Here is a 229987-nt window from a genome sequence, read left to right as displayed (position 1 = left end):
TGCTGCGGGGGTCCGCCCGGGGAGGGGGTTCTCTCCTGGGGCGGACTTTCGGCGTTGGTGTCTTCCGCTGCGCGCGGTTCCTCGCGCCCCTGGTGGGTGGGGGAGGGGGGCCGTCCGGCGGGGGTCTGTTCGACGGGTGCGCGTGCTGCGGGGGTCCGCCCGGGGAGGGGGTTCTCTCCTGGGGCGGACTTTCGGCGTTGGTGTCTTCCGCTGCGCGCGGTTCCTCGCGCCCCTGGTGTGTTCTCCGCGCCCTCGGTGTGTTCTCCGCGCGCTCGGTGTGTTCCCCGCGTCCTCGGTGTGTTCCCCGTGCCCCTGGTGTGGGGGCGGGGGTCATGGCGAAGGTCCGCCCGGGGGAGGGGGTTCCCTCCTGGGGCGGACCTTCGGTGATGGGGGGGTGCTTCGTGGTCAGCCGCGCTGGATGCCGCTGGTGTCGTTCAGGACGCCGTGGGTGCCGTCCGGCAGTTGGGCGACCAGGGCGGCGCCGCGCTGGTCGACGGCCAGGTACCAGGTGCCGGGGACGAGTTCGCCGACCGGCGGGGCGGCCGGGTTGTCCTTGTTGCCGAGCTGGCGCACCGCCGGGACGGCGAACCAGAACGGGGCGAACGGGGCGGCGGCCTGCGCCGGGACGTGGTCCTGCACGGCCGGCTGCACCGCGGTGGGCAGCGGGGCGACGGCCTGCGCGGCGGCCGACGGGGCCGGGGCCTGCTGCTGGGCGGCCTGCGGGTAGCCGTAGCCGCCCGGGGCCGACTGCTGCTGGCCCTGGCCGAACGGCTGCTGCTGCTGGCCGGCGCCGCCCTGCTCGGGCTGCGGCTGGCCGGGGAACGGCTGCTGCTGCTGGGCGCCCGGGTACCCGTAGGCGCCGGGAGCGCCCTGCTGCTGGGCGCCGTAGGGCGGGAACTGCTGCTGCTGGGCGGCGCCCGGCGCGGCCGGGCCGGCCAGCGGGGCCTGCAGGGCGGGCAGCGCCGGGGCGGCGATCACGGCGCCGGCCATCACGAGCAGCGCGATCAGGGCGAGCCAGGAGCCCGCGCCGTTCTTCAGCCCGTCCGGGCCGCCGATCAGGGACCACAGGATGCCCCACAGGGCGATCACGATCGCCGCGGTGCCCCACTGGTCGAGGCGCAGCCCGATGATCTCCTTGTTGCCCAGCGTCGCCTTCTGGAAGCGGAAGAGCAGGATCAGCACGGCACCGATGATGCCGAGCAGGAAGACCGACTGGAGCGCGGGGAAGAAGGACGCGTCCCAGGCGTTGAACTGGCTCTTCTCGCAGTAGATACCGCCGTCGCAGTCGACGCCTCGGTACTTCAGGAAGGACGAGATCAGGAGCAATACGGCCGCACCGGCGACGGCGGCGTCTCCCCTGGTGAGAGCGCGCAGATTCACTGACGTTCCCCTCATTGGTGTAGTCGTGGTCGGCGGCGGTTGACCGGGCCCCCGTGGTACCGGGACGGTACGACGGGGCAAAAGCCTAGAGCCAACGCGACGCCGCGTGCACAGCGCCCTCCGGATCCGCACCGAATCGGTACGGAACGGGGGCGCCGGAAAACGGGTTGGCGCGGGGGTCGGGCGGGGGGTGCGCGCGGTGGCTCACCCGGTGAGATAGCTGGTCAGGGCGTCGGCGAGGGCCTGCGCGGCGAGCTGGCGCCACTGCGGGTCGGTCATCCGTCCGGCATCGCCGGAGTTGCGCATGTTGCCGCACTCGATGAAGACCTTCGGTACCTTCGACAGGTTGAGTCCACCGAGGTCGGTGCGGGTGTCCAGGCCCTGCTTGCCGAGGTAGTTCGAGTACGGCTCGCCGGTGCCCGCCCGGAAGGCGTCGCGCAGCAGCACGCCCAGCCGGTGCGAGGGCTCGACGATCGGGGAGGTGTCGGCGGCCCCGTCGACCACCCGGCCGGGCAGGATCACGTGGAAGCCGGTGCCGGAGGCCGGCGCGCCGTCCGCGTGCACCGAGACCGCCGCGTCCGCCTTCGCCTCGTTGCCGATCCCGGCGCGTTCGTCGACGCACGGGCCCCAGGGGCGCTCGCCGTCCTGGGTGAGCACCACCTTCGCGCCCCGGTCCTGCAGGATCTGCCGGGCCCGGTGCACCACGTCCAGGGTGAACTCCGCCTCCGGGTACCCGGCGTCGGTCTCGGTGCCGGTGGTGTCGCACTCCTTGCGGCTGTTGCCGATGTCCACCTTGCGGTTGATCTCGGTGGGGTGCTTGGCGTTGCCCGGGTTGTGCCCCGGGTCGAGCAGCACGGTCCGGCCGGTCAGCGGCCGGTCCGGGCCGCTCGCGGAGGCCGCCGGGGACGGGGAGGGGGCCGGGGACGGGTCCGCCGGGGCCGCCTGGTCCGCCGCCGCGGGCCGCTCGGACGCGCCGCCGTCCCCGTCGGTCGGTCCGGCGGCGGCCCGGTCGTTCGCCGCGCCGCCCGCCCGGCCGTCCGGCGAGTGCGCGGCGGCGGCGGACGCGGAGACGTCCCGGGAACTGTTGGCCACGGCCTGCCAGCCCAGCCAGCCGATCAGGCAGACCGGCAGCACCACGGCCGCCGCCTTCGCGGCCGGCCGCCAGCGGGCGGCGCGGCCCGCCGGTGCGGAGCCCGCGCCGTACGGGTCGTACGGCTCCTGCTCGCCGGGGTCGTCGTGGTGCGGGGTGGTACGGCCAGTCACGTGTTCCTCAGATCCTGTCCCCGGTACGGGTGGTCAGCCCGTACGCCTGGGCGATCGGTTTCCACTTCGCGGCGAAGTCCTGCTTGGCCTGGGTGGCTTTCGGGTTGAGGTCGTTGGCGCGGGCCAGGTCCGCCGTGCTGGGCACCTGGTTGTTGGCGCAGCCCTTGTCGGAGACGGTGCGGGCCCAGGCGGCGTACGCCCGGTCGATGTCCGCCGAGGTCTGCCAGGCGGTCTTCAGCGAGGCCACCGCCGCGTCGCCCCCCGGCAGGCCGTCGGTCTTCAGGGCGGCCAGCTTGGCCAGCAGCGCGTCGCGCTGCTCGGCACCCGTGTCGAACACCTTCGCGGCGCTGTCGACCTCCGCCTTCGCCGGGCAGCTGCGCACCTTCGCCACCGCGTTGCCGATCGGGGCCTTCGCCTCCTCGCCCTCGCTCAGCAGCGCGTCCAGCGCCTGCGCCTGGGCCTGCGCCTGCGGGCCCGCCGACGGCGAACCGGAGGCGGACGCCGACGCGGACGCCTCGGCGGACGCGGAGGGCGAGCCGCCCTGGCCGCCGCCCGTTCCCGTGCCGCCCGGACTCGGCTGCACGACGGGCGAATTGCTGTCCGCCGCGGACGGGCTCCCGGACGAGTCGCTGTTCTGCACCGCCCACACCACGGCCGCGCCGATCAGCAGCACCAGCATCGCGGCCGCGCCGACCAGCAGCGGGGTGCGGCGGCGGCGCGGGTCCTCCTCGTGGTCGAACTCCGGTTGCTGGTAGCCGCCGTAGCCGCCCGGGCCGGTGCCGAACTGCTGCGGGGGCTGGCCGCCGAAGGGCTGGTTCCCGCCGTAGGACGGGCCGCCGGTGGGCGGAGTGAAGCCGGGCCGGCCGTCGAAGCCCGGCTGCGGCGGGAACGGCGGCTGCTGCTGTGGCTGTTGCGGGGGCAGCTGCTGGGTGGGCTGGTCGCCGAAGCCCTGGTCGCCGAAGCCCTGGCCACCGAAGCTCTGGCCGCCGCCGTAGGACGGGCCGTCGGCGGGGGGCGGGGTGAAGCCGGGCCGGCCGTCGAAGCCCGGCTGCGGCGGGAACGGCGGCTGCTGCTGTGGCTGTTGCGGGGGCTGCGCCGGGCCGGGCGGGAACGGCTGCGGCCGCTGCGGTGTGGCCGCGGGCGTCCGGGCCTGCGGGAACGACGGCTGCGACTGCTGAGACGGCTGCTGCTGGGCCGGAGGCTGCTGCGGCTGCTGGGCGGCGGGCGGGGGGACGGGCGCGGCCGGGGCGACCGGGCCGTCCGGGATCGGCGGCAGCGGGATCGCGGTGGTGGGCGGGCCCGCCGCGGCCGGGGCGTCCGCCACCGGGCGGCGGACCCAGCCGCCCGCGCCGTTGTTCGCGGTCGGGTCCCAGACCGCCCTCGCGGTACCGCCCTGTTCCGTCATGCCCTGCCCTCGCCCCCAACTGAACCGGTCCGGCACCGGTGGCCGGTGCCGTGCTCCGAAACGGGCCGCTCCCCGAACGGGCCGTCCGTCGTCTGCCGCCGACACCGTACCGGCCGCCGGTGCGACTGGTCACGGCGGATCGGCAACGCGTCGCGGTGGGGACGACGCGGCAGCGGCGGCGATCGTTCCCGCCCCGGGCCGGGAATCCCGGACCGGAACCGAGCCGCAATCGAGCCGCGACGGTGCCGGAACCGAGCCGGAACCGAGCCGGAACCGAGCCGCGACGGGGCCGGGCCCGCCCGGCGGGGCGGTCTCAGCCGGCCGTCGCGGCCGGGCGGCGCAGCACCCGCAGCGAACCCGTCACCGACAGCTCCTCGAAGCCCTCCGCGAGCGCCCGCAGGTACACCCGGTAGGGGGCCTGGCCGCCGTCCGCCGGGTCGGGGAACACGTCGTGCACCACCAGCAGGCCGTCCGCGGCGAGGTGCGGCACCCAGCCCTCGTAGTCGCCGGTGGCGTGCTCGTCGGTGTGGCCGCCGTCCACGAACACCAGGCCCAGCGGGCCCCGCCAGACCGCCGCGACCTGCGGCGACCGGCCGACCAGGGCGATCACGTGCTGTTCCAGTCCGGCCGCGTGCAGGGTGCGGCGGAAGCGCGGCAGGGTGTCCATCAGGCCGACCTCCGGGTCGACCAGCGACGGGTCGTGGTACTCCCAGCCCGGCTGCTGCTCCTCCGAGCCGCGGTGGTGGTCGACGGTCAGCGCGACCGTCCCGGCCCGGCGGGCGGCGTCCGCCAGCAGGACCGCCGAACGCCCGCAGTACGTGCCGATCTCCAGCAGCGGCAGCCCGGTGCGCCCGGCCGCGTCGAGCGCCGCCGCGTACAGCGCCAGCCCCTCGTCCTCCGGCATGAAGCCGGTGGCGGCCCGGAACGCCGCCAGGACCTGCGCGGACGGGACGGCGGGGGTCGGGTCGGTCATCGGGGGCTCCTGCCGGACGGGGGTGGCTGACCAGGACCCTACTGGATGGTAGGGACCGTCCCGGCGACGGTCAGAGCAGCTCGGCGGCGACCCGGGCCCGGCTCGGGGCCAGCTCGGCCTCGATCGCGGCGGCCCGCCCGGCGTCCAGCACCAGCGGCGGCCGGTCGACCGCCGGGGCGGCCGTGGCCAGCATCCGCAGCCGCAGGTAGGTCGGCGGGTGCGAGGAGTCGGTCGCCGTCACCTCCCGCTCGGACAGCCGTACCCGGCGCTCCACCTCGGTGGCCGGGACCGACCGCGCCGCCTCCGCCAGCGCCGTCCACAGGTCGGCCACCGGGGCGGCCGACCGCCCGGCCCGGCCACCGGCCCGACCGCCCGCCCGGGGCAGGGCGCGCTGCCGGACCAGCACCGTCTCCAGCGTCTGCGCGTTGAACAGCGCCGTGAGCACGCCCTGCGCGTCCCGGGCCGAGGCGAGCCGCGCCCCCATCAGATCGGCCCGGTACTCCGCGGCCTGCCCGCTGCGCAGGTGCAGCCGGTGCATCAGCCCGGCCAGTGCCCGGACCCCCAGGTTGACCGCGCCCAGCAGCAGCTTGGCGGCGGCCGAGGCGACCGCCGTCAGCGGGTGGGAGTTCACCTCGTGGTCGCGCGACGGAACGGTGAGCCGGTACCACTCGACCAGCGCGTTGAGGGCGGAACCCGTCCACAGCCCGCGCCGGGTGTCCCCGTTGACGCCGTGCCCGATCTCGTGCCCGAGCATCGCGACCCGCTCCTGCCGCCCCAGCACCGTCCACAGCGGCAGGCCGATCCGCAACTGCCGGTGCCGGCGCAGGCCGTACGTGCCGAAGGCGGCGTTGAACTCGTCGGTCACCGCGATCGAGTCCACCCGCGGCGCGCCCAGCTCCGCCGAGACCCGGTCCACCAGTTCGTACAGCACCGGCGCGTCCGCGCGCGCCAGCACCCCGGTGCGCTCCGGCCGCCCCAGCCGCGGACGCAGCAGGACCGCCACCGCCAGCGCGACCGCGCCCAGCACCCGCAGCGGCCAACTCGCCACCGGCCACCCGGCCAGCAGCGCCACCCCCGTCAGCAGCACCGCCAGCGACACCAGGTGCACCGCCCCGGCGAGCAGGAACGCGCCCACCGACGCGCCGTGCCGCAGGCCGGAGCCGCCCGCCGCGACCAGCCGGAACACCTGCTCGGCCCGCTCCCTGGCGTCCTGGCGGCGGCGCTCCGTGCGGCGCGCCTCCCGGGCGGCGCGGCGCACGGAGCGCCCCGTCCGGGCCCCGGTGGGCGGGACGGGCGGCAGCAGGTTCCACTCGCAGGCCGGGCACCAGGCGGGGAAGCGCTCGTGCACGGCCACCGGCGCCCCGCACGCGGGACACCGCTCGGTGGCGGGCGCGGGGACGGGTGCGGGCGCGGGGACGGGTGCGGCGGGGGGTTCGATGACGGACACGGCGGCGGATCCTGCCACACCCGGCTGACCGGGGGAAGTCGCTTTCCGCCCGCCCCGGACGGCGGCCGATGCGCTATACAGGGGACGGCCCGCGGCAGAACGCGTTCCACCCAAGCGCCGCCGACGCGCGGCGGCCGACCCCCGGGAGCAGCCCGTGCGCGCAGCGATCCTGCAGCAGACCGGACAGGACACCCTGGACGTCCGCGACGACGTCGAAGCGGTCGGTTTCGGCCCCGGCCGGGTCCGGGTCCGGATCCGGGCCGCCAGCCTCTGCCACTCCGACCTGTCCGCGATGGCCGGCGTCCTGCCGCAGCCCGCCCCGTTCGTGCCCGGCCACGAGGGCGCCGGGGAGGTGGTCGAGGTCGGCGAGGGCGTCAGCGGCCTCGCCCCCGGCGACCGGGTGGTGCTCTGCTGGATGCCCCCGTGCGGCCGGTGCCCCGCCTGCCGGGGCGGTCGCAGCCACCTGTGCGTCGCCTCGCTCCGGCGGCTCTCCACCCCGGGCTTCCGGATCGGCGGCGGCACCGACGCGTACGGCTTCTACAGCACCGGCGCCTTCGCCGAGGAACTGGTCGTCGCCGCCGACAGCCTGATCCCCGTCCCCGCCGACCTGCCGTACGAACTCGCCGCCCTGATCGGCTGCGGCGTCACCACCGGCCTCGGCGCGGTCGTCAACACCGCGCGGGTGGAGGCCGGTTCGACGGTCGCGGTGATCGGCGCGGGCGGCGTCGGCATCGCCGCCGTCCAGGCCGCCCGGATCAGCGGGGCCGCCCGGATCACCGTGGTCGACCCGGTCGCCTCCCGCCGCGAACGGGCCCTCGGCTTCGGCGCCACCGAGGCACTCGCCCCCGAGGAGCTCAAGGCCGCCGCCCGCGCGCTGCCCGCCGGCGGCTACGACCACGTCTTCGAGGCGGTCGGCCGCGCCGCCACCGTCCGGGCCGGGTACGACGCGGCCCGCCGCGGCGGCGCGGTCGTGGTGATCGGCGCCGGCGCCCAGGACGACAGGGTCTCGTTCAGCATGGGCGAGCTCTTCTTCAACGAGAAGCGCCTGCTGCCCTCGCTGTACGGCGGCGGTGACGTCCGCCGCACCGTCGACCTGGCCGTCACCCTCTGGCGGGCCGGACGGCTCGACCTGGCCGGCATGATCACCCACCGCCTCCCGCTGGCCCGGGTCAACGAGGCGATCGCCCAGATGCGGGCCGGCGAGGCCCTGCGCACCGTCCTGCTGACGGACTGACCGCCCGCGCTCCCGTCCGTCCGGCCGTCGAACGGCCGACGCCCCCGGTTCCCGTCAGGACGGTGACGGGAACCGGGGGCGTCGACGGTGCGGTGTGGTCTCTCCTGCGGCCGACCGTCAGCGGCGGTGGCGGCCGTGCGGGGCCGCCTCCGGGGCGTCGTCGCTGGCGGTGCCGCCCCGGTGCCGACCGTGCGCCCCGCCGTCGGCGGTCTGGTCGGCGCCCGGTGCGCGGTGGTCGTGCTCGGTGCTGTCGTCGAAGGACTCGGACATCAGGTCAGTCTTCTCCGTGCGGGGATCGCGGTCTGCGGTCTCGACGCTGCCGACGGAATCCGGGCAGCGGACAACCGGCCGCCCTCGGGCCCGTCCGGGGCCACGGCAACGGCCGAATCGGATAGGGAGCCTACCGAAACACCCCGCCGCCGTGCGGAGAACCTCCGACGGACCGCGAAATCGGAGCGCCCGGGACGGAGGAGTGAGGACGAGGGACGGGGAGGGTGACGGCGACGGCGGCGGGGGCGGCGTCAGGCCGGGCGGCCGGTGCGCAGGAAGACCGCCAGCAGCTCGTGCAGGACGGCCGAGCCCTCCTCGGCGAGCAGCTCGTGCCCGGCCCCGGCCGCCTCCACGTAGCGGAAGTCGGCGCCCTCCAGCCGCCCCAGCCGCAGCAGTTCGCGGCGCAGCAGCCGGGACTGCCCGACCGGCACCACCTCGTCCCGGTCGCCGTGCACCACCAGCAGCGGCGCGGGCAGCAGGTGGGCCACCCGCAGGACGTCGCGCGGACCCCGGGCGTCCTCGACGTCGAGGTCGCCGCCGAGCCGGGCGGTCAGCGCCCGGACGGGCGCGCCGGCCTCGGCCAGCAGGTGGCGGCCGGAGAGGAACGGGGCCACCACCGCGCAGCGGGCCACCGACCCCGCCGGGGCGTGCGCCGTCGCCAGCAGTGCCAGGAACGCGCCGTAGCTCACCCCGAACAGGGCCGGCGGCTCCAGGCCCAGCGCCGCCCGCTGCCCGGCGACGCGCTCCAGCAGGGCCAGCACGTCCTCCAGGTCCGGCCCGCCCCACGCGCCGTGGATCGCCGCCGCGTACTGCGGGCCGTACCCCGTCGAGCCGCGCTGGTTCGGGGCCAGCACCGCCAGGCCGTCCGCCGCCATCCGTTGCAGCGCCGGGTCGAACTCCAGCCGCCAGGCGTCCGCCGGGCCGCCGTGCAGGGCCAGCACCAGGTGGGGCGCGGACAGCCAGGACTCGCCGCCGTACACCACCGCCTCGATCGGACCGGCCGGGCCCGCCAGCTCCAGGCACTGCGCCGACCGCCACCGGCCGCCGTCCCCGGGCGGGGCCGACCCGTCCAGCCGCCAGCCCGCCCCTGCTGCCGTCGGCGCGGGCGCGTGCGTGTGCACCGGCGCTGTCGTCGGACCCGGACCCGCTTGCGGCGCACCGCCGTTGAGCGGGGCCAGCGTCAGTGGCAGCGCCATCGGGGCGCTCCCCGCGCGCGGCTCGGCGGCCAGCAGCGCCGCCACGTCCAGGGTGGCCAGCGCCGCCGGGCGGTCCGGCGCCGAGTACGGCATCCGCAGGCCCGCCGCCGACCAGTGCCCGACCCCGCCCAGCCGCCCCGGCGGCACCGGCAGCGGACGCAGCCGCTTCTCGCCCGCCCGCCACAGCACCAGCGCGGACGCCGCGCCGTGGTCCACCTGGAGCACCACCTGAGGCTCCGCGTCCGGTTGCCCCGGCCGCCCCGGTGCCGCGGCCACCGGCCGCAGCAGCCGATCCGGCCGGTGCAGGCAGTCCGGGAAGCGCACCGGCTCCGCGCCGCCGATCAGCCCCCAGCCGAGCCGGTCCCGGCCCGGGGCGTCGCTGCGCAGCATCCCGAGACCCGACGCCGGGTCGAACAGCACCAGCCGGTCGTTGCTGTCCTCGCCCAGCTCCAACAGCGGGGTGGTGACGCCCTGTTCGAGATCCAGCACGACCGTCCGCAACCGGCCCCCGGCCAGCCGGTCCAGGGCCAGCAGCCGCCCCGCCGCGTCCAGCCACACCCCGCCGCCGTGCACCCCCGGAAACTCCGCGACCGCCCGCGGCGCGGACCCGTCCGCGGCCAGCAGCCACACCGAGGTCGCGGGCCGGGCGTCCGTCCCCACCAGCACCGCGACCGGCCCCGCCCCGGACACCGCCGCCCCCGGCAACGCGAGCATCCGCAGCGCCGGCAACCGGACGTCCGCCAGCGGCACTTCCTCCGACTCCCCGGCCGCCAGCAGCACCACCACGTGCCCCTCCCCGGCAGGCCGACACACCAACACCCGGCCGTCCGACAGCGCCACCACCTGCGCACGCAGACCCTGGGCGAACGGCAACCCGGTCGGCACGGCGGGCCCGTCGTCAGGCAGCCGCCAACTCTCCACGTACCAGCCGCCGTCGGCCCCGGCCGCGAGGCACGCGGCGTGCGAGCCGTCGTGGGCGAAGGCGAAGGCGAAGCGTCGCAGCGCGAGGTGCGTGGTCTGCGTGCTCATCGGGGGCCTTTCGGCAGGGGTCCGGCGGGGTCGGTGGGCCCGGGCGGGACTCTCGGCCTTCCGGGAGGGGGGGAGGGGTGGGTGCCGGTCAGGGGCGGGCTGCCGTTCGGGGCCGTCGTGGGCGAGGGTGAAGTCGAACTGTCGCAGCGCGAGGTGCGTGGTCTGCGTGCTCATCGGGGGCCTTTCGGCAAGGGTCCGTCCGGCGCGGGCAGTGGTTCCGGGCGGGACTCTCGGCCTTTCGGGAGGGCGTGGGGGCGGGCTGCCGTTCGGGGCCGCCGTGGGCGAAGGCGAAGCCGGACTGTCGCGGCGCGGGATGCGTGCTCGTCGGGGGCCTCTCGGCAGCGGGCCGGCGGGGTCGGTCGCTCAGGGCGAGGCTCTCGGTCCTCCGGGAAGGAGCAGCGGCGGGTGCCGGTCAGGGTGGGCTGCGGTCCGGAGCGGCCCGGACGTGGTCGGGGGAGAGGTCACGCAGCGCGACGCCGCGCCGGTGGGCCCGTTCCAGCGGGGCGAGCAGGGCGGGCGTGAACGGCCCGGCCCCGGCCCGCGGCCACTCGGCCGGTTCGGGACCCGGTCGGCCGGAGCCCGAACGGACAGCCGGAGCCCGAACGGACAGTCGTTCCTGGACCGGGGCCGGTACGCCGGGCGGCCCGGCCGGGGGGTGGGCCCGGCGGACGAGGCCGCTGCCGGTGAGCCGGTCGAGCGGCGCGGCCCGTCGGCGCGGCTCGGTCGACCTCGACGTGTGCCCCCTCGGGGGAGCGCCGGTGGCCCGGCCGGGGGACGAGGCCGCTGCCGGGGCGCACCCCACCCTCGACGTCCGGTCCCGGTGGCCCTCCGGCGGGCCACCGCTGCGCCGGGCGCAGGTGTCCGGCCGTCGTCACCCACACCGCGTACGCCTTCGAAGCAGCCGCCGCGCCGGGTGCCGGGCCCGGGGCGGTGAGCGGTCCGGTCTGCCGCCGGTGGTCGATCCCGCCCCCTCGACGGGGTCGGCCACCCGGGGTGGTCGACGGTCGGGCAGGTGCTCGCCCGGGCCGCCGTCGCCGAGCATCGCGCCGCGGTGGTGCCCCGCCCGGCCGCCCGGCCGGTGGCGGCGGGCGGTGGAGGTCGCCGGTCCGGGAATTCCGGCGGTGGCCGGACGGATTTCCGCAGCGATCCGCCGGAATTGCCCGCGGTCACCGCCGCCGTCGCCGATCCAGGCAGTGCCGAATTCCCCGGACGATTTCCGCGCGCCGTCGTGCGCATTGTCGTCACGCGGAATTCCCCGGTCGGCGGCGGCCGAGGCGACCGCGCAGCGCACCTCGACCGCCGCCGGGGAGGCCGCGCCGACGTCCCACCCCCGACCCCACCTCCGACCCCGGCCACGGCCACGGGCCCGACCCCGGGGCTCGCGGCCGGGCGGCCGGACCGTGCGGCAGGGGCCCCCGGCCGCGACCGTCCGGTCGCCGCCGCCTCCCCGGGCCCTGCCGCCGGTCGCGGTCGCCCGTGCCACCTCCACCGACGTGCCGTCCACACCCGGCTCGTCGTCGACCGGACCCGGCCCCCCTGTCCTGCGCGGCGGTGTGTCCGCCCCCATCTGCTCCACACCCCTTCGCGGTGGACTCGACCGAACGGCCTGCGGAAGTCACGGGAGGCTCGGCGGCGCCCGCCGAATTCCTGGCGGAATTCCGGCCGGTCGCCTTTTTCGACCCCCCGGTCGAGCAACTCCCGTTCGCAGGACTAGAAGTTACTTTCGGGGCGGGTGTGACTCAACACCGGCCGGGTCACTTCACCCGTAAGGGTGATCGGGTGCGGTTTCCGCCTGCGCCCGGCCGGCCCGGTGCGCCCGGGGGGCGGCGGGCGGCGAACGGTTCGGGGGCGACGGGCCGCCCGCCGCGGCGCCCCGCCGCCCGGTTGACGCGCAGGTGTACGACGGCGGCGGCCGGTCCGCATCCGGGAGCGGGGCCGGGCCGGGCCGCGGCACGCGGTAGTCTCGACAGGTGCCGAAACTGTCCGACGTCATCGCCGTGCTCGAAGAGGTCTACCCGCCGCAGTGGGCGGAGTCCTGGGACGCGGTGGGCCTGGTCTGCGGCGATCCCGGGGCGGAGGTGCGCCGGGTGCTGTTCGCCGTCGACCCCGCGCAGGCCGTGGTGGACGAGGCCGTCGAGTGGGGCGCCGACCTGCTGGTCACCCACCACCCCCTCTACCTGCGCGGCACCACCACGGTCGCCGCGACCGGCGCCAAGGGCCGGGCCGTGCACACCCTGATCAAGCACGACGTCGCCCTGCACGTCGCGCACACCAACGCCGACCACGCCGCCCCCGGCGTCTCCGACGCCCTCGCCGAGGCCGTCGGGCTGAAGGTCACCGGCCCGCTGGTGGCCGACCCGACCGACCCGGCGGGCCGCCGCGGCAGCGGCCGGATCGGCGAGCTCCCGCAGCCGATGACGCTGGCCGCGTTCGCCGCGCAGGTCGCCGCCGGCCTGCCCGCCACCGCCGCGGGCGTCCGCGCCGCCGGCGACCCGGAGCGGCTGGTCCACCGGGTCGCGGTCTGCGGCGGCGCCGGCGACTCCTTCCTGGCCGAGGCTCGCCGGGCCGGCGTGGACGCGTACGTCACCGCCGACCTGCGGCACCACCCGGCCTCCGAGGCCGTCGAGGCGGCCCCGGTCGCGCTGGTCGACGCCGCGCACTGGGCCACCGAGTGGCCCTGGCTCGCCCTGGCCGCCCGCGAGCTCACCGACCGCGCCGACCGGCGCGGCTGGCCGCTGGAGACCCGCGTCTCCACCCGGGTCACCGACCCGTGGACGGCGCACGCGCCGATGCCGTACGCCCCCTGACCTTCCCCGCCGAACCAACTCAACAGGAGCCCGCCGCGTGAACGCCGCGCCCGCCGACCAGATCCGCCTGCTCGACCTGCAGGCCATCGACTCCCGCCTCGACCAGCTGGCCCACCGGCGCCGCACCCTGCCCGAGCACGCCGAGATCGACAAGGCCGCCGCCGACCACACCGCCCTCAAGGACCTGGTGGTCGCCGCCCAGGCCCAGCTCGGCGACACCACCCGCGAGCAGACCAAGGCCGAGGCGGACGTCGAGCAGGTCCGCTCCCGGGCCGCCCGCAACCAGCAGCGGATGGACTCCGGCGCGGTCACCTCCCCCCGGGACCTGGAGAACCTCCAGCACGAGAACGTCTCGCTGGCCAAGCGCCAGGGCGACCTGGAGGACATCGTCCTGGAGGTGATGGAGCGCCTGGAGTCCGCGCAGACCCGGGTCACCGAGCTGACCGCCCGCCTGGAGCACTCCTCCGTGGTGGTCGCCGAGGCCGAGGGCCGCCGGGACGCCGAGTTCGCCGAGATCGACGCCGAGGCCGACAAGGTCCGCCGCGACCGCGAGGCCGTCGCCAACGTCATCCCCGCCGACCTGATGAAGCTCTACCTGCGCCTGCGCGAGCAGCAGGGCGGCACCGGCGCGGCCCGCCTCTACCAGCGCCGCTGCGAGGGCTGCCGCACCGAGTTCTCGATCACCGAGTTCAACGCGATCAAGGCCGAGCCCGCCGACAAGGTGCTGCGCTGCGAGAACTGCGGCCGCATCCTGGTCCGCACCGGCGAGTCGGGCGTCTGACCCGGTGGCGGGCACCAGGTACGTCGTCGAGGCCGACGGCGGCTCCCGGGGCAACCCGGGGCCGGCCGGCTACGGCGCGGTGGTCCGGGACGCCGACACCGGGCGCATCCTGGTCGAGGCCGCCGAGTACATCGGCCGCGCCACCAACAACGTCGCCGAGTACCGGGGCCTGATCGCCGGGCTGCGGGCCGCCCGCGACCTCGACCCGGACGCCCGGGTCGAGGTCCGGATGGACTCCAAGCTGGTCGTCGAGCAGATGTCCGGGCGCTGGCAGGTCAAGCACCCCGACATGCGCCCGCTGGCCGCCGAGGCCCGCGCCGTCCTCCCGGCCGGGAACGTCACGTACGAGTGGATCCCGCGCGAGCGCAACAAGGACGCCGACCGGCTCGCCAACGAGGCGATGGACGCCGGGAAGCAGGGCCGCCGGTGGGAGCCCGCCCCCCGGGCCGCCGCACCCGTGCCCGCCGCACCCGCACCCGACGTGCCCGCGTCCGCCGTCGCGCCCGTGTCCACCGCGGCGGACGAACCGGTGCCCGCCGCGTCCGCCCCCCGGGCCGGCTGGGCCGGGCCCGCCGACCTCGGCACCCCCACCACCCTGGTGCTGCTGCGGCACGGCGAGACCCCGCTCACCCCGCTCAAGCGCTTCTCCGGCAGCACCGGCAGCGACCCGGGCCTGTCCGAGAAGGGCCGCTGGCAGGCCGAGCGCGCCGCCGACTCGCTGGCCGCCCGCGGCACCGTGCAGGCCGTGGTGGCCTCCCCGATGCTGCGCACCCGGCAGACCGCCGAGGCCACCGCCCGCCGGCTCGGCCTGGAGGTGCGGATCGAGGAGGACCTGCGCGAACTCGACTTCGGCGACTGGGAGGGGCTCACCTTCGCCGAGGTGGGGGAACGCCACCCCGCCGACCTCACCACCTGGCTGGGCTCGCCCGAGGCCGCGCCCACCGGCAGCGCCGAATCGCTCACCGCGCTGGCCGACCGGGTCGCCCGGGCCCGCGACCGGATCACCGCCCGGTACTCCGGGCAGACCGTGCTGGTGGTCTCGCACGTCAGCCCGATCAAGACCCTGGTCCGGCTGGCCCTGGGCGCCCCGCCGGACGCCGTGCACCGGATGGAGCTGTCCCCGGCCTCGCTCTGCGCCGTCCAGTACTACCGCGACGGCAACGCCTCGCTGCGGCTGCTCAACGACACCTCCCACCTGCGCTGACCGCCTGCGCTGACCACCGGCGGTGACCGCCTGCGCTGACCACCGGCGGTGCCCGGCCGCCGGGCCGGGACGTCAGTGGACGTCCGTCACCACCACGTCCAGCTGCCACGGCTTGCGCCCGGTGCCGCGCGCCGAGACCTCCACCCGGTAGCCCGACTGCTCCAGCGCGTCCACCAGTTCGCCGGGCGCGGCCGGTTCGTGGCCGGCCGCGAGCAGGTCGCGCACCAGCCGGCCCTTGGTGGCCTTGTTGAAGTGCGACACCACCGAGCGCCTCAGCACCCCGTCCACCTCGCGCTCCTGCAGCACCCGCACCGTCACCGTCCGGCCCGCCAGTTCCCCGGCGGGCTTCCACGCCGCCGCGTACGCCGAACTGCGCAGGTCCAGCACCAGCCCGTCCGCGACCTCCGGCAGCACCCCGTCCAGCACGCCCCGCCAGTACGGGCCGAGCGCGCCCAGCGGCGGCAGCCTGACGCCCATCGAGCAGCGGTAGGGCGGGATCCGGTCGCCGATCCGCACCGCCCCCCACAGCCCGGAGAACACCAGCAGCGAACGCTCGGCCCGGGCGTACGCGGCCTCGTCCAGCTTGGCCAGCCCCAGGTTGTCGAACAGCACCCCCGTGTACACCTCGCCCGCCGGACGCGCCCCCGCCGTGAGCAGACCCGCGTTCTTGCCGACCTCCCCGCGCAGCCCCTTGCTCAGCCCCAGCACCTCGGCGGCCCGCTCACCGTCCCCCGCGCACAGCTCCACCAGCGCGTCGAGCGCCCGCCGCCGGGCCCCGGTCAGCCCCGGCAGCGACAGCCCGCCCAACTCCACCGGCGCACCCGCCTCCGGCGCGGCCTTCCCCTCCGACGGCGGCAGCAGAACCAGCACGGCGATCCTCTTTCAACAAGCTGTGGCACCCGAACCCGACCACCCTAACGACCCGCCCACCCGCGCCCCGAATCCCGCCGCGCCCGCGCGGCCCCCGCCGCCAATCCCCGTGCGCCACAACCTGTTTCCGGTACGACTTTTGCGCCGCCACGCCTTACGCTGCTGAGCATGCCGCGCCGACACCTCAGCGTCCGGGCCGCCCAGACCGCCAGGATCAACACCGAACTCGCCGACCTCAGGACCCGTCTGGAGATCCGCACCGACTGGCCCCCGGAGGTGCTCGCCGAGGCCGACCGGGCGGCCTCGCTGCCCCGGCTGCCGGAGTTCGACGCCACCGACCTCGACCTGTTCACCCTCGACCCGCCGGACTCCCGCGACCTCGACCAGGCCATGCGGCTCTCCCGCCGGGGCAGCGGCTACCGGGTGCACTACGCGATCGCCGACGTCGGCGCGTACGTCACCCCCGGCGGGGCGATCGACACCGAGGCCGCGCACCGGGTCCAGACGCTGTACTTCCCGGACGGCAACGTGCCGCTGCACCCCGCCCGGCTCTCCGAGGGCGCGGCCAGCCTGCTGCCCGGCGAACTGCGCCCCGCCCTGCTCTGGCAGCTCGACCTGGACGCCGACGGCGAGCTGGTCCTCGCCGACCTGCGCCGGGCCCGGGTCCGCTCCCGCCGCCGGCTCGACTACGCGACCGTCCAGGACCGGATCGACGCCGGGACCGCCGACGAGCAACTCGCCCTGCTCGCCGAGGTCGGCACCCTGCGCGAGGCCCGGGAGCGGGACCGCGGCGGCGTCAGCCTGCCCATCCCCGAGCAGGAGGTGACGGCCGACGACGGCGGCTACCGGCTCGGCTACCGCGCCCCCCGCCCCGCCGACGGCTGGAACGCCCAGATCTCGCTGCTCACCGGCATGGCCGCCGCCGAGCTGATGCTGGACGCCGGGATCGGCCTGCTGCGCACCCTGCCCGCCGCCCCCGAACCCGCGTACGCCCGGCTGCGCCGCACCGCCGCCGCGCTCGGCGTCGACTGGCCGGAGGACCTGTCCTACCCGGCGCTGATCCGCTCCCTCGACCCGGCCCGCACCGCCGACGCCGCCTTCCTCAACGAGTGCACCGGCCTGCTGCGCGGCGCCGGCTACCGGGCCTTCGACACCGCCCGCGGCACCGCCCCGCCCGCCGACCCGGGCCACGCCGCGCTGGCCGCCCCGTACAGCCACTGCACCGCGCCGCTGCGGCGGCTCGGCGACCGGTACGCGCTGGAGGTCTGCCTGGCGGTGGCGGGCGGCACCGACGTGCCCGGCTGGGTGCGCGACACCCTGCCGCTGGTGCCGGGGCTGATGGAGAGCGGCGACCGGCGGGCCCACGAGGTGGAGCGGGCCTGCGTGGACCTGGTGGAGGCCGAGCTGCTGCGCGGCCGGGAGGGCGAGGAGTTCGAGGCGGTGGTGGTCGACGTGGACGAGCGGCACCCCGCCGTGGGCACCGTGCAGCTGCGCGACCCGGCGGTGGTCGCCAAGTGCGACGCCGCCGACCGGCTGCCGCTGGGCCACCGGGTCACCGTCCGGCTCACCCTGGCCGACCCGGTCACCCGCACGGTGCGCTTCGCGCTGGCGGCCGACGGGTAGCCCCGGGTCCGGGTGGTGGAGCCGGGCGGTTCCAGCCTCGCCTCATGAAATGGTGGGATGATCGGACGGTGAGTCGACCGAGTACCGTGCCGGACCGCCGCCGCAGGCTGCTGATCCTGGCCATCTGCTGCCTCAGCCTGTTCATCGTCGGCCTGGACAACACCGTCGTGAACATCGCGCTGCCCGCCATCCGCACCGACCTGGACGCGCCCGCCTCCGGCCTGCAGTGGGTGATCGACGCCTACACGCTGGTGCTGGCCTCGCTGCTGATGCTCTCCGGCTCGGTGGCCGACCGGATCGGCCGCAAGCGGGTGTTCATGACCGGGCTGGTGCTGTTCGTGCTCGGCTCGCTGCTGTGCAGCCTGGCGCCCGGACTCGGCTGGCTGATCGGCTTCCGGGCGGTGCAGGCGGTCGGCGGGTCGATGATGAACCCGGTGGCGATGTCGATCATCACCAACACCTTCACCGACCGGGCGGAGCGGGCCCGGGCGATCGGCGTCTGGGGCGGCGTGGTCGGCATCAGCATGGCGCTGGGCCCGCTGATCGGCGGCTTCCTGGTGGACACCGCGGGCTGGCCGTCGATCTTCCTGATCAACGTCCCGGTCGGGCTGGCGGCCTGCCTGCTGACCTTCCGCTACGTGCCGGAATCCCGGGCGTCCCGGCCCCGCCGGCTGGACCCGGTCGGCCAGCTGCTGATGCTGCTGCTGCTCGGCTGCGGCACCGCCGCGATCATCGAGGGCCCGGCGCACGGCTGGACCTCGCCCGGCATCCTGGCCCTGGCGGTGACCGCCGTCGCCGCGCTGGTCGCCTTCCCGCTCTGGGAGCTCCGGGTCGCCGAACCGCTGATCGACCCGCGGTTCTTCCGCAGCGCCCCGTTCACCGGCGCCACCGTCACCGCGGTGTGCGCGTTCGCCGCGCTCGGCGGCTTCCTGTTCCTCAACACCCTGTACCTCCAGGAGGTCCGCCACTACAGCCCGGTGGTGGCCGGCCTGTGGACGCTGCCGATGGCCGGGCTCACCCTGTTCGCCGCCCCGCTCTCCGGCCGGATCGTGGCCGGGCGCGGCCCGCGCCTGCCGCTGCTCGGCGCCGGCGCCGCGATCACCGCCAGCGGACTGCTGCTGACCCGGCTGACCGCCGACTCCCCGGCGCTCCTGCTGCTGCCCGCGTACGCGCTGTTCGGCATCGGCTTCGGCCTGGTGAACGCCCCGATCACCAACTCGGCGGTCTCCGGCATGCCGCTCTCCCAGTCCGGGGTGGCCGCCGCGGTGGCCTCCACCAGCCGGCAGATCGGCCAGTCGCTGGGCGTCGCGGTGATCGGCACCGTGGTGACCAGCGCGGTCGCCTCGGCCGGTGGCTTCGCCCCCGCCACCCACGCCGGCTGGTGGATCGTGACCGGCCTGGGCCTGACCGTCCTGGTCCTCGGCCTGGTCACCACCACCCCCTGGGCGGCCGGCACCGCGGCCCGGGTCGCCGCCCGCTTCGACCGCCTGCCGGACCGCCCCCGCCAGGACGCCGCCGGCCCCGCCCGCTGACCGGCGCGCGGGACCACCGTGCGGGGACGCCGTGCGGGGGTCCCGTGCGGAGACGCCGTGCGAGGGTCCGTGCGGGGGCGCGTCCCGGAGCGGCTACGATGACCAGTACGGCGGACGAGCCGGCCGGGCGGTCGCGTCGGGTCCCTTCGGGGCCCGCCGAGGAACGTCCGGGCTCCACAGAGCAGGGTGGTGGGTAACGCCCACCCGGGGTGACCCGCGGGACAGTGCCACAGAAAGCAGACCGCCCACCGCTCCGGCGGCGGGTAAGGGTGAAACGGTGGTGTAAGAGACCACCAGCGACCGAGGTGACTCGGCCGGCTCGGTAAACCCCACTCGGAGCAAGGTCAAGATCGGTGCCCCCGGGCACCGTGCGCGAGTGTTCGAGGGCTGCTCGCCCGAGCTCGCGGGTAGACCGCACGAGGCTGTCGGCAACGGCAGCCCTAGATGGATGGCCGCCTCCCCCGGCCGCGCGAGCGACCTGGGAGACAGAACCCGGCGTACAGGCCGACTCGTCCGCCGCCCTCCGCCTCCAGGGCCCGACCGCGCACCCGCGGCCGGGTCCTTCGGCGTCTCCCGGCTCCGGGGGTCAGCCGACCGAGGAGTTGTAGCCGTCGATGGCGGGCTGGAGCTCCTTGGCGGCGTCGGCCAGCGCCTGCTGGGCGGTCTTGGAGCCGGAGACGGTCTGCTCGATCGCGGTCTCCACGCCCTTGCGGGCCTGCGGCATCACGCCGAGCAGGCAGCCCGCGGTGGCCGGGGTCGGCTTGGTGGCGGCGAGCTGGTCGATGGCGGTCTGGAACTGCGGGTACTGGGCCACCCACTGCTTGTCGGCGGCGACGTCCAGCGACTTCGTGTTGACCGGGAAGTAGCCGGTGCCGACGTGCCAGGCGGCCTGCTGCTCGGGGGAGGTGAGGAACTTCTCGAACTCCCAGGACGCCCGCTGCTGCGCGTCCGAGTGGCCCGGGCCGGAGACCCAGAGCGAGGCGCCGCCGATGACCGGGCCGCCCTGGTCGCCGGCGGCGGTCTTCGGGAACGGCGCGGTGCCGACGGTGAACTTGGCGGCCTCGGTGTAGCCGCGCAGCACGCCGGTGGACTCCAGGTGCATGGCCACCGTGCCGGCCTTGAACGCGGCCTGCGCGTCGGTGGTCTGCCGGCCGGTGTTGGCCGCGTAGCCGCCCTTGATCAGGTCGGCCCACCACTGGACGATCTCGGCGCCCTTGGCGGTGTCGAAGCCGGCCTTGGCCGCCTTCCCGGTGCGGCCGTTGCCGTTGTCGCAGTACAGCGAGCCGGACTCGGCCAGCAGCTCCTCGACGAACCAGCCGTAGACCGCCGCGCCGAAGCCGTACCGGACGGTCTGCCCGCTGCCGTCCTTCTTCGTCAACCGCTTGGCGAGGTCGCCCAGTTCGGCCAGCGTGGTGGGCGGCTGGGCCGGGTCGAGGCCGACCTCCTTGAAGGCGTCGTCGTTCAGGTACAGCAGCGGCACCGAGGAGTTGAAGGGCATCGAGGCGAGCTTGCCGTCCACCGAGTAGTAGTTGCGGATGTTGGGCTGGAGGTCGTCCAGCGCGTAGCCGTCCCGGTCGGCGAACGCCTGGGCCGGGACGGTCTGCCTGGAGTCGATCATGAAGCGGGTGCCGATGTCGTAGACCTGCACCAGCGCCGGGGTGGCCTTCTGCTGCACCGACGCCTTGTACTTGGCGATCAGGTCGTCGTAGCTGCCCTGGAAGACCGGCTTCACCTCGATCTTCCCCTGGTGCGCGGAGTTGAACGCGGACACCAGCGAGGTCAGCGTCTCGGCGTTCTTGCCCGTCATCGAGTGCCAGAACTCGACGGTGGTCACCCCGGACGCCTGGTCGAGCGCGGAGGCGGCGGGCGCGGCGGCGTCACCCGAGGCGCCGCCCCCGGAACCGCCGGAGCTACAGCCCGTCAGGGCCAGGCCGGACACCAGCAGGGCGGCGAGCGCGCGGGCACTCTTCTTCACGGGGCTTCTCTCTTCTACGAGGGTGGGTGCCGGGAGAGTCGAGCGGATGCGGATGCGGATGCGGATGCGGGTACGCGGGTGGACCCGGGTGCGGGGCGGGCGCGGGTGCGGTGGCCGGCGGGGCGTCAGCGGACGGCTCCGGCGGTCAGGCCGCGGACGATGAAGCGCTGGCCGAACACCACCAGCGCCAGCGTGGGCAGCAGCGACAGCACCACGCCGGCCAGGATCAGGCCCGGGTCGGCCATCTCCGAGTCGCGCAGCGTGGACAGGCCGATCTGCAGGGTCTGCATCTCGGCGGTGCGGGTGATGATCAGCGGCCAGAAGTACTGGTTCCAGGCGGACAGGAAGACGTAGACGGCGAGCGCCGCCAGCGCCGGCCGGTTCAGCGGCACCAGGATCCGCCACAGGAACCGCCAGTGGCCCGCCCCGTCGATCCGGGCGGCGTCCCGCAGCTCGGCCGGGAACTGCCGGAACGACTGCCGCAGCAGGAACGTCCCGAAGCCGGAGGCCAGGAACGGCAGCACCAGCCCGAAGTAGGTGTTGCCCAGGCCCCAGCCGGACAGCGTCAGGTAGTTGGGGATGACCACGGCCTCCCACGGGACCATCAGGGTGGCCAGGAACAGCCCGAACACCACCGCGCGGCCGCGCAGCGGCAGGAACACGAAGGCGTACGCGGCCAGGACCGAGGTGAACAGCTGCGCCGCGGTGATCACGCCCGCCACCAGCACCGAGTTGGCGTACTGGCGGACCAGCGGCACCGCGTGCACCGCGCCGGAGAAGTTCCGCCCGGTGACCGCGTGCGGCACCAGCGCGGGCGGGTACCCGGCGATCTCGTCCGGGCGCATCAGCGCACCGGCGAACACGTAGTAGACCGGGAACAGCACCGTCAGCGCGGCGGCCAGCAGCACCAGGTGGACCACGGTCCTGGCCGGCACCCCGCGCAGGTGGGCGCGGCGCCGGGCGGGACGGGCGGGGGCGGCCCCGGCGGGCGCCCCGGTCTCGGTGCGGGCGGTGGTCATGCGTAGTGCACCTTCCGTTCCAGGACGCCGAACTGGACGGCGGTGCAGGCCAGTACGACCAGCAGCAGCACCACGGCCTGGGCGCTGGCGGTGCCGAAGTCGCTGGAGCCGTAGGCGAACGCCTTCTGGTAGACGGAGTAGACCAGCGTGCGGGTCGAGCCGTCCGGGCCGCCCCGGGTGAGGATGTGGATCTGGCCGAAGCTCTGCAGCGCGTTCACCGTGGAGACCACGACCAGGAAGAACAGGCTGGGCCCGAGCAGCGGCACCGTCACCGAACGGGCCAGCCGCAGCCCGGCGGCGCCGTCCAGCCGGGCGGCCTCGGTGATCTCGGCGGGGATCGCGCCGATGCCCGCCGAGAGCACCAGCACGTTGTAGCCCAGGTTCATCCAGACCGTGGACGCGGCGACCGAGAGCAGCGCGTACCGGGAGTCGGTCAGCCAGCCGACCGGGCCCAGGTGGAACTGCGACAGCAGCCCGTTGAGCACCCCGCTGGCCGGGTTGTAGAGGACCGAGAAGACCACCGAGGCGCTGGCCACCGAGAAGGCGAACGGCAGCGCGAAGGCCGAGCGCAGCAGCCGGACCCCGCGGATCCGGCTCTCCAGCAGCAGCACCAGCAGCAGCGCCCCGAGCACCCCGGGCACCACCGTCAGCAGCACGAACAGGGCGGTGGTGAGCAGAGTGTCGCGGAACTCGGCCGAGGCCAGCAGGTCGGTGTAGTGCCGCAGTCCGACGTAGCGCGAGGGCGCGCCGAACAGGTCGTTGGCGTGCGCGCTGAGGTAGAGGGTGCGCCCGAGCGGATAGCCGATGAACAGGGCGAAGACGGCGACCGAGGGGAGCAGGAACACCCAGGCGAGGCCGTGCTCCCCGAGGCGGCGCGGCGGCGCCTGCGGGGGTGGTGCGGTCGGCATGGGGCGCGTCCGCCTTTCGTGACGTCGGTTCCGGCCAAACCGTGTCGCGCCCGAACGACAGGCCGGCGAGGGGAGGGTGAGCGGAGTGTGGCGCGTTCCTTACGCGTTCGCGTCACACCGGCGGGCCCCGTGTGGTTACCCCTCTCCCGACACTTCTGCACCTCCCGTTTGTCACCGGATCGTCAGACTTCTTGGCCGGAGCGGCTGTTGGGGCGCGGCCGTCGCCTCGTCGGACTGTTCTGTTGTCAAGGAGCGGACGGACGGCGGGAGTTCAGCGCAGCAGGCGGCGCTCCTTGGCGATGGCCACCGCACCGGAGCGGGTGTCCACGCCGAGCTTGGCGTAGATCCGGCCGAGGTGGGTCTTGACCGTCGCCTCGCTGATGAACAGCGCCCGGGCGATCTCCTTGTTGCCCAGGCCCTGGCCGAGCTGGTCCAGGATGTCCTGCTCGCGGTCGGTGAGCTGGGGGAGCGGGGAGCGCATCTGGGCCATCACCCGGGAGGCGATCGGCGGGGAGAGCGCGGGCCGGCCCGCCGCCGCGGCGCGGATCGCGGCGAACAACTCCTCCGGCTTCTCGGCCTTCAGCAGGTAGCCGGTGGCGCCCGCGCTGATCGCCCGGCTGATGTCGGTGTCGGTGTCGAAGGTGGTCAGCACCAGGACGTGGCTCTCCCCGGGCCCGGCGAGCACCCGCCGGGTGGCCTCCACGCCGTCGATCCCGCCGCCCAGCTGGAGGTCCATCAGGACCACGTCCGGCCGGAGGGCGGCGGCCAGCGAGACCACCTCCTCGCCGGTGCTGGCCTCACCGACCACCTCGATCGCCGGGTCGCTGGACAGCAGGGCCAGCAGCCCGGCCCGGACCATGGCGTGGTCGTCGCAGATGACCAGCCGGACGGTGTCGTTCATGAACCCGCTCCTTCCGTGTTGTCCTCGCCGTGGGGCCCCGGGCCCGGAGGTCGCCCTCGGCCGGGCGCTCCCGGCGACTGACGCTATCGGCCGGGGAGGCCGCCGGGACGGTTACCGACTCGCTGTCGGGCTGCTGCCGGGCTGACGCCGGGCCGCCGCCGGACTGCCTTCGCGGGCGCGGCCGAGCGCCGCCGCCGGATCGCTGCTCAGCGGCCCGCCATCAGCGGCCCTCCAGGGGGATGGCCGCGGAGACCACCGTGCCCTCGCCCGGGGCGGACTCGACGGTGAGCGTGCCGCCCAGCTGGCGCAGCCGGGCCCGCATCGCCGGAAGCCCGTGCCCCCGGCTCCCATCGACCGCCCGCTCGCCGCGTCCGCCGAGCGCGCCGCGGTCGTCGTACGTGCCGCGGTCGTCGTACGTGCCGCGGTCGCCGGGCTCGGCCCGCTCGGGCCGTTCGCCCCGCCCGGACCGGCCCGGGGTGAAGCCGCGACCGTCGTCCGCGACGTCCAGCACCGCCTGGTCGCCCAGGTAGGACAGCGTGATCGAGGCGTGCTCGGCCCGGGCGTGCTCCCTGGTGTTGGCCAGCGCGCCCTGGGCGATCCGCAGCAGCGCGGACTGCGCGGCGGCCGGCATCGGCGCGGGGGCCCCGTCCAGGTGGAAGCGGACGGCCAGGCCGCTCTCGGCGGCCTCCCGGTCGGCCAGCGCGGCCAGCGCAGCCTCCAGGGTGCCCTGCTCCGCGAGGTCGGCCGGGGCCAGGTCGTGGACGAAGCGGCGGGCCTCCGCGAGGTTCCGCGCGGCGATCGCGGCGGCCGTCCGGACGTGGCCGCGGGCGGCCGCCGGATCCTGCTCCCACGTCCGCTCCGCGGCCTGGAGCAGCATCCGCTGGCTGGACAGGCCCTGGGCGAGGGTGTCGTGGATCTCGACGGACAGCCGCTCCCGCTCGGCCAGCGCGCCCTGCCGGCGCTCCACCGCGGCCAGCTCCCGCCGGGTGCGGATCAGGTCGATGATCAGCTTCCGCTGCCGGGCGCCCTGCCGCTGCATGTACAGGAACACCGCGGTGGCCAGCGCGGCGACGGCCGGGGGCAGCAGCAGCATCGTCGGGTCGAAGCCGCCGGGCAGCCGCAGCTCGGAGACCACCACCAGCACCGTCAGCGCCGTCACCAGCGGGATCGCGGCCCGCGGCGGCAGCGCCCGGAGCACCGTGTACACCAGCGGGACGGCGCACCAGGCGAAGCTCGGCGCCATCAGCACCAGCACCGCCCAGCTGGCCAGCACCGCCGCCAGCCAGGGCTGCCGCCGCTCGGACAGCCCGGACAGGTGGCCCACGGCCAGCGCCAGGCTCAGCCCCACCACCCACGGTGTCAGCGGGCTGGACAGGTGGTGCGCCAGGTACCTCGCCAGCGAGGTGCCGAGCAGCAGGACGAAGGCCAGCCGCATGACGACCGTGAGCCAGCCCGCGTCCGGGTCGACGGCCCGGGACAGGGGTTGACGCATCATGGCTGCCTCCTTCGTCCTCGTCGTTCCCGGCGGCGTGCTGCCTGCGTGCCGTCGGCGTGCTGCCGACGTGCTGCCGACGTGCCGTCGGCACGCTCCGGGCCTCCCGACGGGCGCACGGCGCGTCACCTCCGCTCGCGGAGCGTCACGCTGCGTCACGCCCGTCATAGCGATGGTGGACCGGGACGGCGGCCCGCACATCCACCGATCGGCTGACACGGATGTCGTCCATCATGCGCCGCAGAGCGAGCCGGTTCGCCGATCCGGGGAGGGGGTGCCGGGGCGAAACATGGGTGGCGAGGCCGGGGCGCACCGCGATCCGGCGCCGAACGAACCCCCTCCCGATCCCCGATACGCCCGATGCACCCGATACAGGAGCCGAAAATGAAGAAGCTGAGCACCCGCACCCGCGTCGTCACCGGTGCCGTCACGGTCGTCGCGGTCGGTGCCGGCGTCGTCGGCGCCGTCTCCGCCGGCGCCGAGACCCCGCAGGCGGCCCCGGCCGGTGCCGTCCACGCCGACGTGCAGGACAAGAACACCTTCCAGTCCACCCACCTGACGGTCGAGGCCGCCACCAAGGCCGCCCAGGCCAGCCTGGACGCCGCCGCCAAGGCCGGTCAGAAGGTCTCCGTCGCCGTCGTCGACCGCAACGGCAGCGTGATCGTCGAGCTGCGCGGCGACGGCTCGGGCCCGCAGTCCTTCGAGTCGGCCGAGCGCAAGGCGTACACCGCGGTGTCCTGGAACGCGCCGACCTCCGAGCTGGTCAAGCGCCTGGCCCAGGCCCCGAACCTGAAGGACATCCCCGGCACCCTGTTCCTGGGTGGCGGCGCCCCGGTCCAGGTCAAGGGCGCCCCGATCGCGGCCGTCGGCGTGGCCGGCGCCCCGAGCGCCGACCAGGACGAGCAGTTCGCCCAGGCGGGTGCGGCCGTGCTCAACAGGTGACCCGCCCCGGGCGCCGCCGCCGGCCACCCCCCACGCCCGGCGGCGCACCACCCCGCGGGCCCGCCCCCCGGAGGAGCGGGCTCGCGGGGCCCCCACGGCATACCCGGGCGGCGGCTCAGTCCTCCCGGTAGGCGCACAGCGCCCAGATCACGAACACGTCCAGCGCGATGATCACCAGTGACCACAGCGGGTAGTACGGCAGCGCCAGGAAGCTGCCGATCAGGCTCAGCGCGGCCAGGAAGATACCGACGATCCTGGCCCAGGCCGCGCCCTGGATGACGAAGAAGCCGGCCAGCGCGACCAGCGCGCCGATCACCAGGTGGATCCAGCCCCAGGAGGTCAGATCGAACCGGAAGACGTACCGCGGCGTGCTGACGAAGACGTCGTCCTCGGCGATCGCCATGATCCCGTGGAACACCTCGAGGATGCCGTTGACCAGCATCACCACACCCGCGAACAGCACCATCCCGGAGACCCAGCCCCTATTCCGGTGGCCCTGGGGACCACCGGCGGTACCACCGGAGCGGGGACCGGCGGGCGGTGTCGCGGTCGGACCGACAGACGAGCTCATGGAACCTCCTAGGCCGAAGCAGGTCTTGCCCCGACCCTCCGCCCCCGGCCGCCCCCGGGCATTCGGGCGACTCCGTCCGGGTGAATCCGCCCCTGCCCGCCCCCACTCGCCCTTCGCCCGGCTCCCGACTGCCCCCGCCCGTTCCTCGCCCGGCCGCTGGGTGCCGCGCGGTCAGTCGCCGGGCAGCAGGGAGCGCAGCGCGCGGGCGCGCAGCTCGGCCAGCCGGGTGCGGTCCCAGCCGTGGTAGACGGCGTTGGTGCAGAGCACCACGAAGCGGCGGGTGCGCGGGGCCAGGTAGAGGCTGGTGCCGGTGAAGCCGTGGTGGTAGGCGACCGAGCCCTTCGCGGTGACGATCCAGGCCAGGCCCCGGGCCAGGTCCGGTTCGACGGGGACCAGCGGGCGGCGGCTCAGCGCGAACCACTCGGGCAGCGGGCCGGACGGGGCGAGCAGGTGTTCGGCGAAGGCGGCCAGGTCGGCGGCGGACGAGAACACCCCGGCGTGCCCGGCCACCCCGCCGAGCAGGGCCGCGCTCGGGTCGTGCGGGATGCCCCAGGTCCGGGGCGCGCCGCGCAGCCGCTGCTCGGTCGGCGCGAGCCGGTTGTCGCGCGGCAGCGGGCCGTACGCGGTGGCGTCCAGGCCGAGTCCGCGCCACAGCGCGTCGGCGAGCACCGCCAGTGGTTGGCCGAGCAGTTCGGGCAGCAGCAGTCCGAGCAGGATGAAGCCCCGGTCGATGTACCGGTGGTGCGCGCCGGGCACCGAGACCAGCGGTTCGGCGCACAGGTGCTCGATCAGCGGCCGTCCGCTGTGCTGGTAGCGGGCCAGTCCGGTCTGCGGGAGCAGCCCCGAGGTGTGGTTCAGCAGTTGGCGCGCCGTCAACTCACCTCCTGGGGAAGGCAGCTGGGGCAGAACGGCGCGCAGCGGGGCGTCCAGGTCGAGCAGCCCGGCGCGGACGGCGGTGCCGACCAACGGCCAGGTGGCGAGCACCTTGGTCAGCGAGGCCAGGTCGTAGCGGGTGTGCTCGTCGGGGCGGGCGTCGCCGCACTCGGGGGCGACCACCCCGCGGCTGACCACCGTCCGGCCCGCCCCGGCCTGACCGGCCACCAGCACCCCGCCCGGGAACTGCCCGCCGTCCACCGCCGCCCCGAGCAGGGCGCCCAGTGCGGTGGCGGTGGCGGCGGTCCAGTCGGCGGCAGGCTGCTGCGGATCGGCTGACACGGCGTCCCTCTCGTCCGGACCGGCGGGGCCTTCCCCCGGATTGTCACCCGCCCCGGCCGCCGGGGCCAGGGTGCCGGGGCCGGGGCGGGGCCGGGGGCGGGGCCGGTCCGAGGAGTCAGGAACGGTGCGCCGAGAGCGAGTTGAGCGCCTCCAGGGCCCGGTCGGCCTCGTGGACGGGCACGAACAGGTGGTCGTGGTGGAAGCCGGCCACCACGTTGCAGCCGATCCCGTGGTCGGCGAGCGCGGTGGCGACGGCGGCGGTCAGCCCGACCGCCTCCAGCGCGGAGTGCACCCGCAGGGTCAGCCAGGCGGCGACGTACGTGTACGGCAGGCCGAGCGCGTCGGCCTCCTCCTCGGCGACCACGAAGGTCACCCCCTCGGGTTCGGCCACCGTCACCACCGGCCGCAGCCCGGCGGGCACCCGCCCGGGGAGGGTGCAGTACACGTAGCGGCCCGGGTTGCGGACGGGGCGCAGGCCGGAGAGCAGGGCGTCGAGGTCGTGTTCGGCTGCCATGGCGTCACGGTAGTGGGTCCGAACGGGTCGGTGGGAGTGGCGCGGGCCCGTGTCGGATGGCGGGTCAGCCCGCGGCGGTGGCGAGCAGGCGGTTCAGCGAGGCGCGGGCGGGCGGACCCCACTTAGCTTTGCCGCCGGGGCGGCCGTGCTCGCCGGCGTGCCCGATCAGCAGGCAGGCCAGGGCGCGCTGGGCGGCCACGGCGCGGGCGCGGCGCAGGGTGGCGGGGTCGGGGGCGGGGCGGTAGGCGGCGTGGAAGCGGTCGATCGCCGCGTCCGGGAGCAGGATCCAGGCGGCGGCCAGGTCGAGGGCGGGGTCGCCCGCGCACAGGTCGCCGAAGTCGATCACGCCGCAGAAGGTGCCGTCCGCGGTGAGCACGTTGGCCGGGTGCAGGTCGCCGTGCAGCCACAGCCGCGGGCCGCTCCACTCCGGCGCGGCGACACCGTCCGCCCAGAGCGCGCGGACCGCGTCCGGGTCGGCGACCAGGTCGGCGTCGACGGCGGAGGCGAGCTGCCGCTCGAAGTGCGCGGAGGCGTCGGCCAGCCGCCCGCCCCGCCCCCGCCCGGCGGGGGCCGCGGCGGGCGCGGGGCGGTGCAGGGCGGTCAGGAAGCCTGCCAGCACGTCGCCCGCCCCGGCCCGGGTGGCGGGCGCCCGGTCGGCGGGCTCGCCGGGCAGCCAGGTGGTGACGATCCAGGGCCGCGGGAACCGCGCGGACGGCTCACCCAGCCGCTGCGGGACGGGCACCGGCAGCGGCAGCCCCGGCGCGAGCACGGGCAGCCAGGCGTGCTCCTTGCGCAGCAGCGCGTCCGCCGACCCGGTCGCCCAGGGCAATCGCACGGCCAGCCCGTCGCCGAGCCGCCACAGCTGGTTGTCCCACCCCCGCGCACCGGGCACGAGCGGCAACCCGGCCAGATCGGGATGCTGCTCGCGCAGCAGGCCCCGCACCAACTCCGCGGTGATGTCCGCCGGTTCGCCGATCGAGCTGTCCGTCATGCACCGCAACCCTAGCCGGACACCCACCACGACACCCGGGCCACACCCCCCGACCGGCCCGCCGCCACCGGATCTTCCCCGCGCTCCGCCTGGAGCACGACGCGCCGTCGGAAAGCCTTGGGCAATGGGACGGTCACTCGTTCTCTAGGTCGTCGGCAGGGGCCCACTCCTCGCGGCATCCCGGGCGATCGGAGTAGGCGGTCGCCGCGAGGACTCCCACCGACCAGTCGATGCCGTGGCTGTCGCGGTCCTCGGGGCCGGCGTGCTCCGGGTCGCGCCAGGCGGCGAGCAGGTCGCCTCGTCGGCGTCGAGCTGCTCGTGCAGCCAGGTGATCAGTGCAGTGGTCGTGCGCGCATGATCCCCCGCCCCACCCGCAGCGCCCGGTCCGGCTCCCGCTCGCTCCCGTCGACTCCACCGCCCGGACCCGGACCCCGGCCCAGTCGGTCGGAGTGCGGCGAGGCGGATCGGAAGGTGTCGGAACGGGTTGCCATCCGATAGTTAGCGATATATCGTTGAGGTATCGAGATGCTTCGGTAGTCGGAGCGTCCGGACTGTGGAAAGACAGGTGTTCGTCATGCGTTACGACAAGCGTTTTGGTGGAGAAGGCCGGCGTCGTTGGGCCGAGGGCCCGGGGCGGTCGGGGCGTGCCGGGGTGCCCGGTGAGGGGGCCGACGAGTTCGAGGGGCGGGCCGCGTTCGGGCCGTTCGGGGCGCCGGGGCGGCCGATGCCGCCGTTCGGGCCCGGGTTCGGGCCGCGTGGGCGGGGGTTCGGCGGGCACGGACCGCGTGGGCACGGAGGCGGTCGGCGCGGGGGGCGGGCCAGGCGCGGTGACGTGCGGGCCTCGCTGCTCGCGCTGCTGCGGGAGCGGCCGATGCACGGCTACGAGATGATCACCGAGATCGGTGAGCGCACCGGCGGGGTCTGGCGGCCCAGCCCGGGCTCGGTGTACCCGACGCTCCAGATGCTGGAGGAGGAGGGGCTGATCAAGGCCAACGAGGAGTCCGGCAAGAAGCTGTTCGAACTGACCGAGCAGGGCCTGGCCGAGGCCGAGCGGGCCGGTGAGTCCCCGTGGGACGAGGCCGGTCGGCAGGGCGACTGGGAGGCCGTGCAGGAGGTCGGCATCGCGCTCGCGGCGGTGGACCAGGCGGTGCGGCAGGTCATGGCGACCGGCACCGAGGAGCAGCGGGCCAAGGGCCTCGCGGTGCTGGCCGAGACGAAGAAGAAGCTCTACCTGATCCTGGCCGAGGAGGACTGAGACGACGGGGGGCGGGCGGGGCCGGGGCCGGGTCAGCCCTCGGGGTCGTACTCGTAGCGCCAGCGGTAGCGCCCCTTGGGGCCGTACTCCTTGGCGCGGCGGTAGACCAGGGTGGTCGCCGGGGTGTCTCCGTGCGCGGGGACGGGCACCCGGTAGACCTTGGGGACGCTGTGCATCATGCCCAGCAGGACCGGCAGGACCCGGCCGTCCAGCGGGCCCCCGGTGAACTCGGTGTCGGCGCTCTTCACCCGACCAAGGGTAGGCGCGCCGCCGGGGAGGCGGACCGGCCGGGTATGTCCGTTCCGGGCCGGGGGTGTGGAGCGGGTGTGACGGGGGCGGCACCGCTCCCGGTCATCCGGAGGGTTCCGGGAGCCTTATCCTGCTACGTACGCCCCCGGGGTTCACCCGGGTCCGCGGGCCCGTACGGGTCGGGCGGGGCGCGCCGAGGCGCGTCCGCCCGCCGGGCGCGACTCTCGCGCCCCGTACCCGACCCCGGACGTCGGCCGCCCGGAGACCCCGGCCCGGTCGACGGCAGGACGCCCCCGCGCGCGGTGCACCCCTCCGGGAAGCAGCGAGCGGCTCCGTGCGTTGGCGTCGGTTGTTGCGTCGGTGGCCGTGCCGTACCTGGCACGGCGACTCGGACAGGTGCGTGCGGAAGGGGCCAGATGGAAACCAGCAGCAGGTGGACGTCCTGGTGGCGGCGGGAGCGGCGGGACCGCCCCGGCGCCGGAGGGGACGCGGCCGCGAGGCTGGATCTGCTGCTGGGGGCGGCCGGGGCGGGTTTCCCGGTGGCGCCCGCGGCGCACCCGGCCGGGTACCGGTGCTCGTGCGACCGGGTCGGCTGTCCGGCCCCGGCCCAGCACCCGCTCTCCTTCGCCTGGCAGTCCCAGGCCACCACCGACGCCGAGCAGGTGGCGCGCTGGCTCGACCGGGACCCGGAGGCGAACTTCGTCACCGCCACCGGTCGCGCGCACGACGTGCTGGACGTGCCGGCCGAGGCCGGCGTGCTCGCCCTGCGGCGGCTGGACGCGCTCGGCGTGGGCGGCCCGGTCGCCGCGGTCGGCGCCGACCGCTACCTGTTCTTCACCGCGACCCGCGGCACCCCGCAGGACGAGGACGAGTGGTGGACCAGCGCGCTGGACTCCACCCCCGACACCGTCTCCGAGCACCCCGGCCTGCGCTGGCACTGCCGCGGCTCGTACACCCTCGTCCCGCCGGCCGCGCTGCCGGACGGCTCCGAGGTGCGCTGGCTGCGCGGCCCCGAGCAGCCCCTGCCGGACCCGCTGCGGGTGCTGGACGTGCTGACCGACGCGTGCACCGAGGTCGGCGCGGTGGCCCAGGAGCAGTGGCTGATCGGCTGAACCGGCCGCCCGGCCGACCAGCAGGAACGATTGTGCGCGGCAGCGGCCCGCCTCCCCCTGCCGCAGGGGGTGGCGGGCCGCCGTGCCGCGCCGTCAGAGCGGGTGCCGGGGCGTCAGGGCAGGGTGAGGATCTCCGCGCCGTCCGCGGTGACCAGCAGGGTGTGCTCGAACTGGGCGGTCCGCTTGCGGTCCTTGGTGACCACCGTCCAGCCGTCCGGCCAGATGTCGTAGTCGTAGCTGCCCAGGGTGAGCATCGGCTCGATGGTGAAGGTCATCCCGGGCTTGATCACCTGGGTGGCCCGGTCGCTGTCGTAGTGCGGGATGATCAGGCCGGAGTGGAACGAGGTGTTGATGCCGTGGCCGGTGAAGTCGCGCACCACCCCGTAGCCGAAGCGCTTGGCGTACGACTCGATCACCCGGCCGATCACGTTGACCTGCCGGCCCGGCTTGACCGCCTTGATCGCCCGGTTCAGCGACTCCTCGGTCCGCTCGACCAGCAGCCGGGACTCCTCGTCCACCTCGCCGCACAGGTAGGTGGCGTTCAGGTCGCCGTGCACGCCGTGGATGAACGCGGTGGCGTCGATGTTCACGATGTCGCCGTCCCGCAGCACCGTCGAGTCCGGGATGCCGTGGCAGATCACCTCGTTGATCGAGGTGCAGATCGACTTCGGGAAGCCCCGGTAGCCGAGGTCCGACGGGTACGCGCCGTGGTCGCACATGTAGGCGTGCGCGACGGCGTCCAGCTCGTCGGTGGTGACGCCGGGGGCGATCAGCTTCGCCGCCTCGGCCATCGCCCGCGCCGCGATCCGGCCGGCGATCCGCATCTTCTCGATCGTCTCCGCGTCCTGCACCTCGGGGCCGGTGTACGGCGTCGGCGCGGGCTTGCCGACGTACTCCGGACGCGCGATGTGCGCGGGGACCTTGCGGGTGGGGGACAGCGTGCCGGGTACCAGAGCCATGACGGCGAGTGTATCGGCCGCCGCCCGCCCGCCCCCGGCCGCGTGTAGGGCCGCCGCGGCGGGAAAGGATCACCACCGACCGCCGCGGCCCGCCCGCCGCGGCGCCCACCAGGACGGGAGACCAGACGATGGCGTTCGGCCGCAAGCCCACCGGGCAACCGGGGGAGTGGTTCTACTGCATCAAGCACGGCAAGGTCGAGGAGGGCCCGGACTGCCCGGCCAAGGACCGGCTCGGCCCGTACGCGAGCCGGGAGGAGGCCGCGCACGCCCTGGAGACCGCGGCCGAGCGGAACCAGGAGTGGCGGGACGACCCGCGCTGGAACGACGACGAGCCCAAGGGCTGACGGACCGTCAGGAGACGCCGGCGGCCTGGCGCTCGTGCTGGTCCCGCACCGCCAGCGCGTGCGGGTCGGTGCGCGAGTCCCAGGCCAGCAGCTTCGGGATCGCCGCGGTCAGCGCCAGCACGCCCAGCACGCACAGCGCGCCACCGGCCCAGATCGAGCCGCGCACCCCGGCCAGCGCCGCCATCCCGCCGGCCCGCACCTGGCCCAGCTGCGGGCCCACCGAGTAGGAGAGCACCTCCACCCCGGCGAGCCGCCCGCGCAGCCCGTCGGGGATGGACTGGTTCCAGATCGTCGACCGGGCCACCCCGCTGACCTGGTCGGCCCCGCCGGCCAGTGCCAGGAACAGCAGCACCAGCCAGATGTTCCCGACCAGCCCGGCCAGCGCCACCGCCCCGCCCCAGCCGAGCGCCGCGAACAGCAGCATCCGGCCGTGCCGGTGCACCCGGGCCGTCCAGCCGCCGGTGGCCGCCACCACCAGCGCCCCGGCCGCCGTCGCCCCGTACAGCAGGCCCAGCGCCCACTCCGCGTCCAGCTCCGCGGCCAGGAACGGGTACAGCGCCACCGGGTAGGCGAACACCATCGCCACCAGGTCGATCGCGTACGTGCCCAGCAGGTCCTTGCGGCTCCAGGCGTACGCCAGGCCCTGGCCGATGGTGCGCAGCGAGGGGGCCTCGGCGCTCTCGGCGGGCGGCACCGGCCGCATCCGGACGATCAGCGCCAGCGAGAGCAGGAAGGTCAGCACGTCCAGCGCGTAGGCGCTGCGGGCGCCGGCCACCGCGACCACCACGCCCGCCAGCGGCGGGCCGGCCACCGAGGCGACGTTGCGGTACAGCGAGTTGAGGGCGAACGCGGCGGGCAGCTGGTCGTGCGCCACCACCCGGGGCACCATCGAGTCCAGCGCCGGGCGCTGGAGCCCGGCCAGCGCCGCCGTCAGCGCCGCGACCAGGTAGATCGGCCACAGCAGCGGGTGCGGCAGCAGCGCGTTGGCCAGCAGCAGCGCCGACAGCAGGGCCAGCCCGGCCTCGCTGAGCAGCACCAGGCGCCGCCGGTCCAGCGCGTCCGCCAGGGCGCCGCCCCACAGGCCGAACACCACCAGCGGCACCAGCTCGAACGCGCCGACCAGGCCCACCGCGAAGGTCGAGTCGGTCAGCTGCTTGAGCTGGATCGGCAGCGCCACGAACGACAGGAAACTGCCGAAGCCGGTCACGCACCCCGACGCCCAGAGCAGCCGGAAGTCCCGGGAGGCGCGCCAGGGCGTGAGATCCGGGAGGAGCCTGCGGAGGAACGGGGCGGTACGTGTCACATGGCCAGATGGTGCGCGACCGGGACGGGCCGGGGCAACCGGTTTTCCGGAGCTGCGGCGGCGAGGGGCGACGGTGGCGATGGCGATGGCGATGGCGGTGGCGGTGGCGGCACGGCCGGGGCGGCTCCGGTCTGGGCCCGGACGGCCCCGGCTACCAGCGCAGCACCGGCGAGGCGGCCAGCCGCTCCGCCAGCCGGGACAGCCGGGAGCGCGACGGGGCGGTCGCGGCGGCCGAGCTGACCAGGTGCTGGACCAGCTCGAACGGCTCCGGCGCGGCCTCCGGCACGGTGAGCCGCTCGTGCGCCAGGTCGGTCAGCTCCGGGTCGCCGTCGTCCAGGGCCAGCAGCACCGCCCCGGCCCGGCGGGCGTCGTCCAGCCGCTCCAGCAGCGGCGCGTCGGCCGGGCCGGGCGCCACCAGCAGCACCGTCGCGCCGGTGCGCGCCTCCGCGAGCCGGGGCAGCCCGCAGGCCAGGTGCTCCGGCGCGCCGGTCGGGACGGCGTGCCGCAGCAGCGTCGGGGCCAGCTCCGGCAGGCCCCCGTAGGCGGCCTCGTCGCTCAGGTGCGCCGCCAGGTGCCACGGCTCGTAGCGGGGGGTGCCGACCAGCAGCAGGCCGGTCGCGCTGCGCCTGGTCACCGAGCCGCGCAGCGCGGAGGCGAAGGCGCCCGCCCGTTCGGGCCAGCCGGTGCCGGCCAGCGACTGCCGGAGTGCGGAAACTCTCACCGCGTCCATGCGCGACAGCATGCTGCCCCGACGCCCGGTTTGGCAGGATCTTGGCCATGACGCAACCCGATTCAGTGAACGCGACGGCAGTGCCCGCGACGGCGGCTGACGAGACGGCCCCGGACGAGACGGCCACGGACGCGACGGCCCCGAACGCGACGGCCGGACCCGGCCGGAACCTGCCCGACGTCTCCCACCTCGTGGTGGGGGTCATCGGCGGCACCGGCGACCAGGGCCGCGGCCTCGCCCTGCGGCTGGCCAGGGCCGGACAGCAGGTGGTGGTCGGCTCCCGCAGCGCCGAACGCGCCGCGGCCTGCGCCGCCGAACTGGGCCTGGGCATCCGCGGCGCCGACAACGCGGCCTGCGCCGCCGCCAGCGACGTGGTGATCGTCGCGGTGCCGTGGGACGGCCACGCCGAGACGCTGACCTCGCTGCGCGCCGAACTCGCCGGGAAGATCGTGGTGGACTGCGTCAACCCGCTGGGCTTCGACAAGCAGGGCGCCTACCCGCTCCAGGTCCCCGAGGGCTCGGCCGCCCAGCAGGCCGCCGCGCTGCTGCCCGACTCCACCGTCACCGCCGCCTTCCACCACCTGTCGGCGGTGCTGCTCCAGGACGAGGGCGTGGAGCGGATCGACACCGACGTGATGGTGCTCGGCGAGGACCGGGCCGCCACCGACACCGTGCAGGCGCTGGCCTCCCGGATCCCCGGCATGCGCGGCGTCTTCGCCGGGCGGCTGCGCAACGCCCACCAGGTGGAGTCGCTGGTCGCCAACCTGATCTCGGTCAACCGCCGCTACAAGGCCCACGCGGGCCTGCGGATCACCGACGTGTGAGCCCGGCGCGCGCCGCGGCCCCGCCCGCGCCCCGGCGCGCGCCCCGCCGGGTCCCACCCCCGGGCCCGGCGGACCCGTTCGGTCGGCGAGAATGGCCGGGCACACCGCCACTCCGAGGAGCCCCCGCCATGCCCCGCAACGCCCTGTACGCCTCGATCGTCCTCGTCCTGGCAGTGACCGCCGCGGTGGTCTCCTTCGTCAAGGGCAACTGGCTGGGCGTGGTGTGGATCCTGATGGCGGGCGTGGCCAGCAACATCGCCTGGTACCACGTCCGCAAGGACCGCGCCGAGCGCCGCGCCGCGACCGCCGCCGACCGGGGCTGAGCCGCCACCGGACCGCCGGCTCCCGCCCGTTCTAGTTCTGCCAGAACCGGAACAGGTGGTCGCCGAGCGCCGGGTAGACCGGGTCGACGCCGAACAGGTCGAAGACGTGCAGCGTCCCCTCCTGGAGCCACTGCCCGACCTGGCTCTGCCACACCAGCGCGAACAGCAGCAGCATGCCGTACGGCGCGTACGGCGCGATCGCCCGGCGGGTCCGGTACGACAGCCAGGGCTCGACGATGCCGTAGCCGTCCAGGCCGGGCACCGGCAGCAGGTTCAGGATCGCCGCGGTGACCTGGAGGTAGGCGAGGAAGCCCAGCGCGGCCGGCAGCGGCGAGAGCGGGTACTCGATGCCGTCGGCGCTCGACGGCAGGTCCGGGTTGTCGAACCAGCCCTGGCTGATCAGCACCAGCGTCACCACGCCGAACGCCACGTTCACCAGCGGCCCGGCCGCCGAGATCAGGCTGTGCTTGAGCCGGCCGGAGATCCGGTCCCGCTCGATGTACACCGCGCCGCCGGGCAGGCCGATCCCGCCCATGATCACGAAGACCACCGGCAGCACGAAGCTCAGCACCACGTGCCCGTACTTCAGCGGGTTCAGGGTCAGGTAGCCCTTGGTGCCGACCGTGAGGTCGCCGCCGGCCAGCGCGGTGCGGGCGTGCGCGTACTCGTGCAGGCAGAGCGAGACCATCCAGCCCGCCACCACGAACAGGAACACGCCCATCCGGTCGTTGCCCCAGCCCGAGGCCAGCGCGATGCCGGAGGCGAGGAAGGTGCCGGCCAGCGCCAGGAAGATCGGGCTGACCCGGCCCTCCGCGCTGCGCTGGCCGGTGCTGGCGTAGGTCATGACGAGAGGGCTCCGGGGATGGGGGGCGGGACAGGCGTCCGATCATGCCGCCGACCGGGCGCGGCAGACAAGCGGCCCCGGGTGAACGCACGGGAGCGGACGGACGTTCCGCCCCGGCCGGGCCCCCCGGCCGGGCCCCCGACCGGCTCCCGGGCCGCCCCCGGCCGGGCGTTCCGCACGGGTGTGCGCCCGGCCCCCGGCGCGTCCCCCAGAATGGGCGGGTGCACTACGGCATCCTCGGCACCACCACCGCCCACCACGACGACGGCACCCCGGTCGCGCTCGGCGGCGCCCGGCTGCGCGCCCTGCTGGCCGCGCTCGCCCTGCGCCAGGGCCGTCCCGTGCCCGCCGAGCTGCTCGCCGACGAGGTGTGGGCCGACGAGCCGCCGCAGGACGCCGCCGCCGCGCTGCAGACCCTGGTTGGCCGGCTGCGCCGCACGGTGGGCCGGGCCGAGATCGGCTCCGGGCCCGCCGGGTACTGGCTGACCGACCCGCGCACCGACGTCGCCGAGTTCCAGCGCCGGGCCGCCGACGGCGCCCGCGCCCTCCGGGACGGCGACCCGGCCGCCGCCGCCGAGCAGCTCACCGCCGCGCTCGCGCTCTGGCGCGGCCCGGCCCTGGCCGACCTGCCCGACCGCACCGCCCCCGCCGCCCGCCTGGAGGACCAGCGCGCGGAGGCCCGCCGGCACCGGCTGACCGCCGCGCTCGCCCTCGGCCGCACCGCCGAGGTCACCGCCGAACTCGCCGAACTCTGCCGCGACCACCCCTTCGACGAGCAGCTCCAGGCCCTCCAGCTGCGCGCCCTGCGGGCCGCCGGCCGCACCGCCGAGGCGCTCGGCCGCTACGAGGAGGTCCGGCGCACCCTGGCCGACCGGCTCGGCACCGACCCCGGCCCCGAACTGCGCGCCCTGCACCAGGAGTTGCTGCGCGCCGAGGCGCCCCCCGCCCCGGCCCCCGCCGCCGCGCCGCCGACCGCCCCGGCGGCCGGCAACCTCCGCCCCGGCCGGACCAGCTTCGTCGGCCGGGACGGCGAACTCACCACCGTGGCCGACGCCCTGACGGCCGGCCGGCTCACCACCCTGACCGGCCCCGGCGGCTCCGGCAAGACCAGGCTGTCGGTCGAGGCCGGCCGCCGCGAGCAGGACGCCGCCCGCTGGCCCGGCGGCGTCTGGCAGGTCGAACTCGCCCCGCTGGAGGACCCGGCCGCCGTCCCCGACGCCGTCGCCTCCGCGCTCGGCCTGCGCGAGACCGTGCTGCACACCGGCGGCGCCGTCGCCGAGGCCATCGAGGGCGGCCGCAAGGACCCGGTCTCCCGGCTGGTCGACCACCTCGGCCGCCGCCGCGTCCTGCTGCTGCTCGACAACTGCGAGCACGTCATCCAGGCCGCCGCCGACCTCGCCGACCGGCTGCTCGCCGACTGCCCCGGCGTCACCGTGCTCGCCACCAGCCGCGAACCGCTCGGCGTCCCCGGCGAGTCCGTGCTGCCGGTCGAGCCGCTGCCCGACCCGACCGCGCTGCGCCTGCTCGCCGAGCGCGGCGCCGCCGCCCGCCCCGGCTTCCGCACCGACCAGGACCCGGCCGCCTGCGCCGAGATCTGCCGCCGCCTGGACGGCCTGCCGCTGGCCATCGAACTGGCCGCCGCCCGGCTGCGCGGCATGACCCCGCGCCAGCTCGCCGACCGCCTCGACTCCCGGTTCGCCCTGCTCACGGCGGGCTCCCGGACCCTGCTGCCCCGCCAGCAGACCCTGCGCGCCGTCGTCGACTGGTCCTGGGACCTGCTCGGCGACCGCGAGCGCGCCGCGCTGCGCCGGCTGTCGGTGTTCGCCGGCGGCTGCACCCTGGAGGCCGCCGAGCAGGTCGTCGCCGACGGCGAGCTGGTGCGCCGCGAGGAGGTCGCCGACCTGCTGCTCTCGCTGGTCGACAAGTCCCTTCTGGTGGCCGGGCTGGGTGAGCAGCCCCGCTACTGGATGCTGGAGACCATCCACGAGTACGCCGCCGAACGCCTCGCCGAGGCCGCCGAACCCGAGACCGGCCACCGCCACACCGCCCACTACCGCGAACTCAGCCGCACCGCCTACCTGAACCTGCACGGCCCCGGTCAGCTCGACGAACTCGCCCGCCTCGACCGCGAGCAGGAGAACGTCCGGGCCGCGCTGCGCCGCGCCGTCGACACCGGCCGGGAGCAGGAGGGCCTCGTCCTGGTCCTGTCGATGGCCGGCTACTGGATGCTGCGCGACTACCGCGCCGAGTCCCGTTCCTGGTACGACGCGGTCGCCGCGCTCGGCCCCGACCCGTACGCCGACGACGCCCCGCCGGCCGTCCCGCTCACCGCCGGGCCGCTGGACGCGCCGCTGCCGATGCCGCCCGAACTGCTCGACGAGGCCCGCCGCCAGCTCGGCCTGCACCGGCTGATCAGCCTGTTCTCCGGCGACCTGGGCCTGCTCGACAGCTCGGGCGCGCTGGACACCGCCGAACGCATCCTGGCCACCTACACCCCCGACCTGCCGCAGTCCTACCGGCAGCCGGTGCTCGCCCGGGTGTTCACCGTCTTCCTCACCGGCGAGATGGAGCGCACCCGCGAGGTGATGGACGACGCGGTGGCCGGCGCCCGGGTGCACGGCGGCCCGCTCGACCTGGCCTTCGCCCTGCAACTGCGGGCCCGGCTGCTCAACGACCTGGCCGGCGCGCTGGACCAGGCGATCGCCGACAGCGAGGAGGCGCTCGCCCTCTACACCGCGCTGGGCGACCGCTGGGGGATGTCCGACGCGCTCTCCGGCAAGGCCGAGAACGCCACCAAGTCCGGCGACGCCGCCCAGGCCGAGGCGGCCTTCCGGCAGGCCATCGAGCTCTCCGTCCAGCTCGGCGCCCACCAGGAGGTCCCGATGCTGCGGGCCCGGCTCGGCGAGGTGCTGGCCGAGCGCGACCCGGAGGCCGGCGAGCGGATGGTCCGCGAGGCGGTCGCCGCCGCGTCCGAGGACCGGACCGACGCCGAGGGCGCCCGGATGTACGGGCGGCTGGTGCTGTGCAACCTGTCCGCGCGGCGCGGCGACTACGCGGGGGCGCTCGCGGTGCTCGACGAGCTGCCGGTCGACCCCGGCGCGCGCGGCCCGGTGCCCTCGGTGTTCACCGGCATCGTCGGCTGCATCCGCGGCTGGGTGGTGGCCCGGGCCGGCGACCCGGTGGCCGGGCTGGAGCTGATGCGGGCCGGGCGCCGCGCGATGACCGAGGTCGAGGCCGGCGCCACCGTCTTCGTCGAGCACATGGCGATGATGCTGATGACCCCGGTGGCCGGCGCCCTGGTCGAGTACGCCCGCGCGTTCGACGAGCCCGCCGCCGCCCGCCGCGCCGCCGAACTGCTCGGCGCCCACGACGGCATCAGCGGCATGCCCGGCTCGTTCATGGAGCGCAGCGAGCACGCCCGGTGCGTCGCCGCGGCCCGCGAACTGCTGGGCGGGGACGACTACCTGGCCGCGTACGAGCGGGGCGGACGCCTCACGCTGCGTGAGGCGTCCGCCCTGTTGAACGATCCCGGCCCGTTCGGCGCCGGGTCCTGCTGACCCACCGTCAGGTGCGCTTGCGGAAGCGGGCCACCGCCAGCGGCGCGGTCACCACGGTGATCGCCGCCGCCCAGAGCAGTACCGTCACCACCGAGTTGCCCACCGGCTGGTCGTTGATCAGGGCGCGGCAGGCGTCGGCCAGCGCGGACAGCGGGTTGTGCTTGGTGAACGCCTGCAGCCAGCCCGGCATGGTGGTCGGGTCGGCGAAGATCGAGCTGCCGAACTGCAGCGGCATCATCACGATCATCGACATGCCCTGCACGGCCTGGGCGCTGCGCAGCGACATGCCCAGCAGCATCGACACCCACATCAGCGAGGAGCCGAACACCAGCGACAGGCCGACCGCGGCCAGCAGCTTCAACGGGCCGCCGTCGATGTCCATCCCGAGGGCCATCGCGAAGCCGATCAGCACCGCGAAGGCGACCACCGCCCGCAGCGTCTCCGCGATCATCTTCGACAGCAGCACCGCGGAGCGCCCGATCGGCAGGGTGCGGAAGCGGTCCATCACGCCGGTCTGGAAGTCGGTGTTCAGGCCGGTGCCCAGCGCCATCGCCAGGTTGAGGCCGGTGGTGCCGAGCAGGCCGGGCACCATGTACTGCATGTACTGGTGCTGTCCGCCGGCCATCGCGCCGCCGAACACGTAGACGAACAGCAGGATCATGATGACCGGGACCAGCAGCGCGTCCAGCATCGACTCCGGGTCGGCCTTGATCCGCATCAGGTTCCGGCGGGTCAGCGCGCCCAGGTGGCGCAGGTTGGCCCGCAGGCCGATCCGGGTGTCGTCCTCGGTGACGGCGGCCGGCGCCGGGGCGGGGTTCAGGGTGGCGGTGCTCATGCGACGGGCTCCTTGTCACGGGTCTGGGCGGGGACGGCGGACTTGCCGGTGATGGACAGGAACACCTCGTCCAGGCTGGGCAGCTTGGTGTCGATGCCGGCCACCCCGTAGCCGCGGGTGCCCAGCACCCCGATCACGGTGGTCAGCTGCCCGTCGTCGGTCAGGTGCACCGACAGCAGCTCCGACTCGGCCGAGAAGGTGGCCGGGACGCCGGCCTCCTGGAGCACCCGGGCCATCTCCGGCAGCTGCGCCGGGTCGGTCGGCCGCACCTGCAGGCTCTGCCCGCCGACCTGCGTCTTGAGCTCCTCGACGCCGCCGTTGGCGATCACCCTGCCCTTGTCGATCACGGTCAGGGCGTGCGCGAGCTGCTCGGCCTCCTCCATGTACTGGGTGGTCAGCAGCACCGTCGACCCCTCGCCGACCATCCGCTGCACCTCGTCCCAGACCTCGTTGCGGGTGCGCGGGTCGAGGCCGGTGGTGGGCTCGTCCAGGTAGAGCACCCGGGGGCGGCCGATCATCGAGGCCGCGAGGTCCAGCCGGCGGCGCATGCCGCCCGAGTAGCCCTTGGCGGGCCGCTTGGCCGCCTCGGTGAGCGAGAAGCGCTCCAGCAGCTCGGCGGCGCGGGCCTTGGCGTCCTTCGCGGACAGGTCCAGCAGGCGTCCGATCAGGTACAGGTTCTCGTAGCCCGACAGCAGCTCGTCCACCGAGGCGTACTGGCCGGTCAGGCCGATGGTGCGGCGCAGCTGCTTGGGCTGGCGCAGCACGTCGTAGCCGCCGACGAACGCGGTGCCCGCGTCCGGCTTGATCAGCGTCGACAGCACCCGCACCAGGGTGGTCTTCCCGGCCCCGTTCGGCCCGAGCAGCCCCAGCACCGTCCCCTCGCGCACCGTCAGGTCGACCCCGTCCAGGGCCTTCGTCTCCCCGTAGTGCTTCACGATGCCGTGGACCTCCACGGCGTTGCGCTCGATTCGTGTCATGGGAACACCGTGCCGGGCCCGGCTGTCACGACGCTGTCAGCCCGCTGTCAGGCGGGCTGACAGCGGGCTGACGGGGGGTCCCAGGGGTGCCGGGGCGCTAGTTGAAGCTGTGCTCCGGGCCGGGGAAGGCGCCCTCGCGGACGTCGGTGGCGAACTCGGCCGCGGCCTGGGCCAGCGTCGCGCGGAGGTTCGCGTACTGCTTGACGAACTTGGGGACGCGGCCGGCCGTCATGCCGGCGAAGTCGGTCCAGACCAGGACCTGCGCGTCGGTGCCGGGGCCGCCGCCGATGCCGACGGTGGGGATCGCGGAGTGCTCGGTGACCTGCGCCGCGAGCTCCGCGGGGACGGCCTCCAGGACGACGGCGAAGGCGCCGGCCTGCTGGACGGCCTTCGCGTCGCGCAGCAGCTGGTGCGCCGCCTCGTCGCCGCGGCCCTGGACGGGGTAGCCGCCGAAGGCGTGCACGGACTGCGGGGTGAGGCCGATGTGGGCCATCACCGGGACGCCCGCCTCGACGAGCAGCTCGATGCTGCGGGCGCTGCGCTCGCCGCCCTCCAGCTTGACGGCCTGGACGCCGGCCTCCTTCATCAGGCGGGCGGCGTTGTGCAGGGCCTGGGCCGGGGACTCCTGGTAGGAGCCGAAGGGCAGGTCGGCGACGATGAGGGCGCGCTTGGTGCCGCGGACCACGGCGGCGGACATCATCACCATCTGGTCCATGGTCACCGGTACGGTGGTCTCGTAGCCGAGGTGGCAGTTGCCCGCCGAGTCGCCGACCAGCAGGACCGGGATGCCGGCCTCGTCGAAGACCCCGGCGGTGAGGGCGTCGTAGGCGGTCAGCATCGCCCAGCGTTCGCCGTCGCGCTTGGCCCTGGCGAGGTCCCGGACGGTCACCCGGCGGTTGGTGACGCCGCCGTAGAGGGCGGTGCCGGCGGGAGCGGTGCCGGCGGGGGCGTCCTGCGTCTGGGCAGGCTGAAGCGGAGAAGCGTTCATCGAACAGACTCCTGGTGTGTGTCGTCTCGTGGCGCCGTACGGCGTCCCCGGATCTGGCTCCATGCTTGCACGCCGCGGGCCGTGCGCAAAGGGTCGGGGGGCCCCGGCGTGCGCGGGGGGCCGGGGACCCTTGGGGAAGTCTTTGCCTTTCCTTGGCCTCCGGAACCTCAATACGAGACGGTCTCGTATTGAAAAGGCGTCTAGGCTGTTCGTATGACCTCGCCGACCGCCGCTGTCCAGGCACCCCGGGTGCCCGAAGCAATACACCGCCGACGCTGGTGGATCCTGGGCACCCTGGTGCTCGCCCTGCTCGTCGTCGTCCTCGACAACTCGATCCTCAACGTGGCGATGAAGACCATCGCCACCCCCGCCCCGGTGGGCCTCGGCGCGAGCCAGAGCGACCTGGAATGGGCGATCAACTCCTACACGCTGGTCTTCGCGGGCCTGCTGTTCACCGCCGGCCTGCTCGGCGACCGGTTCGGCCGGAAGTGGACGCTGCTGGCCGGCATGCTGGTCTTCGGCCTCGGCTCGCTGCTCTCCGCGCTGGCCGCCAGCCCGGGCGAACTGATCGGCTACCGCGCGGTGATGGGCCTCGGCGGCGCCTTCGTGATGCCCGCCACGCTGGCCATCATCATGAACGTCTTCGAGCGGCACGAGCAGCCCAAGGCGATCGGCATCTGGGCCGGCGCGGTCGGCCTGGCCATCGCCATCGGCCCGATCACCGGCGGCCTGCTGATCGAGCACTTCTGGTGGGGCTCGGTCTTCCTGGTGAACGTCCCGATCGTGATCGTGGCGCTCGGCCTGATGGGCTGGCTGGTCCCGGACTCCAAGGACCCCAACCCCGGCAAGCTCGACCCGATCGGCGTGCTGCTCTCCATCATCGGCCTGGTGGCGCTGATCTACGGCATCATCAAGGGCGGCGAGCTGGCCGACTTCACCGACCCGAAGGCGTGGGTCCCGACCCTGATCGGCCTGCTGGCCCTGGTCGCCTTCGTGCTGTTCGAGAAGCACAGCCGGCACCCGGCGCTGGACGTCACCTGGTTCCGCAACAAGGTGTTCTCGGCCTCGATCGCCGTGGTCGGCATCGTGTTCTTCGCGCTGATGGGCGTCTCGTTCTTCGGCGTCTTCTACACCCAGAGTGTGCGCGGCTACAGCGCCCTGCAGGCCGGCGAGCTGATGCTGCCGCTGGCCGTCGCCCAGCTGGTCTTCGCGCCCCGGGCCCGCCTGGTGGTCGACCGGTTCGGCATCCGGCTGACCTGCGCCGGCGGCATGCTGCTGGTCACTCTCGGCTTCCTCGGCTACGCCTTCCTGACCGCGACCAGCCCGATCTGGCTGCTGATCGTGCTCGGCTTCGTGATGGGCGCCGGCATGGCGCACGTGATGCCGCCGGTGACGGTCGCCATCATGGGCGCGCTGCCGCGCGAGAAGGCCGGCGCCGGCTCCGCGCTGAACAACACCTTCCGCCAGGTCGGCGGCTCGCTCGGCATCGCGGTGCTCGGCGCGCTGCTCTCCACGGTCTACCGCAACGGCATGGACGACCACCTGTCCGCCGTCCCGGCCCCGGTCCGCGACCGGGCCGGCGAGTCGATCGAGTCCACCCTCGGGGTGGCCGAGCGGCTCCAGCTGCCCGCCCTGGTGGACCCGGCGAAGGACGCCTTCATCCACGCCATGCACGTGGTCTCCGGCGTCTCGGCCGGCGTCACCGTGCTGGGCGCGGTGCTGGCCCTGCTCCTGCTGCCCGGCAAGGTCGCCGGTCCCGGCGGCCCGGGCGCCCCGGCGGCCGGCCCGCAGGACCGGACCGGCTCCGGCGCGAGCACCGCCAAGGTGTGACCGCGAGGGTGGAGAATAGGGCCATGACGAGCGCCGACACTCCGCTCCAGCCGTGCCACGGCCCCGCCGGGGAGCAGGACGCTCCCCGGCGGGGCCGCCCGCGCAGCGAGGCGGCCGAGCAGGCGATCTACGGCGCCGTCGAGAAGCTGATGGAGGACGGCACCGGCCTGGCCGAGCTGTCCATCGAGCGGATCGCCGCCGAGGCGGGCGTCGGCAAGGCCACCATCTACCGGCGCTGGCCCAACAAGGAGGCCCTGCTGGTGGACGTGGTGGCCCGGCTGGAGGAGCCGCTGCCCCCGCTGCTCGGCCCGACCTACCGGGACGACCTGATCAACGCCATCGACTACATGCGCCGGCGCGGCCTGCTCAAGCGCTCCCGCTGGATCGTCAAGTCCGCGCTCGGCCAGATGAACACCTGGCCGGAGCTCAAGCACACCTACCAGGAACGGGTGGTCCGGCCGCGGCGCGAGCTGGTCCGGCAGATCGTCCGGCGCGGCGTCGAGGCGGGCGAACTCCGCTCCGACCTGGACGTCGAGCTGCTCTGCGAGCTGCTGATCGGCCCGATCCTGGTCCGCACCGTCCTGTGGGACGACGCCCCGCTGGAGGACCCGGACCTGCCCCGGCAGATGGTCGACGCCGTCCTCCAGGGCATCGGCGCCCGGCCCGCCCCGTCCCCCGTGCACTGACCCGTCCCGGCCGCCCCTCCGCCCCGCCCTTTCGCCCGTCCTTCTCCGTTTCTTCCGTCCCGTTCGGCACACCTCGGAACTTCCGGGGCGCTTCGCCGCGTCCATCCCGTCATAGGCTGAGCCGAGAATCGGATCGGAGCAGGTCAGGGACGGGGTCGGCGGGAGAGCCGGCCGGGTGCGGCGGCGAGGAGCGGACGATGGTGCGGGCGGACGGCCCGGCGGTGGCGGCGGTGCGGGACGGACGGGGCGGGGCCCGGCGGGAGAGGCTGCGCCGCTGGTTCGACCGGCGCCGGGGGTGGCCGCTCACCGTGCTCGGCCTGCTGGTCACCGGGCTGCTGGTGGGCCACGCCCAGGTGCCCAACGCGGTCGGCAACACGGGCAGCCTGCTGGAGACCTTCCTGCCCTGGCTGGGGCTGGCCGTCCCGGTGCTGCTGGCGCTCGCGCTGTGGCGGCGGGCCGGGGTGGCGCTGGTGGCCGCGCTGCTGCCCGGCGCCGTGTGGCTGAACCTGTTCGGCGCGCTGCTGGTCGACAAGAGCAGCGGGCCGGGCGACTTCACCGTGCTCACCCACAACGTGGCCGCCGCCAACGACGACCCGCAGGGCACCATCCGGATGCTCACCGGCTCCGGCGCCGAGATCGTCGCGCTGGAGGAGCTGTCCGCCTCCGCCGCCCCGGTCTACGCCGCCGGGCTGGCCGGGGCCTTCCCGTACCACGTGGTGGAGGGCACCGTCGGGCTGTGGTCCAGCTACCCGATCGACGGCGTCGCCGTGGTCGACATCAAGATGGGCTGGACCAGGGCCTTCCGGGCCCGGGTCAGCACCCCCGAGGGCCCGCTCGCGGTGTACGTCGCCCACCTGCCCTCGGTGCGGGTCAAGTTCGACAGCGGCTTCACGGCCGGCCGGCGCGACGTCAGCGCCCAGGCCCTCGGGGACGCGATCGAGCACGAGCAGCTGGACAAGGTGCTGCTGCTCGGCGACCTGAACGGCACCATGAACGACCGCAGCCTGGCCCCGATCACCTCGCAGATGCGCTCCGCCCAGGGCGCGGCCGGCGACGGCTTCGGCTTCTCCTGGCCGGCCTCCTTCCCGCTGGCCCGGATCGACCAGATCCTCAGCAAGGGCGGCCTGGTCCCCACCGACTCGCGCACCCTCCCGGCCGACGCCAGCGACCACCTCGCGGTGGCCGCCGACTACCGGTACTAGGGCCGCGTCAGCTCCTGACGCCGACCACCACGGTGGCGTCCCGCTCGCCGTCCTGCTCGATCCGGGCCGCCAGGCCGTGCCCGGTCAGCAGCGCGGCGGTGGCCGGGGCCTGGCGGGCGCTGGTCTCGATCAGCAGGTGGCCGCCGGGGGCCAGCCAGCGGGGCGCGGCCGCGGCGACCCGGCGCTGGACGGCCAGGCCGTCGGTGCCGCCGTCCAGCGCCACCGCGGGCTCGTGGTCGCGGGCCTCGGGCGGCAGCAGCGGGATCTCGCCGGTCGGCACGTACGGGGCGTTGGCCAGCAGCAGGTCGACCCGGCCGCGCAGGGCGGGCGGCAGCGGCTCGTCCAGGTCGCCCAGGTGGACCAGGCCGCCGTACGGGGCCAGGTTGCGGCGGGCGCAGGCCACCGCGGCCGGGTCGACGTCCGCGGCGTGCAGTTCGACGCCGGGGCCGAGCCGGGCGGCCAGGGCCGCGCCGATCGCGCCCGAGCCGCAGCACAGGTCGAGCAGCACCGCGCCGGGGCGGCCCAGCGCGGCGGCCCGCTCGACCAGGAACTCGCTGCGCCGGCGCGGCACGAACACCCCGGGGGCGAGCGCCACGCGCAGGCCGGCGAACTCGGCGAAGCCCACCACCTGCTCCAACGGGTGTCCGGCGCACCGGAGTTCGAGCATCCGGTCGAGCTGTCCGGGGTCGGGGGCGGCGGCCAGCAGCAGCCGGGCCTCGTCCTCGGCGAAGACGCACCCGGCCGCGCGCAGCCGGTCGGTGACGAGGGTGTGGGTGACGAGGGTGCGGGGGAGTGACACGGGGACCTCTCGAAGAGCCTGGCGGGCTCCCCGTCCGGTCAGGCCGCGACCCGGCGGCGGGGGAGCACCTCGACGACCTGCACGGTGATGTCTCCCACCTCCTCGGTCCGGGCGCGCCGGGCGTGATCAGGCGCGCACTGCGGCGCTCACCCTAACCCCTCGCGCCCCCGCTGTCAGCCCGCCCCCGCCCGGCCCGGCCCGGCGCCCCGCTCAGCCCTGCCGCCAGCGGTTGGTGATGGGCAGCCGGCGGTCGCGGCCGAAGTTCTTCGGCGAGACCTTCGGGCCCGGCGGGTACTGCCGGCGCTTGTACTCGGCGGTGTCGACCAGCCGCACCACCCGGTCCACCACCTCGGCCGGGAAGCCGGCCGCGACGATCGCGTCCCGGCCCTCGTCGCCCTCCACGTACCGGGTCAGGACGGCGTCCAGCAGGTCGTAGTCGGGCAGCGAGTCGGTGTCCACCTGGTCGGGGCGCAGTTCGGCGGACGGCGGCTTGGAGATGGTGTTCTCCGGGATCGGCGGCACCTCGCCGCGCGCCTCGGCCGCCGCGTTGCGCCAGCGCGCCAGCCGGAAGATCAGCGTCTTGTAGACGTCCTTGATCGGCCCGTACGCGCCCACCGAGTCGCCGTACAGCGTCGAGTAGCCGACCGCCAGCTCGCTCTTGTTGCCCGGCGCCAGGACGAGCTGCCCCTCCTGGTTGGAGATCGCCATCAGCAGCGTGCCGCGCAGCCGGGACTGCAGGTTCTCCTCGGCCAGCCCGGTCAGCTCGGTGGCGCCCAGGTACGCGTCGAACATCGGCGCGATCGAGACCGTGCGGAAGTGCAGGCCGGTGCGGCGGGCCAGCTCTGCGGCGTCGTCCCGGGAGTGCTGCGAGGAGTAGCGCGAGGGCATCGAGACGCCGTACACGTTCTCCGCGCCGATCGCGTCCACCGCGATCGCCGCCACCAGCGCCGAGTCGATGCCGCCGGACAGGCCGATCAGCACCGAGCGCGCGCCGTTCTTGCGGACGTACGCCCGGGTGCCCTCGACCAGGGCCGCGTACACCTCGGCCTCGTCGTCCAGCCGCTCGCCGACCCCCGGCGCGACCGGCTCGGCGGGCCGCTCCTTCGGCGCGCCGCCCAGGTCGACCCTGGTCAGCCGGAGGCCGTCGGCCAGCACCGTGCCGTCCGGCAGGCCGCCCTCGGCCGCGGCCGGCAGGTCGAGGTCGACGACCAGCAGCGCCTCCTCGAACTGCGGGCCGCGGGCCAGCAGCTCGCCGCCCTCGGTGACGACCATCGACTCGCCGTCGAAGACCAGCTCGTCCTGCGCGCCGACCATGTTCAGGTACACCAGCGGGCAGCCCGCCTCGGCGGCCCGGCGCCGGACCAGCTCCAGCCGGACGTCGTCCTTGTCGCGCTCGTACGGCGAGCCGTTGATCGACAGCAGCAGGCCCGCGCCGGCCTGGCCGGTGGCCGCGACCCGGCCGCCCTCCTGCCAGATGTCCTCGCAGATCGCCAGCGCGACGTCCACGCCGTGCAGCCGCAGCACCGTCAGCTGGTCGCCCGGCACGAAGTACCGGTACTCGTCGAACACGCCGTAGTTCGGCAGGAAGTGCTTGGCGAACCTGGTCACCACCGCGCCGTCGCGCAGCACCGCCGCGCAGTTCTGCGGCTTGCCCGCGTACCGGGTGCCCGGCTCGCCGCGGCCCAGGTAGCCGACCACCACCGGGGTGTCGCCCAGGCCCTCGGCCCGGAGCTTGGCCGCCAGGTCCACCAGGGCGGCGCGGGAGCCCTCCACGAAGGAGCCGCGGAAGGCCAGGTCCTCCACCGGGTACCCGGTCAGCACCATCTCCGGGAAGGCGATCAGGTCGGCGCCGGACTCGGCGGCCCGCTTCGACCAGCGCAGCACCTCCTCGCTGTTGCGGGCGAGGTCACCGACCCAGGGGTCGATCTGGCACAGGGCGAGACGCAGATTCGGCATGCCCCCGAGTGTAATCGTCTAACTGACGTTATGTCGCGGGGGGACCCCCTCCGGCACGGCGGACGCCGCCGTTCCCGTCCGGATCCTCCCGGGGTCGGCAAGTCGGCGAAGATCCGCCATGATGGGGGGCGACGCGGTCCGTGCGAGGTCCTCGCCGGTCCGGGCCGCCGGTGCGGGCGGCGTAACACGGGCGTAAAGAGCAGAGGTGAGACTGTCCCCATGGGCAAGCAGCAGGAGTTCGTGCTTCGCACGCTCGAAGAGCGTGACATCCGGTTCGTCCGGCTGTGGTTCACCGACGTGCTCGGGTTCCTCAAGTCGGTGGCGGTGGCCCCGGCGGAACTGGAACAGGCCTTCGACGAGGGCATCGGCTTCGACGGCTCGGCGATCGAGGGCTTCGCCCGCGTCTACGAGTCCGACATGATCGCCAAGCCGGACCCGACCACCTTCCAGATACTGCCGTGGCGCTCCGAGAACCCCGGCACCGCCCGGATGTTCTGCGACATCCTGATGCCCGACGGCTCCCCCTCCTACGCGGACCCGCGCTACGTCCTCAAGCGCACCCTGGAGAAGGCCTCCAACCTCGGCTTCACCTTCTACACCCACCCCGAGATCGAGTTCTTCCTCCTCAAGGACCTCCCCGGCGACGGCACCCCGCCGACCCCCGCCGACCAGTCCGGCTACTTCGACCACACCCCGCGCGGCATCGGCCACGACTTCCGCCGCCAGGCCATCACCATGCTCGAATCCATGGGCATCTCGGTCGAGTTCAGCCACCACGAGGGCGCCCCCGGCCAGCAGGAGATCGACCTGCGCTACGCCGACGCGCTCTCCACCGCCGACAACATCATGACCTTCCGCCTGGTCATGAAGGAGGTCGCCCTCGAACAGGGCGTCCACGCCAGCTTCATGCCCAAGCCGTTCTCCAACCACCCCGGCTCCGGCATGCACACCCACGTCTCCCTCTTCGAGGGCGACCGCAACGCCTTCCACGAGTCCGGCGCCGAGTACCAGCTCTCCAAGGTCGGCCGCTCCTTCATCGCCGGCCTGCTCAAGTACGCCGCCGAGACCGCCGCCGTCACCAACCAGTGGGTCAACTCCTACAAGCGCATCTGGGGCGGCTCCCAGCGCACCGCCGGCGCCGGCGGCGAGGCCCCCTCCTACATCTGCTGGGGCCACAACAACCGCTCCGCCCTGATCCGCGTCCCCATGTACAAGCCCGGCAAGCAGGGCTCCACCCGCATCGAGGTCCGCTCCCTCGACACCGGCTGCAACCCCTACCTCGCCTACGCCGTCACCCTCGCCGCCGGCCTCAAGGGCATCGAGGACAACCTCGAACTCCCCCCCGGCGCCGACGACGACGTCTGGGCCCTCACCGACGCCGAACGCCGCGCCCTCGGCATCCAGCCCATGCCCCAGAACCTCGGCGAGGCCATCGACCTCATGCAGCGCAGCGAACTCGTCGCCGAGACCCTGGGCGAGCACGTCTTCGACTTCTTCCTGCGCAACAAGCGCCAGGAGTGGGAGGAGTACCGCTCCGAGGTCACGCCGTTCGAGCTGCGCAAGGTGCTCCAGGTGCTGTAATCCCTGTTCAGCGGCCTGAACTCGGACACGAGAGAGGCCCCGCCCCGGGTGCGGATTCGCACCGGGACGGGGCCTCTCTTCCTTCCTGGGCCGCCTGTGGGCCGTCAGCTCGTCAGACCGGGGGCACCGCGGGCACTTCCCACGGCTCGGGCCGCGACCGCGCCAGCACCACGCGGCTCAGCACGAAGTGCTCCCGCTCGGCCGGGCCGTACCGGTCGCTCAAGTCCTCGGCGCTCAGCACCTCCAGCCCCTGCTGTTCGCAGTGCATCGCGAGCCACTGCCGGGCGAACCACGACGCCGCGCTCTGCTCGGGCGCCGGGCTGATCTCGACCCGGCCGAACACCGGCCCGCCGACCGACTCCTGGACACCGACCACCCACCGGTCGCCGTACCGGCCGCCGTGCAGGTGCACGACCGCGATCCCGTCGCGGAACAGCTCCTCCGGGAAGTCGAGCGTGCTGGCCGCCACCTGCTGGAGTAGCAGGCCTGCGTACAGCCCCAGCAGATCGGGCTGGAACGCCTGGTCGAGCAGACCGCGCGAACGGTCGGCGGCCTCCTTGATCAGGTGGGTGTAGACGCGCAGCGTGAAGCCCGGGTCGCTGTGGCCGAGGTAGCTGCTCAACGCCTTCGGGTTCTCGCCGTGGTGCAGCAGCACCGACGCGAAGTAGTGCCGCAGCGCGTGCATGCCGTGCTCGCGTGCCGCCACCGCCCGCTTGCCGGGCGCCGGCGCGGGGATGACGCCCGCCGCCACCAACGCGGGCTTCCACGCGTAGGTGTTGAAGTCGCTGCGACGGATTGGTCCGCCGTCCTCCCTGGTGAACGCCAGCAGCTTCGTCACCGCGTGCCCGTCGGGCCGCACCCACGGCAGGGTGACCGCCACGGGCGGGTACTCCTCCAGGTGGCGTGCACCCAGCCGGTGGCGAAGTCGATGTCGTCGACCGGTAAGCCGACAATCTCCCCCTGCCGCAGAGCGCACCCGCCGCCTACGCCCACCGTCGCCCGGTACCGCCCCGGCAGGCCGCCACGGACTGCGTTCACCCGCTCCTCCGTCCAGGGGCGGCCCCGGCCCCAGGTAGCGCTGGGCTTGGTGACGGAGCGGGAGCGGCACGGGTTCGTCGTCAGGAGCCGGTCCTCGACGGCGGCGGTGAAGATGACGTGCCGGTAGGAGGACGCCGGGAGAGCCTTTTCCAGCGTGGCCAGCCACTCGCGGATGTGCGAGGACTGGAAGGAGTCCATCGGGCGCGGCCCCAGGTACGGGATCGCATGCAGGGTGATCTGACTTCGCACCGACGCCTGGGTGGTGCCACTGGTGAGCTGGTTCTCCAACCACCGTTCGGCGTACTGGCGAAAGGTGGTCCGGGCTGCCTTCGGGTCGATGTACTGCCCCCCGGGACATGTCCTTCTCGATCTCGGCCCGCCAGTTCTCCGCCCGGCGCTTCTGGCGGTCAGGGAAGCTCTTTGACTTCTCGGTGCCGTCCGGGCCGACGTACCGGGCCTGGTAGCGCATGCAGCTGCCGCGCTGGTCGGACTTGACCCGGCGGGGCTTGCCGTCGGGGCCGGACTCGGACTTGAACCAGCGGTCCTGAATGCGTCCAGCCATGGTCAGGCTGTCTCTCCGGTCTGGTCGGCCACCCACTGGGCAACCGCGTTGGGGTCGTAGCACAGGTGCCGGCCGACGCGAAACCCGGACGGGCCGGTGCGCTTGCGGCGCCACTGGTGGACGGTCTCCAGCGGTAGGCCGAACAGCACGGCGACGTCCTCCGGGCCGAGGTAGCGCGACGGCAGAGCAGGCGGCATGACCGACGAAGCCGGGTGGAGCGGTCGGGCGACGCTGGGCCGCTGACGACTGGTCATGGGGTTGATCTCCTTCAAGGTGAGGCGAGGGCAGCCGCCTGTCTGGCGGATTGGGGGCCGCTCTTGCTTGCTATGGGTGATGGCGGGGTGGGTGTCAGAGGTGTCAGGGACCCTTCGGCAGGAGCTGGGAGGGGCGGTCTCGGTGGGGCGGCAGAGGTGTCAGAAGGAGTGTCAGGCGCGTCTGACAGGGGTCGCGCGCACGCGTTACCCAAGGATTCGGGTGTCAGGTGTCAGAGGGCGTCTGACGCGTCAGACGGTGGGCTCCCGCTTTGCCGGGTGGCGACTTTCCGCGACGGTGGTAACGGTTGGTGCTGGCCGGGTTCGAGTGGTGGCGGTGGTGGTGAGGTGGGGGTGCGGGTGGCGGTCGGTCGGGGTGAAGAGGCCAACCGCTCCCCTCAGGGCGGGGGGTGACCTCTTCTGCGGGCCTGTCACTTGTCGCCTCGCAGGTCGAGAGGGGGACGGGGGCCGTGCGACAGGTGGATGACGTCCCCTTTGCGGGGTGGCGACAGGACAGGGGCGGGTCGTGTGCCGGGCGGGGTGGTGGTGCCTGTCATCCGGCCTGTCTGTCACTTGTCACCTGTCACCCTGTCTGTCACCTGTAATCCGCAGGTCACAGCGGGGGTCTCAGGCTCCGGACGGCCCAGGCACCCCCTCTTCAGAGGTGGGGTGAAAGGTGACAGACGGAGGGCTTGGGACAGCAAGAGGAGCACGGGGGTGCCCTGGTACTCCTCTTGCTGTTCGGGGAGCGGCAGCTGCTCTGGCGCGGCGGGCGCTGGGGGTGCCGGAAGGGGCTGTGTAGCCGTTTTCGGGGGTTCGCCGGTGGGGCTCACTAGCCGCTGGGCCGCTGATCAGGGGCTATTTGGGTCGCTAGCGGGGTCGCTAGATCCAGCGAGGATTCCGGGGCCTTGCCGGGGCATGGTGGGGATCGGGTGCGGCGGTCGGGTGGTTCGGGCCGTGTTCACGGGCGCTCGCCGAACCTGTGCTGCCCGCCCTTTTTCGGGCAGAGGATGAGCGGGCCGTGAACGTCCGTGAACGCGGGGAGCGTGCCGACCGTGCATCGGCCAAGTGGCGCACGGGCGGCATCCGCTTCAATGGCACCCCAGGCCGCTTCAACCACGCTGCGGTGAGCGCCCGGTGAGCGGCCGTAAACGCCGGGCGTCAGCCCGTGAGCGCGGCCAGAGGGACGAGGATGTTCTGGGCCTTGGGGTAGGCCCGGAAGTCCTCGGGTGGGATGCGGATGGTGCCGCGTCCGGTGCCGACCCGGTAGGACGGCAGGCGGCCGGAGGCGACCTCGCGGTAGGCGGTCTCGTTCGAGATCCCCAGCGCGCGGGCCACGTCCTTCACCCGCAGCGGCTCCACCGAGCCGTGCCCGGCCAACTCCGCCAGAAGCTGCGCGGGTGACAGAAGCTGGGTGCTCACGAGCGCATCCCTCCCAGCCCGATGTGGGCCTCGGTGTAGGCGGGGGCGGGCGCAACGGTGAGGGGCTGGGGGGAGGTAACGCCGAACGTGTGGGTGATGATCGGGCCGAGCCGCAGCACGAAGGGCAGTAGGTTGGAGGCCCGGCGGCCGGCGTAGATGTCCATGGCCATCTCGGCGAAGCCGTCCGCCGTGACGAGGTCGGTGTCGGTCAGCGCGAACCACAGGCGGACCCTGACGTACTCCTCCGCGTCAACCGAGTCCAGCTCCTCCGTCATCAGGATCGGACCGGGCGAGAACAGCAGCCGCCCCAGGATCTCCGCGAAGCTCAGGTTCACCGTGAGCTGGACGGCCACACGCAGGGCCGTCTCCGTCTCGTCCGACTCACCCAGCACGTCAACGAACTGACGGACCGGACCGGTGGTCAGTGGAGCGATGGCAAGCGTTCCGTGCATGATGGAACTCCCTTCACGGGGCGGGGAGCGACGGTCTTTCTTGGCGGATTGGGCGTCGCTCCCCAGCAGCATGGTTAGGTGGCTCCCCCCGTCAATGGGGCTTGCCATCTGTGTATTGGAGCTTAGGGCAACCCCCCTTGCGTGCGTCAAGCCCCTTCGCCCGATAGACTTGTCCGGCAGTACGGCGGACCGCCAGCAGGAGGCGAACAAGGGTGACCGACATGCACGGACTGGCTGCGATGGTTGACCCTGTTGAGCGTGCGCGGCAGGCAGGAGTGCTGATCGATGAGCACCAGGCCAGCATCTTGGAGCTGTCCCGCATGAGGCGGGAGGCGCTGGAGGAGTTGCTCTCGGCTGGCATGACCCAGGTGCAGATCGCCGGGAAGATCGGCATGACCAGGGCCCGGGTGGGTCAGCTTCTGTCGTCCGGCCCTCGGCCCGAGCGCATCTTTCTGGGGACTGGAGAGATCACAGTTGCCCTTGGTGGAAAGAGGGAAGCGGAAAAGCCTAAGCTGGTTGTATCTGCCGAGATGTTGGCTGGGTGTGAGCGAATTTCTGAGATTGCGCGTTCGCTGAATCTGAAGTCGCAGAGCGAAGTGGTCCCCCCGCCGGGAATGGTTAACCTGAACCGCCCGAATCTCATTGTCCTTGGTAGCCCAAGGATCCTCCCCTTTGTAGGTCAGGTCCTTGAGGCGGATGAGAGTCTTGGGTTCGAGAATGGCAAAGACGGCTGGTATCTCGTAGACCGGGCGGCCGGTGTGGAATTTCACTCACCGGTCAACAAGGGGGAGTCTGCCGACTATGCCTATATTGGGCGACTTCCCCGGCCGGATGGCCGCGGCACATTCCTGTACCTGGCGGGAATTCATGGCCCGGGTACCCTCGGTGCAACCCACTTTCTGGGGTCGCAGCTTGAGAGGCTGTACCGCGAGGTGAAGACCCGCCGATTCTCTCTGCTGGTCAAGTGCGTTGTGGATCCGGGCTCGGGGCGCTTGCAGAGCGTTGATCAGGTGACACCTCTCTACAAGCACGAAGGAGTCTCTTGATGCAGGTGGTCAGTGAATCTCGGGCCGGGGAATCCGGGAGGGCCAATGAGGACTGGCTCTCTGTGGGTCAGGACCTGATTGTCGTGCTAGATGGTGCAACGGCTCGGACTGATACAGGGTGTACTCACGGAGTTTCCTGGTATGCCGCGCACTTGGGTTCTGCAATCAGAGAATTCTCGGCCATCCGGGATCTATCTCTCGAAACTGTACTAAGGCAGTCGATCCAACGTGTGGCCGGTCTCCATGCGGAATGTGATCTCGCGCATCCGGGTAGTCCGTCGGCCGCTGTCGGAATCGTGCGGCTCGGGGAAAATCTAGAGTATCTCGTACTGGGTGATATCAGCTTGGCCATCGCAACCGGCGAGGGAATTTCAGTCGTTACTGACCCTCGCGTCAGTGCTACGGCCCGTGCCGCCCGGGAAGAGGCAGACCAATATCTCATTGGGACGCCCGAGAAACAGGAAGCCCTCCTTCGAATGAAGGCCGGCGAGTTGGCCGCCAAGAATCGCGAGGGTGGTTACTGGATTGCTACCTCGGAGCCGTCCGGGGTGGAGCATGCGCTCACTGGGACAGTTCCCTTGGGCGACGTCAGTGACCTAGTCGTGCTCACCGATGGGTCAGCCCGCATCGTAGACCTCTTCGCTGTTACGGGCTGGGCAGGTGTCTTTGAGGTGCTGCGGTCCGGGCGTGGTCCGGCCGCGCTGATCGAATGGGCGCGAGAGCTCGAAGACTCGGATCCGATTGGGGAACGGTGGCCTCGGAACAAGAAGAGCGATGACGCGTCGGTTGTTTACGCCATCCTGAGCACGTAGGACTGCTTGGCATGGCGGCGGCCTTACTCGGGGCCGTTCGCGGGGCGTCCGGAGTCGGTCGGTGTTCAGCCAACGATGACAGGCGACCACGTCTAAACTGCTGGTCAGGGCGGCGCCTTGGGGGAGTCCGCAGGTGCTCGGGGTGGTCCGCCAGATCCTGCGCAACAAGCGCCAGGAGTGGGAGGAGTACCGCTCCGAGGTCACGCCGCTCGAGCTGCGCAAGGTGCTCCAGGCGCTGTAGCAGTTGCTGACGCTCCGTCAGGCCCCGGTCTGAGGTGGGTACTCGGCCGGGGCCCCGGCTTTTCACCGGCGGCCGGTTCCGGGTTGTGTACGGGGTGGGGGCGGGGGAAAGCAGTCCTCTGGACCGGTGAGCGAGAGGTGGGAGGGCAGATGGAACTGCGGCTGAGGTACGCGCCGGAGGCGGCGAATGCGGGGCGGTTCGCGGCGGACATCGTGGCGTCGGCGGCGCAGGTCAGCGGGGTGCGGTTGGACTACTCGGTGGGGAGCCTCGCGCTGGTCGACGAGATCATCGAGGACTTCCGGGGGAGCGGCATCGGCAGCGGGCAGGTCGGGGAGACCCTGTTCGGGTTCGGCTGCTACGTCGGCGAGGTGATGGTCCGCCAGGGCGGGGCGGCCTGGCGGGAGGTGGGCGGGGAGGAGGCGCCGATGTTCGGGTTTCCGCTGGTGGTGCAGTTGCCGAGCGGGCAGGTGTGCAACCCGATCGGGAAGGTGTTCAAGCGGATGGACAACGGGCCGGAGGAGAACCTGCCGTACTTCTACACGGTGTTCGCGCAGCCGTGGCGGCGGGGGTAGGAGGACAGGAGAGCAATTACTCCCTGTGAGGGGTGGCTCGAATGGCGCAATCCGCAGGGCGGGGGCAGCGGTGCTCCGGGAAGCTCGACGCACCAGGGTGGTACGGCGGATCGGAGTGCAGATGGCTGCCGGGGACGAGCCGAGCTTCTTCGGGAACGTGCTTGCTTCCGTCGTCACCGCGATGGTGGCGTCGATCCTGGGTGCCGCAGGGCTCTGGCTGCGGGAGTGGCGGGCCAATCGGAGCAGCGAGCTGAGGCGCCGTCGGGAACTGGACCACGCACGTGCGCGACTCGACTACCTCGCCCAGTGGTTCACGACCTACGCGGCGGTCGCGGCGGCCCCGGACGTCGAGTCGAAACGGCAGTGGGCTGCCGGTTACCTGGACACGGAGAGGGCAGTGCTCCTGACGGCGGATCTGGAGGAGCGGCGCACCGCGCGGATCTCGCTCTGGGGGCGGATGAGGGTGTTGTTGCTCCTCCATCCGTTGCATTCGGTGGCCGGGTGGGTGGTGCGGGTGGTCTTCTACTTCATCCTGGTGACCGTCTGTGGGGTGCTCCCCAAGATCCTGACGGATCCGCGCACCGGGTGGGGCGACCGGATCGGGGCGTCGCTGCTGCTGCTCGTCATCGGCTTCGGGATCCTCGCCGGACTGTGGGTGCTCACCGTGCGGCTGTCCCCGCGGAGCACGGCACTGCAGGCGTTCCGCTCGGCCCGGAGGGGCAGGGCTGGCCCGCCCCCTGACGGCAGGGGGTGAGTGGTGTGCGGACGGAGCCGTGGTCTTCACCGCAAGTCGGAATCGATGGCCGTGTGCGGTCGTGCCGCTTGAACGGGGAGACGTGGTCGAAGTGCGCTGTGGGTCGGGTGGTCGCGGAGGAGGCGTTCCAGGGGGTGTTCGACCAGGTGGTGGAGGGTGGCGGCGAGGGTGAGGGAGGTGGTGAGGAGGAGGAGCCAGGTGGTGGCGGTGGGGAGGCCCGGGGTGGGGTGGCCGTAGTGGTGGAGCCAGGGACGGAAGGTGATTTCGTGGATCAGGTACCAGGCGAAGGACCAGTCGCCGAGCAGGGTCCAGGGGCGGCGGGTGAGCGGGCCGCCGGGGTGGCGGAGGTCGGCTTGGGCGGCGGCGGTGATCAGGGCGGCGAACAGCGGGGCGGAGAGGAGTTGGGAGGCGATGTAGGGGCTGTGCCAGGCCGGGTCGGGGACGGCGTGGTGCCAGGGGACCAGGGCGAGGTGGAAGGCCGCGACCGCGAGGGCGGTGGGGAGCAGCGGCAGGGCGGGCAGGCGGCCGTGGCGCAGGGCCAGGGCGAGGGCGAAGCCGAGCAGGAACTGCGGGGTGCGGCTGAGCGGCAGGTAGTCCAGCAGCCAGCTGCGCAGTGACGGGTCGGTGACGGCGGAGCCGGCCAGCCAGAGCAGCGGGCCGCTCGCGCAGCACAGCGCGGCGGTGCGCAGCCCCGGGCGCAGGCGCAGCAGCAGGGGGAAGAGCAGGTAGAACCAGCCCTCGTCGCCGAGTGACCAGCCGGCCGGGTTGCCGCCCATCACGGTGGTGCGGTCCCACGGGTGCAGCAGCGGGAGCGACCACAGGGCGGCGGTCACCGGCACGGCCGCGCCGACCGCGGCGAAGACCGCCAGCGAGGCGCCGGTGGTGAGCGCGTGCAGCGGCCAGATCCGGGCCAGTCGGCGGCGGTAGAAGCGGTGGGCGGGGACGGGGGAGTCGGCGTACGTCCAGGCCAGCACGAAGCCGGAGAGCACGAAGAAGAACGTCACGCCCGAACGCCCGTACCAGGCCAGCGGGCTGAGCACCGGGAGGGCGCCGACCTGGCGGGAGAGGTGGTAGCAGACCACCAGCAGCGCGGCGAGGAAGCGCAGCCCGGTGAGCGAGGGCAGCCGGGCGGGGAGGGAGGAGGGGAGCGGGGAAGGGAGGGAGGAGGAGGGAGCGGGGGAGGGGCGGAGGAAGGGTGTCACCCCGTGGCCAACGAGTCGGGTGGCGGGGGTGTCACGGGCGGGCGGGGGGAGCGGGGCCCGGTCGACGGTGCGTCACGGGGCGCGTGCGGGGCGGGTGGGAACGTACCCTTCGGGCAGGGAGCGGGCCCCGCGGGCGGGGTGCGGGTCCTTCGGGCAGGGATCGGGCGTGGGAGGCGGGAGCGCGGTGGAGGAACGGGCCGGGAGCCGGGTCAGCCGGCTGGAGACCCGACTGGTGCGGCGGGGGTTCTCCGACCCCGACCAGGCGGTGCGGCTGCTGGACGAACCGGCGCTGCACGGTCTCGCCGCCGACCCGGTGCTGCTGGACGCGCTGGGCGCCGCCGCCGACCCGGACCAGGCGCTGTTCGGCCTGGCCCGGCTGCTGGAGGCGCTCGACCCGCACGAGCGGCACACCCTGCGCGACACCCTGACCACCTCCAAGCCGCTGCGCGACCGGCTGCTCGGCGTCCTGGGCGCCTCCACCGCGCTCGCCGACCACCTGGCCCGGCACCCCCGGGACTGGCACGCCCTGGTCTCCTTCGAGCTGCGCGACATCCACCCCGGACGCGGCGACTTCCTCGGCGAGCTCACCCGCCGGGTCCGCTCCGAGCCGGACGCCGACCGGGCCGACGCGCTGCGCGCCGCCTACCGGCGCTGCCTGCTCGCGATCGCCGCCCGCGACCTGTCCGGCACCACCGACCTGCCGCAGACCGCCGCCGAACTCGCCGACCTGGCCGGCGCCACCCTGCAGACCGCCCTGGACCTCGCCGCCGAGCAGGACCCGGACGCGTCCGCCGCCTGCCGGCTCGCCGTCATCGGCATGGGCAAGTGCGGCGGCCGGGAGCTCAACTACGTCTCCGACGTGGACGTGATCTTCGTCGCCGAGGCCCGCGAGGGCGTCGAGGAGCAGACCGCGACCCGGGCCGCCACCCGGCTCGCCGCGCACGCCATGCGGCTGTGCTCCGACACCACCGGCGAGGGCACCATCTGGCCGGTCGACGCCAACCTGCGCCCAGAGGGCCGCAACGGCCCGCTGGTGCGCACCCTGGCCAGCCACCTCGCCTACTACCAGCGCTGGGCCAAGACCTGGGAGTTCCAGGCCCTGCTGAAGGCCCGCCCGATCGCCGGCGACGCCGAGCTCGGCCGCGCCTACGCCGGGGCCATCGCCCCGCTGGTGTGGCAGGCCGCCGCCCGGGAGAACTTCGTCACCGACGTGCAGCAGATGCGCCGCCGGGTGGTCGACGCGATCCCGGCCGGCGAACTCGACCGGCAGCTGAAACTCGGCCCCGGCGGCCTGCGCGACGTCGAGTTCGCCGTCCAGCTGCTGCAACTCGTGCACGGCCGCACCGACGAGTCGCTGCGCAGCGGCAACACCCTGGAGGCGCTGGCCGCGCTCAGCGACGGCGGCTACGTCGGCCGGGCCGACGCCGCCTCGCTGGACGCCGCCTACCGCTTCCTGCGCGCCCTCGAACACCGCATCCAGTTGCAGCGGCTGCGCCGCACCCACCTGATGCCCACCGACCCGGCCGACCTGCGCCGGCTGGCCCGCACCATGGCCCCGCAGCTCGGCGGGGACGCCAAGGGCGACCCGGTGGCCGCCCTCCAGCGGGAGTGGAAGCGGCACGCGGTGGAGGTGCGGCGGCTGCACGAGCGGCTGTTCTACCGGCCGCTGCTGGACGCGGTCGCCGAGCTGCCGGTCGCCGAACTGCGGGTCACCGGCTCCGGCGCGGCCGGGCTCAGCACCGAGGCCGCCAAGCAGCGGCTGGCCGCCCTGGGCTACGCCGACCCGGCCGCCGCGCTGCGGCACATCTCCGCGCTCGCCTCCGGGGTCAGCCGCAAGGCCGCGATCCAGCGCACCCTGCTGCCGGTGCTGCTCGGCTGGTTCGCCGACTCCGCCGACCCCGACGCCGGACTGCTCAACTTCCGCCAGGTCTCCGACGCGCTCGGCCGCACCCCGTGGTACCTGCGGCTGCTGCGCGACGAGGGCGCCGCCGCCGAACAGCTCGCCCGGGTGCTGTCCGCCGGCCGGCTCGCCCCCGACCTGCTGCTGCGCGCCCCCGAGGCGGTCGCCATGCTGGGCGACGCCGGCGGCCTGCTGCCGCGCGGCCGGGCCGCCCTGGAGGCGGAGGTGCTGGCCGCCGTCGGCCGGGCCGGGACCCCGGCCGCCGCCGTCTCCGCCGTCCGGGCCGTCCGGCGCCGCGAGCTGTTCCGGACCGCCGCCGCCGACGTGCTGGGCCGGCTCGACGGGGACCCGGCCCGCGCCCTGGACCTCACCGGCGAGGCGCTCACCGCGATCACCGCCGCCACCCTCCAGGGCGCGCTGCGGGCCGCCGCCGACGGCTGGGCGGCCCGCAACGGCGAGCTGCCCGCCCGGATCGCGATCGTCGCGATGGGCCGGTTCGGCGGCCACGAACTCGGCTACGGCTCGGACGCGGACGTCCTCTTCGTCCACGAACCGCAGCCCGGCGCCGGCGACGAGGAGGCCGCCCGGGCCGCCCGCGAGGTGATCGGCGAGCTGCGCACCCTGCTGGCCGCCCCGTCCGTCGAACCCCCGCTGCTGGTCGACGCCGACCTGCGCCCCGAGGGCCGCAACGGGCCGCTGACCCGCACCCTGGCCTCCTACGCCGCGTACTACGCGCGCTGGTCGCACGCCTGGGAGAGCCAGGCGCTGCTGCGGGCCGAGCCGATGGCCGGGGACGCCGAGCTCGGCGCGCGCTTCCGGGAGCTGGTCGACCCGCTGCGCTACCCCGCGGCGGGCGTCCCGGACCGGGACCTGGTGGAGATCCGCCGGATCAAGGCCCGGATCGAGACCGAGCGGCTGCCGCGCGGCGCCGACCCCACCACCCACACCAAGATCGGCCGCGGCGGGCTGGCGGACGTCGAGTGGACGGTGCAGCTGCTCCAGCTCCGGCACGGCCACGCGGTGCCGGAGCTGCGCACCACCCGGACCAGGGCGGCGCTGGCCGCCGCGGCCGGGGCGGGCCTGGTCGACCGGGAGGACGCGCAGGTGCTGGACGCCGCCTGGGTGCTGGCCTCCCGGGTCCGGGCCGCGGTCATGCTGGTGCGCGGCCGGGCCGGGGACAGCTTCCCCGGGGACGCCCGGGAGCTGGCGGGCGTGGCCCGCTACCTCGGCTACGGGGTGGGGCACTCGGGGGAGCTGGTGGACGAGTACCGGCGGACGACGCGGCGGGCCCGCCGGGTGGTGGAGCGGCTGTTCTACGGCGGGGAGTAGGGCCGCCCGCGCGGTTGCCCGCGCCCCCGGTCCCGGGTCTCCGGGCGGGGGCGCGGTGCTACGCGTCGACCTTGGTGTCCCACTGGGCGGGGACGGTCAGTTCCCGGTCGGCCGGCCCGCCGGTGCGGCGGGGGAGGCGGTAGACCCAGGTGTGGTAGACCAGGCGGGCCGCCAGGAAGCCGACGGCCAGGCAGACCAGGCCGCCGACCGCGTCCAGCCAGAAGTGGTTGGCGGTGGAGACGATCACGCTGAGGGTGACCACGGGGTAGGCCAGGCCGAGGGCGCGGACCCAAGGGCGGCGGGCCAGGAAGAAGACGGTCAGGCCGCACCAGGTGGACCAGCCGATGTGCATGGAGGGCATCGCGGCGAACTGGTTGGAGACCGTCGCCCCGGCGCCGGAGGCCAGTGAGCCCCAGGTGTGGTGGACGCTGACGGTGTCGACGAAACCGCCGCCGGTCATCAGCCGGGGCGGGGCCAGCGGGAAGCAGTAGAAGCCGACCAGCGCGATGCCGGTGGTGACGAACAGCACCGTCCGGGAGGCCGCGTAGCGGCCGGGGTGGGCGCGGTAGAGCCAGACCAGCACGCCGATGGTGACGATGAAGTGCAGGGTGGCGTAGTAGTAGTTCATCCCGACGATGAGCCAGGTCACCGAGTTCACGCCGTGGTTGACGGAGCGCTCGACGGCGATGCCGAGGGTGTGCTCCAGGTGCCAGACCCAGGTGGCGTGCTTCTGGGCGATCTCGGCCTGCTCGGGGACGGCGTTGCGGACCAGCGAGTACAGCCAGTAGCTGAGGCCGATCAGGGCGAGTTCGAAGAGCAGGCGCGGACGGCGCGGGGTGCGGCGCTGCTCGCGCAGGCGGTTGCGGACGGCGGCGGTCGGCGACTGGGCGACGCGGGTGGCTCCGCCGGGCGTACGGGCGGTGTGGGCCGCGCCCGGGTCGGAACCGCCGTGCGTGGTCCGGTCGGCACGTTCGGCGCCGGCTGTGTGGATCTCGGTCGGTTCCCCCATGGACGAGAAGTCTGCCAGACCGGCTGTGGCCGCTCGCTCATCCTCTGGTTGGGGATTCTTCACCGACTGTCCCCCTACGGGGGTAGGGGTCGATCGGTTGTCGAGGCGCATGCCGTCCATTGTGGCGCGCGGGTTACGAGGGGTCGAACCGGGGTCTGGTTCGGACACGGACGCAGTCGGGGGCGGGGGCGCGGCCCGGGTGCGGCGGGGGCCGGGGTTCAGGTCACGACTCGGTACGACTCCGGAACGAAACAGCTTTCGCATCTTGCTGAAACATCTTGCAGAGCGCTAGGTTCCACGCCACCCACCCCTTGCCCGAGCGCCCCCGAGGGAGAGCCCTGCCGTGGCCGACGCCCCGTACCGCCCCCAGCGCCGCACCACCCCCCACCGCCGCACCACCCCCCACCGCCGCCCCGCCCGGGCCGCCGCCCTGCTGGCGGCCTCGCTGATCGCCGCCACCCTGGGCGCCGCCCCGCCGGCCGCGGCCGCGCCCGCCCGGCCCGCCGCCCCGCCGTCCGACCGGGACCTGGCGGCCACCGCCGCCCGGCACGACCTGACCCGCGAGCAGTTCTACTTCGTGCTGCCGGACCGCTTCGCCAACGGCAGCACCGGCAACGACACCGGCGGCATCACCGGCGGCCGGCTGGAGAACGGGCTCGACCCCGCCGACAAGGGCTTCTACCACGGCGGCGACCTCAAGGGCCTGATCGACAAGCTCGACTACATCCAGGACCTGGGCACCACCGCGATCTGGATGGCGCCGATCTTCAAGAACCGGCCGGTGCAGGGCACCGGGGCGGACGCCTCGGCCGGCTACCACGGCTACTGGATCACCGACTTCACCCAGGTCGACCCGCACTTCGGCACCAACGCCCAGCTCAAGGAGCTGATCGACAAGGCGCACAAGCGCGGCATCAAGGTCTTCTTCGACGTCATCACCAACCACACCGCGGACGTCATCGACTACGCGGAGCAGACCCACGACTACCGCTCCGAGGGCGCCTACCCGACCCTCGACGCGGACGGCAGGCCGGTCGACGAGACCGCGATCGCCGACGCCCGCGCCCAGTGGCCGGACACCACCAAGGACTCCTTTCCCTACACCCCGGTGCTGTCGACCAGGGCGGCCGCCACCGCCAAGACCCCGTCCTGGCTGAACGACCCCTCGCTCTACCACAACCGCGGCGACTCGACCTTCGTCGGCGAGTCCGCCACCGAGGGCGACTTCTCCGGCCTGGACGACCTGGACACCCAGAACCCGAAGGTCGTCGCGGGGATGGAGAGGATCTACCAGCAGTGGGTCGCCGAGACCGGCGTCGACGGCTTCCGGATCGACACCGTCAAGCACGTCAACCTGGCGTTCTGGGAGCAGTGGGCGCCCGCGCTCAAGCAGTTCGCGGCCAAGCAGGGCAACAAGAAGTTCTTCATGTTCGGCGAGGTGTACTCGGGCGACCCGGCGGTCACCTCCCCGTACGTCACGCGGGGCAAGCTCCAGGCCACCCTGGACTTCGCCTTCCAGGAGGCGGCCCGCGCGTACGTCTCGCAGAACGGCTCGGCCAAGGCGCTCAGCGCGCTGTACGCGCAGGACTACCGCTACACCACGGCCGACACCGACGCCTACGAGCTGCCGACCTTCCTCGGCAACCACGACATGGGCCGGTTCGGCTCCTTCCTGCGGAGCGACGACCCCGGGGCCTCGAACGACGCGCTGCTGGCCAAGGACCGGCTCGCCAACGAGCTGCAGTTCCTGACCCGCGGCCAGCCGGTGGTCTACTACGGCGACGAGCAGGGCTTCACCGGCGCGGGCGGCGACAAGGACGCCCGGCAGGACATGTTCGCCTCGAAGACCCCCTCCTACAACACCGACACCGTGATCGGCGGCGCCCCCGGCTCGAAGGACCGCTACGGCGAGGACGGCGCGCTGTACCGGGGCATCGCGGGCCTGGCCAAGCTGCGCAAGGACAACCCGGCGCTGGCCGACGGCGCCCAGGTCGAGCGGTACGCGGCGGACGGGCCTGGCGTGTACGCGTTCTCCCGGATCGACGCCAAGGAGCAGGTCGAGTACCTGGCGGCGGTGAACAACGCGGCCGAGCCGAAGACCGTCGCGCTGGACACCTTCTCGGCCGGCATGGACTTCACCGGCCTGTACGGCACCGGCGGGAAGCTCACCAGCGGCGCGGACGGCAGGGTGACGGTCACCGTCCCGGCGATGTCCTCGGTGGTGCTGAAGGCGAAGCACAAGCTGGCCGAGCCGGCGGCCGGGCCGTCGATCACGGTGAACGCCCCGGCCGACGGCGCGTACGGCACCGTCACGCCGGGCGCGAGCGTGCCCGGCGGCGGCTTCGACCGGGTGACCTTCGCCGCGCAGGTCGGCGACGGGCCCTGGCAGACGCTCGGCACCGCCGACAACGGCGTGTACAAGGTGACGCAGGACCTGGACGGCGTCGCGCCCGGCACCGTGGTCCGCTACAAGGCCGTGGTCCAGGACTCGGCGGGCCGACTGGCCTCCGCCACCGGGCAGTTCACCACCGGGCAGCAGCCGCCCGCGCCGGTGCCGAGCGCGGTGACCCGCGAGTACGCGGTGGTGCACTACCAGCGCGAGGACGGTGACTACGACGGCTGGAACCTGTACGCCTGGGGCGACCTCGCCGACGGCGAGGCGACCACCTGGCCGGCCGGGCACGGCTTCGTCGGGCGGGACGCGTACGGGGCGTTCGCGTACGTGAAGCTCAAGGGCGGGGCGTCCGACGTCGGGTTCGTGGTGGAGAAGGACGGCGCCAAGGACGTCGACCAGGACCGGCACGTCGACGTCTCCGCCACCGGCGAGGTGTGGATCAAGCAGGGCGACGCCACCGTCCGCACCGCGAACCCGGACGGGGCGCAGCCGGTGCCCGAGGGCAAGGCGGTCATCCACTACCGGCGGGCCGACGGGAACTACACCGGCTGGGGCCTGCACGACTGGACCGGTGCGGCCACCCCGACCGACTGGGGCAGCCCGCTGGTGCCGGCCCGGCAGGACGCGTTCGGCGCGGTCTTCGAGGTGCCGCTGGCCGAGGGCGCGACCAGCCTCAGCTACATCATCCACAACGGCGGCGACAAGGACCTGCCGCAGGACCAGTCGCTGGACTTCGCCACCGCCGGCCGGGAGGTCTGGATCATCGCCGGGCAGGAGGGCCACCTGCTGCCGCAGGGCGCCGGCACCTCCTCGCAGCTCGACCCGGGCTCGGCGAAGGCCCAGTGGATCGACGCGAGGACCGTGGTGGTGCCCGCGAACTACGGTGCGGCGGACGCCCAGTTGAAGGGCGGCACCAGCGCCCAGCTGGTCTACGACCCCGCGGGCGGGCTGAGCGTCGACCGGGGCGTGCTCTCCGGGCCGGGCCACTGGATCCGGCTCACCCCGGCGGCCGGGCTCACCGACGCCCAGAAGGCGAAGTTCCCGCACCTGGCCGGGTACCGGGCGTTCACCGTCGACCCGCGCGACGCGGGCCGGACCACCGACGCGCTGCGCGGCCAACTGCTCTTCACCGAGCACCTGCCGAACGGCGCGGCGCTGGCGGCCACCGGCGTGCAGACCCCCGGTGTGCTGGACGACCTGTACGCGGCGAAGGCGGCCTCCGCGCAGCTCGGCCCGGTGTACTCGGTGCGGAAGGGCCACGGCTGGTTCGGCCGCGACCGGCGCGAGGTGACGCTCTCGCTGTGGGCGCCGACCGCGACCGGGGTGTCGGTCCAGCTGTTCGACAAGGCCGCCGGCGGCACGGCGAGGACCGTCCCGCTGAAGCGCGACGACGCGTCGGGGGTCTGGTCGCTGACCGAGGACGCCGAGGAGCTGGACGGTAAGTACTACCTGTACCAGGTGAAGGTGTGGGCGCCGAGCGTCGGGCAGAACGTGGTGAACACCGTCACCGACCCGTACTCGACCGCGCTGTCGGCGGACTCGAAGCGCAGCCTGGTCGCCGACCTGTCCTCCGCGGCCACCAAGCCCCAGGGCTGGGACCGGCACCGCAGCCCGGAGCCCGTCCCGGCGGTGAAGCAGCAGATCCAGGAACTGCACGTGCGGGACTTCTCGGTCGCCGACGCCACCGTGCCGGCCGACGAGCGCGGCACCTACCTGGCGTTCACCCGGTCGAAGTCGGCCGGCATGCGGCACCTGAAGGAGCTGGCCGACGCCGGGGTGACCACGATCCACCTGCTGCCGACCTTCGACATCGCCACCATCCGGGAGAACCGGGCCGAGCAGAAGCTCCCGGCCTGCGACCTGGCCGCGCTGCCCGCCGACTCGGACCAGCAGCAGGAGTGCGTGGCCGCGGTGCAGGCCGACGACGCCTACAACTGGGGCTACGACCCGCTGCACTACAACGTGCCCGAGGGCTCCTACGCCACCGACCCGAACGGGACGGCGCGCACCGTGCAGTTCCGCGAGATGGTGCAGGCGATGCACGAGGCGGGCCTGCGGGTGGTGCTGGACGTGGTCTACAACCACACCGCGGCGGCCGGGCAGGACGACAGGTCGGTGCTCGACAAGGTCGTGCCCGGCTACTACCAGCGGCTGAGCGACAGCGGCAAGGTCACCACCGACTCCTGCTGCGCCGACACCGCGCCCGAGCACGCCATGATGAACAAGCTGGTCGTCGACTCGGTGGTGGGCTGGGCCAGGCAGTACCGGGTGGACGGCTTCCGGTTCGACCTGATGGGCCTGGACCCGAAGTCGACCATGCTGGACGTGCAGGCGGCGCTGCGCGGACTGACCCCGCAGAAGGACGGCGTCGACGGGAAGAACGTCTTCCTGTACGGCGAGGGCTGGAACTTCGGCACCGTCGCCAACGACGCCCGGTTCGTCCAGGCCACCCAGGCCAACATGGCCGGCACCGGCATCGCCACCTTCAACGACCGGATGCGGGACGCCGGCCGCGGCGGCAACTACCAGCTCTCCTCGGCCGCGCAGCAGGGCTTCGCCTCCGGCCTGTCCACCGACCCGAACGGCTCGGCGGACAACGGCACCCCGGCCGAGCAGCAGGCCAGGCTGCTGCACCAGATGGACCAGATCAAGGTCGGCCTGACCGGCAACCTGGCCGGATACCGGTTCACCGACACCGCCGGGAAGGCCGTCACCGGCGCCGGCGTGGACTACAACGGCGCGCCGACCGGCTACGCGGCCAACCCCGGCGAGGCCGTCGAGTACCTGGACGCGCACGACAACGCGGACCTGTACGACGCGCTGGCGTTCAAGCTCCCGCAGGGCACCTCGCCCGCCGACCGGGCCCGGATGCAGGCGCTCGGCCTGTCGCTGACCGCGCTGAGCCAGGGCCCGGGCTTCGCCCAGGCCGGCAGCGACCTGCTGCGCTCCAAGTCGCTGGACGCCAACTCCTTCGACTCCGGCGACTGGTTCAACGCGATCTCCTGGGACTGCCGGCAGGGCAACGGCTGGGGCCGGGGCCTGCCGATGGCGGCCGACAACAAGGAGATGTGGGACCGCGCCAAGCAGTTGCTGGCCGATCCGGCGCTGCGGGCGGACTGCAACGCGACGGGCAGCTCCACCGCGATCTACCAGCAGTTCCTGAAGATCCGCCGGTCCTCGCCGCTGTTCGCGCTGCCCACCGCGGCCGAGGTGCAGCGCCGGCTGTCCTTCCCGCTGTCCGGCACCGCGGGGGAGCACCCGGGCGTGATCACCATGCACCTGGACGGCACCGGGCTGAAGGGCGCCGAGAAGGGCCTCACGGTGGTCTTCAACGCCACCCCGACCGCGCAGAACCAGACCGTGGCGGGCCTGCGCGGCAGCCGGCAGCAGCTGCACGGGGTGCAGGCGCAGGGCAGTGACCCGGTGGTCAGGCGGGCAGCCTTCGACCCGGCCTCGGGGACCTTCACGGTGCCGGGCCGGACGGTGGCGGTGTTCGTCCAGAACTGATGGTTTCCCAGCGGTAACAGGGGCCTCACCTCCGGGTGGGGCCCCGTCCCGCGTTGGCCGAAAACCGACGCCGCACGGCGATGTTTGGCACGGACCTTCTCGAATGCGTCCCATCTACCGGACCGTGGGCGGCCGTTGACCGGACCGGGGCGCGGTCATTAATCAGTCAATCCGTGGCATGCATCTGTCATTCACGAGGTGTTTGCTGCCAGGATTCCCCCGGCTGCGGAGCGACAGGTAGCCCCGACCCCCGCCGGTGGGACCCTCCCCAGGACTCCGGCGGCCGCAGCCCGGCACGCGTACCCCACGTGCCCGGTACCGCGTACGTGCACCGCACCCCGCGCCGCGAACCGGCGGCAGGGGCCCCCGCTGCGCCGCAACCGCGGCCAGATTCTCTCCACCGCTCGTGACCCCGCGACGGTCGGTAAAGGAGTCCCGCATGTCTCGCCGCACGCATGCCCGCGTGAGCATGGCCGCCCTCGCGGCCACCACCGCCCTACTGGTGACCGCGATCCCGGTGGCGGTGGCCCAGGCCGCCCCCGCCACCCCCTCCCAGACCGGCCAGGTCGCCTCCCAGCAGGCGGTGGCCGGCCACGCCCAGCTGCTCTCCGACGCGGGCAGCCGCTCGGCGGCGTTCGCCCAGGACCTGGGCCTGGGCTCGGCCGAGAAGCTCGTGGTCAAGGACGCGTCCAAGGACGCCGACGGCACCCAGCACTTCCGCTACGAGCGGACCTACAACGGACTCCCGGTGCTCGGCGGCGACCTGATCGTCCACCAGGCCGCCAACGGCACCACCAAGAGCGTCGACCGGGCCTCCTCGGCCACCCTGACCGGCCTGTCCACCACCCCCAAGCTCGCCGCCGCCAAGGGCCAGGCCGCCGCGCTGGCCGCCCAGTCCGGCTCCGCCCTGGAGACCGCGCCCCGCCTGGTGGTCTGGGCCGCCGACAACAGCCCGCGGCTGGCCTGGGAGACCGTGGTCTCCGGCGTCCAGGAGGACGGCACCCCGAGCAAGCTCCACGTGGTCACCGACGCCACCACCGGCGACGTGATCCAGAAGTGGGAGGGCATCGAGACCGGCACCGGCAACGGCGTCTTCGTCGGCAGCGTTACCCTCGGCACCTCGCAGTCGGGCTCCAACTACCAGCTCAAGGACCCGACCCGCGGCAACATGTACACCACCAACCTGAACAACGGGACCAGCGGCACCGGCACGCTGTACTCGAAGACCACCGACACCTGGGGCGACGGCACCGTCTCCAACAAGGAGTCCGCGGCCGTGGACGCCCACTACGGCGTCGCGTCCACCTGGGACTACTACAAGAACACCTTCGGCCGCAACGGCATCCGCAACGACGGCGTCGGCGCGTACAGCCGGGTCCACTACGGCAGCAACTACGTCAACGCGTTCTGGGACGACAGCTGCTTCTGCATGACCTACGGCGACGGCTCGGGCAACACCCACCCGCTGACCGAACTCGACGTCGCGGGCCACGAGATGACGCACGGCGTCACCTCCAACACCGCGGGCCTGAACTACTCGGGCGAGTCCGGCGGCCTGAACGAGTCCACCTCGGACGTGTTCGGCACGATGGTCGAGTTCTACGCGAACCTGTCCACCGACAACCCGGACTACCTGATCGGCGAGCTGATCAACATCAACGGCGACGGCACGCCGCTGCGCTACATGGACAAGCCCTCCAAGGACGGCGCGTCCGCCGACAGCTGGTCCTCCACCGTCGGCAACAAGGACGTCCACTACTCGTCCGGCGTCGGCAACCACGCCTTCTACCTGCTGGCCGAGGGCAGCGGCGCCAAGACCATCAACGGCGTCAGCTACAACTCGCCCACCGTCAACAGCATCACCGTCACCGGCATCGGCCGGGACAAGGCCGCGGCGATCTGGTACCGGGCACTGACCACGTACTGGACCTCCACCACCAACTACGCCAGCGCCCGGGCCGGCATGCTCTCCGCCGCCACCGACCTGTACGGCGCCGGCTCCGCCGAGTACAACGCCACCGCCACCGCCTGGGCCGCCGTCAACGTCGGCTCGCTGCCCAGCACCGGCGGGCCGACCGTCACCAGCCCCGGCAACCAGTCGACCGCGCTGAACGGCTCGGTCAACCTGCAGATCGCGGCCAGCGGCGGCACCGCGCCGCTGACCTACTCGGCCACCGGCCTGCCCACCGGCCTGTCGATCAACGCCTCCACCGGCAAGATCACCGGCACCGCCACCGCGGCCGGCACCTACAACGTGACCGTCACCGCCAAGGACGCCGCCAACAAGACCGGCACCGCCTCCTTCACCTGGACCGTCACCTCCGGCGGCGGCACCGGCTGCACCCCGGCCCAGCTGCTCGGCAACCCCGGCTTCGAGACCGGCACCGCCAGCCCCTGGACCGCCACCTCCGGCGTGGTCAACAACTCCACCTCGCAGGCCGCCCACGGCGGTTCCTGGAAGGCCTGGCTGGACGGCTACGGCTCCGCCCACACCGACAGCATCACCCAGACCGTCACCATCCCGGCCGGCTGCTCCGCCACGCTGAGCTACTGGCTGCACATCGACACCGCCGAGACCGGCACCACCGCGTACGACAAGCTGACCGTCACCGTCAACGGCACCTCGGTCGCCACGTACTCGAACGTCAACGCCGCCACCGGCTACACCCAGAAGAGCATCAACCTGTCGGCCTACGCGGGCCAGACCGTCACGGTGAAGTTCAACGCGGTCGAGGACTCCTCGCTGCAGACCTCCTTCGTGATCGACGACACCGCGATCCAGACCAGCTGACGCACCCGCACCCACCGCTGCCCGGCGGCCGCACCAGCGGCCGCCGGGCACCGGCGCGCCCGCTCCCGGCACGGCCGCTCCCGGCGCGGCCCGGCCGGGTGTCCGGGCGGTGAGATTCCGGAAACCCCCGGGCAACACGAAACACCGTCGAAACACCCGTGACGGCGGCCCGAAATCCGGCCCGGCGACACTCCCCGCATGCTCCTCGCTGACTCCCCACCCACCCTGGACAGCGGCGACACCGCCTGGCTGCTGGCCTGCACCGCGCTCGTGCTGCTGATGACCCCGGCCCTGGCGCTGTTCTACGGCGGCATGGTGCGCACCAAGAGCGTGCTCAACATGATCATGATGAGCTTCGTGTCGATCGCCGTGGTCACCGTCGTCTGGCTGCTGGCCGGCTACTCGCTGGCCTTCGGCAAGGACGCCGGCTGGGGGCTGATCGGCTCCCTCGACCACCTCGGCATGGCCGGCATCACCCCGGACAGCCTCACCGGGCACGTCCCCACCCTGCTGTTCGCCACCTTCCAGCTGACCTTCGCGATCATCACCGCCGCGCTGATCTCCGGCGCCATCGCCGACCGGGCCAAGTTCGGCTCCTGGGTGGCCTTCACCGCGGTGTGGACGCTGCTGGTCTACGTGCCCGTCGCGCACTGGGTGTTCGCCCCCGACGGCTGGATCCTGCGCAACCTCGGCGCCCTCGACTTCGCCGGCGGCACCGTCGTCGAGGTCAACTGCGGCGCCAGCGGCCTGGCCCTGGCCCTGCTGCTCGGCCCGCGCCTGGGCTTCAAGAAGGAAGCCATGCGCCCGCACAACCTGCCGCTGGTGCTGCTCGGCGCGGGCCTGCTCTGGTTCGGCTGGTTCGGCTTCAACGGCGGCTCCGCGCTGGGCGCCAACGGCCTGGCCGCCGCCGCGGTCCTCAACACCCAGGCGGCCGGCTGCGCGGGCCTGCTCGGCTGGCTGGTGGTGGAGAAGAGGCGCGACGGCCACGCCACCACCCTCGGCGCCGCCTCCGGCGCGGTCGCCGGACTGGTCGCCATCACCCCCTCCTGCGGCAGCGTCGACCTGCTCGGCGCGCTGGTCGTCGGCCTGGCCGCCGGACTGGTCTGCTGCTACGCCGTCAGCTGGAAGTTCCGCCTCGACTACGACGACTCGCTGGACGTGGTCGGCGTGCACTTCGTGGCCGGCGTCATCGGCACCCTGCTGATCGGCCTGTTCGCCACCGCCACCATGACCGGCGGCCCCGCCGGACTGCTGCACGGCGGCGGGATCGGCCAGCTCGGCAAGCAGGCGACCGCCGTCCTGGTGGTCGCCGGGTACGCCTTCGGCGCGACGTACGGCATCGGCCGGGCGATCGACCGGCTGATGGGCTTCCGGGCCGCGCCCGAGCACGAACTCACCGGCCTGGACCTCGCCGTGCACGCCGAGACCGCGTACGATCACGGCGTCCTGGGCCACGGCTCCGCCACCGCCCACGCCAGCATGCACCCGCACGGTGCGCCCGCCTCCGACAGGACCCGCCCCGCATGAAGCTGATCACCGCCGTCGTCAAGCCGTTCAAGCTGGACGAGGTCAAGACCGCGTTGCAGGAGCTCGGCGTGCACGGGCTGACCGTCACCGAGGCCAGCGGCTACGGGCGGCAGCACGGGCACACCGAGGTGTACCGGGGCGCGGAGTACCGGATCGACCTGGTGCCGAAGGTCCGGATCGAGGTGGTGGTGGAGGACGAGGACGCCGAGCGGGTCACCGACGCGATCGTGGCCGCCGCCCGGACCGGGAAGATCGGCGACGGCAAGGTCTGGGTGGTGCCGGTGGACGGCATCGTCCGGGTCCGCACCGGCGAGCGCGGGCCGGACGCGGTCTGACGATCGGTCAATCCGCTTGCTTCACCCGGGTGTTGCGGCTCCCCGAGGGCGGGTGCGCGCGGTAATTCGCGTGCGGCCCGACCGGTTCCGGGTTAGTGTCCCGGCATGTCCTCCTTCCACCAGATCTACGGCTGACGCGGCCGGGGCAGCGCCCCGAGCCCACGCGTCCCGCCCGCCCGTGCGCGCCCCTCCGCGGCGCCCCGGCGGTGCGGTGTCCTGTCCACGCCCCGTAGAACCGGAAGCAGGTGCTCTCCGCATGACCCGTCGTGCCCACATCGCCATGGTCGGCATCCCGGCCGTCAGCCACGTCCGCCCCAGCCTCGAGGTGATCCGCGAACTCGTCGCCCGCGGCCACCGGGTGACGTACGCCAACGACCCCGCCGTCGCCGAGCTGATCGCCCCCACCGGCGCCGAGCTCGTCCCCTACCCCTCCACCCTCCCGGTCGCCGACCACGACTGGCCGGCGGACGCGATCGGCGCCATGCGCGTCTTCCTGGAGGACGCGATCGCCGTGCTGCCCCGGCTGCGCGCCCACTACGACGCCGACCCGGCCGACCTCTACCTGTACGACATCGGCGCCTACGCGGCCCGGGCGCTCGCCGAGGCCCAGGGCCGGCCGGTCGTCCAGCTCTCGCCGACGCTGGTCGGCTGGGAGGGGTACCGGGAGGAGGTCGGCGCCCACCTGCGCGGCCTCCCGGGGGCGGACGCCTACTTCGCCCGCTTCGCCGAGTGGCTGGCCGGCAGCGGCGCCACCACGACCGACGTGGACGACTTCTCCGGCCGCCCGGCCCGGGCCGTCGCCATGATCACCGAGGCGATGCAGCCGCACGCCGACCGGGTCGACCGGGAGGCGGTGGACTTCGTCGGCCCGTGCTTCGACCTGCGGGCCGAGCAGGGCGGCTGGCAGCGCCCGGCCGGGGCCGAGAAGGTGCTGCTGGTGTCGCTGGGCTCGGCGTTCACCCGGCAGCCGGAGTTCTACCGCAACTGCCTGGCCGCCTTCGGCGACCTGCCCGGCTGGCACCTGGTGCTGCAGATCGGCCGGCACACCGACCCGGCGGAGCTGGGGGAGGTCCCGGCCGGGGTCGAGGTGCACCCCTGGGTGCCGCAGCGGGCGGTGCTGGAGCAGGCCGACGCCTTCGTCACGCACGCCGGGATGGGCGGCTGCGGGGAGGGACTGCTGGCCGGGGTGCCGATGATCGCGGTGCCGCAGGCCGCCGAGCAGTTCATGAACGCCGACCGGCTGGTCGAGCTCGGCGTGGCCCGCCGGATCGACACCGCGGACGCGACGCCGCGGGCGCTCCGCTCGGCGCTGGCCGAGCTGGTCGCGGACCCGGCGGTCGCGGCCCGCTCGCGCGAGCTGAGCGCGCGGGCGAAGTCCGAGGGCGGCACCGCCCGCGCCTGCGACCTGATCGAGCGGCAGCTGGGCTGACCTCCCGGGCCCCGGGCCCGCGCCGGTCCGCCGCTGACGAACCGTCAGCGGCGGGCCGGCGCGTCCGTTTTCCCCGTCCGTTCCCCCGCCGGCTTCCTCATCCGCAGGGGCCCGCAGCCTCCCTTGACGGCCGTCCGGGCGGACCCTATGGTCATGCCACTGCAAGTTTCCAGCAAGTTTCAACGAGTTTGCAGGGACTTGCAGTAGCGACCCCCCACCCGTCGCGCTGACGGCACCACCCCCGCCGTCGCGGCCCCCCACCCCGCCGCCCCCCGTTCCGCGACCCGCGTCCGCGGCCCGGGCTTCCCCCAGGAGTGCTCCCTTGCCCCTCTCCGCCCCCCTCGGCGGCCGGCGCCTCGCCGCCGCCGCCACCGCGCTCGCGGCGCTCGGCCTCTCGGTCGGCGCCGGGCTCTCGCTCGCGCCCACCGCCACCGCCACTCCGCCCGGTGGCAAGGACGTCACCGCCACCCTGTTCGAGTGGAAGTTCGACTCGGTGGCCAAGGCGTGCACCGACACGCTCGGCCCCAAGGGCTACGGCTCCGTCGAGGTCTCCCCGGCCGAGGAGCACATCCAGGGCGCCCAGTGGTGGACCTCCTACCAGCCCGTCAGCTACAAGATCGCCGGCCGGCTCGGCGACCGCGCCTCGTTCCAGCGCATGGTCGGCACCTGCCACGCCGCGGGCGTCAAGGTGATCGCCGACGCGGTGATCAACCACATGAGCGCGGGCAGCGGCACCGGCACCAGCGGCACCGCCTACGGCAAGTACACCTACCCCGGCTATTACCAGGACCAGGACTTCCACTCCTGCCGGACCTCGATCAGCAACTACGGCGACCGCTCCAACGTGCAGAACTGCGAGCTGGTCGGCCTGGCCGACCTCGACACCGGCTCCGGCTACGTCCGGCAGACCATCGCCGACTACCTGAACGACCTGCTGTCCCTGGGCGTCGACGGCTTCCGGATCGACGCCGCCAAGCACATCGCCGCGAGCGACCTGGCCGCGATCAAGTCCAAGGTGAGCAACCCGAACGCCTACTGGGTGCAGGAGGTCATCTACGGCGCGGGCGAGGCCGTCCAGCCCGGCGAGTACACCGGCAACGGCGACGTGGACGAGTTCCGCTCCGCGACCTGGCTCAAGAGCGCCTTCAACGGCGGGCGGATCTCCGACCTGCAGAGCTGGGGCAGCGGCCTGCTCGGCTCCGCCCAGGCCCGCACCTTCGTCGACAACTGGGACACCGAGCGCAACGGCTCGACCCTGACCTACAAGTACGGCTCCGCCTACACGCTGGCCAACGTCTTCCTGCTGGCCGACCCCTACGGCTCGCCGAACGTCTACTCCGGCTACGCCTTCGGCGGCAACGACGACGGCCCGCCCAACGGCGGCACCGTCAACGCCTGCTACCAGGACGGCTGGAACTGCACCCACGCCTGGCGCCAGGTCGCCAACATGGTCGGCTTCCGCAACGCGGTCTCCGGCACCGGCATGACCGACTGGTGGTCCAACGGCAACAACGCGATCGCCTTCGGCCGCGGCAGCAAGGGCTACGTGGCGATCAACCGCGAGTCCGGCGCGATCACCCAGACCTTCCGGACCTCGCTGCCGGCCGGCGTCTACTGCGACGTCCAGCACGGCGACCCGGTGAACGGCGGCGGCTGCACCGGCCCGACCTACACCGTCGGCGCGGACGGCAGGTTCACCGCCACCGTCGGCGCGGGCGACGCGGTCGCCCTGTACGTCGGCGCCGGCGGCGGCAACAGCGCCACGCCCACCCCGTCCGCCTCCGCCTCGCCGTCCGCCTCCGCTTCGCCGTCCGTCCCGCCGACCGGCGGCAACAGCGCCACCGTCTTCTACTCGACGGACCGGAACTGGTCGGCCTACGACCTGCACTACGCGCCCAACGGCGGCAGTTGGACCACCGTCCCCGGCGTGGCCATGGACGCGGCCTGCACCGGCTGGGTGAAGAAGACCGTCAGCCTGGGCGGCGCCACCGGCCTGGCCGCCACCTTCAACAACGGCAACGGCACCTGGGACAACAACGGCGGCGGCAACTACGCCCTCGGCACCGGCAGCGTCACCGTCAAGGACGGCGCGGTCGGCAGCGGCGACCCGTGCGGCACCGCCACCGCCTCCCCGTCGACCTCGGCGTCCGCCTCCCCGCCGACCGGCTCCGGCGCCTCCTTCGCGGTCAACGCCACCACCGCGGTCGGCCAGAACGTCTACCTGGTCGGCGACGCGGCCGGGCTGGGCGGCTGGGACACCGCGAAGGCGCTGCCGCTCTCCGCCGCCGCCTACCCGGTGTGGAAGTTGGACGTGGCGCTCGGCGCGGGCACCGCGATCCAGTACAAGTACATCCGCAAGGACGCGGCCGGGAACGTCACCTGGGAGAGCGGCGCCAACCGCACCGCGACCGTCCCGGCCACCGGCCGGGTCACGCTGAACGACACCTGGCGCGGCTGATCCCGGCCGGGCGCCCGGACCCGACGCCGGAGGCATCGGGCGGGTGCGCACCGCCACCCCCGTCCCGGACGTCGAACTGCGCGGCGGACGCTGGGGCGGACACCTCGAACGAGTCCGCCCCGGCGCGCCGCTCCCGCCGCTCAGCCGCGGCCGATGTACGGCATCGCGGTGGCCATCACCGTGGCGAACTGGACGTTCGCCTCCAGCGGCAGCTCCGCCATGTGGCGCACCGTCCGGGCCACGTCCGCGACGTCCATGGTCGGCTCCGGCACGGTCCGCCCGTCCGCCTGCCGCACCCCCGCGCCCATCGCCGCCGTCATGTCGGTGGCCGCGTTGCCGATGTCGATCTGCCCGCAGGCGATCCGGTACGGGCGGCCCTCCAGCGACAGGGCGCGGGTCAGGCCGGTGACGGCGTGCTTGGTCGCGGTGTAGGCGATCGCGCACGGGCGGGGGACGTGGGCGGAGATCGAGCCGTTGTTGACGATCCGTCCGCCCCGCGGGTCCTGGTCCCGCATCCGGCGGAACGCGGCCTGCGCGCAGAGGAACGCGCCGGTCAGGTTGACGTCGACCACGGCCCGCCAGTCGGCCGCCGCGACCTCCTCGACCGGGGCGGACGGGCCGAACATCCCGGCGTTGTTGAACAGCAGGTCGATCCGGCCGAAGTGCCCGGCCGCCGCGTCGAACAGCGCCTCCACCTGACGCTCGTCGGTGACGTCGGCGGGCACCGCCAGCGCGCGGTCCGGCCCGAGCCCGGCGGCGGTCTCCGCCAGCGGGTCGGCCCGGCGGCCGGCCAGCACCACCCGCCAGCCGGCCGAGGCGAGCTCTCGGGCCACGGCGCGGCCGACGCCGCTGCCCGCACCGGTGATCACGGCAACCTGCTGGGACACGCGCACACTCCTCGGGACGGTTCCGGAACACGGAACCCCCATGATCGCCGGGCCGGGGCGCCGGGTCAGCCGGAGGATCGTCCGAGCCCGGCCCGGCGCGCCGCGGCCGGCCGCCGCGACACGCCGACCGGCGGGCCCGCGCACCCCCGCCGACCGGCCGGAACCACCCCCGCCGACCGGCGGATTGTCGGCCCGGACGCAACCGGCCCCGAGAGCGGCACGTCATAGGATCACGGGAGGCCCGGACCGCCGCCGCACGCGCGGCCGGGGCCGTACCCGGGGTGTGCCGGTGACAGTCGCGGCCCGTCCCCGACCCTCACTGACCAGGGCCCGGACCCGGCCGCCGGGCCGGCCCCGCCCGGAGAGAGCACCGTGCTGCCGCAGCCCCGCCCCGCCGTCCGCCACCCGCTGGCGGCCGCCGCCCTGCTCGCCCTCGCCGTCCCGCTCGCCGCCTGCGGCAGCTCCGGCAGCGGCGCCGACTCCGCCCGGGCCGCGATCTCCACCGGCCAGAACTCCGCCGCCGCGTCCGCCGCCGCGCCGCCCAGCAGCGCACCGCCGAAGCCGTCCAAGGTGCTGATGCCGACCGGCCCGGCCGCCCACTTCTCCACGGCCCGCGACACCAAGGCCGGTCCGATCCTGATGACCACGCTGGCCGGGCCCAAGTCCGGGGTCAGCGGCAAGGTCTGGGTCTGGCTGCCGCCGCAGTACGACGACCCCGCGTACGCGAAGACCGGCTTCCCGGTGCTCACCCTGTACGCGGGCGGGCAGAGCGCCGGGTACAACACCTGGACCGACAACCAGCTGCCGATCCAGGAGGCCGACCAGCAGATGGCCGCCCAGGGCAAGGCCCACCCGTTCATCATGATCATGCCGGTGCAGAACCTGGACTCCGACGAGGCCAAGGCGCTGGAGTGCGCCGACATCCCCGGCCAGCCGAAGATCGGCACCTGGATGTCCCAGGACATCCCGGACTTCGTCCGCGCCAACTTCCGCACCCTCAGGGGCCGGGACGGCTGGGCCGTGATGGGCGCCTCCACCGGCGCGTTCTGCAGCGCGAAGCTCGCCCTCCAGCACCCCGACGTGTTCAAGGCCGCGGTGCCGATCGACGGCTACTGGAACCCCGACTCGCCGCTCTGGAAGGGCCACGAGCAGGAGCGCCTGGCCAACAGCCCCGACCAGCTGATCGGCGCCGGCGCCGCCGACGTGCGGATGCTGGCCACCGCGGGCGGCGCCAACCCGTACGAGACCAAGCTGGTGAAGAACTGGGTCGCCAAGGCCAAGGCCCCCACCACCGTGGAGTACTACGAGCAGCCCGGCGGCAAGCACCTCACCTCGGACTTCAAGAAGATGATCCCCACCACGCTGGAGTGGCTGACCGCCAACACCGCCGGACCGGAGTCCGACTGACGACCCGCCGGAACGGGGTGCAACTCCGTCAGAACCGTCCACCGAGGCCCGTAAAACGCTCTGACCTGCACATCAATCGGTCGTTCATTCGACCCTGATGGACTGTGGTCACCCTGGAGCCGTGGACCGGAGAACTGGACCGGGGCGGCCGCACCGCGGCCCCCGCTCCGGCCAGCCCCAGACCGTCGTGAAGAGAGCGCCATGTCCCGTCACCTGCTGCCCGTCGGCCCCGCGACCGCCCCCGCCCGGCAGGACCGGGCACCCGCCGCGGCGGTCGAACCCGCCCGGGTGGTCGAGCCCCTCCCGTTCGCCGGCCTGCGCCTGGTGCACGCCGCCGTCCGGCGCGACCTGGCCCGCATCCCGCAGGCGCTGCGCCTGCTCCAGCCCGAGGACCGCGAGTCGGCCGACGCGCTCAAGCGGCACTGGGACTTCGTCACCGCCATGGTCACCTGCCACCACGAGCAGCAGGACACCCGGCTCTGGCCGGTGCTGCGCCGCTTCGCGCCCGAGCTGCGGCTGCTGCTCAACTGGCTGGAGTCCGACCACCACAACCTCGACCAGTGCTTCACCCGCACCACCACCCTGGTCGGCATCGCCACCCGCGACCCGGCCAGCGCCTGGCCGGTCTCCTACGCGGTCGAGGAGCTGGCCGCCCGGGTGGAGACCCACCTGCGGATCGAGGAGCGCCAGCTGCTGCCCCGGATGGCGGGCGTCTTCCAGCCCGGCTCCCGGATCGGCACCCTGCCCGAACTGCTCGACCTGCTGCGGATCGCCGACGGCCCGTCCGCGTCCGACGCCCTGGTGTGGCTGCTGGAGGGCGTCCACCCGGAGCAGGTCGACCGGCTGCTCGCCGACTGCGACGACGAGACGGTCCGCCACTGGCCGCACTGGCGCGACACGTACGCCCGCTGCACCGACCGGCTGTGGGGGCCGGCCGGGCAGTAGCCGGCCTCCGGGGGGCGGGCCGACCGATCGGGTCGTGATGTCCCGGCGGGACTGATGTCCCGCCGGGACATTTTCAGGAGTATGGTGGGGCCATGAGCACCGACCGGTCCGCACCGCGCGCCGAGTCCGCGCCCGCCGACACCTTGGGCGTCCCCGGGCCGCGCGGCACCGACGAACCCGCTGCGTACGTCGCCGCGCCGCCCGGGGCGGGGCCGTCCCGGGAGGAGCGCGGGCGGCGCGACCGCAAGGCCCGCCGCACCCGCGAGACGATGGCCGCCGCCGCGCTGCGCCTCACCCTGGCGCACGGCTTCGCCGCCCTCGCCGTGGAGGACGTCACGGACGCCGCCGACGTCTCCCGCCGCACCTTCAGCCGCCACTTCGGCTCCCGCGAGGACGCCGTCCTGGACTGCCTGCGCGCCGACTTCGCCCGGATCAACGAGGCGCTCGCCGCCCGGCCCGCCACCGAACCGCCGGTCGCCGCCTACCGGGCCGCCGTCGCCGCCTGGCTGCACGACCCCGACCCCGAGCACCCCGCCTGGCACCGCCGTCCCGGCATGCGCGACCTGTTCGTCCTGATCGACGAGGAGCCCGCGCTGACCGCCGCGTTCCGGCGGATCGCGGTCACCGAGGAGGAGCGCTCGATCCGGCTGGTCGCCGCCCGGCTCGGCCTGCACCCGGAGACCGACCTGCGGCCCGCCGTCGCCGTCGGCCTCGGCGTGGCCGCCCTGCACGCCGCCACCCGCACCTGGGTGCGCGACCCCGCGGGCGACCTGCCCACCCTGCTCGACCGCGCCTTCGACCTGGCCGCGGCCGAACCCCCGAGCTGACCGCCCCCGGACCGGCCGACCCGGGCCGCTCCCGGGCCGCCCGACCCCCGCAGACCACCCGCCGGCCACCCGCCGGACGGGAACAGCACCACCCGCGCCCACCCGCGCGCGGCGTACGAGAGGAACCACCCATGACCACCCAGGAGTTCGCCGGCCGCACCGCCCTCGTCACCGGAGGCGCCTCCGGCATCGGCCTGGCCACCGCCACCCTGCTCGCCGAGCGCGGTGCCGACGTCGCCGTCGCCGACTACAACCTGGACGGCGCCCGCGCGGCCGTCGCCGCGCTGGAGGCCACCGGCGCGAAGGCGCTGGCCGTGCAGCTCGACGTCACCGACCCGGCCTCGGTCGAGGCCGCCGTCCGCGCCACCGTGGACGGCCTCGGCCCGCTCAGCCTCGCCGTCAACAACGCGGGCATCGGCGGCCCGGTCGCCCCCACCGGCGAGTACGACCCCGAGGCGTGGCGCCGGGTGCTCGCCACCAACCTGGACGGCGTCTTCTACTCGCTGCGCTACGAACTGCCGGAGATCCTGGCGGCCGGCGGCGGCTCGGTCGTCAACATGGCCTCCATCCTCGGCACCAACGGCTTCGCCGGCTCGCCCGCGTACGTGGCCGCCAAGCACGGCGTGGTCGGCCTCACCAAGACCGCCGCGATCGAGTACGCCCCGCAGGGCGTGCGGGTCAACGCGGTCGGCCCCGGCTTCATCGACACCCCGCTGCTCAAGGACACCGACCCCGAGGGCCGCGAGCTGCTGATCTCGCTGCACCCCGCCGGGCGCCTCGGCCGGGCCGAGGAGGTCGCCGAGCTGACCGTCTTCCTGCTGTCCGACCGGGCGTCCTTCGTCACCGGCAGCTACCACCTGGTCGACGGCGGCTACGCCGCCCGCTGAGCCACCGCCGGGGGTTCCGTTCCGGGGGGTTTCCGTTCCGGGGGTCCGCGCGCAGAGGAGCGTCGAACATGAAGGCAGTCCAGTACCGCACCGTCGGCGGCCACCCCGAGGTGGTCACCGTCCCCGATCCCGAGCCCGGCCCCGGGCAGGTCCTGCTCAAGGTCACCGCCGCCGGGGTCTGCCACTCCGACATCGCCGTGATGAGCTGGTCGGCCGAGCAGCTGCCGTTCCCGCTGCCGCTGACCCTCGGCCACGAGGGCGTCGGCACGATCGCCGCGCTCGGCGCGGGCGTCACCGGCTTCACCGAGGGCGAGTCGGTCGCCGTGTACGGCCCGTGGGGCTGCGGCAGCTGCGCCAAGTGCGCGGAGGGCAAGGAGAACTACTGCCTGCGCGCCACCGAACTGGGCATCCGGCCGCCCGGGCTGGGCGCGCCCGGCGCGATGGCCGAGTACCTGGTGGTCGACGACCCGCGCCACCTCGTCCCGCTCGGCGACCTCGACCCGGTCCGCACCGTCCCGCTCACCGACGCCGGGCTGACGCCGTACCACGCGATCAAGCGCTCGCTGCCGAAGCTGGTGCCCGGCTCCACGGCCGTGGTGATCGGCACCGGCGGCCTCGGGCACGTGGCGATCCAGCTGCTGCGGGCGATGACCGCGGCCCGGGTGATCGCGCTCGACGTCACCGAGGAGAAGCTCGCGCTGGCCCGCACCGTGGGCGCGCACGAGGCGGTGCTCTCGGACGGCGCGGCGGCCGGCAAGGTGCGCGAACTCACCGCCGGGCTGGGCGCGCAGGCCGTCTTCGACTTCGTCGGCGCCCTGCCCACCACGGCCCTGGCCGGGCAGCTGGTCGCCGTCGAGGGCGACGTCACCCTGGTGGGCATCGGCGGCGGCAGCCTGGCGGTCGGCTTCGGCGTGCTGCCGTACGAGGTCTCCGTCACCTCCCCGTACTGGGGCAGCCGGGCCGAGCTGATCGAGGTCCTCGACCTGGCCCGGGCCGGCGCGGTCGACGTGCACGTCGAGACGTACGGCATCGACGAGGCGCCGCTCGCCTACGAACGGCTGCACGCGGGCAAGATCAACGGCCGCGCGGTGATCCTCCCCAACGGCTGACGGCCGGGTGCTCCGGCGGTCCTGCGGTTCCGCGGTCTCGCGGTTCCGCGGCGGTGGCCCCTCGTCCTGGAAGGGGGGCCACCGGTGTGCCGGGTGCCACCGCCGTGCCGTGCGCTACCGGCGTTCGACGACCCGGACGGCCTCGCCCGGGCGCCAGCTGCTGATCACCAGGTGGTCGTCCGCGACCTCGGTCAGCACCGCCCCGGTGAGCTCCAGCCGGAACGCGTGGTACGGGCCGGGCGGCGGCCCGGGCAGTGCCGCCTCGTACGCCGCGATCTCCGCCGGGTCGGTCAACTCGACGGCGCGCAACGAGAGTTTGGCGTCGCCGCCGACCATGTCGGTGCCGGGCCCGGGGTTGGAGTGCAGCGCGCAGCGGCCGTCCCGGCGCAGGTCGGCCGCCTTGACCGCGCCGGCCATCGAACCGAGGAACAGCTCGGGCCCCTGGAAGTCGACCTCGGTGCCGCTCACCCGGGGCGAGCCGTCCCGGGTGAGGGTGGCGAGGACGTGGTGCTTGTGCGCCTCGAAACGGGCCCGGACCCGCTGGGCGAGGTCGGGGGCCTGCTGCTCGAACTCCTGCCAGGTCGTCATGGCGCGCAGTGTAGGCGGTGGGACCGACAGTTCCCGGGACGTGTCGGCGGCCCGGCCTACACTCGGCCGCATGGAGACCTACATCGCCTTCCTGCGGGCGGTCAACGTCGGCGGACGCACCGTGACGATGGACCGGCTGCGGGAGCTGTTCGCGGGGCTCGGCCTGGAGGGCGTGCGGACGTACATCCAGAGCGGGAACGTGTTCTTCCGCAGCGCGGAGACCGACCGGGCGGCGCTGGCGGCCCGGATCGAGGCGGGCCTGGCGGCCGGGCTCGGGTACCCGGTGCCGGTGATGCTGCGGACGGTCGAGGAGGTCGAGGCGCTGCTCGCGCTCGACCCGTTCGCCGGGGTGGAGCCCGGTGAGGACAGGCGGCTGTGCGTGCTGTTCCTGTCCGAGCCGCTGCCGCCCGAGGTCGCGACCGCGCTGCCGGTCGCCTCGCCGAAGGGCGACTGGGAGCTGATCGGCGCCACGGCGGACGCGGCGTTCGTGGTGATGTACCTGCGCAACGGCCGGCTGAACGGCAACCCGGCCACCGCCTTCCCCAAGTCCTACACCGGGCAGGCGACTTCGCGGTTCTTCCACACCACCGCGAAGATCGCCGCCGCGGCCCGCAAGGGCTGAGCGCCCGGGGGCGGTTCGATTCAGTCGCCGGGAGGCCGGGCCGCGGCGGCGAGCCGATCGGCCAACGCGGCGACCAGGCGGCGGAGTTCGGCCGGTTCCTCGATCGTGAACGGGCGGTCGATGGCCGCCAACGCGGCCGGGAGCCAGTCGAGTTCGGCGACCCGCAGTTCGACGTCCGACCAGCCTTCGACGTCCGGTCCGCCGGGGTTCGACCCGCCTGGGTTCGGTCCGCCGGGGTTCGTCCTGTCGAGGTCCGGTCCGTCGATCAGGGCCAGGCCGGGCGGCAGGTGCCGGTGGATCCGGTCGGCGTCCGCGCGGATCCGCAGCCGGACGCGGTGCCGGTGCGGGGCGGTGGCCAGCGCGTGCAGGACGCGCGCGGCCGGGTCCGGCCCGGCCGGCGGGTCGAAGGTGCCTGGCAGCGGGCGGGGCGCGGCCAGCCGGTCGAGGCGGAACAGGCGCTCCGCGTCGGCGCCGGTGTCCCGCCCGGTCAGGTACCAGCGGCCCGCGTGCAGCACCAGCCCGTGCGGCTCGACGGCCCGTTCACCGGTGCGGCCGTCCGCGGCGGTGTAGCGGAAGGCCAGCGGACGGCGGTGGCGCACCGCGTCGGCGACGGTCAGCAGCGCCGCCGGATCGGGCGCGGCGGGGGTGGCGGGGGCGGCCGTGGTGGCTGCGGGGGCCGGGGGAGCGGGCGCGGGGGTGAAGGCCAGTGCCTCCAGCAGGGCGTCCAGCCGGTGGGCGAGCCGACGGGGCAGCACCCGGCGGATCTTCGCGGCGGCCGTCTCGCCCGCGGTCGCGGACGCGGCGGACAGCCCCGCCCGCCCGGCGGCGACCAGGCCGAACAGGGCGGCCAGCGCCTCCTCGTCGGTCAGCATCAGCGGCGGCATCCGGTGTCCGGGCGCGAGCCGGTAGCCGCCGTACCGCCCGCGGACCGACTCCACCGGCAGGTCGAGGTCGACCAGGTGCGCGACGTACCGGCGGACGGTGCGCTCGTCCACCTCCAGGCGTTCGGCCAGCTCGGCGACGGTGCGGATACCGCCGGACTGCAGCAGCTCCAGCAGGGTGAGCACGCGGGCCACGGGTCGGGTCATGCCGACGATTCTCCTCCGATCCCTGCCCGATACCGGGCGGATACTGTCCGGTATCGCCGTTAGCGTCGGTATCGACCGCACCGGAACACCGGCCCGGACGCCGCTCCTCCCGCCTGCTCGCCTGTCGGGCCGGGGCCGGGGGCGGAGCGGCACCGGGACCGGCCGCACCGGATCACCGCACCGACCGCACGGGAGCCCCCGCATGCACCTCGTCTCCGTCCGACTGATCACCGCCGACGTCGACCGCCTGGTCGCGTTCTACGAGCGGGCCACCGGCCTGACCGCCGTCCGGGCCACCCCCGACTTCGCCGAACTCCGCACGCCCGCCGGGACGTTGGCGATCAGCAGCACCCGTACCGTGCCGCTGTTCGCGCCTGGCTCGGCCGAGCCGGCCGCGAACCGCAGCGCCATCGTCGAGTTCCTGGTCGAGGACGTCGACCTGCTGCACCGCCGACTGGCCGACGGCGGCGCGGAGTTCGTCAGCGGACCGACCACCCTGCCGTGGGGCAACCGCTCACTGCTGCTCCGCGACCCGGACGGCACGCTGGTCAACTTCTTCACGCCGGTGACGGCGGAGGCCCGCGCCAGGCAGGGTGTCTGACGTAACGTCAGGAAGACTTCCGCTGCTGGAGAGTGTGCAACCACACCGGCGGCAGGGCCGTCTCCGCGTCGCCCGGCGGGCCGGTCCGCTGCTTCGGCTGGGCCTCCAGGCGGCGGGCGGCGGCGGTGCGGGCGGCGGCGCTCAGTTGCCCTGGAGTTGGCGGAGGGTCTCCTGGGCGTCGGCGAGGTCCTCGGGGGTGGGGGCGTCGTCCTGGGTGAGGCGGGTGCGCCAGTAGCCGGTGGAGTGGACGGTGGGGCGGGGGAGGCGGCGGTCCTCGATCAGGTGGCGGCGCAGGGCGCGGACGGTGGTGGCCTCGCCGGCCAGCCAGGCGGGGCCGGGGGTGGGCGGGAGTTCGGCGGTGCGCAGGGCGGCGAGCAGGCGGGCGCCGTGGGGGGCGTCCCCGCGGTGGACCCAGTGGGCGGTCAACTCGCCGAAGCCGAGCAGGGGTTGCTCCTCCTCGGGGCCGGCCACCTCGATCCAGGCGTGCGCCCGGGCGCCGGCCGGCAGGGCCTCGACCAGGGTGCCGAGGGCGGGCAGCGCGGACTCGTCGCAGGCGAACAGCAGCGGCAGGCCGCCGTCCAGCGGGAACGGGCGGGCGAACTCGGGGGAGGGCCCGAACATCGCCAGCACCTGCCCGGGCCGGGCCTGCGCGGCCCACGCGGCGGCCGGTCCGCCCGCCCCGGGCGCCCCGCCCGCTCCGGGCGCTCCGGCCGTCCCGGCCGGGCCGTGCAGGACGAAGTCGACGTCCACGGTGTGGAGTTCGGCGTCGTGGGCGCGCAGGGTGAAGGAGCGCATCCACGGGCGGCGGTCCTCGGGGACGGCGTGGCAGGCGTGGTACCAGCTCATCAGGTCCTGGCCGGGGGCCGGGACGGGGAGTTCGGGGGCGTCCTGGCCGGGGCGGGGGAAGTACAGCTTGACCTGCTGGTCGGGCCCGGCCAGGGCGAACCCGCCGGGCGGCAGCGCGAAGGTGACCCGGGCGGTCCGCGGCGTGGGCCGGTGCACCCCGGTGACGGTCAGACGGCGGATCGGCAGGTCGGACACGGTGCGCTCCCGGCAGGCTCGGGGGATGGACCGCCCCAGCCTGCCGGGGCCCGCTCACAGACCGCTGTCAGCCCGCTGTCACCGCCCGGAACGGGACCGGCCGCGGGCCCGCGCGGGACTCCGGCGCGCGAGGCGGCAGCGTACGGGCGGCAGCGCACGGGCGTCGGCGCACGGGCGGCAGCGCACGGGCGGCAGCGCACGGGTGTCGGCCCGGCAGGAGTCCCGGCGCGCGGAGCATCAGTGTGCGAGGACGTCCTTCAGCGCGTCCGGGGTGCGCCCGATCACGGTGTAGCCGTCGTCCGCGGTGATGATCGGCCGCTGGATCAGCGCCGGGTGCGCGGCCATCGCCGCCGTCCAGCGGGCCCGGTCGGCCTCCTCGCGGCCCCAGGAGCGCAGGCCCAGTTCCTTGGCCACGGCCTCGTCCAGCCGGGCCACGTCCCACGGCTCCAGGCCCAACCGGCCCAGCACTTCGGTGAGTTCGGCGGCCGTCGGCGGCTCGTCCAGGTAGCGGCGCACGGTGTACTCCACCCCGGCCGCGTCGAGTTCGCCCAGGGCGGTGCGGCACTTGCCACACCGCGGGTTGATCCAGATGTCCATGGCCGCCCAGCCTACCGAGCCCGGCCCGTCCGCCACCGCCGTCCGCCGCCCCCGCCGCTCACGGGCGGTGCACCAGCGGGGCGGGCGTCGGCCCCGCCACGTGGCGACTCCGGACCGGAGCGCGTCGGACTGCCGCGGGGGCGGGCCCGCGAAGGGCTCGGCCGACTCGCCGGGGACGACGATCCGCGCCCGCGGGGACGACGCACTCCACCGCGGAGAGGTCGTCCGCGCGGACGGCGTCGACCCGGTGGGCGCCGAGGAGGAAGGCGAGCACGGTCGGCCGGATCCACTGCCCGTGCCGCCCCCGGCCCCGGCGTCCCCCGGCCCCGGCGTCCTCGCATTCCCGTGCCCACCGGCTTTCCCGGTGACCCGGCTCACAGCACGTCCCCCTGCCCGGCCGGAACAGGTCCAAGGTCCCGAGCCGTCGGGACCTTGGCGGGCAGTGGCCGGGACCCGTCGCACCCCACGATGGAAGGAAGTCCGCACCCGTACCGGTCGTCCAGGAGGTCAGCATGGCAGCGTCGCCCGCCACCGCAGTCCGCAGCGCCGGCCCCATCCCGCGCCCGGCCGCCGCCCCGCCGCCGGAGAACGCCGCCGGGCGCGGTATCGGGAGCGGCGTCGAGGACAACGCCGGGAGCGGCATCCGGAACAGCGCCGGGAGCGGGGCCGGGAACGGCATCCAGGACAGCGGCGGGAACGGCGGCGCGAACGGCGGCGGCCGCGACCCCCGGCAGGCCGGGGCGCGCTGGGAGGCCGCGATGGCCCGGGCGCTGCGGGTGCCCGTCTGGGTGCGGCTGCTGCCGGTCCTGCTGCTGGTGGCGGACCTGGTCCTGGAGTGGTCGATCCCCAGCTCCGTCGCGGCGGGCTTCCTGCTCACGGTGATCCCGGTGGTGGTCGCGTCCAGCGGCGGGTCCGCGCTGGTCGCCGGTTCCGCCGTCGTCACCGTCGCCCTCCAGGCGCTGCTCGCCCTGCGGGCCGGGCACCTGACCGAGCAGCACCACCTGTGGACCTACCTGGCCACCGTGCTGGCCGGCGCGATCGGTGCCGGACTCGCCGCGCAGCGCCGCCGCCAGGCCCGCGACCTGGTCCGGATGCAGGCCGTCACCGACACCCTCCAGCACGCCGTGCTGCGCCCGGTCCCGGCCCGCGCCGGGGGCCTGCGCACCGCCGGGCTCTACCACCCCGCGCAGGCGGACGTCGGCATCGGCGGCGACCTGTACGAGGTGTGCGAGACCCGGTACGGGACCCGGATCCTGCTCGGGGACGTCCGCGGCAAGGGGCTGGACGCGGTGCGCACCGCCGCCGACGTGATCGGCGCGTTCCGGGTGGCCGCCCACGAGACCGCCGAACTCGGCGAGCTGGCCGACCAGTTGGACCGGCAGGTGTGCCGTGACGCCGAACAGGGCGGCGACCGCGAGCTGTTCGTCACCGCGGTGCTGCTCCAGCACCGTCCCAGCTCCGCCGAGATCGACCTGGTCAACCGGGGCCACCTCGCCCCGCTGCTGGTGGCCCCGGGCAGCGTCGGCACCGTCCGCTGCGCGGAGGACCTCCCGCTGGGCCTGGGCCACCTCGCCGCCGGTCCGCCCGAGCCGCCCGCCACCGTCCCGCTGCCGCCCGGCCGGACCCTGCTGCTGCACACCGACGGCGTCACCGAGGCCCGCGACCGGGCCGGTGCGTTCTACCCGCTGGCCGCCCGCCTGGCCACGCTGCCCGCCACCGACCCGGACGCCGTGGTCGCCTTCCTCGACCGGGACGTCCGCCGCCACGCCGGCTCCCTGACCGACGACGTGGCGGTGCTCGCCTTCACCCCCGCCTGAGCCCGAGCCCGAGCCCGCGTCCCGGGCCCGAGCCCGAGCGCGCGTCCGAGCCCGCGTCCGAGCCCGCGTCCGCGTCCCGGGCTCACGGCCCGTTGGTGACCGCGTTCTGGATCGCGCCGACCTGCAACTGGTGGTCGGCCAGCACCTGGTCGTAGGTGCCGTCGGTGATCAGCCGGTTCATCGCCCGCATCAGGACGTCGCGCAGCTGCTCGTCGTCCTTGCGCAGCGCGATGCCGAACGGGCGGGGCTGGAGCTGCGGGCCGCCGATCTGGAGGGTGCCGCCGTTGTCGACGGTCTGCACGGCGTACGTCGCCTTGGGGTAGTCGGTCATGTAGGCGTCCGCGCGGCCCTTGAGGTTCTCGATGGCGGCGTTGTCGCTGTCGGTCTCCATGACGGTCAGCGGCTTCCCGTTGTGGTCGCAGACCGTCTTCTGCCGGCTCACCAGGTCGGCGTGGGTGGTGCCCTTCTTGACCGTGACGGTGTGCCCGCACAGGTCGTCGATCTCGTGGATGTTCTGCGGGTTGCCCTTGTCGACGGCGATGCCGATGCCCGCCATGAAGTAGTCGACGAAGTCCACGCCCTCGTTGATCTGCTTGCCGTCCTTGTCGACGCCCTGCTCGCGCTCCCGGGTGTCGGTGATGCCGGACATCGCGATGTCGTACTTGCGCCCCAGCAGCCCGGGCAGCACGTTGGCGAACGGCCCGGCGTCCTGGAACTCCAGCCGGATGCCGAGCAGCGAGCCCAGCTTCTGCGCCAGGTGCGGGTCCAGCCCGTCCGGTTCGTTGCGGTCGTTGCGGTACACCACCGGCGCGGCGGTGAACGAGGCGCCGACGGTCAGCACCCCGGACTTGCGCACCCGTTCCGGCAGCAGCGCGCGCAGGTCCGTCGGCCGGTGCGAGTCACCGCCGATGCCGACGACGCCGCAGCCGCTCAACAGCAGCACCCCGCCCATCACGGCGGCGAGCGCGGCGCGCCCCCGCCCGTCCAACTGAGCCATGTCGTCTCTCCCCGTGGTCGACGCGGAACACGACAAGCCCAGGGACGACGGACGGCACGGCGGCATGACGGCGGAACGCGGCATGGCGATACCGAGGAAGACCCCTCGGCCGGCCGCCGTTCCGGCTAGATCGTTCCGATGATAGCCAGCATGGTCACGACAGCCCAATGCCATCCGCCAACTACCCTCCGTCAGACCCGCGTTGACGCCCGATCAGCACCCATCGGCCCCGTTTCGTCCCGCCGCCGTCCCCGGCCCGCCACCCGCCCGCCCGGTGCGGGCACGAACGGGCGCTGACGGGCACGGACGGGCGCTGACCGGCACGGACGGATCGGGCGCTGACGGACCCGGGCTCAGGACCAGCCCGGGTCGTCGAAGGTCGGCATGGTGTCGGGGCCGCCGTCCGCGCCGGTGGGCAGCGGGCTGGGGGCGGGGCCGAACGGGGCGGTGGTGCCGGGGTCGGCGATCCAGGCGTCGGCCACCACGGTCACGTTGCCGGGGACGCCGATGGTGACCGTCACGCCGGTGCCGTCGGGGGCGGCGGCGCTCGCCTCGTACGGGGAGTCCGTGTCGTGCAGGGTGTAGCCGAGGCCCTTCCAGTACGTCCTGAGCTGCTCCAGCAGCCGCGGCCGGTTGGCGGCGGCGATCCTGGTCAGCACGTACCGGCGGAGCGTCAACTGCGCGGTGCCGTCGGGGTCGCGGGCCGCGTTCTCGTGCGGGACGGCCCGGAACGCGTCGTCGGCGTACCGCACCGCCGGGGTGAGCGCCCCGGTGGTGCCGTCCACCACGGTCTGCAACCGCCCCCGGGCGACGTCCAGCGCCACCGCCGGGCGCCGCGCCGTCCCGCCGTCCCCGGACGGGCCGCAGCCCGCCGCGCCCAGCACCAGTGCCAGCACCGCGACGGCGCCCGCCACCCGCAGCCTCATCCGACCTCCCGCTCCCCGCCGATTCCCGGTCCGCCCGGTGGTCCCGTCCGCGCCGCCCGTCCGCGCCGCCCGCCCCCGGCCGACCGGCCGATCGCTGCTTCCGACCCTAGACCGACCAGAACGGGTCCTGCCGCCGGGGCATGGTGTCCATCGACCCGTCCGGCCCGATCGGCACCGTGCTGTCCCCGCCGAACGGGTACGAGGTGTCCGGCGCGGCCAGCCCGTCGACCCGGGCCAGCAGCGTCCCGTTGCCCGCGAAGCCGATCCGGAACTCGGCCGTCCCGAACGGGGACTTCGCCCGCAGCACCGGCACCACCGGGTCGTCCTCGCCGTCCACCGCCCAGCCGCGCTCCCGCCAGGCCCGGCCCAACTGGGCGAGCAGCTCCGGGTAGCGGTGTTCGGCCACCCGGGTCAGCAGGTAGCGCCGCTTCTCCAGGTGCGCGGTGCCGTCCGGCTCGCGGGTGAACGCGTGCTCGTGGGAGACCGCGACGTACGGGCCGTCCGCCCAGACCACCGGCGGGGTGAGCGCGGCGGGCGCGGAGTCCAGCAGTTCGTCCACCGCGGCCCGGGCGGCGAGCAGGTCGCGCGCCAGGTCGTCGTTCATCGGTACTCCTGTCCGGACACCCGGTCGCCGTGGCCGGAGACGATCAAGCCCATGTTGCGCAGCGAGTGCCCGTCCCGGCCGTCGCCCTGGTTCCAGTAGTCCGAGTGCGACTCGAAGCCCAGCGGGCCGTCCGCGACGTCGAAGCGGTGCGCCCCGAACTCGCCGCTCGCCGGGTCCTGGCCGAACCACAGCTCGTGCGGGTCGCCGTGCCCGGCGATCTTGTCGCCGAGGAAGCCGCCGGCCACCGCGCCCAGCGGGCCGGCCAGCACCCCGCCGATGCCCGCGCCGATGCCGATGCCCTTCGCGTCGTCGTGGCTGGGCAGGTGGGAGACCGGGTCGTGCTCGGCCGCGCCCACCCAGACGTGGTCGGCGCCGACGCCCAGCTGGCCGGCCTGCTGCGCGCCGGTGCCGGGCGAGCCGACCAGGATGATGTCGTCCGCGGGGATGCCGCCGGGGCGCTGCGCGGCCTGGCCGACCGTGAGCGAGCCGTAGCTGTGCCCGAGCGCGGTCAGGTGCGCGGGCTGCCCCTCGTGCGAGGCGCGCAGGCCCTGTAGGAACTCCTGGTAGGCCGCGCCGCCCTGTTCGGCGCGCTCCTTCCCGGCCACCGCGAACATGTCCGGGCTGAGGCCCTTGACCTGCGGGGTGTCGTACCCCAGCCAGGCGATCGAGGCGGTGGAGCGGCTCGGGTCGAGGTCGTGCGCGGTCTGCCACAGGTCGCGGGCCCGGTTGGCGTCGCCGCCGCCCATGTTCTTGACCTCGGTGTTCAGGCCGGGCACGTACGCCACCACGTCGTCCGCGGTGTCCGGGTTGCCGTACGCGATCGCGGCCCGGCCCTGGCCCTGGTCGCCGATCACCATCAGGTACGCGGGGGGCTGCTTGCCGGTGTCGTCGCGGAGCCGGTCCTGGATCGCCCGGAAGCCCTCCAGCTTCTTCCGGTCCCACTCGGACAGGTCGGTGCGGGAGGACAGGTCCTGGACCATCCGGTCCAGGGTGATCCGGTTGGCCTGGTCGCGGGCCGGGGTCGGCAGGCCGTCGCGGTTGCCGAGCTCGGCCGGGTACGCCCGGATCAGGCGCTGCTGCTCGTCCGGCGGGAGCGACTTCCACCAGGCGTTGACCTCGGACGGCGGAGCGTCCTGGCCCGGCATGCCCGCGCGGACCAGGTCCTCGGGGCCGCCGAACGGGTTGAGCGCGCCCAGCACCGCGCTGTTCAGGCGCATCGCGGCGGTGCCCGGGTCCAGGCCGGCGCCGGTCCGGGCGTCGTCGGTGTACCGGCGCAGGCGCTGGGCGGTGACCTGGTCGGCGTGCGCGGCCTCGGACAGCGCGTCGGCGATCCGGTCGCGCAGCTCGGTGCCCCGCCGGGAGCGGTCGGGGGCGTCGGGGTCGTGCCGTTCGGCGGCGCTCGGCGGCGGCCAGGAGATCCCGCCGTCGTCCGAGACCGTGAAGCCGCCCGCGTCCGCCTCGGCGAGCGCCGCCCGGAGCTTGGAGCGGGCCAGCAGGAACGCCTCCGCGCCCTCCCGCAGCACGGGCGCGATCCGGGCCAGCTCCAGGTGCGCGGCGGTCAGCTTGCCGGTGGTCCGGGCCAGCGACTGCCGGGCGCCGTCCGCGGCCCGGCCGCGCCAGCCGGAGTCGCGCACCCGGCCGTCCACCCCGTCCCGCCAGGTGTCGGTGTGGCCGGCGAACGCGGCGGCCAGCGAGGCGTACGCGTCGGCGGCCGTGAACAGCCGGTCCGGGTCCGCGTCGCGCAGCGTGGGGACGTCCATGCTCACCGCCCCGTCAGTCCGCCGGCCGCGTCCTGCTCGGCCCGGCGGTAGTTGGCCGCGGTCCGCCGCAGGTTGCCGCCCTGCCGGTCCATCTCGGCGGAGAGGCTGTCCAGCAGCCGCTTCCACTCGTCGGTGCAGGCGTTCAGCTCCCCGCCGGTCGTCCACCCGCGCAGCCCGGCCTCGGCGTCGTCCGACGCCCCCAGCACCCGCGAGGTCCCGCCGGGCACCTGCTCGGCGACGCTCCCCGCGGTCTGCCCCGCCCCGTCCAACTCGCCCGGCTCCACTTGGAACCCGTCGCCGCTGCCGCCACCGCCGCCGCTGCCGTCCGGCCCCACGCTCAGCACGCCATCCCCCACCACCGGTGTCAGTCCGACCACTTGAGCGCGCCATGCTAGCGAACCGACCCGCCGCAACCGCACGCGTTCACCACATTCGCACCCCGCTCGCCCATCCGTCGCTTGGGCACCCCTTGGGGTTTCCTTTGCCGGATCGGGGTGCCGGATCGGGGCGCCGGACCGGGCGAATCGCGACCGCCCCGCCGCGGCCGCCCGATCCGGTGCCCCGCCCCTGCTCCCGGGCCCCCGGCCGCTACGCGTCCAGGTAGGGGCTGTACAGCGCGGAGAGGAACCGGGTGGCGAGCCGGTCGCGCAGGTGCGGGGGGAGGCCGTCGAGGAGGCGGTTGACGCCGGCCATCCGGGTGGTGGAGCCGGGGGAGAGGTCGAGGCCGGCGGCCGGGAGGAGGGCGGCGAAGGTCGCGTCGTCCAGGGTGGTGAAGTCGAGCTGGTCGAGCAGGGCGAGGATCTCGGTGGGCGGTGCCACCGGTCCGCGCGCCCGGACGGCGGCGACGCTCGCGCGCAGGGCCGCGAGCAGGTCCTCGACGCCCTCCCCGCTGACTCCGGTGAGGGTGAGGTGCAGGCTGGCGGGCAGGCCGTCGACGCTCAGCTGGGGTTGCAGGAAGAAGCCGCGCTCGCGCGACTCGTCCGCCAACTCCCAGAGGTCCAAGGGATCTTCGCCCTCGGTGCCGATCGCGACCAGCGTGGCGTCCGGCGAGCCGAGCACCCGCAGCCCGTCGATCTCCCCGACGCCCGCGATCAGCCGCCGGGTCGCGGCGAGCGCCGAACGCCCCAACTCCCGGTAGCCGTCCGCCCCGAGGGCCTGCAGGGTGGCCCAGGCCCCGGCCAGCGGTCCGGCGCCCTTGCTGCTCTGGACGGTGGAGTTGACCACCGGGTAGCCGGGCCACTGCGCGCAGGCGAAGTACGCGGCCAGCCGCATCGCCTGGTCGCGGAAGAGCAGCACGGAGGCGCCCTTGGGCGCGTACCCGAACTTGTGCAGGTCGCAGGAGAGCGAGGTGACGCCGGGCACCGACAGGTCGAACGGCGGGACCTCGGCCCCGGCCTCGGCCAGCCAGGGCAGCAGCCAGCCGCCCACGCAGGCGTCCACGTGGCAGGGCAGGCCGCGTTCGGCCGCCGCCGCGGCGATCGCCGCGACCGGGTCGACCACCCCGTGCGCGTACGAGGGCGCGGAGGCGACCACCAGCACCGTCCGGTCGGTGCAGGCCGCCGCCACCGCCTCCGGCACCGCCCGGAAGGTCGCCGGGTCGACCGGCACCGCGACGACCTTGACCCTCAGGTACGTCCCGGCCTTGAAGAACGCGGCGTGCGCCGTCGCGGGCACCACGATCTCCGGCTCGGCGACCTCGGGCCGGGCGTCCCGGGCGGCCTTGACGGCGAGCAGGATCGACTCGGTGCCGCCGCTGGTGAAGATGCCGGGCGTGCGCCCGTCCCCGCCGAGCCGGGCGGCGACCGCGCCGACCACCTGCCGCTCCAGGGCGACGGTGCTCGGGAACGCGGTCGGGTCGAGGCCGTTGACCTCCAGCATGGCCAGGTACGCGCCCTCCGCGGCGGCCCGCACCTCGGGCCGCCCGGCGTCGTAGGTGTAGGCGGTGGTGCGCCCGCCGCGGGTGGGCAGGTCGGCGGCGGTGAGCGCGCGCAGCTCGGCGAGCAGCTCCTCGGCGGGGCGGCCGGCGGCCGGCAGCCCGTTCTGACGGTCCGTCACGAGAGTTCTCCAGCAAGCGAATCGACGACAACGGCGGGAACGGCGGCCCGCCGCCGCCCGTACGCCCGCAGGGCGGGCAGCGAGGCCAGCATCAGCACGGCCGGGACCAGGCTGAAGCCGAGCAGGACGCCGGCCCGGGCGGTGGCGGTCTGCGCGACGGGGTGGTCGGTGGTCGAGGAGGCGAAACCGGCGGCGGCCAGCGCCAGCGAGAACAGTCCGGGCCCGGCGGCCAGCCCGGCCGTCTCGCCCGCCGTCCACAGGCCGGTGAACGCCCCGGACTGCAGGCGCCCGGTGCGCGCCGCGTCCGCGTGCACGGTGTCCGGCAGCAGCGACAGCGGCAGCACCTGGAGCGCCGCGTACGCCACGCCGAGCAGCGCGCACAGCACCAGGGTGGCGGTGACCCGCGCCGCCCCCGTCCCGGCGGTGGGCCACAGCGCGGCGGCGGCCAGCGCGAACAGCGCGGTCGCGGCGCCCAGGCAGCGCAGCCGGCCCCAGCGGGCCGCGGCCCGGCCCCACAGCGGCACGGCGACGGCGCTCGGCGCGACCAGGCAGACGAACAGCACCGAGGTCAGGCCGTAGCCGCCCAGCCAGTAGGCGGCGGTGTACGGGGCGGCGGCCAGCATGATCGCCACCGCGGCGGCCTGCAGCACGAACGCGCCCAGCAGCGCGAAGAACGCCCGGTTGCCGCGCGCGGTGCGCAGCGCGGCCCGCAGGCCGAGCGGCTCGGGGCCGGGCCGGGCGGCCACCCGGCGGGCGCCCAGCGCGGGCACCAGCAGCGTCGCCAGCAGCAGGACGGCGATCACCGCGCCCATCACCGCGTACCCGCGCCGCCCGCCCCCGGCCAGCGACACCAGGGCGGGGGCCAGGCCGCCCGCGACCAGGATGCCGACGGTCAGGCAGACGATCCGCCACACCGTGATCCGGGTGCGCACCTCGGGGCGGTCCGACATCTCGGCGGGCAGCGCCACGTACGGGACCTGGAACAGGGCGAACGCGCTGGAGGCCAGCACGAAGGTGACGGCCACCCAGGCGGCGGCGCCGGCGCCGGTCAGCGGGGAGAGGAACATCGCGGCGAAGGCGACGGGCAGCGCGAGCGCGCCGGCCAGCAGGATCCGGCCGCGGCGGCCGGTGCGCAGCGCCTCCCGGTCGCTGGCGGCGCCGACGGTCGGGTTGAACAGCGCGTCCCAGGCCTTCGGCAGCGCCACGACCAGGCCCGCGACCCCGGCGGGCACGCCCAGCGCGTCGGTCATGAAGTACAGCAGCAGCAGGCCGGGGACGGTCGCGTGGATGCCCGTCCCGACCGAGCCGAGCGCGTACCCGGCCAGCTCCCGCCGGCCTATGCCCCCGGCGCTCACGGCGTCCCCCCGATCCCCAGCTCGCGCAGCACCAGCGCGTGCAGGTGGGCCCGGAACCGGGGGACCTGCCCGCGGATCATCGACCGGCAGAAGCCGTGCACCGTCCACAGCACCGTCCACACCGCCAACTCGGCGCGCTCCGGCGGAACTCCCGGCAGCGCGGCGGCCAGCGCGTCGCGCACCGACTCCAGCAGCGGCCGGGTGTACTCCTCCTCCAGGCCGGCGAACTCGGCGGCGTCCGCCAGCCAGCGCCGCATCCACAGCGCGGGCACGTCCGGCCGCTCCAGGCAGAAGTCCAGGTACCGGTCCGCGAAGGCGACCGCCGCCCCCGCCGGGTCCGCCCCCGCCCGCGCCCCGAACTCCCGCAGCGCCCCCGCCACCGCCGCCCGCTCGGCCTCGTGCGCCCGCCGCATCACCTCGCGGTACAACTCGCCCTTCCCGCCCACGTGGTACGCGACGGTGGCGACGTTCAACCCCGCGGCGGCGGCGATCGTCCGGGTGGTCGTCCCGTCGTACCCGCGCTCCGCGAACAGCGTGGTCGCCGCCGCGACGATCCGCTCCCGACTCAGGTCGGCCTGGCTCTGCGGCGCGCTCGGCGCCGGTGGCTCGGTCATGGCGGGGAGCGTACGCGCGCCACCCGCGTCAATCAACCGTTTGATGGATGACGGCCGTGTGAAATCCGCAGCCGCCGAAAACCGCCCCGGACCCCGCCGCGCGGTGCGGCGGGGTCCGGGGCGGGAAGGGCTCGGCGGGGCTCAGCAGTGGGCGACGGCCTCGCAGTCCTCCCAGCGGGTGCCGGTGTAGCCGTCGTCCGCGGCCGGGGCGTTCAGTGACCTGGCCTTCTGCTGGGGGGTGCCGGCCGCGGGCGTCGTGGCGGGGCCGGTGGCCAGGCGGACGGCGATCGCGTCCAGGACCGGGCGGGGGCTGGTGCCGGCGAAGTCGTTGATCAGCACGGCGAAGACCAGGCGGCGGCCGTCGGGGGCGGTGGCGTAGCCGACCAGGTTGTCGACGCCGCCCATCGAGCCGCTCTTGGCGTGCACGTTGTTCGCGGCCTTGGTGCCGGTCATCCGGGCGGCCAGCGTGCCGCCGACCATCCGCTGCGGGTTGCCGGCCACCGGCAGGGCGTCGTACCAGGCGCCGAACCAGGGCCGGTCCTGGACCAGCCGGAGCAGGTCGGCCATCTTGGCCGGGGTGATCAGGTCGTAGCGGGACAGGCCGGAGCCGTCGACCTGCCGCCCGGCGGGGGTGCCCAGCCCGTTGGCCTTCAGGAACGCCTGGACCTGGGCGATGCCGGTCGCCCAGTCGCCGCGGCCGCCCTTGACCTTGCCGATCTCCTTGGTCAGGTGCTCGGCCATGCCGTTGTTGCTGATCTTCAGCATCGGGACGACCAGTTCGGCCAGGGTCTGCGAGCGGTGCGAGACCAGCGGCTGCGAGCCCTCCTGCCCGGTCGCCGCCTGCGCGCCGCCGTGCGCCACCCGCACGCCGTGCCGGGCCAGCGCGCCCGCGAACACCCGGCCCGCGTACGTCGACGGGTCCTCGACCGTCACCCAGGAGGTGACCGGCGCGGCCCCGGCCGCGATGCTGCCGGACAGCGCCAGCTCGTTGCTGCCGCGCCCGCGGTCCACCTCGACGGACGAGCCGCTGCCCGCCGCGCCGGTGGCCACCGACCCGGCGAACGCCATCGGCGCCTCGGCCGGGTTCAGGGTGACCTTCGCCGCCTGCCCGGCGGCCGCGCCCGGCGTGACCGTCACCTGCACGGTGTCCATCAGGTACTCGGGGTCGTTGGCGACCGTCAGCCCGGATATCTGCGGGCTGTACGAGTACGGCTCGTCGTCCCAGGCCCAGCCGGGGCCGAGCGGCGTGCTGTCGTAGCGGGTGCCGTCGGCCAGCACCCGGCCAGTGACGGTGGTGATCCCGGACGCCGCGACCTGCGCGGCCAGGTCGTCGAGGTCCTGCACCAGCAGGGTGGGGTCGCCGCCGCGCAGCACCAGGTCGCCGACCACCTTGGAGCCGTACCGGCTGCCGGTGGTGCGCACCTCGGTGGTGAACCGGTAGTCCGCGCCGAGCAGGTCGAGCGCGGCGGTGGAGGTCACCGTCTTCATGGTGGACGCCGGGGTGAGCAGCGCCTGCGGCTGCCGGGCGTACAGCACCTGCCCGGTGGCGGCGTCCAGCACCTCGACGCCGGTCTGGGCGTTGGCCAGCCGGGAGTCGGACAGCAGGGCGTCGAGGTCGGCGGTCAGGGTGGCGTCGGCCGGGGCCGGGTCGTCGGCCTGGGCCGAGCCGGCGAGCAGGGAGGCGGCGAGGACCGCGGCGGCCAGCGGCAGGCTGCGGCGGTACCGGTGGTGGCGGGGCGGGCGTCCGGGCAAGGGTGCTCCAGGGTGCGGATCGGCCGGGGGCACACGTCACCCGCGCCCCCGTTTTGGCATGGACATTACCATTTGCCGGGGTATCGGTTGATCTCTCCCCGGCCCTGCGGAACCCCGGCCGTACTCCCCGCGCCGACGTTCCCACCCGATACCGACGCGGCGGCGCCGGAAAAGGTCGCACCCGAATCCCGATAAACTGGCCACCCGCTCGAAGGGCCACGCACAGGACGGGGAACATGGCTGCGCACGCTGGGCTGACGGTCGAACGCATCACCCGCGCCGCCGCCGAACTCGCCGACCAGGTCGGCATCGAGAAGGTCACCGTCTCCGCGCTGGCCCGCCGGTTCGGGGTGAAGGACGCCAGCTTCTACTCGCACGTCAAGAACCTCCAGGAGATCCGGGTCCGGGTCGCCCTGCTGGCCTCCGACGAGCTGAACCAGGCGCTGGCCGCCGCCATCGCCGGCCGCTCCGGCGGCGAGGCGCTGACCGCCTTCGCGGACGCCTACCGGCACTACGCGCTGGCCCACCCCGGTCGCTACGCCGCCACCCAACTGCCGCTGGACCCCGACCGGTTCACCGACACCGCGGTGTTCGCCCGGAGCATCGAACTGACCTACGCGGTGATGCGCCACTACCGCCTCGACGAACCCGACCTGACCGACGCCGCCCGCCTCCTGCGCAGCACCTTCCACGGCTTCATCGGCATCGAGAGCGCCGGCGGCTTCAACCACCCGCGCGCCGCCGCCGACTCCTGGCGGCGCATCACCACCGGCCTGCACCACCTCCTGGAGAACTGGCCCCCGGCCCGCTGAACCCCTGCGCGCCGCCGCCGCAACTCCCTTTCGGCGCTTGGACGTTCGCCGCCGGACCGTCCGCCACCGCACCGGTCAGCGGGGCGAACGCCCCCACCCCGAACACCAGCGCCGCCCGCACCAGCGCAGGCCGCACCACCTGCCGTCGACGGACGCCCGCGCCACCGGAGCGCCCGCCCCCGCCCTCGCCTCCGTTCCCGCCCTCGCCTCCGCTCCCGCCCCGCCGCTCACGGCCGCACCACCCGGTCCAGGAACGCGGCCAGGTTCACCCGGACCCGGGCGACCCGCTCCTCGGTGCTCAGGCTCTTCCGCATCCGCACCCCGCCCGCCGACGCCCGCCGGTGCCCTCGCACGTACAGCGAGCGCGCCAGGTCGCCGCAGAAGTACTCGCCCGCCGACGCGTACTCCTCCCCGGACGGCCGCCCCGCCTTCCGCGCCGTCAGCAGCGCCACCCCGGACGCCGCGTGCACCGTCCGGCAGATCGAGCACATGGCCCCCTGCCGGGCCCCGGCCCCCGCCCGCTGCGCCCGCCGCAGCGTGACGCCCACCAGCCGCCCGCCGTGCTCGGCCACCAGGTGCCCCCGGTCGGGGGCTCCGGGGTCCCGCCACCCCAGGAAGTCCAGTTCCTCCCACGGCAGTTCGGCCAGGCCCCGGGGCAGCGCGAGCCGACTCGCCTCGCCCTTGGTGCAGTTGACGAACGACGCCCGGATCGCCGGTTCGGTCAGCGCTTTCATGATGCCTCTCGCCCTCTCCGCTCCTGCTCGCGCCTAGGGTCCCTAGGCTTGAGCCAAGCTATCCTAGGGAACCCGCCCCGCCAAACCGATTTCCCACCCCTCGCCCCGCTCCTCGCCCCGCTCCTCGCCCCGCCCGGCCGCTCCGGTGCGTGAGCGGCCCGTGGCCGTCCGGTTGTGGAGAATTCGCGAGGATGGTTGCGCCTTCAATCAAAAATAGGTGAGGCTAACCTAAGTTTCTGTTGTGAACGCGCTGAACGCGTCGCATGCGCCCATGGAGGCCCCCATGTCCCCGTCCGCTCCTCACCACACGGTCGAAGCGGCCCGCCCCTACCTCGTCGGCCTGACCCGCGCCGTGACCGGCCTGCTCTTCGCCTGCCACGGCGCGGCCTCGCTGTTCGGCGTCCTGGGCGGCGCCAAGGGCGGCGGCACGGTGGAGACGCTGTCCTGGCCCGGCTGGTACGCGGCCGTCATCCAACTCGTCGGCGGCACCCTGGTCCTGCTCGGCCTCGGCACCCGGACGGCCGCCGTGGTCTGCTCCGGCTCGATGGCCTACGCCTACTTCTCCGTCCACCAGGAGAACGGCCTGCTCCCGATCCAGAACGGCGGCGAGAGCGCCGCCCTCTTCGCCTGGACCTTCCTGCTCCTCGCCGCCACCGGCCCCGGTGCCCTCGCCCTCGACGCCCTCCTCCCGACCCGCCGCCGCACCGGCACCCCGGAGCCCGCCACCGCCCCGGACCCGGCCGCCGCCACCGCCTGACCCCGGCCCGCCCGGCCGCGGACGCACGAACGCGCGGACGCACGAACGCGCGAAAGCCGCCCGGCGCGGGGTGGGGGACCCCGCGCCGGACGCCTCACCGTCCTATCGCTTCAACGCCGCACCGGCCGGCGCTCAGTACTTGGTGTACTTCATCCAGTCGTAGCGGGCGGTGAGCGGCGTGCCCGGGTAGGTGAAGGGGCTGAGCCAGCTGTCGACCCCGGTGCCGGGCCACAGGTTGGCGATGAGCCGCATCGGGTGGGTGGGCAGGGCGCCGCGCGAGCCGTTCTCCTGGTGGACGAGCTTGCCGTCGACGAACCAGTTGATGGTGCCCTGGTTCCACCACTCGATGGCGTAGTTGTGGTACCCGGCGGAGGCGTCGAAGCCGAGGTCGATGACGGTCTCGTGGCCGCCGACGCCGTTGGTGAAGTAGTTGGTCTGGAGCTGGGTCGGGTTCTTGCCGAGGATCTCGACGTCGATCTCGTCCCAGGGCTGGTTGTCGCTCGGCCCGGTGTAGGTGAAGAACCCGGTGACCGTGCCCGGGTTCTTCACGGCCTGGAGCCGGGCCTCGAAACGCCCGTACGAGAACAGGTCGTTGGAGCGGAACTCGCCGGAGGCGTAGGGCCGGCCGGAGCAGCCGCTCGGGCAGGTGGCGGTGTCGAGGTTCTCGCCCATCACGCCGCCGTTGAACCAGACGTGGTCGGCGCGCCAGCCGGCGTTGAACATGCCGCCGTTGGTCCAGCCGTCGGCCTTGTGCCAGCGGCCGGTGTCGAAGGAGTCGAAGTTGTCGGTGAAGCTGCCGCCGATGGCGGCGTTGGCGGCGGGGCTGGCGATCGGGCTGACGGTCAGCGCGAGCGCGGCGAGCGGGGCGAGCAGCCAGCGACGGCCGCGGAGTTGACGGGACTGCGCAGAGGATCGCATGGTCGGCCTCCTTGGGGCACGGGTGGGTGGGGGATGGTGCCTGTGGTGCCTGTGGTGCGCCGCGCGCGGACGCCGGTGGGGGTCCGTCGTGTCGCGCGCGGAACTCCGGGGTGGTGGGGGGAAGCGCTCCCGTCCGGCGGGTCCGGAAGCGCTTCCACCCGTGGGCGTACGGCTCTGCCGCCCGGTGCGCGGGTCAGTCGCGCGGGGCCAGCTTGAGGATGATGTACTCGTACGCCTGGCTGTTGGGCGACGGGTTCATGTACGGGTCGCTCTCGTTCGGCCAGCCGGTGAACTGGGTGTCGTTGTACTCGTACCAGGCGGGGCCGTAGAAGACCGGCACGGCGGGCACGTCCTGCGACATGATCCGCTGCAGGTCGTGCAGCGCGGCCTGCTCGGCCGCCGGGTCGGCCGCCGATTCGAAGGCCTTCACCGCGTCCAGCGACTTCGCCGGGTCGTACTTGCTGAAGTCGCCCGCCGCGACCTTGCCGGTCTCGGCACCCATCCGCGGGTCCAGCACGTACTGCAGGCGCTGGTAGGCGGTGCCCCCCTGGCCCCAGTGGATCGCCGCGTCGTACTTTCCGGTGGTGATCGCGGTGTTCCAGCTGTTGAAGTCGAACGCGCCGTTCGCGTCGACGTCGAAGCCGAGCGCGTCGAGGTCCTTGGCCATCGCCTGGGCCGCGCACCAGTAGTCGGTGAACGAGTTCGGGTCGATGATCGTGAACTTGATCGTCCTGCCGTCCTTGGTCCACTTGCCGTCGGTCTTGCTCCAGCCGGCCGCGCCCAGCAGCGAGTCGACCTCGGCGGCGTCGGCCTCCGGCTTGAGGTCGTCCTTCAGCGCCGGGTCCAGCGCCTTGGCGTCGTTGGGCAGCAGCAGGCCGCTGGAGGAGGTGGCGGGCAGCGCGTAGTCGGTCTCGCACTGGCTGGTGTACGCCTTGCGGTTCATGCCCGCGCTGATCGCCTGCCGCACCGCCGGGTCGGCCAGCGCCGGGGCGCTCCCGCTCTTGGTGTTGAGGAAGAGCGAGGCCGTGTTGGACGCCGGGAAGTACGGCGCGTCCTCCTGGAACAGGTGGTGGTGCTGCGGGTTCTTCCCGACGAAGGTGTTCAGCACGTTGTTGATGTTGTTGCCCGCGAGGTCGATCTCGCCGGAGCTGAGCGCCAGGGCGGCCGCGTCGTTGGTGGCGTAGGCGGGGAAGGAGATCCGCTTGACCTTCGGGGTCTCGCGGAACCGCGGGTTGACCTTGAAGGTGACGTTCTGGCTGGTGAACTTGTCCAGCAGGTACGGGCCGGTGCCGATCAGCCGGTCGGCCTTGATCACCGCGGTGGCCGGGTCCTGGACGCCGGACCAGACGTGCTGGGGCACGATCAGCTGGTTGGCGATGCCGGCGAAGTTGGCCTTCTGCGGGACGTCGAAGCTCATCACCACGGTGTCGGCGTCGGGCGTCTCGATGGTGCCGGGCAGCGGGGCGCCGCCGCCGTTGGCCGCCGGGTTGGCCTTCAGCAGCTCGAAGGTGAACTTGACGTCGGCCGAGGAGAACGCCTGGCCGTCGCTCCACTTGACGCCCGGGGCCAGCGTCAGCTTGAGGGTCTTGTTCCCGTTCGACCACTCGTAGCCCTTGGCCAGCCACGGGATCGGGTCCTGCTCGGTGAGGGTGTTGAACTGGAACAGCGGCTCCCACACCAGCGAGCGGGCGTTGGCGAGGGTCAGGAAGGAGTTGCCGTCGAACGGGTTGTAGTTCTCGGTGAAGGAGGGCACCGGGTTGGACTCCACCACCAGGGTGCGGTCCTTCGCGGCCTTGCCCGAGCCCGCGCCGGAGCCGGAACAGGCGGTGATACCGAGGCCGATCGCCGCGACCAGGGCGGCGGCTCTCCGAGCGGTGGAACGGCTCATGGTGACGTGCTCCTTCTGTGGTTCGGCGCCGACTCGGCGGCGGCGTCGAGTCCCGGCGGTCGCACGCCGCCGGGCGGGGTTTCGGTGGGAAGCGCCGTACGCGGACGTACGGGACCAGGGGTGCGGGACGGGCCCGCTACTCGCCGGGGTAGGGGGTGGCACCGTCGGCCTCGGCCACGGCGGCGGGCCCCACGGCCTCCGCCGTCCGGTCCGGGCTCAGCAGCCAGCAGGCCGCGACCCGGTCGGGCCCGGCCGGCAGGGCGGGCGGCGCGGCCTCGGCGCAGACCGGCATCGCGAACGGGCAGCGCGGGTGGAAGCGGCAGCCGCCCGGCGGGTCGATCAGGCTCGGCGGCGCGCCCCGGCCGCGCAGCACCACCGGCCCGCTGCGGTGCGGGTCCGGCGCGGCGCTCAGCAGCAGCCGGGTGTACGGGTGGGCCGGGGAGTCGGTGATCTGCTGCGCGGGGCCGGACTCCACCACCTGTCCCGCGTACATCACCACCACGGTGTCCGCCAGGTAGCGGGCCGAGGCGATGTCGTGGGTGACGTAGAGGATGGCCAGCCGCTCGCGCTCGCGCAGCTCGTCCAGCAGGTTGAGCACGCCCAGCCGGATCGAGACGTCCAGCATCGACACCGGCTCGTCGGCCAGCAGCACCCGGGGGCGCACCGCCAGGCCGCGGGCGATGGCGACCCGCTGGCGCTGTCCGCCGGACAGCTCGTGCGGGAACTTGTCAAGGTAGCGGTCGGCCGGGGTGAGACTGACCCGCTCCAGCAACTCCTCGGCCAGCGCGTCCAGTTGCTCACCGCGCGCCTTGCGGTGCAGCTTCAGCGGCCGCTCCAGGTGGTAGCGGACGCCGTGCACGCCGTTCAGCGAGGAGAACGGGTCCTGCAGGACCAGGTGGACCTGGCTGGTGTACGCCCGGCGCTCCCGGGCCGAGGTGCCCACCGGCTCGCCGTCGAGCAGCAGTTCGCCCGAGGTCGGCGCGATCAGCCGGGTCAGCAGCCGCGACAGCGTGGACTTGCCGGAACCCGACTCGCCCACCACCGCCGTCACGGTCGCCTCGGGCAGCGCCAGCGAGATGTCCTCGGCGGCGTGCACCACCGCGCGGCCGCGCAGCCCCCGGTGCACCGGGAAGTGCTTGGTCAGGCCCCGGGCCTCCAGGGCCGGGACGCCCGGCCGCTTGGGGCCGTGCACCACGCGGGGTGCGGTGGGGTCGACGGTGCCGGTCACAGGTTCCTCCCCAGGGATCGGGCCGGCGGTGCCGGCAGTCCACGGCCGCCCCCGTGCAGCCAGCACGCGGCCAGCCGCTCGGCGGAGTCGCCCGCGGGCACGGTGGTGGGCGGGAAGTCGACGGCGCAGCGCTCCAGCGCGAACGCGCAGCGCGGGTGGAAGGAGCAGCCGGTCGGCAGTGCGGTCAGGGCGGGCGGCGAGCCGGGGATGCCCTCCATCCGCACCCGTTCGCCGTGCAGCGCGGGGAAGGAGTCGAGCAGGCCGGCCGTGTACGGGTGCCGGGGGCCCTCGAACAGCGCCCGGGCCGGGGCGCGTTCCAGCAGCCGCCCCGCGTACATGATCGCGATGGTGTCGGCCAGCTCGACCAGGAGGGACAGGTCGTGCGTGATGAAGACGATCGCGAAGCCCAACTCGTCCTTGAGCCGCAGTAGTTCGGTGAGGATCTCGCGCTGGGTGACGACGTCCAGCGCGGTGGTCGGCTCGTCCATGATGACGATCTCCGGGTCCAGCGCCAGGGCCATCGCGATCATCACCCGCTGCCGCATGCCGCCGGACAGCTCGTGCGGGTGGCTGCGCAGCCGGTCCGCGCTGATGCCCACCAGCCGCAGCAGTTCCGCCGCCCGCTCGGTGCGCTGCGCGGCGGTCAGCCGGGCGCGGTGCGCCCGCAGCGCGTCGGTCAGCTGGGCGTCGATCCGGGCCACCGGGTTCAGGGCGTGCATGGCGCTCTGGAAGACCACCGAGATCTGGTTCCAGCGCACCCGGCGCAGCTCGGCCGCGTCGGCCGCCAGCAGGTCCAGCGAGCCGTCCCGGCCGTGGAAGCGGACCTCGCCGCCGGTGATCACGCCGGGGGCGCGCAGCAGCCGGGTCAGCGCGTACGCCAGGGTGGACTTGCCGGAGCCGGACTCGCCGGCCAGGCCGAGCACCTCGCCCCGGCGCAGGGTGAGGCTCGCGTCGGTGATGGCGCGCACCGCCCGGTCGCCCAGGCCGTAGTCGACGCACAGGTCGCGCACTTCGAGGATCGGTTCGCCGGTCACGGCTGGGCCTCCAGGGTCTTCGGGTCTCCGCTCTTCGCGGCGGTCCGCACCGCCGTGGGCGTGAACTCGCCGTCCGCGGAAGGCGGTTCGGTCCGGTCGCGGTCGCCCGTGGCGGTCCGCAGCACCGGGGTCAGCCCCAGCCGGAAGCGGACCTTGACGCCCCGGCCGCCGCGCACCGAGGACAGCCGCGGGTTGGTGATCTCGTCGATGCCGAAGTTGATCAGCGCCAGCGCGATGCCGACCAGGGCCACCGCCAGCGCCGGCGGCAGGTACCACCACCAGTAGCCGTTGATCGCCGCACCGGACGCCTGCGCCTCGTTGAGCACCGTGCCCCAGGTCACCGAGGCCGGGCTGATCACGCCGAGCCAGGCCAGCGCGGTGTACGTGCCGATGCCGTAGATCACCGTGAAGATGAACGCCGAGGCCAGGATCGGCAGCAGGTTCGGCACCACCTCGAAGAGGATGATCCGCCAGGTGCGCTCGCCGATCACCTTGGACGCCTCGACGTAGTCCTGACCGCGCAGCGCCATCGTCTGGGCCCGCAGCACCCGGGCGCCCCAGGCCCACGCGGTGACCGCGATCACCGAGCCGATCAGGAACGGGTTCGAGGTCTCCGACGGCGGCAGCGGCTTCATGATCACCATCAGGATCAGCAGGCCGGGCAGCGCGAGGAAGATGTTGGTCAGCGCGGAGAGCACCTCGTCGGCGAGTCCGCCCAGGTACCCGGCGGTGACGCCGACCAGGACGGACAGCACGTTGGCCAGCGCGCCGGCCAGGAAGGAGATCAGCAGGGTGTCGCGGCCGCCGGACAGCAGCCGGGAGAACAGGTCGTGCTGCTGCTGGTCGGTGCCGAGCCAGTACTCGGCGGAGGGCGGCAGCGGCAGGCCGCTGCTGCGGTTGGCCTGGAAGTCCGGCGCGTGCGGGGCGAGCAGCGGACCGACCAGGGCCAGCAGCAGCAGGACCAGCAGCAGCACCAGGCCGGTGGCCACCTTGCGGGAGCGGAGCATCCGGGGCATCGCTCAGGCCTCCTTGCGGGCGCGGGGGTCGAGGGCGACGTAGGCGATGTCCGCGATCAGGTTCACGGCCAGCACGGTGAACACGACGACCAGCAGGATCCCCTGGAGCAGCGGGAAGTCACCGGTGAGGACGGCCTGGTAGATCTGCCAGCCGACGCCCGGGTAGGTGAAGACGATTTCGGTCACCAGTGAGCCGGTGACCACCAGGCTGATCGACAGCGCGAAGTTGGCGATGGTCGGCAGGATCGCGTTGCGCGCGGCGACCGCCGCCACCCGCCACTGCGGCAGGCCCTTCGCCGCGGCGACCAGGACGTAGTCCTCGTCCATCGTGGTGATCATCAGGTTGCGCATGCCGACCACCCAGCCGGCCAGCGAGGCCAGCACCACGGTCAGCACCGGCAGTGCGCCGTGCTCGACCACGCTGAGCACGAACGGGCCGTTCCACCCGGGCGTCAGGTCGGCGTCCCGGCCGATGTCGTAGCCGTTCTGGTACGGGAAGAGGCCGCCGAAGAAGCCCAGCGTCATCATCACCAGGAAGGCCAGGATGAAGTACGGCACGGCCTGGAAGAAGGTGGTGGCCGGCAGCAGGCCGTCCAGCAGCCCGTTGCGCTTCCAGCCGATCACGATGCCGCCCACCGTGCCGACCAGGAAGGCCAGTACGGTCGCCGTGCCGACCAGTCCGAGCGTCCACGGCAGGCTCTCGCCCAGGATGGTCGCCACCGGCGAGGACTGCGAGGTGGAGACGCCCAGGTCGCCCCGGAGCAGGTGGCCCAGGTACGTGAGGTACTGCGAGAGCAGGCTCGCGTGGCCCCCGCCGTACTGGGCCTCCAGGGCCTTGACCGCCTCCTGGTCGAGGTTGGCCGAGCGCAGCTTGGACAGCACGTTCTGCAGCGCGCTGCCGGGCAGCAGCCGGGCCAGGAAGAAGTTGGCGGTCACCGCCGCGAAGCCGGCCAGCAGGTAGAAGCCGAGACGGCGCACGATCGTTCGCATCTGCGGGCGCTCCTTCAGGGTCGCCGGGTCAGGCCGCCGCGGCGGCTGGTCCGGCCGTACCAGAGCGCGCTGTTCTTCGGCGTGCGCCGCTGCGAGGCGAAGTCCACGTAGACCAGGCCGAAGCGCTTGGCGTAGCCGTACGCCCACTCGAAGTTGTCCATCAGCGACCAGGCGAAGTACCCGGCCACCGGCACCCCGGCCTCGATCGCCTCGTGCACCGCGCCCAGGTGCTGGTGCAGGTAGGCGATCCGTTCGGTGTCGTTGACCACGCCCTCGGGCGAGACGTAGTCCTCGCAGGCCATCCCGTTCTCGGTGATCACGATCGGCAGGCCCGGACGCTCCCGGTGCACCCGGTCCAGCAGGTCGCGCAGACCGGACGGGTCGATGCTCCAGTTCATCGCGCTGACCTCGCCGGGGGGCTGGTGGAACGCCACCCCCTCGGCGCCCGACCACGGACTGTGCTCGCTGCGGCCGTGCGCGTCGTTGCGGACGCCGCCGCCCGCCGAGACCACCGCCGGGGTGTAGTAGTTCAGGCCAAGCTGGTCGATCGGGGCGGCGGCGGTGGCCAGGTCGCCGGGCCGGACCAGCCCGTCCCAGTCCACCAGGTGCGCGGTGTCCGCCAGCAGGTCCTCGTCGTAGGCGCCGCGCAGCATCGGACCGAGGAAGACCCGGTTGCCCACCGCGTCGATCCGCCGGGCGGCGTCCAGGTCCGCCGGGCTCGGGGTGAGCGGCCGGACCTGGTGCAGGTTGAGCGACACCGACAGCTCGGCGCCGCGCGGCAGCACGGAGCGCAGCGCCGCCGTGCCCAGGCCGTGCGCCAGGTTGAGGTGGTGCGCCGCGCGCAGCGCGTCACCGGCGTCGGTGCGGCCGGGGGCGTGCACTCCGGAGCCGTAGCCCAGGAAGGCCGAGCACCAGGGCTCGTTCAGGGTGGTCCAGTGCCGCACCCGGTCGCCCAGCGCCTCGCCCACCAGCCGGGCGTACTCCGCGAAACGCTCGGCGGTGGCGCGCCGCGGCCAGCCGCCCGTGTCCTCCAACTCCTGCGGCAGGTCCCAGTGGTAGAGCGTGGCGACCGGCGTGATCCCGGCCTCCAGCAGCCCGTCCACCAGCCGCCGGTAGAAGTCCAGCCCGCGCTCCACCGCCGGGCCCCGCCCGGTCGGCTGCACCCGCGGCCAGGACACCGAGAACCGGTACGCGTTGAGGCCCAGCTCCTTCATCAGCGCGACGTCCTCGCGCCAGCGGTGGTAGTGGTCGGCGGCCACGTCACCGGTGTCGCCCCGGTGCACCCGGCCGGGCGTGCGGCAGAAGGTGTCCCAGATCGACGCGCCGCGCCCGTCCTCGTTCGCCGCGCCCTCGATCTGGTACGCGGAGGTGGCGCTGCCCCACAGGAAGCCGGCGGGGAAGTGGCGGACGTCCCCCGTGTCCTCCAGGAGGTTCACGGAGTTCGTAGAGACCGCGGAGGGGCCCGGTCGGGCCTGGACAGAAGACATGTGGGAGCGCTCCCATTCGTGGGCGTGACGCAAGGCTGCGCTGCGTCGCCGGCCGGGCCGGACGACTGCTGATGCTGAGGGGGGATTTCGGTGGTCCTTCGGCCGGAAGCGCGATACTGGAAGCGCTTCCACGGCTGTGCCGGAAGTTTCGGCTGTGTGAGGTCGGGGTGTCAAGGGCGTTGCCCGGGTGAACCGGAAACGCTTTGGAAGCGCTTCCAGTCGTCGCGCGCCACGCCGCCCCGCAACGCCATCCGCCCCGGCACCCGCTCCGCCCTCGAACGGCCGGCCGCCGTCGGAGCGGTCGACGGGCTCCCCCCGGCCCGGCGGGTTCGGGCCCGGGCTGTCGCCGCAGGTCGGCGCCGTCCGCCGAGCCCTGCCCCGACGTCCGAGCCGTCCCCGAACTACCCGGCGGCGCAGGGGCGGTGGGCCTTCCCTGATCGCCCCTGCGGGTGTCGCCCGGCTCTCAGCGGGTTCGAGCCCCGGCCGGCCGTCGATCGCGCCGCCGAACGTCAGCGCCGTCCGCCGTCCGCCGTCCGCCTCCTGCCGCCGTTTGTCGGAGTCCTGCCCGTGCGCCTGCCGCGCCCGACCGGCCCGCCGCCGGTGCGGGCGGCGGGTTCCTTCCCGGCCGTCTCCGCAGGTGCCGCCCCCGCTCCTCAGTGGGTCCCGCGGGTCGCGGCCGGGGCGGCGGTCGGGGCCGGGAGGGCGGGTGACGGGGCGGATTCGCGGACGGTCAGCCGGGTGGGCAGGATCAGCGGGCTCGGGTCCTGGCCGTCGATCGCGCCGACCAGCATCCGGGCCATCTCGTGGCCCAGGGCCCGCACCGGCTGGTGCACCGTGGTCAGCGGCGGGTTGGTCAGCCGGGCGCTGGCCAGGTCGTCGAACCCGATCACCGCCACGTCCTCGGGCACCCGGCGTCCGCGGCGGCGCAGTTCCCGGAGCGCCCCGATCGCCATGCCGTCCGAGGCGGCGAAGACCGCGTCCAACTCCGGGTGCGCGTCCAGGAGTCGGGCCATCGCCCGGACGCCGCCTTCCTCCTGGAAGTCGCCGGAGACCGCGTCCAGCAGGGGGACGCCGGCCAGCAACAGGCCCTCGGTGAAGCCCTGTCGGCGGGCCGACGAGACCCGCTGGTCCGCCTGGCCGGTGATCATCACCGGTCGCCGCCGACCGGTCCGGGCGAAGTGCTCGGCCGCCAGCCGGGCGCCGCCGCGGTTGTCGGCGTCCACGTACCAGCGCGGCTCGCCGGTCAGCGGCAGGCCGCCGAAGACCACCGGGACTCCGGGTTGTTCGCCCAGCCCGCCCAGCGGGTCGTCGCCGTCCAGCGGCATCAGCATGATGCCGTCCGCCCGCCGCGAGCGGACCGTCTGCCGCAGGCGTTCCCGGCCGCGCGGGGTGTTGGCCAGCAGCAGGATCAGCTCCAGGTCGGACTGTTCCAGCGCCGCGCTCACCCCCACCACGACCTCGGCGAAGAAGGGATCGGCGAACAGCCCGGCCTCGTCGCTGGAGGCGGCCAGCACGACCGCGCCGACCTTGCGGGTGGCCAGGGCCCGCGCGGTCGGGTTGGGGACGTAGCCCAGCTCCTTGACCGCCCGCTCCACCGCCTCCCGCTTCGCCCGACTGACGTGCGGCACGTTGTTGATCACGCGCGAGGCGGCGGTACGCGAGACGCCGGCCCGTTCCGCCACTTCGTCGAGGGTCGGCATGCGCCTGGGCGACGGCTCCATCGAAACACTTGCTCCTCGGCTTCACGTGGCGGCGGACACTGCGATGATCCCACGCCCCCGGCCGTCCGGATCGTGACCCACCGGAGCCGACACCCGCGCATGCCCGGTTTTTCCGGTAGCGCTTCCGGCCGCCGACCCGCCACCCGCCCCACCCCGGACGCACCGACCGTCCCGGCCGCCACCCGCCACCCGCCACCGTCCTCCGCCGGGCCGCTCCGACGCCTCGACGTGCGGCACCCGGCCGCTTCGCGCCCGCCTCAACCCACCCCACCCACCTGTCTGAGCTGCGAAAAGAGGACCCACACCACCCCCCGGCTCCCCTCGACGGCCACTCCGGACCGCACCTGACCGCCGTCGCCCGGAGCGCCGCCGACCGTCCGCCCGCGGCGGCGCCCCCGCCGCCCGGCCGCTCGGAAGGCTCTTGACACGTCCGTCGCGCACCCCCCACCATGAGTGCCCACGGCGGCCCGGGTCGGCGACAAAACTGGAAGCGCTTCCACATGGCGAGCCTTCCGACGCACTGCCGACCGCCCCGCCCCGTGCTTCCCGCCTGCCCGCCCGCCCGCGCGCACGTACGCACTGCCGCCCGCACCACCGGTCCGCGTCCTCGACGGCGCGCCGCCCGGCCCCGCGTGCCGCAAATCTGCCGGACCCCGGCACCGGGCACATCCCCACCCACCCCTGCCCCACCCCGTACGAAGGAGACCTTCCCCATGAGCAGAGTGCGACGGTTGCTCGTCCCCGTGGCCTGCGCGGCGCTCGCCTCCGGCGGCCTGGGCGGCGGAGTGGCCGCTGCCGCGTCCGGCACTCCGGCGGTCGACCACACCCTGCCCGGGAACACCCGCTTCTACGTCGACCCCGAGGCCGGGGCGGCCCGGCAGGCGGTCGCCGACCTCAAGGCGGGCAAGGTCCAGGACGCCCTGCGGATGGCCCAGTTGGCCAGCTGGCCGCAGGCGATCTGGCTCGACTACGGCACCCCCGCCGAGATCGGGAAGGTCGTCCGGAAGACCATGCTGGCGGCCAAGGCCACCGGCACCGTCCCGGTCTTCGTCCTCTACAACGTCACCGGCCGCGACTGCAGCTTCTACTCGGCCGGCGGCGCGGCCGACCCGGCGGCGTACCGGGCCTGGGTCCAGGGCGTCGCCGACGGCATCGGCACCGGCCGCGCCGCCGTCATCGTCGAACCCGACGGCCTGGCCCTGCTGCCCGAGGACTGCCCCGAGGGCGACCCGGACGGCACCCGCACCGAGCAGCGCTACGCCGACATCCGTGCGGCGGCGGACATCATGGAGGCCCAGCCGAAGACCTCCGTCTACCTCGACGGCGGCAGCAGCAACTGGCAGCCGGTCGGCGAGCTGGCCGGACGGCTGATCAAGGCGAACCTGTCCAAGACCCAGGGTTTCTCGCTGAACGTCTCCAACTACCAGCCCAGCGACCAGCTCAACCGGTACGCCACCTGGGTCTCCACCTGCGTCTGGTACGCCACCGAGGGCCCGGCCGAGGCCCGCGGCCGGACCGACACCTGCGCCAGCCAGTACTACTCGCCCGCCGCCCCCAACGACGGACAGCCCGGCAACGCCGTGGACTTCTCCGACCCCTCCACCTGGAAGTGGGTCGACGCCTGGTTCGACCAGGCCGTCGGGAAGCCCCCCGTCAAGGACCTCACCCACTACGTCCTGGACAACAGCCGCAACGGCCAGGGCGCCTGGATCCCCCCGGCGGGCAAGTACACCGACGCCGAGCCCTGGTGCAACGCCCCCGGCCGCGGCATCGGCGTCCGCCCCACCGCCGACACCGGCCGGCCCCTCGCCGACGCCTACCTCTACGTCAAGACCATCGGCGAGTCGGACGGCACCTGCCACCGCGGCACGCCGGGCCCCGCCGACCCCGAGTACGGCAGCGAGGACCCCGCCGCCGGCGCCTGGTGGCCGGACTTCGCCCACACCCTGGCCCGGAACGCGAACCCCGCCCTCACCTTCAACCTCGGCCGCTAGGGCCTGTCTTCGAACCCTTGCCGCCGACGGACCACCGGGCCGCCGGATCGCCCACCGGGGGAGGCGCATCCGGCGGCCCGGTGCCGCTCTCTCCGGGTGGCCCGGCGGTCAGAGGGTGACGGTGGAGACGGAGGCGGCCCACCCGCCGGGGTTGCCGAACCGGATGGTGTTGTCTCCGGCCCGGAGGGTGACGGCGACGGTCTTGGCCTGCGGGACGGTCCAACTGCCGTTGCTGGGGAAGTCGACGGCGGTCGGGGCGCCGCCGTCGACGCTGATGTTCCCGGTGCGGGCGCCGGCGTCGCCGTTGATGTAGTCGATCCGCAGCTGGTAGGTGCCCGTGGTCTCGGCGGGGACGGTGAAGGTCAGGGTGCCGGTGTTGGTAGTGCCGCCGATGAAGCCGACCAGCTTGCCGTCGAGGCAGGTCGGGCAGGCGGTGACCTGCGCCTGGCCGCCGAGGGTGCCGTCGGTGTCGGCGAAGTACAGCCGGCCGGTGGGGACGGTGGGGACGCTGAGGGTGGCGATGGAGGCGGCCCACCCGTCGGGGTTGCCGAACCGGATGGTGTTGGCGCCGGCCTTCAGGCCGACGGTGACCAGCTTCGACTGGACCGTGGTCCAGCTGCCGTTGCTGGGGAAGCCGACGGGGGTCGGGGTGCCGCCGTTGACGGTGATGTTCCCGGTGCGGGCCCCGCTGTCGCCGTTGATGTAGTCGATCTGCAACTGGTAGGTGCCGGCGGTGGCGACCTCGACGTCGGCGAAGGTCAGGGTGCCGGCGTTGCCGGTGCCGCCGATGAAGCCGACCAGCCTGCCGTCGGGGCAGGTGCCGCAGGCGGAGACCTGCGCCTGGCCGCCGAGGGTGCCGGCGCGGTCGGCCTGGTAGGTGGAGGCGCCGACCGGTGCCGCCCAGACCTGGGCCGCCTTCAGGGCGTCCGGGGCCGCCGCGCAGGCGGTGAGGTCGACCGGGGTGCCGGAGGTGCCGGTGGTCGCGCCGTAGACGTCCGCGCACAGGCCCGCGCCGGCGGTGGACCCGGCCAGGACCAGGTTGCCGTCACGCCCGTAGGACCAGTTCTGGTAGCCGGCGTCCGCGGCGGCGCCGCAGGCGTCGACCCGCAGCCACCGTCCGGACTGGCCGTTGACGGCACTGGTCGTGGTGCCGGACGGCGCGGTCAGGCACTGGGCGGTTCCGCCCGCTCCGGGCTCGACCAGACGGACGGTGCCGTCGGCCCTCAGCCGCCACTGCTGCTTGGTCGCCCCGGTGCAGGTGGCGATGTCCACCGCGGTGGCGGACCCGTACCGCTCCAGGCACAGCGGGGCGCTGTTGATGCCGCGCGGGCTGGCGGATATCTGGCCGGTGGGGGTGTACCCGGCGCAACCGGCGTTCGGGGTGATCCTCAGCATGGCGTTGTCGTGGCTGCCGATGTTCGCCAGCGCCACCGACCCGGCGGAGGCGGCGGAGGTGTTCCCGGCCCAACCCTGGTTGCCCCAGAGGTCCTTGACGGTGTAGCCGCAGCCGCTCCCGGCCGTGTCGAGGCCGAGCGCTGACAGGCTCAGGATGTAGCCGGCCTGGACGGCGGGGCCCTTGTTCAGCACGACGGCGGCCAGGCTGCCGTCGGACAGCGGCTTGGCCACGAGCTCGACGCCGCTGCCGGAGTTGGCCGGCCCGTCGCCCATCCGCACGGCGCCGGCGCCCAGGGCGTCCTGGTCGACGCCGATCACCTCGGAGTTGCTCAGGGCGGCCAGCGCCGCCGCCGACAGGTGGGGGACGTCGGTGCTCAGGATCAGCGGCGACGACGTCACCGAGTACAGCGCGATCTGGCTGCGGGTCTCGGCGTCGGTCAGCTGGTCGGGGATCAGGAAGTCCGGGTCGTTCCAGTTCCCGGGGCCGGAGTAGCGGGCCAGTTCGGTGTTGTAGCCGTACTGGGTCAGCACGCCCGCCTGGTTGCCCGGCTTGGTCCAGGCGCTTCCGCCGGCGTGCGCCATCTTCACGTCGTAGCCGCTGCGCCAGAGCTGGCTGCTGCTGGCGGAGGCGTCGACGATCGAGTACCAACTGCCCAGGTCGGTCGGGCCGATGGAGAAGTAGGCGGGCGCCGAGTTCGAGAAGACCAGGTCGCGGTGGCCGGCGTTCTTCTTCAGCGCGGCGGCGAAGGCGGCGTAGTCCTTGGTGTACCCGGCGAGGTTGTTGTCGGCCGAGGGCATGTTGCAGCCGTCCAGCTTGACGTAGTCCACCTCCCAGGACGCGAACAGGTCGGCGTCCTGCTGGAAGTGGCCGTAGTCGCCGGGGTAGCCGCCGCAGGTCGAGTTGCCGATGTCCTCGTAGATACCGAACTCCAGCCCCTGGCTGTGTAGTTGACGACCGATGTACGCCATCCCGTTCGGAAACCTGGCAGGGTCCGCCACCAGGTTGCCGCTCGCGTCGCGGGAGTGCGTCATCCAGCAGTCGTCGATGGTGACGGTCCGGTACCCCTTGGCGGCCAGCCCCGAACTGACCAGGGACGCCGCCTGACCCAGGATCAGCGCCTCGGACGGCCCGACGTCACCGCTGTTCGGGTTGTCGGCCGAACACCCGAACCGGGCCCAGTTGTTGTAGCCCATCGGAGGAGTGACCGCCAGCGCGCTCCCCGAAGCACTGGTCGCCCCAGTCGAGGCCCGCGCCGCCTGCGGGGCCAACACCAAGCCCGCCAGCACGATCGCACACACGGCGACGGGCCGGAACCGGAGAGAGCGTTTCATGCCGGTACTCCTTCAACGGACGAACGGAACGCCCCCGGGGCCTCTCGCCGTCACGAACCGGCCCATCCCGAGAGGCGGATGGAGCCGATCGCCGGGGCCGGCCCACGCGGGTAGTGCGGCAATGGCAGCAGCACGATGCTCGAATGTCAATGAAACTGGCCAGTACCAACCATCTTCAATCATCACCGCGCAACTCCAATCACCCGGGTGAACACTCTCCCGTCAGGAGATGCGGTGGGAAGTGCCGAGCAGAGACCACGAGGTCGGGCAGGCGGTCCATCGCATGGCGCTACGCGGTGCTACTGATCGTGACGATGTGATGCCGGCCTCGCGCCACCGCATCGCGGCCACCGCCTGACCTGTCGACCCGCCTCCCGGAGGCCCGTGGCCTCCCCGTCCGGCGGGGCCGGGCGCGCAGCGTCTACTGGCTGCGGGCCTCCGGGATGCGCCAGGTGATCAGAAAGCGCTCCGACGGGGGCTGGCCGGGCCGGCCGACCGGGATCATGCTCTTCACGAGGTAGCCGAAGACCTGGTGCCGGGCCTCCTCGGAGATCTCGTCCCAGGTGTCCGGAGTCAGGGTCATCACCTCGCGCACCAGGCTGTGGTCGTCGGCGCGCAGCATCTCGATGCGGTCCTCGCGGTCCATCGTGTCGTCGGCGTGCACGGCCCGGATCGAGGCCGGGAGCAGATTCGGCTCCGCGCGCAGGCGCCGGACGATCTCCTGGCAGCCGTAGCGGAAGCCGAGGTGCATCTCCAGCGCTTCGTAGTCCGGGTCCCGGTATCCGTGGGGTGAGCCGCTCTCGGCCCCCATGCAGTCGCCCTTGAGGATGCGCAGCAGCGCACGCAGCGCGAACTCCGCGCCGTGTTCCTCGATGAGCCGGACCCCGGAGCTGACCCAGTCGTCCTCTGTCAGTGCGGGCTCGTGCGGGACGGCGAGGGACGGGTGGATCTCGACGGCGTTGAACGGATCCAGCGGCACTCCGGCGACCGATTCCGGCGTCCACTCGCCGTTCTCGCCGCCCCAGCCGTGCAGCGTCAGCTCCCGGGCGGACCTCATGGTGCCCGCTTCGCCGGTGTGCACCGCCCGCCACAGGCGTTGGAACCGTCGGACCTCGCCCTGTGGACCCCTGGGTGGGTCGCACTGGTCGGCCAGCACCGCGACGATCGCCCGGACGGTGTCCCACCTCGGTACGTGGAGACCGTTGAGGGCGGTGCGGACGCCTTCGTGACTGGGGCAGCCGGGGAGGTCGGGCCGGTCCGCGATCAGGGCGCTGATCCTGCGTGAACTCAGTTGCCCGGCCGCGCGCTGCAGTTCCTGCAAGGCCCGAGCCAACTCCTGCCGTGTGGCGGTTGGTTGGTGGGACGGAGCGGCTGCCACGCTTGACAGGCCGCCTTCCTGGGTCGGATGCCAGACGGCCGCACGCTCCTGCTTTGGCGGTTGCCAGGTTTCGTCGGACTTTTCCGGGGCTGGCTGTCAGGACGGTGACAGATCGTTGGCGGCGGTGTCGAGGATAGGCGTACGCGCCGGACTGCGGCCGCGTTCCGCCCCCCCCGGCGGAGCCACACCCGTGCACATTCCCGCCCATGCCCGGGCCACGATCCGCTCCGTCCTGCCGATGGCACCCACTTCGCGTCAAGTCGCTGCACCGGACTGCTTTTTGTGCGACCAGCCGTTCGACGGTCGGGCGGCCGTCCCGCTCGGGCCGACTCCGACCACGGGCCTGTTCGGATGCCGGGACTGCCTGACCCGGCTGGTGAAACGGGCCCGACGGTTCCGCGACAGTGCGCTGGTCCAGGAGGCTGACCTGGCGCACGTGCAGTCGGCGGCGTGGACCGCGGCCCGTCTCCGCCACTTGGCTTCCCTCGAACACGTGCGGCGGGCTGCGGAAGCCGTGACGGGTCTCGCCGAGGACGACGACGTCGAACCGCTCGAGGTGGCGTGGCTGCTGGTGTCGCTGGAGTCGGCGTCTACCTGGACCGCCGAGGACGCCCCCCGTCCGCCTTTCGAGCCGGCGGACGAGGAGTTCCGGGAGGCAGGCTTCCGGCTCTCGCTGGAGATGATCGCCGCTCGTGAGGCCGTGGCGCGGCGTCTCGTCTACCACCTGATCAACGAAGCCGCACTGCCGGAACCGGAGTCCTGCGCGGAAATGGAGTGCCCGGAGCCCTGCTCCGGCCGTCACGACAGCGAGCACATCGACTGCGGACCGGACGCCGTCTTCGAGGACCTGGCCCGCCGCGGGATCGAGCCGGAACGCCCCGACGACCTTCCGCCGCCGCGGCGCAGATTGCCGGTCGAGGAGGAGCCGCTCACCGGCTTCGACGGCGACCCGGGCGAACTGGTGGACGGGTACGGGGAGGTGCCGACCTACTTCGGGCTCGACCACGAGCACAGCGAAGTCCTTGTCGACGCCGCCGCGGTCGGACTGGTGGCCGACGCCTGGCGCGACGGTCCGCTGGACGCGATCCATGCGGAGCCGTAGGGTCTGGTCCCCGGCGACCGTCGTGGACCAGCGCTTCGTTGATGAGTGCCTGGGACTGCTCGACCTCTTCGGCCTCGGTGCGGACCGCGGGATGCAGCATCTCGGCGAGGAGCCGGAGCGGGTGCTCGTCGCCCTTGCCGACGTCCACTGCCCGGTCGCTGGCACGGAGCGCGTCCTCCGGCGACATCCACCCGGCGGCCTCCTGTCACGGAGGGACCGCGTCTCGACTCAGCCGCGCTCCTCGGACGCGTCGCCCTCGACGGCCTGGACGACCTTCTTCGCCGTGGCCTTGGCCGAGCCCGGGTTCTGGCCGGTGACGAGGTTGCCGTCGGTGACGACGTAGGGGGCGAACGGCAGTGCTCCCTTCTCGTAGAGCGCGCCGCGCTGCTTGGCCCTCTCCTCGGCGTTGTAGGGGACCAGTTTGTCGACACGGGCGAGGACCTCCTCGGTCCAGGCGAATCCCGTCATCTTGCGGCCGGCGATGAGGTAGGAGCCGTCGGAGAGCCGGGTGTTGAGCAGGCCGCAGTAGCCGTGGCAGACCGAGGAGACGATGCCGCCGCGCTCGTGGATCTCGCGGGTGATGCGCTGCAGGCCCTCGCTGTCGGGGAAGTCGTACATCACCGCGTGTCCGCCGGTGAAGTAGATCGCGTCGTACTCGGAGGAGTCGATCCGGTCCGGGCTCGCCGTGTTCCGGAGCAGCGCCATCCTCCCGGGGTCGGCGCGCCAGGCTTTGGCGGTCTTGTCGTAGTTCGGGAACTTCAGCGCACGGGGTTCGAGGGGCACCGCGCCGCCGGCCGGGCTGACGAGCGCCTGCTCGTAGCCGTGTTCCTCGAAGACGTGCCAGGCGTGCGTGAGCTCGGAGAGCCACAGGCCCGTGGCGTGGGACGGGTCGTCGTAGTGGCCGACGTTGGTGACGACGTGGAGGACGCGCTTGGTCATGACTGATCTTCCTTCGTGCGGGCCGGGACAGCGAGGCGGCGCACCGTCCCGGGGAGGGGTCAGCGGGCGCCCAGGGCGCGCAGCGTCTTGAACGCCCGGGTCAGGATCCGCGCCCACCGCTCGGGCCCGACTCCGCGGGGCGGGGCGAAGCCCTGGAGGCGCTGGTGGGCGACGGTCTGGGCCTCGGTGTACTTGAGGAGCCCGTCGGCGCCGTGACGGCGGCCGAGGCCGGAGTCGCCCATGCCGCCCATGGGGGCGTCGATGCTGCCCCAGGCGGCGGCGAACGCCTCGTTGACATTGACGGTGCCGGCGCGCAGGCGTGCCGCGACCTTGCGGGCCCGGGCGCCGTTGCGGCCCCAGACGCTCGCGTTGAGGCCGTACGGCGTGGCGTTGGCCATCGCCACTACCTCCTCGACCGACCGGTAGCGGTAGAGCGAGACCACGGGGCCGAACGTCTCGTGGTCGAACAGCGTCATCTGCGGGGTCACACCGGTCAGGATCGTCGGCTCGTAGAACAGGGGGCCGAGGTCGGGCCGGGCGCTGCCTCCGGCCAGTACGGTGGCGCCCTTCGCCACCGCGTCGTCGACGTGCGAGCTGACGGTGTCGAGCTGGGAGAGAGTGGTCAGGGAGCCCATGTCCACCGAGAAGTCGTAGGCCGCGCCCACGCGCATGGCCCGGGTGCGCGCGACGAACGCGGTGACGAACGCGTCGTGGATCTCGTCGGCGACGTAGAGCCGTTCGATGGACACGCACAACTGGCCGGCGGAGGGGAAGCAGGCGGCGACGGCGCCGGCGGCGGCCTTGTCGACGTCGGCGTCGGCGAGGACGACCATGGCGTTCTTGCCGCCGAGTTCCAGGGACGCGCCGATCAGCCGCTCGCCCGCCTCGCGCGCGATCCGGCGTCCGCTGGCGGTGGAGCCGGTGAACATCACGTAGTCCCCGCCGGCCATGAGCGCGTCTCCGATGGAGCCGCCGCGGCCGACCGCCATCTGCCAGACGTCGGCCGGCAGGCCGGCCTCGCGCATCAGGGACAGCGCCCACAGCGCGGTCAGTGCGGTCTGGGTGTCGGGCTTCTGCACGACGGCGTTGCCGGCCATCAGGGCCGGGATGGCGTCACCGGCGGCCATGCTGAGCGGGTAGTTCCAGGGGGAGACGACGGTGACGACGCCCTTGGGGTGGTGCAGTTCGGTGGTGTGGGTCAGCACCGGGATCGCGCCCTTGCGGCGTTTGGGCGAGAGCAGCCGCTGTGCGCTGCGCGCGTAGTAGCGGGCGGTGACGGCGATGTCGCCGACCTCGAGGAAGGCGTCGCGGCGGGTCTTGCCGCTCTCGGCCTGCATCAGGTCGAGGGCTTCCTCCTGCCGCTGGAGGACGAGGTCGTGGAAGCGCAGCATGATGCGCTTGCGGTCGGCGACCGGGGTGGCCGCCCAGCCGGCCTGGGCGGCGCGTGCCCGGGCGAAGGCGTCCTCGACGTCGTCGGGGGTGGAGACCGGCAGGTCCGCGAGCGGTGCGCCGGTGTACGGCGAGGTCGTGGTGACCCGCCGGGCGTCGGCACCGGCGGCCACCAGGGCGGCCAGGCGGGCGAGGCGGGCCGGCGTCAGCGAGGTCGGGAGGGCGGCTCGGAGGTGGCCGGTGTCCGTGGTGGTCATCTCGTCCTCAGCTCCGGTCCCGGACGGAGGTGGGCACGGGCATGTGCAGTGCCAGCTGGCCCTCGGTGGTGACGTCGAGCCGGATCGTGCGGATCGGCTTCAGCGAACGCAGGTCGTCGCTCATCCGGCCCTGGCCGAGCTGTAGGTCCAGGCCGCGGGGGAACCGCGTGGTTCCCGAGGAGAGCACGTTGATCTGACTGGTCGTGGAGTGCCAGGCGCCGTCGATGGTGGTGTAGGAGGTCAGGGTCGAGACGTGCGCCCCGGTGGGCCGGGCGGTCTGCTTCGGGGTGGGCGCCGCCAGGGCGAGGTCGAGCCCTCCCCGGTCGTTGGCGATCCTGGCGGACGTGCGCTCGGTGTCGATGCCGACGTCGAGCTCGGTGACCCACTTGGGGAACCCGTAGCCGTCGTGGCCGCGCACCTGTGCGATCTCCGTGCTGACCGGCAGCGAGAGGACGTAGGAGTGCAGGGAGTCGTTCTTGAGCCCGGTGGCCAGGTCGAGCAGGCCCAGTCCACCGTGCCGTGCCGGCTTCACGGCGATGCCGACCGCGGCCTCGGTGTAGAAGTCGATGTCGCACACGTCGTAGCGGAAGGCCATCACGGAGACGACCCCGAGCCCCGGGGCGATCTCGAGCGGGTCCAGCTCTCGGGGCAGGCGGGCCCGGACCGCTCTGGTCGGCGCGAGCATCGTGAGCCGGGCCGTGGAGATGCGGTAGTAGAAGTTCGGCGTCAGGGTGGGCCCGATGCGGGAGTCCACGCGGCTCTTCGGCATCCGGCGGAAGAAGTCGACGCTGCTGACCTGCGGGTCCCGCACGACCTCGTCGAGGTCGGTGTCCATGCGGAACCGGTCGTAGAGGCCGCCTTCGGGGACGGGGACGAGACGCCCTCCGAGGTCGACCTCCACGGTCCGGCCGGTCGGTTCGCCGATTGATGACATGGGCCCTCTCCTCCAATGTGAGCATCGCTAACATCGAGGGTCGCACGGGATGTGAGCACCGTCAACAACGGAGGGTGCGAGGCGCGCGAGGGCTGGGTGGCGCGCGTCAGGAGCCGACCGACGTGATGGCGAGGAAGGCGCTGCGCACCCGGTCGGCGACCTCCTCCTCCGATGCGGCGTGCAGCTTGCCGTCGAGGTGCAGGCAGGCCAGCCCGTGGGCGAGCCCCCAGCCCGCCGACGCCAGTGCCGAGGCGTCCGCACCGGGGAAGACGCGATCCAGTGCGTCGGCCAGCAGTTCGTGCAGGGCGTCGGCGGCCTTGATCCGCTCGTCGTCGGCGCTGTCGCAGGGCTTGCCGAACATCACGCCGAACAGGGCCGGGCGCCGCAGCGCGAAGGCGACGTAGGCGACGGCGAACTCGGCCAGGTCCGAGGGCGAGGCGGGCAGGCCGCGCCCGCCGCCCAAGTCGGTCAGCAGGTCGCGGAAGCCCTCGACGGCCAGCGCGGACTCCAGGGCGTCGCGGTCCTTGAAGTGCCGGTACGGCGCGGTCGGCGACACACCGGCCTGGCGTGCGACGGCGCGCAGCGAGAAGGGTTCGCCGTTCTCCAGCATCTCCATTGCGGTCGACAGCAGTGCCGCTCGCAGATCGCCGTGGTGGTAGCTGCTCTTCTCGGATGTTGACATCGCTTACTTAGTCCTCCTATGCTGTGTTAGCACCGTAAACATATCGTACGTCCGAAGGAACCGAGCCTCGATGTCCCCACGCACGGATCCGCGCCGCTTCGATGTCGTGCTCCTCGGCGCCACCGGCTTCACCGGTGCTCTGACCGCCGAGCACCTCGCAGCCCACCTCCCTCCCGGAGCCAGACTCGCCCTGGCCGGACGCCACCAGGCCGGGCTGGAGGCCGCTCGCGACCGTCTCGTCCGGATCAACCGGCAACTGCAGGACACCGCACTGCTGCACGCCGACTCCTCCGACCCGCGGTCCCTGGCCCGTGTCGCCGAGTCCGCACGGGTCGTCATCACCACGGTCGGCCCCTACCTGGAGCACGGCGAACCGCTGGTCGCGGCCTGCGCCGCGGCCGGCACGGACTACGTCGACCTCTCCGGCGAGCCCGAGTTCGTCGACCGGATGTACGTCGAGCACCACGCGACGGCCGAGCGGACCGGTGCGCGCCTCGTTCACGCCTGCGGCTTCGACTCGATCCCGCACGACCTCGGCGCGCTCCTCGCCGTCCAGCAGCTGCCGGCCGGGGTACCGGTGACCCTTCGGGGAGTGGTCCGCACCAACGCCACCATCTCCGGCGGCACGCTGCACTCCGCTCTCGGCCAGCTGGCGCGCCCGCGCGCCATGCTGCAGGCCGCGGCCGGACGCCGCCGTCTCGAACCGCGACCGCGCGGACGACAGGTCCGCACCCGCATCGGCCGCCCCCGCCGCGACCGTACGCTCGGAGCCTGGCTGATCCCGTTGCCCACGATCGACCCCGACGTCGTACGGCGCTCCGCACTCGCCCGCCCGGACTACGGGCCCGACTTCACCTACACCCACTACGCCGGAGTCCGGCGCGTCGCCACCGTCGCCGGCGCGCTGGTCGGCTTCGTCGCGACCCTGGCAGCCGTGCAGGTCCCTCCCCTGCGCCGCGCCATCGGCCGACGCATCCCCCGGGGAGAAGGGCCGTCGGCGGAGCGACGCGACCGTACCTGGTTCACCGTCGACGTCATCGGCGAGGGCGGCGGTCGGACCGTGCACACCCGGGTCAGCGGCGCGGACCCCGGCTACACCGAGACGGCCAAGATGCTGGCCGAGTCGGCGCTGTGCCTGGCCTTCGACGACAACCCACCCACCGCCGGCCAGGTCACCACCGCCACCGCGATGGGAGAGAACCTGCTGCGCCGACTCGGCGACGCCGGCATCTCCTTCACTGCGGTCACCGCGCAGACGGCGCCCCACGGCGGACGTTGAGCGGGGCGGCACCAGCGCGCCGATCGTGCTCGTCCCGCCGGCGGTGGCCACCGGCTCCGGCTACTACCGGCCACTGGTCGCTGAGTGTGAGCGACACGGGTGATGAGCCCGAGCGCCGTGCCGGCGGGGGTCCGAGCGCGGCGAACCACAGGCGGGCCGACGCGGGAACCGGGCCCACCGCGACGAGATCGACGACATCGCACGAGCGGTCGCCGCCGCGCGGGCGCAGTCACCCGCGCGGCCCTACGGGGGCCTCCACGCCGCTGCCACGGCGGCACCGGCGGTCCCGGCGACGGCAGCGGTGTTCGGCGACCTCCCGAAGCCGGCGTTCGGCGGCCCCGGGGCGCGCACCTCGACGCGGGAACGGGCGCGCACGGTGCTCACCGGCCGACCGCCGCACACGCTCGACCGGCCGGCCACTGCACCGGCCCCCGTCATCAGCCCGGGCGACGGCGCGTTGGCACCGATCGGAGCAGTCGACGACCTCGCTCGCCTCTTCCCGCCCACCTCGGTGACACGCTGGCACCACACCGGTGACCAGGCGCCTGCGGGCTCGACCGACGACCACATCGGCCGGGTCCGCGCCCCGGCCACGGTGGTCGGCCGCATCGTCACGTGGCGGCACGGCACTCCTCGCAGTCGAGCTGCCGCCGGCACCCGCACCACCCACCTCAAGGAGATCCCATGCAGACCGTTCTCGGCGCCGGCGGACCGATCGCCGACGAGCTCGTGAACGAGCTCCACCGCCACCACACCGAGGACATCCGCCTCGTCAGCCGCAAACCTGTGAGGGTGAACGACACCGACGAGCTCGTGGCCGCGGACCTCACCGACGCCGACGCCACCAGCCGTGCCGTCGCGGGCAGCGACATCGCCTACCTCACCGTCGGCCTGCCCCTGGACTCGGAGCTGTGGGAGCGGCAGTTCCCCGCCATGATGCGCAACGTCATCGACGCCTGCGCCGAACACGGCACGAAGCTCGTCTTCTTCGACAACACCTACATGTATCCCGGGGATCCGACGCCCCAGACCGAGTCGACGGCATTCGCACCGGGCGGACGCAAAGGACGGGTCCGCGCACGGATCGCCACCACGCTGCTCGACGCCGTGCAGGCCGGACGGGTCGAAGCCCTGATCGGCCGCGCGCCCGAGTTCTACGGCCCCGGCCGGACGAAGAGCTACACGAACTCCCTGGTCTTCGAGCGGATCAAGGCGGGCAAGCGGCCGTTCGTCCCGATCGACGCCCATGCCAAGCGCTCCCTGATCTGGACCCCCGACGCGAGCCGCGCTCTCGCCCTGCTCGGCAACACGTCGGACGCCTACGGCCAGACGTGGCACCTGCCCATCGACCCGGACCGGCAGTCCTACGCCCAGCTCATCGGGACCGCCGGCGAGGTCACCGGCCGCAGAATCGGCTACACGGTGCTGCCGATGCCCGCCTTCCGCCTCGGCCGCCGCTTCGTCAAGCCGCTCGACGAGATGTACGAGCTGCTCGTCCGCTACCGCGCCGACAACATCTTCGACACCTCGAAGTTCGCGGCCCGCTTTCCCGAGTTCCAGGTCACGAGCTACCGGGAGGGAGTCGAGCGGATCCTCGCCGGCTGACACCTGATGGCGAGTCGATCGCCAAGACGGTCGTGCGGCGGGCGGCGGGCGGCGGGCGGCGAACCGGCGCCGGTTCCGCCGGTGGTTCGCTTCCAGCAGGCCCTCGTCCCGCAGCAGCCGCAGCACGGTCGCCGGGGAGACTCGGCGGCCCGCCCGTACCTTGCGGTGGCCCCGGGCCGGGCACGTGAGCACGCGCCGGCAGGCGGCTCCCGGATGCTCTCGCGGGTCGGGCGCGGCCACGGTCCTGCGGCTTGCCCACCCCGGCGGGCGTGGGCCTGACGGCGGCGCCAGGCCCGCTCGGGCACGCCAGTGAGCTGACAGAACCTCGCGGTCGGCCCGCCCGCCAGCACGGGCCCGGCCACCGGGCGCCGACAACGGCTCCCGCGTGTCGGCGCCCGGTTCGCGGGGCTACTTCCGTCCGCAGTAGCCGAACCCACTCCCCGGCGGGCGAAACTCCGTCAGGCCGGGCCGTTCCGGTGGTCCGCGCGATGGCGCCACAGGCCGGAGGTCCGGTGGTCGTGCTCCGAGAACCCCTCAAGCGGTCCGACTCGCCCGTACGCCTCCTCGGTGCGCGGGTGGTCGCGGAGGGCCAGTGCCCAGGCCGCTTCCAGCCGCAGCTCCGCCTCGTCCTCGTCGAGGAGCGCGAGGAAGGCGTCCAGGACGGGAGCGCTCCGGTCGTCGTAGCCGGAGAGGGACTGCGCGGCGTGGTACCGGACCCCGAGGCTCTCGTCGCGGATCAGCAGGAGCAGGGCGTCCCGGACCGCCGGTTCGAGTCGCTTGTCGGACGCGAACCATGAGGGAACCGTCTGGGCGAGGGCGGCCCGGACCTCGGGGGCGGGATCGTGGGCGAGGTCGAGCAGCACCGCTGCGGCCCGTTCCCGGTCCAGGCAGAACACGGCCTCGCTGCGTACGGCTGGGTCGGGGTGGTCGATGTGACGCAGGCCGATGGCCTCTTGCTCCGGATGGTCGCGGCCGGTGTAAGCGTCGAGGATCGCGGCGATGACCTGGCCGTCGGGTTCCTCCCGCACCCACGACGCCAGGAAGTCGAGATCGTGGGCGGTGTGCGGCGAGTGGCCAAGGCCGGCATGGAAACTCCGGTGCCATACGACCTGCGCCAGGAAGAGCCGGTGGGTGGGGTCCGGGTGCCGGCGCAACGCGGCGAGGTCCGATCCGTCGAGAGGCTCCCGGCGCAGGCCCAGGTGGTAGGCGGCGGCGAACCAGTTGCTGTCCCCCTCCTCGGCGTGGGGGAGGGCGCGTCCCATCACTTCGTCGAGGGGCGGAAACAGGCCGAACGCCCATTCGAGGTGGGTGAGGATGGCGCCGTGGCCGTTCCGTACGGTCAGCCCGCCGAGGGAGAACTCGTCGATCACGTCGCCCTGGTGGGGGACGTCGACCTGCCGCTTGACGGCCGGTTCCGCCACTCCGGTCCGACGGCGCAGTTCTTCGACCACGCCCGTTTCGTGCCAGTGCCGGGCCAGGTCGAGCAGTTGTCGCCGTGAGGCCTCGGGCAGGCGAAGCCGCGGATCGTTTCCCAGCATCATCGAGACCAGAGTGGGGGAGCCTGTGTCGACCGCCCGCAGCAAGGGGGTTCCACCGTCGGGGAGTTCGCGGTCCTGGTCGGCGCCACCGTCAATCAGGGCTTCGGCGACGCGGTGGTCGAACCCGGCCACGGCCGTGCAGAGCAGAGGCAGTCCGTCCGGGCCCGGGGTGTCCGCCGCCGCCCCCTGTTCCAGACAGGTCCGCACCGTGTCGCTGTCCCCGGCGGTCACGGCACCGACCAACCTGTCGGCCAGGTCCAACGGCGAATCCGTCAATGTTCCCCCATGGGTGGCTCGTTCGAGGCGGGCAAGGTATCCGAAGCGACGAGGGGGCGCCACCGCTTGTTCCGACTGCGGCGGTGGTACCGCGGACCAACTCCCCGACCGTGGCGCGCTGGACCTCGCAGCGAAGCAGGTCGGCGGTGACGGCCCCGCCACCGTCCTCACGGGACTCCGCACCGCCGCTGAACCGTCTGCCGACGGCTCGCTGACGACGGTCGCCGAGGACGGCACCCGTACCGAAGACCTGGACGAGATCGCCGTCCTGACCGGCCTGCGCTCCGACCTGTCCTTCCGCACCGAACTGCGCCTCGGCCCCGACGACCGCCTCCAGGCACCCGTCGCCCTCGCCCTGGCCGGCTACGCGCAGGTCCGCTCCGTGCCCTGGCCCGGACCGCCGGCCGGGAAGCGCTCCACTGCGCGTCCCCCGTGCGGCTGTCCTCCGTCGTCCGGCCCGCTGGGCGGTTCACCCGGGCGATCACCGCGGGGCTCTCGGCGGCGCTGCCGACCTTCGCGCCGGCCGGGATCCCGATCAGCCGGGTGCTGGACCGGCGCGGCCCGATGGCGGCGACGGCTGCGGGCGCCGCTGCTTGGCGAGCACGGGTGACACCTCGCCCGAGGGGGTGCAGTGCCGGTAGGAGATCGAACCCCTTGAGCCGGGAGCCCCGAGCGATGGCTGCCGAGAGCAGCGAGATGGCGTACTGCCCAGTGCCGGCGAGGGCGGGAAGGCATCACCGCGAGCTCGATCCACCCCTGCTCATTTCACATCGCGAGTCCCAGGGGTACCGCAGTCGATCCCTCTCCACGCGTTTCCGCAGGTCAGGGCTCTGCCCGACCTGCGGAAACGATGAGGGACCGACCTGCGTTCCCGCAGGTCGGAGGGGTCCTACAGGTCGTAGTTCTGATCGAACATGCCTCTGACCTGCGGAAATAGAGGTCACATGGAAGATCATTTCACAATCAGCGCACACGCGGCGGTGATGACGATGAGACATGGTGAGAAGCGTCGAGCGGAGACTACGACGTCGAGCCGACTCCTCGCCGTGTGGCGCGGTGCGGCTACTCCGGCTCAGTGGCATCGACGTCTACGACGACTACCCCAGCAATGAAACGCCGGTATTCCCAGAGACCCAGCTGGCCATCAGACTCAATGGCGTCCGCCACATCCCGCGGCAGTTCTCGCTTCAAGCCACGCAGGATGTGGCGGAAGGGCAGATTGTCAGCCTCGAACTGCCCCAACCCTGCTGGAATAGTGCCGAAGACCGTATCGTCCCCAAGATCCTCCGGCGTGGCCATCAGTAGCTGTCGGGCCTTCTTGACCGAGTTGAACATCGCTTTGGCGATGTCCCGCACGCCTTCCTGCTTCTGCTCAAAGAAGTTGGCAAGCTCTATAGCGAGGGGGGAATCGAACACGAAGTTGTCGGCGCACACCTCTGGATCGACAAGGTCCTCCAGGGGTACGCCGGTTTCGAAGGCGCTGCTGCCTGCGCTAGCCGGGGAGAGATAGGCGAGTTCTTGGGCAGCAAGAGCTGACAGCATCAAGATGCTCGCGCGCTGGCAGCGCTGGCAGGGCCTACCGCGGTACTCGTGCACTGGACACTCGGTCACTTCCTCTCGATACTTCAGCGTGCCGCAGTACAGTGCGTAAACGGCTGGGACATCGAGAAAATCAGCAGTGGTCAGCAGATCACGCATCTGCTTCCCGGCCGCGTCGCCACCTGGGTGCTTGAAGTCGATGGCGCAGGACTGCGCCTGCACCTTGAGCTTCTTCGCCTGCACCAGGGCGCCGAACGCTTCCCCGCTGCGGTCCACGAACCACCAAAGCCAGTCAGCCCCGACGACCTCCTCCTGCGCTCGGTTGAACTCGACGTACCGCACTGTCGGGTATGCGGCCATGAGCAACCGCTCGGTCACCGACTCCTCGCCCCACGTCCGCCCTTGTCGCATGCTTGCAGTGACGAACTTGTCTACGGCTTTGCGCGAAGCCGTGAAGGCGGCCAGTGTGGTCTTGCTTTGCGGCACGGGGACGTCCCTTCCACTTCGGAGCCGGCCGAAGCAGCTGAGCGACTCTGCTCAGAACGCCACCGCCGTCGGGTCCGCAAAGACTACGGGCCGCCTCCGATGGTCGTGAGAGCCCGATCAGCCTCTACGAGCAGCAGACCCACCACGCGCTGTGCCCCTGAGGCGCTGGGCGGCGGCGAACGACTTCCCCGAGCCGTGGCCGTCAGTGAGACAGTACTCAACCCGGTCGTCGCTCGGAGTCGATCATGGTTGTCCATGAAGGAGGGGACGACGCATAGCTAAGTTCAACGGTCAGTCCTCACGGCTAGGCTGCATTGGCGGCGGGATGCGTCCTGGGGAGGTACCGAGCATGACGACGATCAGTGCGAGCCGGAGGATCGGGCGCGCGGGGGTGAACGCCCTGCGGACACTCCTGGAGGAACATGACCACCTCGTCCAGGAGATCGGCGAAGGCGCCGATCATGGGGAAGACCTCTACGTCGGATTCGTCAGTGGGGACCGGCGAACGGGACACGTCGTAGCAGTCCAGGTGAAAAGCGGGAAGAAGTACAAACGGGCCAAGGGGTACGCCATTCCCGTCGCCGACCACCGGCAGGACTGGCAGGAGAGCCGTCTCCCCGTTGTGGGTGTCGTCTACGACCGCGACCAGAAACGGCTGTTCTGGGTGAACCTGACCCAGGAACTACAGAATCAAAGCGGGGCGGCCTGGATTCAGGTTCCTCGGGTCAACGAGCTGACGGACGGTTCACTTAGCAGCTTCGTCAGCGAGTTGCAGACGTACATCGACACGCAGGGCGCGCACGTCGCCGGAGAGGCCGAGGATGTCACATGGGTGGCTGATGCCACAGGCGCGGCCCCCGTCGCCGACAGTGGCCAAGCTTCCCTCGCGTTTAACAAAGCGGTGGGTGCGGTCGGCATCCTGGTGGCGACGGCGTATGTAATCTCCATGGCCGCGATGTTCACGGTCATGGCGGTACCGGTCCTTCAGGCCACCGATGGCGATGCGTGGTTCTCGATCGGCTCGCCCCTGGCAGCTGTTCTTGCCTGCCTGGTAGCCAGCAGCATGGCGAAACTCGATCCTGGCAACCTGTGGGCGCAGGTCACCCGCGTGGCCGGGGTCGGTATTGTCTGGTGGATCGACTATTTGGTGTTCAGTCACTATCACCCGCTGAACAACCTGGCGATCTGGTTGTTGCTGGGGATGGCGATTCTCTGCGAGACCCCCGCTTTCGTCTGCACCCCACAGATCGTTTACCGGTTTGCGATGGCTGGCCGGCAGTACCCAGGGTGAATCCGATCCGACCTGTCCCGCAGATCACCGCTCTCCCCAGTCGACCGAGAGAGGCAACTCCGACCTGGCCCCAGGTGGCCGGTGCCCACTAGATGAAGGATGCCAAGGGCTCGGTGACGGGCATGAGATGAAGCGAGGGAGTCCAAAGGTCGGTTGTGACGCCTGACCTGAACTCCCTCGCGACCGCACTCTACGTGAAGACCGACGACCTGCTGGAGGAATCGCCGCATCTGGCGCCGTGGCGGCCCGAGATCGGCATCACGCCGCAGCTCAGTGACGCCGAGCTGGTCACCCTCGCCGTGATGCAGGCCCTGCTCGGCTTCACCTCCGAACGCCGCTGGATCCGCCACGCCCAGGCCCACCTGCGGCACCTGTTCCCCTACGTGCCCGGGCAGTCCGGCTACAACCGGCGCCTGCGCAAGGCCGCCGACCTGATCGCACGGGTCAACCGCCTGCTCGGCCCGTGACACCTCGCTGTGGACCGACACCGTGTGGGTCGTCGACTCCACACCGGTGGAATGCTGGCGCTCACGCGAGACGGCCAAACGCTCCGACCTCGCCGGCTGGGCCGAGTACGGCTACTGCGCCAGCCACTCCCGCTACTTCTGGGGCCTGCGCCCGCACCTGCTGTGCACCCTGCACGGCCTGCCCGTCGCCTTCGCGCCGACCGGCGCGAAGGCCGACGAGCGCGAGACCCTGCTCGGCATGCTCCACGCCGAACCCCACCTCGCCGCGACCCGGCCGGGCCAGACACTGATCGGCGACCGGCAGTACTACGGCCGCGCCTTCGAACACCAACTCGCCGAGTGGGAGGTGTACCTGTTGCGGCCGGCCCGCAGGGGCGAGCCCCCGCGGGCCGGCTCCGCCCTGTTCAAACCGCTGTGACAGATCATCGAGTCCGTCAACCAGACCTTCAAGGCCCAGCTCGACCTCGAACGCCACCAGGGCCGCACCCAGGGCGGGGTGATGGTCCGCGTCCTGCAGCGCGTCCTCGCCCTGACCAGCGCAATCTGGCACAACGACCACACCGGCCAGTCCGTCATGCGCTCGCTGACCGCCTACGACCATTAACCCTTCGCATCATTCATCTAGTCGTCGTTCGGCGGGTACCACCCGTGCTCGCGATGTCTGGGCTCTGGTGGGTTCGGGTTCTCGCGGGCACTCGCCTGTGCCCTCATCTGCTTGGAAGTCGGCCTCTGCCGACGTCACCCTCTTGAGGGGCGCACAGGCCGGCACCTGAAGCAGTGACGGCTGGGATGATCTCGCCATGGCTGGTGTGATCACGGCGTCGGAATCATCCTGGATGACCCCGTTCACCGGGCTGGGCCCGGGCGACTTCCAAAGGCTGATCACGATGCTCCGCCGCGAGGGTGCCAACGCGATACGCAGAGGCCGACCGTGGAGCCTGCCGCTGGGGGATCGGGTTCTGCTGGTCGCTGCCCACTGGCGCACGAACCTGACACTGGGGCAGCTCGCGCCGTTCTTCGGGGTGTCCGAGTCTGCGGCCGTCCGGATCATCGACTACGTTGGGCCTCTCCTCGCGCTCATGCCTCGACGGCGGTTCGGCAAGGGCATCGTTCTAATCGTCGACGGCACGCTGGTCCCCACCCACGACCACACCGTCGCCGAGCAGTCGAAGAGCTATAGGTACTCGACCAATCACCAGGTGGTCATCGACGCCCACACCCGGCTGATCGTCGCAGTCGGCAGGCCGGTCCCGGGTAGCCGAAACGACAGCAAGGCGTGGGCGGAGTCCGGCGCCAAGGCGGCCGTCGGCCGGGCCATCACGATCGCCGACGGCGGCTATCCAGGTACCGGCCTGGTCATCCCACACCGCCGACCACGCGGCGGCGAGCTCACCGAGTGGCAGGCCGAGCAAAACCTCGAACACAAACAGGTCCGTGCCCGCGTCGAGCACGCCTTCGCCCGGATGAAGACCTGGAAGATCCTCCGCGACTGCCGCCTCAAGGGTCAGGGCTGCGCGATCAAGCACGATTGTGCGACCTCGCCTGGATCACGGAGCTGCATGAGGGGATCAGCCAGCTGGACCGCCTGCATGTCTGAGGCACGATGCTCTGATCTGGCCACTTGTGTAACAAGATAGCCACTGTCAGTGGCTATCGCTATTCTCCTCCTGGCTAAGCGCGAGGAGGCATGCCGTGGCGACTGTCCGCTCCAACCGTCGCATCGAGCGGGCGGGGGTCAACGCCGTCCGCACGTTGCTTGAAGATCATGAGCACATCGTGCAGGAGATCGATGGCGGCAACGACCACGGCGAAGACCTCATAATCAACGTGACCCGAGCTGGCAGGCGGACTGGTCACTACTTCGCCGTGCAAGTCAAGAGCGGCCAGAAGTACAAACGAGCCCGCGGCTACGCCATCCCCGTCGAGGACCACTTCGAGGACTGGCGGCAGAGCCGGATTCCGGTGGTGGGATTGGTCTATGACCCCGACGCGGGCGAGATCTTCTGGGTGAACCTCACCAAGGAGCTGCGAGCTGTTTCCACGTCGCCATCTTGGGTCCAGATCTCGTCAAGCTCGCGCCTGTCGCACGACACCATCCGAGGCTTCATTGCCGAGACCGAGGCGTACGTCGACAACGCAGGCATGCGAGTGCGCAGCGGCACCTCGGAAGATGGCTTCGCCAGTGCAGCCCGGGCCCGACGAGGACTAGACGCAGCAACGGCACCCAACCCCATGTACGAGGGGCTCGGAGACTTCGCGCTGCGACATGAGCAGAAGATCGACACGGTCATGCGGGACATTAGACTCGCGCTTCCGCTCATGGCTCTCGCCATAATCATGGCATGGGAATGGCCATACCAAATTCGATTCGTTGAACGAAACGCCCCTGGAATGAGCCCCCTGCCCTGGGTCCTCAACGTCTATACCTTCCTGGCATATGCGGCGGTGACGATGTTCTTCGAGTTCCGCGCTGGGCGATTTCCCAAGCAGCTGGGCCAATGGTTCTCATTGTTCGCCATCAACTTCCTTTGGGTTCCCATGGAAGACAAGGGTGAGGGCGGTTGGTGGGGAACTGCCTGGATCATCCTCGGCGTCTTCGCGCCATCCATTGGACACAAGGCCTTGCTGGTTTTCTTCGTCGGCTACGCCAAGGAACGCAAGCGGCGCGCCCAAGAGTCGGCGTGAGCGCAAAATTGTCGCTTCCAAGCATCGCGCCCCGCGAAATTGATTACCATATAGAAGTTGCCCCTAGGGACTGGAGAATGGCTCACCTAAGCCCTAGAAGTGTTGACTTCTTCACATATCAATCGCTTTGCTAAGAACCCGTAACACGATCACGAGCTGGCCTTCTTGACGCGGCGCCAGCAGATCAGTGAGCAGGCGAGTGAGACCAGGCCGTTGTGGAGGTCGAAGCGTCGCTCCCAGTGGGCGGCCAGGCGCTTGAACTGGTGGAGCAGGGCGAAGGCCTGCTCCACCACGTAGCGGAGCCTGCCCAGGCCTTTGATGTCGGGCCGGTCCCTGTGGGAGATGATCGGCAGGATCCCGCGTTTGTGCAGTTCGCGGCGGCTGGGGTTGCTGTCGCAGCCCTTGTCGTCGAGCAGAGCGTCGGGGCGTTTGTGCGGGTGGCCCACGCGGCCTGCCACGGGCGGGATGTCGTCGACCAGGGCGAGGGTCTGGGTGACGTCGTTGAGGTTGGCCGCGGTGGTGATCACGTGAAACGGGATGCCGTCGCTGATGAGGTGGTGTTTGCCGCCGGCCTTGCGGCGGTTGACCGGTGACGGGCCCGTCGCGGGGCCCCTTTCCGCATGTACGTGGGAGGCATCGACGCATGCGCGGGACCAGTCCAGCTCGCCGGCCGCGTTCAGCAGGGCGAGCAGTATCCGGCGCACCTGGTCGAAGGCGCAGGCGTCCTGCCACCGCTCCAGGTGCCGGCAGCAGGTCTGTCCGGTCCGCGTCGGTCATGTCCGAGGGGTACCACGGACGCCTGTACGGCCGGTCGCTGGCGTTCCCGAACCGGTGAGCGAGGCAATCACATGACAAGAGTGCGGAGTTGGACGGCAACGTCACAAAGACGGATGCGGGGCCTGGGCGATGAGGAGGGCGACGTCAGGCCAGGCGGCGCCGGGCCAGGCCCCGGCAGACCCGCAGACTACCCACCCCGTCCCATGGTTGGAACGCCGCCCGACGCCAACACCCCTTTCCGGGCGGGCTCTTGGCGTACTGCTGATAGCATCGGCGGCTAACCGGGCACCTTCCGGCGCATCGATCGCAGGAGGCACTGTGCTGCACCAGCCGGTCCAGTCCACCAATGTCCTGTCCGTCGGCTACGACGACCGCTCCAGCACCCTGCAGATCGCCTTCCGCAGCGGATCCCTTTACGAGTACACGCGTGTGCCCGCGCAGGTACACACTGCACTGCTGGCTGCTGCGAGCAAGGGCGGGTTCGTGGCTCGGTACATCAAGGGGCGCTATCCGACCCGCAAGCTCGCGGGCTGACCCGGTCCCTCAAAGTTCCACCCGTTCCTGCCAAGTCGAGGCGTGCGTGCAGATTTGTGATGTGTCGGTCGAGGGTTTTCGCTGCCTCGCGGAGATCAAGCAAGTGCCGGTCTTGCGGCAGACCGTACTGACCGGCCAGAACGAGGGCGGGAAGACAGCGCTGTTGGACGCCCTCGCGTTCTTGTTGAAGGGCACGGCACTCAGCGAGCGTGACCTGACCTACCTCGGTGAGGGCGAAGCCGAGGATGCCGACGCACAGGCACGCGTGGCACAGGTGGTGGTCGAGGGCACCTTCGCGCTGCGTCCTCACGAGCAGGAAGACCTGGGCCTGCCCGAGCATGTGCGGATCCGGCGCCGCTACCGGCCGGAGGCGGGTTCGTTCCTGGAGGTGCGGCGCCGCGTCTGCGAGGAGGCGGCGCTGCAGAACCTCGCATCACTCAAGCTCCCTGCTTTGAAGACGATCGCGAACTCCTACGGCGTACTCCCGGTCGGCCCGGCCACCGCACGCGACAGCTGGGAGAAGCCGCTGCGGCAGCTTGCTGACACCATGCCGCAGGTCGACGAGTGGGTAGCGGCAGACTCTTCCATTGAAGCCGCGCTGCCGTCGCTTGTGTACTTCCGCGGCGATGCGGTTCAAGCGCCCGAGACGGTGATCCATACCTTGCTGGGTTCTCGGCTGCGGGAATACACCCGAGCCGATGACGCCGCCAAGCGGGTCGAGGAGCTTGAGGAGTACCTCGCGAGCTCGCTTACCGCGGACATTGACCGCATTCGCAAGCACATCGCGGACCGCTGTGAACTGCCGTCGGTCGAACTTGACCCGCAGGTGCAGGTCAAGCCCGCGCTAACTGGCGTGGAATTGACCATTGTGGACGCTGGCGGACGTCGCATCCCGCTGTCCTCGGCCGGAACGGGCCGCTCCCGCCGCATCTCCTTGGCCCTCTGGGCGAACAGCAACGAGCTGACCCAGAACGACGACGGCACCATGAGCGACGTTGTGTTCGTCTATGACGAGCCGGACACCCATCTGGATTACACCCGCCAGCGGCGGATCATGTCGCTCATCCAAGAGCAGTCGGCACAGCCAAACGCCCGGGTGATCGTGGCCACCCACTCACTCAACCTGATCGACGGGGTCGACATCTCCTCCGTGGTGCACCTGCGCACCCACCAGGGACAGGTCTGCGTGGAGGTCCTCGATGAAGGCGGCGCCGACGCGGACGTGCGCCGCCACCTGTCGACCATTGCGACGACGCTCGGGTTCCGCAATAGCGTCCTGCTGCACGAGCGGTTCTTCGTTGCCGTGGAGGGCGTATCGGAGACGTCCGCGTTCCCGATCCTGTTCCGCAAGTACACCGGCGTACCCATCCAGTCCGCGGGCGTGTGCCTGATGGCCGGCGGCAGCAACGAGGGCGCGCTGCGCTTCGCGAAGTTCCTGGCCGACCACCGGCGGGACGTGGCATTCGTGGTTGACAAGGACAGCCGTACGAACCAGAAGCAGGTCTTTCGCGACGACAAGCTCAAGGAGTACGGCTTCATTCCCCACGAGCACTGCTTCTATCTGGGCGCGCCCAACGAACTGGAGGACCTGTTCCAGAACGCGGACTGGGCTGACACGGCCAACGCCCTGTGGCCGCGAACCGACGGCTTGGGGCCGTGGGAGCCCGACGACGTAGCCGGGCTGCGGTCGGGCAAGAAGTTCAGTTCCGCGCTGCTGGACATGTTCAAGACCGGTTCCCTGGAGGGGCCTCAGTCCAAGGAGGACTTGATGGTCGGGATCGCCGCGTACCTGCCCAAGGAGCGCATTCCCGAGGACCTCACCAAGCTCTTCGATGATCTGATCATGCGCGCCCGGAACGCGGGGCCGCATCTGTGGTGAGTGCTGCGGACGTGGCCTGCCGGGCCGCCCGCCGCGCCTGCATACGGCGAAGCCGCTGCTCGGGCGTCGGCTCCGCCCAAGTGTGCTGACCGACCGAGGCCACCCACTGAGTGCCGTGGTGGCCTTGGGCGTCGCCGCACCACCGACAGCCGTTCGGGTCGGGTGGTAGGACTCTGTTCGTGCGTATCACCCGTGCGCCGCCCATGAGACACCGTCCGTGTGTATTGGAGCACCTTCGCTGGGAGTAGTTACCCCGGAGCGTCATGTTCAAAGAGTCCCACACGCCACCGACAAGCGGATTCATGCAGTCCGAATGGCTCCGCTACTGACCTCGCTGGCGACCTTGGCCCTCGGACTGAGCTGCCTGGGGCAGATGCTGGGCCGCATCCTGTACGTACGCTCGCCGCCCAGGCGCGCATCGGTGTACTGATCGCCGCCGGCGGGGTCGATTCACCTGGGCGACCACCGCGGGGCTCTCGACGGCGCTGTTGACCCCCGGGCTGGCCGCTATCCCGATCAGCTGCCGACTGGACTGGCGCGGCCCGATGACTGCAGGCTCCATTGGTTGGCGAGTGCGGATGACGCCTCGCCCGGGGGCGCAGTGCCGGTAAGAGATCGAACCCTTTGACTCGGGAGTCCCGAGTGATGGCTACCGAGAGTAGCAACACGGCGTACGGCCCAGTGCCGACAAGGGCAAGAAGGCATCATCGTGAGTTCGATCTACCCCTGCTCATTTCACACTCATTTCACATCGCGAGCCCCAGAGGTACTTCGGCTGATCCTTCTCACGCGTTTCCGCAGGTCAGCGAGGTGCTGACCTGCGGAAACGATGAGAGATCGAACTGCGTTTCCGCAGGTCAGAGGGCCCCCTACAGGTCGTAGTACAGCTCGAACTCGTGCGGGTGCGGCCGCAGCGCGATCGGGGCGATCTCGTGGGTGCGCTTGTAGTCGATCCAGGTCTCGATCAGGTCGGTGGTGAAGACGCCGCCCGCGAGGAGGTACTCGTGGTCGGCCTCCAGGGCGTCGAGGACGGCGCCGAGGGAGGCGGGGACCTGGGGGACGGCGGCGTGCTCGTCGGGGGCGAGCTCGTAGAGGTCCTTGTCGACGGGCTCCAGCGGCTCGATCTTGTTCTTGATGCCGTCCAGGCCGGCCATCAGCATGGCGGAGAAGGCCAGGTAGGGGTTGGAGGACGGGTCGGGGGCGCGGAACTCGATGCGCTTGGCCTTGGCGTTGGAGCCGGTGATCGGGATGCGGATCGCGGCGGAGCGGTTGCGCTGCGAGTAGACCAGGTTGACCGGGGCCTCGAAGCCGGGCACCAGACGGTGGTAGGAGTTCACCGAGGGGTTGGTGAAGGCGAGCAGCGAGGGGGCGTGCTTGAGGATGCCGCCGATGTAGTAGCGGGCGGTGTCGGACAGGCCCGCGTAGCCCTGCTCGTCGTAGAAGAGCGGGGAGCCGCCGGTCCACAGCGACTGGTGGACGTGCATGCCGGAGCCGTTGTCGCCGAAGATCGGCTTGGGCATGAAGGTGGCGGACCTGCCGGCCCGCCAGGCGACGTTCTTGATGATGTACTTGAACAGCATCAGGTCGTCGGCGGCGTGCAGCAGGGTGTTGAACTTGTAGTTGATCTCGGCCTGACCGGCGGTGCCGACCTCGTGGTGCTGGCGCTCCACCTCCAGCCCGGCCTTGGCGAGTTCGAGGGACATCTCGGCGCGCAGGTCGGCGAAGTGGTCGACCGGCGGGACGGGGAAGTAGCCGCCCTTGTACTTGACCTTGTAGCCGCGCGCGTCGCCCTCGGCGGAGCCGCTGTTCCAGGCGCCCGCGACCGAGTCGATGTGGTAGTAGGAGGCGTTGGCGGAGGTCTCGAAGCGGACCGAGTCGAAGACGTAGAACTCGGCCTCGGGCCCGAAGTAGGCGGTGTCGGCGATGCCGGAGGAGGCCAGGTACGCCTCGGCCTTGCGGGCGACGTTGCGCGGGTCGCGGCTGTAGGCCTCGCCGGTGATCGGGTCCTGGATGAAGAAGTTGATGTTGAGGTGCTTCTCGGCGCGGAACGGGTCCAGCCGGGCGGTGGCCAGGTCGGGCACCAGCGCCATGTCGGACTCGTGGATGGCCTGGAAGCCGCGGATCGAGGAGCCGTCGAACATCAGGGTCTCGGACGGGTCGAAGGTGGCGGCCGGGACCGAGAAGTGCTGCAGCACGCCCGGCAGGTCGCAGAACCGCACGTCGACGAACTTGATGTCGTTGTCCGCGATGTACTGCTTCACCTCGTCGGCGTTGGTGAACATCCGTACTCCTCCTCGGCGTGCACGTCTGAGTCTCCGTCAGGGGCGACAGGAGCCCCGGTGCAGGGGGCTCACGATAGGAACGGCCCGTTTCCGGCTCGTGACTCGCTTGTTTCCCACATGTTAACCGGGCCATTCGGGCGGGCGGCAAAGCGGTACGGTTCCGGGCAAATTCCCGGCCCCACCGGGCCGTGGATCCGCAACTGGTCCAGACCACTCGTGGCAGTCGGGCGCACCGGGTTCACCCCGACGGGAAACCCCGGCGGCGCGCCGCCGCCCGGGGCTGCCACCGGCCCCGGCCGTAAGCCCGGTTAGGGTGGATTCGTGGACACCAGAGAAGCACTCGGATCGTGGATCGACGGCCCGAAGGCGGCCGCCGAGAAGATGGGCGCCGAATTCGGCTACCGCGGCGAGCGCCTCGGCCTCCCGCGCACCGGGCCCGGTTCGCTGGCCGGCCCCGGCCGCCGGATCGGCGCGCTGTTCGTCGACGGCTGGCTGGTCAGCCTGGTCGCGTACGGGCTGCTCGCGGGCGGCGAACGGGGCACCGCCAACCTGTGGACCACCCCGCTGTTCTACGCGGTGACGGCGCTGTTCCTGGCCACCACCGGCACCACCGTCGGCAAGCGCCTGTTCGGCCTGCGGGTGGTCCGGCTGGACGGCACCCGCGCCACCATCCCGCAGGTGCTGCTGCGCACCCTGCTGCTCTGCCTGGTCGTCCCGGCCGTCGTCTGGGACCGCGACACCCGCGGCCTGCACGACAAGGCCGTCGGCACCGTCGAGGTCCGGATCTGAGCCGCCCCCGAAGGGGCACCCCGGGGAAGCACCCCCGAGGAAGCACCCCGGGGAAGCGCCCTCGAAGGGGCACCGGAACATCGAACGGCCCCGCTCGCGGAGGGGAACCTCGCGGGCGGGGCCGTGGTGCGGAACGGGGGAGTCGCGCCTAGCGCATGCCGCCCTTGGGCATCCGGGCGCCCTTCGGCATCGGACCCTTGGGGATCGGCGCCTTGGAGAGCAGGTCGCCCAGGGCGCGCAGCCGGTCGTTGGTCTCGGTGACCTGGGCGGCGCTGATCGACCGGGGCAGGCGCATCAGGTGGATCTGCAGCTTCTTGAGCGGGATCTGGCCCTCGTCGTTGCCGACCATGATGTCGTGCACCGGGATGTCGCCGACGACCCGGGCCATCTTCTTCTTCTCGGACGCCAGCAGCGGTCGCACCCGGTTCGGGTTGCCCTCGCCGATCAGCGCGATGCCGGCCCGGCCGACCGCCCGGTAGACCGCGTCCTGGCTGCGGGTGACCGCCACCGGGGTCTGGTTCGCGCTCCAGCCGCGCCGGATGTTGCCCAGCACCGCCGCGACCGCGCCCGGCTGGCCCTCCATCTGCCCGAACGCGGCCCGCTCGGCCCGCCGGCCGAACACGATCGCGACCGCCAGCACCGCCACCACGAAACCGAGGATGCCCAGGTAGACCGGGTGGTCCAGTGCGAAGCCGATGGCGAGGAACACGCCGAAGGTCAGCAGGCCGACGCCGGCGATGATCAGGCCGATCTTGGTGTCGACCTGCTTGGTCATGACATATGCCTGGCGGATCTGTGCGAGCCGCCCAGGAGTATCGGATTTTTGCCTCGCCATACCGCTCATGGTACGTGGCGGCACACGCGATCATCCAAGGCGGTGCCGGTTCGTGACCCTGGTCTTTCCCCGAGGGGGCCCCGGTTCCCGCCGGGGGTCCGCCCCCGCCCCCACCAGGGGTTCAGGCGCCGCGTCCGAACACCTGCCCGGACTGCTCGCGTTCGCCCGCCAGCCGCCGGTTCTCGCACACCGCGGCCCACGCGTTGCGGCGCGCGCCGCGGATCAACAGCATCTGCTCGGCCCGCCGAAGGGCGATCCGGATTCCGGTACGCATGACCACACCAACTCCTCGACCCGGGTACCGCTCCAGCGTCCCGGACGCCCGTTACCGTACGGTGACCCGCCCGTCAATGCCACGTGAAACGTCGACGCTTAGCCCGGACGCGCCGGAGGGACGGGCCCGAACGGACCCGTCCCTCACCGGCCCGGCACGGCGCGCCACCGACAAGCACCACAGCACGCGGCTCAGACCGCGGCGGCCCGCTCCCGGTGCTCCAGCGCCTGCCGGTACAGCCGCCCGGCCCGGTACGAGGAGCGCACCAGCGGACCGGACATCACCCCGGCGAAGCCCAGCTCCTCGGCCTCCTGCTGGAGCTCGACGAACTCCTGCGGCTTCACCCAGCGCTCCACCGGGTGGTGGCGCAGCGAGGGCCGCAGGTACTGGGTGATGGTGATCAGCTCGCAGCCGGCGTCGACCAGGTCGGCCAGCGCCTCGCTGACCTCCTCGCGGGTCTCGCCCATGCCCAGGATCAGGTTGGACTTGGTGACCAGCCCGGCCGCCCGGGCCTGGGTGATCACGTCCAGCGAGCGCTCGTAGCGGAACGCCGGGCGGATCCGCTTGAAGATCCGCGGCACCGTCTCGACGTTGTGCGCCAGCACCTCGGGGCGGGCGGAGAAGACCTCGGCGAGCTGCTCGGGGACGGCGTTGAAGTCCGGGATGAGCAGTTCGACGCCGGTGCGGCCGGCCTCGCGGGCGGCGGTCATCGCGTGCACCTGGCGGACCGTCTCGGCGTACAGCCACGAGCCGCCGTCCGCCAGGTCGTCGCGGGCGACGCCGGTGATGGTGGCGTAGTTCAGGTCCATCGTGACGATGGACTCGGCGACCCGGCGCGGCTCGTCCCGGTCGAACTCGGCGGGCTTGCCGGTGTCGATCTGGCAGAAGTCGCAGCGGCGGGTGCACTGGTCGCCGCCGATCAGGAAGGTCGCCTCGCGGTCCTCCCAGCACTCGAAGATGTTGGGACAGCCGGCCTCCTGGCAGACCGTGTGCAGTCCCTCCTTCTTCACCAGGGACTGCAGGGCGTTGTACTCCGGCCCCATCTTCGCCCTGGTCTTGATCCACTCGGGCTTCCGCTCGATGGGGGTCTCGCTGTTGCGGACCTCCAGCCGGAGGAGCTTCCTGCCGTCGGGTGCGACAGCGGACACGTGCGACTCCTAGAACTAGACGGGGTACCCCTCAGGGTACGCCTGCGCTTCAACGGCGGGCACCCGGCCCGGGGCTTGCCTTCGAAAGGCAACGCTCGGCGCGCCGCGCCGATTCCGCTACCGGACGGTCACCAGCCCGCTGGCGGCCCCGCTGGCGGCCCGCTACCGGACGGCGACCGCCGGCTCGGGCAGCTCGGCGAACACCTCGGCCAGCTTCCGCTCGACCGCGCCCACCGCGTCCGGCACCCCGAACGGCCGGGCCAGCTCCCCGCTCAGCGAGGCCACCCCGGCGTCCCGGATGCCGCACGGGACGATCTTGTCGAAGTACGTCATGTCCGGGTCGCAGTTCAGTGCGAAGCCGTGCATGGTCACGCCGCGGGCCACCCGCACGCCGATCGCCGCCAGCTTGCGGTCGTCGCCGCGCTGGCCCGCGTTGGACGGCGCGTACTCGGGTCCGGCCAGCCGCGGGTCGATGCCCAGCGGCAGGCCCATCCGCAGGGTCAGCTTGCCGATCTCCACCACCTGCGCGGGGTCGACCACCGCGCCGGGGATCTCCGCGCCCAGCTTCCACACCCCGCTGCGGCCCTCGATCCTGGTGGTCTCCACGCCGAACTCGCCGCAGGCCCGGATCAGCGCCTCCTCCAGCCGCCGCACGTACGCCACCACGTCGATCGGGTCCGGCAGCTTCACGATCGGGTAGCCGACCAGCTGCCCGGGACCGTGCCAGGTGATCTCCCCGCCGCGGTTGACCTCCACCACCGGCGTCCCGTCCAGCGGCAGGTCGGCCGGGTTGGTGCGCTTGCCCATCGTGTACACCGGGTCGTGCTCCAGCAGCAGCACGGTGTCCGGGATCTCGTCCGCGACCCGCAGCGCGTGCAGCCGCTGCTGCTCCGCCCACGCCTCCTGGTAGGGGACGGTCCGCTCGCCTATCCCCATCCGCACGAACCGCACGTTCTCGCTCACCACAGCACTCCCTGCCGGCCGACCAGCCCAACCTCGCCACTGTACGCCCGGCCCGGGCACGCCCGGCTCGCCGCGGGCCGGTCCGCTGCACGCCCGGCGCGGGCCGGTCCGCTGCACGCCCGGCGCGGGCCGGTCCGCTGCACGCCCGGCGCGGGCCGGTCCGCTCAGCCCCCGGCGAGCAGTTGCAGCCGCAGCGCCAGCTGGAGCTCCAGCGCCCGCTCCGGCTGGTTCCAGTCGCGGCCCAGCAGCACCTCCACCCGGTCCAGCCGCTGCACCACCGTGTTCACGTGGACGTGCAGCAGGTCCTTGGCCCTCGTCAGGCCGCCGCCGCAGTCGAAGTAGGCGCGCAGGGTGCGCACCAGCTCGGTGCCGCGCTTGGCGTCGTAGTCGAGCAGCGGGCCCAGGGTGGCCCGGACGAAGCCGTCCACGTCGTGCCCGTCGCCCAGCAGCACGCCCAGGAAGCCCAGGTCGGCCGCGCACGCCCCGTCCCCGGCCCGGCCCAGCACCCGCAGGGCCCGCACGCAGCGCACCCCCTCCGCGTACGCCGCGGCCAGCGCGACCGGGCCGTTCGCGGCGCGGCCGGTGCCGACCGTGACCGGGCCGCCCGCCAGCCGGGCCAGCCGCTCGGCCGCGAGCGCGGCCACCGCGCCGTCGCCGCCGCCCTCGTGCGGCACCAGCAGCACCACGCCCTCGCCGAACTCGGCGCTGATGCCGCGCGAGCCGAACAGGTACCGGGCCGCCGCCCCGGCCAGCCGGCCCTGGGCGAGGGCGTCCTCGGCGACGGCCACCAGGGCCAGGTGCGGCCGGTTCAGGTCGACGCCCAGCCGCCGGCCGCGCGCGGTCAGCCCGGCCGGGTCGCGGCCGGGCGCGGTCAGCAGGTCGGCCAGCAGCTCGCCGCGGACCCGGTTCTCGGTCTCGGCGACCGAGCGGCGCAGCAGGAGCAGCAGCGCGGTGACGACGCCGGCCCGCTCGAACACCCGCCGGTCCGCGTCGTCCAGCTCGGGCCGCCCGTGCAGCACCAGCGCGCCCAGCAGCTCCTGCCCGGCCAGCACCGCGCACACCCACTCGGTGCCGTGCCGGACCGCGTGGCCCTCCGCGCGGGAGGCGGTGACCGCCTCGGCCAGGCCGTCGGGGGCGCCGCCGGGGCCGGTCAGCGGGGCGCCCTCGGCGTCGTGCACCGAGGCCACGCCGTCCAGCAGCGCGGCCACCTCGGCGGCCACGTCGGCCACCTCCGCACCGCGCAGCACCAGGTCGGTGAGCCGGTCGTGGGCCTGCTCGGCGCGCTGGACGGCGGCGGCGTGCGCCCGGATGACGGCGTTGGCGGCGGCCAGTTCGGCCAGCGCGGCCCGGGTGTCGGCCAGCGACTTGGCGGTGTCCAGGGCGATCGCGGCGTGCGCGGCCAGGGTGCACAGCAGCGCGACCTCGTCGGGGGAGAAGGCCCGCGGCGAGCGGTCGGCGGCGAACAGCACGCCGATCACGGTGCCGCCGAGCAGCAGCGGCACCCCGATGATCGCCACCAGGCCCTCGTCCAGCACGCCCGCGTCGATCTGCCCGGTGTGCCGGAACCGCTCGTCGACCCGGTAGTCGTGGCTGGCGTAGGGCCGGGCGGTCTGCGCGACCAGGCCGCCCAGGCCGTCGCCCAGGCTGAGCCGCAGGGTCTGGAAGATCGGCGAGACCGAGCCGTCGGTGACCCGCATGTACGTGTCCCCGGCCCGCTCGTCGGGGAGGGTCAGGTACGCGGTGTCGGTGCCCAGCAGCATCCGGGCCCGCCGGACGATGGCCTGCAGCACCGCGTCCAGGTCGCGGGAGGCGGCCAGGTCGCCCGCGGTGTCGAACAGGGCGGTCAGCTCGGCCTCGCGGCGGCGGTGCTGGCGCATGGTCCGGTGCACCCGCAGCGCCTGCCAGGTGGCGTCGTCGATCTCGGTCAGCACCTCGGCGGGCGCGCCCCGGCGGCGGGCGTCGGCGAGCACCTCGCCGAAGTCCTCGGTGGCGGCGCCGGTCGCCAGCAGGTCGAGGAGTCTGCGCAGCGCCGGCGCGGCGGTGGTGTGGCGGTCCATGCGGTCTTCCCTGTCACTAGTGCCCCCGTGGCCCCCGTGGCCCTCGTGCTCCCCCGCCCGCCGCGGGAACGGGCCGGGGCCGCGCCCCCGGTCGCCCGGTGACGCGGCCCTGATCCTGCCGAAGTGCTCAGAGGCTAGCGGGCGCCTTCACGGAGTCCACCCGAGCGTCCGCCCCGACGTCCTCCAGGTCGGCGCCGCGGGTCTCCCGGCCGCACAGCACGGCCACCACCGTGACCACCGCGGCGAGGGCCACGTACACCGCGATCGGGGTGGCGCTGCCGTAGTCCTTCAGCAGCGCGGTGGCGATCAGCGGGGCGGGCGCGCCGGCCGCCACCGAGGAGAACTGGGCGCCGATCGAGGCCCCCGAGTAGCGGGTGCGGGTGGCGAACAGCTCGGAGAAGAACGCCGCCTGCGGGGCGTACATCATGCTGTGGAAGAACAGGCCGACGGTGACGGCGGCGGTCAGCTGGACGAAGCTCCCGGTGTCGGCCATCCGGAAGAAGACGAACGCCCAGCCGCCGACGCCGACCGCGCCCACCAGGTAGACCGGCCTGCGGCCGACCCGGTCGGAGAGCGCCCCGAAGGCCGGGATCAGCGCGAACTGGACGGCCGAGCCGATCAGTACGGCGTTCAGCGCGGTCTGCTTGGGCAGGTGGGTCTGGGTGACGGCGTACGCCAGCACGAAGGTGGTCAGCACGTAGTACGAGATGTTCTCCGCCATCCGGGCGCCCATCGCCACCAGCACGTCCCGCCAGTGGTCGCGCAGCACCGCCACCAGCGGCGGCCTCTCCCGCTCGGCGCGCTGCCCGGCCGCCGCCAGCGCGGCCTTGAACAGCGGCGACTCGTCCACCGCGAGCCGGATCCACAGGCCGACCAGCACCAGCACCGCGGACAGCAGGAACGGCACCCGCCAGCCCCAGGCCAGGAACGCCGCGTCCGACTGGACGGCCGTCATCAGCGAGAGCACGCCCGCCGCCAGCAGGTTGCCGGCCGGCGCGCCGCCCTGCGGCCAGGACGCCCAGAAGCCGCGCCGCCGCCGGTCGCCGTGCTCGGAGACCAGCAGCACCGCCCCGCCCCACTCGCCGCCCAGCGCGAAGCCCTGCACCAGCCGCAGGACGGTCAGCAGCACCGGCGCCGCGACGCCGGCCTGGTCGTACGTCGGCAGGCAGCCGATCAGCGTGGTCGCGCCGCCCATCAGCAGCAGGCTCAGCACCAGCAGCCTCTTGCGGCCGATCCGGTCGCCGAAGTGCCCGAACACCAGCGCGCCCAGCGGCCGGGCGGCGAACCCGATCGCGTAGGTCAGGAAGGACAGCAGGGTGCCGGTCAGCGGGTCGGCCTTCGGGAAGAACACGTGCCCGAAGACCAGCGCCGCCGCCGATCCGTACAGGAAGTAGTCGTACCACTCGATGGTCGTACCGATCAGCGAGGCGGCGACCACCCGGGGCAGGGAGGCGGGTCTCACGTCGTCGGGAGAGGCGGCCATGGCGAATTCCCTTGCAGGTGAGGGGAGATGGGGGAGGGGGAGAGGGAGGGGGCGGAGCTCAGTGCGCGGTCCAGCCGCCGTCCACCGGCAGGCTCGCGCCGGTGATGTACGAGGCGCCGGGCGAGCAGAGCCAGACGGCCAGCTCCGCCACCTCGTCCGGCTCGATCAGCCGCTTCACGGCGGTGCGGTCGAGCATGATCCGCTCCACCACCTCGTCCTCGTGGATGCCGTGCGCCAGCGCCTGCGCGGCGATCTGCTTCTCCACCAGCGCGGTCCGCACGTACGCCGGGTTCACGCAGTTGCTGGTCACCCCGTACGGGGCGCCCTCCAGGGCCACCGTCTTGCTCAGGCCCTCCAGGGCGTGCTTGGCCGTCACGTAGGCCGACTTGAAGGCGCTCGCTCGCAGGCCGTGCACCGAGGAGATGTTGACCACCCGGCCCCACTCGCGCTCGTACATGTGCGGCAGGGTGCGGCGCAGGATCCGGAACGGGGCCTCCACCATGACCCGCTGGATCAGGGTGAACCGCTCCACCGGGAACTCGTGCACCGGCGCGACGTGCTGGAGGCCCGCGTTGTTGACCACGATGTCCGCGTCCGCCGGCAGCGCCTCCACCGCCTCCGGGTCCGACAGGTCCGCGACGTGCGCGGTCCCGCCGATCCGGGCCGCCAACTCCTCGGCCGGGCCGGCCGCCAGGTCGACGACGTACACGTGCGCGCCCGCCGCGGCGAACGCCTCCGCGCAGGCCCGGCCGATGCCGGAGGCGGCCCCGGTGACCAGGGCGGTGCGGCCGAGCAGCGGCGGCGCGGGGGGCGGGGCAGAAGTGGTGTCCATGGCCGAGAACGGTAGGAATCCGCGGGCCCCACAACGATGTGGGCGGACACCACAGCACCGCCCTGGCAAGTGGTGCGCACCGCCATGCGCCCGCACCGCGGGCAGCGGCTCCCGAACTCAAACACGCGACGCCCGTGCTTCCTCACAACGGGCGGGGCTGGTTCACCCGTTCGGAGGACGGGTGGCCCGAATCCACCCATAGCGTCCCAATGCTCGCTACATTCGCGCCGATTCCCGATCAGGGGGCGCCGTCCGGGCAGGAGGGGCCGGAACGGTGCCTGAGAGGTGTGGACTGCTATGCCCCAACGGCCAGTGATCGACAGCCCCGCGTACCGACCGCTCGACCCGCTCGACCCGCGCCCGACCGGAGCGGCCGAGACCCCTCCGCGCGCCCCCGAGCGAACCGAACCACCGGCCCCCGCGGCCGGGCGCGCCCAGAACCCCCAACTCGCCGCGCTCATCGAGGAGTCCGGCTTCTCGCACGCCGGCCTCGCCCGCCGGGTCGACCAACTCGGCCTGGAACACGGCCTCGACCTGCGCTACGACAAGACCTCGGTGACCCGCTGGCTGCGCGGCCAGCAGCCCCGCGGCGCGACCCCGGCCCTGATCGCCGAGGTCTTCACCCGCCGCCTCGGCCGCCGCCTCACCGCCCAGGACGTCGGCCTCGACGCCTGCGCCCCGGTCTACGCCGGGCTGGAGTTCGCCGAGACCCCGCAGGAGGCCGTCGACATCGTCGCCTCCATGTGGCGCAAGGACAACGGCCCCTACGCCGAGCTCCGCAAGATCGCCTTCACCCCCGCCGGGCTCGTCGTCCCCAGCCGCGACTGGCTGATCGGCCGCACCGACGAACGCGTCGCCCGGGACGGCACCACCCTCACCCCCGAGGAGCTCCGCACGCCCCCGCAGGGCGCCCGCGTCCCCCAGCAGGCACCGCGCCGCCCGGCGAACGCCTCCGGCGCCGAACCGGGCGCCGAGGCCCGGGAGTCCAGGCCCCCGGTCCGGGTCGGCCGCGGCGACATCGCCGCGATCCGCGCCGTCGGCGACCTGTTCCGCGCCCTCGACCACGCCTACGGCGGCGGCCACGCCCGGCAGGCCCTGGTCCGCTACCTGGAGAGCGAGGCCGAACCCATGCTCCGCGGCCGGTACGGCGAACAGATCGGCCGCGCCCTGTTCGGCGCCGTCTCCGACCTGACCCGGCTGGCCGGCTGGACCTCCTTCGACATCGCCGCGCACGGCCTCGCCCAGCGCTACTTCGTCCAGGCCCTGCGGCTCTCCCAGGCCGCCGGCGACCGCGTCCTGGGCGGTTTCGTCCTCACCACCATGAGCCAGCAGGCCGTCCACCTCGGCCACGCCCGCGAGGCCATCCAACTCGCCCGGGTCGCCCAGCAGGGCGTCGGCACCACCGCCGCCCCCGTCGTCCAGGCCCTGATGCACGCCGCCGAGGCCCGCGGCCACGCCCTGGCCGGCGACGTCCGGGCCTGCACCACCGCCCTGGTCCGCTGCGAACGCGCCCTGGGCACCGCCCGCGGCGCCGACGAAGTCCCCTCCTGGGCCCGCTACTTCGACGACGCCCAGCTCGCCGACGAGTTCGCCCACTGCTACCGCGACCTCCAGCAGTGGCGCCCCGCCGCCCAGCACGCCGAGAAGTCCCTCCGGCTGCGGGCCCCCGCCTACGCCCGCAGCCGCATCCTGTGCCGCCTGGTCCTCGCCTCCGCGCGGCTCGGCATGGGCGACGTCGACGAAGCCTGCTCGATGGCCACCGACTCCCTCCGCGCCGCCGGGGAGATGCGCTCCGCCCGCACCGTCGAGTACCTCCGCGACTTCCACCGCCGCCTCACCCCCTACCGCACCACCCCCGCCGCCCGCGCCTTCGAAGAGGCCTCCCGCCAGGCGGGGGTGATCTGAGGGGGCGTCCGGGGGCCCGGGAGAGCGTGCCCTCCCGGGCCCCCGGACGCACTCCTACGCCGCCGCCTCCGCGGCCTCCGTCCCGGTGCGGACGCCCAGGTCGTGCAGGACCGCCTCCGCGGCCCGTCGGCCGGAGACCAGCGCGCCCTGGACGGTCCCCGTGTCCCGGTGGTCGCCGCAGACGTACAGCCCGGCCAGCAGCCGGACCGAGCGGCGGAAGTGGTGCGGCGGCGGCATCGAGACGACCGCGTCGGAGACGTGGCGGACGGTCAGGAACTCCCACCCCGCGGTGGAGGTCCCGTACAGCTCCGCCAGCCGCCGCCGGACGGCGGGTTCGTCGCCGGCCGCCCCGCCGGAGTCGAAGGCGCGGCGGCCGAGCACCGTGGTGGCGATCAGCGCGCGGCCGTCGGCGGCGTACGAGGGGTCGGCGTCGCTGAGCACCAGCGAGTGCGAGATCCCGGAGCGCTCGGCGTCCAGCAGCAGGACCGCCTCGCCCAGCGGCGAGCGCCCCGCCGCGTGGTAGTAGGTGGTGACGGGGTGGAAGCCGGGCTGGCGCAGGCCCGGCAGCAGGGTGGCCGCCGTCGCGGCGTCGGTGGCGACGACCACGGCGCGGGCCCCGATCCGGCCGTGCCCGGCGGTCCCGACGCCGTCCGTCCCGACCGAGGTGACCCGGACGCCGAGCCGGAGGCTGCCCTCCGGGAGCCGGGCGGCGAGCTGCGCGGGGACGGCCCCGCTGCCCGCCGCCGGAACGCAGAGCCGCCCCCGGGCGTACGCGCGCAGCACCAGGTCGGCGACCCGGCTGGAGGTGCCCAGCGCCGGGTCGGACAGCAGCGCGCCGAGCAGCGGGCGCAGGAAGCCGTCGACGGTGCGGGCGGGCAGGCCGCGGTCGGCCAGGGCGCGGGCGGCGGTGGTCTCCGGGCGGGCGTGGATCCGGGCGGTGGGCGTCGCGGCGAGCCGGGCCAGGGCGGCGGCGAGCCGGGCCTTGTCGAGCGGGGTGCCGAGCGGCCCGCGGACGGCGGCCTGCCGGGCGGGGGTGAGCTGCGGGTCGCCGGACCGGTAGGTGCGTCCGCCGCTGTGCACCAGGACGCCGGGGGCGAGCGGCCGCAGGTCCAGTCGGTCGAGGTCGAGCCGGCGGGCCAGCTCCGGATGCGCGGTGTTGAGCAGGTGGCCGCCGTGGTCGAGCCGGAAGCCGTCGAGTTCGCGGGTGGCCATCCGGCCGCCGACGCGCTCGGTGGCCTCCAGGACCTGGACGTCCAGGCCCCGGGCGGCCAGTGCGCTGGCGGCGGTCAGTCCGGCGACGCCGGCGCCGACGACGATCGCGTCGGGTTCGCCGGACTGGCCGCGCCGGGCGCGGCCGGTGAAGTCCTGTGCGGGCACGAGTGGGTGCTCCCTCCCTGGCGGAGCCCCCCGGTGGCCGCCGCGCGCGGCGGTGCCCGCGGGCGAGCGCGCGGGTCGGTGCCGGGGCGGGCAGCGGGAGGCGGACGTGGTCCGCACTGGTGATGCCCCGTCATCCGCCGCTCCAGACCGCCGGGTGACACTCAATCGGTTCATCACACCGGAACGGGCACGCACCGAGTCCGACCGGTCACCCACCGTGCACCAAACCGGGCGCGCGGGACGGGAGCGGGCGCGCACCGTCACCGCCCGCACCTTGCGCGCCGCCCGGCTGCACCCGTGCGCCCCCCGCTGACGCCCCGTCACCCGCGGACGGCACCCCGCCGTCCGGCCGCGCCCCCGCCGTCCGGCCGCGCCCCCGGCGGCCCCGCCGCGCCCCCTACCGCAGCCCGAGCGCCGCCGCGACGACCGCCCCCGCGTCGGGGTCGCGGAACTCGAACCCCGCCTCCAGCAGCGCCTTCGGCACCACCCGGTGACTGCCCACCACCTCGACGGCCATCTCCCCGAGCACGGCGCGCAGCGCCCACTCCGGCACCGCGAACACCGCCGGACGCCCCAGCTGCCGGGACAGCTCGGCGGTCAGCTCACCGTTGGTGACGGGGTCGGGCCCGACCAGGTTGACCGGCCCGGACAGCTCCTGGCGGTCGATCAGGAAGCGCAGCGCGGCCACCTCGTCGGCCAGCGAGATCAGCGACCAGTACTGCTCGCCGCTGCCCAGCCGCCCGCCCAGCGCCAGCCGGAACAGCGGCAGCAGCCGCGCCCCGGCGCCGCCCTTCGGGTCGAGCACCAGCCCGGTGCGCGGGTGCACCACCCGGATCCCGGCGTCCGCGGCGGGCCGCGCGGCGCGCTCCCACTCCTGGCAGACCTCGGCCAGGAAGTCGCTGCCGGACGGCGAGCCCTCGTCGATCACCTGGTCGCCGGTCTGCCCGTAGTAGCCGATCGCGGAGGCGCTGACCAGCACCCGCGGCGGCTCCTTCAGCCGGGACAGCGCGGCGGCCAGCGTCTCGGTGCCCAGCACCCGGCTGTCCCGGATCTCCCGCCGGTAGGAGTCCGTCCAGCGCCGGTCGCCGACGCCCGCCCCGGCCAGGTGCACCACGGCCTCGACGCCCTCCAGCGCGGGCCGGTCGATCTGCATCAGCTGGGGGTTCCAGCCGACCCCGACCGTCCCGTCCGGCTGCGGCCCGGTGCGCGAGCGCCGCCGCACCAGCCGCAGCACCTCGTGCCCGTCCGTCAGCAGGGAGTCCACCAGCGCGGACCCGATCAACCCCGTGGAGCCTGTCACCGCGATTCGCATACCGGCCATCCTCGCAGCCCGCCCGGGCGCATCCGGTCAGAAACCCCGGACCGGAGCGGCGTCTACCATGTCCGCCATGCCCTCCACCGATGTGATCATCCGTCCGGCACGGGACGAGGACGAGCGCGCGATCCGCGCCGTCGACCACGCCGTCTGGTCCCCGCTCAGCGAGGTCTCCCCGCGCAGCTCCGCCGACGCCCCGGTCTTCGACCAGGACCACCACCCCGGCCAGTACCTGCTGGCCGAACTGGACGGCCGGGTGGTCGGCTACGTCCGCCAGGTGCGGGAGATCCCGCTCCCGTCGAACGCGCACGTCCGCCAGATCCAGGGCCTCGGCGTCCTGCCCGAGGCCCGCGGCCGCCGGGTCGCCGACGCCCTCCTCGCCGCCGCCTGCGAAGCGGCCCGCGCCGACGGGGCCCGCCGGATGACACTGCGGGTGCTCGCCCACAACACCCCGGCCCGCCGGCTCTACGAGCGCAACGGCTTCCAGGTCCTCGGCGTCCTGCCCGAACACTTCCTGCTGGAGGGCGGCTACGCGGACGACGTCTGGATGGGCCGCGCCCTGGACTGACCGTCAGCAGCCCACCGGGCCGCCGACGGCCCGTCAGCACGCCTTCCGGGAAGCCTGGTCCGGGACCGCCCCTCGCCTCCCGGGCGCGGCGGCCGGAGCGGTACGGTAACCGCCGTGAGCACCCCGACGCCGCCGCCCGGCCGGCACCCCGTCCCCGGCACCGGGCCGGAACGCTGGTGGAACGGCGCCGCCTGGACGGACCCGTACCGTCCGGCCGGGCTGCTCGACGACGCAGTCACCCGGTCCTGGGAGATCACCCCCGCACACCGGCCGCAGCCCCCGCACCGCCCCCGCCGGGCCGGCCCGCCCGCCGGCGGAGCGGTCGCCGCCGTGCTGCTGGCGGGCGTGGTCGCCGCCGGGCTCTGGGCCCTGCGGCCGGGCGACCCGGTCCGCCCCGCCCTCGCGACGACCCTCACCGTCGCGGTCTCCGAGCCGCCCGCCCCCGCCCCGGACCCCGACAGCGACGACGGCACGGCCGGCCCCGGCCCCGCCCCGGGCATCGCTGACCGGGCGCACGGCTGGCGCGTCCCGCGGCCCGACGGCTGGACCGCCGAACCGGCCACCGCGGACGCCACCGTGCTGGAGGTCTCCGGCCGGTACGCCTGCGACCGGTCCGACGGGTCGCCCTGCCTGCGCGGCCAGTTCGGGATCGCCGTCGACAGCGCCACCGCCGCCGACGCCCGCTCCGCCGCCGAACAGGAGATGGCCGCCTTCGCCCCCGCCGCCTTCGGCGACCTCCGCTCCCACCGGGAGGAGTCCGCCGGCACCCTGGAGATCGCGGGCAGCCCGGCCTGGGCGATCCGCTGGTACGTCGAACCCGAACGGGGCGCGGCCGGCTACGCGGTGGTGGCGGCCGTCCCCGACCGGGACGGCCCCGGCTACGTCATCCTGCACGGCGGCGTGGACGACGACCCCGAGGCCCCGGACCCGTCCGCCCTGGACGGCATCCTCCAGGGCATCACCCCCGCCTGACCCCCGCCCCGCCCGCGGCACACCACCCCGCCGGGTCCGGCACGGCACCCGGACGGCCGCCACCCGAAAGGCCCGCCCGGCCCGGCCCGCGCGGCGCTCAGTCCCCGTACAGCTCCCACAGCCGCGGGTAGCGGGCGGCCATCACCGCCCCGTCCGCGAAGTCGAAGGACACGCCCTCGGGGCCCGGCGGCTGGCGCACCCCCAGGTCCGGCAGCGGCAGCCCGGTCAGCCGCTCGTACGCCTCGTCGGCGGCGTAGCCGAGGTCCTCCGCGTCGCCGTCCTCCGCCTCGTCGAAGTCCGGCACCAGCTCGGCCAGCGCGTCCGGCTCGTGCACGGCGCCCTCGAAGACGTCCCGGCCCTGGCCGATCAGCCAGCAGCGGAAGTAGTCGAAGCCGTCCTCGGAGGCCCCGTCGAGCATCAGGTACGCGGCGCCCCACAGCTCCACCGTGTACGCCCGCTGGAAGCGCGCCTCGAACTGCCGGGCGAAGTCCAGCACCTCGTCCGGGGTGAGCCGCAGCAGCCGCTCGACCAGCACCTCGGCCTGTTCGTCCGGGTCGCCCGCGGCCGCTTCCCGGGCCTCGTCGACCAGTTGCCAGAATCCCGTCTCGTCCATCACCGCTCCAGCCTCCACGATCGCCGCCCCGCGCGCACCCGATCGGACCGCCGGCCCGGCCGCCGACCGGGCCGGAACGCGCGGGAGCCCCGCGCCGTCCGGGGACGGTGCGGGGCTCCCGGGAAGGGCTCCTGGGCGGGGCGCCTTACAGGCCGAGCTCGACCTCGAACTCGCCGGCCTCCAGGATCTCCTTGACCGCGACCAGGTAGCGGGCGGCGTCCGCGCCGTCCACCAGGCGGTGGTCGTAGGAGAGCGACAGGTAGGTCATGTCGCGGATGCCGATGGCGGTGCCGCCGTCGGCCTCGATGACCACCGGGCGCTTCACGGTCGCGCCGATGCCCAGGATCGCGACCTGGTTCGGCGGGACGATGACGGTGTCGAACAGCGCACCGCGCGAACCGGTGTTGGAGATGGTGAAGGTCGCGCCGGACAGCTCGTCCGGGGTGATCTTGCTGTCGCGGACCTTCGAGGCCAGCTCCGCGGTCTTCTTCGAGATGCCGGCGATGTTGAGGTCGCCCGCACCCTTGATGACCGGGGTCATCAGACCCTTCTCGGAGTCCACCGCGATGCCGATGTTCTCGGTGTCGAAGTAGGTGACGGTGCCCTCGGCCTCGTTGATCCGGGCGTTGATGACCGCGTGGGCCTTCAGCGCCTGGGCGGCGGCCTTCACGAAGAACGGCATCGGAGACAGCTTCACGCCCTCGCGGGCCAGGAAGGTGTCCTTCGCCTTCGCGCGCAGCGACATGATCCGGGTGACGTCCACCTCGACCACGCTGGTCAGCTGGGCCTGCTCGTGCAGGGCCTTCAGCATGTTGTCGCCGATGACCTTGCGCATGCGGGTCAGCTTGACGGTCTGGCCGCGCAGCGCGGACGGCGCGGCGGCGGCCTTCGCCGGGGCGGCGGCAGCGGCGGGGGCGGCGGCCGGAGCCGGCGCGGCCTTGGCGGCCTCGGCGGCGGCGATCACGTCCTGCTTGCGGATGCGCCCGCCGACGCCGGTGCCGGCGACGGAGGAGAGCGCGACACCGTGCTCGGCGGCGAGCTTGCGCACCAGCGGGGTGACGTAGGCGTCACCGGCGTCCGCGGCCGGAGCGGCGGCGGGGGCGGCCGGAGCGGCCACCGGAGCCGGAGCAGCCGGTGCCGGAGCGGCGGGGGCAGCCGGGGCCGGGGCCGGAGCCGCCGGGGCAGCGGGGGCGGCCGCAGCCGGAGTGGCGACCGGGGCCGGAGTGGCGGCAGCGGGGGCCGGGGCAGCCGGGGCCGGAGCCGGGGCGGCCGGAGCGGCGGGGGCAGCCGGAGCCGGGGCCGGGGCGGCCGGAGCAGCCGGGGCCGGGGCGGCGGGGGCCGCACCCGCGGCGCCGATCAGCGCGAGCTGGGCGCCGACCTCGGCGGTCTCGTCCTCGCCGACCAGGATCTTCACCAGGGTGCCCGCCACGGGGGAGGGGATCTCGGTGTCGACCTTGTCGGTGGAGACCTCCAGCAGCGGCTCGTCGACCTCGACGCTGTCGCCCTCGGCCTTCAGCCAGCGGGTGACGGTGCCCTCGGTGACCGACTCGCCCAGCGCGGGCAGCAGGACCGGGGTGGCGTCGCCGGACGGCGCGGCGGCGGCCGGGGCCTCGGCGGCCGGGGCGGGGGCCGCGGGGGCCTCCGCGGCGGGGGCGGCCGGAGCGGCCGGAGCCTCGGCGGCCGGAGCCGGAGCCGGAGCCGGAGCCGGAGCCGGAGCCGGAGCCGGAGCGGCCTCGGCGGCGGGCGCCGGGGCGGCGGCCGGGGCGCCGGAGCCGTCGTCGATGATCGCCAGCTCGGCGCCCACCTCGACGGTCTCGTCCTCGCCGACCTTGATCGAGGCCAGGATGCCGGAGGCCGGCGCCGGGATCTCGGTGTCGACCTTGTCGGTGGAGACCTCGAGCAGCGGCTCGTCGATCTCCACGCGCTCACCCTCGGCCTTGAGCCAACGGGTGACGGTGCCTTCGGTCACGCTCTCGCCCAGCGCGGGCAGTGTTACTGAGACCGCCATGGTTCCAGCGACTCCTATCAAGTCTTGCGTACAGGAATGAAGGGGGACGGGGCGCGATCAGTCGTGCGCGTGCAGCGGCTTGCCGGCCAGCGCGAGGTGGGCCTCGCCGAGGGCCTCGGACTGGCTCGGGTGCGCGTGGATGAGCTGCGCGACCTCGGCGGGCAGGGCCTCCCAGTTGTAGATCAGCTGGGCCTCGCCGACCTGCTCGCCCATGCGGGCGCCGACCATGTGGACACCCACGACGGCGCCGTCCTTGACCTGGACCAGCTTGATCTCGCCGGCGGTCTTGAGGATCTTGCTCTTGCCGTTGCCGGCGAGGTTGTACTTGAGGGTGACGACCTTCTCCTTGCCGTACTGCTCGACGGCCTTGGCCTCGGTCAGGCCGACGGAGGCGACCTCCGGGTTGGAGTAGGTCACCCGCGGGATGCCGTCGTAGTCGATCGGGACGACCTTCAGGCCGGCGATCCGCTCGGCGACCAGGATGCCCTCGGCGAAGCCGACGTGGGCCAGCTGCAGGGTCGGGACCAGGTCGCCGACGGCGGAGATGGTCGGCACGTTGGTGCGCAGGTACTCGTCGACCAGGACGTAGCCGCGGTCCATCGCGACGCCCTGCTCCTCGTAGCCCAGGCCGGCCGAGACCGGGCCGCGGCCGATCGCGACCAGCAGCACGTCGGCCTCGATGGACTTGCCGTTCTCGGTCGAGACCCGGACGCCGTCGGCGGTGTACTCCACGCCGGAGAAGCGGGACTTGAGCTCGAACTTGATGCCGCGCTTGCGGAAGGCGCGCTCCAGCAGCTTGGAGGAGTTCTCGTCCTCCAGCGGCACCAGGTGGGGCAGGCCCTCGACGATGGTGACGTCGACGCCGAAGGACTTCCAGACCGAGGCGAACTCGCAGCCGATGACGCCGCCGCCGAGGATGATCGCCGACTTCGGGATGTAGTCCAGCTTCAGCGCGTGGTCGGAGGAGATGATCCGGTTGCCGTCGATGTCCAGGCCCGGGATCGAGCGCGGCACGGAGCCGGTGGCGAGGACGATGTGGCGGCCCTCGATCCGCTGGCCGTCGACGTCCACCGAGGTCTGCGAGGAGAGCTTGCCCTCGCCCTGGATGAAGGTGACCTTGCGGGAGGCGACCAGGCCCTGGAGGCCCTTGTACAGGCCGGCGACGACGTCGTCCTTGTACTTGTGGACGCCGTTGATGTCGATGCCCTGGAAGGTGGCGAGGACGCCGAACTCGGCGGCTTCCCTGGTCTCGTCGGCGACCTCGGCGGCGTGCAGCAGCGCCTTGGTCGGGATGCAGCCGCGGTGGAGGCAGGTGCCGCCCAGCTCGCCCTTCTCGATCAGCGCGACGCTCAGGCCGAGCTGAGCGCCACGGAGCGCCGCGGCGTAACCGCCGCTTCCGCCTCCGAGAATGACTACGTCGAAAACGGTGCTGGCGTCGTTCGCCACGTCACGTCCTCCATGCAAAAGGTGCGGATCGCCGGGCCGGTCGCGGTCCGGTGGGTGAGTGCCCTTGTAAGAGCGCCCAGTCGTGCCGGAAATACATCTTTGCACTTGTTGGCGGCAGGTGACGTCGGCGGGTGCCCCGGGGCGCACCCGGGGCGGCCCGCGTGGCGGCGGTACGACCCGTTCTCGGAGGTATCGTCGCAGCTCACAGCCGGGAAATCGGCAAGCGGAGGTACTCCGTCCGGGGGTCTTCGCGGTTCCGGTTCCGCCCTGCGGAATCAATTTTCGCCGGAGGCGAACACGCCATCGAATTGGCCCGCCCCACTACCGGCTGGTAATGCGCGTGGGGCCCGGCACCCACCGGTGCCGGGCCCCACGCGTCGGATCACTCGCCCGCGGCGGTGTCCTCCGCGAAGCGGACCAGGGTGCGCACCGCGCTCGCGGTGCCGCCCTTCGGGGTGTAGCCGTGCGGGCCGCCCTCGTTGAACGCCGGGCCGGCGATGTCCAGGTGCGCCCAGTCGACGCCCTCGGCGACGAACTCCTGCAGGAACAGGCCGGCCACCAGGCCGCCGCCCATCCGCTCGCCCATGTTCGCCAGGTCCGCGACGGTCGACTCGACCATGCCCTTGCGCAGGTCGGCCGGCAGCGGCATCGGCCAGGACGCCTCGCCCACCGCGCCCGCGGTCTCGTGCAGACGGGTGCGCAGCGCCTCGTCGTTGGCCATCACGCCGAAGGTGCGGGTGCCCAGGGCCAGCACCATCGCGCCGGTCAGGGTCGCCACGTCGACGATCACGTCCGGCTGCTCCTCGCCGGCCCGGACGATCGCGTCGGCCAGCACCAGCCGGCCCTCGGCGTCGGTGTTCAGCACCTCGACGGTCTTGCCGCCGTACATCCGCAGCACGTCGCCCGGGCGGGTGGCCGAGCCGGACGGCATGTTCTCCGCCAGCGCCAGCCACGCCGTCACGTTGACCCGCAGGCCCAGGCGCTTGGCGGCGACCACGGCGGCGAACACCGCGGCGGCGCCCGCCATGTCGCACTTCATGGTCTCGTTGTGGCCGGCCGGCTTCAGCGAGATGCCGCCCGAGTCGTAGGTGATGCCCTTGCCGATGAAGGCCAGCGAGGCCGTCGCCTTCGGGTGGGTGTAGGCCACCTTCACCAGCCGGGGCGGGTTCGCCGAACCGGCGCCCACGCCCAGGATGCCGCCGAAGCCGCCCTTGGCCAGCGCCTTCTCGTCCAGCACCTCGACCTTGAGGCCGTGCTCCTTGCCCACCGTCTGCGCCAGGGTGGCGAAGGACTTCGGGTTCAGGTCGTTCGGGGCGGTGTTCACCAGGTCGCGGGCCCGGTTCATCTCCTCGCCGATCGCCGCGGCGCGCTCCGCGGCGGCCTTGGCGTCCTTCGAGCCCTTGCGGTCCGCCAGCAGCACCAGCTCGGCGACCGGGGCCTTGGACACCTCGCCCTTGTAGCTGCCGAAGGAGTACGCGCCGAGCAGGCCGCCCAGCGCGACCGCCTCGAACTCGTCGGCCGTCGCCGCCGGCAGGGCCAGCGCGACCTTCTTCGAACCGGCCAGCGTGCGGGCGGCCACGCCGGCCGCCCTGCGCAGCTCCTCGGCGCCGTACGCGCCGTCGGCGGCCGGGCCCAGGCCCACGGCCAGCACCAGCGGCGCCTTGGCTCCGGCCGGAGCGGGAAGCTTGACCGCCTCACCCTCGGCACCGGTGGCGCCCAGGGTGGTGAGGACCTCGGCCAGCTTGCCCTCGAACGCCTCGACGACCGCCTCGGCGCCCGGGGCGACGACCAGGCCCTTGGGCCCCTTCGCCACACCGACCACCAGGGCGTCCGCCCGCAGGCTCACGGCGGAAGAGGTGCTCACAGACAGTGCAGTCACGACAAATGCGTCCTGTTCTTTCGCGGTCCACAGCCGGTGGCGGCTCCGTTGCCGACCGGCAAAACCCAGGCAGACTCCGCGGCGAAACGGGGCGCAGGGCCAGGGTGCTCACCGCATGGTAGTCCGCATATTGGGATCCCGCCGCCCCGCCTGCCCCGTGCACGAACCGCCGCGGTCCGTGACGGTGCGTGAGTTCGTGTGCGGGGGCCGGACCGAGACCCGCTCACAGCAGCGCGACCGCCACCAGCACCGCCGTCGCCGCGGTCTCCACCAGCGCGCCCAGCACGTCCCCGGTCACCCCGCCGAACCGGCGCACGCACCGCCGCAGCAGGACCCCCGCCGCGAGTACGCCGAGCAGCACCGCGACCCCCAGCTGCCAGCGCAGCACCGCCGCCGCCCCGGCCACCAGCAGCGTCACCGCCACCGCCGCCGCCGGCCGCACGGTGGCCGCCACCATCGCCCCCAGCCCGCCCGGCCGGGCGGCCGGAACCGGACGCAGACACCCCCAGGCCAGCGCCGCCCGCCCCGCCGTCGCGGCCACCGCCGCGGCCAGCGCCCCGCGCCCGGGCGAGACCCCGAACTGCCCGGCCAGCGCCGCGACCTGGGCCAGCATCAGCAGCAGCAGCGTCAGCACGCCGAACGGCCCGATGTCCGACTGCTTCATGATCCGCAACGCGTCCTCGGCGGGCTTGCCGCTGCCCAGCCCGTCCGCGACGTCCGCCACCCCGTCCAGGTGCAGCCCCCGGGTCAGCAGCGCGCCCACCGCGACCGCCGCCACCCCGCCCAGCAGCGCCCCGCCCCGCCAGGCCACCAGCGCGCCGACGCCCCCGGCCAGCGCGCCCACCACCAGCCCGACCAGCGGCGCCAGCACCATCGCCGCCCCGCCCGCCGACCGGTCCCACCGGTCCACCCGCACCCGGAACACCGTCAACGTCCCGAACGCGAACCGCAACCCGGCACCGACCCCGGCCCCGGAACCCCCGGCCGCCCGCTGAGCCCCCGCCCCGGCCCGTTCGCCGTCCGCCCCCCGCCCCGCCGGGGGCGCGGGCAACCGCGCGGGTCCGGAAGACCGCGACGCGCGGCCCTCCGTCGACAGCTCCGCCGCCCGCCCGGCCTCCGCCCCGGTCCGTTCGCCGTCCGCCGTCCGCCCCGTCAGGGGCGCGGGCAACCGCGCGGGTCCGGAAGACCGCAGCGCGCGGCCCTCCGCCGACAGCTCCGCCGCCTGCCCGCCCTCCGCCTGCCCGGTCTCCGGCCGACCCGTCGACTGTCCCGCCTCCGGCCGACCCGCCTCCGGCCGACCCGCCCCCGGTTGCCCGTGCTCGCCGTTCATCCCGTGCCCTGACGGAGTCTCAGTAGCGGTCCAGCAGGTCCGCGGCCGTCGGCAGCTTGGCCGGGGCCCGCGGCGGGAGCGGCTTCGCGCTCGGGACGGCGGCCGGCTCGGCGAGGGTGTCGCCCGCGGCCTGGAGCAGCGGGAGGGCCAGCACCGCCGAGACGCCCTCGCCCATGGTGACGCCCGCCTCGTGCAGCGGCGTCAGCGTCAGCCGGTCGTACGCCTTGGCCTGGGCGGGCTCGCCGGTGAGCGCGGAGGCGCGCCACCACTCGGGGGCCCGGAAGGCGATCCGCTGGGCGACCAGCGCGCAGGCCGCCGAGACCACCCCGTCCAGCACGACGGGGAGCTTGCGGACGGCGGCCTGGAGCAGGAAGCCGGTGATCGCGGCGAAGTCGGCGCCGCCGGTCGCGGCGAGCAGCGCGAGCTGGTCGCCGAGCACCGGGCGGGCCCGGCGCAGCGCGTCGCGGACGGTGGCGCACTTGACCATCCAGGTCCGGTCGTCGACGCCCGAGCCGCGGCCGGTGACGGCGGCGGCGTCGGTGCCGCACAGCGCGCCGATCAGCACCGCGGCCACCGTGGTGGAGCCGACGCCCAGGTCGCCGAGCAGCACCAGGTCGGTGCCGGCGTCGGCCTCCTCGTCGGCGACGGCCATGCCGGCCCGGAAGGCCCGGGCGGCCTCCTCCGCGCTCAGCGCGTCCTCGACGTCGACCCGGCCGGAGCCGCGGCGCACCCGGTGGCGGACGACCTCCTCGGGGAACTCGGCGGGGTCGGCGTCCACGGCGATGTCGACCACCCGGACGTCCGCCCCGTAGCGGCGGGCGAGCACGGCGACCGGCGCGGTGCCGTCCAGCACGGCGCGGACCCGGTCGGCGGTGCCGCCGCGGGCGTCCAGGGTGGAGACGCCGAGCGAGGCGACGCCGTGGTCGGCGGCGAACAGCAGCACCCGGGCGCCGGTCAGCGGGCGGACCGGGGCCTCGCCCTGGGCGGACGCCAGCCAGGCCCCCAGCTCCTGGAGCCGGCCCAGGCCGCCGCGCGGCATGGCCAGGTGCTGCCAGCGCTCCTCGGCGCCGCGCCGCGCACCCTCGTCGGGCCGCTCGACGAGCGAGGAGAAAGTGTCGAGATCCACGGTGGTGTCCATCGCTCGGCAATCTACACGGACACCGCTTTGATGGTCAGCACCTGTCCGGCGACCACCAGCAGCACCTGTTCGGAGGCGTCGGCCACCGCCATGTTGAGCCGGCCGAGGGTGTCCCGGAAGCGCCGTCCGGACGCGGTGGCGGGCACCACGCCCATCCCCACCTCGTTGGAGACCGCGACCACCTCCCGCCCGCTTTCGGCCCAGGCCGCCGCCAGGGCCGCGCAGCGCTCCTCCACGGCCCGCTGCCCCCCGTCCAGCCACACCCCGTCCTCCCAGGCCCGGTGCTCGTCCATGACGGCGGTCAGCCAGAGCGCCAGGCAGTCGATCAGCACCGGTGCCGGGTCGTCCCGGTCCGCGAGCACCGCCTCCAGCGCGCAGGTCTCGGCGGTCCGCCAGGAGGCCGGCCGCCGGGCCCGGTGCAGGTCGACCCGCCGGGCCCAGTCGGCGTCGCCGTCCCGGTGCCCGGAGGTGGCCACGTACAGCACGTCGGAGCGGTCGGCGAGCAGTCGCTCGGCATGGGTGGACTTGCCGGAGCGGGCGCCGCCGAGGAGCAGGGTGCGGGGGAGTGCCATGCGATCATCCTGCCGGACGGAGCTTCGCCCCCTCGCGGGGTGGGCACGCTACCGTCACAACCCCAGTGGCACGACTCGCGGAGGAGCCCGGCATGGTGTGGACCTGGCGGTACGAGAAGAACGACGGCACCGTGGTGGAGCCGGCGAACGGGGCCGAGGAGTTCTCCAGCCAGGGCGACGCCGAGTCCTGGGTCGGCGAGGAGTGGAAGACGCTGCTGGAGGACGGGGTGGACCGGGTGGTCCTGGTCGAGGACGGGCAGGACGTCTACCCGATGAGCCTGCACGAGGGCTGACGTTCCGTCAGTTGCTCTGTCGGCGGCCCCCGGCCGCCGCCCGGGCGACCTCCCCGGTCACTTCTCGGCGACGACGTGCAGCAGCGCGGCGACGCGCCGGTACGGGTCCTGCTTGCCGGCCCGCTCCTCGGCGTCCAGCAGCTGGCCCAGCTGCCGGCCGTCGACCGGGGCGGCCTCGTCCGGCACGGTGTCGGTGAACACCCGCACCCCGTACCAGTGCCGGACCGGGACGGCGAAGCCGGACAGCGTGCCGGAGAGCTCGGCCAGCCGGTCGGCCCGGGCGGGCAGGCCCAGGCGGTTGGTGTACCGGGTGGAGTCGAAGGACTCCTGGCAGGCCCGCCAGTCGCCGGTCAGCCCGGGCCGCATGGCCAGCGCGTCGCCGTTGCGGACCAGCAGCGAGAGCAGGCCGCCGGGGGCCAGGATGCGGGCCACCGAGGCCAGCATCGGGTCCGGGTCCGGCAGGTACATCAGGGTGCCGTGGCAGAGCACCAGGTCGAAGCTGCGCGGCCCGAACCAGCGCCCGACCTGGTGGCCGTCGCCGGTGAGCAGCTGGACGCGCTCGCGGACCTCCGGCGGCTCGGCCGCCAGCGCCTGGTGCGCCAGGCCCAGGGTGGCCGGGTCGGGGTCTATGCCGGTGACGAAGTGCCCGGCCCGGGCCAGCCGCAGCGCCTGGGTGCCCTCGGCGCAGCCCACGTCCAGCACCCGCAGCGCGACGCCCCGGGTGAGCTGCTCGGCGAGCTGGCGGGTGACCAGCTCCTGCCGGACCAGGTTGTGCAGCCCGCCGTGCCGCTCCAGCCACTCGCCGGCCCCGCTGTGGTACGGCCCGCCGCGGGCCGGCAGCCGCCCGTGCCGCCCCTGCGGCGCCCCGTACCCGTGCTGCGCCGGGATGCCAGGTGCACCGAAGGCCCCGACCGGCGGCTGCGCGGGCGGGGCCCAGTACGGCGGGACGGCTTCCGCGGTCAGGGCCGCTCGCCCCGCTTGACCATCGGCTTGGGCAGCCGCAGCCGGCGCATCTGCAGGGTGCGCATCAGGCCGTACATCACGGCGCCGCGGGTGTCCTCGTTCGGGAAGCGCTGGGCCAGGCCCTTGCGCAGCTGGAGGCCGATCCGGACGAAGTCCAGGATGACCACCACGAAGAAGACCAGGAACAGCAGCGTGGAGAGCAGCTGCAGGTAGTTGACCCGGGTGATGCTGAGCACCAGCACCACCACCGCGTACGGCAGGAAGAACTCGGCCGCGGCCCAGCGGGAGTCGATGAAGTCGCGGACGTAGCGCCGCACCGGCCCCTTGTCGCGCGGCGGCAGGGCGCGCTCGTCGCCCTCCAGCAGCGCGGTGCGCTGCTTCTCGCGCTCCGCGCGCATCCGCTCGCGGGCCTGCTTGGCGGCCTCCTTGCGGTCCTTGGGAACGGTGACCCGGGTCTTCCGGTTGGCCTCGGCCTCACTGCGCTTGGGCGTGGGCCGACCCTTGGGGGCCTGCGGGTCGCGGGACGTCCTCTCGTCCTCCTTCGTCAGGGTGACGGTGGAGGAGGAGGCGGCGGATTCATCAGAGCGGCGTCGAAACACACTCCCAGCGTACGGGTTGACCGGCCGCTTTCCGGCGCGCCCCCGGACGCGAACCGATATCGATCCTGAGGACGATGCCGAACGGGCCTCCGCCGTAGCAGCATTGTTGCAGGCTGGTGCACTGCGCCGGGGACCGTGCCGCGCATACACTCGACCTGTCACGAGACGCAAACCCAGGCCCGAAGAAGGGGGCTATCGAGGCCCATGAGCGACGGAATCATGAAGCGTATGGGGCTGATCTTCCGCTCCAAGGCGAACAAGGCCTTGGACCGGGCGGAGGACCCGCGCGAAACGCTCGACTACTCCTACCAGAAGCAGCTGGAACTGCTGCAGAAGGTGCGCAGGGGCGTCGCCGACGTGGCCACCTCCCGCAAGCGCCTGGAGCTCCAGCTGACCCAGCTCCAGCAGCAGTCCTCCAAGTACGAGGACCAGGGCCGCAAGGCGCTGTCCCTCGGCCGCGAGGACCTGGCCCGCGAGGCGCTCAGCCGCAAGGCCAACCTGCAGTCCCAGATCACCGACCTGGAGACGCAGTACCAGGCCCTGCAGGGGGAGGAGGAGAAGCTCACCCTGGCCTCCCAGCGCCTCCAGGCCAAGGTGGACGCCTTCCGCACCAAGAAGGAGACCATCAAGGCCACCTACACCGCCGCCCAGGCGCAGACCCGGATCGCCGAGTCCTTCTCCGGCATCTCCGAGGAGATGGGCGACGTCGGCCTGGCGATCCAGCGCGCGGAGGACAAGACCGCGCAGATGCAGGCCCGGGCGGGCGCGATCGACGAGCTGCTGGCCTCCGGCGCGCTCGACGACGCCAGCGGCCTCGGCCGCAAGGACGACATCGAGGCCGAGCTGGAGCGGGTGGCCGGCGGCAACGACGTCGAGCTGGAGCTGGCCCGGATGAAGGCCGAGCTGACCGGCGGCACCCCCGCCGCCCAGCCGCAGGCGATCGAGCAGGGGAAGAACGACACCCCGCCGCCCACCATCAACTACAACAAGTGAGCCCGGTAGCAGGGGAGACGCACCAGCATGATCATGCGGGTCTTGGGTGAGGGGCAGTTCGAGGTCGCCGAGGGCGACCTGAACCGGCTGAACCGGCTGGACGACGAGCTGCTCCAGGCCGTCGAGGCGGGCGACGAGGCGGCCTTCAGGGCGGCGCTGGGCAGCCTGCTCGCGGCCGTCCGGGAGGTCGGCACGCCGCTCGCGCCGGAGTCGCTGGAGCCGTCGGACCTGATCCTGCCGGACGCCGAGGCGTCCCTGGAGCAGGTCCGCGAGCTGCTGCGGGACGAGGGCGACGGCCTGATCCCCGGCCTCCCGGAGTAGTTCGGGCGCCACACGTGACGAGAGGGCGGGCACCCCGGAAGGGGTGCCCGCCCTCTCTCCGTCCGGGCCCGCGGACGGGGGCGAATCGTTACGGCAGGGCCAGCATCCGGTCCAGCGCGGCCTTGGCGTGCTTCTCGGTCTCGGCGTCCACCGTGATCACGTTCGGCACCCGGCCCTCGACCAGCGACTCCAGCGCCCAGACCAGGTGCGGCAGGTCGATCCGGTTCATGGTCGAGCAGAAGCACACGGTGCGGTCGAGGAAGACGACCTCCTTGTCCGGGTGCGCCTTGGCGAGCCGGCGGACCAGGTTCAGCTCGGTGCCGATCGCCCACTTCGAGCCGGGCTCGGCGGCGTCCAGCGCCTTGATGATGTACTCGGTCGAGCCCACCATGTCGGCGGCGGTGACCACCTCGTGCCGGCACTCCGGGTGCACCAGCACGGTCACGCCGGGGATGCGCGCGCGGACCTCGTCCACCGACTCCACGCTGAACCGGCCGTGCACCGAGCAGTGGCCGCGCCACAGGATCATCTTCGCGTCCCGCAGCTGCTCGGCGGTCAGGCCGCCGTCGGGCTTGTGCGGGTTGTAGAGCACGCAGTCGTCCAGCGAGAGGCCCATCTGCAGCACCGCGGTGTTGCGGCCCAGGTGCTGGTCCGGCAGGAACAGCACTTTCTCCCCCTGCTCGAAGGCCCACCCCAGGGCCCGCTCCGCGTTGGAGGAGGTGCAGATGGTGCCGCCGTGCTTGCCGGTGAACGCCTTGATGTCGGCCGAGGAGTTCATGTACGACACCGGCACGGTGACGTCCGCGACGCCCGCCTCGGTCAGCACGTCCCAGCACTCGGCGACCTGCTCGGCGGTGGCCATGTCGGCCATCGAGCAGCCGGCCGCGAGGTCCGGCAGGACGACCCGCTGGCGGTCGGAGGTGAGGATGTCCGCGGACTCGGCCATGAAGTGCACGCCGCAGAACACGATGTACTCGGCCTCCGGGCGGGCCGCCGCGTCCCGGGCCAGCTTGAAGGAGTCGCCGGTGACGTCGGCGAACTCGATGACCTCGTCGCGCTGGTAGTGGTGGCCCAGGATGAAGACCCGGTCGCCGAGCTTCTCCTTCGCGGCGCGGGCGCGCGCCACCAGGTCGGGGTCGGAGGCGGCGGGCAGGTCGCCGGGGCACTCCACGCCGCGCTCGCTGTTCGGGTCGGCCTCCCGGCCGAGCAGCAGCAGGGCGAGCGGCGAAGGGGTGGGGTCCACGCCGTAGGTTTCGGTGGTGGTGGTCACGGGCGGCTGCCCTCCAGGTGCGGCCGGATTGACACCAGCCTTCTCGTCTATCTGACGCTATCTATGATAACCGGTTCTCGTCAGCCTGACGATGGCCGTCCTGTCGATGTGACGAGAACCGCTCACCAGGATGGATGCTTCCGACGCGAGGACCCGCCGTACCCTCCGGTTGGCTGGACCCATGAAGGCAATCGTGATCAACCGCTACGGCGGCCCCGACGTGGTCGAGTACACCGAGCTCCCCGACCCGAAGGTCGGCCCCGACACCGTACTCGTCCGCACCCGAGCGGTCGGCGTCAACCCCGTCGACTGGAAGATCCGCGAAGGACACCTCGACGGCGTCCTCGACTCCCACTTCCCGCTGGTCATGGGCTTCGACCTGGCCGGCACCGTCCAGGCCGTCGGCGGCGCCGTCACCGAGTACGCCCCCGGCGACGAGGTGATCGGCTACGTCCGCAAGGACGTCGTCGAGGGCGGCACCTACGCCGAACTCGTCGCCGCCCCCGTCCGCACCCTGGCCCGCAAACCCGCCGCCCTCGACTGGGCCGAGGCCGGCGGCCTGCCCCTGGCCGGGCTCACCGCCCAGCAGTCCCTGGTCGGGGCGCTCGGACTGCGCCGCGGCGAGACCGTGCTGATCCACGCCGCGGCCGGCGGCGTCGGCTCGATCGCCTGCCAGGTCGCCACCGCCCTCGGCGCCCGGGTCATCGGCACCGCCGGGGAGCACAACCACACCTTCCTGCGCGGCCTGGGCGTCGAACCCGTCGAGTACGGCCCCGGCCTCGCCGACCGGGTCCGCGCGCTGGCCCCCGAGGGCGTCGACGCCGCACTCGACCTGATCGGCGGCGACGCCGTCGAGGTCTCCCTCGGGCTGGTCGAGGACCCCGCCCGGATCGCCTCCACGGTCGACTACACCGTCACCGCCCGCGGCGGACGCTACGTCTTCACCCGCCCCGACCACGACGACCTCACCGCCGTCGCCCGGCTCGCCGAGGAGGGCCTGCTCACCGTCCCGGTCGCCTCCACCTTCCCGCTCGCCCAGGCCGCCTCCGCCCAGGCCCTCAACGCCGAGGGCCGTACCCGCGGCAAGATCGTCCTGCTGGTGGACTGACCCGGTTCCGGCCGTCCGCGACAATGGGCTCCGCAGAGCCGTTCCCCCCCCACGGCTCACCACCCTCACCCGCACCACCGTGGAGCCCCGCCATGAGCACCCACCGGCCGCCCGACCTCGGGCCCGTCCGGCCGGACGGGCCGGCCCTCGACGACACCGACCGCCTGCTGCTCGAACACCTCAGCCGCGACGGCCGCGCCTCCTACGCCGAGATCGGACTGCTCACCAACCTCTCCGCCACCGCCGTCCGCCGCCGGATCGACCGGCTGCGGGCGCGCGGCGCGGTCCGCGGCTTCACCGTCGTCCTCGACCCCGCCCTGCTCGGCTGGCGCACCGAGGCCTTCGTCGAGGTCTACTGCCGCCCCCGCACCTCGCCCGAGGAACTGCTCGCCTCGCTGCGCCAGTTCCCCGAGGTCGCCGCCGCCTGGACGGTCACCGGCGACCCCGACGCCCTGGTCCACCTGCGCGCCGCCGACACCCGCCACCTGGAAGCCGTCATCGAGCGCATCCGCAAGGAACCCGGCGTCCAGCGCAGCCGCTCCTCCGTCGTCCTCTCCCAGCTCATCTGACGCAGCTTTCCTGCGCGCCCCCGCCCGAACACGCAGGAAACCGGCCCCGGACGGCCGCGTTCCGACGCGCGCCCGCCCACCCCCGCTGCCTACGCTGATCACGCCCCCAGCACCGCCCGCAGCGAAGAGGACACCCGTGTACGCAGCCCCCGACCGCATGCACAAGCCGGACAACGAGCTGGTCGACCTCGTCTTCGACTACATGCGCGAACGCCTGCAGTACGACCCCGTCCCGCTCGACCACCCCGGCGACGGCACCCACCTGCGCCGGGCCCTCGCCGGACTGCTGAACGACCACGGCAACGACCCCGCCGACGTGCTCAAGCTCTACGACCACGAGCTCTCCCGCGCCGTCATCTCCGCCGACAGCCCGCGCTACCTCTCCTTCATCCCCTGCGCCCCCACCAAGGCCGCGCTGCTCTTCGACATGGTGGTCTCCTGCGCCTCCCTCCAGGGCATCTCCTGGCTGGAGGCGGCCGGCGCGATCGCCGCCGAGAACCAGGTGCTGCGCCTGATAGCGGACCGGGCCGGCCTCCCCGCGAGCGCCGGCGGCACCTTCGTCTCCGGCGGCTCGGCCGGCAACCTCTCCGCGCTGGTCGTCGCCCGCGACACCGCCCGCCGCCGCCTTGGCGTCGGCCCCGAGGCCCGGCTCCGGATCGCCGTCGCCGACCAGGTGCACTCCTCGGTCAAGAACACCTTCAACATCATCGGCGTCGAAGCCTTCCCCGTCCCCGCCGTCGACCGCCGCCTCACCGGCCCCGCCCTGCGCGCCGCCCTCGCCGCCGACCCGCACCCCGAGACGGTCATCGCCGTGGTCGGCACCGCCGGCACCACCAACGAGGGCATCGTCGACGACCTCGCCGGCATCGCCGAGGTGGCCCGCGAGCACGGCCTCTGGTTCCACGTCGACGGCGCCTACGGCGGCGCCGGCCTCTTCGCCCCCTCCGTCCGCGAGCGCTACAACGGCATCGAGCACGCCGACAGCTTCGTCGTCGACCCGCACAAGTGGCTGTTCGCCCCGTTCGACTGCGCCGCCCTGCTCTACCGCGAACCGCGCCTGGCCCGCGCCGTCCACACCCAGGACGCCTCCTACCTCGACGTCCTGCACACCGAGGGCGACGAGTGGAACCCCACCGACTACGCCTACCACCTCACCCGCCGCGCCCGCGGCCTTCCGCTCTGGTTCTCGCTCGCCGTCCACGGCGTCCAGGCCTACACCGACGCCATCGAGGCCGGCCTGCGCCTCGCCCGCGACACCGCGCGGCTCATCCGCGACAGCGAGCACCTCGAACTGCTCCACGACCCCCAGCTCTCCGCCGTCTGCTTCCGCCGCAAGGGCTGGACCCGCGACGACTACTACCGCTGGTCCCGGCAGCTCCTCGCCGACCAGGTCGGCTTCGTCACCCCCACCGGCTGGGACGGCGAGACGGTCGCCCGCTTCGCCTTCCTGCACCCGGGCACGACGATGGAGATGGTCGAGGAGATCCTCGCCACGATGGAGTGAGCGGGGCCGCGGACGCCTACAGGTAGCCGCCGTTGGGGATGTACGGCGCCGGGGGCCGCATGCCGCGCAGCGCCAGGTAGCCGCGGTTGGTGACGGAGAGGCCCAGGTCGAGGCCGACGTCCAGGGCCCACTCCTGCTCGGCGGTCAGGAAGGAGACCGCGGCCTCCTGCTCCGCCGGGACCCGGGCCAGCGCCTCGCGCAGCAGCCGGACCGCGATCCGCTTCGAGGTCGCGGCCAGCAGCTGCACGGTGCCGCCGTCCCGGTAGCAGTAGCCGGTGCCGGCCAGGGTGTCGGCGATCAGCAGCTCCTCGAAGTGGGCCAGCATGAACGGGTGGTCGGGGCCGTGCGCCGCGCCCCGCAGCCGGCGGTCCACCGAGTCGAGCAGGTGCAGGTGCGCCGCGCCGCCCGGGTGCACCGGGATGTCGCCGGGGTCGAGCAGCCGTCCCCGGTCGACCCGCCCGGCCAGCCGCATCGTGGGGTACAGCGTGAACCCGACCGCCCGGTACCGGCGGGCCGCGGCCGGCGACGGCGAGGCGCACAGCATGCCGCGCAGACAGCCCCGCCCGTACGCGGTGGCCCGCTCCAGCAGCAGCCGCCCCACCCCCCGCCCCTGCGCGGAGGGCAGCACCACGAACAGCGGCAGCACCCACACGCCCTCGCGGCGCAGCGACAGCGCCACCCCGACGGCCTCGCCGTCCTGCTCGGCGATCCAGCACCCGTCCGGGTCCGTCACCGCGAGGTGCCGGGTCCGGGCCAGCGCCCGGACCCGGTGGGCCGCGTCACCGGGCCGGTCGGGATCGTCCTGCGGCCGGCCGTCGAGATCGCGGAACGCGGCGCGGGAGACCCGCTGGACGGCCTCGGCGTCGGCGGCGGTGTTCCTGAGCTGACGAATGATCACCCGTCACATCCTGCTGCGCCCGGTGCGCGGGCGGTAGCGGTTTGCCGAAGTGGGCGGTGACCCGCCGGGCCCGGTGTGCGAGCATGGGGGGCGTGGGGGAGTGGGCGACGAAAAATGTCCCCCGAACGCACCACCTTCCGGAAATGAATCCGGGAGGCCGCTGGTTGGCACTGGCGGATCACAGTCGTCACAGACCGGGAGTAAGCATGACCGTCCAGGACGAGACCACCGTCGAGAGTGGCATTCTCCTCACCGATGCCGCCGCGGCCAAGGTCAAGGGCCTGCTGGAGCAGGAAGGCCGCGACGACCTCTCGCTGCGCGTCGCCGTGCAGCCCGGCGGCTGCTCGGGCCTGCGTTACCAGCTGTTCTTCGACGAGCGTTCGCTGGACGGCGACGTCGTCAAGGACTTCAACGGTGTCAAGGTCGTCACCGACCGGATGAGCGCCCCCTACCTGGGCGGCGCCACCGTCGACTTCGTGGACACCATCGAGAAGCAGGGCTTCACGATCGACAACCCGAACGCCACCGGCTCCTGCGCCTGCGGCGACTCGTTCAGCTAGGCCCCGCGCCGAGGCCCGGCACGCACGCCGAGGCCTGGCACGCACGCCGAGGGCGGCTCCCCCAGCACGGGGGAGCCGCCCTCGCGGCGTTCCGGAAGCGGCCGGGCGGCCTCTCAGCGCGGGTCGCCGCCCGCGACGCCGCTCTGCACGGGCACCTGCTCGCCCGTCGCGGTGTCCACCACGCCGCCGCCGGTCATCGGCCCGGGCAGGGTGACGGTCGCCTGCTGCTCCTTGACCAGCTGCGGGCACGCCTTGCCCGGCTCCGCGGTCTGGGTGATCACCACCCGCAGCTTCACCACCGGCGGGGCGGCCTCCTCGACCCGGACCCCGTACTTGTCGCAGATCCCGGCGGTGAAGAACACCGTCAGCTGGGTCGGCCCGTCCTGCCGGTACCCGGTCGCGGGGATCTTCACGGCGGTCGGCGGGCGCTCGCCGACGGCTATCCCCGGCGTGGTCGGCTGGGCCGCCGAGGGCTGCGGACTGGCGCTCGCCGACGGGCTCGCCGCGGCCGGGGCGGAGGCGGTGGCGCCGGGGTCGCCGCTCGCGGACGGGCTCGCACTCGGCGAGGCGGTGGCGGTGGCGCTGACGGGGGCCGTGGCGGTGGCGGGCGAACCCGCGCCGCCGCACGCGGTCAGCAGGCCGGCCGCGAGGGCCGCGCCGAACAGCGCGGCGGCGGCCCGGCGCGGGTGCGGAGCCTTGGTGGGGGCGGCTGCGGTGCTCTCGTCCATGATCTGCGTTCCTCCCGAGGGTCGTGCGGCGCCGCGGTGAGCGGTACCGCGCCGGTTTGACGTGCCCCGGAGGAAACCGGTTCCGGCAGGATCCGGAGGAGCGGGCCTATCCGCCGTACTCCGGCATGCCCGCCACCACCCGGCGCGCCTCGATCGGCACCCGCACCCGCGTCACGGCCGGGGCCGACACCGTCGGGAGCGGCCCGGCGACCGGCCAGAACCGGCCCAATCGGCGCGAGGAGTCCAGCAGTTCGGCCAGCGACTCGGCGTCGGCGTCGTCGCGGCGGCGGCCCGGCCGCCACCCGGAGGAGTGATCGATCACCATGGCTACCCAGCTCCGATCGCCGTGCCGCGGCCACGCTGCCGCGGACCTGGACGGGGGCCGCGTCCGGCCCCCGTACTGGCGACCCTAGGCCGACCTGCGGCCGGAAGACAGCCCTACCGCTCGGTAGCACCCGGTCGGGCCGGTACCGTAGGCGGGTTGTTGCCCCCAGCTCCGGCCACCGCCGGGCCGCCAGAGGAGACCCCGTGCGCATCGCCGTCGCCGGCTCGATCGCCACCGACCACCTGACGACCTTCCCCGGACGCTTCTCCGACCAGCTGGTGCCCGAGCAGCTGCACACGGTGTCGCTCTCCTTCCTGGTCGACACCCTGGACATCCGCCGCGGCGGGGTGGGCCCCAACATCGCCTTCGGCATGGGCGTCCTCGGCCTGCGCCCCGTCCTGGTCGGCGCGGCCGGCGGCGACTTCGCCGAGTACCGCAGCTGGCTCGACCGGCACGGCGTGGACACCGACTCGGTGCACATCTCGGAGACCCGGCACACCGCCCGGTTCATGTGCACCACCGACCAGGACCACAACCAGATCGCGTCCTTCTACACCGGCGCGATGGTCGAGGCCCGCAACATCGAGCTCAAGCCGATCGCCGACCGGGTCGGCGGCCTCGACCTGGTGCTGATCGGCGCGGACGACCCGGCCGCGATGGTGCGCCACACCCAGGAGTGCCGCACCCGCGGCTACGCCTTCGCCGCCGACCCCTCCCAGCAGCTCGCCCGCCTGGAGGGCGACGACATCCGGGAGATCGTCGACGGCGCGGCCTACCTCTTCACCAACGAGTACGAGGCCGCCCTGATCGAGTCCAAGACCGGCTGGTCCTCGGACGAGATCCTGGAGCGCGTCACCACCCGGGTCACCACCCTCGGCCCCAAGGGCGTCCGCATCCAGCGCCGGGGCGAGCCCGACATCGTGGTCGGCTGCCCCGCCGAGGAGCGCAAGGCCGACCCCACCGGCGTCGGCGACGCCTTCCGGGCCGGCTTCCTGGCCGGGCTCTCCTGGGAGCTGGGCCTGGAGCGCGCCGCCCAGCTCGGCTGCATGCTCGCCACCTTGGTGATCGAGACCGTCGGCACCCAGGAGTACGAGCTGCGCGGCGGGCACTTCCTGGAGCGCTTCGAGACCGCCTACGGCGCCGAGGCGGCGGCCGACATCCGCACCAGGATCGCGCTCTAGGCCGGACAGGGCCCGGCCCACCCGCCGGCCCGCTGCTACGCGCCGGCCGACGGCTCCGGCCGGGCCCGGCGCACCAGGTAGGCGGTGCCGCGGGCGCCCCCGTACTCCGCGGCGGGGGCCTCGCCCTCGTAGGCGTGGCCGCACATCTCGCACCAGGCGGGGATGTCGTGGCGGGCCGCCTCGTCGTCGGACAGGACGGCGACGCGCCCGCCGGGGGCGACCTCGCCGATGTGCTTGGCCAGTTCGATTACCGGGATCGGGCAGCGCTTGCCGAGGGCGTCCAGGACCAGCGCGTCGGCGCTGCCCGCCGGGGGCAGGTCGAGGCCGAGCGGGGCGCGGACCTCGGCGACCACCCGGGGGAGCACGTCGAGGAAGGCGTCGACCTCGGCGGAGGTGGTGCCGGCCGGGAGCGAGACCCGCAGGTTGCCCTCGGTGAGGACGCCCATCGCGGCCAGCACGTGGCTGGGCGTCAGGGTGCTGGAGGTGCAGGAGGAGCCGGAGCTGACCGCGAAGCCGGCCCGGTCGAGCTCGGTGAGCAGCACCTCGCCGTCCACGTACAGGCAGGAGAAGGTGACCAGGTGCGGGAGGCGCAGCTCGGGGTGGCCGACCACCTCGACGGCGGGCACCAGCTCCGGGACCCGGCGGCGGATCACCTCGACCAGCGCCCGCAGCCGGGCGTTCTCCGCCGCCGCCCCGTCCCGGACGGCGCGCAGCGAGGCCGCGGCGGCGACGATCGCCGGGACGTTGGTGAAGCCGGGAACCCGCCCGTTCTCCCGGTCGTCGGCGGGCAGCGGCGAGGAGTAGCGGACGCCCTTGCGGACCGCGAGCACCCCGACGCCGGCCGGCCCGCCCCACTTGTGCGCGCTCGCGGTGAGCACCGACCAGCCCTCCGGCACCGGCAGCCGCCCGGCGCTCTGCGCGGCGTCCACCAGCAGCGGGACGTCGCCGAGCAGCGCGGCGGTCTCGGCCACCGGCTGCAGGGTGCCGACCTCGTGGTTGGCGGACTGCAGGACGGCGAGCGCGGTGTCGGGGCGCAGCGCGGCGGCGAACTCCCCGGCGTCGACCCGGCCGTGGCGGTCGACCGGGACGGCGGTGGCGCTGCCGCCGTCGGCCTCCCAGCGTTCGGCGGTGTGCAGGACGGCGGAGTGCTCGACGGCGGAGTGCACCAGGTGGGCGCCGCGGCGGCGGTGGCCGCGCAGGGTGCCCAGGACGCCCAACTGGAGGGCCTGGGTGCCGGACCCGGTGAAGGCGATCTCGTCGGCCCGGGCGCCGAGCACCTCGGCGACGGTCTCCCGGGCGGCGTCCAGCAGCATCCGGGCCTGCCGGGCGGAGCGGTGCAGCCGGGCCGGGTCGGCCCAGCCCTCGTCGAGGGCGGCGAGCAGGGCCTGCCGGGCGACGGGGTGCAGCGGGGCGGTGGAGGCGGCGTCGAAGTAGGGCACCGGGCCACCGTAGACGACCGCGCGCGGTGCCCCTTACGGGGTGATTCCTCCCGGCCCGTCAGGGAGCCGACGCTCCGTCACCCGCGTGTCGCAGGACGGTCGCCCGTTCGGCCGTGGGAGGCTCGGATGTCCGCCATGACCTGCGACTCCGTCCGCCCCGCGGGGGCGGTTCACCCCACGGGGGCTGATCGGGTAGCCGGGCGGCGCGTTACCGGGGGCTGCCCGTGAGCGCCGCATAAGGATGGAGTAGCGTTTGGCCCGCATAAGCATTCAAACCGTGCCCGTGGCCGGATCACCGAGGAGACCTGACAACGGACTCCGGACGGTGGTGCGTTCCCGGGCGAGACTTCGGGAAGGCGCTACGTGAGTCCCAACGGCTCCGACCGCTCGCCGCGGCGCACGATGCGGCGGAAGCTGCCTCAGGCGCTGGCACTGGGCCTCGTCATCGCGACCGCCACCGGCTGCTCGGCCAACGACCTGCCCAGGCTTGGCCTCCCCAGTCCCGTCACGAAGGAAGGCCCGCTGGTCCTTCACATGTGGCAGGGCTCGTGGATCGCGGCTCTGGTTGTTGGTGCATTGATGTGGGGTCTGATCCTCTGGAGCGTGATCTTCCACCGGCGCAGCCGCACCAAGGTGGAGGTCCCCGCTCAGACCCGGTACAACGTGCCCATCGAGGCGCTGTACACCGCGGTCCCCCTCGTCATCGTCTCGGTGCTGTTCTACTTCGTCGCCCGCGACGAGGCCACCCTGACGAAGGTCGACGCGAAGCCCCAGCACACGATCAACGTGGTGGGCTTCCAGTGGAGTTGGGCGTTCAACTACGAGAACTCCGAGATCCCGGACCCGGCGAGCACCACCGCCGCGTACGAGGTCGGCAGCACCAAGGAGCCTCCGACGCTCTACCTGCCGATCAACGAGACCGTGAAGTTCCGGCTGACCTCCAACGACGTCATCCACGACTTCTGGCCCGTCAACTTCATGATGAAGATGGACGTCGTGCCCGGTGTGGTCAACGAGTTCCAGGTCACCCCGACCGCGCTCGGCACCTACCGCGGCAAGTGCGCCGAACTCTGCGGTGTCGACCACTCGCGGATGCTGTTCAACGTCAAGGTCGTCACGGCCGACGAGTACCAGCAGCACCTCAAGGAACTCCGCGACAAGGGCCAGGCCGGCGCGGTTCCCGCAGGCATCCTCCCCACCACGGGAAGTAGTGAAGAGAAGTGACCATCCTCAACGAGCCCGCCGCGGCCGGTGGGGGAGCCGGGGCCGTCACCTCGGGGACTCCGCGGGTGCGCAAGCCGGGCAACGCGATCATCAAGTGGCTCACCACCACCGACCACAAGACGATCGGCACGATGTACCTGGCGACCTCGTTCGCCTTCTTCCTGATCGGTGGCGTGCTCGCCCTGGTCATGCGTGCCGAGCTGGCCCGCCCGGGCACCCAGATCCTGTCGAACGAGCAGTTCAACCAGGCGTTCACCATGCATGGCACGATCATGCTGCTGATGTTCGCCACCCCGCTGTTCGCGGGCTTCGCCAACTGGATCATGCCGCTCCAGATCGGCGCCCCCGACGTCGCCTTCCCGCGACTGAACATGTTCGCCTACTGGCTGTACCTGTTCGGCTCGATCATCGCGGTGGCGGGCTTCCTGACCCCGCAGGGCGCGGCCGACTTCGGCTGGTTCGCCTACTCGCCGCTGAGCGACGCGGTCCGCTCGCCGGGCGTCGGCGCCGACATGTGGATCATGGGCCTGGCCTTCTCCGGCTTCGGCACCATCCTCGGTGCGGTCAACTTCATCACCACGATCATCTGCATGCGCGCGCCCGGCATGACGATGTTCCGGATGTCGATCTTCGTCTGGAACGTCCTGCTGACCGCCGTGCTGGTCCTGCTGGCCTTCCCGGTCCTCGCCGCCGCGCTGTTCGCGCTGGAGGCGGACCGGAAGTTCGGGGCGCACGTCTTCGACCCGACGAACGGCGGCGCGCTGCTCTGGCAGCACCTGTTCTGGTTCTTCGGCCACCCCGAGGTCTACATCATCGCGCTGCCGTTCTTCGGCATCGTCTCCGAGATCATCCCGGTGTTCAGCCGCAAGCCGATGTTCGGCTACTCCGGCCTGATCGCCGCGACCATCGCCATCGCCGGCCTCTCGGTGACGGTGTGGGCGCACCACATGTACGTGACGGGGCAGGTGCTGCTGCCGTTCTTCTCGTTCATGACCTTCCTGATCGCGGTCCCGACCGGTGTGAAGTTCTTCAACTGGGTCGGCACCATGTGGAAGGGCTCGCTCAGCTTCGAGACCCCGATGCTCTGGACGGTCGGCTTCCTGGTCACCTTCCTGTTCGGCGGCCTGACCGGCGTGCTGCTCGCCTCCCCGCCGATCGACTTCCACGTCTCGGACTCGTACTTCGTCGTCGCGCACTTCCACTACGTGGTGTTCGGCACCGTCGTCTTCGCGATGTTCGCCGGCTTCCACTTCTGGTGGCCGAAGATGACCGGCAAGATGCTGGACGAGCGCCTGGGCAAGATCACCTTCTGGACGCTGTTCATCGGCTTCCACACCACCTTCCTGGTCCAGCACTGGCTGGGCGCCGAGGGCATGCCCCGCCGCTACGCGGACTACCTGGCCTCGGACGGCTTCACCACGCTGAACACCGTCTCGACCATCGGCTCGTTCCTGCTCGGCCTGTCGATCCTGCCGTTCCTCTACAACGTCTGGAAGACCGCCAAGTACGGCGAGAAGGTCAACGTCGACGACCCGTGGGGCTACGGCCGCTCGCTGGAGTGGGCGACCTCCTGCCCGCCGCCGCGGCACAACTTCACCACCCTGCCGCGGATCCGCTCCGAGTCCCCGGCGTTCGACCTGCACCACCCGGAGATCGCCGCGCTGGACTACCTGGAGAACCACGGTGAGCCGGCCAAGCACTTCGAGGGTGTGACCCCCGCGCAGTACGACCGTCCGTCGCTGGGCAAGGGCAAGAATGAGGGTGACGCCCGATGAAGGAACAGGGAAAGATCTTCGCCGGTCTGGCCGTGTTCATCCTGGCCATCGCCATCACCTACATGGTCTGGACCGGTAAGTCGGACCACGGCCTGGAGGCCGCCGGCACCACCGCGCTCTTCCTGGCCTTCGGCCTGGCCGCCTTCATCGGCTTCTACCTGGCGTTCACCGCCAAGCGGGTGGACACCGGCGCGGGCGACAACCCCGAGGCCGAGGTCGCGGACGACGCCGGCGAGCTGGGCTTCTTCGCCCCGCACAGCTGGCAGCCGCTCTCGCTGGCGATCGGCGGCGCGCTGGCCTTCCTCGGCGTGGTCTTCGGCTGGTGGCTGCTGTTCTGGTCGGTCCCGATCATCCTGATCGGCCTGTTCGGCTGGGTCTTCGAGTTCTACCGCGGCGAGAACCAGAACCAGTAGGTTCCGGATCGCGCAGCCGCACGGCGGGCCGGGCACCCCCCTCGGGGGGTGCCCGGCCCCCGTCGTTCCCGGGGCGGGCCGCGCCTCCGTCCTCCGACCGGGTTACCCGGAGTGCCGACCGGGTGACGCCTTCCTACGCTCTGAGGCAGGTTCACACCCCTGGGAGGTTCCGTTGAAGGGCTCTCGGATAGCCGGCAGTACCCGGACCGCGCTGGCCGCCATGTTGGTGCTGGCCCCCGCCGCGGCCTGTTCCTCCGACAACGACTCGGCGGAGAAGGACTCGTCGCCCCGTCAGATCGACGTGACCCCACTGGTCCACACCTCGGCCGCCGAGGAGCAGGCCGACCCGGCACAGGCGTTCAGCGTCACCACGGACGGCACCGCGAAACTCGACGCCGTCACCGTCACCGACCCCGACGGGAAGCCGGTGGCCGGCGAACTCGCCGCCGACCAGCAGCACTGGCGGACCACCGACCCGCTCCGGGCCGGCGCCGCGTACACCGTCAAGGTCGCGGCCGAGGACGGCAAGGGCGGCCACGGCGAGACCGGCTCCACCTTCACCACCGCCGAGGCGCAGCACGTCGTCACCGCCGAACTCGGCCCCGACAGCTCCGGCAGCGGCGTCTACGGCGTCGGCCAGCCGCTCACCGTCAAGCTCTCCGAGCCGGTCACCGACCCGGTGGCCCGCCAGCAGATCGAACGCGGGCTGACCGTCACCTCGCAGCCCGCCGTGACCGGCGCCTGGTACTGGGTCGACGACGAGAACCTGCACTTCCGGCCGCAGGACTACTGGCCCGCCAACACCACCGTCAAGCTCTCCTACGACCTGCCGGGCGTCCCGCTCTCCGACGGCGTCTACGGCGGCGAGGAGCAGACCCTCGACCTCCGGACCGGCGACCGGATCGAGGCGCTGGTCGACGCGGCCACCGACCAGCTGACGTACAAGCGCAACGGCGAGGTGGTGAAGACCATCCCGGTCACCACCGGCAAGCCCGGCTTCGACACCCGCAACGGCGTCAAGGTGGTGCTCGGGCAGGAGTCCGACGTCCGGATGAGCAGCGAGACCATCGGCATCGCGGCCGGCAGCAGCGAGGCCTACGACCTGGACGTGAAGTGGGCGACCCGGGTCACCTGGAGCGGCGAGTACGTCCACGCCGCACCGTGGTCCGTGTCGTCGCAGGGCAAGGAGAACGTCAGCCACGGCTGCACCGGGATGAGCACCGACGAGGCCAAGTGGTTCTTCGACAACACCCGGGTCGGTGACGTCGTGCAGGTGGTCAACAGCAAGGGCCACGACATGGAGCCGTTCGGCAACGGGTTCGGCGACTGGAACATCGGCTTCGACGAGTACGTGAAGCACAGCGCGCTGGGCAAGCCGGTCAGCACGGCGGCGTCCGGGGACGCGGCGAACGCGATGCCCGCCCCCAGCGTCAACCCGGGTCCGAGCGCGAGCCCGACGGGCCGGTGAGGCGCGGCGAGGTCCGCCCGGGGAGCGAGGCTCCCGCCGGGCGGACCTCGCCGCTGTCCGCCCGGCGGGTCAGCGGTAGGCCGCGTCCAGGGCGGTGGCGACCGCGGCCAGCGCCTCGTCGCGGGTGAGGCCGAGGCGGGCGGCGCGGGCCGCGTACTCGGCGGCGGCGGTGGCGGCCAGGCGGTGCGAGGTGTCCCCGGTGGGGGCGACGGTGGTGCCGGCCCGGCCGCGGGTCTCGACCACCCCGTCGGCCTCCAGCTCGCGGTAGGCGCGGGCCACGGTGTTCGCGGCCAGGCCGAGCTGTTCGGCCAGCGCGCGGACGGTGGGGAGCTTCAGGCCGACCGGGAGCTCGCCGGTACGGGCCCGGGCCGCGATCTGCGAGCGGACCTGCTCGTAGGGCGGGGTGGGGGACTGGTGATCGATCGCCACGTGCACCCGGTCAACATAACAGGGCGTCAGGGCGGGTTCCGGCCCGAGATGCCAGAACCCCCCTCCGGCCGGAGCCGGAGGGGGGTGCTGACGTGGCGGGACAGCTACCCGGGATCAGTGGTGGCCGTGGCCGCTGGTGATCTCGTGGTACTCCTCGGTGGTGGGCTTGGCGATCTGGTTGCCCTCGCCGTAGAAGCCCTCGGAGAGCTTCACCCGGGTCTTGGTGATCACGCCGGCCTTGCGGGCCACGCCGTTCTCGTCCGTCTCGGCGGGCAGCTCCAGCGGCTGGGGCTGCTCGTGGGCGGTGAGGGTGTGCAGGTCCTTCGGCGCCAGCGGGGTGTGCACCTCGACGAACTCGCCGTGCGGCAGGCGCTTGATGACGCCGGACTCGCGGCCGTGCAGCACCTTCTCCTTGTCGCGGCGCTGGAGGCCGAGGCACCAGCGCTTGGTGACGAAGAAGGTGAGGACCGGCACCACGAAGAAGCCGACCCGGACGAAGTACGTGATCGAGTTGATCGACAGGTGCAGGTGGGTGGCGAACAGGTCGTTGCCGCCGCCGACCAGCAGGACCAGGTACAGCGAGATCCAGGCCGCGCCGAGCGCGGTGCGGACCGGGGCGTTGCGCGGGCGGTCCAGGATGTGGTGCTCGCGCTTGTCGCCGGTGACCCAGGACTCGATGAACGGGTAGACCGCGATCGCGGCCAGCACCAGCGGGAAGATCATCAGCGGCACGAACACGCCCAGGTTCAGGGTGTGGCCGCCCCAGACCGAGATCTCCCAGCCCGGCATGATGCGGATCAGGCCCTCGGAGAAGCCCATGTACCAGTCGGGCTGGGCGTCGGTCGACACCTGGTCCGGACGGTACGGGCCGTACGCCCAGATCGGGTTGATCGTGGCGATCGCGGAGATCGCCGCGATGATGCCGAACACCAGGAAGAAGAAGCCGCCGGCCTTCGCCATGTAGACCGGCATCAGCGGCATGCCGACGACGTTCTTCTCGGTCTTGCCCGGGCCCGCCCACTGGGTGTGCTTGTGGTAGAAGACCAGGATCAGGTGCGCGACCAGCAGGCCCAGCATGATGCCCGGGATGAGCAGCACGTGGATGGTGAAGAAGCGCGGGACGATGTCGGTGCCCGGGAACTCGCCGCCGAACAGGAACATCTGGATGTAGGTGCCGACGATCGGCACCGCCAGGATCGCGCCCTCCATGAAGCGGATGCCGGTGCCCGACAGCAGGTCGTCCGGCAGCGAGTAGCCGAAGAAGCCGTCGAACATGCCCAGCGCCAGCAGCAGGAAGCCGAACACCCAGTTGATCTCGCGCGGCTTGCGGAAGGCGCCGGTGAAGAAGACGCGCATCATGTGCACGAGCATCGCGGCCACGAAGACCAGGGCGGCCCAGTGGTGGATCTGCCGGATCAGCAGACCGCCGCGGATCTCAAAGCTGATGTTCATCGTGGAGGCGTACGCCTCCGACATCCGGATGCCGTTCAGCGGCAGGTACGAGCCGTGGTAGACGGTCTCGGCCATGCTCGGCTTGAAGAACAGCGTCAGGTACACACCCGTGAGGATGATGATGATGAAGCTGTAGAGGCAGATCTCGCCGAGCATGAAGGACCAGTGGTCCGGGAAGATCTTGCGCAGGTTGGCCTTGGCCAGGGAGTAGATCCCGACCCGGCCGTCCACCCAGTCGGCAGCGGCCTCGGCCTTGTTGGCGGGCTTGGCGCGGGTGCTGGCCGGCTTGGAGGCGCCGGTGTTGGTGCCGCTTGCGGAACTCATCGCGGACGCTCCCAGTAGCTCGGGCCGACGGGCTCGTCGAAGTCGCCGGTGGCGACCAGGTAGCCCTGCTCATCGGTGGTGATCTTCAGCTGCGGCAGCGGGTGGCCGGCCGGGCCGAAGATGACGCGAGCGCCGTCCGCCAGGTCGAAGGTCGACTGGTGGCAGGGGCAGAGCGCGTGGTGGGTCTGCTGTTCGTACAGCGAGATCGGGCAGCCGACGTGGGTGCAGATCTTCGAGTAGGCGAGGATGCCCTCGAAGCCCTTGTCGCGGGACTTGTCGTCCTTGATGTCCTCCGGGGCGATCCGGATGAGCATCAGGGCGTCCTTGGCGATCCGCTGCTGGAAGTCCTCGGCCGACTCCTCGAGGCCCTCGGGCTTCGCGAAGGTGAGCGAGCCCTGGACGATGTCCTCGGGCTTCATCGGCTCGTCGGTGTTCATGTTGACGAGCTTGATCGGCTGGGCCGGGGTCGCCTCCACCCAGTTGGTGTGGAGCAGCTTCTTCTCCGGCAGCGGGCCGAGGTCGCGCAGCAGCACCACACCGGACAGCGGCACCAGGGCCATCGAGCCGATCAGGGTGTTGCGGATCATCTTGCGGCGGCCGAAGCCGGACTCCGCGGCACCCGTCCTGAACTGCTCGATGACGTCGTTGCGGACGTCGTCGTCGGCCTCGATCGGGTGGCGCTCGGCCGGCATCTCGTGGTCCGACATCAGGGTGCGGGCCCAGTGGACCGCGCCCGCGCCGATGCAGAACAGCGCCACGCCGAGGGTCATGCCCAGGGCGAAGTTGAGCGCGCTGACGTGGCCCAGCGGGAAGATGTAGACCAGCTTGTCGGCGTCGATCGACGCGTAGGACGCGATGAAGCCGACGGTCGCCAGCATCGAGACCACGAACAGCAGCGACACCTGGCGCTCGGCCCGCTTGGCGGCCCGCTCGTCGATGTCGGTCCGACGCGGTTCGTGGGCCGGCAGGCCCGGGTCGGCGAACGGGTCGCCGTGGGTGGCGACGGCCGTGCCGTGGGAGGCGTCGTGCGCCTCCGGCAGGTTCTCTGACATGTCGTGGCTCATGACTTCTTGGCCTTGGTGGTGTGGGCGGCGACCCAGATCGCGATCGCGATCAGCGCGCCGAGACCGAAGATCCAGCCGAACAGGCCCTCGGTCACCGGACCGAGGCTGCCCAGCGCGAGACCACCGGGGTTGGGCTCGTCGTTCGTGTGGCGGACGAAGGCCACGATCTGGCGCTTCTGCTCCTCCGGCATGGTGGTGTCGGGGAAGGACGGCATGTTCTGCGGGCCGGTCTGCATGGCCTCGTAGATGTGCTTCGCGTCCACGCCCTCCAGCGACGGCGCGTACTTGCCGTTGGTCAGCGCACCGCCCTTGCCGGCGAAGTTGTGGCACTGGGCGCAGTTGGTGCGGAACAGCTCGCCGCCCTTGGCGACCTGCTCGGCGTTGGTCACCGGGTCGTCGGAGGGCTGGTACTGCTTGCTGTCCGGAGCGACCGGGCCCGGGCCCAGCGAGGCCACGTAGGCGGCCAGCTGGTCGATCTCGGCCTGGGAGTAGATGTTCTTCTTGCGCGGGACCTGGGCGCCCGGCTGCTGGGCCGGCATGCGGCCGGTGCCGACCTGGAAGTCGACCGCCGCGGAACCGACGCCGACCAGCGACGGGCCGTCAGAAGTGCCCTGGCCGTTCAGGCCGTGGCAGGAGGAGCAGCCGACGGCGAAGAGCTTCTTGCCCTCGTCGATGGCGAGCGACTGCGCCGAGCTGTCGGCCTGCGCCTTCTCGGCGGGCGCGAAAGCGGCGTACAGCCCCCCGGTGGCCGCCAGGGCGAGAAGTAGAACGACGACCGCCGCCAGTGGGTGGCGCCGTCGTGCGGAGAGCTTTTTCACGGAATAACCCCGGTGTCAGGATCTGGTCGGCAGCAGCCTGCCCCCGACTCCCAGGCGTCGAAGGTGACGCCGGGTCAGGGGCGGGGCGGCTGTTACTTGATCAGGTAGATGGTCGCGAACAGGCCGATCCACACGACGTCGACGAAGTGCCAGTAGTACGACACCACGATCGCCGCGGTTGCCTGCTCGTGGGTGAACCGCCGCGCCGCGTAGGTCCGTCCGAGGACCAGCAGGAAGGCGATCAGACCACCCGTCACGTGGAGTCCGTGGAAGCCGGTGGTCAGGTAGAACACCGTGCCGTACGGGTCCGAGGACAGCGACAGGCCGTCCTTCTTGACCAGCTCGGTGTACTCGAAGATCTGGCCGCCGATGAAGATGGCGCCCATCACGAAGGTGATCGTGAACCACGAGCGCAGCTTCTTCACGTCACCGCGCTCGGCGGCGAACACGCCGAGCTGGCAGGTGAGCGAGGAGAGCACCAGGATCGTGGTGTTGACCGAGGAGAACGGCACGTTGAGGGCATGGGCCTTCTCGTGCCAGAACTCGGCACCCTTGACCGAGCGGAGGGTGAAGTACATCGCGAACAGGGCCGCGAAGAACATCAGCTCCGAGCTCAGCCAGACAATGGTTCCGACGCTGACCAGGTTCGGCCTGTTGACCGCTCCGTGCGCGTGTCCGGTTTCTGTTGCTGTTGCTGTCGCCACGACGGACATTATGTCGGTCCCTTATTCCGTCTTCACGCCGGGGGGTCTCCCTCGGAGTGTCCGGTGCGTGAGGTATGCCCGCCTCGCGCACCGTCCGTTTTCTGACGGTTGTTCGAGCGGGTGAGCGCGCTGGGCCGCCGGGGTGACTCCCGGGCGCGGCGGCTTGAGCGAGATCGCGTCGGGGTCTCCGCAGGACGGGCGCGCGGGAGTAGCATCCGTCCAGGGACGTGGCCCGGGTCACACTGGGCCGTTCGGCCGGGGCCGCCCGGCGTGGGCACACATATAAGAGGACGAGCACCAGGAAGCAGGGGCCATGGCGCAGCACTCCGACGAGACGCTCACCGTTCTCGTCTACAGCGACGACCGCAACACCCGTGAGCAGGTGACCCTCGCCCTCGGCAGGCGGCCCGCCGCGGACGTCCCCGCCCTCGACTACCTGGAGTGCGCCACCGCGCCCGCGGTGCTGCGCGCCCTGGAGAAGGGCGGCGTCGACCTCTGCGTCCTGGACGGCGAGGCCGCCCCGGTCGGCGGTCTCGGCCTGACCCGGCAGCTGAAGGACGAGATCTACGGCTGCCCGCCGGTCCTGGTGGTGATCGGCCGGCCGCAGGACTCCTGGCTCGCCGCCTGGAGCCGGGCCGACGCCGCGATCTCCCACCCGGTCGACCCGGTCGGCCTCGCCGACGCCGCGACCGCGCTGCTGCGGGCCCGGCTCGCCCGGCGGGCGCCCGCCGGGCGCTGACCGGCGCCGCCGCGTCTCAGCTGGAGAGAAGGGGGCGGCAACCCGGGGCGGCCGTCCCCGCTCGCTCGATAGGCTGACGTCGTTTCTTCGGGATTCCTCCGGGACGATGACGAGAGCTGGAGTCAGCCATGGTGAACGCGCACTCTGCGAACGGCGGTAGCGAGCCCGCGCAGGTGGTCCGCACCTGGCCCGACCTGCTCAGCTCGCTGCTCCAGGGCAACGACCTCTCGCAGGCCGACACCGCCTGGGCGATGGACCGGATCATGAGCGGCGAGGCCAGCCCCGTCCAGGTGGGCGGCTTCCTGATCGCGATGCGCGGCAAGGGCGAGACGGTCGAGGAGATCGCCGGCCTGGTCGAGGCGATGTACGCGCACGCGGTGCCGCTGGACGTCCCCGGCCCGGCGGTCGACATCGTCGGCACCGGCGGCGACCGGGCCAGGACGGTCAACATCTCCACCATGTCCGCGGTGGTTGCCGCCGCCGCCGGGGCGAAGGTGGTCAAGCACGGCAACCGGGCCTCCTCCTCGGCCTCCGGCTCCTCCGACGTGCTCGGCCGCCTCGGCATCAACCTGGAACTGCCCGCCGACCGGGTCGCGGCGGTGGCCGAGGAGGTCGGCCTGACCTTCTGCTTCGCCGCCAAGTTCCACCCCTCGATGCGGCACACCGCCCAGGCGCGGGCCGAACTGGCCGTCCCGACGGTCTTCAACATCCTCGGCCCGCTCACCAACCCGGCCAGGGTCACCTCGCACGCCGTCGGCTGCTTCGACACCCGGCTGGCCGGCCTGATCGCCGGCGTGCTGGCCCGGCGCGGCGCGCAGGGGCTGGTCTTCCGGGGGGACGACGGGCTCGACGAGTTGACCGTCACCACCACCTCGCACGTCTGGGTGATCCGCGACGGCGAGGTGACGGAGACCGGGTTCGACCCGCGCGAGGTGGGGATCGAGCTGGTCGGGATCGAGGCCCTGCGCGGCGCCGACGCCGAGCACAACGCGGACGTCGCCCGGCGGGTCCTGAACGGCGAGCGCGGGCCGGTGCGGGACGCCGTCCTGCTCAACAGCGCCGCCGCGCTGGTCGCGCTGGAGCTCGCGGAGGCGCCGCTCACCGCGCAGATCGCGGCGGCGATGGAGCGGACCGCGGCGGCGATCGACTCGGGGGCGGCGGGGGCGCTGCTGAAGCGCTGGGCGGAGGCGACGCAGGCGTAGCGGACGCCCGTCCGGGGGCCGGGGCCGTCGTTCCCCGGCCCCTCGGCCGTCCCGCGCCTTCTCGCCATGTGGACGGGTGTTGAGACGGGACGCGTCTCGTGTACTGTTTTCGCCAGGTCATGAGTGACAGCGCGAAGCCCCAGCTGGCTGTCCGGCAACCCTCCGTCCGTGGCGGGGTGCCCTGGGTGAGGACCAGGCCGTGCGGCGACCAGTCCGCGCGGCAAGCGCGGACTTCCGGTGCAGCTCCTCCGGGGTCCTGACCCCGTGGAGGAGTGCACCCATGTCTGTGACCACCGAGATCTGCGAGCCGCTGGCGGTGCTGGGCGGGGACGTCGAGGTGCCGCTGGCTTCCGGCGAGAAGGTCGGCTACGCGGCGCTGGACTACGCGGCGAGCGCTCCGGCGCTGAAGCGGGTGTGGGACGACGTCGCGGCGTACGCGCCGTACTACGGGTCGGTGCACCGGGGGGCCGGGTACCTGTCGCAGCTGTCGACCGACCTGTTCGAGCAGAGCCGGCGGACCGTCGCCGAGTTCCTGGGCCTGCGGGACGGGGACCAGGTGGTGTTCACCCGGGCGACCACCGACTCGCTGAACCTGCTGGCGGGGGCGGTCCCGGCCGGGACCGAGGTGTTCGCCTTCGAGACCGAGCACCACGCCTCGCTGCTGCCGTGGCGGCGCGAGGGCCTGACGGTGCGCTACCTGCGGGCGCCGCGGTCGCACGCGGAGGCGGTGGCGGCCCTGGAGGAGGCCCTGCTGGGGGCGGCCGAGGGGCCGAAGCTGTTCTGCGTGACCGGGGCGTCGAACGTGACCGGCGAGCTGTGGCCGGTCGGGGAGCTGACCGCCGTCGCGCACCGCTACGGCGCCCGGGTGGTGCTGGACGCGGCCCAGCTGGCGCCCCACCACCGGGTCTCGGTGCGGGAGTTGGACGTCGACTGGGTGGCGTTCTCCGGGCACAAGCTGTACGCGCCGTTCGGCGCCGGGGTGCTGGCGGGCCGCTCGGACTGGCTGGACGCCGCCGAGCCGTACCTGGCCGGCGGCGGGGCGAGCCGGACGGTGGCCCGCGAGCTGGACGGCTCGGTGGCGGTGGAGTGGCACACCGGCCCGGCGCGGCACGAGGCCGGTTCGCCGAACGTGATCGGCGCGTACGCGATCGCCTCGGCCTGCCGGGCGCTGGACGAGGCCGGCTTCGAGGTGCTGGAGGCCCGGGAGCGGGCGCTGGTGGCGAAGCTGACCGAGGGCCTGGCGGCGATCCCCGAGGTGCGGGTGCTCAGCCTGTTCGGCGAGGGCTCCGACCGGGTCGGCGTGGTGTCGTTCGTGGTGCGCGGCTGGAACAGCTCGCACTTCTCGGCCGCGCTCTCCGCCGAGTACGGCATCGGCGTCCGGGACGGGCTGTTCTGCGCCCACCCGCTGGTGCGCACCCTGCTCGGCGGTGAGGAAAGCGCCCCGAGCGAGTGCGGGGCGCCGGAGTCCTCGCTGCCGGGGGAGCGCAGCCTGAACGCGATCCGGGTCAGCTTCGGCGCCGGGACGCCCGTCGAGCACCTGGACCGGTTCCTGACCGCGGTGCGCGAGCTGGTCAGCGACGGCGCGAAGTGGACCTACCGCAACGAGGGCGGCCGCTGCGTGGTCGACACCCAGCAGCAGCGCTGAGCGCTCAGCCGTCCAGGCCGAGCGAGAACGCGGCCTCCAGGTCGTGCTGGGAGTAGGTGCGGAAGGCGATGTGGGTCTCGGTGTTGGAGACGCCCGGGACCTTGTTGAGGCGGCCGGGGATCACCTCGGCCAGGTCCTCGTGGTTGCGGACCCGGACCATCGCGACCAGGTCGTAGGTGCCGGTGACGGAGTAGACCTCGCTGACGCCCTCGATGGCGGCGATCGCCTCGGCGATCTCGGGGATCCGGTCGACGTCGGTGTTGATGAGGACGATCGCGGTGATCACTGGACGACTCCTGTTCGAGAAGGTGCGCCCAGGGTATCGCCCGCCGGACGGGCGGCCCACGCGAACAGCCAGCCCGTCACGAAGCCGATCACGTGCACCAGGTAGGCCACCCCGTCGCCGCCGGAGGTGACCGACCAGAACTGCAGCGCGAACCACAGGCCGAGCACCAGCCAGGCCGGGAAGCGCAGCGGGAGGAAGAGCAGGGCCGGCACCAGCGTGGTCACCCGGGCCCTCGGGTACAGCCGCAGGAACGCGCCCAGCACCCCGGCGATCGCGCCGGACGCGCCGACCAGCGCCCGCACCGCGTCCGGGGTGCCCGCCTCGGCCAGCGCGTAGCCGTAGGTGGCCAGGTAGCCGATCGCCAGGTAGCCGACCAGGAAGCGGACCCGGCCCAGCCGGGCCTCCACCGCCGGGCCGAAGACGAACAGGAACAGCAGGTTGCCCACCAGGTGCAGCCAGCCCGCGTGGACGAACAGCGCGGTCAGCACCGACAGTTCGGGGATCTTGCCGGGGGTGGCCGGCAGCACGCAGCCGGGCGCCGCCGGGGGGAGCGCCGACAGCTGGGCCGCCGTCAGCGGACGGCCCCCCAGCAGCTCGGCCGGGACGGCGCCCCAGCGGTGCTCGTAGCGCTGCTCGGCGCAGGCCCGGGCGTCGCCGCTGCCGTACAGCGGGTTCGGGCCGGACGGGCCGAGCAGCATGGCCAGCGCGGCCAGTGCGATCAGCAGGTAGCTGGCGACCGGGGTGCGGGCGGCCCGCTCGGCCGCCGGCGAACCGGCCCGGGCGGGGGCGGAGAGCACCATGCCGGTCAGCATTCCTCGGGGGCGCACCCGCGACACCGGGCGCTGCTCCGGGCGGGTGAGCGTCCGGGCTGTGGACCGGTGATCCGCCCGTCCGGCGGCAGGCAATAGGCTGGAGGCCCGGAACCGGGACCAGCCGAGAGGGACCACTGATGAGCATTGCCGCGCCGACCGCCGAGACCCGCTGGCGCTGCACCCTGTGCGGCAACCTGACCCGGTTCGACGTCACCCGTTCGTCCCGGGTGACCGACTTCCTGCACTTCGACCTCTCCGGCGAGTCCAAGGTCGAGGAGACCCAGGTGCTCGCGGAGACCATCGAGTCCGTGCGCTGCCGCTGGTGCAACGCCGTCGACCAGGTCGAGCTGGTGGCCCGCCCCGGCGCCGAGGAGTCCGCGGAGGGCGGGGCCCAGCAGGGCTGACGCCGTCCCCACCGCCCCGCGTTCCCGTCCGGCCCGGACGGGGGCGCGGGGCGCACTCGTCGGCGGGGTGCTGTCGGAGCGGCACGGTAGACGGGACAATTGGCAGCAGCGGCGGACACCAACACCCGCCCGGCACCCGCCGGGAGGGCCCGCCAGGACCAGGATCGGAGCCGAGGACAGTGGCGGAGGCAGCGAACGCGCCGGCGGGCCCGGACGGGACCGCGCCCGCCCCGGCCCGGGACGACGCGGCGGAGACGGCCGGGCGCCCCCTGCCCGAGGGCGTGCGCCGGCGGGTGGTCGGCATCGCCTCGGACGCGCTCGGCGGCATCGCCCCGGGCGAGCTGCCCGCCTCGCTGCGCCCGTACGCCAAGTTCACCCCGGCCCGGCGGGCCAAGTACGCGGGGACCGCGCTGGCCGCCGCGCTGGAGTCGGACCCGGCGTTCCGGGTCCGGATAGCCGAACGGCTGCGGCTCGGCCAGCCCGACCTGGTGCAGGCCCTGGAGTCGGGCGCCGTCCCGGCCGCCGCCGACCCGATGGACGTGGCCGCCGCCGCCTACCTGGTCCGCCCGTCCGGCTGGGCCCGGCTGGTGGAGGAGGCCGGCGAGGAGGCCGAGCGGGTCGACGCCGAGGGCGCCGCCGCCGAGGCCGCCCGGCTGGCCGAGAAGCTCCAGGAGGAGCTGGCCGAGGCCCGGGCCGCGGCCCGCGGCGAGCTGGAGCGGCACCGGGCCGAGGCCGAGGGGGTGCGCCGGGAGGCGGAGTCGCTGCGCAAGAAGGTCCGCTCGCTGGAGGCGGACACCCGGCGGGCGCAGGCCGAGAACCGCCGGCTGGCCGGGGAGCTGGCCGAGGCGCGGGCCGCCGCCGCCGCCGAGCGCAGCGCCGCCGAGAGCGAGGCCCGGCGGCTGCGGCACCGGGTCGCCGAGCTGGAGGCCGCGGTGGAGAGCGGACGGCGCACCGCCCGGGAGGGCCGCAGCGTCGAGGACATGCGGCTGCGGCTGCTGCTGGACAGCGTGCTGCAGTCGGCCCAGGGCCTCCAGCGCGAGCTGGCGCTGCCGGTGACCGCGCTGCGCCCGGCCGACCTGGTGGAGGCGGTGGAGCCCGGCTCGGCCTCGCCGCACGACGTGGCCCGGCGCGGCCTGGCCGAGGACGACCCGGCGCTGCTGGACCAGCTGCTGGCCATCCCGCAGGTCCACCTGGTGGTGGACGGCTACAACGTGACCAAGACCGGCTACCCCCAACTGCCGCTGGAGCAGCAGCGGATGCGGCTGCTGGGCGGGCTGGCGATGCTGGCCCAGCGCACCCAGGCCGAGGTGACCTGCGTGTTCGACGGCCAGGACCTGGACGTGCCGGTGATCATGGCCCCGCCGCGCGGGGTGCGGGTGCGTTTCAGCCGGACCGGGGAGACCGCGGACGAGCTGATCCGCCGGCTGGTGCGGGCCGAGCCGCAGGGCCGTCCGGTGGTGGTGGTCTCCGCCGACCGGGAGGTCGCCGACGGGGTCCGCACGGCGGGGGCGCGGCCGGTGGCCTCGGTGCTGCTGCTGAACCGGCTGGCGCGCAGCTGAGGGGCGGTCAGCGGGCCCCCGGGCGGCCGGAGTGTGACGGTCCCGTGAAAGGGGGCGGGGGCGGGCATCCGGAAGCCCCCGGGAGTGGACGCGGAGGCAGGGACTTCACTAGGGTCTGGCGTCAAACCTATATTCCGGACCATCACTCGTCGGGGTGAGTCCAGCAGGAAGAAGGAGCTCCCCCTTGGCCTCCCACCGCCGTCCCAAGCAGCCGAGCCGTGCGCGGATCTCCGTGTTCACCGCTGCCGCCGCGACCGCGGTCGCCCTGACGGCCCAGGCCAGCGCGCACGCCGCCCCGGCCCAGCCGAACAAGGACGAGGTGAAGGCGCAGGTCGACAAGCTGCTGGAGGAGCAGGAGCAGTCCGCCGAGAAGTACAACGGCGCCAAGGAGCGGGCCGACCAGCTGCGCAAGCAGGCCGACGACCTGCAGGACCAGGTGGCCCGCGGCCAGGAGCAGTTGACCGAGCTGGCCTCCGGGCTGGCGGCGGTGGCCGGCGACCAGTACCGGCAGGGCGGCGTCGACCCGTCGATGCAGCTGATGCTCTCCTCGAACCCGGACCAGTACCTCACCCAGGCCACCTCCTTCGGGCAGGCGGCCAGCACCCAGGCCGAGACGCTCAAGTCGCTCAAGGACCAGCAGCGCCGCCTGGACCAGCAGAAGCAGGAGGCCTCCCAGGTCCTCCAGGAGCTGGACAGCCAGACCCAGGCGCTCAACGACGCCAAGAACGACGTGAACGCCAAGCTCGCCGAGGCGCAGAAGCTGCTCTCCAAGCTGAACGCCGCGGACCGCGCCTCCATCCTCCGCGGCTCCGGCGGCGGCACCGCCTCGCGCAGCGCCTCCCGGGTCGACCCGTCCACCCTGCCGCCGGCCAGCGGCTACGCGGCGACCGCGGTGGCGGCCGCGCTCGGCAAGCAGGGCTCGGCGTACGTCTGGGGCGCCACCGGGTCGAGCACCTTCGACTGCTCGGGCCTGATGGTGTGGGCGTACAAGCAGGCCGGCGTCTCGCTGCCGCGCACCTCGCAGTCGCAGGGCAGCTACGGCACCAACGTGGGCACCGACTGGCACAACGCGCAGCCCGGCGACCTGGTCATCTACTACGGCGACCGGCACCACGTCGGCATGTACATCGGCAACGGCCTGGTGGTGCACGCGCCGCGCACCGGTGACGTGGTGAAGACGATGAAGGTCGACACCCTGCCGATCTCCACCATCCGCCGGGTCTGACCGGGGCGGGTCGGGTCCGGCCGGGGCTGATCGACGGCCCGGCGAATCGGACAAACGCCTCACCGGGCGACAACTGACGCACTGTGACACGCCCGGGCGGGTCGGGATCCTGCTGTGATCCGTGACACGCCCGGGTGTGGTGTTTTCCGGCCGCAGGGTGAGAATTGCTCCGTGCTGGGTAGTGAACCGATCACGTTCGGTCATAAGTGTCGAGGTATTTGATTCAGAATCAGATTTTTTTCCGACAAGGATTTGAACGGATCACGGATCGGTTACTAGGGTCGTGCTTCGACCACCGCAGTGTCGATCGCCCAAGGGGGGCGGCGGCGGAGGTCGCCGCCGAGTCCGTGACGCAGCGGGCAGACCGTCAACACCGGGTCTGCCGACGGGGATACCCCTGCGGGGGTGCTGTCGAACGGAGCCGGGGAACCACGTTCCCCCGGGGTGAATCGGCGCCGGGCCGACCGCCGCGCGCGGTCGGTGAAGCGCCGTAGGGCATCTCTTCCAGCCCGAACCCGTCAGCTCACCCGGTAGGCGGTGTGAGGAAGAAGGAGTCCGCCTTCGTGGCGTCCCATCGCCGTCCCAAGCCCGTCGGCCGTGCCCGGGTCTCGATTCTCACTGCCACCGCCGCCGCTGCCGTGGCGCTCTCCGCCCAGGGCGGGGCGCACGCCGACCCGGCGCCGACCAAGGACCAGGTCAAGGCCCAGGTCGACGAGCTCAACGAGCAGGCCGAGGTGAAGACGGAGGCGCTCAACGCCTCGGTCGAGAAGCAGCAGGACCTGCAGAAGCAGGTCGGCCAGCTCCAGGACCAGCTCGCCCGGCAGCAGGAGCAGGTGACCTCCGCCCGGGAGTCGCTGGCCGGCATCGCCGCGGAGCAGTACCGCACCGGCACCATGCCGCAGACCATGCAGCTGATGCTCTCCAGCAGCCCGGACACCTTCCTCGGCCAGGCTGGTGCGCTGAACGCGGTCGGCTCCACCCAGGCCGACCTGCTCAAGACCTTCCAGAACGAGCAGGCCAAGCTCGACGCGCAGCGCAAGGAGGCCGAGACCAAGCTCGCCGAACTGGACACCACCACCAAGGCCCTCAAGGCCGACAAGGAGGACGTCCAGGCGAAGCTGGCCAAGGCCCAGGAGCTGCTCAACACGCTGACCCAGCAGGAGCGCGAGCAGCTCGCCGCCGCCGAGGCCAAGGCCGCCGCGGACGCCAAGGCGAAGGCCGACTCCGCGCAGCAGCAGCAACAGCAGCAGCAACAGCAGCGGGCCTCCCGCGACAGCGGCCGGGCGGAGCTGAACGCCCCGGCGTCCTCCAGCTTCTCGGGCAACGCGGTCGGCGCGGCGGCCTCCAAGCTGGGCAGCTGGTACTCCTACGGCGCGGCCGGGCCGAGCACCTTCGACTGCTCCGGGCTGATGCAGTGGGCCTACAAGCAGGCCGGGGTGTCCATCCCGCGCACCTCGCAGGCGCAGGCCGGGGCCGGCACCAGCCTCGGCACCAACATCGCCAACGCCCGTCCGGGCGACCTGATCATCTACTACGGCGACCAGCACCACGTCGGCATGTACGTCGGCAACGGGCAGATCATCCACGCCCCGCACACCGGCGCGCAGGTCCGCTACGAGTCGGCGACCGCGATGCCGATCAACCGGATCGTCCGGATCTGACGCTCCGTCGAGGCCCCGGCCCGGTACCCCGCACGGGGTGCCGGGCCGCTCTCGTTCGGATGCCCGATTAGGGGTCAAATATTCGGTGCTGTCAGGGTTTGGACTGGATCGGTCGGAATCGCTAACCTCTGCCCCCGGGCCCCCGCGAGGACGGCCGTCCGACCGCGGGCGGCGGCGGAGGCCGGCCGCAGAACGGAGCCGTCGCGCGTGTCCGTGCCCCGCCGCACCCCACTGCCCGGCGTCCAGCGCCTCGCCCGCGCCCTGGCGCTCACCGCCGCCGCCACCGGCGCGCTCGGCCTGACCGTGGGCGGGGCCGCCGCGGCCCCGCTCAGCCCCGCCGACCCGCCCAACCGCGGCGAGGTCAAGGCCCGGGTCGACCAGCTCTACGAGGAGGCCGAGCGGGCCTCCGAGCAGTGCAACGCCGCGCTGGAGCAGCAGCGGCGGCTCCAGGCCGAGGCCGGCGCCCTCCAGGACCAGGTCGCCGCCGGGCAGGAGGAGCTCAACCGGATGCGCGGCGACCTGGGCGCCGTCGCCGCCGCCGAGTACCGGTCCCAGGGCATCGACCCCGCCGTCCGGCTGATGCTCGACCAGGACCCGGCCGGCTACCTGACCGGCGCCCGCTCGCTCGAACAGGCCACCGCCCGGCAGGGCGACCGGCTGCGCGAGCTGGCCGAGCGGGCCCGGCGGCTCGACGAGCGGCGGCACGAGGCCGGCGCCAAGCTCGACGAGCTGGAGCAGGCCAGGCAGCGGCTGTCCGCCGCCAAGGACGAGGTCCGCGAGCGGCTGGCCAAGGCCCAGCGGCTGCTGAACGGCCTCGCCCCCGCCGAGCGGGCCCGGCTGACGGCCGACGACGCCCGGGCGGCCCGGCAGCGCGCCACCCGCGGCACCGACCGGATCGACCTCGGCGACCAGCCGCCCTCCTCCGACCGGGCCGCCGCCGCGCTGGCCGCCGCCATCTCCAAGATCGGCTCCCCCTACGTCTACGGATCGACCGGCCCCGGCACCTTCGACTGCTCCGGTCTGATGTACTGGTCGTGGCGGCAGGCCGGAGTGACCCTGCCGCGGACCTCGCAGGGACAGGCCACGGCCGGCCGGCGGGTGAGCCTCGCCGAAGCCCGGCCCGGAGACCTGGTGATCTTCTACAGCGACAGGCACCACGTCGGCATGTACGCCGGCGGGGGCGTCGTCGTGCACGCCCCCTACCCCGGGGCCCGGGTCCGCTACGAGAGCGTCGGCGCGATGCCGGTCAACACGGTGGTGCGGGTCTGAGCCTCGTCGACGAGCCCCTGGTCACCGACCCGGCGACGGCCACCGGGCCGGGCCGGGCCGGTGCTCCGCTGTCCCGGCGGGCCGCCCTGCTGCTGGCCGCCGCCGGGGCCGCCCAGCTCTCGCTCCCGCCGGTCCGGCCCGCCCGGTCGGCCCCCGCCGCGCCGCCCGCGCCGCCGCCCGGGCTGCGGGAGACCGCCGTACGGCTGCTGGAGCAGCGGGCCCGCGCGGTGGCCGGCCGGGACACCGCCGGGCTGCTGGCGGGCTCCGCGGACGGCGCCGAGGAGGCCGACCGGGACCTGCTGACCCGGACCGCCGGGCTGCGCTTCGCCGCGTACGCGCTGAAGCTGACCTCCTTCGCCGAGCCGCCCGCCGACGCGGACCGGGTGCGGGTCGGCGCCGAGCTGGGCTACCGGCTGGCCGGGGTGGACGACTACCCGGTGCTGCTGGAGCGGCAGGTCGAGCTGGTGCGCGAGGCGGCCGGCTGGCGGGTGGCCCGGGAGGTGCCGACCGGCGCGGCCGCGCCCTGGGACCTGGGCACCGTCCGGACCGCGGAGGGCAGGCGCGGCCTGGTGCTCGGCCTCGGCGAGGCGGCGGAACTGGCCGCGCTGGCCGAGCTGGCGGACCGGGCGGTGCCCGCGGTGGAGGCGGTCTGGGGGCCGTTCACGGGCCGGCTGCTACTCGAACTGCCGCTCACCGAGCAGCAGTTCGCCCGCCGGATGGACGTCTCCGCGGACGCCTACCAGGGCATAGCGGCGGTCACCCTGGCGGTCGGCGGCGCCCCCGTGCACGCCCCCGCCGACCGGATCGTGGTCAACCCCGACGCGTACCGGCAGCTCAGCGAACTCGGCCGCCGGGTGGTGGTCACCCACGAGGCCACCCACGTCGCCACCCGGGCCGACACCAGGTCCTGGACGCCGCTGTGGCTCTCCGAGGGCGTCGCCGACTACACCGGCTACCGGGACGCCGGACGCACCGCCCGGCAGATCGCCCCCGAGCTGGCCAAGGACGTCCAGGCCGGGCGGCTGCCCGCCGCGCTGCCCGCCGACGAGGCGTTCACGGCCGGTGCGGTCGGCATCGCCCAGGCCTACGAGCTGGCCTGGCTGGCCTGCGACCTGATCGCCCGCCGGTACGGGCAGGACCGGCTGGTGGCGCTCTACCGCACCGTCGGGGCCTTCGGCGAGGGTGGGCTGGAGCGCGCCATGAAGGCCCAACTCGGGATCGGGGTCGCGGAGTTCACCAAGGACTGGACGGCCGAGGTGGCCCGGCTCCGGAGCTGATCCGGGCCGATCCGGGCTGAGCCGGGCTGAGCCGGGCGGGGCCGGGCGGGGCCGGGCTGGGCCGGGCAGGGTGCCGCGCTCAGGCGTCGAGTGCCCGCTCCAGGCCGGGCGCGTCCAGGAACGCGGTGTGGGTGCCCGCGACGGTGCAGGTGTACGCCCCGGCCACCGCGCCGGCCCGCATGCACTCCTCCGCCGGGCGGCCCGCCAGCCGCCGGTGCAGGAAGCCGGCGACGAAGGCGTCGCCCGCGCCGTTGCTGTCCACGACCGGGGCGCCCGGGTCGACCGCCGGGAAGTGCCGGGGCGCGGCGTCCTCCCGGGTCAGCAGGAAGGCGCCGTCCGCGCCCGCGGTGGCCACCACCAGCTCGGCCCGGCCCCGGGCGAGCACCGCGCGCATCGCCGCCTCCGGGCGGCCCCCGAGGCCCGCCGCGGAGAGGAACACCAGGTCCGAGCGGAGGGCGTAGTGCAGGTGGTGCTCGTCGGCGCCGTCCCAGGCGTGCAGGTCGGTGGAGCTGCTGCGGCCCAGCCGCTCGATGTCCGGGTACATGTCCCGGTTGACGCCGGTGATCGACAGGTGGACGTGCGCCGAGCGCTCCAGCAGCGGCAGCCAGAACGCGCGCGGCAGCCGGGCGTCCGCCGGGTGCCGGCCGTCGTAGAAGGAGAACCGCAGGCCGTCCCGGTCGACCAGGTTGACGCTGCGCGGAGTGCCGGCCGGGGCGGGCAGGTGGCTGAAGTCCAGGCCGCGGCGGGCGTACTCGGCCAGCACCAGGGCGCCCTGCGGGTCGTCGCCGAGGAAGTCGGCGAACTTGGTGCGCAGGCCGAGCGCCAGGCAGGCCAGGGCCACGCCGTTGCCGGTGTGCGCCGGGTAGTCCAGCACCGGGGGGACGGCCAGCGAGTCGCGGCCCGGCGGGACCTCCAGCCGGTCCACCCGCACGATGGTGTCCACGCCGACGCCACCGACGATCAGGATGTCGTAGTCGATCATCCGGCGATGGTGGCAGCCCGGGACCTGCACTGCAAGGAGTTTCAGAAACTTGCAGGCGGTGGGCCGGGGGGAGGGCTGAGGGGAGGGCCGGGTCAGGGACGGTCGGCCGGGGTGAGGTCGTCCAGCAGATCCTGCTCGTAGGCGATGCCCGGGCGCACCGGGTACTGCGGGCCCACCTGCCCGGCCGGCAGCACCACCGTGGTCAGCGCCTCCCGCTGCCGGGTCGAGCGCCACAGCCGGTACGCCGACAGCACCGTGCACGCCACCAGCAGCAGGTTGCGGGCGGTCAGCACCAGCACCCCGTCCAGCTCGCTGTGGTTCACCGAGCCGAACATCACCGGGAACTCCAGGGTGGTCAGCGCCGCCGCCACCAGCACCGGCACCGCCACCGGGCGCTGGCTGCTGCCGCGCACCGTCAGGCAGACCGCGACCAGGCCGACCACCCAGATCAGGTACTGCGGGCTGATCACCCGGCTGGTCGTGACGAAGACCAGCAGCGCGCACAGCGCCGCGTCGAAGGTGGTCGCCGCCGTCCAGCGGGCCGCCCGCAGCCGCCACACCAGCAGCCAGCCGAAGCCCAGCACCGACAGCCCGACCATCACCTTGGAGATCACCGGCACCCACGGCCCGAGGAACTCCGTCGAGCCGTAGTTCATCGTGACGGTGCCGTGCCACGACCCCGCCAGCCGGGCGAAGTGCAGCGGCAGCGCGCCCACCGACTCGATCTCGATGCCGCGCTCCGACTGGAACTTCAGGAACTCGAACGCCCCGTTCATGCCCGCCGTCAGCAGGAACCCCAGCGCCGCCGCGAACGCCACCGCCGAGGTCCACGCCCGCCGGGTCCGCCGCCCGCGCGGCGAGCCGATCAGCGCCAGCAGCGGCCACACCTTCAACAGGCCGCCCAGGCCCAGCAGCACCCCGCTCAGCGCCGGACGCCGCAGCATCACCAGCAGGCCGGCGACCGCCAGCGCCGTCACGATGATGTCGTACCGGCAGTACGCCGTCGGTCCCAGCAGCGGCACGCCCACCACCCAGTACCAGCCGCCCAGGTAGCTGCGGCCCCGGCGGACGCCCGCCCGCATCAGCAGCGCCATCGCGGCCGCGTCCACCACCCCGCAGATCACGAAGAACGACACCAGGTACGACCAGGGCAGCAGCCCCGGCAGCAGGATCACCAGCGCCGCGCCCGGCGGGTACTGCCAGGTCACGTCGTCCAGCGGGAAGGTGCCGGTGCGCAGCACCTCGTACCAGCTGTGGTAGATCACCGAGATGTCGGAGCTCACGTCGCCGATCTTCAGCACGTTGACAGCCATCAGGACGACCAGCACCCTGGTCGCCACCCAGCCGCCGGCCAGCGCCCACAGCGGACGGCGGCTCGGCGCGGCAACGGCCGGGGATGACGGCGCCGACGGCTCCGCGCCACCGGTCCTCTCGGCCTGGGCTGACTCCACTGCGCTCCTTCAGGTCGTCGCGTGCACGCCGGAACACCGGGCGGACGGGGCCCCACCGGGAGGACCGCCGGCCGGCCCGGACGGTTGCGGCGGCGCTCCCAACGTCACCGAACCGTGTCCGAACCGCCCGGGCGGCGGGCGGCTCCGGTCCGGTCCCGTTCCGGCCCCCGTCCGCCGGACCGGCGGTGCGGTCGGCGGTGCGGTGGTCGGGGCGGCCGGCGGCGCGGCCCGCGTTCCCGGTGGACGGGCACGGTGACCTATCGTACGGACCACTCACAGGTAGTCCGAGCACCCCCCGACCGAGCGAGCCGCGGCATGCACAAGACCCTCATCGTCACCAACGACTTCCCGCCCAGGCCCGGCGGAATCCAGGCGTTCGTGCACAACATGGCCGTCCGGCAGCCCGCCGGGTCGGTCGTGGTGTACGCCTCCACCTGGCGGGACGGCCGGGAGGTCGCCGAGTTCGACGCCCGGCAGCCCTTCCCGGTGGTCCGGGACCGGACCAGGATGATGGTCCCGACGCCGCGGGTGACCCGCCGCGCCGCCGAGGTCCTCCGGGCGGAGGGCTGCACCTCGGTCTGGTTCGGCGCCGCCGCCCCGCTCGGCCTGATGGCCCCCGCGCTGCGCCGGGCCGGCGCCGGACGGCTGCTCGGCATGACCCACGGGCACGAGGCCGCCTGGGCCCAACTCCCGGTCTCCGCCCAGCTGCTGCGCCGGATCGGGGCCGGGACGGATGTGCTGACCTACCTCGGCGAGTACACCCGCGCCCGGATCGCCCGGGCGGTCGGCCCGGCCGCCGCCCGCCGGATGGTCCAACTGCCGCCCGGCGTCGACGAGTCCACCTTCCGGCCGGACTCCGGCGGGGACGCGGTGCGGGCCCGGCTCGGGCTCAGCGAGCGGCCGGTGGTGGTGTGCGTGTCGCGGCTGGTGCCGCGCAAGGGCCAGGACACGCTGATCCGGGCCCTCCCGCGGGTGCTGGCCGCCCAGCCCGACGCGGTGCTGCTGATCGTCGGCGGCGGGCCGTACCGGGCCGAGCTGGAGAAGCTCGTCGACACGGTGGGCGTCCGCTCCTCGGTGGTCTTCACCGGCGCGGTGCCCTGGGAGGAACTGCCCGCGCACTACGGGGCCGGCGACGTCTTCGCCATGCCCTGCCGCACCCGCCGGGGCGGGCTGGACGTCGAGGGCCTGGGCATCGTCTACCTGGAGGCCTCCGCGACCGGACTGCCGGTGGTCGCCGGGGACTCGGGCGGGGCGCCGGACGCGGTCCGCGAGGGCGAGACCGGGTACGTGGTGCCGGGCAGGGGCGGCGAGGCGCTGCTCGCGCAACGGCTGGTGCGGCTGCTGGGCGACGAGGGGCTGCGCCGCGAGATGGGCGGGGCCGGGCGCGCGTGGGTGCACGCGGCCTGGCGCTGGGACATGCTCGCGGAGCGGCTCACGGGGTTGCTGTCGCCCGAGCGGTGAACCTGCCGGGGGTCGCGGCCCGGGACGGCGGTTCGTCGGGTGCCGCGACCCCGCCCCGGGCGGTGGGCCGGTCGCGCGGTTCCCCGCGCCCCCGGGTCCGCCTCACCTGGTGTAGAGCGCCTCGATCTCGGCGGCGAAGTCCTTGAGGACGACGTTGCGCTTGAGCTTGAGGGAGGGGGTGAGGTGGCCGCCGGCCTCGGTGAAGGTGGTGGTGAGGAGGCGGAACTTCTTGACCGCCTCGGCGTGCGAGACGGCCTGGTTGCCGTCGTCGATCGCGGCCTGGACGGCGGCGAGCAGGTCGGGGTCGTCGCGGAGCTGTTCGACGGTGGCGTCGGCGGGCTTGCCGTTGAGGGACTTCCAGCGCGGGAAGAACTCGTCGTCCACGGTGACCAGGCAGGCGATGAAGGGCCTGCGGTCGCCGACCACCATGACCTCGCCGACGATCGCGTGGGCGCGGATCCGGTCCTCGATCACCGCGGGGGCGACGTTCTTGCCGCCGGCGGTGACGATGATCTCCTTCTTGCGGCCGGTGATGGTCAGGTAGCCCTCGTCGTCCAGCGAGCCGAGGTCGCCGGTGGCGAACCAGCCGTCCCGCAGGGCGTCGGCGGTGGCGGCGGGGTTGTTCCAGTAGCCGGTGAAGACCTGCGGGCCCTTGAGCAGGACCTCGCCGTCCTCGGCGATCCGGACCGCGGAGCCGGGCAGCGGCTGGCCGACGGTGCCGATCTTCGGCTTGTCGTGCGGGTTGAAGGCGGTCGCGGCGCAGGACTCGGTGAGGCCGTAGCCCTCCAGGACGACGAAGCCGATGCCGCGGTAGAAGTGGCCGAGCCGCTCGCCGAGCGGGGCGCCGCCGGAGATGGCGTACCGGCAGCGCCCGCCGAGGGCGTTGCGGAGCTTGCGGTAGACCAGCCGGTCGAAGACCGCGTGCCGGACGCGCAGGCCGAGCGGGGGGCGCCCGGTGTCGAGGGCGCGGCTGTAGGCGACGGCGGTGTCGGCGGCGCGGTCGAAGATCCCGCCCTTGCCGTCGGACTGGGCCTTGGCGCGGGCGGTGTTGTAGACCTTCTCGAAGACCCGGGGGACGCCGAGGATCAGCGTCGGCTTGAAGGAGCCGAGCTCCTCGGTGACGTTCTTGACGTCGGAGACGTGGCCGAGCTTGACCGGGGCGATGGCGGCGGCGATCTCGGCGATCCGGCCGAGCACGTGGGCCAGCGGCAGGAACAGCAGGACGGAGGACTCGCCGGTGCGGAACAGCTCGGGCATCCGGGCGGTGACGTTGCCCAGTTCGGCGAGGAAGTTGCCGTGGGTGAGCTGACAGCCCTTGGGGCGTCCGGTGGTGCCGGAGGTGTAGACGATGGTGGCGATCGAGTCCGGCCCGGCCAGCGCCCGGCGTTCGGCGATCACCGCGTCGTCCACGCCGGCGCCGGCCAGGGTCAGGGCCGCGATGCCGCCCCGCTCGATCTGCCAGGTGTGCGCCAGCCCGGGCAGGGCGCCGCGGACGTCGGCGACCACGGCGGCGTGCTGGTCGGTCTCGGTGACGACGGCGAGGGCGCCGGAGTCGCCGAGGATCCACTGCACCTGCTCGGCGGAGGAGGTCTCGTACACCGGCACGGTGATCGCGCCGGCGGTCCAGATCGCGAAGTCGAGCAGCGTCCACTCGTAGCGGGTGCGGGACATCACGGCGACCCGGTCGCCGGGGGCGACGCCGGTGGCGACCAGGCCCTTGGCGACGGCGTGCACCTCGGCGAGGAACTGGGCGGCGGTGAGGTCCTGCCACTGTCCGGCGGACTTGCGGCTGAGCACAGCGACGCCCGGGTGCCGCTCCGCGTTCTGGTGGACCAGGTCGGCGAGGTTGCCGTCGCTCGGTACCTGGTAGCGGGCCGGAAGGCTGAACTCGTCGAGCAAGACTGCTCCTCGTCTGCGACGCTGCGGGACGACTGGACGTTACTGCCGGGTAGGCGGATTCGGCCAGGGGGGTCGACCCGGGTGTTCCGATCGTCACACCGCAGGTCGGAAGTGCGGGTGGACCGAACCGAACCCTACGGCAGCGCGCAGGTGACCCGCCGGTAGGTGCCCGCGCGGGAAGCGGGCGGCCCCGCCCGCGATAGCCTCTGCTGGGCGCACAGCAGCACAGGGAGATCGCGGAGGCCGCAATGGCGGAGCACACCAGGTCGAGCATTGTCATCGACGCCACCCCGGCCGAGGTCATGGCGGTGATCGCCGACTTCGCCGCCTACCCGGAGTGGACCGGCGAGGTGAAGGAGATCGACGTCCTGGAGACCGGCCCCGACGGCCGCGCCGCCAAGGTGCGGCTGCTGCTGGACGCCGGCGCGATCCGCGACGAGCACACCCTGGCCTACACCTGGGACGGCGACCGCGAGGTCGGCTGGACGCTGGTCAGCAGCCAGATGCTGCGCGCCCTGGACGGCTCGTACGCGCTCGCCGCCGCCGGGAAGGGCACCGAGGTCACCTACCAGCTGGCCGTGGACGTCAAGATCCCGATGCTCGGCATGATCAAGCGCAAGGCCGAGAAGGTCATCATCGACCGGGCCCTGGCCGGCCTCAAGAAGCGCGTCGAGGGCTGATCCGGCTCGTGGCCACCCGCACCGTACTGGTCAGCGGCCCGGAGTCCGCCCGGATCGCCGCCGCCACCGCCCTGCACCACGCCCGGCAGGGCAGCGACACCCTGCTGCTGGCCGCCGACGACCCGCACCGCGCCGCCGACGACCTGCTCGGCGTCCGGCTCGGCCCCGAGCCCGTCGAGCTGGAACCGCACCTGGCCGCCGCCCGGCTCGACGAGCAGGCCGCCTTCCGGGCCGCCCTCGACGGCTACCGCGACCGGCTCGCCCCCGCGCTCGACCTGATCGGCGCCCAGCCGCTCGACCCCGACGAACTCGCCCCGCTGCCCGGCACCCGCGCCCTCGCCCTGCTGCGCGCCCTGCCCCGGGCCAAGGCCGAGGTGCTGGTGGTCGCCGCCCCGCCGCCCGCCGAACTGATCGCCACCCTCGCGCTGCCCGCCCAGCTGGAGCGCTACCTGGCCCGGCTGCTGCCCGAGCAGCGCCAGGCCGCCCGCGCGCTGCGCCCGCTGCTGGCCAACCTGGCCGGCGTCCCGATGCCCACCGACCGGCTGTTCGAGGCCCGGGCCGCCGCCTCCGCCGCGCTCGCCGAGGCCGCCGCCGCGATCACCGCCCCCGGCACCACCGTCCGCCTGGTGCTGGACGCCGCCCGGCCCGCCCCCCGGGCGCTGGCCCGGATCAGGGCCGGACTGGCCCTGCACGGCCTGCCGCTGGACGCCGTCGTCGCGCACGGCGCGCTGCCCGCCGCCGCGCTCGGCTCCGCGGACCCCTGGCTGGCCGCCACGGCCGCCCGGCAGGACGAGCAACTGGCCGCCGTCGCCGAGCAGTTGGGCGAAGTCCCGGTGCTGGTCGCCCGGCAGCCCGACGGCGGCCCGGAGGCGCTGGCCGAACGGCTCTACGCCGCCGGCGCCCCCCGGCCGCCCGCCCCCGCCGACCCGCGGGTCGAGGACCGGCTGGCCGCCGAGAACCGGCTGCTCTGGCACCTGCCGCTGCCCGGCGCCGACCGGGGCGATCTGGAACTGCTGCGCCGCGGCGACGAGTTGGTGCTCGGCGTCGGAGGTTACCGGCGGGTCCTGGCACTCCCGTCCGCCCTGCGCCGTTGCACGGTCAGCGGGGCCGGGCTGGCGGACGGGGTGCTGTCGGTGCGGTTCACGCCCGATCCCGCGCTGTGGCCGCGGGGCTAGCCGGTACCGAGGGACGAGGAGTGGCGCGGTGAGCACGGAACAGCAGGACCAGGAGCAGGGCCGGGAGCGGGAACGGCCCGGCGGCGCGGGGGAGTTCGCACCGCTGGTGGAGGAGGTGCGGAAGTTCGCCACCGCACTGGGCGGCAAGGCCGTGGAGTTCGGCGGCCGGCTGCGCGAGTCCAACCCCGAGGTGTACGGCCACCTCGCCGCCGCCGGCGGGGAGTTGCTGGCCGCCTACCGGGCCGCCGTGGCCGGGCACGAACGGAGCTGGTCCGCGCCCCAACACGCCGAGACCGAACGGGTGGACCTGGACGGGGCCGCGGAGGCCCCCGACAAGTAGTTAAGGCGGCCGAATACTGCCGTCACGCTATGGTGACAATTCATTACCGAACGGTACCGTTGGTATGACTTCTGAAGGCACCATGACCAATGGGTCGGGAATTGCCTTCGAATAATGTACGCCAGGCTGTATACGTGGGTACCCCCCAGCGGGTACGGTTCCGCTGAGCGGGAACGAGTGAATAGCTGAGGGACACATGGCTCTGACCATCGGCGTGGACGTCGGCGGTACCAAGATCGCAGCAGGCGTGGTCGACGAGTCCGGCGAGATTCTGGCCAAGACCCGGGTGCCCACCCCGGCCGACCCCCAGTGGGCGGTCGACGCCATCGCCCAGGGCGTACGGGAGTTGAAGGACCAGTACCCCGACGTCACGGCGGTCGGCGTCGGTGCCCCCGGCTTCGTCAACCGGGACCGCTCCACCGTCCTGATGGCGCCCAACATCGCCTGGGAGAACGAGCCCCTCAAGCAGCGCGTCGAGGAACTCACCGGCCTGGAGACCGTCGTCGAGAACGACGCCAACTGCGCCGCCTGGGCCGAGTTCCGGTTCGGCGCCGCCGCCGAGTACGAGGACATGGTCCTGATCACCGTCGGCACCGGCATCGGCGGCGGCATCGTCCTCGACGGCCGGCTGCACCGCGGCCGGTTCGGCGTGGCCGGCGAGATCGGCCACCTGAACATGGTCCCCGACGGCCTGGAGTGCGGCTGCGGCGGCCACGGCTGCTGGGAGCAGTACGGCTCCGGGCGGGCGCTGCGCCGCTACGGCCGCGAGCGCGCCGCCGCCGACCCGATCGCCGGCAAGCGGATGCTCGAACTCAACGACGGCGTCGCCGAGACCATCCGCGGCATCCACATCACCGAGGCCGCCGAGGAGGGCGACGCGCTGGCGCTGTCCTGCTACGCCGAGCTCGCCGACTGGCTCGGCCGCGGCATGGCCGACCTCGCCGCGCTGTTCGACCCGGGCGTCTTCGTCCTCGGCGGCGGCGTCTCCGACTCCGGCAACCTGCTGCTCGACCCGGTCGCGGCGAGCTTCGAGAAGTACCTGACCGGCGGCCCGGCCCGGCCCCGCGCCAACGTGGTGCTGGCGTCGATGGGTTCGGCCGCGGGCATCGCCGGCGCGGCCGACCTGGCCCGGATCTGACGCGCGGGCGCACCGCGCGGAGAGCAGGGGCGCGGGGACGGGCACGCGGCGGCGGGTGAACGCCGCGCACCCGTCCCCGCGCCCCTGCTCGTGCACCGCCGCCCGCCCCTCCCCGCGCCCCTCCCCGCGCGCCCGGTTTTTCGCGCTCCGCGCGCCCGGCGCCTGTTACTGTCGGTCAGGTGACGGACACTGAGGCTGGGTTGGCGTCCTCCGGGGTGGAGCCGGACGGGGCGCGGCGGGTGCGGGTGCTGAGTTACAACGTGCGGTCGCTGCGGGACGACCGGGCCGCGGTGGCCCGGGTGATCCGGGCCTGCGAGCCGGACGTGGTGTGCGTGCAGGAGTCGCCCCGGTACTGGAAGACCGAGAAGGCGGCGGCCTGGCTCGCCCACCGGACCGGGACGGTGATCCTGGCCGGCGGCGGACGGGTGGCGGCGGGGCCGCTGCTGCTGGGGAACCTGCGGGTCGACCTGCTGGAGCTGCGGGACGTGCTGCTGCCGAAGACCCGCGGGCTGCACGCGCGCGGCTTCGCCGGCGCGCTGCTGCGGATCGGCGGCAGCCGCCCGTTCTCGGTGACCAGCTGCCACCTGAGCCTCGAACCGGCCGAGCGGCTGCGGCAGTTCGCCCTGCTGCGGGCCCAACTCCGCCCCGGCGAACCGGGCGTGATCGCCGGAGACTTCAACGAGCCCCCGGAGGGCCCGGGTTGGCGCGCCCTGGCGGCGGAACTCACCGACGCGCACGCCAAGGCCCCCTGGGGCGGGACGTACACCTCGGTGCCCAAGCAGCCCTACCAGCGGATCGACGGGGTGTTCGCCACCCCGGACGTCGAGGTGCTGGGCTGCGGCGTGCCCTACCCGCTGCCGGGCGTCACGGAGGCGGACCTGCGGGCGGCCACCGACCACCTGCCGGTGCTGGCGACGCTGCGCATCCCCGCCCCGGAGCGGACCGCGCCGCAGTGAGCCGCGGTGGGCCCGGGCCGCGCTGGGCCGGGCCTTGGTGAGCGGGGCCGTGGTGAGCGGGGCCGGGCGGTCGTCCGGCCCCGGGCGGCGCGGCCGGCTCAGACCACGGCGCCGCCGTTCGGGTCCTCCGGCTCGTCCTCGTCGCGGTCCTTCATCCGGGCCACCAGGGTGCCGAAGCCGCCCAGGAAGGACAGGATGCCGACCCAGGCCGGCCAGCCGGAGACCTCGCGCCAGACGACCGCGTCGAACAGCAGCAGCGCCGGGCCGCCCAGCACCGCCAGCCAGGCGAACTTGGCGGTGGTGTCGGCGGCGGGCAGCGGCGGGGGCTCCGGCGGTACGAAGTGGCCCTCGTCCTCGTCCTCGGCCGGCGTGTAGTCGCGCGGTCCGTCCCCCGGCCGGGGGACCGGGCGCGGCGTGAAGTCGCCCAGGCCGCCGTTGCTGGTGGTGGGCGCGGTCGGGCCCCGCCGCTCCCGCTCCCGCTCGTTCTGCGCCCGCAGGTTCTCCACCTCGGGCCAGGCCGGATCGGTGAGGTCGACCGGATCGTCGAACTGGGCGACCAGCGCGGCGAAGATCGCGTCCTGCTCGGCCTGGCTGCCCGCGGCGGGGCGGCGCGGAGCCGGTTCGGGCCCGGCCCCGGCGGCCTCCGACCCGGCCGCCTGGGCGTCCTCGCGGGGCAGGTCCTCGTCGTCGTTCGCCTTGCTGGTCTCGTTCACATTCGGCCTTTCAGCCCGAGTGGTTCCCGGCATCGACCGCCGCTGCCGGGGCCAGCCGCCGGACGAAGTCGAGGCTCGCCCCGAAGATCAGACCGGCGTCGTGGTCCAGCGTGGCCACGTGGAAGCTGCGGTCGAGCAGCAGCTCCGTCACATCGGTCGAGGATATCCGGGCGAGCACCATGGCCGAGTTGCGCGGCGAGACCACGTGGTCCTGCGGACTGTGCATCAGCAGAACCGGCTGGGTCACCGCCGGCATTCCCGCCCGGGCGCTCTCCCACAGCCGGGCCAGCGACCAGGCGGCGTGCAGCGGGAGGCGGTCGTAGCCGACCTCGGCGGCGCCCGGCAGGGCGATGTCGCCGGCCACGCCGGGCAGCGAGGGGACCAGGTGGCGCAGGACCGGCAGAAGTACCGTCGCGGGGTTGTCGGAACGCACCGAGGGGTTGACGAGCACCAGTCCGGAGATCCGCCCGCCGTGCTTCGCGGCGAGCTTCAGGGCCAGCGAACCGCCCATCGACAGCGCGCAGACGAAGACCTGCTCGCAGTCGGCCGCGAGTTCCTCGAAGGCGGTCTCGGCGGTGGCGTACCAGTCCTCCCAGCGGGTCGGCTGGAGGTCCTGCCAGCGGGTGCCGTGGCCCGGCAGCAGCGGGACGGAGACGGTCAGGCCCGCCTCGGCCAGGTGTTCGGCCCACGGGCGCATGGACTGCGGGGAACCGGTGAAACCGTGGACCAGCAGCACACCGACCGGACCGCCCGCTCGGCGGTACGGCTCGGCTCCCGGTAGCAGCGGCATGCAGGACTCCTGGAGGTGCGGGCAGGGTGAGGGTGGCTCGATGGTCCCACGGGCGGGATGCGCCGTACAGGGGCCCGGTGCGGGGACCGGCGGTTCGCCGGTGCACCGGGCGGGAGGCGGGGGCATTAGGATCGTCCGGTCCGCACCACAGGAGGCCCCGGTTGTTCTACCGACTGATGAAGATGATCGTCGCGCCGCTGCTGCGGATCTTCTTCCGGCCGTGGATGGAGGGCGAGGAGAACATTCCGGACGAGGGCCCGGCCATCCTCGCCAGCAACCACCTGTCGTTCTCCGACTCGTTCTTCCTGCCGGCGCTGCTCAAGCGCCGGGTGACCTTCATCGCGAAGGCCGAGTACTTCACCACGCCCGGCCTCAAGGGCCGGCTGACCGCCGCGTTCTTCAAGGGCGTCGGCCAGCTGCCGGTGGACCGCTCGGGCGCCCGCGGCGCGGGCGAGGCGGCGATCCGCAGCGGCATCGCGGTGATCGAGCGGGGCGAGGTCTTCGGCGTCTACCCGGAGGGCACCCGCTCGCCCGACGGCAAGCTGTACCGCGGCAAGGTCGGCGGCCTGGCCCGGGTCGCGCTGGCCACCGGCGCGCCGGTGATCCCGGTCGCGATGATCGACACCGAGAAGGTGCAGCCGCCCGGCCAGGTGGTCCCCAACTTCGGCGTCCGGCCCGGCATCCGGATCGGCCGCCCGCTGGACTTCTCGCGCTACCAGGGCATGGAGAACGACCGGTTCATCCTGCGCTCGGTCACCGACGAGGTGATGTACGAGATCATGCGGCTCTCCGGCCAGGAGTACGTGGACATCTACGCGACCGCCGCCAAGCGGCAGCTCGCCGAGGAGAAGAAGGCCGCGGACGCCGACCGCAAGGCCCAGCAGAAGGCGGACGCGGAGGCCGAGGCCAGGGCGAAGTCGAAGGCCGGCGCGGCGGCGGGGGCCGACGGCGAGGGCGAGGCGGACCCGGACGCGAAGCCGGAGGACGCGAAGCCGGACGACCCGGAGCCGGGCGACGCGAAGGACGACGGGGCCTGACGGCCCGTCACGAGGGGGGTTCGGGGTGAGCGAGGACCACAGACCCGTCGGACCCGTCGCCGCGCCGCACCGCGGCCCGGCCCGGGTGCCGGTCCCGGCCGCGCCGGCCGGGGTGGCCGCGGCGGTGGCGGCCGGCGGGATGTCGGTGGAGCTGCCGCTCTGGCGCGCCATGGGGTACTTCCGGGTGCTCGCGCTGGCCTACGCGGTGCTGCGGTACCTCACCGCGTACCGGGAGTTCCTGCACCCGGTGTCCGGCTGGATCTTCCTGGGCGCGCTGAGCCTCTGGACGCTGGCCTCGATCCGGGCCTTCGCCGGGCCGCAGCGCTGCACCTGGCTCGTGCTCGGCACCGACCTGACCGCGGCCGTCACCGGCATCGTGATGAGCGGGTTCATCGACACCCCGGCCCGGATCCACGCGGGCGCGCCGACCCTGCCGACCATCTGGGCGGCCGGCACCGTGCTGGGCTTCGCCGGCAAGGGCGGCTGGCGGGCCGCCGCGTTCGCCGGGGCGGTGATCGGCGCGGCCAACATCCTCGGCCACGGCGGGGTCAGCCCCGACAACCTGCACAACATCGTGCTGCTGCTGCTCGCGGGCTGCGCCATCGGCTACGTGATCGAACTGGCCCGGGCCAGCGAGGCGGTGCTCACCCGGGCGCTCCAGGTGGAGGCCGCCACCCGGGAGCGCGAACGCCTCTCCCGGGACATCCACGACGGCGTGCTCCAGGTGCTCGCCCTGGTCCACCGCCAGCAGGGCGACGCCGCCGAGCTCGGCCGGCTGGCCGGCGAGCAGGAGCGCGCGCTGCGGGCCCTGATGGCCGGCGGGCGGCTGCCCGGCCGGCCCGAACCGGACGGCGAGCAGGACCTGCGCCCGCTGCTGGCCCGGCACGCCGACGAGCGGATCACCCTCGCCGCGCCCGCCACCCCCGTGCTGCTGCCCGCGCCCGCCGCCGCCGAACTGGCCGCCGCGGTGGCCGCCGCGCTCGACAACGTCCGGCGGCACGCCGGGGCGGCGGCCCGGGCGTGGATCCTGGTCGAGGACGAGCCGGACGCGGTCACCGTCTCGGTGCGCGACGACGGGCCGGGCTTCCCGGCCGGCCGGCTGGCCGAGGCGCAGCGCGACGGCCGGCTGGGCGTCGCGCAGTCGATCCGCGGCCGGATGCTGGACCTCGGCGGCAGCGCCGAGCTGTACGCGGTGCCCGGCCAGGGCGTCGAGGTGGAACTGCGGTGGCCGAGGAGGGGACATGACGGCTGATCAGCCGGTGCGGGTGATGGTGGTGGACGACCACCCGATGTGGCGCGACGGGGTCGCCCGGGACCTGGCGGAGGCCGGGTTCGCGGTGGTCGCCACCGCCGGGGACGGCGAGGAGGCGGTCCGCCGGGCCCGGGCCAGCGCCCCGCAGGTGGTGGTGCTGGACCTCAACCTGCCGTCGCTGTCCGGCGCGGAGGTGTGCCGCCGGGTGGTGGCCGCCGACCCGGCGGTGCGGGTGCTGGTGCTCTCCGCGAGCGGCGAGCACGGGGACGTGCTGGAGGCGGTGAAGTCCGGCGCCACCGGCTACCTGGTGAAGTCGGCCGGCCGCGAGGAGCTGCTCGACGCGGTCCGCCGCACCGCCGTCGGCGACCCGGTGTTCACCCCGGGCCTGGCCGGCCTGGTGCTCGGCGAGTTCCGCCGCCTGGCCACCGAGCCCGGCACCCCCGCCCGGCCCGCCGCCCCGCAGCTCACCCCGCGCGAGACCGAGGTGCTGCGGCTGGTCGCCAAGGGCCTGTCCTACCGCCAGATCGCCGACCGCCTGGTGCTCTCGCACCGCACCGTGCAGAACCACGTCCAGAACACCCTGGGCAAGCTCCAGCTGCACAACCGGGTCGAGCTGGTCCGGTACGCGATCGAGCAGGGCCTGGACGAGGAACTGGGCTGAGCGGCGGGCCGGTGCGCGCCGCCGGGGCGCCCAGGCCGGGCCGCCGGGGCGCTCAGGCCGAGCAGCGGTCGCCGGCCGAGGTGGTGACCGGCTTGAAGGTGTCGCGCAGCTCCTTGTCGGTGAAGTCCGGGCCGAAGGCGAAGGAGCTGCGCAGGGTGTTCATCCAGTCCGGGTCCTGGAGGTAGTCGTTGATGGCCTCGCGGAGCAGCTCGCACGCCTTCCGGTGGCCCTTGGGCAGCACCATCATCAGGAACTGGGTCTTGCCGATGTGCGCGTCCCGGGCGACCCGGTAGGCGCGCCGGCCGCCGGTGCCGGAGTTGGCGGCGACGCCCTGCAGGACCAGGTAGTCGGAGAGCACGGCGTCGGCGGTGTCGTCGTCGACCCGGGCCAGGCACTCCTTGAGGTCGGCGCCGGTGACGGTGACCCGGGGGCCGATGTCCTTGAGCTGGGCCTCGGCAGTGGTGCCGCCCGACACGCACACCCGCAGCGGCTTGAGGTCGTCGGACTTGGCGACCGTCCGGGTGTCGCCGGCCTTGAGCAGGACGCCCAGCGGGGTCTGCAGGTAGGGCCCGGCCAGGTCGTAGTCCTGCTTGAGGCTGTCGCGCTCGGAGATGTCGGCGACCACCAGGTCGACCTTGTTGTGGTTGGCGGAGCCGTCGGTGAGGGCGTCCTCCCAGTTGGCGGTGGTCACCGTCAGCGAGGTGTAGTCGATCGCGCGGGAGCCGAGCACCCGCATGGTCAGGTGCGGCTCGAAGCCGTCGTAGACGCCCTTGTCGGTGAACTCGGACATGCCGGGCCGGTCGGTCTTGAAGCCGACCTTGACCGGCAGGTCCTCGAACGGCTTCGAGGTGTCGTCCGAGCAGCCGGACGCGGCGGTGGCGAGCAGGAGCAGGCCGGCCGCCAGGCGGACGGAGTGCGGGCTGTGCACGGGGTGCCTCCTAGCGGGTGAATTCGACGCGCTGGATGTCGATCTGCCGGTCGCAGCCGCTGCCGCCCTGTAGCTCCAGGATCAGGTGCAGGTTGGTGCGGCCGGAGGGCACGGGGAGGGAGACCTCGCTGCCCGGGGCGCCCCAGTCGCTCCGGCCGCCCTGCTCGGTGCTGAGCCGGGCTTTCAGGCCGACGCAGGTGCCGGTGTCCGGGTTCGGGTCACTCAGCAGCAGGCGGGTCTTCAGCCGGGCGGCCCCCTCCGGGACGTCGATCACCGTGGCGACCTGCTCGTCCGGAGCGATCCGGGGCTTGACCCAGATGGTGTCCCGGCCCTCCAGCGGGGGCGGCCCGTCCGGCCGGAGCAGCGCGGTGCCCAGGGCGGCCGCCGCCAGCAGGGCCACGCCGACGGCCAGCACCCGCGGCAGCCGCGGCCGGTCCGGTTTCGGCGGCGGCTCCGGTTCGGGCAGCGGCGGCGGGCCGGTGCGGGACTTCTCCACCGCCTGCCGGGCGAACTGCGCCAGCAACTGCTCCTGTTGGGCGGCGAGGTCCTCCAGCAGCAGGGTGGGGCTGCCGATCACCAGGGCGTGGGTGGCCAGTTCGACCAGCCGCCGCCCGTCGGCCCGCACCGGCGTCACCGGCGGGAAGCACAGCACGCCCGCGATCACCACCAGGTCGGCCCGCTCGTGGACGGTCAGCCCGGGGGCGCCCTGGACCCGGGCCAGGAACGCCACCCAGTCGCCGCGCAGCTGCGCCCCGGTGACGCCGACCAGCCAGTCGTGCAGGTGCCCGATCGCGGCGGCCGGCTGCCCGTGCTCCTCGGCCAGGAACCGGGCGATCCGGGCGGCCGACACCGACAGCTCGTGGTGCTGCACCTGGACGGGGTACCCGACCGTCTCGGCCAGGTGCCGCTCCAGGTCCGGCAGGACGGGGGCGAGTTCGTGCCAGCCCGACAGGATGCGCTGCAGCATCTGCCGGGTCTCCCAGGTGCAGCGGTCCATCCTCACTCCTCCGGGCCGGGGTCGAGCAGGGCGTCGAGCTCGTCCAGGGCCCGGTGCGGGCCGCACAGTTCGCGGGCCCCGGCGAGCAGGGCGCGCAGCGCCCGGTCGGGGCTGCGGTGGTGCAGGCAGGCGCTGGCCACGGTGCGCAGGTGCAGGGCGGCGAGCGGGTGGTACGGGACCCTGATCTCCTCGCCGGGACCCAGCCGTTCGCCGACCGCCTGGACCAGCTCCAGCCGGGCCGCCGGGTCCTGGAACAGCGCCGGGGTGCCGAGCAGCCGGGCGATCTCGCCCGCCGTCACCGCCGGGCGGGCCGCGGGCGCGGGGGCCGGGGCCGGCGCCGGGGGCAGCAGCGGCAGCAGCGCGGACAGCGGGGTGATCCAGCCGCCCGCCGGGCCGCCGCCGTCCGCGGTGGCCTTGACCACGCCGACCACCCGGCCCTGCCCGTCGACCGCCATGCTGCCGCTCAACCCGCGCTGGATCCAGCCCTGTTGGACCCGCAGCCCGAGGCCGGACGGCCCGGCGACGGCCAGCAGCGCCGACTCCGGGCCGACCTCGCCGGTCACCGGGTTGACCGCGAAGCCGTGCACCAGGACGGAGGTGTCGCCCGCCGGGTCGGCGGAGCCCAGCGGCACCGCCGGGGCGCCGGCCAGGCCGGGCGCGGTGAGCAGCGCGAGGTCCGGGGCCGGGTAGGCGGCGGCGCCGGGCGCGGGCTCGGGCGGGAACAGCCGGACGGCGCGCACCGGGTGGGCGCCGGCGCCGTGCCGGGCGGTGAGCCCCGGGCGGCCGTGCACCACGTGCGCGCAGCTGACCAGCAGGCCCGCGCCGAGGTGGAAGCCGCTGCCGAGGAAGGCCCCGTCCGGGTCGGTGAGCCGTACCGCGGCGGCGGGTGCGGTGCGCGGGCTCACTCGGCGGGGCGGTCGTCCGGCCGCTGCCAGCTCAGCCGGACCACCAGGCTCGCCTCACCGCTGGCCTCCGCCAGGACGCCGATCAGGCGGCCGGACTTCACCCCCAGGTTCAGGCCGAACTCCACCTCGAACCCGTCCGGGTCGCCCGCCTCGCGGGCCGTCTCGCGGGCCCACCGCCCGACCGCGCGCACCGTGCGCCGCACCTCGCCGAGGCTGTGGGTGACCGCGCTGGCGACCGCGCCCGCGTCCCCCGCGGCGGGCGCGGAGCCCGCCCGGACGGCGGCGTGCACGACGGTGCCGTCGTCCATGGTGATCTCGACGGTGCCGGGCCCGGACGAGTACGTCATGCATCCCCCAATTCATGACTGTGCGGCAGGTCATGAATACCAGTCAGGTTCGGTGAGATCCAGACCTTTCCGGAAGCGAGACGGAAGCGGAACGGACGGCGCGGGCGGCCCGGCCGGGCCGCCCGCGCCGTCCGTCCGCGCCCGGTGGGTTCAGCCGACGGCGGCCGCGGTGGCGGGCAGCAGGTCGGCGACGATCCGCACGCCCTCCCGGGTGAGCACCGACTCGGGGTGGAACTGGAGCCCGGCGAAGCCCGGCCCGCGCAGCGCGTGCACGTCGCCGGTGCGGGCGTCCCGGGAGAGTTCGACGCCCTCGGCGGCCAGCCGGGCGGCCGTCGCGTCGTCGCAGCGGGCGGTGAAGGTGTTGTAGAAGCCGACGGTGCGGCGGGTGCCGAACAGGTCGATCCGCTCCTGGGCGCCCTGGTACGGCACGTCCTTGCGGACCAGCGGCAGCCCGAGCCGCGCGGAGAGCAGCTGGTGGCCGAGGCAGACCGCGAGCAGCGGCGCGGTGCGGGTCCCGGTGCGGGCGGCGGTCAGCGCGTCGGCGACGACCGGGCGCAGCAGCGCCATCTTCGGGTCGGCGGGGTCGGCCGGGTCGCCGGGGCCGGGGCCGAGCAGCAGCGGACCGGGGTGGGCGGCGGCCCGTTCGCGCAGGCCGGGGGCGTCGTAGCGGAGCACGGTGACGGTGTGGCCGAGCGAGCGCAGCAGGTGGGCGAGCATCGCGGTGAAGGTGTCCTCGCCGTCGACGATCAGGGTGTCGGCGCCGGGCAGCGGTGCGGCGGGCCGCTGCATCCGCAGCCAGAACGGGGCCAGGCCGGCCCGGCGGGCGTCCAGGGCGGCCTGCACCCGGTGGTCCTCGCCGAGCCGGGGCCAGGCGGCGGACTGCCGGGCGGAGCGGGCCGGGCGGGCGCCGAGCGCGGAGAGCACGCCGGCCGCCTTGGCGTGGGTCTCGGCGACCTCGGAGTGCGGGTCGGAGTGCCGGACCAGGGTGGCGCCGACCCGGACCACCAGCGAGCCGTCGGCGGGGTCGATGTCGGCGGCCCGGATGCAGATCGGCGAGTCCAGCTGCTGGCCGCCGCTGGCGGAGCGGCCGATCAGGGCGAGCGCGCCGGAGTAGTAGCCGCGTCCGCCGCGCTCGTAGCGGTCGATCACCCGGGTGGCGTTCTGCACCGGGCTGCCGGTGACGGTGGCGGCGAACATGGTCTCCCGCAGCACCTCGCGGACGTCCAGCGAGGTGCGGCCGCGCAGCTCGTACTCGGTGTGCGCGAGGTGCGCCATCTCCTTCAGGCGCGGGCCGAGCACCTGCCCGCCGAGGTCGCCGACCGCGCACATCATCTTCAGCTCCTCGTCGACCACCATGGTGAGCTCCTCCAGCTCCTTGGGGTCGTGCAGGAACTCCAGCAGCGACCCGGCGGTCGGGCCGCCGGCCGGGTAGCGGTAGGTGCCGGAGATCGGGTTCATCACCACGGTGCCGCCGGACTGCCGGACGTGGACCTCGGGGGAGGCGCCGACCAGCACCCGGTCGCCGGTGTGCACCAGGAAGGTCCAGTAGGCGCCGCGCTCGTGCTCCAGCAGCCGCCGCAGCAGGGTGAGCGCGGTGGCGGTGGAGTACCCGGCCAGTTCGGCCCGGAAGTCGCGCCGGATCACGAAGTTGGCGCCCTCGCCGCGCCCGATCTCGTCCCGGACCACCCGGCGGACGATCTCCGCGTACTCCTCGTCGTCGAGGTCGAACTCGCCGCCGCGCAGCTCGACCGGGGCGTCGGGCAGCGCGGCCAGCACCTCGGCCAGCGGCAGCGCGTACTGCTCGGCGACGGACAGCGCCCGCAGCGGGGTGCCGTCCTGCCGGGCGGCGAAGCCGCGTTCGCGGATCTGCGCGTACGGGACGAGGGCGAGCAGGTCGTGCCGCGGGCCGTCCGCGGGGACGCCGGCGGGGACGGGCAGGTCGGCCAGGGCCGCGTGGTCGGAGACCTCGCCGATCAGCAGCTCGACGGTGTCCGGGGCGAGCCGGGGGGCGCGGCGGTGCAGCAGGGCGAAGGCCGGGGCGCCGGGGGCGGTGAGCCGGGCGAGCAGGTCGGCGGCGGTGGGGGTCACGGCTGCGGGTTTCCTTCCGGGAGGTGGCTGCGGGGTTCCGCCGCCTCCGGGAGGCCGTGACGCTGCACACACGCGCCGACGGCCGCCCCGGAGGGCGGCCGTCGTTCGTCGCTAGGGACGCGCGATCAGTGGGCCGCCCAACGGGCTGGCCCACCACCAGGAGAAGGTGTGCGTCGCGGTCACGGAGCAGACCCTAGCCCACCGGAGGGCGGCGCGGGAGGAGGCCGCGAAGTTGTCCACGACCCGTCTCACCCAGCGGGCGGCGGCACCGGTCCGCTCGCGCCACCCCGTAGCCTTGCCCTGTGACCGTGACTAACCACACCTGGCAGTCCCTGCCCGCGGCGCAGCAGCCTGAATGGCCGGACCAAGAGGCTCTGCGCAAGACCCTTGCGGAGCTCGCCTCCTATCCGCCCCTCGTCTTCGCCGGCGAGTGCGACCAGCTGCGCGCCCGGCTCGCGGCCGTCGCGCGTGGTGAGGCGTTCCTGCTCCAGGGCGGCGACTGCGCCGAGGCGTTCGACGCCGTGTCGGCCGACCAGATCCGGAACAAGCTGAAGACCCTGCTGCAGATGGCGGCGGTGCTCACCTACGCGGCGTCCGTGCCGGTGGTGAAGGTCGGCCGGATCGCCGGCCAGTACTCCAAGCCCCGTTCGAAGAGCACCGAGACCCGCGACGGCGTGACCCTGCCGACCTACCGCGGCGACTCGGTGAACGGCTTCGAGTTCACCGCCGAGGCCCGCGTCCCGGACCCGGAGCGCCTCAAGCGGATGTACAACGCCTCCGCGGCGACGCTCAACCTGGTGCGCGCCTTCACCACCGGCGGCTACGCCGACCTGCGCCAGGTGCACGCCTGGAACCAGGACTTCGTGCGCAACTCCCCGGCGGGGCAGCGCTACGAGCAGCTGGCCCGGGAGATCGACCAGGCGCTGGCCTTCATGAACGCCTGCGGGGTGGCCCCGGAGGAGTTCAAGACGGTCGAGTTCTTCTCCTCGCACGAGGCGCTGATCCTGGACTACGAGACGGCGCTGACCCGCACCGACTCGCGCACCGGCGAGCTGTACGACGTCTCCGGCCACATGGTGTGGATCGGCGAGCGCACCCGGCAGCTCGACCACGCGCACATCGAGTTCGCGTCGAAGATCCGCAACCCGATCGGCGTCAAGCTCGGCCCGACCACCACGGTGGACGAGGCGCTGACCCTGATCGACCGGCTCGACCCGGAGCGCGAGCCCGGCCGGCTCACCTTCATCACCCGGATGGGCGCGGGCAAGATCCGCGACCACCTGCCCGCCCTGGTGGAGAAGGTCACCGCGTCCGGCGCCCAGGTGGTGTGGATCACCGACCCGATGCACGGCAACACCTTCGAGGCCTCCAGCGGCCACAAGACCCGCAAGTTCGACGACGTGCTGGACGAGGTCCGGGGCTTCTTCGAGGTGCACCGCGCGCTGGGCACCCACCCGGGCGGCATCCACGTGGAGCTGACCGGAGACGACGTCACCGAGTGCGTCGGCGGCGGCGACGAGGTGCTGGTCGACGACCTGCACCAGCGCTACGAGACGGCCTGCGACCCGCGGCTGAACCGCAGCCAGTCGCTGGACCTGGCGTTCCTGGTCGCCGAGATGTACCGCGGCCAGTAGGACCGGCGGGCACCGGGGCCCCCGGTGCCGGTGTGACGAAGGCCCCTCCGCTTTCGGGTGATCCGAGGCGGAGGGGCCTTCTTCGTACCCGGAGTGCCGGGTAAGGTAAGCCTCAGCAAACCGCACCAATCGTGGAAGGGGCCGCACATGTACGTGTGCATGTGCCACGCGGTCACCGAGGCCCAGGTCAGGCAGAAGATCGACGAGGGGGCCAGCACCCCGCGCCAGATAGCCCAGGGCTGCAAGGCCGGCACCGACTGCGGTTCCTGCGTGCGGCGCATCCAGGCGCTGCTCGGCGAGCACGGCGCCCGCCCCTGCCCCACCGCCCGGCTGGCCGAGCGGCTCGGCCTGGCCGACCCGGCCGCCGCGGCCCCCGGCGCCGCCCCGAGCCGGGCGCCGAAGGCCGCCTAGCGGCCGGGCCGTCCCGGTTCAGCTGCTCTCGGGCTGCTCGATCAGCTGCGCGATGTAGAGCGCCTCGCCGAGCTTGTCCAGCAGCTCCAGCTGGGTGTCCAGGTAGTCGATGTGGTGCTCCTCGTCGGCGAGGATGTCCTCGAAGATGTTCGCCGAGGTGACGTCGTTCTTGGCGCGCATCACCACGATCCCGCGGCGCAGCCGGTCGATCGCCTCGACCTCGACCTGCCGGTCGGCCTCGAACATCTCCTTGACGGTCTGCCCGATCCGGACGTGGAACAGCCGCTGGTAGTTCGGCAGGCCGTCCAGGAAGAGGATCCGGTCGGTCAGGATCTCGGCGTGCTTCATCTCGTCGAAGGACTCGTGCCGGGTGTACTTGGCGAGCTTGGTCCAGCCGAAGTTCTCCTGCATCTTCGCGTGCAGGAAGTACTGGTTGATGGCGGTGAGTTCGGCCGTCAACTGCTCGTTGAGGAACTCGATGACCTCGGGGTCGCCCTGCATGGCCTGCCTTCCTGTCCGCATTCCGGTCGGTGTCCGGATGCCCCGAATCGTGGCAGTTGAACGGGTGCACTTCCAGTAAGTTCACGCTTACAGCCGCCGCGCCGACGGGTTTTCCCGACCGCCCCGCACCGCGCTGACCTGCGGTGACGGCGGGCTGATTGGGCCGTTCGGCGGTATCTGGCCCGAACGCGTGCGCGGATTCCCGGTTTCGTGCCCCCCTCCGGCGGGACGCATTTCCCCGGGGGCGCGCGACGGGGGCGCGCGCGATTCGCCGCCCGCCGTCTGTCACCATGGGGGCATGGGTCAGCACCAGCCGGAACCGCAGCCGCCGACTGACCCGAGGCTCCCCCCGGGGCAGCGCCCGCAGCGCGGCTGGCCCGTGCTGCACTACGGGCCGGTGCCCCGGTTCAAGCCGCTGAGCTGGGACTTCCAGGTGTTCGGGGCCACCGCCGACGCGGAGAAGGCCGGATGGGACTTCGCCGCCTTCCACGCCCTGCCCAAGACCACCGTCCGCGGCGACCTGCACTGCGTCACCAAGTTCTCGATGCTCGGCAACACCTGGACCGGCGTCGCCGCCGAGACCGTGCTCGACCTCGTCCCGCCCGACCCGACCGTCACCCACGTGATGGTCTGGGCCGAGTACGGCTACAGCGCCAACCTGCGGCTCGCCGACTTCGCCGACCCGGCCACCGTCTTCGCCACCCACCACGACGGCCGCCCGCTCACCCTCGAACACGGCTTCCCGGTCCGCCTGGTGGTGCCCCACCTGTACGCCTGGAAGGGCCCCAAGTGGGTGCGCGCCGTCGAGTACATGCGGGCCGACCGGCGCGGCTTCTGGGAGGAGCGCGGCTACCACAACCTGGCCGACCCGTGGCGCGAGCAGCGCTACTCCTACCAGGAGCGGCCCGGGGAGGGCCCGCTGCGCTGAGCGGACCCCGCGCCCGGAACGGCCGGCGCGGCCGGCGCGGTCAGAACAGGCTGACGCTGATCGTCACGGTGCTGCCCTGCTTGCCCGGCGTGTTCGCCGCCGGGGACTGGCCGGTGACCTTGCCGATCGGGATCAGCCCGGAGACCTGCGGCACGAACCCGGCGTCCTGGAGGGCCTTCGAGGCGTCCTCCCTGCTCATCCCGGTGACGTCCGGCACCAGGTGCATGCCCTTGGAGACGGTCAGCGCCACCGCCGAGCCGGGCGACAGGCCGCCGCCCGCCGCCGGGTCGGTGGAGATCACCGAGCCCTTGGGCACGCTGTCGCTGAACTGCTCGCCGGTCGCGCCCGCCACCAGCCGGGCCCCCTCCAGCGCCTTGACGGCGTCCGCCAGCGGGCGGCCCGCCACGTCCGGCACCCCGACCCGCTCGGGGCCGCGCGAGAGCAGCACCTTGACCGAGTCGCTCTTGCGGACCCGGGCGCCCACCCCCGGATCGGTGGAGATCACCTGCCCGGCCGCCACCGACTCGCTGAACTGCTCGCTGAACGCCCCGTGCAGGCCCTGCCCGTCCAGCGTCGCCGACGCCTGCTCCCGGCTCTGCCCCAGCACGCTCGGCACCGTCGCGTACACCGCGTTGGACAGCGTGTACGTCACCGCGCCGACCACCAGCAGCACCACCACCAGCACCGCCGTCCAGACCGCCGGGTGCCGGCCGAAGCCCGGACGGCGGGTCCGGCGCGGACGGCGGGCCCGCGCCGGGGCGTCGTCCTCCGCCGCCGGGCGCACCGGCGGCAGCAGCTCCGGCGGGACCTCCAGCACGCTGGTGCGCTCCAGCGCCGGGGCCTGCGGGAGCACCGCGGTGGCCTCGCCCGGGCTGTGGCGCGGGGTGGGCCGGGTCGAGGCGGGCGGCTCGGCGTCCAGCTCGGCGTCCGGCAGCGAGCGGCGGGCCCGCTGCACCGCGGCCAGCAGCTCCACCGCGTCCCACGGCCGGGCCAGCGGGTCGCGGGCGGTCGCGGCGGCCACTATCGCGTCCAGCTCCGGACCCACCGCGGGGGCGGTCCGGGACGGCGGCGGGACGTCCTCGTGCAGGTGGAGGTACATCACCTGGGCGGCGTTCTCCCCGGTGTGCGGCTTGCCGCCGGTCAGCATCTCGAACAGCAGGATGCCCGCCGCGTAGACGTCCACCCGCTGGTCGGTGGGCTCCTGGCGGATCTGCTCCGGCGCCAGGTACGAGACGGTGCCCAGCAGCTGCCCGGCCTCGGTGCCGGAGGTGACGGCCGAGTCGGCGCCCGCCAGCACCCGGACCAGGCCGAAGTCGGCGACCTTCACCAGGCCGGTGTCGGTGATCAGCACGTTCTCCGGCTTGACGTCCCGGTGCACCAGACCGGCCCGGTGCGCCGCGCCGAGCGCCGCCAGCACCGGCTCCAGCACGTCCAGCGCGGCCCGCACCGACAGCGCCCCGCGGTCGCGCAGCACGTCGCGCAGGTTCCGGCCGGGGACGTACTCCATGGCCATGAACACGGCCCGCGGGTCGGCGCCCTGGTCCAGCACGTTCACCACGTTCGGGTGCGCGAGCCGGGCCACCGCCTTGGCCTCCCGGATGAAGCGCGCGGTGAAGTCGGCGTCCCCGATCAGCGAGGGGTGCATCAGCTTCAGCGCCACCGTCCGGTCCAGCCGGGTGTCGGTGCCCCGGTAGACGGTCGCCATGCCGCCCACCGCGATCCGCTGCTCAATCCGGTAGCGGCCGTCGAGCAGCACGCCGTGCAGGGGGTCGTCGAGGGTCATGTCCACCCGAGGAGTCTAGGGGCCGGACCGGTCACCCACCGGGAGGGGCCGGATGTCGGGGCGGATCGGCGAACCGCCCCGACCACGGGGACGCCCCCCGGCGGTGGCCGGTTCGCCCCCGGGCGGGCGTCAGAACGCCGGGCGCTCCCGGGTGTCGGCCAGGCCCGCGCCGGGGGAGGACGCCTCGGCGTAGTAGCGGCGCGGGATCCGGCCCGCCCGGTGGGCCAGCCGGCCCGCCTCGACCGCCTTGCGCATCGCCTCCGCCATCAGCACCGGGTCCTGCGCGCGGGTCACCGCGGAGGCCAGCATGACGGCGGAGCAGCCGAGTTCCATCGCCAGCGCGACGTCGCTGGCGGTGCCCGCGCCCGCGTCCAGCACCACCGGGACGCCCGCCGCCTCCACGATCAGCTGGAAGTTGTGCGGGTTGCGGATGCCCAGGCCGGAGCCGATCGGCGAGCCCAGCGGCATGATCGCCGCGCAGCCCACGTCCTCCAGCTTGCGGGCCAGCACCGGGTCGTCGTTGGTGTACGGCAGCACGGTGAAGCCGTCGTCGACCAGCGTCTCGGCGGCGTCCAGCAGCTCGATCGGGTCGGGCAGCAGGGTCCGCTCGTCGGCGATCACCTCCAGTTTCACCCAGTCGGTGCCGAGCGCCTCGCGGGCCAGCCGGGCGGTCAGCACGGCCTCGCCCGCGGTGTAGCAGCCCGCGGTGTTGGGCAGCACCCGGATGCCGTTGCGGGAGAGCACCTCCAGGACGGAGCCCTGGGTGGCGGTGTCGACCCGGCGCATCGCCACCGTGGTCAGCTCGGTGCCGGAGACCTTCAGCGCCTGCTCCAGCACCTCCAGGCTGGGGGCGCCGCCGGTGCCCATGATCAGGCGGGAGGAGAAGGTGGTGCCGGCGATGACCAGCGCGTCGTCCGCCATGGTTCAGCCTCCCTGGACGGCGGTGAGGATCTCGACCCGGTCGCCCTCGCCGAGCGCCGTGGCGGGCCACGAACTGCGCGGCACCACCGCCTCGTTGACGGCGGCGGCGACGCCGGTGTTGGCGGCCGACAGCTCGGCCACCACCACGTCCAGCGTGGTGGCGGCGGGCAGGGTGCGCGGCGCGCCGTTGACGGTCAGGGCGATGGTGTTCATGCGGGGACCTTCGGGGTGAAGCGGCGGGGGGTGAAGTCGGCGGCCAGGGCGGGGAGTTCCCCGGTGGCCAGGTAGTCGGCGAGCAGGTCGGCGGTGACCGGGGTGAGCAGCACGCCGTTGCGGTAGTGCCCGGTCGCGGCGACCAGGCCGTCCAGCGCGGTGGGGCCGAGCAGCGGCGCGTTGTCGGGGGAGCCGGGGCGCAGGCCCGCGCAGGTCTCCACCAGCGGCAACTCGGTGATGCCCGGGACGAGTTCGTGCGCGTCCCGGAGCAGCTCGTAGACGCCGCCCGCGGTGACGGTGGTGTCGTGGCCCTGCTCCTCGGTGGTCGCGCCGACCACCAGCTCGCCGTCGGCCCGCGGCACCAGGTACAGGTGCTGCCCGCGCACCACGGCCCGCACGTTGCGGGACAGGAACGGCGCGTACCGCCCGGGGATCCGCAGCCGCAGCACCTGGCCCTTGACCGGGCGGATCGCCGGCAGCACCCCCGGCGGCAGGCCCGGCAGCAGGTGGCTGCGCGAACCGCCGGCCAGCACGGTGCGCCCCGCCGTCAGCCGCTCCCCGTCCGACAGCCGGACGCCCGCCGCCCGCCCGCCCTCGACCAGCAGCTCGGCGGCCTCGGCCCGGTGGAACACCACGCCCAGCCGCTCCCCGGCGGCGACCAGCGCGGCGGCCAGCCGGCGGCCGTCCACCTGGTGGTCCGCGGCGACGTGCAGGCCGCCGCGCACGCCCGGGGCCAGCATCGGCTCCAGCCGGCGGCACTCCCGGCCGGTCAGCCACTCCGAGGCCAGGCCCAACCGGCCGTGGAAGGCGTGCAGTTCGCGCAGCTCCGCCCGGTCGTCGGCGTCCAGCGCGACGGCCAGCGTGCCGGTCTGCCGGTAGCCGGTGTCCAGCCCGGTCAGCTCGGTCAGCTCGGCGGCGAACGCGGCGTACCGCTCGTTCGACGCCAGGCCCAGGCGCAGCAACGGCTCCTCGCCGTACTGCAGTTCGGTGACGGGGGCGAGCATGCCCGCGGCGACCTGCGCCGCGCCGCCGCCCGGGTGCGGGTCGACCACCGCGACCGACAGGCCGCGCTGCGCGGCGCGCCAGGCGACCCCGAGGCCGATGATGCCCCCGCCGACCACCAGCACGTCCAACGCGCGGGAAGGTGCCACAGCGGCTGATTCTCCCTTCGCCGGCATGACCCGGATCAGGTTCGGACGGTCGCGGGCCGCCACAGCCCGCCTCTCAGCCCGGTGCACCGGGCTCCCGTGTGACGTAGTACCTCCACCTTAACGCCGGGCCGACCGGCACCCGAAGGCGCGTGCGCGGGGTGACCGCCCGCCGCCCCTGGGTAGGGTGGGCGCCGTGGCTGAGCTGAAGGCAACGGACCGGGTCGTCGTGGTCGGCGCGGGCATGGCGGGCGCCCAGACCGCCCTCAACCTGCGGCAGGGCGGCTGGCAGGGCCCGCTCGCCCTGGTCGGGGAGGAACTCCACCTCCCCTACGACCGCCCCCCGCTCTCCAAGGACGTGCTGCTCGGCAAGGCCGACGCCACCGCCTTCGAGATCGACTGGCACGGCCTCGGCGTCGACCTGCTCACCGGCCGCCGCGCCACCGGCCTCGCCCCGGGCGTCCTGCGCACCGACCGCGGCGAACTGCCCTACGACGCCCTGGTGATCGCCACCGGCGCCGCCCCCCGCACCCTGCCCCAGCTGCCCGGCGCCCGCACCCTGCGCACCGTCGACGACGCCCACGCGCTGCGCGCCGCGCTCACCCCCGGCCGCCGGATCGTGCTGGTCGGCGCCGGCTGGATCGGCGCCGAGACCGCCACCGTCGCCCGCGGACTCGGCTGCGAGGTCACCGTGGTCGAGGCCGCCGCCACCCCGCTGGCCGGCGCGCTGCCCGCCGAACTCGGCGCCCTGATGGCCGACTGGTACGCCGCCGCCGGCGTCGACCTGCGCTGCGGCGCCGCCGTCGCCGGAGCCGCCGACGGCGGGGTGCTGCTCGCCGACGGCACCCACCTGCCCGCCGACGAGGTCGTGGTCGGCGTCGGCGCCCGCCCCGCCACCGACTGGCTGGTCGGCGGCCCGCTCGCCCTCGCCCCCGACGGCACCGTCCCGGTCGACGACCGGCTGCGCACCGCCCTGCCCGGCGTCCTCGCGGCCGGCGACTGCGCCTCCTACCCCTCCGCCCGCGCCGGCACCCGGCTCGCCGTCCAGCACTGGGACCACGCCCTGCACTCCGGCGCCGCCGCCGCGGCCGCCCTGCTCGGCACCCTCGACGCCCCGTACGACCCCGTCCCGTACTTCTGGTCCGAGCAGTTCGGCCGCATGGTCCAGTACGCCGGCCGCCACGCCGGGGCCGACCACCTGCTCTGGCGCGGCTCCCCGTCCGAGGCCGACTGGACGGTGCTGTGGCTGCGCGACGGCGCCCTGGTCGCCCTGCTCGCCGTCGACCGGCCGCGCGACCTGGCCCAGGGCCGCCGCCTGATCGAGCGCGCCGCGCCGCTCGACCCGGCGCGCGCCGCCGACCCGGCCGTCCAGCTGAAGGCCGCGGCGCGGTAGCCGGTGGGTAGGCTGGGGCCGTGAGCGAGATTGATCCCAAGATTGACGCCCTGGTCCCCGCGTGGCTGTACCTGCCCGACATCTCCGAGCGGTGGGGCGTGGTGATCACCGAAGTCCGCGCCATGGTGAAGAACCGCACCCTGCTGGCCGTCCGCCGCGGCCCCAACAACTCCCTACAGGTCCCCGCCGACTTCATCGAGGACGACGGCCCGGTCAAGCACCTGGTCGGCACCCTCACCGTGCTGCGCGACTCCGGCTTCTCCGACCATGAGATCCTGGAGTGGATGTTCACCGAGGACGACTCCCTGCCCGGCAGCCCGATCCAGGCCCTGCGCGAGAACCGCGCCACCGAGGTCAAGCGCCGCGCCCAGGCCATGGCCCTGTGACGGCCGTGCCCACCGCCCGGGAGCGGCTGGCCGACGCCCGGCTCTACCTCTGCACCGACGCCCGCCGCGAGCAGGGCGACCTGCCCGCGTTCCTGGACGCGGTGCTCGCCAACGGCGTCGACATCGTCCAGCTCCGCGACAAGGGCCTGGAGGCCCGGCAGGAACTGGAGTACCTGGAGGTCTTCGCCGACGCGGCCCGCCGCCACGGCAAGCTGCTCGCCGTCAACGACCGCGCCGACGTCGCGTACGGCGCCCGGCCCGACGTGCTGCACCTCGGCCAGGACGACCTGCCGGTCCGCGTCGCCCGCCGCATCCTCGGCGAGGACGTGCTGATCGGCCGCTCCTGCCACAGCGCGGACGAGGTCGACACCGCGATCACCGAACCCGGCGTCGACTACTTCTGCACCGGCCCGGTCTGGCCCACCCCCACCAAGCCCGGCCGCCCCGCCCCCGGCCTCGACCTGGTCCGCCACGCCGCCGCGCGGCACCCCGAACGCCCCTGGTTCGCGATCGGCGGCATCGACACCGCCAACCTCGACCAGGTCCTGGCCGCGGGCGCCACCCGGATCGTCGTCGTCCGCGCCCTCACCGCCGCCGAAGACCCGGCCACCGCCGCCGCCACCCTCGCCGCCCGCCTCCACTGACGCCCTCCCGGCCGGGAAAGCACCCCCACACCCCCGTGCCCTGACAGGGGCGCGGGGAACTGCGTGGGTCGGGGGGCACCTCGGCAAGATCCGGGCGTCACGGGGTGGTCCCGCTCCCGGTCGGGAGCCGTGCCGGAGGCGTTCGCACTCCGTGCGGGCTGCGCGCGGTATGAGGGCGGCCGGGAAAG

Annotated in this window: 197 protein-coding genes, 1 other RNA gene, 5 pseudogenes and 3 riboswitches; of the genes and pseudogenes, 91 read left to right on the top strand and 112 right to left on the bottom strand. The window is 73.7% G+C overall.

Annotated features, from left to right (window positions below; all coding sequences use genetic code 11):
• Positions 1-405: 405 nt before the first annotated feature.
• The 5 genes from ACIQVD_RS02730 to ACIQVD_RS02710 form a co-directional block, all read right to left on the bottom strand.
• Entirely contained in the window at positions 406-1326 is a 921-nt protein-coding gene (locus ACIQVD_RS02730; RefSeq protein ID WP_402285511.1) for a hypothetical protein, read from the bottom strand.
• 258 nt (positions 1327-1584) lie between these two features.
• Positions 1585-2511, bottom strand: coding sequence for an N-acetylmuramoyl-L-alanine amidase (locus tag ACIQVD_RS02725; protein ID WP_400687026.1), 927 nt, complete (start codon positions 2509-2511; stop codon positions 1585-1587).
• 139 nt (positions 2512-2650) lie between these two features.
• Positions 2651-4048 carry a hypothetical protein gene (locus tag ACIQVD_RS02720; protein WP_402285508.1) on the bottom strand — a complete coding sequence of 466 codons (1398 nt, stop codon included), beginning with the start codon at positions 4046-4048 and terminating at the stop codon, positions 2651-2653.
• Positions 4049-4361: 313 nt separating this feature from the next.
• Complete coding sequence (locus ACIQVD_RS02715) at positions 4362-5021, bottom strand: class I SAM-dependent methyltransferase (protein WP_400686792.1); 660 nt, start codon at positions 5019-5021, stop codon at positions 4362-4364.
• Positions 5022-5091: 70 nt separating this feature from the next.
• Positions 5092-6468: a M48 family metalloprotease gene (locus ACIQVD_RS02710; RefSeq protein ID WP_402285506.1), complete on the bottom strand. Its 1377-nt coding sequence runs from the start codon at positions 6466-6468 to the stop codon at positions 5092-5094.
• A gap of 154 nt (positions 6469-6622) precedes the next feature.
• Here ACIQVD_RS02710 and ACIQVD_RS02705 point away from each other — a divergent pair, with 154 nt between their 5' ends.
• Positions 6623-7702, top strand: coding sequence for an alcohol dehydrogenase catalytic domain-containing protein (locus ACIQVD_RS02705; protein WP_402285503.1), 1080 nt, complete (start codon positions 6623-6625; stop codon positions 7700-7702).
• Between the two features lie 117 nt (positions 7703-7819).
• On the opposite strand, the gene ACIQVD_RS02700 is transcribed toward ACIQVD_RS02705, so the two are convergent.
• Entirely contained in the window at positions 7820-7972 is a 153-nt protein-coding gene (locus ACIQVD_RS02700) for a hypothetical protein (protein ID WP_400686798.1), read from the bottom strand.
• 251 nt (positions 7973-8223) lie between these two features.
• On the bottom strand, positions 8224-10197 hold the full coding sequence (locus ACIQVD_RS02695; RefSeq protein ID WP_402285501.1) for an alpha/beta hydrolase family protein: 1974 nt from the start codon (positions 10195-10197) through the stop codon (positions 8224-8226).
• A gap of 1970 nt (positions 10198-12167) precedes the next feature.
• On the opposite strand from ACIQVD_RS02695, the gene ACIQVD_RS02690 reads away from it, so the two are divergent.
• From ACIQVD_RS02690 to ACIQVD_RS02680, 3 genes are read left to right on the top strand one after another with little or no spacing between them, the layout of a single operon-like run.
• Entirely contained in the window at positions 12168-13004 is an 837-nt protein-coding gene (locus ACIQVD_RS02690; protein WP_400686802.1) for a Nif3-like dinuclear metal center hexameric protein, read from the top strand.
• A 37-nt stretch (positions 13005-13041) separates the two neighbouring features.
• Positions 13042-13785, top strand: coding sequence for a zinc ribbon domain-containing protein (locus tag ACIQVD_RS02685; protein WP_402285498.1), 744 nt, complete (start codon positions 13042-13044; stop codon positions 13783-13785).
• A gap of 4 nt (positions 13786-13789) precedes the next feature.
• On the top strand, positions 13790-14989 hold the full coding sequence (locus ACIQVD_RS02680) for a bifunctional RNase H/acid phosphatase (protein WP_402285496.1): 1200 nt from the start codon (positions 13790-13792) through the stop codon (positions 14987-14989).
• 72 nt (positions 14990-15061) lie between these two features.
• Here the strand turns inward: ACIQVD_RS02680 and yaaA are convergent, their stop codons facing one another.
• Positions 15062-15859 carry a peroxide stress protein YaaA gene (yaaA, locus tag ACIQVD_RS02675; protein ID WP_402285494.1) on the bottom strand — a complete coding sequence of 266 codons (798 nt, stop codon included), beginning with the start codon at positions 15857-15859 and terminating at the stop codon, positions 15062-15064.
• Positions 15860-16027: 168 nt separating this feature from the next.
• Between yaaA and ACIQVD_RS02670 the strand changes: the two genes are divergently transcribed.
• The 3 genes from ACIQVD_RS02670 (at position 16028) to rnpB (ending at position 19530) form a co-directional block, all read left to right on the top strand.
• Positions 16028-17482, top strand: coding sequence for an RNB domain-containing ribonuclease (locus ACIQVD_RS02670; RefSeq protein WP_400686810.1), 1455 nt, complete (start codon positions 16028-16030; stop codon positions 17480-17482).
• A 68-nt stretch (positions 17483-17550) separates the two neighbouring features.
• A complete protein-coding gene (locus ACIQVD_RS02665; protein ID WP_400686812.1) occupies positions 17551-19014 on the top strand; it encodes an MFS transporter in 1464 nt (487 codons plus the stop codon).
• A 115-nt stretch (positions 19015-19129) separates the two neighbouring features.
• Positions 19130-19530, top strand: an RNA gene (gene rnpB / locus ACIQVD_RS02660) — RNase P RNA component class A.
• Positions 19531-19600: 70 nt separating this feature from the next.
• Here rnpB and ACIQVD_RS02655 read toward each other — a convergent pair.
• From ACIQVD_RS02655 to ACIQVD_RS02635, 5 genes are all read right to left on the bottom strand, one after another.
• Positions 19601-20989, bottom strand: coding sequence for an ABC transporter substrate-binding protein (locus ACIQVD_RS02655; protein ID WP_402285491.1), 1389 nt, complete (start codon positions 20987-20989; stop codon positions 19601-19603).
• Positions 20990-21114: 125 nt separating this feature from the next.
• Positions 21115-22008 (bottom strand): carbohydrate ABC transporter permease, encoded by an 894-nt coding sequence (locus ACIQVD_RS02650; RefSeq protein WP_402285489.1) that lies wholly within the window; start codon positions 22006-22008, stop codon positions 21115-21117.
• The gene (locus tag ACIQVD_RS02645; RefSeq protein WP_400686818.1) at positions 22005-22916 is read right to left on the bottom strand and encodes a carbohydrate ABC transporter permease; all 912 of its coding nucleotides are present in this window, start codon (positions 22914-22916) and stop codon (positions 22005-22007) included. The genes ACIQVD_RS02650 and ACIQVD_RS02645 overlap by 4 nt, the downstream gene beginning before the upstream one ends.
• A 271-nt stretch (positions 22917-23187) precedes the next feature.
• Positions 23188-23817 (bottom strand): response regulator, encoded by a 630-nt coding sequence (locus tag ACIQVD_RS02640; RefSeq protein ID WP_402285486.1) that lies wholly within the window; start codon positions 23815-23817, stop codon positions 23188-23190.
• A 220-nt stretch (positions 23818-24037) separates the two neighbouring features.
• Entirely contained in the window at positions 24038-25312 is a 1275-nt protein-coding gene (locus tag ACIQVD_RS02635) for a sensor histidine kinase (RefSeq protein ID WP_402285483.1), read from the bottom strand.
• A 381-nt stretch (positions 25313-25693) separates the two neighbouring features.
• On the opposite strand from ACIQVD_RS02635, the gene ACIQVD_RS02630 reads away from it, so the two are divergent.
• Positions 25694-26251 (top strand): heme-binding protein, encoded by a 558-nt coding sequence (locus tag ACIQVD_RS02630; RefSeq protein ID WP_402285480.1) that lies wholly within the window; start codon positions 25694-25696, stop codon positions 26249-26251.
• 115 nt (positions 26252-26366) lie between these two features.
• On the opposite strand, the gene ACIQVD_RS02625 is transcribed toward ACIQVD_RS02630, so the two are convergent.
• The 4 genes from ACIQVD_RS02625 to ACIQVD_RS02610 form a co-directional block, all read right to left on the bottom strand.
• Complete coding sequence (locus ACIQVD_RS02625) at positions 26367-26717, bottom strand: hypothetical protein (RefSeq protein ID WP_400686826.1); 351 nt, start codon at positions 26715-26717, stop codon at positions 26367-26369.
• A 276-nt stretch (positions 26718-26993) separates the two neighbouring features.
• Positions 26994-28037 (bottom strand): serine hydrolase domain-containing protein, encoded by a 1044-nt coding sequence (locus tag ACIQVD_RS02620; RefSeq protein ID WP_402285477.1) that lies wholly within the window; start codon positions 28035-28037, stop codon positions 26994-26996.
• 115 nt (positions 28038-28152) lie between these two features.
• Complete coding sequence (locus tag ACIQVD_RS02615) at positions 28153-28551, bottom strand: ACT domain-containing protein (RefSeq protein ID WP_400686830.1); 399 nt, start codon at positions 28549-28551, stop codon at positions 28153-28155.
• A gap of 64 nt (positions 28552-28615) precedes the next feature.
• Positions 28616-29542, bottom strand: coding sequence for a phosphotransferase (locus ACIQVD_RS02610; RefSeq protein WP_402285473.1), 927 nt, complete (start codon positions 29540-29542; stop codon positions 28616-28618).
• Positions 29543-30116: 574 nt separating this feature from the next.
• Here ACIQVD_RS02610 and ACIQVD_RS02605 point away from each other — a divergent pair.
• Positions 30117-30797, top strand: coding sequence for a PadR family transcriptional regulator (locus ACIQVD_RS02605; protein ID WP_402285470.1), 681 nt, complete (start codon positions 30117-30119; stop codon positions 30795-30797).
• A gap of 32 nt (positions 30798-30829) precedes the next feature.
• Here ACIQVD_RS02605 and ACIQVD_RS02600 read toward each other — a convergent pair whose 3' ends face one another.
• Positions 30830-31045: a hypothetical protein gene (locus ACIQVD_RS02600; protein ID WP_400686840.1), complete on the bottom strand. Its 216-nt coding sequence runs from the start codon at positions 31043-31045 to the stop codon at positions 30830-30832.
• 417 nt (positions 31046-31462) lie between these two features.
• Between ACIQVD_RS02600 and ACIQVD_RS02595 the strand changes: the two genes are divergently transcribed.
• The gene (locus ACIQVD_RS02595; protein ID WP_400686842.1) at positions 31463-32158 is read left to right on the top strand and encodes a bifunctional DNA primase/polymerase; all 696 of its coding nucleotides are present in this window, start codon (positions 31463-31465) and stop codon (positions 32156-32158) included.
• Positions 32159-32271: 113 nt separating this feature from the next.
• Here the strand turns inward: ACIQVD_RS02595 and map are convergent, their stop codons facing one another.
• Complete coding sequence (gene map / locus ACIQVD_RS02590; RefSeq protein ID WP_100835970.1) at positions 32272-33117, bottom strand: type I methionyl aminopeptidase; 846 nt, start codon at positions 33115-33117, stop codon at positions 32272-32274.
• 128 nt (positions 33118-33245) lie between these two features.
• Between map and ACIQVD_RS02585 the strand changes: the two genes are divergently transcribed.
• Positions 33246-33461, top strand: coding sequence for a hypothetical protein (locus ACIQVD_RS02585; protein WP_100835969.1), 216 nt, complete (start codon positions 33246-33248; stop codon positions 33459-33461).
• Positions 33462-33468: 7 nt separating this feature from the next.
• Here the strand turns inward: ACIQVD_RS02585 and ACIQVD_RS02580 are convergent, their stop codons facing one another.
• Both ACIQVD_RS02580 and ACIQVD_RS02575 read right to left on the bottom strand, forming a co-directional pair.
• Positions 33469-34764 (bottom strand): MFS transporter, encoded by a 1296-nt coding sequence (locus ACIQVD_RS02580; RefSeq protein WP_400686845.1) that lies wholly within the window; start codon positions 34762-34764, stop codon positions 33469-33471.
• Positions 34765-34915: 151 nt separating this feature from the next.
• A complete protein-coding gene (locus ACIQVD_RS02575) occupies positions 34916-35494 on the bottom strand; it encodes a hypothetical protein (protein WP_402285465.1) in 579 nt (192 codons plus the stop codon).
• A gap of 47 nt (positions 35495-35541) precedes the next feature.
• Here ACIQVD_RS02575 and npdG point away from each other — a divergent pair, with 47 nt between their 5' ends.
• On the top strand, positions 35542-36318 hold the full coding sequence (gene npdG, locus ACIQVD_RS02570) for an NADPH-dependent F420 reductase (protein ID WP_402285463.1): 777 nt from the start codon (positions 35542-35544) through the stop codon (positions 36316-36318).
• Between the two features lie 128 nt (positions 36319-36446).
• On the top strand, positions 36447-36641 hold the full coding sequence (locus ACIQVD_RS02565; RefSeq protein ID WP_100835967.1) for a hypothetical protein: 195 nt from the start codon (positions 36447-36449) through the stop codon (positions 36639-36641).
• A gap of 31 nt (positions 36642-36672) precedes the next feature.
• On the opposite strand, the gene ACIQVD_RS02560 is transcribed toward ACIQVD_RS02565, so the two are convergent.
• Positions 36673-37485 (bottom strand): site-2 protease family protein, encoded by an 813-nt coding sequence (locus ACIQVD_RS02560; RefSeq protein WP_402285460.1) that lies wholly within the window; start codon positions 37483-37485, stop codon positions 36673-36675.
• Between the two features lie 221 nt (positions 37486-37706).
• Between ACIQVD_RS02560 and ACIQVD_RS02555 the strand changes: the two genes are divergently transcribed.
• Positions 37707-41042, top strand: a complete 3336-nt coding sequence (locus ACIQVD_RS02555) for an ATP-binding protein (protein ID WP_400686853.1) — start codon at positions 37707-37709, stop codon at positions 41040-41042.
• Positions 41043-41049: 7 nt separating this feature from the next.
• Here ACIQVD_RS02555 and ACIQVD_RS02550 read toward each other — a convergent pair whose 3' ends face one another.
• The 3 genes from ACIQVD_RS02550 to panB form a co-directional block, all read right to left on the bottom strand.
• Entirely contained in the window at positions 41050-41877 is an 828-nt protein-coding gene (locus ACIQVD_RS02550) for an ABC transporter permease (RefSeq protein WP_111553618.1), read from the bottom strand.
• A complete protein-coding gene (locus tag ACIQVD_RS02545) occupies positions 41874-42854 on the bottom strand; it encodes an ATP-binding cassette domain-containing protein (protein WP_400686856.1) in 981 nt (326 codons plus the stop codon). Before ACIQVD_RS02545 ends, ACIQVD_RS02550 begins: the two co-directional genes overlap by 4 nt.
• A 97-nt stretch (positions 42855-42951) precedes the next feature.
• Positions 42952-43842, bottom strand: coding sequence for a 3-methyl-2-oxobutanoate hydroxymethyltransferase (panB, locus tag ACIQVD_RS02540; RefSeq protein ID WP_402285457.1), 891 nt, complete (start codon positions 43840-43842; stop codon positions 42952-42954).
• Positions 43843-44055: 213 nt separating this feature from the next.
• On the opposite strand from panB, the gene ACIQVD_RS02535 reads away from it, so the two are divergent.
• The 3 genes from ACIQVD_RS02535 (at position 44056) to ACIQVD_RS02525 (ending at position 47560) form a co-directional block, all read left to right on the top strand.
• Positions 44056-45672 (top strand): MFS transporter, encoded by a 1617-nt coding sequence (locus tag ACIQVD_RS02535; RefSeq protein ID WP_400686860.1) that lies wholly within the window; start codon positions 44056-44058, stop codon positions 45670-45672.
• A 23-nt stretch (positions 45673-45695) separates the two neighbouring features.
• Complete coding sequence (locus ACIQVD_RS02530) at positions 45696-46358, top strand: TetR/AcrR family transcriptional regulator (RefSeq protein ID WP_402285454.1); 663 nt, start codon at positions 45696-45698, stop codon at positions 46356-46358.
• A gap of 197 nt (positions 46359-46555) precedes the next feature.
• Positions 46556-47560 carry an endonuclease/exonuclease/phosphatase family protein gene (locus tag ACIQVD_RS02525; protein ID WP_402285451.1) on the top strand — a complete coding sequence of 335 codons (1005 nt, stop codon included), beginning with the start codon at positions 46556-46558 and terminating at the stop codon, positions 47558-47560.
• A gap of 7 nt (positions 47561-47567) precedes the next feature.
• Here the strand turns inward: ACIQVD_RS02525 and ACIQVD_RS02520 are convergent, their stop codons facing one another.
• Positions 47568-48359, bottom strand: a complete 792-nt coding sequence (locus ACIQVD_RS02520; RefSeq protein WP_400686865.1) for a putative protein N(5)-glutamine methyltransferase — start codon at positions 48357-48359, stop codon at positions 47568-47570.
• A gap of 210 nt (positions 48360-48569) precedes the next feature.
• Entirely contained in the window at positions 48570-50315 is a 1746-nt protein-coding gene (locus ACIQVD_RS02515) for an NAD+ synthase (RefSeq protein ID WP_402285449.1), read from the bottom strand.
• 219 nt (positions 50316-50534) lie between these two features.
• Between ACIQVD_RS02515 and glnA (ACIQVD_RS02510) the strand changes: the two genes are divergently transcribed.
• Positions 50535-51896 carry a type I glutamate--ammonia ligase gene (gene glnA / locus ACIQVD_RS02510; protein ID WP_400686869.1) on the top strand — a complete coding sequence of 454 codons (1362 nt, stop codon included), beginning with the start codon at positions 50535-50537 and terminating at the stop codon, positions 51894-51896.
• A gap of 112 nt (positions 51897-52008) precedes the next feature.
• On the opposite strand, the gene ACIQVD_RS02505 is transcribed toward glnA (ACIQVD_RS02510), so the two are convergent.
• The 5 genes from ACIQVD_RS02505 to ACIQVD_RS02485 all read right to left on the bottom strand — a co-directional run bounded on the left by ACIQVD_RS02505 (position 52009) and on the right by ACIQVD_RS02485 (position 55693).
• Positions 52009-52776 (bottom strand): tyrosine-type recombinase/integrase, encoded by a 768-nt coding sequence (locus tag ACIQVD_RS02505; RefSeq protein WP_402285446.1) that lies wholly within the window; start codon positions 52774-52776, stop codon positions 52009-52011.
• Positions 52731-53222, bottom strand: coding sequence for a tyrosine recombinase XerC (gene xerC / locus ACIQVD_RS02500; protein ID WP_402285444.1), 492 nt, complete (start codon positions 53220-53222; stop codon positions 52731-52733). Before xerC ends, ACIQVD_RS02505 begins: the two co-directional genes overlap by 46 nt.
• Before the next feature lie 276 nt (positions 53223-53498).
• A complete protein-coding gene (locus ACIQVD_RS02495) occupies positions 53499-53750 on the bottom strand; it encodes a helix-turn-helix transcriptional regulator (protein ID WP_402285441.1) in 252 nt (83 codons plus the stop codon).
• A gap of 1158 nt (positions 53751-54908) precedes the next feature.
• Positions 54909-55169, bottom strand: coding sequence for a helix-turn-helix domain-containing protein (locus ACIQVD_RS02490; protein ID WP_402285439.1), 261 nt, complete (start codon positions 55167-55169; stop codon positions 54909-54911).
• On the bottom strand, positions 55166-55693 hold the full coding sequence (locus ACIQVD_RS02485; RefSeq protein WP_402285437.1) for a hypothetical protein: 528 nt from the start codon (positions 55691-55693) through the stop codon (positions 55166-55168). The genes ACIQVD_RS02490 and ACIQVD_RS02485 overlap by 4 nt, the downstream gene beginning before the upstream one ends.
• Before the next feature lie 149 nt (positions 55694-55842).
• Here ACIQVD_RS02485 and ACIQVD_RS02480 point away from each other — a divergent pair, with 149 nt between their 5' ends.
• The 5 genes and pseudogenes from ACIQVD_RS02480 (at position 55843) to ACIQVD_RS02460 (ending at position 59046) form a co-directional block, all read left to right on the top strand.
• Positions 55843-56667, top strand: a complete 825-nt coding sequence (locus ACIQVD_RS02480; protein WP_402285854.1) for a sigma-70 family RNA polymerase sigma factor — start codon at positions 55843-55845, stop codon at positions 56665-56667.
• Positions 56667-57479, top strand: a complete 813-nt coding sequence (locus ACIQVD_RS02475) for a protein phosphatase 2C domain-containing protein (RefSeq protein WP_402285434.1) — start codon at positions 56667-56669, stop codon at positions 57477-57479. Before ACIQVD_RS02480 ends, ACIQVD_RS02475 begins: the two co-directional genes overlap by 1 nt.
• 157 nt (positions 57480-57636) lie before the next feature.
• Positions 57637-57720 (top strand): annotated as a pseudogene (locus tag ACIQVD_RS02470) (glutamine synthetase); the annotation flags it as partial.
• A gap of 149 nt (positions 57721-57869) precedes the next feature.
• Positions 57870-58292 (top strand): hypothetical protein, encoded by a 423-nt coding sequence (locus ACIQVD_RS02465; protein ID WP_100835932.1) that lies wholly within the window; start codon positions 57870-57872, stop codon positions 58290-58292.
• A gap of 121 nt (positions 58293-58413) precedes the next feature.
• Positions 58414-59046: a hypothetical protein gene (locus tag ACIQVD_RS02460; RefSeq protein WP_402285431.1), complete on the top strand. Its 633-nt coding sequence runs from the start codon at positions 58414-58416 to the stop codon at positions 59044-59046.
• A gap of 26 nt (positions 59047-59072) precedes the next feature.
• Here the strand turns inward: ACIQVD_RS02460 and ACIQVD_RS02455 are convergent, their stop codons facing one another.
• Positions 59073-60248 (bottom strand): acyltransferase family protein, encoded by a 1176-nt coding sequence (locus tag ACIQVD_RS02455; RefSeq protein WP_402285429.1) that lies wholly within the window; start codon positions 60246-60248, stop codon positions 59073-59075.
• A gap of 166 nt (positions 60249-60414) precedes the next feature.
• Between ACIQVD_RS02455 and ACIQVD_RS02450 the strand changes: the two genes are divergently transcribed.
• Complete coding sequence (locus ACIQVD_RS02450) at positions 60415-63477, top strand: bifunctional [glutamine synthetase] adenylyltransferase/[glutamine synthetase]-adenylyl-L-tyrosine phosphorylase (protein WP_400686875.1); 3063 nt, start codon at positions 60415-60417, stop codon at positions 63475-63477.
• A gap of 58 nt (positions 63478-63535) precedes the next feature.
• Here the strand turns inward: ACIQVD_RS02450 and ACIQVD_RS02445 are convergent, their stop codons facing one another.
• Positions 63536-64486, bottom strand: a complete 951-nt coding sequence (locus ACIQVD_RS02445; protein ID WP_400686877.1) for a phosphatase PAP2 family protein — start codon at positions 64484-64486, stop codon at positions 63536-63538.
• Positions 64487-64829: 343 nt separating this feature from the next.
• Between ACIQVD_RS02445 and pulA the strand changes: the two genes are divergently transcribed.
• The 7 genes and pseudogenes from pulA to ACIQVD_RS02410 all read left to right on the top strand — a co-directional run.
• A complete protein-coding gene (pulA, locus tag ACIQVD_RS02440; RefSeq protein WP_402285426.1) occupies positions 64830-70388 on the top strand; it encodes a pullulanase-type alpha-1,6-glucosidase in 5559 nt (1852 codons plus the stop codon).
• A 439-nt stretch (positions 70389-70827) separates the two neighbouring features.
• The gene (locus ACIQVD_RS02435) at positions 70828-73179 is read left to right on the top strand and encodes a M4 family metallopeptidase (RefSeq protein WP_402285424.1); all 2352 of its coding nucleotides are present in this window, start codon (positions 70828-70830) and stop codon (positions 73177-73179) included.
• A 198-nt stretch (positions 73180-73377) separates the two neighbouring features.
• Positions 73378-74706: an ammonium transporter gene (locus ACIQVD_RS02430; RefSeq protein WP_402285422.1), complete on the top strand. Its 1329-nt coding sequence runs from the start codon at positions 73378-73380 to the stop codon at positions 74704-74706.
• On the top strand, positions 74703-75041 hold the full coding sequence (locus tag ACIQVD_RS02425) for a P-II family nitrogen regulator (RefSeq protein ID WP_014135467.1): 339 nt from the start codon (positions 74703-74705) through the stop codon (positions 75039-75041). Before ACIQVD_RS02430 ends, ACIQVD_RS02425 begins: the two co-directional genes overlap by 4 nt.
• 256 nt (positions 75042-75297) lie before the next feature.
• A complete protein-coding gene (locus ACIQVD_RS02420) occupies positions 75298-76470 on the top strand; it encodes a macrolide family glycosyltransferase (protein WP_400686886.1) in 1173 nt (390 codons plus the stop codon).
• Between the two features lie 322 nt (positions 76471-76792).
• Positions 76793-78571 (top strand): annotated as a pseudogene (locus tag ACIQVD_RS02415) (carbohydrate binding domain-containing protein); the annotation flags it as partial.
• Positions 78572-78661: 90 nt separating this feature from the next.
• A pseudogene (locus tag ACIQVD_RS02410) lies at positions 78662-78928 on the top strand (carbohydrate-binding module family 20 domain-containing protein); the annotation flags it as partial.
• A gap of 140 nt (positions 78929-79068) precedes the next feature.
• On the opposite strand, the gene ACIQVD_RS02405 reads toward ACIQVD_RS02410, so the two are convergent.
• Complete coding sequence (locus ACIQVD_RS02405; RefSeq protein WP_400686890.1) at positions 79069-79857, bottom strand: SDR family oxidoreductase; 789 nt, start codon at positions 79855-79857, stop codon at positions 79069-79071.
• Between the two features lie 330 nt (positions 79858-80187).
• Here ACIQVD_RS02405 and ACIQVD_RS02400 point away from each other — a divergent pair, with 330 nt between their 5' ends.
• From ACIQVD_RS02400 to ACIQVD_RS02380, 5 genes are all read left to right on the top strand, one after another.
• On the top strand, positions 80188-81222 hold the full coding sequence (locus ACIQVD_RS02400) for an alpha/beta hydrolase (protein ID WP_402285418.1): 1035 nt from the start codon (positions 80188-80190) through the stop codon (positions 81220-81222).
• 201 nt (positions 81223-81423) lie between these two features.
• On the top strand, positions 81424-82167 hold the full coding sequence (locus ACIQVD_RS02395) for a hemerythrin domain-containing protein (RefSeq protein ID WP_402285415.1): 744 nt from the start codon (positions 81424-81426) through the stop codon (positions 82165-82167).
• Positions 82168-82259: 92 nt separating this feature from the next.
• Positions 82260-82994, top strand: coding sequence for a TetR family transcriptional regulator (locus ACIQVD_RS02390; protein ID WP_402285412.1), 735 nt, complete (start codon positions 82260-82262; stop codon positions 82992-82994).
• A 131-nt stretch (positions 82995-83125) separates the two neighbouring features.
• On the top strand, positions 83126-83881 hold the full coding sequence (locus ACIQVD_RS02385; RefSeq protein WP_400686908.1) for an SDR family NAD(P)-dependent oxidoreductase: 756 nt from the start codon (positions 83126-83128) through the stop codon (positions 83879-83881).
• Between the two features lie 68 nt (positions 83882-83949).
• Positions 83950-84990 (top strand): NAD(P)-dependent alcohol dehydrogenase, encoded by a 1041-nt coding sequence (locus ACIQVD_RS02380; RefSeq protein WP_402285410.1) that lies wholly within the window; start codon positions 83950-83952, stop codon positions 84988-84990.
• 114 nt (positions 84991-85104) lie between these two features.
• Here ACIQVD_RS02380 and ACIQVD_RS02375 read toward each other — a convergent pair whose 3' ends face one another.
• The gene (locus ACIQVD_RS02375; protein WP_100835920.1) at positions 85105-85578 is read right to left on the bottom strand and encodes a pyridoxamine 5'-phosphate oxidase family protein; all 474 of its coding nucleotides are present in this window, start codon (positions 85576-85578) and stop codon (positions 85105-85107) included.
• A 70-nt stretch (positions 85579-85648) separates the two neighbouring features.
• Here ACIQVD_RS02375 and ACIQVD_RS02370 point away from each other — a divergent pair, with 70 nt between their 5' ends.
• Positions 85649-86200, top strand: coding sequence for a DUF1697 domain-containing protein (locus ACIQVD_RS02370; protein WP_400686912.1), 552 nt, complete (start codon positions 85649-85651; stop codon positions 86198-86200).
• A 20-nt stretch (positions 86201-86220) separates the two neighbouring features.
• On the opposite strand, the gene ACIQVD_RS02365 is transcribed toward ACIQVD_RS02370, so the two are convergent.
• Complete coding sequence (locus ACIQVD_RS02365) at positions 86221-87288, bottom strand: helix-turn-helix transcriptional regulator (RefSeq protein ID WP_402285406.1); 1068 nt, start codon at positions 87286-87288, stop codon at positions 86221-86223.
• Between the two features lie 202 nt (positions 87289-87490).
• Here ACIQVD_RS02365 and ACIQVD_RS02360 point away from each other — a divergent pair, with 202 nt between their 5' ends.
• Positions 87491-87889 carry a VOC family protein gene (locus ACIQVD_RS02360; protein ID WP_402285403.1) on the top strand — a complete coding sequence of 133 codons (399 nt, stop codon included), beginning with the start codon at positions 87491-87493 and terminating at the stop codon, positions 87887-87889.
• Positions 87890-88030: 141 nt separating this feature from the next.
• Here the strand turns inward: ACIQVD_RS02360 and ACIQVD_RS02355 are convergent, their stop codons facing one another.
• Positions 88031-88930, bottom strand: a complete 900-nt coding sequence (locus ACIQVD_RS02355; RefSeq protein ID WP_402285400.1) for a siderophore-interacting protein — start codon at positions 88928-88930, stop codon at positions 88031-88033.
• Between the two features lie 237 nt (positions 88931-89167).
• Complete coding sequence (locus ACIQVD_RS02350; RefSeq protein ID WP_402285398.1) at positions 89168-89527, bottom strand: arsenate reductase family protein; 360 nt, start codon at positions 89525-89527, stop codon at positions 89168-89170.
• 512 nt (positions 89528-90039) lie between these two features.
• On the opposite strand from ACIQVD_RS02350, the gene ACIQVD_RS02345 reads away from it, so the two are divergent.
• Entirely contained in the window at positions 90040-91344 is a 1305-nt protein-coding gene (locus ACIQVD_RS02345; RefSeq protein ID WP_402285396.1) for a PP2C family protein-serine/threonine phosphatase, read from the top strand.
• Between the two features lie 82 nt (positions 91345-91426).
• Here ACIQVD_RS02345 and ACIQVD_RS02340 read toward each other — a convergent pair whose 3' ends face one another.
• The 9 genes from ACIQVD_RS02340 to dacB form a co-directional block, all read right to left on the bottom strand.
• Entirely contained in the window at positions 91427-92341 is a 915-nt protein-coding gene (locus tag ACIQVD_RS02340) for an ABC transporter substrate-binding protein (RefSeq protein ID WP_400686922.1), read from the bottom strand.
• A gap of 353 nt (positions 92342-92694) precedes the next feature.
• On the bottom strand, positions 92695-93267 hold the full coding sequence (locus ACIQVD_RS02335) for a hypothetical protein (protein ID WP_400686924.1): 573 nt from the start codon (positions 93265-93267) through the stop codon (positions 92695-92697).
• Positions 93268-93373: 106 nt separating this feature from the next.
• Positions 93374-93871, bottom strand: coding sequence for a hypothetical protein (locus ACIQVD_RS02330; RefSeq protein WP_100835908.1), 498 nt, complete (start codon positions 93869-93871; stop codon positions 93374-93376).
• The gene (locus tag ACIQVD_RS02325; RefSeq protein ID WP_400686926.1) at positions 93868-95631 is read right to left on the bottom strand and encodes an alpha/beta hydrolase; all 1764 of its coding nucleotides are present in this window, start codon (positions 95629-95631) and stop codon (positions 93868-93870) included. Before ACIQVD_RS02325 ends, ACIQVD_RS02330 begins: the two co-directional genes overlap by 4 nt.
• A 2-nt stretch (positions 95632-95633) precedes the next feature.
• Positions 95634-95975, bottom strand: a complete 342-nt coding sequence (locus ACIQVD_RS02320) for a type VII secretion target (protein ID WP_400686928.1) — start codon at positions 95973-95975, stop codon at positions 95634-95636.
• A 244-nt stretch (positions 95976-96219) separates the two neighbouring features.
• Positions 96220-97686 carry a pyridoxal phosphate-dependent decarboxylase family protein gene (locus ACIQVD_RS02315; protein ID WP_402285392.1) on the bottom strand — a complete coding sequence of 489 codons (1467 nt, stop codon included), beginning with the start codon at positions 97684-97686 and terminating at the stop codon, positions 96220-96222.
• A complete protein-coding gene (locus ACIQVD_RS02310) occupies positions 97683-99041 on the bottom strand; it encodes an MFS transporter (protein ID WP_402285390.1) in 1359 nt (452 codons plus the stop codon). The genes ACIQVD_RS02315 and ACIQVD_RS02310 overlap by 4 nt, the downstream gene beginning before the upstream one ends.
• Positions 99038-99655: a TetR/AcrR family transcriptional regulator gene (locus tag ACIQVD_RS02305; RefSeq protein WP_400686934.1), complete on the bottom strand. Its 618-nt coding sequence runs from the start codon at positions 99653-99655 to the stop codon at positions 99038-99040. The genes ACIQVD_RS02310 and ACIQVD_RS02305 overlap by 4 nt, the downstream gene beginning before the upstream one ends.
• A gap of 141 nt (positions 99656-99796) precedes the next feature.
• Positions 99797-101407: a D-alanyl-D-alanine carboxypeptidase/D-alanyl-D-alanine-endopeptidase gene (gene dacB / locus ACIQVD_RS02300; protein ID WP_402285388.1), complete on the bottom strand. Its 1611-nt coding sequence runs from the start codon at positions 101405-101407 to the stop codon at positions 99797-99799.
• A gap of 236 nt (positions 101408-101643) precedes the next feature.
• Between dacB and ACIQVD_RS02295 the strand changes: the two genes are divergently transcribed.
• On the top strand, positions 101644-102219 hold the full coding sequence (locus ACIQVD_RS02295) for a TetR/AcrR family transcriptional regulator (RefSeq protein ID WP_400686939.1): 576 nt from the start codon (positions 101644-101646) through the stop codon (positions 102217-102219).
• A 227-nt stretch (positions 102220-102446) separates the two neighbouring features.
• Here the strand turns inward: ACIQVD_RS02295 and ACIQVD_RS02290 are convergent, their stop codons facing one another.
• Complete coding sequence (locus ACIQVD_RS02290) at positions 102447-102953, bottom strand: FBP domain-containing protein (RefSeq protein WP_402285385.1); 507 nt, start codon at positions 102951-102953, stop codon at positions 102447-102449.
• Between the two features lie 271 nt (positions 102954-103224).
• Between ACIQVD_RS02290 and ACIQVD_RS02285 the strand changes: the two genes are divergently transcribed.
• Positions 103225-103710 (top strand): DoxX family protein, encoded by a 486-nt coding sequence (locus tag ACIQVD_RS02285; protein WP_402285384.1) that lies wholly within the window; start codon positions 103225-103227, stop codon positions 103708-103710.
• Between the two features lie 132 nt (positions 103711-103842).
• On the opposite strand, the gene ACIQVD_RS02280 is transcribed toward ACIQVD_RS02285, so the two are convergent.
• The 8 genes from ACIQVD_RS02280 to ACIQVD_RS02245 form a co-directional block, all read right to left on the bottom strand.
• Positions 103843-104628 (bottom strand): glycoside hydrolase family 16 protein, encoded by a 786-nt coding sequence (locus tag ACIQVD_RS02280; RefSeq protein WP_400686945.1) that lies wholly within the window; start codon positions 104626-104628, stop codon positions 103843-103845.
• Between the two features lie 193 nt (positions 104629-104821).
• The gene (locus tag ACIQVD_RS02275; protein ID WP_402285382.1) at positions 104822-106516 is read right to left on the bottom strand and encodes an ABC transporter substrate-binding protein; all 1695 of its coding nucleotides are present in this window, start codon (positions 106514-106516) and stop codon (positions 104822-104824) included.
• A 136-nt stretch (positions 106517-106652) separates the two neighbouring features.
• On the bottom strand, positions 106653-107708 hold the full coding sequence (locus ACIQVD_RS02270) for an ABC transporter ATP-binding protein (RefSeq protein ID WP_402285852.1): 1056 nt from the start codon (positions 107706-107708) through the stop codon (positions 106653-106655).
• 32 nt (positions 107709-107740) lie between these two features.
• Positions 107741-108778 carry an ABC transporter ATP-binding protein gene (locus ACIQVD_RS02265; RefSeq protein WP_400686949.1) on the bottom strand — a complete coding sequence of 346 codons (1038 nt, stop codon included), beginning with the start codon at positions 108776-108778 and terminating at the stop codon, positions 107741-107743.
• The gene (locus ACIQVD_RS02260; RefSeq protein ID WP_400686951.1) at positions 108775-109794 is read right to left on the bottom strand and encodes an ABC transporter permease; all 1020 of its coding nucleotides are present in this window, start codon (positions 109792-109794) and stop codon (positions 108775-108777) included. The genes ACIQVD_RS02265 and ACIQVD_RS02260 overlap by 4 nt, the downstream gene beginning before the upstream one ends.
• A gap of 3 nt (positions 109795-109797) precedes the next feature.
• Positions 109798-110784: an ABC transporter permease gene (locus ACIQVD_RS02255; protein WP_400686953.1), complete on the bottom strand. Its 987-nt coding sequence runs from the start codon at positions 110782-110784 to the stop codon at positions 109798-109800.
• A gap of 14 nt (positions 110785-110798) precedes the next feature.
• Positions 110799-112271, bottom strand: a complete 1473-nt coding sequence (locus ACIQVD_RS02250; RefSeq protein WP_402285379.1) for a GH1 family beta-glucosidase — start codon at positions 112269-112271, stop codon at positions 110799-110801.
• A 653-nt stretch (positions 112272-112924) separates the two neighbouring features.
• A complete protein-coding gene (locus ACIQVD_RS02245; RefSeq protein ID WP_400686957.1) occupies positions 112925-113992 on the bottom strand; it encodes a LacI family DNA-binding transcriptional regulator in 1068 nt (355 codons plus the stop codon).
• A 713-nt stretch (positions 113993-114705) separates the two neighbouring features.
• Here ACIQVD_RS02245 and ACIQVD_RS02240 point away from each other — a divergent pair.
• The gene (locus ACIQVD_RS02240) at positions 114706-115986 is read left to right on the top strand and encodes a glycoside hydrolase family 6 protein (RefSeq protein WP_402285377.1); all 1281 of its coding nucleotides are present in this window, start codon (positions 114706-114708) and stop codon (positions 115984-115986) included.
• Between the two features lie 108 nt (positions 115987-116094).
• On the opposite strand, the gene ACIQVD_RS02235 is transcribed toward ACIQVD_RS02240, so the two are convergent.
• Entirely contained in the window at positions 116095-118713 is a 2619-nt protein-coding gene (locus ACIQVD_RS02235; RefSeq protein WP_402285375.1) for a CBM35 domain-containing protein, read from the bottom strand.
• 421 nt (positions 118714-119134) lie between these two features.
• Entirely contained in the window at positions 119135-120034 is a 900-nt protein-coding gene (locus tag ACIQVD_RS02230) for a hypothetical protein (RefSeq protein ID WP_402285373.1), read from the bottom strand.
• 247 nt (positions 120035-120281) lie between these two features.
• Between ACIQVD_RS02230 and ACIQVD_RS02225 the strand changes: the two genes are divergently transcribed.
• Positions 120282-121193 carry a hypothetical protein gene (locus tag ACIQVD_RS02225; protein WP_402285371.1) on the top strand — a complete coding sequence of 304 codons (912 nt, stop codon included), beginning with the start codon at positions 120282-120284 and terminating at the stop codon, positions 121191-121193.
• Between the two features lie 228 nt (positions 121194-121421).
• Here the strand turns inward: ACIQVD_RS02225 and ACIQVD_RS02220 are convergent, their stop codons facing one another.
• The 4 genes from ACIQVD_RS02220 to ACIQVD_RS02205 form a co-directional block, all read right to left on the bottom strand.
• On the bottom strand, positions 121422-122132 hold the full coding sequence (locus ACIQVD_RS02220) for a type 1 glutamine amidotransferase domain-containing protein (RefSeq protein WP_402285369.1): 711 nt from the start codon (positions 122130-122132) through the stop codon (positions 121422-121424).
• Between the two features lie 59 nt (positions 122133-122191).
• Complete coding sequence (locus tag ACIQVD_RS02215) at positions 122192-123778, bottom strand: succinic semialdehyde dehydrogenase (protein ID WP_402285367.1); 1587 nt, start codon at positions 123776-123778, stop codon at positions 122192-122194.
• A 7-nt stretch (positions 123779-123785) separates the two neighbouring features.
• Positions 123786-124712 carry an acetoacetate decarboxylase family protein gene (locus ACIQVD_RS02210; RefSeq protein ID WP_402285365.1) on the bottom strand — a complete coding sequence of 309 codons (927 nt, stop codon included), beginning with the start codon at positions 124710-124712 and terminating at the stop codon, positions 123786-123788.
• A gap of 106 nt (positions 124713-124818) precedes the next feature.
• Positions 124819-125394 (bottom strand): TetR/AcrR family transcriptional regulator, encoded by a 576-nt coding sequence (locus tag ACIQVD_RS02205; RefSeq protein ID WP_400686973.1) that lies wholly within the window; start codon positions 125392-125394, stop codon positions 124819-124821.
• Positions 125395-125464: 70 nt separating this feature from the next.
• Between ACIQVD_RS02205 and ACIQVD_RS02200 the strand changes: the two genes are divergently transcribed.
• Together ACIQVD_RS02200 and ACIQVD_RS02195 are read left to right on the top strand one after the other, a co-directional pair.
• The gene (locus ACIQVD_RS02200; RefSeq protein WP_402285363.1) at positions 125465-126673 is read left to right on the top strand and encodes a saccharopine dehydrogenase family protein; all 1209 of its coding nucleotides are present in this window, start codon (positions 125465-125467) and stop codon (positions 126671-126673) included.
• A 684-nt stretch (positions 126674-127357) separates the two neighbouring features.
• Positions 127358-128278 carry an NAD-dependent epimerase/dehydratase family protein gene (locus ACIQVD_RS02195; RefSeq protein WP_402285361.1) on the top strand — a complete coding sequence of 307 codons (921 nt, stop codon included), beginning with the start codon at positions 127358-127360 and terminating at the stop codon, positions 128276-128278.
• 458 nt (positions 128279-128736) lie between these two features.
• Here ACIQVD_RS02195 and ACIQVD_RS02190 read toward each other — a convergent pair whose 3' ends face one another.
• Positions 128737-130077, bottom strand: coding sequence for a HEAT repeat domain-containing protein (locus tag ACIQVD_RS02190; RefSeq protein WP_402285359.1), 1341 nt, complete (start codon positions 130075-130077; stop codon positions 128737-128739).
• 1077 nt (positions 130078-131154) lie between these two features.
• Positions 131155-132117 (bottom strand): DUF6615 family protein, encoded by a 963-nt coding sequence (locus tag ACIQVD_RS02185; protein ID WP_402285357.1) that lies wholly within the window; start codon positions 132115-132117, stop codon positions 131155-131157.
• Positions 132118-132466: 349 nt separating this feature from the next.
• Here ACIQVD_RS02185 and ACIQVD_RS02180 point away from each other — a divergent pair, with 349 nt between their 5' ends.
• The 4 genes and pseudogenes from ACIQVD_RS02180 (at position 132467) to ACIQVD_RS02165 (ending at position 136560) form a co-directional block, all read left to right on the top strand.
• Positions 132467-133408 (top strand): DUF4365 domain-containing protein, encoded by a 942-nt coding sequence (locus ACIQVD_RS02180; protein ID WP_402285355.1) that lies wholly within the window; start codon positions 132467-132469, stop codon positions 133406-133408.
• A gap of 155 nt (positions 133409-133563) precedes the next feature.
• Positions 133564-134479 (top strand): annotated as a pseudogene (locus ACIQVD_RS02175) (IS982 family transposase).
• Positions 134480-134675: 196 nt separating this feature from the next.
• Positions 134676-135386, top strand: a pseudogene (locus ACIQVD_RS02170) (transposase); the annotation flags it as partial.
• A 181-nt stretch (positions 135387-135567) separates the two neighbouring features.
• On the top strand, positions 135568-136560 hold the full coding sequence (locus ACIQVD_RS02165; protein ID WP_402285353.1) for a DUF4365 domain-containing protein: 993 nt from the start codon (positions 135568-135570) through the stop codon (positions 136558-136560).
• Between the two features lie 149 nt (positions 136561-136709).
• Here the strand turns inward: ACIQVD_RS02165 and ACIQVD_RS02160 are convergent, their stop codons facing one another.
• Positions 136710-137264: a transposase gene (locus ACIQVD_RS02160; protein WP_402285351.1), complete on the bottom strand. Its 555-nt coding sequence runs from the start codon at positions 137262-137264 to the stop codon at positions 136710-136712.
• Between the two features lie 391 nt (positions 137265-137655).
• Between ACIQVD_RS02160 and ACIQVD_RS02155 the strand changes: the two genes are divergently transcribed.
• A complete protein-coding gene (locus tag ACIQVD_RS02155) occupies positions 137656-137871 on the top strand; it encodes a KTSC domain-containing protein (RefSeq protein WP_402285349.1) in 216 nt (71 codons plus the stop codon).
• 61 nt (positions 137872-137932) lie between these two features.
• Complete coding sequence (locus ACIQVD_RS02150; protein ID WP_402285347.1) at positions 137933-139750, top strand: ATP-dependent nuclease; 1818 nt, start codon at positions 137933-137935, stop codon at positions 139748-139750.
• A gap of 869 nt (positions 139751-140619) precedes the next feature.
• On the opposite strand, the gene glnA (ACIQVD_RS02145) is transcribed toward ACIQVD_RS02150, so the two are convergent.
• A complete protein-coding gene (gene glnA / locus ACIQVD_RS02145) occupies positions 140620-142032 on the bottom strand; it encodes a type I glutamate--ammonia ligase (protein ID WP_100835888.1) in 1413 nt (470 codons plus the stop codon).
• A gap of 321 nt (positions 142033-142353) precedes the next feature.
• Here glnA (ACIQVD_RS02145) and ACIQVD_RS02140 point away from each other — a divergent pair, with 321 nt between their 5' ends.
• A complete protein-coding gene (locus ACIQVD_RS02140; protein ID WP_400688563.1) occupies positions 142354-142821 on the top strand; it encodes an RDD family protein in 468 nt (155 codons plus the stop codon).
• 148 nt (positions 142822-142969) lie between these two features.
• Here ACIQVD_RS02140 and ACIQVD_RS02135 read toward each other — a convergent pair whose 3' ends face one another.
• The 7 genes from ACIQVD_RS02135 to ACIQVD_RS02105 form a co-directional block, all read right to left on the bottom strand.
• Entirely contained in the window at positions 142970-143656 is a 687-nt protein-coding gene (locus ACIQVD_RS02135) for a DUF4191 domain-containing protein (protein ID WP_400688561.1), read from the bottom strand.
• Positions 143657-143777: 121 nt separating this feature from the next.
• The gene (locus tag ACIQVD_RS02130) at positions 143778-143930 is read right to left on the bottom strand and encodes a hypothetical protein (protein ID WP_199528046.1); all 153 of its coding nucleotides are present in this window, start codon (positions 143928-143930) and stop codon (positions 143778-143780) included.
• Positions 143931-144121: 191 nt separating this feature from the next.
• Positions 144122-145078 carry a lipoyl synthase gene (locus ACIQVD_RS02125; protein WP_033254401.1) on the bottom strand — a complete coding sequence of 319 codons (957 nt, stop codon included), beginning with the start codon at positions 145076-145078 and terminating at the stop codon, positions 144122-144124.
• 162 nt (positions 145079-145240) lie between these two features.
• Positions 145241-146014 carry a lipoyl(octanoyl) transferase LipB gene (lipB, locus tag ACIQVD_RS02120; RefSeq protein WP_402285849.1) on the bottom strand — a complete coding sequence of 258 codons (774 nt, stop codon included), beginning with the start codon at positions 146012-146014 and terminating at the stop codon, positions 145241-145243.
• Between the two features lie 191 nt (positions 146015-146205).
• Positions 146206-148098 carry a helix-turn-helix domain-containing protein gene (locus tag ACIQVD_RS02115; protein WP_400688558.1) on the bottom strand — a complete coding sequence of 631 codons (1893 nt, stop codon included), beginning with the start codon at positions 148096-148098 and terminating at the stop codon, positions 146206-146208.
• Between the two features lie 127 nt (positions 148099-148225).
• On the bottom strand, positions 148226-149581 hold the full coding sequence (locus tag ACIQVD_RS02110; RefSeq protein WP_400688556.1) for an MFS transporter: 1356 nt from the start codon (positions 149579-149581) through the stop codon (positions 148226-148228).
• 58 nt (positions 149582-149639) lie between these two features.
• Positions 149640-150413, bottom strand: coding sequence for a 3-hydroxybutyrate dehydrogenase (locus ACIQVD_RS02105; RefSeq protein WP_400688554.1), 774 nt, complete (start codon positions 150411-150413; stop codon positions 149640-149642).
• A 297-nt stretch (positions 150414-150710) separates the two neighbouring features.
• Between ACIQVD_RS02105 and ACIQVD_RS02100 the strand changes: the two genes are divergently transcribed.
• The gene (locus ACIQVD_RS02100; protein ID WP_400688552.1) at positions 150711-152318 is read left to right on the top strand and encodes a regulator; all 1608 of its coding nucleotides are present in this window, start codon (positions 150711-150713) and stop codon (positions 152316-152318) included.
• Positions 152319-152372: 54 nt separating this feature from the next.
• On the opposite strand, the gene ACIQVD_RS02095 is transcribed toward ACIQVD_RS02100, so the two are convergent.
• Together ACIQVD_RS02095 and ACIQVD_RS02090 are read right to left on the bottom strand one after the other, a co-directional pair.
• The gene (locus ACIQVD_RS02095) at positions 152373-153695 is read right to left on the bottom strand and encodes an NAD(P)/FAD-dependent oxidoreductase (RefSeq protein ID WP_400688550.1); all 1323 of its coding nucleotides are present in this window, start codon (positions 153693-153695) and stop codon (positions 152373-152375) included.
• A gap of 397 nt (positions 153696-154092) precedes the next feature.
• Positions 154093-155016: a TIGR01777 family oxidoreductase gene (locus ACIQVD_RS02090; RefSeq protein WP_402285342.1), complete on the bottom strand. Its 924-nt coding sequence runs from the start codon at positions 155014-155016 to the stop codon at positions 154093-154095.
• Between the two features lie 58 nt (positions 155017-155074).
• Here ACIQVD_RS02090 and ACIQVD_RS02085 point away from each other — a divergent pair, with 58 nt between their 5' ends.
• The gene (locus ACIQVD_RS02085) at positions 155075-155578 is read left to right on the top strand and encodes a GNAT family N-acetyltransferase (protein WP_402285340.1); all 504 of its coding nucleotides are present in this window, start codon (positions 155075-155077) and stop codon (positions 155576-155578) included.
• A 114-nt stretch (positions 155579-155692) separates the two neighbouring features.
• The gene (locus tag ACIQVD_RS02080) at positions 155693-156550 is read left to right on the top strand and encodes a hypothetical protein (RefSeq protein ID WP_402285336.1); all 858 of its coding nucleotides are present in this window, start codon (positions 155693-155695) and stop codon (positions 156548-156550) included.
• 97 nt (positions 156551-156647) lie between these two features.
• On the opposite strand, the gene ACIQVD_RS02075 is transcribed toward ACIQVD_RS02080, so the two are convergent.
• The 7 genes from ACIQVD_RS02075 to cobU all read right to left on the bottom strand — a co-directional run bounded on the left by ACIQVD_RS02075 (position 156648) and on the right by cobU (position 165536).
• A complete protein-coding gene (locus ACIQVD_RS02075; protein WP_100835877.1) occupies positions 156648-157163 on the bottom strand; it encodes a DUF4240 domain-containing protein in 516 nt (171 codons plus the stop codon).
• 145 nt (positions 157164-157308) lie between these two features.
• On the bottom strand, positions 157309-159171 hold the full coding sequence (gene sucB / locus ACIQVD_RS02070) for a 2-oxoglutarate dehydrogenase, E2 component, dihydrolipoamide succinyltransferase (protein WP_402285334.1): 1863 nt from the start codon (positions 159169-159171) through the stop codon (positions 157309-157311).
• A 57-nt stretch (positions 159172-159228) separates the two neighbouring features.
• The gene (gene lpdA / locus ACIQVD_RS02065; RefSeq protein WP_402285332.1) at positions 159229-160635 is read right to left on the bottom strand and encodes a dihydrolipoyl dehydrogenase; all 1407 of its coding nucleotides are present in this window, start codon (positions 160633-160635) and stop codon (positions 159229-159231) included.
• A 364-nt stretch (positions 160636-160999) separates the two neighbouring features.
• On the bottom strand, positions 161000-162496 hold the full coding sequence (locus tag ACIQVD_RS02060; protein ID WP_402285330.1) for a leucyl aminopeptidase: 1497 nt from the start codon (positions 162494-162496) through the stop codon (positions 161000-161002).
• Positions 162497-162719: 223 nt separating this feature from the next.
• Positions 162720-163448, bottom strand: a complete 729-nt coding sequence (locus tag ACIQVD_RS02055; protein WP_402285328.1) for an adenosylcobinamide-GDP ribazoletransferase — start codon at positions 163446-163448, stop codon at positions 162720-162722.
• 397 nt (positions 163449-163845) lie between these two features.
• Positions 163846-164964, bottom strand: a complete 1119-nt coding sequence (locus tag ACIQVD_RS02050; protein ID WP_111553080.1) for a nicotinate-nucleotide--dimethylbenzimidazole phosphoribosyltransferase — start codon at positions 164962-164964, stop codon at positions 163846-163848.
• 11 nt (positions 164965-164975) lie between these two features.
• Complete coding sequence (cobU, locus tag ACIQVD_RS02045; RefSeq protein ID WP_400688536.1) at positions 164976-165536, bottom strand: bifunctional adenosylcobinamide kinase/adenosylcobinamide-phosphate guanylyltransferase; 561 nt, start codon at positions 165534-165536, stop codon at positions 164976-164978.
• A gap of 92 nt (positions 165537-165628) precedes the next feature.
• Between cobU and ACIQVD_RS02040 the strand changes: the two genes are divergently transcribed.
• Entirely contained in the window at positions 165629-165829 is a 201-nt protein-coding gene (locus tag ACIQVD_RS02040; RefSeq protein ID WP_400688648.1) for a hypothetical protein, read from the top strand.
• Between the two features lie 57 nt (positions 165830-165886).
• Here ACIQVD_RS02040 and ACIQVD_RS02035 read toward each other — a convergent pair whose 3' ends face one another.
• Entirely contained in the window at positions 165887-166531 is a 645-nt protein-coding gene (locus ACIQVD_RS02035) for a methyltransferase domain-containing protein (RefSeq protein WP_233533464.1), read from the bottom strand.
• A 257-nt stretch (positions 166532-166788) separates the two neighbouring features.
• Positions 166789-167391 (bottom strand): DUF3043 domain-containing protein, encoded by a 603-nt coding sequence (locus ACIQVD_RS02030; RefSeq protein ID WP_400688533.1) that lies wholly within the window; start codon positions 167389-167391, stop codon positions 166789-166791.
• Between the two features lie 204 nt (positions 167392-167595).
• On the opposite strand from ACIQVD_RS02030, the gene ACIQVD_RS02025 reads away from it, so the two are divergent.
• Together ACIQVD_RS02025 and ACIQVD_RS02020 are read left to right on the top strand one after the other, a co-directional pair.
• On the top strand, positions 167596-168384 hold the full coding sequence (locus ACIQVD_RS02025; RefSeq protein ID WP_402285325.1) for a PspA/IM30 family protein: 789 nt from the start codon (positions 167596-167598) through the stop codon (positions 168382-168384).
• Positions 168385-168411: 27 nt separating this feature from the next.
• On the top strand, positions 168412-168705 hold the full coding sequence (locus tag ACIQVD_RS02020; protein ID WP_111553086.1) for a hypothetical protein: 294 nt from the start codon (positions 168412-168414) through the stop codon (positions 168703-168705).
• Positions 168706-168793: 88 nt separating this feature from the next.
• On the opposite strand, the gene nadA is transcribed toward ACIQVD_RS02020, so the two are convergent.
• Positions 168794-169975, bottom strand: a complete 1182-nt coding sequence (nadA, locus tag ACIQVD_RS02015; RefSeq protein WP_402285322.1) for a quinolinate synthase NadA — start codon at positions 169973-169975, stop codon at positions 168794-168796.
• A gap of 181 nt (positions 169976-170156) precedes the next feature.
• Between nadA and ACIQVD_RS02010 the strand changes: the two genes are divergently transcribed.
• The 3 genes from ACIQVD_RS02010 to ACIQVD_RS02000 all read left to right on the top strand — a co-directional run bounded on the left by ACIQVD_RS02010 (position 170157) and on the right by ACIQVD_RS02000 (position 173156).
• A complete protein-coding gene (locus tag ACIQVD_RS02010) occupies positions 170157-171083 on the top strand; it encodes an NADP-dependent oxidoreductase (RefSeq protein ID WP_400688526.1) in 927 nt (308 codons plus the stop codon).
• Between the two features lie 92 nt (positions 171084-171175).
• Positions 171176-171652 carry an Lrp/AsnC family transcriptional regulator gene (locus ACIQVD_RS02005; protein WP_100835865.1) on the top strand — a complete coding sequence of 159 codons (477 nt, stop codon included), beginning with the start codon at positions 171176-171178 and terminating at the stop codon, positions 171650-171652.
• A 136-nt stretch (positions 171653-171788) separates the two neighbouring features.
• Positions 171789-173156 carry a pyridoxal phosphate-dependent decarboxylase family protein gene (locus ACIQVD_RS02000; protein ID WP_400688524.1) on the top strand — a complete coding sequence of 456 codons (1368 nt, stop codon included), beginning with the start codon at positions 171789-171791 and terminating at the stop codon, positions 173154-173156.
• A gap of 16 nt (positions 173157-173172) precedes the next feature.
• On the opposite strand, the gene ACIQVD_RS01995 is transcribed toward ACIQVD_RS02000, so the two are convergent.
• Positions 173173-174054, bottom strand: a complete 882-nt coding sequence (locus ACIQVD_RS01995) for a GNAT family N-acetyltransferase (RefSeq protein ID WP_402285320.1) — start codon at positions 174052-174054, stop codon at positions 173173-173175.
• A 206-nt stretch (positions 174055-174260) separates the two neighbouring features.
• Here ACIQVD_RS01995 and erpA point away from each other — a divergent pair, with 206 nt between their 5' ends.
• Entirely contained in the window at positions 174261-174614 is a 354-nt protein-coding gene (gene erpA, locus ACIQVD_RS01990) for an iron-sulfur cluster insertion protein ErpA (RefSeq protein WP_033219641.1), read from the top strand.
• 113 nt (positions 174615-174727) lie between these two features.
• Here erpA and ACIQVD_RS01985 read toward each other — a convergent pair whose 3' ends face one another.
• Both ACIQVD_RS01985 and ACIQVD_RS01980 read right to left on the bottom strand, forming a co-directional pair.
• Positions 174728-175342, bottom strand: a complete 615-nt coding sequence (locus ACIQVD_RS01985) for a hypothetical protein (RefSeq protein WP_400688519.1) — start codon at positions 175340-175342, stop codon at positions 174728-174730.
• A gap of 106 nt (positions 175343-175448) precedes the next feature.
• Positions 175449-175667 (bottom strand): hypothetical protein, encoded by a 219-nt coding sequence (locus tag ACIQVD_RS01980; RefSeq protein ID WP_282205497.1) that lies wholly within the window; start codon positions 175665-175667, stop codon positions 175449-175451.
• A 203-nt stretch (positions 175668-175870) separates the two neighbouring features.
• On the opposite strand from ACIQVD_RS01980, the gene ACIQVD_RS01975 reads away from it, so the two are divergent.
• The gene (locus tag ACIQVD_RS01975) at positions 175871-176848 is read left to right on the top strand and encodes a carbohydrate kinase family protein (RefSeq protein ID WP_400688516.1); all 978 of its coding nucleotides are present in this window, start codon (positions 175871-175873) and stop codon (positions 176846-176848) included.
• Between the two features lie 35 nt (positions 176849-176883).
• On the opposite strand, the gene ACIQVD_RS01970 is transcribed toward ACIQVD_RS01975, so the two are convergent.
• Complete coding sequence (locus ACIQVD_RS01970) at positions 176884-178287, bottom strand: cysteine desulfurase/sulfurtransferase TusA family protein (RefSeq protein ID WP_400688514.1); 1404 nt, start codon at positions 178285-178287, stop codon at positions 176884-176886.
• Between the two features lie 363 nt (positions 178288-178650).
• On the opposite strand from ACIQVD_RS01970, the gene coxB reads away from it, so the two are divergent.
• The 4 genes from coxB (at position 178651) to ACIQVD_RS01950 (ending at position 183167) form a co-directional block, all read left to right on the top strand.
• On the top strand, positions 178651-179511 hold the full coding sequence (gene coxB / locus ACIQVD_RS01965; RefSeq protein ID WP_402285316.1) for a cytochrome c oxidase subunit II: 861 nt from the start codon (positions 178651-178653) through the stop codon (positions 179509-179511).
• On the top strand, positions 179508-181286 hold the full coding sequence (gene ctaD, locus ACIQVD_RS01960) for a cytochrome c oxidase subunit I (RefSeq protein WP_100835857.1): 1779 nt from the start codon (positions 179508-179510) through the stop codon (positions 181284-181286). The genes coxB and ctaD overlap by 4 nt, the downstream gene beginning before the upstream one ends.
• Entirely contained in the window at positions 181283-181699 is a 417-nt protein-coding gene (locus tag ACIQVD_RS01955) for a cytochrome c oxidase subunit 4 (RefSeq protein WP_400688511.1), read from the top strand. Before ctaD ends, ACIQVD_RS01955 begins: the two co-directional genes overlap by 4 nt.
• 220 nt (positions 181700-181919) lie before the next feature.
• A complete protein-coding gene (locus tag ACIQVD_RS01950; protein ID WP_402285845.1) occupies positions 181920-183167 on the top strand; it encodes an Ig-like domain-containing protein in 1248 nt (415 codons plus the stop codon).
• Between the two features lie 69 nt (positions 183168-183236).
• On the opposite strand, the gene ACIQVD_RS01945 is transcribed toward ACIQVD_RS01950, so the two are convergent.
• The 5 genes from ACIQVD_RS01945 to ACIQVD_RS01925 all read right to left on the bottom strand — a co-directional run bounded on the left by ACIQVD_RS01945 (position 183237) and on the right by ACIQVD_RS01925 (position 187967).
• Positions 183237-183602 carry a GntR family transcriptional regulator gene (locus ACIQVD_RS01945; protein ID WP_400688507.1) on the bottom strand — a complete coding sequence of 122 codons (366 nt, stop codon included), beginning with the start codon at positions 183600-183602 and terminating at the stop codon, positions 183237-183239.
• Between the two features lie 108 nt (positions 183603-183710).
• Entirely contained in the window at positions 183711-185372 is a 1662-nt protein-coding gene (locus tag ACIQVD_RS01940) for a cytochrome bc complex cytochrome b subunit (protein WP_400688505.1), read from the bottom strand.
• Positions 185369-186424: a Rieske 2Fe-2S domain-containing protein gene (locus ACIQVD_RS01935; RefSeq protein ID WP_400688503.1), complete on the bottom strand. Its 1056-nt coding sequence runs from the start codon at positions 186422-186424 to the stop codon at positions 185369-185371. Before ACIQVD_RS01935 ends, ACIQVD_RS01940 begins: the two co-directional genes overlap by 4 nt.
• Before the next feature lie 8 nt (positions 186425-186432).
• The gene (locus tag ACIQVD_RS01930) at positions 186433-187254 is read right to left on the bottom strand and encodes a c-type cytochrome (protein ID WP_111553102.1); all 822 of its coding nucleotides are present in this window, start codon (positions 187252-187254) and stop codon (positions 186433-186435) included.
• A 92-nt stretch (positions 187255-187346) separates the two neighbouring features.
• Entirely contained in the window at positions 187347-187967 is a 621-nt protein-coding gene (locus ACIQVD_RS01925; protein WP_030460978.1) for a heme-copper oxidase subunit III, read from the bottom strand.
• Between the two features lie 304 nt (positions 187968-188271).
• On the opposite strand from ACIQVD_RS01925, the gene ACIQVD_RS01920 reads away from it, so the two are divergent.
• The 3 genes from ACIQVD_RS01920 (at position 188272) to ACIQVD_RS01910 (ending at position 191544) form a co-directional block, all read left to right on the top strand.
• Positions 188272-188697 carry a hypothetical protein gene (locus ACIQVD_RS01920; protein WP_100835850.1) on the top strand — a complete coding sequence of 142 codons (426 nt, stop codon included), beginning with the start codon at positions 188272-188274 and terminating at the stop codon, positions 188695-188697.
• A gap of 128 nt (positions 188698-188825) precedes the next feature.
• A complete protein-coding gene (gene trpD / locus ACIQVD_RS01915) occupies positions 188826-189899 on the top strand; it encodes an anthranilate phosphoribosyltransferase (RefSeq protein ID WP_402285313.1) in 1074 nt (357 codons plus the stop codon).
• A 115-nt stretch (positions 189900-190014) separates the two neighbouring features.
• Positions 190015-190132: riboswitch (SAM riboswitch) on the top strand.
• A 47-nt stretch (positions 190133-190179) separates the two neighbouring features.
• Positions 190180-191544: an aminotransferase class V-fold PLP-dependent enzyme gene (locus tag ACIQVD_RS01910; protein WP_400688498.1), complete on the top strand. Its 1365-nt coding sequence runs from the start codon at positions 190180-190182 to the stop codon at positions 191542-191544.
• Positions 191545-191548: 4 nt separating this feature from the next.
• Here the strand turns inward: ACIQVD_RS01910 and ACIQVD_RS01905 are convergent, their stop codons facing one another.
• Entirely contained in the window at positions 191549-191830 is a 282-nt protein-coding gene (locus tag ACIQVD_RS01905; RefSeq protein WP_100835847.1) for an Lrp/AsnC ligand binding domain-containing protein, read from the bottom strand.
• Entirely contained in the window at positions 191827-192630 is an 804-nt protein-coding gene (locus tag ACIQVD_RS01900) for a rhomboid family intramembrane serine protease (protein WP_400688495.1), read from the bottom strand. The genes ACIQVD_RS01905 and ACIQVD_RS01900 overlap by 4 nt, the downstream gene beginning before the upstream one ends.
• A 149-nt stretch (positions 192631-192779) precedes the next feature.
• Between ACIQVD_RS01900 and ACIQVD_RS01895 the strand changes: the two genes are divergently transcribed.
• From ACIQVD_RS01895 to ACIQVD_RS01870, 6 genes are all read left to right on the top strand, one after another.
• Positions 192780-193046: a hypothetical protein gene (locus tag ACIQVD_RS01895; protein ID WP_100835845.1), complete on the top strand. Its 267-nt coding sequence runs from the start codon at positions 192780-192782 to the stop codon at positions 193044-193046.
• 179 nt (positions 193047-193225) lie between these two features.
• Entirely contained in the window at positions 193226-194605 is a 1380-nt protein-coding gene (locus tag ACIQVD_RS01890) for an NYN domain-containing protein (protein WP_400688493.1), read from the top strand.
• Between the two features lie 184 nt (positions 194606-194789).
• On the top strand, positions 194790-195830 hold the full coding sequence (locus ACIQVD_RS01885) for a C40 family peptidase (RefSeq protein ID WP_100835843.1): 1041 nt from the start codon (positions 194790-194792) through the stop codon (positions 195828-195830).
• 399 nt (positions 195831-196229) lie between these two features.
• Positions 196230-196383, top strand: a riboswitch (cyclic di-AMP (ydaO/yuaA leader).
• A 10-nt stretch (positions 196384-196393) separates the two neighbouring features.
• Entirely contained in the window at positions 196394-197491 is a 1098-nt protein-coding gene (locus ACIQVD_RS01880) for an NlpC/P60 family protein (RefSeq protein ID WP_402285309.1), read from the top strand.
• Between the two features lie 207 nt (positions 197492-197698).
• The gene (locus ACIQVD_RS01875) at positions 197699-198760 is read left to right on the top strand and encodes an NlpC/P60 family protein (protein ID WP_400688488.1); all 1062 of its coding nucleotides are present in this window, start codon (positions 197699-197701) and stop codon (positions 198758-198760) included.
• Between the two features lie 227 nt (positions 198761-198987).
• Positions 198988-200037, top strand: a complete 1050-nt coding sequence (locus ACIQVD_RS01870) for a hypothetical protein (protein WP_400688486.1) — start codon at positions 198988-198990, stop codon at positions 200035-200037.
• 79 nt (positions 200038-200116) lie between these two features.
• On the opposite strand, the gene ACIQVD_RS01865 is transcribed toward ACIQVD_RS01870, so the two are convergent.
• Entirely contained in the window at positions 200117-201019 is a 903-nt protein-coding gene (locus ACIQVD_RS01865) for a carbohydrate kinase family protein (RefSeq protein ID WP_400688484.1), read from the bottom strand.
• Between the two features lie 92 nt (positions 201020-201111).
• Positions 201112-202470 (bottom strand): glycosyltransferase 87 family protein, encoded by a 1359-nt coding sequence (locus tag ACIQVD_RS01860; RefSeq protein WP_400688482.1) that lies wholly within the window; start codon positions 202468-202470, stop codon positions 201112-201114.
• A 315-nt stretch (positions 202471-202785) separates the two neighbouring features.
• Here ACIQVD_RS01860 and ACIQVD_RS01855 point away from each other — a divergent pair, with 315 nt between their 5' ends.
• The gene (locus ACIQVD_RS01855) at positions 202786-203931 is read left to right on the top strand and encodes a glycosyltransferase family 4 protein (RefSeq protein WP_402285306.1); all 1146 of its coding nucleotides are present in this window, start codon (positions 202786-202788) and stop codon (positions 203929-203931) included.
• A 102-nt stretch (positions 203932-204033) separates the two neighbouring features.
• Here the strand turns inward: ACIQVD_RS01855 and ACIQVD_RS01850 are convergent, their stop codons facing one another.
• Positions 204034-205830: an AMP-dependent synthetase/ligase gene (locus tag ACIQVD_RS01850; protein ID WP_402285304.1), complete on the bottom strand. Its 1797-nt coding sequence runs from the start codon at positions 205828-205830 to the stop codon at positions 204034-204036.
• Positions 205831-206078: 248 nt separating this feature from the next.
• Between ACIQVD_RS01850 and ACIQVD_RS01845 the strand changes: the two genes are divergently transcribed.
• The 5 genes from ACIQVD_RS01845 (at position 206079) to ACIQVD_RS01825 (ending at position 210119) form a co-directional block, all read left to right on the top strand.
• Positions 206079-206510 (top strand): SRPBCC family protein, encoded by a 432-nt coding sequence (locus ACIQVD_RS01845; protein ID WP_100835835.1) that lies wholly within the window; start codon positions 206079-206081, stop codon positions 206508-206510.
• Positions 206511-206518: 8 nt separating this feature from the next.
• A complete protein-coding gene (locus tag ACIQVD_RS01840) occupies positions 206519-207685 on the top strand; it encodes an ArsA family ATPase (protein WP_400688475.1) in 1167 nt (388 codons plus the stop codon).
• A gap of 28 nt (positions 207686-207713) precedes the next feature.
• Complete coding sequence (locus ACIQVD_RS01835; RefSeq protein WP_400688473.1) at positions 207714-208025, top strand: DUF5304 family protein; 312 nt, start codon at positions 207714-207716, stop codon at positions 208023-208025.
• Between the two features lie 196 nt (positions 208026-208221).
• Complete coding sequence (locus ACIQVD_RS01830) at positions 208222-209163, top strand: ROK family glucokinase (RefSeq protein ID WP_400688471.1); 942 nt, start codon at positions 208222-208224, stop codon at positions 209161-209163.
• 179 nt (positions 209164-209342) lie between these two features.
• Positions 209343-210119: an endonuclease/exonuclease/phosphatase family protein gene (locus ACIQVD_RS01825; protein ID WP_402285301.1), complete on the top strand. Its 777-nt coding sequence runs from the start codon at positions 209343-209345 to the stop codon at positions 210117-210119.
• Positions 210120-210217: 98 nt separating this feature from the next.
• Here ACIQVD_RS01825 and ACIQVD_RS01820 read toward each other — a convergent pair whose 3' ends face one another.
• Both ACIQVD_RS01820 and ACIQVD_RS01815 read right to left on the bottom strand, forming a co-directional pair.
• A complete protein-coding gene (locus tag ACIQVD_RS01820) occupies positions 210218-210832 on the bottom strand; it encodes a hypothetical protein (protein WP_400688467.1) in 615 nt (204 codons plus the stop codon).
• A gap of 10 nt (positions 210833-210842) precedes the next feature.
• On the bottom strand, positions 210843-211622 hold the full coding sequence (locus ACIQVD_RS01815) for an alpha/beta hydrolase (RefSeq protein WP_402285299.1): 780 nt from the start codon (positions 211620-211622) through the stop codon (positions 210843-210845).
• Positions 211623-211798: 176 nt separating this feature from the next.
• Here ACIQVD_RS01815 and ACIQVD_RS01810 point away from each other — a divergent pair, with 176 nt between their 5' ends.
• The 3 genes from ACIQVD_RS01810 (at position 211799) to ACIQVD_RS01800 (ending at position 214572) form a co-directional block, all read left to right on the top strand.
• A complete protein-coding gene (locus tag ACIQVD_RS01810; RefSeq protein ID WP_402285842.1) occupies positions 211799-212659 on the top strand; it encodes a 1-acyl-sn-glycerol-3-phosphate acyltransferase in 861 nt (286 codons plus the stop codon).
• Positions 212660-212798: 139 nt separating this feature from the next.
• Positions 212799-213911 (top strand): MacS family sensor histidine kinase, encoded by a 1113-nt coding sequence (gene macS / locus ACIQVD_RS01805; RefSeq protein WP_402285840.1) that lies wholly within the window; start codon positions 212799-212801, stop codon positions 213909-213911.
• A complete protein-coding gene (locus ACIQVD_RS01800) occupies positions 213901-214572 on the top strand; it encodes a response regulator transcription factor (RefSeq protein WP_100835829.1) in 672 nt (223 codons plus the stop codon). The genes macS and ACIQVD_RS01800 overlap by 11 nt, the downstream gene beginning before the upstream one ends.
• Positions 214573-214624: 52 nt before the next feature.
• Here the strand turns inward: ACIQVD_RS01800 and ACIQVD_RS01795 are convergent, their stop codons facing one another.
• The 5 genes from ACIQVD_RS01795 to ACIQVD_RS01775 form a co-directional block, all read right to left on the bottom strand.
• Positions 214625-215500 (bottom strand): transporter substrate-binding domain-containing protein, encoded by an 876-nt coding sequence (locus tag ACIQVD_RS01795; RefSeq protein WP_402285297.1) that lies wholly within the window; start codon positions 215498-215500, stop codon positions 214625-214627.
• A gap of 10 nt (positions 215501-215510) precedes the next feature.
• Positions 215511-216497, bottom strand: a complete 987-nt coding sequence (locus ACIQVD_RS01790) for a hypothetical protein (protein ID WP_402285295.1) — start codon at positions 216495-216497, stop codon at positions 215511-215513.
• Between the two features lie 2 nt (positions 216498-216499).
• Entirely contained in the window at positions 216500-217402 is a 903-nt protein-coding gene (locus ACIQVD_RS01785; RefSeq protein ID WP_402285293.1) for a trypsin-like peptidase domain-containing protein, read from the bottom strand.
• Positions 217399-217749, bottom strand: a complete 351-nt coding sequence (locus ACIQVD_RS01780; RefSeq protein WP_158585377.1) for a CU044_2847 family protein — start codon at positions 217747-217749, stop codon at positions 217399-217401. Before ACIQVD_RS01780 ends, ACIQVD_RS01785 begins: the two co-directional genes overlap by 4 nt.
• Positions 217750-217899: 150 nt before the next feature.
• Entirely contained in the window at positions 217900-219837 is a 1938-nt protein-coding gene (locus ACIQVD_RS01775; RefSeq protein WP_402285291.1) for an anthranilate synthase family protein, read from the bottom strand.
• Between the two features lie 302 nt (positions 219838-220139).
• Here ACIQVD_RS01775 and ACIQVD_RS01770 point away from each other — a divergent pair, with 302 nt between their 5' ends.
• A complete protein-coding gene (locus tag ACIQVD_RS01770) occupies positions 220140-221471 on the top strand; it encodes a class II 3-deoxy-7-phosphoheptulonate synthase (RefSeq protein ID WP_100835824.1) in 1332 nt (443 codons plus the stop codon).
• A 147-nt stretch (positions 221472-221618) separates the two neighbouring features.
• Entirely contained in the window at positions 221619-221882 is a 264-nt protein-coding gene (locus tag ACIQVD_RS01765; RefSeq protein ID WP_100835823.1) for a bacterioferritin-associated ferredoxin, read from the top strand.
• A gap of 18 nt (positions 221883-221900) precedes the next feature.
• Here ACIQVD_RS01765 and bfr read toward each other — a convergent pair whose 3' ends face one another.
• Entirely contained in the window at positions 221901-222383 is a 483-nt protein-coding gene (gene bfr, locus ACIQVD_RS01760) for a bacterioferritin (protein ID WP_100835822.1), read from the bottom strand.
• A gap of 298 nt (positions 222384-222681) precedes the next feature.
• On the opposite strand from bfr, the gene ACIQVD_RS01755 reads away from it, so the two are divergent.
• Positions 222682-223311 (top strand): sulfite oxidase-like oxidoreductase, encoded by a 630-nt coding sequence (locus ACIQVD_RS01755; RefSeq protein WP_400688449.1) that lies wholly within the window; start codon positions 222682-222684, stop codon positions 223309-223311.
• Between the two features lie 40 nt (positions 223312-223351).
• On the opposite strand, the gene pknB is transcribed toward ACIQVD_RS01755, so the two are convergent.
• The 4 genes from pknB to thiO form a co-directional block, all read right to left on the bottom strand.
• The gene (pknB, locus tag ACIQVD_RS01750) at positions 223352-225094 is read right to left on the bottom strand and encodes a Stk1 family PASTA domain-containing Ser/Thr kinase (protein ID WP_402285838.1); all 1743 of its coding nucleotides are present in this window, start codon (positions 225092-225094) and stop codon (positions 223352-223354) included.
• A 129-nt stretch (positions 225095-225223) separates the two neighbouring features.
• Positions 225224-226015: a thiazole synthase gene (locus tag ACIQVD_RS01745; protein WP_282205476.1), complete on the bottom strand. Its 792-nt coding sequence runs from the start codon at positions 226013-226015 to the stop codon at positions 225224-225226.
• 3 nt (positions 226016-226018) lie between these two features.
• Positions 226019-226228, bottom strand: a complete 210-nt coding sequence (gene thiS, locus ACIQVD_RS01740; RefSeq protein ID WP_400688445.1) for a sulfur carrier protein ThiS — start codon at positions 226226-226228, stop codon at positions 226019-226021.
• Positions 226225-227379 carry a glycine oxidase ThiO gene (gene thiO, locus ACIQVD_RS01735; RefSeq protein ID WP_400688443.1) on the bottom strand — a complete coding sequence of 385 codons (1155 nt, stop codon included), beginning with the start codon at positions 227377-227379 and terminating at the stop codon, positions 226225-226227. Before thiO ends, thiS begins: the two co-directional genes overlap by 4 nt.
• Positions 227375-227487, bottom strand: a riboswitch (TPP riboswitch). Its footprint overlaps the gene before it by 5 nt.
• Positions 227488-227563: 76 nt before the next feature.
• Between thiO and ACIQVD_RS01730 the strand changes: the two genes are divergently transcribed.
• Genes ACIQVD_RS01730 through thiE form a run of 3 tightly spaced genes read left to right on the top strand, consistent with a single transcriptional unit; the run spans position 227564 to position 229799 of the window.
• Entirely contained in the window at positions 227564-228769 is a 1206-nt protein-coding gene (locus tag ACIQVD_RS01730) for an NAD(P)/FAD-dependent oxidoreductase (RefSeq protein WP_400688441.1), read from the top strand.
• A 20-nt stretch (positions 228770-228789) separates the two neighbouring features.
• Positions 228790-229155 (top strand): Rv2175c family DNA-binding protein, encoded by a 366-nt coding sequence (locus ACIQVD_RS01725; RefSeq protein WP_402285287.1) that lies wholly within the window; start codon positions 228790-228792, stop codon positions 229153-229155.
• Between the two features lie 5 nt (positions 229156-229160).
• Positions 229161-229799, top strand: coding sequence for a thiamine phosphate synthase (gene thiE, locus ACIQVD_RS01720; protein WP_400688636.1), 639 nt, complete (start codon positions 229161-229163; stop codon positions 229797-229799).
• The last annotated feature ends 188 nt before the right edge of the window (positions 229800-229987 follow it).

The sequence above is a fragment of the Kitasatospora sp. NPDC090308 genome (assembly GCF_044769485.1).
Lineage (GTDB): Bacteria > Actinomycetota > Actinomycetes > Streptomycetales > Streptomycetaceae > Kitasatospora > Kitasatospora fiedleri.
Note: the sequence above shows the minus strand (reverse complement) of the source record. Positions and strands in the feature narration are given on the sequence as shown.

Excerpts from the sequence above, each read along its gene's own strand:
- ACIQVD_RS02720 (WP_402285508.1), bottom strand. The coding sequence starts at position 4,048 with ATGACGGAACAGGGCGGTACCGCGAGGGCGGTCTGGGACCCGACCGCG.
- ACIQVD_RS02715 (WP_400686792.1), bottom strand. The coding sequence starts at position 5,021 with ATGACCGACCCGACCCCCGCCGTCCCGTCCGCGCAGGTCCTGGCGGCG.
- ACIQVD_RS02700 (WP_400686798.1), bottom strand. The coding sequence starts at position 7,972 with ATGTCCGAGTCCTTCGACGACAGCACCGAGCACGACCACCGCGCACCG.
- ACIQVD_RS02695 (WP_402285501.1), bottom strand. The coding sequence starts at position 10,197 with ATGAGCACGCAGACCACGCACCTCGCGCTGCGACGCTTCGCCTTCGCC.
- ACIQVD_RS02670 (WP_400686810.1), top strand. The coding sequence starts at position 16,028 with ATGCCGCGCCGACACCTCAGCGTCCGGGCCGCCCAGACCGCCAGGATC.
- ACIQVD_RS02650 (WP_402285489.1), bottom strand. The coding sequence starts at position 22,008 with ATGACCACCGCCCGCACCGAGACCGGGGCGCCCGCCGGGGCCGCCCCC.
- ACIQVD_RS02645 (WP_400686818.1), bottom strand. The coding sequence starts at position 22,916 with ATGCCGACCGCACCACCCCCGCAGGCGCCGCCGCGCCGCCTCGGGGAG.
- ACIQVD_RS02640 (WP_402285486.1), bottom strand. The coding sequence starts at position 23,817 with ATGAACGACACCGTCCGGCTGGTCATCTGCGACGACCACGCCATGGTC.
- ACIQVD_RS02635 (WP_402285483.1), bottom strand. The coding sequence starts at position 25,312 with ATGATGCGTCAACCCCTGTCCCGGGCCGTCGACCCGGACGCGGGCTGG.
- ACIQVD_RS02630 (WP_402285480.1), top strand. The coding sequence starts at position 25,694 with ATGAAGAAGCTGAGCACCCGCACCCGCGTCGTCACCGGTGCCGTCACG.
- ACIQVD_RS02625 (WP_400686826.1), bottom strand. The coding sequence starts at position 26,717 with ATGGTGCTGTTCGCGGGTGTGGTGATGCTGGTCAACGGCATCCTCGAG.
- ACIQVD_RS02615 (WP_400686830.1), bottom strand. The coding sequence starts at position 28,551 with ATGGCAGCCGAACACGACCTCGACGCCCTGCTCTCCGGCCTGCGCCCC.
- ACIQVD_RS02610 (WP_402285473.1), bottom strand. The coding sequence starts at position 29,542 with ATGACGGACAGCTCGATCGGCGAACCGGCGGACATCACCGCGGAGTTG.
- ACIQVD_RS02605 (WP_402285470.1), top strand. The coding sequence starts at position 30,117 with ATGCGTTACGACAAGCGTTTTGGTGGAGAAGGCCGGCGTCGTTGGGCC.
- ACIQVD_RS02595 (WP_400686842.1), top strand. The coding sequence starts at position 31,463 with ATGGAAACCAGCAGCAGGTGGACGTCCTGGTGGCGGCGGGAGCGGCGG.
- map (WP_100835970.1), bottom strand. The coding sequence starts at position 33,117 with ATGGCTCTGGTACCCGGCACGCTGTCCCCCACCCGCAAGGTCCCCGCG.
- ACIQVD_RS02585 (WP_100835969.1), top strand. The coding sequence starts at position 33,246 with ATGGCGTTCGGCCGCAAGCCCACCGGGCAACCGGGGGAGTGGTTCTAC.
- ACIQVD_RS02575 (WP_402285465.1), bottom strand. The coding sequence starts at position 35,494 with ATGGACGCGGTGAGAGTTTCCGCACTCCGGCAGTCGCTGGCCGGCACC.
- npdG (WP_402285463.1), top strand. The coding sequence starts at position 35,542 with ATGACGCAACCCGATTCAGTGAACGCGACGGCAGTGCCCGCGACGGCG.
- ACIQVD_RS02565 (WP_100835967.1), top strand. The coding sequence starts at position 36,447 with ATGCCCCGCAACGCCCTGTACGCCTCGATCGTCCTCGTCCTGGCAGTG.
- ACIQVD_RS02560 (WP_402285460.1), bottom strand. The coding sequence starts at position 37,485 with ATGACCTACGCCAGCACCGGCCAGCGCAGCGCGGAGGGCCGGGTCAGC.
- ACIQVD_RS02550 (WP_111553618.1), bottom strand. The coding sequence starts at position 41,877 with ATGAGCACCGCCACCCTGAACCCCGCCCCGGCGCCGGCCGCCGTCACC.
- ACIQVD_RS02545 (WP_400686856.1), bottom strand. The coding sequence starts at position 42,854 with ATGACACGAATCGAGCGCAACGCCGTGGAGGTCCACGGCATCGTGAAG.
- panB (WP_402285457.1), bottom strand. The coding sequence starts at position 43,842 with ATGAACGCTTCTCCGCTTCAGCCTGCCCAGACGCAGGACGCCCCCGCC.
- ACIQVD_RS02535 (WP_400686860.1), top strand. The coding sequence starts at position 44,056 with ATGACCTCGCCGACCGCCGCTGTCCAGGCACCCCGGGTGCCCGAAGCA.
- ACIQVD_RS02530 (WP_402285454.1), top strand. The coding sequence starts at position 45,696 with ATGACGAGCGCCGACACTCCGCTCCAGCCGTGCCACGGCCCCGCCGGG.
- ACIQVD_RS02525 (WP_402285451.1), top strand. The coding sequence starts at position 46,556 with ATGGTGCGGGCGGACGGCCCGGCGGTGGCGGCGGTGCGGGACGGACGG.
- ACIQVD_RS02515 (WP_402285449.1), bottom strand. The coding sequence starts at position 50,315 with ATGCCGAATCTGCGTCTCGCCCTGTGCCAGATCGACCCCTGGGTCGGT.
- glnA (WP_400686869.1), top strand. The coding sequence starts at position 50,535 with ATGGGCAAGCAGCAGGAGTTCGTGCTTCGCACGCTCGAAGAGCGTGAC.
- ACIQVD_RS02495 (WP_402285441.1), bottom strand. The coding sequence starts at position 53,750 with ATGACCAGTCGTCAGCGGCCCAGCGTCGCCCGACCGCTCCACCCGGCT.
- ACIQVD_RS02485 (WP_402285437.1), bottom strand. The coding sequence starts at position 55,693 with ATGCTGCTGGGGAGCGACGCCCAATCCGCCAAGAAAGACCGTCGCTCC.
- ACIQVD_RS02480 (WP_402285854.1), top strand. The coding sequence starts at position 55,843 with ATGCACGGACTGGCTGCGATGGTTGACCCTGTTGAGCGTGCGCGGCAG.
- ACIQVD_RS02475 (WP_402285434.1), top strand. The coding sequence starts at position 56,667 with ATGCAGGTGGTCAGTGAATCTCGGGCCGGGGAATCCGGGAGGGCCAAT.
- ACIQVD_RS02465 (WP_100835932.1), top strand. The coding sequence starts at position 57,870 with ATGGAACTGCGGCTGAGGTACGCGCCGGAGGCGGCGAATGCGGGGCGG.
- ACIQVD_RS02460 (WP_402285431.1), top strand. The coding sequence starts at position 58,414 with ATGGCTGCCGGGGACGAGCCGAGCTTCTTCGGGAACGTGCTTGCTTCC.
- ACIQVD_RS02445 (WP_400686877.1), bottom strand. The coding sequence starts at position 64,486 with ATGGGGGAACCGACCGAGATCCACACAGCCGGCGCCGAACGTGCCGAC.
- ACIQVD_RS02435 (WP_402285424.1), top strand. The coding sequence starts at position 70,828 with ATGTCTCGCCGCACGCATGCCCGCGTGAGCATGGCCGCCCTCGCGGCC.
- ACIQVD_RS02430 (WP_402285422.1), top strand. The coding sequence starts at position 73,378 with ATGCTCCTCGCTGACTCCCCACCCACCCTGGACAGCGGCGACACCGCC.
- ACIQVD_RS02425 (WP_014135467.1), top strand. The coding sequence starts at position 74,703 with ATGAAGCTGATCACCGCCGTCGTCAAGCCGTTCAAGCTGGACGAGGTC.
- ACIQVD_RS02420 (WP_400686886.1), top strand. The coding sequence starts at position 75,298 with ATGACCCGTCGTGCCCACATCGCCATGGTCGGCATCCCGGCCGTCAGC.
- ACIQVD_RS02405 (WP_400686890.1), bottom strand. The coding sequence starts at position 79,857 with ATGGGGGTTCCGTGTTCCGGAACCGTCCCGAGGAGTGTGCGCGTGTCC.
- ACIQVD_RS02395 (WP_402285415.1), top strand. The coding sequence starts at position 81,424 with ATGTCCCGTCACCTGCTGCCCGTCGGCCCCGCGACCGCCCCCGCCCGG.
- ACIQVD_RS02390 (WP_402285412.1), top strand. The coding sequence starts at position 82,260 with ATGAGCACCGACCGGTCCGCACCGCGCGCCGAGTCCGCGCCCGCCGAC.
- ACIQVD_RS02385 (WP_400686908.1), top strand. The coding sequence starts at position 83,126 with ATGACCACCCAGGAGTTCGCCGGCCGCACCGCCCTCGTCACCGGAGGC.
- ACIQVD_RS02380 (WP_402285410.1), top strand. The coding sequence starts at position 83,950 with ATGAAGGCAGTCCAGTACCGCACCGTCGGCGGCCACCCCGAGGTGGTC.
- ACIQVD_RS02375 (WP_100835920.1), bottom strand. The coding sequence starts at position 85,578 with ATGACGACCTGGCAGGAGTTCGAGCAGCAGGCCCCCGACCTCGCCCAG.
- ACIQVD_RS02370 (WP_400686912.1), top strand. The coding sequence starts at position 85,649 with ATGGAGACCTACATCGCCTTCCTGCGGGCGGTCAACGTCGGCGGACGC.
- ACIQVD_RS02365 (WP_402285406.1), bottom strand. The coding sequence starts at position 87,288 with ATGACCCGACCCGTGGCCCGCGTGCTCACCCTGCTGGAGCTGCTGCAG.
- ACIQVD_RS02360 (WP_402285403.1), top strand. The coding sequence starts at position 87,491 with ATGCACCTCGTCTCCGTCCGACTGATCACCGCCGACGTCGACCGCCTG.
- ACIQVD_RS02350 (WP_402285398.1), bottom strand. The coding sequence starts at position 89,527 with ATGGACATCTGGATCAACCCGCGGTGTGGCAAGTGCCGCACCGCCCTG.
- ACIQVD_RS02345 (WP_402285396.1), top strand. The coding sequence starts at position 90,040 with ATGGCAGCGTCGCCCGCCACCGCAGTCCGCAGCGCCGGCCCCATCCCG.
- ACIQVD_RS02340 (WP_400686922.1), bottom strand. The coding sequence starts at position 92,341 with ATGGCTCAGTTGGACGGGCGGGGGCGCGCCGCGCTCGCCGCCGTGATG.
- ACIQVD_RS02335 (WP_400686924.1), bottom strand. The coding sequence starts at position 93,267 with ATGAGGCTGCGGGTGGCGGGCGCCGTCGCGGTGCTGGCACTGGTGCTG.
- ACIQVD_RS02330 (WP_100835908.1), bottom strand. The coding sequence starts at position 93,871 with ATGAACGACGACCTGGCGCGCGACCTGCTCGCCGCCCGGGCCGCGGTG.
- ACIQVD_RS02325 (WP_400686926.1), bottom strand. The coding sequence starts at position 95,631 with ATGGACGTCCCCACGCTGCGCGACGCGGACCCGGACCGGCTGTTCACG.
- ACIQVD_RS02305 (WP_400686934.1), bottom strand. The coding sequence starts at position 99,655 with ATGACCGAGCCACCGGCGCCGAGCGCGCCGCAGAGCCAGGCCGACCTG.
- ACIQVD_RS02295 (WP_400686939.1), top strand. The coding sequence starts at position 101,644 with ATGGCTGCGCACGCTGGGCTGACGGTCGAACGCATCACCCGCGCCGCC.
- ACIQVD_RS02290 (WP_402285385.1), bottom strand. The coding sequence starts at position 102,953 with ATGAAAGCGCTGACCGAACCGGCGATCCGGGCGTCGTTCGTCAACTGC.
- ACIQVD_RS02285 (WP_402285384.1), top strand. The coding sequence starts at position 103,225 with ATGGAGGCCCCCATGTCCCCGTCCGCTCCTCACCACACGGTCGAAGCG.
- ACIQVD_RS02280 (WP_400686945.1), bottom strand. The coding sequence starts at position 104,628 with ATGCGATCCTCTGCGCAGTCCCGTCAACTCCGCGGCCGTCGCTGGCTG.
- ACIQVD_RS02275 (WP_402285382.1), bottom strand. The coding sequence starts at position 106,516 with ATGAGCCGTTCCACCGCTCGGAGAGCCGCCGCCCTGGTCGCGGCGATC.
- ACIQVD_RS02260 (WP_400686951.1), bottom strand. The coding sequence starts at position 109,794 with ATGCCCCGGATGCTCCGCTCCCGCAAGGTGGCCACCGGCCTGGTGCTG.
- ACIQVD_RS02255 (WP_400686953.1), bottom strand. The coding sequence starts at position 110,784 with ATGCGAACGATCGTGCGCCGTCTCGGCTTCTACCTGCTGGCCGGCTTC.
- ACIQVD_RS02250 (WP_402285379.1), bottom strand. The coding sequence starts at position 112,271 with ATGTCTTCTGTCCAGGCCCGACCGGGCCCCTCCGCGGTCTCTACGAAC.
- ACIQVD_RS02245 (WP_400686957.1), bottom strand. The coding sequence starts at position 113,992 with ATGGAGCCGTCGCCCAGGCGCATGCCGACCCTCGACGAAGTGGCGGAA.
- ACIQVD_RS02240 (WP_402285377.1), top strand. The coding sequence starts at position 114,706 with ATGAGCAGAGTGCGACGGTTGCTCGTCCCCGTGGCCTGCGCGGCGCTC.
- ACIQVD_RS02235 (WP_402285375.1), bottom strand. The coding sequence starts at position 118,713 with ATGAAACGCTCTCTCCGGTTCCGGCCCGTCGCCGTGTGTGCGATCGTG.
- ACIQVD_RS02220 (WP_402285369.1), bottom strand. The coding sequence starts at position 122,132 with ATGACCAAGCGCGTCCTCCACGTCGTCACCAACGTCGGCCACTACGAC.
- ACIQVD_RS02215 (WP_402285367.1), bottom strand. The coding sequence starts at position 123,778 with ATGACCACCACGGACACCGGCCACCTCCGAGCCGCCCTCCCGACCTCG.
- ACIQVD_RS02210 (WP_402285365.1), bottom strand. The coding sequence starts at position 124,712 with ATGTCATCAATCGGCGAACCGACCGGCCGGACCGTGGAGGTCGACCTC.
- ACIQVD_RS02205 (WP_400686973.1), bottom strand. The coding sequence starts at position 125,394 with ATGTCAACATCCGAGAAGAGCAGCTACCACCACGGCGATCTGCGAGCG.
- ACIQVD_RS02200 (WP_402285363.1), top strand. The coding sequence starts at position 125,465 with ATGTCCCCACGCACGGATCCGCGCCGCTTCGATGTCGTGCTCCTCGGC.
- ACIQVD_RS02195 (WP_402285361.1), top strand. The coding sequence starts at position 127,358 with ATGCAGACCGTTCTCGGCGCCGGCGGACCGATCGCCGACGAGCTCGTG.
- ACIQVD_RS02180 (WP_402285355.1), top strand. The coding sequence starts at position 132,467 with ATGACGACGATCAGTGCGAGCCGGAGGATCGGGCGCGCGGGGGTGAAC.
- glnA (WP_100835888.1), bottom strand. The coding sequence starts at position 142,032 with ATGTTCACCAACGCCGACGAGGTGAAGCAGTACATCGCGGACAACGAC.
- ACIQVD_RS02135 (WP_400688561.1), bottom strand. The coding sequence starts at position 143,656 with ATGGCGAGGCAAAAATCCGATACTCCTGGGCGGCTCGCACAGATCCGC.
- ACIQVD_RS02130 (WP_199528046.1), bottom strand. The coding sequence starts at position 143,930 with ATGCGTACCGGAATCCGGATCGCCCTTCGGCGGGCCGAGCAGATGCTG.
- lipB (WP_402285849.1), bottom strand. The coding sequence starts at position 146,014 with ATGGGGATAGGCGAGCGGACCGTCCCCTACCAGGAGGCGTGGGCGGAG.
- ACIQVD_RS02115 (WP_400688558.1), bottom strand. The coding sequence starts at position 148,098 with ATGGACCGCCACACCACCGCCGCGCCGGCGCTGCGCAGACTCCTCGAC.
- ACIQVD_RS02110 (WP_400688556.1), bottom strand. The coding sequence starts at position 149,581 with ATGGCCGCCTCTCCCGACGACGTGAGACCCGCCTCCCTGCCCCGGGTG.
- ACIQVD_RS02105 (WP_400688554.1), bottom strand. The coding sequence starts at position 150,413 with ATGGACACCACTTCTGCCCCGCCCCCCGCGCCGCCGCTGCTCGGCCGC.
- ACIQVD_RS02100 (WP_400688552.1), top strand. The coding sequence starts at position 150,711 with ATGCCCCAACGGCCAGTGATCGACAGCCCCGCGTACCGACCGCTCGAC.
- ACIQVD_RS02090 (WP_402285342.1), bottom strand. The coding sequence starts at position 155,016 with ATGGCCGGTATGCGAATCGCGGTGACAGGCTCCACGGGGTTGATCGGG.
- ACIQVD_RS02085 (WP_402285340.1), top strand. The coding sequence starts at position 155,075 with ATGTCCGCCATGCCCTCCACCGATGTGATCATCCGTCCGGCACGGGAC.
- ACIQVD_RS02075 (WP_100835877.1), bottom strand. The coding sequence starts at position 157,163 with ATGGACGAGACGGGATTCTGGCAACTGGTCGACGAGGCCCGGGAAGCG.
- sucB (WP_402285334.1), bottom strand. The coding sequence starts at position 159,171 with ATGGCGGTCTCAGTAACACTGCCCGCGCTGGGCGAGAGCGTGACCGAA.
- ACIQVD_RS02050 (WP_111553080.1), bottom strand. The coding sequence starts at position 164,964 with ATGGACACCACCGTGGATCTCGACACTTTCTCCTCGCTCGTCGAGCGG.
- cobU (WP_400688536.1), bottom strand. The coding sequence starts at position 165,536 with ATGGCACTCCCCCGCACCCTGCTCCTCGGCGGCGCCCGCTCCGGCAAG.
- ACIQVD_RS02040 (WP_400688648.1), top strand. The coding sequence starts at position 165,629 with ATGGTGTGGACCTGGCGGTACGAGAAGAACGACGGCACCGTGGTGGAG.
- ACIQVD_RS02025 (WP_402285325.1), top strand. The coding sequence starts at position 167,596 with ATGAGCGACGGAATCATGAAGCGTATGGGGCTGATCTTCCGCTCCAAG.
- ACIQVD_RS02020 (WP_111553086.1), top strand. The coding sequence starts at position 168,412 with ATGATCATGCGGGTCTTGGGTGAGGGGCAGTTCGAGGTCGCCGAGGGC.
- ACIQVD_RS02010 (WP_400688526.1), top strand. The coding sequence starts at position 170,157 with ATGAAGGCAATCGTGATCAACCGCTACGGCGGCCCCGACGTGGTCGAG.
- ACIQVD_RS02005 (WP_100835865.1), top strand. The coding sequence starts at position 171,176 with ATGAGCACCCACCGGCCGCCCGACCTCGGGCCCGTCCGGCCGGACGGG.
- erpA (WP_033219641.1), top strand. The coding sequence starts at position 174,261 with ATGACCGTCCAGGACGAGACCACCGTCGAGAGTGGCATTCTCCTCACC.
- ACIQVD_RS01985 (WP_400688519.1), bottom strand. The coding sequence starts at position 175,342 with ATGGACGAGAGCACCGCAGCCGCCCCCACCAAGGCTCCGCACCCGCGC.
- ACIQVD_RS01980 (WP_282205497.1), bottom strand. The coding sequence starts at position 175,667 with ATGGTGATCGATCACTCCTCCGGGTGGCGGCCGGGCCGCCGCCGCGAC.
- ACIQVD_RS01955 (WP_400688511.1), top strand. The coding sequence starts at position 181,283 with ATGAAGGAACAGGGAAAGATCTTCGCCGGTCTGGCCGTGTTCATCCTG.
- ACIQVD_RS01950 (WP_402285845.1), top strand. The coding sequence starts at position 181,920 with ATGTTGGTGCTGGCCCCCGCCGCGGCCTGTTCCTCCGACAACGACTCG.
- ACIQVD_RS01940 (WP_400688505.1), bottom strand. The coding sequence starts at position 185,372 with ATGAGTTCCGCAAGCGGCACCAACACCGGCGCCTCCAAGCCGGCCAGC.
- ACIQVD_RS01935 (WP_400688503.1), bottom strand. The coding sequence starts at position 186,424 with ATGTCAGAGAACCTGCCGGAGGCGCACGACGCCTCCCACGGCACGGCC.
- ACIQVD_RS01925 (WP_030460978.1), bottom strand. The coding sequence starts at position 187,967 with ATGTCCGTCGTGGCGACAGCAACAGCAACAGAAACCGGACACGCGCAC.
- ACIQVD_RS01920 (WP_100835850.1), top strand. The coding sequence starts at position 188,272 with ATGGCGCAGCACTCCGACGAGACGCTCACCGTTCTCGTCTACAGCGAC.
- trpD (WP_402285313.1), top strand. The coding sequence starts at position 188,826 with ATGGTGAACGCGCACTCTGCGAACGGCGGTAGCGAGCCCGCGCAGGTG.
- ACIQVD_RS01910 (WP_400688498.1), top strand. The coding sequence starts at position 190,180 with ATGTCTGTGACCACCGAGATCTGCGAGCCGCTGGCGGTGCTGGGCGGG.
- ACIQVD_RS01900 (WP_400688495.1), bottom strand. The coding sequence starts at position 192,630 with ATGGTGCTCTCCGCCCCCGCCCGGGCCGGTTCGCCGGCGGCCGAGCGG.
- ACIQVD_RS01895 (WP_100835845.1), top strand. The coding sequence starts at position 192,780 with ATGAGCATTGCCGCGCCGACCGCCGAGACCCGCTGGCGCTGCACCCTG.
- ACIQVD_RS01865 (WP_400688484.1), bottom strand. The coding sequence starts at position 201,019 with ATGATCGACTACGACATCCTGATCGTCGGTGGCGTCGGCGTGGACACC.
- ACIQVD_RS01855 (WP_402285306.1), top strand. The coding sequence starts at position 202,786 with ATGCACAAGACCCTCATCGTCACCAACGACTTCCCGCCCAGGCCCGGC.
- ACIQVD_RS01845 (WP_100835835.1), top strand. The coding sequence starts at position 206,079 with ATGGCGGAGCACACCAGGTCGAGCATTGTCATCGACGCCACCCCGGCC.
- ACIQVD_RS01830 (WP_400688471.1), top strand. The coding sequence starts at position 208,222 with ATGGCTCTGACCATCGGCGTGGACGTCGGCGGTACCAAGATCGCAGCA.
- ACIQVD_RS01815 (WP_402285299.1), bottom strand. The coding sequence starts at position 211,622 with ATGCCGCTGCTACCGGGAGCCGAGCCGTACCGCCGAGCGGGCGGTCCG.
- ACIQVD_RS01810 (WP_402285842.1), top strand. The coding sequence starts at position 211,799 with ATGAAGATGATCGTCGCGCCGCTGCTGCGGATCTTCTTCCGGCCGTGG.
- macS (WP_402285840.1), top strand. The coding sequence starts at position 212,799 with ATGTCGGTGGAGCTGCCGCTCTGGCGCGCCATGGGGTACTTCCGGGTG.
- ACIQVD_RS01800 (WP_100835829.1), top strand. The coding sequence starts at position 213,901 with ATGACGGCTGATCAGCCGGTGCGGGTGATGGTGGTGGACGACCACCCG.
- ACIQVD_RS01790 (WP_402285295.1), bottom strand. The coding sequence starts at position 216,497 with ATGGACCGCTGCACCTGGGAGACCCGGCAGATGCTGCAGCGCATCCTG.
- ACIQVD_RS01780 (WP_158585377.1), bottom strand. The coding sequence starts at position 217,749 with ATGACGTACTCGTCCGGGCCCGGCACCGTCGAGATCACCATGGACGAC.
- ACIQVD_RS01765 (WP_100835823.1), top strand. The coding sequence starts at position 221,619 with ATGTACGTGTGCATGTGCCACGCGGTCACCGAGGCCCAGGTCAGGCAG.
- bfr (WP_100835822.1), bottom strand. The coding sequence starts at position 222,383 with ATGCAGGGCGACCCCGAGGTCATCGAGTTCCTCAACGAGCAGTTGACG.
- ACIQVD_RS01755 (WP_400688449.1), top strand. The coding sequence starts at position 222,682 with ATGGGTCAGCACCAGCCGGAACCGCAGCCGCCGACTGACCCGAGGCTC.
- pknB (WP_402285838.1), bottom strand. The coding sequence starts at position 225,094 with ATGACCCTCGACGACCCCCTGCACGGCGTGCTGCTCGACGGCCGCTAC.
- ACIQVD_RS01745 (WP_282205476.1), bottom strand. The coding sequence starts at position 226,015 with ATGGCGGACGACGCGCTGGTCATCGCCGGCACCACCTTCTCCTCCCGC.
- thiS (WP_400688445.1), bottom strand. The coding sequence starts at position 226,228 with ATGAACACCATCGCCCTGACCGTCAACGGCGCGCCGCGCACCCTGCCC.